Here is a 202426-nt window from a genome sequence, read left to right as displayed (position 1 = left end):
GCCCCACCGCAAGCCGATCTTAACCGAGTGTGACGTGCCAGGGATCTAGAGAGGCGTGCTTTATAGACCGCTTACGAAAAGGAAGTCGGCCTGAAGCGCTCAACTATCTACCAGCGAATACAGGACGGGACGTTTCCGCGTCCGATCCGACTGGGTGAGCGTGCAGTCGGCTGGCGAGCTTCGGATATCGAACAGTTTCTCGAGGATCCTGCCGGGTATCGTGCATCCGATGCGGAGGCTGGCAATGAGTGAGAAGCCCAAGGCGCTTTCACTTGATGCACGGCTCGATAACTGGGCAAGTGCGGGGCGAGGTCGACACGACGCGGCTGACGCAGTGCTCGTCGAGCAAGCGTGGCAGCGCTTGGCGCCGAGCCAAAAGGAGATGCTGCGGATGACATATCTGTGGCGTGCCGGCCGCGAAGTGGTATGTCGCCGGCTTGGCATCCCGCGATATCCCTGGTGCGGCTACGAACTCGAACTGGCCTCTGCGAAGCGAGCACTTGCCAGTCTGCTTACGACGACCTCATGAAGTAGTGTGCCGAGGTTAACAACCTGTTCCGGTGAACGCGCGAGAGCGCGACCGAGTACGCGTTAGCGGCCCCGATGTACCGACGTGTGCGCGTCAGCGTGATGGCCGTGATTCAACGAAAGCCTGCAAGTCTCAACCTGCACGATTTTCGCTTTCTGGTGCTGGAGTCTGATCCCCCTTGAGCCCGCGGTAAGCCTCTCCGGCGCCGCGGGTTCCTTTTTCCTTGCGCATCCGTCCCGGTACATCGGTGCATACCGATGGGAGATGGACCATGAGCACGAGTCCTATAGCTTGGAAAGATCAAGGTTTGACCGCGATGCGTGACGCATTGCGGTGTGGTTTTTTCGGCGTCGCTCTGTTCGCCGGAATGTCCGTCGTCGCGCCGGATCTGGCGCATGCCGATGATTGGGGCTGCCAGGTCATTCTTTGCCTGTCGAGTCCCGGCGGCCCAGAACAGTACAGCGAGTGCGTGCCGCCCATCGAGAAGCTTTGGAGCGCATTGCGTCACGGCGACCCGTTTCCCACTTGTGACTTTGGCGCGGGTGGCTCGCAAGGCACGTTCGCGACTAATACGTTCGCAAGCAGTGGATATTGCCGTGAAGACCTCCTGTATTGGGGCGGGCCTGAACAGAGCGAACTGTTGTGCCGGGCCTTCGGCGCGATCAACGTCAGCATCGACAACCAGCTTTATGCGCGTGTCTGGTGGGACGTTGGAGGTCCAGGGACGACGATTGCCGAATTCTACGGTACTGGCAGCACCCTGGTGCCCTACGATCCGATGCAGTCCGCAAAGTTTTTTCTACAAAAGATTAATCCGCGGGACAGCGGATTCGGTGGGGGGCACTGATCATGCCACTCGATTTCCTGACGCTCGCGAAACAGTGCACGCCGCAAATCTCGCCGATCACGATGGCGGCGGTGGTACGTACCGAGTCCGACTTCAATCCATACGCGATCGGCGTTGTGCGTGGTCAGCTTCTACGGCAGCCGTCAAGTGAAGCGGAAGCGATCGCCACCGTACGGGCACTCGAAGCAAACGGCTGGCGTTTCAGCGCAGGGATTGCGCAGATCAACCGCGCTAACTGGTCGCGGTATGGACTAACTGAACGTAACGTGTTCGATCCGTGCCGCAACCTGGCGACAGGTGCAGCGATTCTCATGGACTGCTTCACATCAGCACGTCGAGCATATGTCCATCCTCAGACGGCACTTCGAGCGAGTTTCTCGTGCTATGCAAGTGGCAATTTTTCCGCAGGTTATCGCACCGGCTACGTGCAGCGCGTCGTAAACAGCGCCCGGCAGCCTGTTCCCACCGTACTCGATACCGTTCCGGCCATTGCGCCGATTCCAGTCGTTTCTGGGACGCCGGATGCGTCTGTCGCGCGTGTGCGTCCCAAAACTGGGATCTATCGACCAGATCAACCGGATCGAAGCGAGACGCCATCTGGAGAACTGGGCGGTGATCAGGTTCGTAGTGCGGTGGTGTTTTAGGTAGCCGTTCGGGCAATTGCCGGTTGGACATATTTTTACTGGAGTGACCTATGAAATCAGGACTACATATTAATAGATTGATTCGGCGTGTAGCGGCACGTCTGTCTGATTCGAGTCATCTCCTGATGAAGACGCTCGCCGTCTTGACCTCCACGCTCTTGCTCGCCTCGCCGGCGTTGGCACAGCTCTCACAGGTCAACACATTTCTGAACACGATCCAGACAACGCTGCTTGGCGTAGGCGGTGTCATTTGCTCGATTTCGATCATCTGGGCGGGTTTCAGGATGATGTTCCAGCACGCGCGCTTCGGCGATATCGCGAACGTCTTTATCGGTGGGCTCTTCGTCGGCTGTGCGACGGTGATCGCCGGCATGCTGATCCCGACGAGCTGATTTCGAGAGCCGAATCATGAACCCGCTCAAGGATCCCGTCTTCAAGGGCTGCACCCGTCCCGCGATGTTGTGGGGCGTGCCGCTCGTGCCGTTCCTGATGATCGGCGGCGGCATGCTGATTCCGGCCGTCTGGGCGCTACTCGCGAGTCCTCCGGTAGGCGTTGCCGTCCTCTTTCTGATGATTCCGGTATTCGTCGCGATGCGCGTGATTACGCGGCACGACGACCAGCGCCTCGCGCAGTATGCGTTGCGCCTTCGTATGAGGCTCCGTCAGCGAAACCGCCGGTTCTGGGGCGCGCACGCCTACGTGCCTGTTTGCCTGAAGAGGAGGGCGTGAGATGCCGGCCGAACCGCCACTTGTGTCCGTCGCGAACCGGGAGGTGCAGCTTGCTGGCTATATTCCGTACGCGGTGCACGTGACCGACCAGGTCATCAAGACGCGCGAAGGTGACTACCTGCAGATCTGGAAGATCGCCGGCATTGCATTCGAAGCGGCAGATCCCGCCGACATCCTCGCGCGGCATGATGGTTTCAACCAGTTCGTGCGCGGGTTTGCGGGCGGGCATGTGGCGCTTTGGTCGCATCGCCTGCGCCGGCGCGTGTCGGACCATTTCTCGACGCAGTACCGCAACTGCTTCTGCGAGGAGCTGGCCACCCGCTATTACGCGAGCTTTTCCGGCTACCGGATGATGGCCAACGAGCTGTACCTCACGGTGGTCTACCGGCCGAACCGCACCCGGCTGGGACGCGTCTTTAGCCGCGCTGCACGCCGCACGCGCGACGACATTCGGCGCGATCAGCTAGACGCACTGAAGGTGATGGCGGAGCTGGCTGCCCAGGTTGAATCGAGTCTCAAACCCTACGATCCGGTCACGCTCGGCGTCTATACCCGGCAAAGTCCCTTTACTCGGAAGCCTCGCCGCTATTCGTCGGCACTGGAACTGCTCGGCTATTTGGTCAATGCGGTCTGGGAGCGCGAACCGGTGCCTGCTGGCTCGATTCGGGAGGCACTGCCGATCTCGCGCCTCTTCGTCGGGGCTGAGAAGGTCGAGATTCGCATGCCGACGGCGACCCGCTTTGCCGCGATGCTCGACCTCAAGGATTATCCGGAAGACACCGAACCGGGCATGCTCAACGGCCTGCTGTATGGCAACTTTGAGTATATCGAGACGCAGAGCTACACGATCTTCGACAAACCCAGCGCGAAAGAGGCGCTGGAGCGGCAGCGCAACCAGCTCATCGCGGGCGAGGATGTCGCAGTGTCCCAGGTCGAGGCGATCGATCGGGCGCTCGATGATCTGATCAATGGCGATTTCGTCCTTGGCGAATATCACTATTCGTTGGCTGTGCTCGGCGACACGGTGGACGAGATGTCCCGAGGCGTCGCGAAGGCTCGCACGCTCCTGGCGGATGCCGGTTTTCAGACTGCGCTGATCGATGTCGTCGCCGATGCAGCTTGGTTTGCACAGTTACCGGCCAACTGGCGCTACCGGCCACGCGCGGCATTGCTCACGTCACGCAATTTCTGCGGCCTGTCGAGCCTGCACAACTTCGCAACGGGTAAGCGCGACGGCAACCCGTGGGGCGAGGCGATCACGATCGTCAAGACACCCAGTGGCCAGCCGCTCTTCCTGAATTTCCACGCGACACCGGACAAGCAGGATTCGCTCGACGAGAAAGCGCTTGCCAACACCCAGATCATCGGTCGGGCCGGTGCGGGCAAGACGGTGCTCGAGCTGTTCCTGCTGGCGATGGCGACGAAGTACGGCATTACGGCTGTGCTGTTCGACAAGGACCGCGGCACGGAGATCGCGATACGCGCGATGGGCGGTACTTATACCGTGTTCCGTCGTGGCGAGCCGACCGGATTGAATCCATTCCAGATGGCGCCGAGCGAGCCCGTGATCGACTTCTGGGAGCGGCTCGTGCGCAAACTGGTCGACCTTGGCGAGCCTTTGTCCGCGAAGGACGAGCTCGACATCTCGCGCGCCGTGCGCGAGGTCGCGCGCATGGACAAGCCTCTGCGCCGCCTGTCGATGGTCCGGCAGCTCCTGCCGAATGTGGGTGAGAACAGCCTGCATGCGCGGCTTGGCAAATGGTGCGCGGGCGGGCGGCTTGGCTGGGTGCTTGATAACCCGACCGACCGCATCGATCTGGTGGATGCGAACCTGTTCGGCTTCGACGACACCGAGCTGCTTGACGACGCTGAGGTGTCGACGCCAGTGACGATGTACCTGTTGCACCGGACCGAAAGCCTGATCGACGGGCGGCGCTTCATCTACGTGATGACCGAATTCTGGAAACGGCTCAACGACCCGGTGTTCACGGATTTCGCGAAGAACAAGCAGAAGACGATCCGCAAGCAGAACGGGCTCGGGATTTTCGATACCCAGTCGCCTGCTGATGTGCTGCGCAGTGAAATCGCGAGTGCGCTGATCGAGCAGAGCGCGACGTTCTTCTTCCTGCCAAATCCGCGTGCTGACTACGACGACTACGTGCATGGCTTCAAGCTGACCGAGGCCGAATTCAATATTGTGCGCAACCTCGGGGAGAACAGCCGCCTATTCCTCGTCAAGCAAGGACATCACTCGGCCATTGGTCGGCTCGACCTTACGGGTCTTGGTGACGTGCTCGACGTGCTCTCCGGCACGACCGACAACGTGGAACTGCTTGACACGATCCGTGCCCACGTTGGCGATGCGCCACGAGACTGGCTGCCCGTATTCCATGAGCAGGTTGCGAAGCGTCGGGCGGCCCAGGTCAGCGCGCGTCAGTCGCAATCGCAGGAACCGGGAGGTGGGCGATGAGCGGCCTCTTTACCGCCGTGGGCGGAACCCTCGAGAACGGCATGGCCGCCTACGTCACGAATGTGTCGTCGGCGCTTTCCAGTGCGCTCGTGCCTGTCGTGACCACGGCCGTCACGATCTGGGTGCTCACCTATGGCCTCGCGGTGGCGCGCGGCGAAGCTCACGAGGCGGTGCCGGCCTTTGCCTGGCGAGGGCTGAAGGTTGCGATCACGCTGGCGATCGCGCTCAGCGCCGGGATCTACCAGCAGCAGGTCGTGACCGCCGTTGACGGTGTGACGTCCGGGCTCGCCCAGACGATCCAGAACGCAGCGAACACGACGGGCGGTGGGAATCCGGGATGCGGCGCTGCCAACGGCGTCAGCGTGGCGGGACAAGGAGCGGCGACCAGCATTTACCAGACGCTCGACTGTTACGACCAGCAGGTCGATCTCGTGATGGATGCCTATTTCAACAAGGCAACCCACGAAGGCATCAGCGTCAGCGGCCTTGCCGCCGCCATTGGCGACTTCCTGTGCGGACTGGTTGCCGCGCTCGGCGGGTCGATCTTCCTGATTGTCCTGGCCTTCGAGGTCGTGATGGCGCGCATGCTGCTCGATCTCGTGCTCGGCCTCGGTCCGATCTTCATCACCTGCGCAGCGTTCGCGCCGACCGCACGCTTTTTCGAGGCGTGGACCGCGAAGGTCGTCAATTTCGCGTTGTTGCAGGTTCTTGTTGCCGCCTTCCTAGGCATGGCGCTCACGGCATTTTCTGCCGATCTCGCTTCCTTTCATGCGACGGGCAGTCCACCCGGCGCCGATGCATCGGCCCTGGTGCAAACCATTTCCGCCTCCCTTGACGACGCCGCTGCGGCGGCCGCCGCGATTGGTCTGTTTGCGACAGGCGTGTTCCTCGCGATGGTCGGCTGGCAGTTGCCGTCCGTCGCGGCGGGCCTGTCCGGCGGCGCAACGCTGTCCGGCTTCGGGGCGTTCATGGCGGGCCTGGCCTCTCGGCACCTGGCGACCGCGATCGGACGGGGTTTCCGTGGCAAGGGACGCGGGCCGCGTCCCGGTGGCGAGATTCGTGACCGGACGGGCTCTGGTGGTGGTTCAGGTGGCGCGTCGGCGCCGGGTGCGATGCCGGCTTACCAGCGCGCAGCACGTGCGAATTTGGGCCAGCAGGGTAGTTGAAGAGGAGGTGATGACCATGAACGTACGAAGCAGATGGATGAGTACCGCATTCGTGTGGGCTGCATGGTGCGCCGGAGCTCAGGCGCAGGGTATCCCGGTCTATGACGCGCAGAGCGTGCTGCAGGCAATTGCCACCGTGGGCCAGCTCAAGCAGCAAGTACAGCAGGAAATCCAGATCTACCAGTCGACGGTGGGTACGCGTGGCTTCGGTGCGCTTTTGAGTAATCCGGTCGTCGCCAATTCGCTGCCGTCGAACTGGCAGAGCGTCTATACGGCGGTCCAGACCGGCGGCTACGCGGGGCTGACGGGCAGCGCGCAGGCGTTGCGCTCAGCGAGCCAGATCTACAACTGCGAGGACCAGACCGGGATCAATCAGCAGGTGTGTCAGCGTGCGCTCAACAAGCCATACCAGGACAAGGCGTTCGGCCTGCAGGCATACCAGATCGAACTGCAGGAGCTGAACCAGATCCAGAGCCTGATGCAGCAGATCGATGTGACTCAGGACCCAAAGGGCGTCGCGGAATTGCAGGCGCGTATCCAAGCCGAAACCACGGCGGTCGGCAACGAGATGACCAAGCTGCAGCTTTTCCGGATGCTGGCTGACGCCGAGGACAAGCTCGTCGCGGAGCAACAGAGCGAACTGGTGCTGAGCCGAGCGGGCAAGACCAACCGGCTGCAGGACCAGATGGTTCCGGCGTCGTTCGGAAACTGAGGGGATCACCATGTCCATGCTGACCTCTCTAGCGCTGGCCGGGTGCCTCACCTGGAGCCTCGCCGCATGCAGCAGCGGGCCACCGAAGCCAGTGTTGCCGGACGGCCTTCATCGCGTGCCGGTCAACCGCGTGCCTGTGCGTGACGTGCCGGCTACTCCGGATCAGCCCGCCGCTCCGGATGCCGGAGACCGGTCATGAGCGCGGCGCACGACTATGGGCGAGTGCTCGAAATAGAGGTGTCGCTGACTCACCTGCAGGAGCGTTCCGAACGGCGCGCGTGGCATGTCGCCTATGCGGCGATTGGCGTCGCCGTGCTCAGTACCGCTGCGCTCGCGGTGATGGTGCCGTTCTACCGCGTGGTGCCCTTGCCGATCGAGGTTGATCGCCTGACGGGCGAATCGCAGGTGATCGACGTGCTCGATGCGCGCCATGTGCATACGAGGGAGATACAGGACAAGCACTGGGTTGAGACCTATGTGCGCTCGCGTGAGCGATACGCGTGGGGACTGCTGCAGATGGACTACGACAGCGTGCTCGCGATGAGCGATGACGTGGTCGCACGCGATTACCGCGGCATCTACAGCGGTCCCGACGCGCTGGACCGGCAGTTGCGGGTCGGTATCGAGCGGCGGATCCGGATTCTTTCGATCACGCTGCCGCCCGACGAACCCGGTCATGCGGTCGTGCATGTCGAGCGCACGTCGTTCAAAAACGGCGAGGCCCATGCCGAGCCCATCCAGCGTTTCGTGATCACTCTGGCCTATACCTACCGGCCGCCGGTGTTCACGCGTGAGAGCGTGGCGATTGCCAACCCGTTCGGCTTCAAGGTTACGGCCTATAGCCGGGATGCGGAATATACGCCGCCGGCGTTCGGCGCGGCTGCGGGAGGTACGTCATGAAGCCGCTCCTATTGAGCATCGCGCTGATGAGCTTGCTGTTCGTGGGCTTGGCACACGCGGTCGATCTGCCCGGGTGGGGCAACGACTCGCGCGTTCGCCAAGTAATCTTTCGCGCGGATGAGGTGGTACGTGTCGAGGCGCAGCGCGGCTTTGCCACGCACATCGCGCTTGATCCGAACGAGCACATTCAGGTCGTAGCGCCCGGTGACCGTGATGGCTGGCAGGTGGTCGCGAGCAAGGGCGATCATGACGTATACCTGAAGCCCGAACTCGCTGCGCACGACTCGAATCTAGAAATCCGCACCGACCGGCGCAGCTACAGCTTCGATCTGGTGGTGTTGCCGATCAAGGCGAAGTTCGGCAACGAGCGTGTGATGTACCGCGTGACATTCGTCTATCTGGACGAGTTGGCAAAGCAGGTGCAGGGGGATTCGGATGCCGGGCTGGTCGCGCAACGTCTTGCGCAGCCGCCGGCCGTGCGTAACACGCGGTATTCGATGCAGGTTATGCCGAACTCCGACGACATCACGCCGACTGCGGCATGGGACGACGGGCGCTTTACCTATCTGCGCATCCCGAACAATCGACGTATGCCTGCGATTTTCCGGGTGGCCGACGATGGCACGGAAAGCGTGGTCGACAAGCACGTCGAGGGCGACACGATCGTCGTGCACGAGGTCGCGAAACGTTTTGTGCTGAGGCTTGCAGGTGAGGTCGTTGGAGTCTGGAACGACGCCTACGACATGGACGGCGTGCCACCCCATGAAGGCACGACGGCCAACGGGGTTAAGCGTGTTCTGCGGAGTCAGGGCGATGAATGACGATCCTCCGCGCAATGTGATTGAGCCCGACGATGCCTCCGGCTCGCAGCCTGGACTCGGCCAGAACGAGGCGGCATCGGCTACTCCTGCGGATCGCGGTATGCCAGCGCTGGGGCAATACCGTGGTGCCCGTCCGCGCGCCTGGTGGCTGACTCCGGTCGTGATCGTGCTGGTGGTTGGCGTGGGCGCAGTCTGGACCGTACACGGTTTCCTCGCACGGCGCGATGCTGAGGCGAAGGCGCGGCGCGATTCGGTGGCCGATACGTCTTCTCAGGGGCGGGTGTTCAAGGATCAACCAGTGCCGTCGGTTGCCAGTGCAGCCTCGGCGCCGACGCCCGCGAGCACGAATGCGGCGCATCCCACGCTTACGTCGGATGCGGCCGTCGCTGTTGCACCTGCTCGCACCACTCACGTCGTGGCGTCTCGCAGCTATTTCGATGCGCCGCTGCTCGCAACGGGCAGCGGACCCGATCTTGCGGGTGGGCCGCCCGGCACTCTGCACGCGAGTGGGATGGAGAGCGCGGCTTCGTCGGGTGCAGGTGGGGTGAACAGCCGTGCGGGGACCCCGGCGCAAGGGTCGGGGCAGGTAGGTGGCGCGCTTGCTCAGGCGTTGATGCCGACCCTCACGCCGCGCGTGCAGGCCGGGACGCTGGGTAACCGGAGTTTGGTGCTCGCGCAGGGGGCCAAGATCGACTGTGTGGGCGATACGGCCTTCGATTCGACCGAGGCCGGTATCTCGACCTGCACGGTGACGAAGAACGTGTATTCCGACGATGGCAACGTCGTGCTGATTGAACGTGGTTCGCAGATCAACAGCCAGTATCGCTCGAACATGTCGCCGGGCCAGAAGCGAGTGTTCGTGCTGTCGGCTCGAATCAAGACGCCTCTCGGCGTCACGGTCGAGATCGACTCACCTGCGGCGGATGCGCTTGGCCGTATGGGCATCGACGGCTACGTGGACAACCACTGGCGCCAGCGCATCGGCGCGGCGATGCTGCTTGGCATTTCCCAGGACGCGATCGGCTACCTGTCGACGCGCGGCGGCAACGCCAACGGATCGGTGGTGTTCCAGAGCACACAGCAGCAGGGCAACGACATGGCTACGCGCGTCCTCGACAACACGATCAATATCCCGCCGACGCTGACCCAAAACCAGGGTGCGGAGTTCACGATTGTGATTGCGCGCGATCTGGACTTCGGGGCGGTGTATGCGCTGCAGCCGGAGAGCACGCGATGACGCCATATGCGCACCTGTCGGATGCCTCCCGCGATCCGGTACTGGCACGGCTGCCTGACGACGCGTCGGTACGTGAATTGATGCGACCGTTCGCGCCGCTGCTTGACGATCCTGGTGTGACGGAACTTGTGATCAACCGACCGCAGCGCGTTCTGACCGAGAGCCCGCTCGGTTGGCACGGCCACGATTGCGGTGATCTCGATTTCGACCGGCTCATGTCATTCGCCGTAGCGGTGGCTACGCTGACCAACCAGGAAGTATCGACGCAGCATCCAATTTTGTCGGCGTTGCTGCCAGGGGATGCGCGTATCCAGATCGTGGTGCCGCCGGTCGTGCCGTCGCGAACGGTGTCGGTGACGATCCGTCGCCCCTCCGCACACGAGAAGACTCTCGATGCATACCGTGACGAGGGTCTGTTCGATGACACGGTATGGCACCGTCCGGATGGGCTCGATTCAGCCTTACCCACGTTGCGAGCCGAAAACCGCAACCTAATCCGATGCCTGGAAGAGCGCGACTGGGGCGCATTCTTCGACGGCGCGGTCACGAACAAGCTCAATATCGCGGTCGTCGGCAATACGGGGTCCGGTAAGACCAGTTTTATGAAGACTCTGTGCGGCTCGATTCCGGTGACCGAGCGGATCGTGACGATTGAGGATGTCCGTGAGCTATTCATTCGACACATCGAGAACTGCGTGCATCTGCTGTACAGCAAGGGCGGGCACGGTCAGGCGCGCGTGACGCCTGCGGATTTGATCGCGAGCTCGATGCGCATGCGCCCGGATCGCGTGCTGCTCGCCGAACTACGCGGCGCCGAAGCCTACGACTTCCTGAAGCTCTTGACGACGGGGCATGCGGGCTCGATCACGAGCTATCACGCTCCTAATGCGACCGTCGCGATCGAGCGCTTCGCACTGATGGCGAAGGAACACCCGGAGGCCGCCGCCTGGGACGATGCCGCGCTCAAACGCCTGCTATTCCTGACTATCGACGTCGTCGCGCACATGGAGGCACGCTCGGTACTCAATGCGATGGGAGAGCAGACCGGTAAGCGATGGTGCATGACGGAGGTCTGGTTCGATCCGGTGCGCAAGGCGCGCACCGCATTCGTGTAGGGAGCGGTCATGAATCAACCGCGTTCCCACTTGTTGCAGCATACCCGGACGGCCGCGATCACACTGACCGTGCTGGCATGCCTCTTTGGCGGGCTGGTGGCGTCGCTCTGGCTCGCGTCGTTCTTCCTGTATGCGAGCCTGCGGATCAATCCGCTACATGCGGGGCTATGGGCGTGGCTCGACGCGGCTCTGGCCTGGCGACACGGCATGATGCCGAATCTCGGTCGCAAACTGGCAGGGGCAGCGCTCTTTGGCGTGCTCCTGTCCTTTGGTGGTCCGGCCTTTGGCCTGCATGCTCTATTGACGAACTCGAGCCGACGTCGTCTCTATGGGAGCGCACGTTTTGCGAGCGAGTCGGAAATCCGTCAGGCGGGGTTGCTATGACGGCGCGTGTGCACTTCGATACCCCGCCCGCGATAGTCGTCGGGAAATGGCGCGGGCGCTACCTACGCTTCACTGGTCAGCAGTTCGTGCTGCTGGCGGCGCCGGCTCGTTCGGGCAAGGGTGTTGGCATTGTGATCCCGAATCTGCTCAGTTACCCTGATTCGGTCGTGGCGCTCGACGTCAAGCAGGAAAACTATACGGCCACGGCCGGCTTCCGTCGCGCGCATGGGCAGGAGGTTTACCTTTTCAACCCGTTTGCCGAAGACGGCCGCACGCATCGCTACAACCCGCTGTCGGCGGTTTCGGATCGCTTGTTCCGGGTGGGTGACATCCTCGCGATTGGCTACGCACTCTATCCCCCGGGCGGCCACGACGATTTCTGGAAAGACCAGGCGAGAAACCTGTTCCTCGGTATCGTGCTCCTGCTATGCGAATGGCGTGACGCGCGTCGGGCCGGCAAGGGGACGTCGATTCCCGACTACCCGGTCACGATGGGCGAGGTGCTACGGCAGTCATCAGGTAACGGCATGCCGGTCAAGACCTACCTGCAGCGTGCACTCGTCCAGCATCGCGACCTGCTATCGGGGCCATGCATCGATGCACTGAATCGCTTTCTGTCGAACGACGACAAGGTGCTGGCGAGTGTGCTGGCGACCTTCAACGCGCCGCTCACTATCTGGGCCAATCCGATTGTCGATGCTGCCACGAGCGCGAACGATTTCGACCTGCGTGATGTGCGCCGTCGACGCATGTCCATTTATATCGGTATCACGCCTGACCATCTGTCGGAGGCGGCGCTGCTTGTCAATCTAATGTTCTCGCAGCTCGTCAACCTGAATACGAAGCAGTTGCCGGAAGCCGATCCCACGCTGAAATTCCAGTGCCTCGTGCTGCTCGACGAGATGACTTCGATTGGGAAGATCCAGATCATCGCACGCGCGGTTGCCTACATGGCGGGTTACAACCTGCGCTTGCTGTCGATCGTACAGTCGATCGCGCAACTCGAATCCGTTTACGGGCGAGCCGATGCGCGCACCTTCATCACGAACCACGCGATGCAGATTCTTTATGCGCCGCGCGAGCAGAAAGATGCAAACGAGTATTCGGAAATGCTAGGCACGTTCACCGACCAGTCGCGTAGCGTGAGCCGCCCGAATTCGTTTTTCGGCGGCCGAGGTGGATCGAGCGAAAGCGTGTCGGAGCAGCGTCGGCCGTTGCTGTTGCCGCAGGAGCTCAAGGAACTCGGTCGCGACAAGGAAATCATCGTTCTCGAAAACACCAAGCCAATCATGGCCGACAAGATCTGCTACTGGCGCGATCCCGAGTTTGCGTCGCGTGTAGTAGCCGCACCATCCGTACCGTCCATGAACCTGGCCCACTTCAGTGCGGTGGCCGAGCGTCGGCTTCGCGATCTGCATCCGGACGAGATCGATCCGGACGGTGCCGGGCTGATCCATCTGCCGCCCGAGTACCTGGAAGTGCTGCAGGCGTGGGATCCGCGTGACCTGCCGCCGAACCTGGCCGACATCAGCGAGGAGGAGGCCGTGACCTACGTGGAACGGCATTTCATGCTGCTGGGAGTGCCAGCCAGCAAGGTTGCGCAGACGAGACGCCACTTGAGCGTGAACGATCTTGACGTGGCGGAGCTCGATTTCGTTGAGCCGGCTCGGCGTGCAGCCGCAAGCGGCCCGCGAGGGATGGGAGCCGTGCAATGACGAAATCCTATGTGGATGACGCGGACCGTGTGCGTGCCGCGCTTGCCGTGATTCCGGCCGATGACTACGAGACCTGGGTCGATATGGCGTTTGCGCTAAAGCAGGGATTCGGAGATGAGGGTTTTGAAATATGGGATGCGTGGAGCCGAACGGCTGCCAACTATAGCGAGCGCGCAGCACGGACCACGTGGCGCTCGGCTGGCGCGTCGGGCGGCAAGACGCTTGCCACGTTGTTTTGGCATGCGCGCCAGCATGGCTTCGATCTGAAGCGAACGAATTATCCCGACCGCATGACCGCCATACTCGCACCGTCTCCCGAGGTGCTTGCACAGCGGGAGCGCGAGGACGCGCAACGGCAGGCACGCCATGCGGCCGTTGCCCGCGAGGCCACGTCTATCTGGCAGTGGGCGAGGCCAGTCGGGCCAGAGCATCCGTATCTTGTGCGCAAGCACCTTGAGCCGATGGACACGCTGCGCGAACTGGATGCGCTGGAGCTGCGCGCGCTGCTCGGCTACACACCGACCGCTGAGGAAGAACCACTGACGGGGCGTGTGCTGATTGTGCCTGTCTGGAACGGAGCAATCTCGACACTGGAGCTGATCGACGAACACGGGCGGAAATCGGCACTTGCTGGCGGCGTGAAGAAGGGCGGCTACTGGATGACGGCGCCGATGCTGGTTCAGGCTAACGAATCTTCGCTGATCCTGATCGCCGAAGGCATGGCGACGGCATTGGCCGCTTCACGCGCGACGGACTGGTTCGCAGTGGCGGCGCTCTCTAGCGGGAACCTGGGGCAGGTGGCGCAGAGCCTGCGTGAACGGTATCCCGATGCGGATCTGATCGTGCTGGGCGAACTTGGCAGTGGCGAGGCGCCGGCCCGGCGGGCCGCGGAAGACGCGAAGGTGCATCTGGCCTGGCCGCGGTTTGCTGTAGATGCGCGCATCCACGACAAGGAGCCGAACGATTTCAGCGATATGGCGGTGTTGTCGGGTTTTGATGCCGTCGGCGAACACCTGCGCGCCGTGGCCCGTTCGGTTGTGAAGGCGGGCGGTCAACCGGATGTCTCCACCGTATCCGGCATGACTGTGGTTGAGGTGGATCAGCGTGAGGAGGATGGAAAAATGGGCAACGTCAAGGAAAGGCTGCTGGCCGACGAGGAAGGCCCACCGCGTCGCCGATCCTCGAAGCGCAGTGCGTCCAAACAGGCCGTGCCAGATGTGCCGACAACGGACGGTGCATCCGGATCGGCACTGCCATCGGTGGATCCTCCTCCCAGCGCAACGTCGGCTGCGGCCCCTCCGGTTACCGATCCTCCGCGCTTTGCGTCGTCGCGCCCGCCGGTCGGCGAGCTGCTGTTTGGCGTGGGTGACGTTCCCAACGAGGTCAAGGCGCTGGCGGAACACCGGTTCGGATCGCCGCTCAGGATGGGGACGCCGCGCGAGAACGGTGGGCCGTATCGCGGTGAGGTATTCAACACTGAGCATTACTTGATCCAGGAAGTCGCGACGCGCAGTGTCGTGTTTCACCGCAAGGATCAGATGACATTTGTGTCCGATCGACTGAAATGGATGGACGAAAATGCACGGCTGAACGGTTCCGACTTGCAGCTGGGTTACGACGGTGCTCAAGCGAAGGTCTATCCGTGGGATCGTGCGCGGGAGCTGCTGGAACGCGCGGTGGGCTCCCTGAAGAAGTCCGCCCGCGAGCTGAATTACAGCCCGAATCTGGAGGTGATGCTCGATCAGTTGCAGGCGAGATCCTGGACACGTATCCGGGAGGCGCGGGCGGCCGCGCTCGACAAATCGAGGGAGCAGGATGCATCCCGCGAAGCAGGTTCGACGCCTGACCGATAAGGCGCGGCAGTGTAGTGTCCACGTGCAACGCCGATCTTAAGGATGTGAGGTGATGACATGGTTCAGACAACTTCCGCTCACGAGGCCGATCCGGTCATCAACGTGATCGAACAGGACGTGCCGGGCAAAAGTGGCGGCCCCGCGCCGTCGGACGATCGTTGGGACGCGCTGGACTCGGTTGCGATGGGGGCCGTATCCGCTCGTCGCCGGCGCGAATTCGACGCTGCCCGTACGAGATTGCGCGATCAGGCGATCCGTGACGATGCGGTCACACCGCAACAGGTCGATACCCGATCACCGCTCGGGATGACGGCCGAGTTGGATCGTGGTCGTGCGCCGCTCGATCAGCCGCCCGAGCGCGTGCGCAAGCGCTACCTGCACGCGGGCAATCAGTATTTCCTGAAGGATGCCCCGTATCAGCTTGCGTTCGAGGATCTGGGGCCGTACCTCGTCACCGAGCACAACCGGCCGGACGTGGTCGAGTCGATGATCGACATGGTTCGTGCGAAATCGTGGCGGCGTGTTCGCGTGTCGGGTCACGAGGCATTCCGCAGCGAGGCGTGGCTGCAGGGCACGCTGCTCGGCATCGATGTGAGCGGCTACGAGCCGAAAGCGGCGGACCTGGCTCGTCTGGCGGAAGTCCGACAGGCGCGGCAGGACAATCGTATCGAGGTGGCAGCGGAGGTCGGCGCGACGGCCGCCGCGGGTCCGCACGGACGCGCAGATGATCGGATCGTGGCTTCGTCGGCGCGTCGGGTCGACGCCGGCGTGGCCGTTAACGGAGCCTCACCATCCGCATCAGTCAATGCGCCCGCATCGGAACCGCCTATCCCAGAAGCGAACCGGAACGCGGCAGACGAGGACGCCAACACTCCTCGGCGATACGTCGGCGAACTGCGTGAGCATGGTGGCGCTCCGTATCAGCACAATCCCGCGCGCAGCGACTCGTACTACGTGGTGTTTCGCGACCAGGCGGGAACCGATCAGGTGGTCTGGGGCGTGGATCTCGAGCGTGCAGTGAGGGAGGCGAATGCGGAGATCGGGCAGCAGGTGATGCTCGAAAACCTGGGCAAGCGCTTCGTCACCGTGCGGGTGCCAATCCTGGATGGTGACGGCAGGGTGATTGGTGAAGAGGAGAAAGACGTCTATCGCAATACCTGGCAGGTGGAGGTCGTGTCGCGGGATCGGATTGCCTCCGTCGCGTTGCCACAATCCGACAGTCCTGCGGTCGGCGAGAATCGATCGGTCGATTCGCATGCTGCGCCTGTTCCGGCGGAGGAACTGCATCGGCGTCGTGACGCACAGCAATCGGAAGGCGAACGAGCCTTGCATCTCGCCGTACTGACGGCAGCCATGCGTGAGCAGGGTTTCAGCGAGCGTTCGGTTACTCGCGTGCAGCAGCGTGCTGAACGCATGCTGGTTTCGTTCCAGAGCGCGGGCATTCCGGTCCCGACACCGAAGGTATTCGATCCGAACGCACCATCGGGCCGTGATCGTCGTAAGCGTCCCGCACCGGAACGCATGCCTGCCAGGGAGATCGACCGGACGCCACCTGAACCGTCACCCACGACACCGTCTCGTTGAGGTGAATCATGGTCGTGCGCGAGCGGTTGTGTGTCGAACTAGGTGCAGCCAGAGTGCACTGGGACGACTGGTGTAAGCGCCGTGGTTTGACGGCGGGTGAAGGCGTGCGTCAGTTGATCGCGAGTGCCATCCGCGGTGATGCGGACGGGGAATCCAGCGCGATCATGCCGGGCCTGCCCCCGCAGGTCATCGGGGAGCCGCGAAGTCGAATCGAAATCCGGCTGACCATTGCGGAACTGAGCGCGGTCGAACAGTGCGCGGCTGCGTCGGGTCTGAGTAGTAATCGCTGGATCGTGTCGCTAGTTCGCGCGCAATTGACGCGGGAGCCTCAGTTGGGCGAGCACGAATTGCGTGCGTTGTCCGTATCCAGTCAGCAGCTGGCTGGGATCAGCCGCTTGTTGGGCCAACTTGCGCGCACAAGCGGGACAGAGCTCGCGTGTCGGGACCTGACGTCTGAATGGGAAGATATGCGAAAGCGCATTGACCACCACCTGCATGCGACTGCGGCCGTCATTCGCGCAAACCTCGATCGATGGAGCCGCTGACATGCCTTACCCAAAAATCTACATCGACGCGATGCTCGTGAATTGGGGCGATCGGTTGTTTCACGAGCCGTTGCGGCATGCACGCACATCGCGGCTTTCCCGTGCGGGTATTCGGGACGCCGCCGCCCACATGCGCGCACAGGTCGCTCGCACGCTTAGGCGGACCCCGGAGGTCATGGTCAAGATCACCAACAAGGCGGCCAGCGCGCAGGGCATTGGTGCCGTGCGTCGGCATCTGCGCTACATCTCGCGTAACGGCAGGATCGAACTGGAAGACCAGAACGGCGACCGTATTGCCGGCAAGGATGCACTGCGTGATCTCACAAAGACCTGGCAGCTCGGCGGGTGGGGCATCCCGGAGACCAGCGCGCGCCGCGAGGTTTTCAACATCCTGTTGTCGATGCCACCAGGAACGGATCGGCTGGCGGTGCGCGATGCGGCGCGGGACTTCGCGGCGCTCGAGTTCGGCGACGGCCGCGCGTATGTCTTCGCGGCGCACGACGACGAAGCGCACCCACACGTGCATCTGAGCGTTCAGGTGCGTGGCCCGGACGGTCGCCGCCTGAATCCGCGCCACAAGGATATCCAGCGCTGGCGCGAGAATTTTGCGGAGAAATTGCGGGAGCACGGTGTCGACGCGAACGCGACGCCTCGGCGTGTGCGCGGCGTGACGCAACGCTATCCGAAGCCGGCCGTTGTCCATATGATCGCGCGCGGCGAAACGCCGAGGCACTGGAAGCCGCTTCCGACTGACGCGCAACGCAATGCGGGGTGGGGGGCGCACGGCGGCGTATTCGCCGCTTGGCGGGAGATGGCCTTCGCGATGGCGAGGTCGCGTACGCGCGAGGATCGTGTGATGGCCGTTGAAATGGCGTACTTCGTTGGATCCATGCCGGTGCAACGAGATCGGCCCGTGCTGGGGCGTGAGCAGGATGTCCGACGGGAGCAGCGGGAGCACCAGGTGCCGGATGCCGTGGATCGCTCAGAGGATGCCGCGCCGGATGTGGAGCGTTGACGTCCGGAGGGCGTGATGGCTGCCATACCTATCGTGCCGCGGATCGGAGGCAAGTGAATATGCCGGGATGGTTGAGCATGTGGAAATGCAGCACGTGGTCGGTGGCGCAGTGTTTACTGCACCACATGGCGAACTGATCTTCTATGGTTGGAACAGGGCGGATGATCCGACCGGGGCAATTTTGATGTCGGCCTTGATCAGATGGTGTGTCGACTGCTGGTTTCGAGGCTGGCATAGGGGGTAGTCTGGGTCCGCCCGGATCGTTCATCGATCGATAAACCAGACTGGTCCCGCCTTGAATGTCGCGAAGAGGAGAAAGAGCAGGGTGATCGCGAGAATCGGGATACCGTACAACGCTACCGGGAAAAATAGTACGAGTTGGAGCATTGATCCGCCCACACCAAACGGCAGGTCAGTGTCTCGGACGTTCTCGATGATCAGCCACATGACAGCTGCAAAACCCATTGTCATGAGGACCACGCCACCCGAGGTCGGTTCGTGATGCAGGATTGCGGTGCCCCACGCGACGTATCCCCACCAGAGGAGATTGATGCCGATGGCCGCAAGCCAGAGTCCTCGCAGGGTGAAGAAACTGTAGCCGAACCGACACCGGCAGTGGTGACCGAAGAGCTGGATACCCTTGGTAATTCCAGTAACTATGCCAAGCATAATCGCAATTTTCAGAATTTCCATGAATTAATCTCTCGGATATTTGGCTTGGTTACATCGCATGTTCGATTGCCGGGAAAAGGCTATAATAAGGTATTTATTGCTGATCGCTACTTTTTAACATAATAGATGGTAATTTCGTAAATACAAAGATATCTATTTATTGATATTTTATGCGCTGTTGTTGATTTTATTTTATCGAGGAAAAAATTTTCACCAGGAACGAAATTGTTGGTGGATGAGCATCACGTCGATGCATAGCGACCCGATGTTCAACAGTTTCGACATGTCTTGTTGTAGGGCGCGGTCATATACATCCAAGAGTAACTGGCTCCATGGGTTGTTATGGCGCGTGTCAGAAGTTTTTGTATATATTCCGGCAAGCGAAGAACTTCCATCTCGGTCGAATTTGGACAGGATGGGAATGTCGATCCGAGCGACGATGCGGTTGTCTTTCGTTGCAAAAGAAGGTTGATCGTCCCTCGCCAGAAAGACCAAAGTCGCAATGAGTTCAACGTCTTCATCCAGGCGACCATCAGCCGCATGACGCTCCTGAGCGACGGCAAGACGATAGGACATCATCATGTCCTTGCTGCGTCGGGTGATCCAGTGCTCGGCCCGTTTCAGTTCCACGTTGAGCATCTGCAGGCGGCCGTATTCCCGCACAGTCAATGTCGAGTAGCGCTCGCTTGACGGGAAGGGGACTGACATTTGTTCCATACCTGGCACCTGATGATGGGACACCGGACTTGCCTCGGGCCGGTCGTAACTGCCGAGTCTCCTCATCCAAGTCCTTGGAAACTACGAAGATCGTAGTATCTAACCAGGCTTTTTGCAACGATATTCGTAGCTTCGTTTGCTACGAGCTCCCATGAATGTCTGCTGCGCAATCTGTATTTGGAACGCGGCTAAAGGAGGCTCGCCTGAAGGCCGGGCTATCTCAGAAGCAGCTCGGGATCGAGGCGGGGCTGGATCCCTTTGTCGCCAGTACACGCATTAACCGCTACGAACTTGACATACACAAGGTGGAATACACCTTTGCTGTTCGTCTTGCGGAAGTGCTGCGTGTACCGGTCGCATTCTTTTACGCAGATGATGTGGAATTGGCTCGCCTGATTTTCGCGTTTGGCCGACTGCCGAATTCGCAGCGCAGCAAACTCGTGTCGCAGGCTGAGGCTTGGGCGGCCGAGTAGGGGGACTTGGCAGGGGCCAGCACCATTGTCCGGTTCGGGGGAGGTGGCTCAAACCGACCTGTTTTGTTCCGTCAAGGCGTGACGCCCATTGATGGATTGGATGCGCAAGCGATTGCGGTCGGCCGAGCTTCGTCACTGGATCCGCGGTTGGTCAATTGACCCGAGACGGATCGTGTAGCCGATTGCTTTACTCCGCCGTGGATCAAGCAGCCGCTGCATTCTGCTCGGATTCGAGGCGGCATCTGATGCCTCGTCATTGGACGCACTAAGCTGGGATGTAATGCATCGAAGTGATTGTTTCAATCGCCCGTTGAGGCTGGGAAGTTTGAGGTTGGACGATTCCCTGGCGCGCCATCCAATGCGGCCACATACTTGGCTGCCGGGAGAGCGATGCCTCTCCGCAGTCAGCCAAGTCGCGGGTGACGATGCTTACTCTTGAATCAGGAATCGATTCCGATTCTTGGCATCTTTGATCCATGACGGCGCGCGACCTCGGCCCGACCACGTAGCGCCGGTTTTCGGATCGCGATACTTCGCTTCCACCGGAGCCTTCGCCTGCGTGGCCGACCTGGCACGACGCGTGCCGAAAATATCCTTCTCAGTAACACCGTACGCGGCAACCTTGGCGCGGATGTCGTCGACGACAGCTTGGAACTCGGCTACGCGCGCGGCCTCGGTCTTCTCGGCCAAAGCGTCCATTTGAGCCTTCAGCTCCTTGTAACTCGCCATGTTGTCCTCCTCTGGTTGGAATGTGTGTACATGATAGCCGTTTTGACCTGCGGAAGATGGTGGATTGCACTCGAACGTACTCAGGGAAAATCGATAGGTACCTGGAGGAGTGCCGAACATGGTCGCATCGTCGAATGGGATGTTACACAAATTGAAATCGTCGGTGGATCAATTGAATGCGAGGCCGGCTGGGAATATTGTAGGGGCGACCCATGAGCAGTCAACCATAGTATAGACGGTGGATTTATTGAGTTCGATCGCAAGTTCGAGGTGTACAGCGACCAAGAGCCCATTGACGGAGCGGTGAGGCGAAGCTATGTGGCTGAACTAGCCGATCGTCAGTATCAGTTCGATTGGCTGTCCCTTCTAGCTCACAGGCTCGTTGTGGTGCTTGGCGAGCCAGGTAGTGGTGAGTCGGAAGAGTTGCGCTGCCAACATCGCCGCAATCCCAACAGCTTCTTCCCGAGGTTCGCGCAACGGGTTACTGAAGACGTTGAAACTATTATGTCGGACAGGGACCTTTCCAGCTTCCGGACGTGGAAAAGCTCAAGCCAATCTACGTTGTTCTTGCTGGATGCTGTTGATGAGTCAAAGCTCAAGCGGGATGACGACTTTCTCGTCGCACTCGACTGGCTCAGCGGAGCGCTCGCCTCAGCGCGCGAGAGGGCACGGCTGGTCGTCAGCTCTCGAATCAGAAAATGGTGGCCACAAACGGACTGTAGGGCAGTTCTACAGAGGTTTTCTGTCCCCAGCGATGGCGATAGGCCCACAACCGCCGCTGCCAAAATCTTGGTTGAGACAATTTTTCCGCTTAGGTCTCGCCAAGGTCGCTTATCTGAGGAAAGCAAGGGTGTGCGGGGTGCACAAGATTTTCTTGATGCTCTGGATCAGCACAATGCATGCCCGTTCCCGCCGCACGACAATGCCATCAATCGTGTGTTTGATTCGTTTGGAAAGGACGCGTTGTTAGCGCGGGAGTGGTCACTGCTTGCATAGTGACAAGCCGCTCAACTATGTGCTCGCTTGGGCTGTACCGTGCTACTGAAGGCGGTTGGTTTGTTTTGCAGACGGCGCCCCAAACCGGCGGTAGCCTATCCTGCGCTTCCTCATCTTTTGTCGTTTCATCTCGCCGTTCGCCAATTACCACTCGTGATACAGCGTGGTCATGCAGAAAGATGGAGCCGGGGTTGCAAAAAGACGCGTTCATAGCGCGCACGAAGGGCACGCGCCTCGCGCAACAAGACGATCCGCACGTAATCAAAAAAGCAGCGGATGGTACGGGTTGCGTTACGTCAATCCATAGATGCATGACGTTGGAAAACGAAGGGCTGCGAGCAACATGGACGATCGAGTTAGTGGTACATGTCACAGCAAAATCGACTAATTGAGCGCGTCACTGAATCAGCCGGAATGCAAACATAACGAGTAGGCGCCGACGCGAAACCGCAGCAAATCGCGTCGGCTGAATACAGGGGTTCGCTCCTCAAGCATCGCTCACGCGATCAGATACGTCCGACTCCGACTGTCTTCTGCTGCTTGAGGAATTGTCGATCGCGACTTCGTGTTGTTTCAGTGCGCCGATGAAAAATAATTTCCGATGCCGTGCAATTCCGGCCCATGCCCATGCGGTCCGACGCGCAAAATCCGGCTAGGTTTCGGGCATTGACGACCATCATTCCCCGCAGCAAGATGACATCAAGGCAGTGTGTCGAGGCGGATCATGCCGGTCGTAAAACACTTCACCCAAGCGCAATGGGACGCGGTAGCTCGCCGTCTCGACGCGCTGCCACCGAAGCCTGCGAACGAGCATCACGTCACTGTGCGTGACGCGGTGAACGCAATGCGGCTGCAGATTAGCGGCGCGCAGCAGAAGGGCTACACATTCGAAGAAATCGTTCGGCAGCTGGCGGAAGAGGGCGTCGACATCAGCGCCAGCACATTGCGCTATGCGATGCAACGCGTTGCGAAAGAACACAAGGCCGGGCGTGTGAAAAGAGCCGCCCCGCCGGAGCAGGATGGTGCGTCACCGCGAATCAATAAGCCGAAGCAAACGAGAGCGCCAACTGTCGATCAAGTAGAGAGTCGCGATCGCAAGGATAGTCGAAGTGCGGCGATCAACTCGGGGACCATGGTGATTCAGGACGCGTTTTCATTCGCGATCGCGCCGGACACCGAGAACCTGTAGAGGACGCATATGGTGACGACTTACCCTATCTATCTGGTGGGTGGCAGCAAGGGCGGTGTCGGCAAGAGCTTTGTTTCGCTCGCGCTGGCCGACTACCTCCAGCGCCGTGATCTCCCCGTCGCGCTGGTGGAAACCGATACGTCCAATCCCGACGTGATGAAAGCGATTCAGGACGAGGTACTCTGCATTGCCTATAGCCTGGATGAAGCCGATGGTTGGATCGGTCTGGTCAATTTCTGCGACGAACGCCGGGACGCGGCGATCGTCGTCAACACGGCGGCGCGCAGTCAGATGGGTGTTGCCCGCTTTGGCGCGACACTGGCCAGTACGCTCGGCGAACTGCGGCGTGAACTCGTCGTACTGTGGGTGATCAATCGGCAGCGTGACAGCTTGGAGCTGCTTCGCGCGTTCAGTCCGACATTTCCCGATGCAACAATCCATGTGGTTCGCAACGGCCATTTCGGTACGCCGGACAAGTTCTCGTTGTATCAGGCGTCGCAGCTCCGTAAAACGATCGAAGCACGGGGACGCACACTTGACTTCCCGGATCTGGCGGATCGCGTCGCGGATGAACTACGGAGTCAGCGGATGTCGATTCGCGCTGCGTCGGAAGCGATGCACATCGGCGAACGGGCGGAACTGCTGCGCTGGCGGTCGCTTTGCGACACGATGTTCTCGACCGTGATGGACAACGCCGGAACTGATGATGAGCCGTAGGCGGCCAGTCGAGCCACTGATCCGCCTGTTTCAGGAGGTGTCCGGCGAGGTCCCGGACGGGGCGAGTTTGGCTCGCATGCGCCGGGTGTCTGGCGTCCTGAACCTCCAGGACAACGACGCGCTCTGGTCCATCATCGCGGTACTTGAATACTACGCGCGCCTGTATGAGGCGATGCCGGAGCGTATTCGATGGGCGAGCGAGGGTAGTCTCGAAGCGGCGCGACGGGAGGTCGGCGGCGCGAACGATGCGTTGATGCAGCAACACCGCGACGCGCTGGAACGGTGCAAGGCGACGATCACATTGGCGGAGAGCCTGATTGAGGAACATGAGGCGCGGTACCGGGAAGCGTTGGCGAGTCTCAATGAGGCGACATTGACTGCGCTCGGCGCACGACTGGCCAGTCAGGTTGTGCGCTCGGCGGGCAATCGGATGATCGGTGCGGCGGCGGTCTCGGGGCGTGAGCAACGGAAGCGTCTGGATGAGGCGATCGGCACGTTCGGGCAAGCGGTCGACACGGCGGCAGTTGCGATGGAGCGGCGTTTTGCACGTGCCATGCGACGTTTATGGCTGGCGGGCGCGATCGCCCTCTGCTTGATGGTGCTGGTGACCGGTGGTTGGATGGACGGATGGTGGGGGCACCACCCGTCGGGTGTGGTGGGTCAAGCGGGGCACGGCAGGTCAGTAGACGGCAGGCTGTGAAGCGCACTGCCGTCTACTGTGTCGCGTCCTTGGATTAGGATCGACAGTTACGCGACGTCTGGGCCAGTTTGTGCCGCAGCTACCGATTCGGCGGTCGGGAAAGGCCACGGCGGCCGTTCGGTAGCCCCGACGGAAGGCTCGGCATCGTGAGGCGTGTGGTTGATGCGGTTGCCGTCATTCCCGGCTTCCTCATCGACCTCAACATCCTCTGCATCGTTGTCACCCTCGTCGTCGTTGCGGTCGGCCCATGAGTGTGATGCCGGAACGTCGCGATCGGTGACGATTTCCGGGAGCCATGCGATCTTCGCGAGGCGCAGTTCTGCCGCGGCTGCGGCGTCACCCTTTTTCATCTTGCCGAGATCGGCCGCGACGTTGGGAGAGACCGCGCCGGACACGACTTCCGCGATGCGCGCCTTGCTGACATGGTCGAAGTACGCCGTGCGCGTTGGCGTCCAGTAGCGGGCCATATCGAGACTCAGTGAGTCGGCCAGCGCGTTGATCGCGTGTGGCGCTTCCGATGTCGCGATACCGTCGAGCAGGGTGCCTGTGCAAAACGCGAGCAGGTCCAGCAGGGTCGTATGCGCATCCTGCCTGAGCAACCATTGCAGCAGATCGGCACCGTTCGCGGGTAGCGCACCGATCCAGCGCGTGCGCTGTGTCTCGATCGTGTTCCACGCCGGGCTGACAGGTAGGTCGTCCGCCGCGCGAAGAAGATTCTCGTGATTCTTGTTTCCAGAGAGCGCCAGATAGCGTGATGCGGCGGCGTGACCGTAGTGCTCGGGTAGCGCTTGCGGAACCAAGTGCTGCAATAGGGCCGCGAGTGCCACGGTAGGCTGGACGATCAGTTCGGCGTGGACCGCAGCAGTGCGATGAGCGGTGAGCCGCTGGCAGAGCGCCGCGCTGTGGATCGGCTTGACCTTGGCTGGTGCGTCTGCCGTGTTCGGCGAGTTGACCTCGGATGAACCGGTCACGGTCGCGCCTGCTGCGTCGAACGCCGCACTGTTCTCGTGTCGCACGAGGCCGCGCTCGATGACGAGTTCGCCCTGCGAGCCGACAATCACGAGCGCGCCTGCTTCCGCCATCTGCGGTGCGTTCCACACGACGGCACGGCTCTCAATCGCGCGGATCGCGGCTTCTACTTGCCCGATTTCAGCGTCGAGGCGTTCCGCTTCCTCATCGGCATTGTCGTCATCCTCTTGTAGCGCGTCGAGTTTGTCGGTCAGTTCGTCGCACTGCGTGGTGAGCGTATCGAGTTCGCGCTGCTCGTCGTCGGTATACGGACGCTGACCCGGGTGCAGTCGGCCGTAACGGTTCAGCTCCAGCACGTCGCGCTCGATGCGCGTTTCAGTCCAGCCCCAGCCTTCCGCGCGCACCGTCTCGGCGGCTGCGTCGAGCTTCTGCGCGGCGAGGCGCTGCAGCAGGTCGGCATCGGCAATATAGCCAGCGTGCTCGTCATCGCTGAAGAGATCGCGGCGCACATAACCGCCCGCTGCCTCATAGGCGGCGAGGCCGACGAAGTGCACGAGACGACTGCGGCTCGCATCGATCTCGGCGTGAGTGATCGCCTGCCGCAGATAGTGCGGCTGACGCTGCCATTCGTTGGCTTCGAGCCACAGGTGTTCCTGCGTATCGTGATCATCCGCCAACGCGAGCGCGGCAAGCTGGTCGAGCATGATCGCGTCCTCGCGCAGCAGCGCTAGCAGCTTCGGCGACACATTGGCCAGTTTCATGCGCCGTTTGACGGTGATGGGTGAGGCGGAAAAGAGCGCGGCAATGTAGTCGACGCTACGGCCTTCATTAGCCAGCATCCGGTAGGCTCGCAATACGTCGAATGGGTCGAGGCCTTCGCGCTCGCTGTTCTCGATCAGCGATATGGCGAGTGCTTCTCCTTCGCTGACGATTCGAACCGGTACCGGATAGTTGGCGGCGATGTACTTCTGCTCGAACAGCAGGTCGAGCGCGGCTTCGCGCCGCTGGCCCGCGCAAACGCCATATTTGCGGTGTTTCCCGCGTGTGCCTTTGATCTCATGAACCACGAGGTTTTGCAGCAATCCTTTGGCGCGGACATTGGCGGCCAGTCCGGCGATGCCGGATAGCTGCTTGGTGCGCACGTTCAGCGGCGAGCGTTGGAGGCTGGAATACGACACGGTCACGATCGGCTGCTCGTTGCCGAAGTTCGTTTCGAGCAAGGCGGCAGGCTCCGTAGCGTCAACGGCGGCTGTGGAGGTTTCAACAGATTGGGCTTGCATGATCGACTCCTTAAAATAGGAAGGAAGATGCCGGGCCAGTAAGGAGCGGATGCGTCACGACGTGACCCGACGGGCGTCATGGCGCAAAGCCGGGCAGCAGGGCGACGCGGGTGCGTCGCCCCGAAGCCGTCACACTTTCAACTGGCGCATGGCGTCCGCGAGCATCCACAGCGCGCGGTTGAGCTTCACGTTCTGATCGATGCCGGTGATGGGGCGTGTGGACATCGCACGGCCCGAGCGCGACCGGCCATGCAGCCCGCCCTTGGTCAGGTTCTCCTGCACGCGGTTAAAGACAGTCCAGAGGTCGTCGCGGCGGTCCTCGAACCGGCGCGGGGCCAGCAACTGGCTTTCGCTGATGGGAGCCGGGGCGTCGGCCTCGGTCGGGTCGTAGCGCAGCATGAGCGCGGAGCGGGCGAACGCCTGTTGTTCGTCACGGTCGAGCGTCATCGCGCGCATACCGTCCTTCTGTTCGCGGATCAAGTCGAACTCGTCGAGCACGTCGAACGCACCGTTGATCACGTTCTGAGCGACGTTGCCCTTGTGCGGGACGCGGATATCGGCGATGTTCTCGCCGGCGACCATGCCGTTCTGGCACACAAAGCGAAACGTGCCAGCCAGCATCTGGTAGCTGCTGGTGCCGTCGTGCGAGTTCAGCAGCACGATTTCGTCGGCCTCTTCACCGGTGATCTGATCGGTATGACGTAGGCGGAGCATATGTTTGGTGAATTCACGCTTACCGGAATCGCGCACGCGGGTCTGGCAGATCATGAATGGCTGAAAGCCTTCGTTGCGCAGGCCGCGTAGCACTTCGATGGTGGGAATGTAGGTGTAGCGCTCGGAGCGGCTTTCGTGCTTGCCGTCCGCGAAAATGGAGGGGGCAACGCGGCGAATCTGATCGTCCGACAGCGGCGAATCGGCGCGCAGCATCGGGGAGCCGTAACGGAAAGAGGAAGCGAGTTGCATGGCAATCTCCACAGTCAAGGTTGAGGACCTGAACCGGGCGAAGGGATGTGACTTGCCGTTGCGGCCGGACACCTCCCGGTGGAACTCGGGGTTGGCGTTGCTGCCGCCAGGCTCCCGGATTCCCGCCCGTGCGACTGGAGGAGTCGATAGCGGGCAGGCGTCAAGGAAAGAGGCGAGGGAGGGGTGCGGGCAACACGGTCCCGAGCCCCTTGATGCCTGTCCGCTATCGGCTACGGTCGCGGGTCAAGGGCGGGAAACTGGGAGCCGGGTGCATGCTTATGCCGCGGGTTGAGCGGATCTTGGGGGAAACTGCGCGAATCGGAATTGTCCAACTAAGACCCGGACGGAAATTGGGCTAGCGTCACGAGTCGCTGATTTATGCGTGAGCCAATGCCAGAGTATTGATCAAATCGGCCCAATTCTTCGGTAACTCACGATGCTTGTCTAATAGCGGCGCGCGGCTGTAGACCCGAAAAATGATTTGCCCTGGTAGGCAGGTCAGTCTGAACTTGACGATGTCGAGTACACCTCAGCGCTCGCAATCACATTTCCAGAAATGACAGTCTCTATGAAGATTTGTGCACATTCATACTAACGGACCACGTACGGCGAGCTTGCGTTTTGCATGTCGCCTCAACGTCGAGCAAGCTTGAACATTCTCTTGTCCGATGAGCTGAGAGACCCAATCGAACTGGCGCTCCTGAACCTGCATTCTTGCGAAGCGAAGCGCGCGAAACATCGCTTCAGCCAATACCTGAGTTCCCAACCGTGTTTGCACGGGGGCATAGGCGAGAATGTCAACGGTCGTGGCAAGACGTAGTGACGCGAAACGCTCAGTGGCAATTCGTGTCGCTTTTTTCTCATCGATCGCAGCAGTAAAACCGTTACTGTGCGCAAAGGCGAGGGTCGCGGCTTCGCCGTCGTCGAGCGATTCTGATACCGACCCGCCAACCAGTTCAAAGAAACTTTCTGACGCGGGTCCCTCTAGTTTTTCAACGCGTAGATGTCGATCGAGTATCAGTAGTTCCAACTGCGCGGCTTCTGGCCGACCGTCTAGGGATCCTTTCTGGATTTCCTGAACGACATTGTCGGTCACCACGATTGGGGTGCCGAGCGCATGCAGGATTGAGTTGGAGTGGCCTGTCGCCAGCAAGTTGATGACCACACTGGCGTCCAGCACGAGCTCTGAATCTTTGTTAGTGATGCAACTTGAAAAGATCATCCGCCTCGTCCTCTTCCGCCGCAGCCTCGTCGAGCAACTCTCGAACGCGTTGCCGATCAAGTTTCAGCATTTCCGCCATTTGACCTTCGCTAATCAAATCCTTCTTCCAGGCGTCTATCGCCAACAAATAGAGCCTGGATGATTGTGGGTTGTCAACGTTGGTATCGTACTCAGTCGCCCCGAGGACTTGCCGGACCTGTTCATCGGTAATGCCACCATTATCCTTGAACCAGTCCCACGTTCCCTTCTTGGTCAGGCCTAGTTCTTCTAGTCTGATGACAATAGCTTGCCGAGATACTCCGAAGTAGTTAGCGAGGAGAATCACATGTCGACGCGTAAGGTGAGTTGCCCCCGTAGTCAATTCCTTAAATTTTTCCATCACTGCCCGCGTTGGCGTGAGGAATGCCCGTCCGAAAGCATTAGCGTAGCGCTCTTCGCGCGAATTGTCGTGGATTTCATCCTGGTAGACCTCGGGTCGCCGGCGAGTCGCTATGAAGTGCCCCAATTCGTGTCCACCCGTTTGCGTTTGGCGGTCCCTCCGATGGTTCGCATTAATCAGCACGCATGCTCCGACGGCATCGTCATAAGCAAATAAGCCCGATACTGACGATGCAAGCTTTCGACTATAAATTCGGATGCCGAGCTGAAGCTCCATAAGTGCGAACAAGTTTTGGATCGGTCCTTCTCCCAGACCCAGCCAATGTCTTAGGATTTGCGCATCGTGTTCTGCTTGGGCCCGGACGTCTCCAGGCATTATCGATTTTTCTGCAGGATAATTTCGCTGGCGTTGAATGCCGAGAACGCTTTCAAGCTCAACTTCGGATCGCACAAGATCGTTTAAGGTGCGTGCGGCCTGCTCGATTCCCTCGCTTGCCGTCGCGGGGAGCGACCGAAAACGAGGAATGAGATCAACATGGACGGCTTCGCGTCGAAGTAGCGAATTTACCGATATGCCGTAATGGCGACAAAGCGCCTGCAGCTCGTCAATTCGAGCAGTACGTTGACCTTTCTCGATAGCTACGAGAGTAGTGCGAGCAACGCCAGCGGCTTTCGCTCCAGCATCTTGAGTAAGATTCGCGGTTTCCCGTGCTATTTTTAATCTTTCACCAAGTTCCACTGGGCTTAGTTCTTGAGTTGACCTGGTCATGATGCTATATCCATCCATTTCCTGACGAACGATTGGGGTCCGAGATCGTTCGTGAATGCCGACCACTCCTTTGCATGCTGATCCAGAAGTCGGTCCAGCTTCTGGGAAACGCTTTCCAGAGGTTCACAGAGCGCCCCGGATAGGTCGCTCATTGCTCTGCGTCTGACCAAATCGTAAGTTGCAAAATCTCGAATTGCTGCGAAGTGATCGAAATGAAGAGTCCCGGCTATCGCATACTCGCGAAGAGCCTTAGTAATGTGATTAAACCCTGCCGCCGCGCCCGCTTCGAACGTAGGAGAGTTGAGCTTCTCCCACACGTAGTTGTCTGGAGGTTCAGACAGGTTGGCAGCGTGAACACTTAACCGGCGTAACAGGCAGGCTGCACAAATTCCACATTGACGTCTCGAATTTGAGACAGACACCTGTCTGGCGTTTTGCCAGCAAGAGCGGATTTCCAGCCAGTCTGCAGAGTCGCCATACGCATCGACGAATTCGCGCAGCGTCTCCCCTTTGGTCTTCCAGATTCTCGGAAAATGATAGTGGAGTCGATGCCCGAACAGCGCGTAAACAAATTTCTCCATCAGGACAGTAAAGACAGGGTAGTTCCGGTAATCGGCGTAGCCTTGTCCAACCGGTAACATTGCTGGGGCGAGGGCGCCTTGACCACTTTCCGGAACGATCGCCGTGGGCGCATCTATAAGATATGCTGCAATAGCAGCGATCAGGCTAAATTTGAAGCCACGAGTTCTCGCGCTGTTTTCAGCATTGTCATTGTCCAACTTGACTTCATATGGCAACGCCGCAAACGGTGCTATCAGTCGTTTCTTCTTGGGTACATCATGCCATTTGGTACCGACGCGAACGCGAACCAACCGATTACCAAGCCGTCGATGTTCCAATCCATACACGGCGCGTGAATCCATTCCTTCGCTGTAAGCAATGACGGCCTCGGCATTAGACGGAAACTCCAATCGATTTTGGGCTGGAAGAACTGCCTTCGCCTTGCGGGCGCGAAAATGAAAATGCCAATCGTCGCCGGTGAGAAAATTTAGGGCATTGGTGAGTGCAACAGACGCGGAGCGATCCAGCCACCTCGCGGGGTCGTGAACAGGGATGTGCACGTGAAAGCGTCGGCCCCAGTTCATGCTGCTGCGAGCAAGGCTGCGGTCACAAAACTCGACTGCTGCCGCAACCACGAGCGCATCATAGACTACAGGCTGCCAGTTCGTCGATGAAAACGTCTCCAGAACTCCGGTGTCAAAGCTGATGTTCCTTTCCAGCCTGCAGGCAAGCGTTCCTCTGCGTGGTCGTGCGTTTATTTCGACGATGTCGACAGCTAGTTCTTTGAGTTCCATGAATTGCGGCTTCATGCTCATCACAATGGTACCCCGTCGCCCAGCTCGGACCGCTTCCTCAGCGTGGACTTGTGGGCCGTCTCTGGTGCCACGAGGGCCAAGCCTAGCTGCTTTTCTGACATCCCTGAAATCGCGGTGTACAGCCGCACTCCCAGATCGTTGGCGCGCCGCATATTGGATTTTCTGAGGTAGTGCTCCTCAATCTGACGCGTGTTTGCGATACCTCGTTCCTTGGCAGCAAAGCCTATCGCCTCAAGGAACGCGTCCTCGTCCAGACGGCCGCTGTTCACGACATAAACGCCCCAAGCAACCGCGTTTAGTCCAAATACGGACCCGGCCGCCAAGGTTCTTGCTTCTTCAAGTTGCCGAAGCGCGATTTCCGGTAGGCCCAAGGAATTGTCGCGCCCCGTGAAGACGTCCTTGAGCGCTTTGATCACTGAGTAATCGACTTCTTTTCTGAAGTCGCGCGCGAGCGCGTGCTTTGCGGCGTCCGTTACCTGTTCGAGGTCGTAGGTCGACTGATCTCCGCGCTTGGCAAGTTCCTTCCAGGCCTTTCGCATTGGCAGACTTCTATGTGGTCCGTCGCTCATCGCACGCCTCCAGGTTTGTCAGAATTAAATTCCAAAAATCCGACATTGTCAATATTCTGTGGTGAGCGTATGCTTGTAGCACTGCAGTGCGACGAAGGAACGCAGGAATGCCCGAAACTGATGCGCGCTTTTGGGCCGACGGAACATGCCCCGCGGCGCTTGCGGCTTCGGCAACGCGGCAAAGTTCATCTCTTTTTGGATACCGTGAAATCGGGCCTTAAGCCATGCCAGAAGTTACCCTGCATCACTTTCATCGTGCCGCCGCAGACATTGGCGAGCGAGGCGACAACGACACGTTGCCGTTCGATGTCGACTCGCGTTGCGGCAACTGATGGCATCGAAGCAACGAGTAGTTCGGATGCTGGCGAGAACGCTGCCGACTTTCCGCGCTCGCCAGATATGGGCTTTGTCGCGTCCGCTTCTTAGTGTTTTTTTAGTGTTCGGACTGGGGTAAGGGAAGTTTAATTTTAGGGGCCGGAGCACAAAGCCCTGCTGGCATTGCCTCGGGACACAGGCGCGATTCAAAGTTAAATGAATTGTGAAGATTGGGGTGTTTCGCGAGGGGGCGGTGGAATCCGGCGGAGGGCCGACTGGCAGGGGGGACGAGCTCGACAACGTGACCGTGAGTGCGCGCTGCCGCACGAGCAGAAGCTACGGATGCTGTGTTACGGCTCTGGCTACGTCCACCAGACTCGATGTGGCGATCAAATGCCGGGCGACTTCGAGCGCGACGATCTGCATCGCGAGGTCATGCGCACGCAGGGGCGATTGACCGAGCGTTCTGCCTATGATCCGCCTGGTCGGAAGAAGGTCTGGCAGTGGGGCGGTTCATCAATCGGTATCCGGTCGGGTTGCCGGGTGGAGACAATCCGTATCGATACGCGTCGAATCCGATCGGCTGGATCGATTCGTGGGGATGGTGTGTTACACCTGCGGGTTCCCGCGGGGCCGCAGGTCAGCCGCTGCATGCAACCGCGACAACGACTGTCAAGGATCTCGGCACGGGTACCGTCACGAAGGTATATAAAAATGGCCAGCAAATCATGGGCGACAACATTTTTCAAAAAATAAAGGTTGAGGATGATGGGTGATGGTTTTGAGCATGCACGAAGCGCGCTGAGGTCATTTATGTTGAAAATGAATCGATGGGAGAGGGACTTTTATCAAAAGAAGCGTAGTGCCTTGGACGGTGGCCTTGATGTAACTTCCATCGACGAGCGCGCGCGGACGCATCTTTTGGAAATCCTGGAGCAGTGGGCGTTTCAGGATAAAACGAATCAAGGTCGTTTAATTGACCTGGGTTGTTCGGATCCGCCAACGTACGATCCTGAAACTGATGTTGAAGATAGTGTGGAGTCAAGTGGTGGAGAAGTGGTTTTTACTTTTCACCAGGCAGTTGGTTTGTTGACCGTATTCCGTTTCACCATGAAAAGAAGTGGCGAAGAATGGAAAATCAAGAAGAAGGAGTTTTTCAACTATAAGGAAAAGTGGCATCGGTCAGCGCTGTAACCGCGCTGTTCGACCTGCTTCTCGGGTCGAGCCTTGTCAAGACAAGCACATATCCTGATGTGCGTCCTTGCAATCCGGGTGGGCGGGGTTGCCCGGCGCGAACGAGCAAGTTCGTCCGATTCGTCCGGCACCACGGTGAAGAAATCGCGAACGCGAACAAGACGACGGGCAACGTGCACAAATACGACCGTGCCTTTCGGCGTTACGCCGACACCCCGCACATCACGACGCCATTCCTCCATGATCGGCAAACTTTCGACGATTTTCGTCGAGAAACCTGGAAAGTGGGATTTTTTCGGTCGCAACGAGGCGATATGATTTCTCCAGCCCCAATATTCGTCAGCCGCCCATGAAGTGCGCCAGCATCGCTCTGACGCGGCACCGCAAGCACGAGAGAGTTGTATGCCGGACACGCCATTCGTCATCGCCGAACACGCCCGCAGGAGAGCCGCTCAGGTCCGGTCCGGCGACGTCCCCGCCGCGTTGCAGGACGGCCCCAAGTGGGTGTGTCGGATCGTGCCGGATCAGGAGCCGCGGTGCGGCGCCGAACACCGGTCGGCTGCGAGCATGGCCGGCATGCTCGGCCGGCTGAGGCCGGCGAACGTCCCGTTGACGGACCCGGTCGCGAGCGCCGACGGCTGGCTGGCGCGTTCTTCGACCGACAGGGGCGGCCGGTGTCGAGCCTATGCGCACGTCGGCGCGGACCGGATACTCGAGATGGTTGGAATGCCGGCGGTCGGCCCGTGGCTCGACGAGCGCGACACCTGGTGGCCCGGCGCGTACGAACTGCCGCTGCTCGAGCAGTTGTCCGCGAGCGGATCACCGCTGCGCGACCTGCTTGGCGCGGCCGCATCCGCCCATCTGCTGATGAGCCTGACCGAAGTCGACGGCACCGCGCTCGTGACCGAATCGGACGACGGCATCGAGCGTCCGTTCCGTATTCCCGCGGGCGTGGATACGATCCATTTCGCCCCCGTATGCATCCGCGGTCCGGCGGCGCAGTGGCGCGAAACGCTCGTCACCGCGTTCGACCGCGTCCGGCATCTGGTCGGGCTCAGATCGACCCGCCCGTTCTATCTTTGACGCAAGCCCCCATTCTCCGGCAAGCCACGCCATGACCGATCCACTCGACACCTTCGACCGCAAGATCCTGAATATCGTCCAGCGCGATTGCACCGCGACTGCGGATGCCATCGCCGAACGGATCGGCCTGTCCACGTCCGCCGTGCAGAAGCGGCTGAAGCGCATGCGCACCGAAAAGATCATCTCGGCGGAAATCGCGGTGGTCGATCGCGCGGCCGTCGGCCGGCCGATGACGTTCATCGCGGCGATCGAGATCGAGCGCGAAAACTACGAGACGGTCGCCCGGTTCCGCGAGTGGTCGAAGGCGCACGATGAAATCCAGCAGATTTACTACGTGACCGGCTCCGTCGACCTGATCGCGATCATCACCGCACCCGACGTCGAGGCATACGACCGGTTGTCCGCGCGGATCATGCAGAGCAATCCGATGATTCGCCGGATCAACACGAATGTCGTGCTGAGCGCGGTCAAGGTCGGGTTGTTCGTGCCGGTCGACAAGGACGGCGACGACGCCCCGTCCACGGCCTGACGAGGGTGGTTCGCGCGGCGACGGCCGATCCGTCCGTTCCGCGTGACAAACCGCAACGCGTGACTGCCCGAATCGGTCGAAACGCATAATTTGTCGATCAGTTCGCATAACTAACATGTTTCCTGTAGTCAATGAACAGGAGGTGATCGAGATGGAACTCAAACTGGCATTGGTCGGCTTCGGCGGAGTCAATCAGGGACTGGTCGAACTGCTCAAGAAGAAACGCGCGCTGCTGGATGCATCGGGACTCGACGTGTCGGTGACGATGGTCGCCGATCTGCGGCTCGGGATCGCGACGAATCCTCGCGGCATCGCGCTGGATGTCCTCGACGAAACCGCCCGGCGGGGTGTCGACGCCGAAGCGCTCCGTCGCGATCCCGGCACGCTGGTGTCGCCGGACGTCGGTCTCGAGGCTGTGCTGAAGGCCATTGCGTCGGAGCACGTGGATGTCGTCGTCGAGGCGACCTTCACCGACCCGAACACCGGTGAGCCGGCACTGTCGCATTGCCGTACCGCCCTCGAATGCGGCAAGCACGTGATCACGACCAACAAGGGGCCGATCGCGCTCGCTCAGCCGGCGCTGGCTCGGATCGCCGCGCAATCGGGCGCGTGCGTGATGTACGAGGGCACGGTGATGAGCGGCACGCCGGTGCTGCGGCAGCTGGCGACGTCGCTGCGCGGCTGCGACGTCAACGGCTTCGCCGGCATCCTGAACGGTACGTCGAACTACGTGCTCGGCGAGGTCGAGGCCGGCGCGAGCTTCGATGCGGCGATCCGGGATGCGCAGCAGCGCGGCTATGCGGAGGCGAACCCCGCAGCCGACGTCAATGGGTCGGACGTGCAGCTGAAGGTCGTGATTCTGGCGAACGCGCTGTGGAACGCCGGCCTCACGCGTGGCGATGTGACGTGCCGCGGCATCGTGGAGCTGACCGAGCAGGACGTGCGCGCGGCGGCGGCGGAGCGCATGTCCTGGCGGTTGATCGGCTCGGCCGTCCGCCATCCGGACGGCACCGTGACCGCGAGCGTCGAGCCGCGCAAGCTGCCGGCCGGCCATCCGTTGCTTGCCGCGAGCGGCGTGACGAATGCGATCACGTTCGACACCGACGTGCTCGGCGGCGTGACGATCAGCGGGCCCGGTGCGGGGCGCGAGGAAACGGCGTTCGCGATCCTGTCCGACCTGATCGAACTCGCCGACAGGATCGGCGCCGTGCCGCACGAGGTGGCCGCATGAGCGCGCGCGATGCGGTGCTGACCGGCTGCACGGGGGCCGGCGTGGCCGATGTCCGGTCGCCGTATGACGGCGCGATCGTCGGCCAGGTTCGGCTGTCGCCCGTCGATGCGGCACCGGTCCTCGTCGAGCGCGCGCTCGAAGGGGCGCATGCGGCCGCGGCCATGCCGCGCAGCCGGCGGGCCGACATCCTGTTTCGCGCAGCAGCGATCGTGGAGGCGCGCACGGAGACGTTCGCACGCACGATCGCGCTCGAAGCGGGCAAGCCGTTGCGGCAGGCCCGCAAGGAAGTCGCACGCTGCGTGAACACGCTGCGCCTGTCGGGCGAGGAGGCGAAACGGCTGACCGGCGAGACGATCCCGTTCGACGGCTATCCCGGTTCCGAAGATCGCAGCGGCTACTACACGCTGGAGCCGCTCGGCGTGATTCTCGCGATCACGCCGTTCAACGACCCGCTGAACCTCGTTGCACACAAGCTCGGGCCGGCGATGGCGACCGGCAATGCGCTGATCCTGAAGCCCTCGCTGCTTGCGCCGCTGTCCGCGCAGGCGCTCGTCGAGGTTCTGTGGGAAGCCGGTGCGCCGCGCGACGCGCTGCAGATCGTGCACGGCGGCGCGGATATCGCGTCCGCGCTGGTGCGCGACCGGCGGATCCGGATGGTGACCTTTACCGGGGGGCCGGAGACCGGCGAGGCCATCACGCGCCAGGCGGGCCTCAAGAAGATCGCGATGGACCTCGGCGGAAATGCGCCGGTGATCGTGATGGCCGACTGCGACCTGAAGGATGCCGCCGAAGCATGCGTGTCGGGCGCGTTCTGGGCGGCGGGACAGAACTGCATCGGCACGCAGCGGATCTTCGTCGCCGAGGCCGCGTACGAGCCGTTCGTCCGTTACTTCGTCGAGCTGACCGGCAAGATGGTCGTGGGCGATCCACTGGACGACGCGACCGACATGGGGCCGATGATCGGCGAGGAACAGGCGGCCCGCATCGAACACTGGGTCGACGACGCGGTCGCCGGCGGTGCGACGGTGTTGAGCGGCCATCGGCGGCGCGGTGCGCTGTACGAACCGACGGTGCTCGTGGATGTGCCGCGCGACGCGCGCGTATGGACCGACGAGGTATTCGCGCCGGTCGTGACGATCGAGAAATTCACCGACCTGGAGCAGGCGCTCGACGCGGCCAATGCGTCGGAGAGCTGCCTGCATGCAGGCGTGTTTACCAACCGCCTGGAGGTGGCGCTCGGCGCGGCGGAGCGGCTGCAGGCGGGCGGCGTGATGATCAACGATTCGTCCGACTACCGCTTCGACGGCATGCCGTTCGGCGGCTTCAAGCATGGGTCGCTGGGCCGCGAAGGGGTCCGGTTCGCGATGACGGAAATGACGCAGCCGAAGGTGGTCTGCTTCAGGCGCAACCGGCGGCTGTCGAGCTGATGCGCGAGCGCCGGCACATGACGGGCCGGCGCGGCGCGAACCGGAGCGGTGTGTGTGCAACGTAGCGGAGAAGGAGTCGAGGATGCCAGCAGCAATTCCTGCATGCAAGCCGGCGGTGGACGCGCTGGTGGTCGAGGATATTCACAAGTCGTTCGGCGGTGTCGAGGTGCTGAAGGGCATCTCGCTGACCGCGCGGAATCATGAGGTCGTGTCGATCCTCGGCAGCAGCGGGTCGGGCAAGAGTACGTTCCTCAGGTGCATCAACTTGCTGGAAATGCCCGACCGTGGCCGGATCTGCGTGAACGGCGAAACGCTCGCGCTGAAGCCGGCGGGCCGCGACGGCGCGCTTGTCGCCGCCGACGCGCAGCAGGTGATGCGCGTGCGCCGCAAGCTCGCGATGGTGTTCCAGCAGTTCAATCTCTGGGCGCACATGACGGTGCTGCAGAACGTGATGTTCGTGCCGCTGCGCGTGTTGGGCGTACCGAAGCGCGACGCACGCGACAAGGCGATCGCGATGCTCGAACGGGTCGGGCTCGCCGGCAAGTGCGAGCACTATCCGAACCAGCTGTCGGGCGGCCAGCAGCAGCGCGTGGCGATTGCACGCGCACTCGCGACCGATCCCGACGTGATGCTGTTCGACGAGCCGACGTCGGCGCTCGATCCCGAGCTCGTCGGCGAAGTATTGAAAGTGATGCGCTCGCTGGCCGACGAGGGGCGCACGATGCTCGTCGTCACGCACGAGATGGGCTTTGCGCGCGAAGTCGCGAACCGCGTCGTGTTCGTCCACCAGGGACGAATCGAGGAGGACGGCAGTCCCGACGAGGTGTTCGCGAGCCAGAAATCGCCGCGCTTCCAGAAGTTTCTGTCCAGCATCATCTGATGCGGATTCAATGCCAACCGGAGGGGAAATCATGAAGAAGCTGCTTCAGTCGCTGTGCGTGGGCGCGGCACTGCTCGGATCGGTCGCGCATGCCGAGCAGGTCGTGCGGATCGGCACGCTCGCCGATTACGCGCCGTTCGAATACAAGGATGCGTCCGGCAAGCTGCAGGGCATGGAGATCGACATCGGCAAGAAGATGTGCGACACGATGAAGGTCAGGTGCCAGTGGGTGACGATGGATTTCGATGCGCTGATCCCGGCGCTCAAGGCGAAGCAGATCGATGCGGTGCTCGCGCAAATGTCGAAGACGCCGGAGCGCGAGCAGTCGGTGGATTTCACGCGGATCTTCACGACGGCACCCGTGCAGCTCGTCGCGAAGCAGGGCTCGGGTATCGCGGATGGCGCGGCCGCGCTGCGCGGCAAGACGATCGGCGTTCAGACCGCGTCGACCCACGAATCCTATCTGCGCCGCCGCCTGCCGGCGAGCAAGTCGGGGATCAACGTGAAGGTCTATCAGACGCTCGACGAGGCCTGGCTCGACCTGGAGGCCGGGCGCGTCGATGCCGTGCTTGCCGACAACACGGTCGCGTACGACTGGCTGACGAAGGCCGGCAGGAAGGAAGGTTTCGACTTCGTCGGCAAGCCGATCGCCGATGCGGAGATCTTCGGCGACGGTACGGCGATCGCGGTACGCAAGGGCGACGCGCCGCTGAAGGCGCTGTTCGACAAGGGGATCGCGCAGGTGCAGGCGGATGGCACGTTCGCCGCCGCCAACAAGCGCTATTTCCCGTTCAGCATCGCGCCGCAATAGCCGCGCATCGGGACCGCGCGGCCGCCGCACGGCGGCCTGCACGATCCGGGCCTCACAAGGAGCGATATCACGATGGACATTCTGGTGAACTACGGCGCGCAGATCGCGGCGGGTGCGCTCGTCACGCTGGAACTCGCGCTCGCCGCGCTGTGCGTCGGCATGCTGCTCGGCATCGCTGGCGCATCGGCAAAACTGTCGGGCGTGGGCTGGCTCAGGCATGCGACCTATGCGCTGACCAATTTCCTGCGCGGCATTCCCGAGTTCCTGATTCTGCTGATCTGCTATTTCGGGCTGTCGCGTCTGCTCAACACGCAATTCGATGGCGCCTTTGCCGTGAGCCCTTTCTCGGCCGGCGTGATCGCACTCGCCGTGGTGTTCGGCGCCTATTCGTCGGAGATGTTCCGCGGTGCATTCATCGCGGTGCCGGCCGGACAGATCGAGGCCGCGCGCGCGTACGGGATGACACGCCTGCAGACACTGTGGCACGTGCGCCTGCCGCAGGCGTGGCGCATCTGCCTGCCGAGCCTGAACAACATGTGGCAGAACCTGCTGAAGGACACGTCGCTGGTATCGATCGTCGGGCTCGAGGACATGCTGCGCAAGGCCAACATCGCCGCGCAGTTCACCAAGCAGCCATTCGTTTTTTACGTGACGGTCGGTATCGTCTACTTCGGCTTTCTCGCCGCTTCAAACCCCGTATTCGCGTGGCTCGAGCGCATCGCGGGCCGTGGTTACGCACAACGCACCTGACGAGGGCCATGCGATGAACGACTTCCTTTCCCTCATCGAGCAGTCCGGCCCGGACGTCGCGCGCGGTGTATGGATCACGCTGCAACTGCTGGTGCTGTCATGCACGTTCGCGTTCGCGCTCGCGGTACCGCTTGCCGTCGCGCGCACATCGGAGCGCCGGTGGCTGTCGGCACCGAGCCGCCTGTTCATGTCGGTGTTTCGCGGCACGCCGCTGCTGGTGCAGATTTTCGTGCTGTATTACGGGCTCGCGCAGTTCTCGATCGTGCGTGCGTCGCCGCTGTGGCTGCTGGTCGGCGGATCGTTCTCGTGCGCATTGTGCGCGCTGACGCTCAACCTCGCGGCCTATATGGCGGAAGACATTCGTGGCGGCATAGCCGGCGTGCCCGCCGGCGAGAAGGAAGCCGCACTCGCGTTCGGGATGAGCCGCTTCATGCTGACCTGGTTCGTGGTCGTCCCGCGCGCGATCGGCATCGTTGCGCCGACGCTCGGCAACGAGATCGTGCTGCAGCTCAAGTCGACCGCGCTCGCCAGCACGATCACTGTGCTCGACCTGACCGGTGTCGCGCGGCGCATCTCCATCGAAACCTATACGACCGACGCGCTGATGCTGGCCGGCATCGTGTACGTCGGTATCACGGCAGTGCTTTCGACCGTGCTCAAAAGCGTCGAAGGTCGGCTGAATCGCCATCTGGGCAACGTGCGTGCCTGACGGCACCGCGTAGACACGACACAACGAACGATCCGGAGAACGAAATGGGATACAGGCTTGAAACGCTCGCGCTGGCCGCGGACCGCGACGTGACCGACGAGAAGACGGTCGCGCCGGCGATCCACTATTCGGCCGTGTTCAAGGCGGCCGGCAGCGAGGAATTCGCGGAGATGTCGAGCGTGCCGCAGCATCCGCGCAACTACACGCGCTACGGCAATCCGGTTCACGAGCGGGTCAAGGCGATCATGGCGGAGCTCGAGGGCACCGAGACCGCGCTCGTCACCGCGTCCGGCATGGGCGCGATCGCGACCGCGATCCTCAGTGTCGTGCAGGCCGGCGATCACGTGATCGGCCAGACGCGCCATTACATGAGCACGACGAAAATGCTCGACGACATGCTGCGCCGGTTCGGCGTCGAGGTGACGTTCGTCGACCAGACCGACGCGGCCGCGTTCGATCGTGCGATCCGGCCGAACACGCGGCTGATCGTGCTCGAATCGCCGGTCAATCCGCTGCTGCTCGTGACCGACATCGCCGCGGTGACCGAAGTTGCCAGGGCGCGCGGCATCCTGACACTCGCGGACAACACGTTCGCGTCGCCGGTCAACCAGCAGCCGCACCGGCTCGGTGTCGACATCGTCGTGCACAGCGCGACCAAGTATCTCGGCGGCCATCACGACCTGACCGGCGGCGTGATCTGCACGAGCCGCGCGATCGCCGAGCAGATCTGGCATACGCACATCACGCTCGGCTCGGTGCTGTCGCCGATGGACGCGTGGCTGCTGCTGCGCGGGCTGCGCACGCTGCCGATGCGCGTCGAGCGGATCAACGCGAACGCCCAGGCGCTCGCCGAGTTTCTCGAGGCGCACGCGAAGATCGAGCGCGTGTTCTACCCGGGCCTGCGCAGCCATCCGCAGCATGAACTCGCGTGCCGGCAGATGCGCGGCTTCGGCGGCGTGGTCGCGTTCGGCGTGCGGGGCGGCTATGGCGAAGCGCAGCGCTTCGTCGAGGCGCTGCGCTTGCCGCTGAACGCGGGCAATCTCGGCGGCGTCGATTCGCTCGCGATCCATACGGCATCCATGTGGGCGGGCACGATGTCGGCGGAACAAATGCGCGCGGCCGACATCCCGCTCAACTTCATCCGTTATTCGGTCGGCATCGAGCATGTCGACGACCTGAAAGCCGATCTCGCGCAGGCGCTCGAGCAGATCTGACACGGACCGGCGCACGCGGTCGTTCGACCCATCGGGCGGGCTGCGCCGGCCTTTGAATCGATCCGGGCGCGAGCGGCCCGGATTGCAACGACGGAGCACGGACTATGCATGGCATCACGGTACTCGACGGCGGCATGGGGCGCGAACTGGCGCGGATGGGGGCGCCGTTCAGGCAGCCGGAATGGTCGGCGCTCGCGCTGATGGAAGCGCCGCATTACGTCGGCCTCGCGCACGACGCGTTCATCGCGGCGGGCGCCGACGTGATCACCGCGAACAGCTATGCGGTCGTGCCGTTCCATATCGGCGAGCAGCGGTTCCGTCGCGACGGTGCCGCGCTCGCGGCACTGGCCGGGCAACTTGCGCGGCAAGCCGTGGATCGCGCAGTGCGGCCGGTGCGCGTCGCGGGGTCGCTTCCGCCGACCGGCGGCTCGTATCGGCCCGACCTGTTCGACGCGGCGCGTGCCGATGCGATTCTGGCGACGCTCGTCGATGGACTCGATCCGTACGTCGACCTGTGGCTGGCCGAGACGCAGAGCCTGACCGGCGAGATCGACGCGGTCCGTCGCGCGCTCGGTGCGAATCCGAAGCCGCTCTGGGTGTCGTTCACGCTGCGCGACGAGGTCGGCGCCGACGCGGGTGCCGGGCCGGTACTGCGATCGGGACAGACACTCGACGAAGCCATCGACGCCGCCGTGTCCGCGCGCGCGAGCGCGCTGCTGTTCAACTGCAGCCAGCCGGAGGCGATGGGTGCGGCGATCGAGACGGTGCAGCGTAGGCTCGCTGGAATGGGCGCGGGCGCGGCGTTGACGATCGGCGCGTATGCGAACGCCTTTCCACCGCAGCGCGCCGATGCGCGTGCGAACGAGGAGCTCGACGCATTGCGCGGCGATATCGATCCGCCCGGCTATGCGAAATGGGCGGAGCAGTGGCTCGCGCTCGGTGCGCAGATCGTCGGCGGCTGTTGCGGAATCGGCCCCGGCCACATCGCGGCATTGCGCGACGCGGTCGATGCGCGCGGCGTGGGGCACACCGGGTCCGGCCAATGAAGATCGACGGCCTGGACCAGAAGATCATCGACGCATTGTGTGCCGATGCGCGGATTCCGCTCGCGGTGCTGGCCGACAGGATCGGTTTGTCCAGGCAGGCGGTCCGGCACCGGATCGACCGGCTCGAAGCGCTGAAGATCATCGCAGGCTACACGGTGCGGCTCGCGTTGCCCGACGACGTCGCACCGGTGCGTGCCGTGATGCTCGTCTACCGCAAGGACCGGATGCGCGGCGCGGACGTGCTGGCCGCGCTCGAGCGGATCGCCGAGGTACGCGACTGCGCGGTTCTCAGCGGCGAGGTCGATTTGCTGGTGCAGATAGAGGCGGCCACGCATGAGCGCATCAGCGACATCTGGGCGACGATCAGCGCATGGGACGGCGTGCAGAACATGACGACCAGCTTCGTGCTCGACTCGGTCGTTCATAAGCGGTGACGGCCCGGCGCCGTGGCTGAAGGCCGGCCGGCGCCGCCTGCCATCGATACGGGTCGGGCCGATCACGACCGCGCACCGCGTACCGATGTGGCGGGGCAGGGGGCTTGCCGTCGGCCCGCTGTCCGTCGATCGGGTTCGCGTCCGCTTTCGTGTCGTCGAGTCTCGCCGCTTCAGGCGCCGAGCAGGCCGCGTGCGGCCAGGTTGGCGTACAGGGCGCGCACGCCGAAGGTCCACGGGGCGATCTCCGTGCAAAGCCGCACGGTATTGACGAGTGCGCCGAGCGTGGGCGTCGAGATGACGACGCGGTCGCCCAGGTGATGCGTGAACCCGCCGCCGGGCGCGTCGCGGTCCTGGATCGGCGAGAACATCGTGCCCAGGAACAGCATGAACCCGTCCGGATACTGGTGATGCGCGCCGCAGGTTTGTGCGACGAGGTCGGCAGGGTCGCGGCTGATCTCGCGCATGTGGCTGATGCCGTCGAGCACGAAGCCGTCGTCCGCGCCTTCGACGCGCAGCGACACGCTGGCCTGCCGCACGCTGTCCAGCGTGAAGCCGTCGTCGAACAGCCGCACGAACGGGCCGATCGCGCACGAACCGTTGTTGTCCTTGCACTTGCCAAGCAGCAGCGCCGAGCGGCCTTCTATGTCGCGCAGGTTCACGTCGTTGCCGAGCGTGGCGCCGACCGGCGTGCCGGCGCTGCTGACCGCGAGCACGATCTCGGGCTCCGGGTTGTTCCACACCGACACGGGCAGCAGGCCCACGTCTGCGCCGAAGCCCACCGCAGACATCGGCTGCGATTTGGAGAACACTTCGGCGTCCGGGCCGATTCCGACTTCCATGTATGGCGACCACGCGCCGCGGCGCTCGAGTTCGGCCTTCAGGCGCATGGCGGCTTCCGAACCGGGAACGATCTTCGACAGATCGGTGCCGATGGTCGCGGCCATGGTGTCGCGCACGTCCCGCGCCTTGGCCGGATCGCCGCCGGCCTGTTCCTCGATGACGCGTTCGATCAGGCTGACGGCGAAGGTGACGCCGCAAGCCTTGATGGCCTGCACGTCGCACGGTGCGAGCAGGTGCGTGGCGCCGGACGTGCCGTCCAGTGCGGCCTGCAGCAGCGGCTCGACACGGCCCAGCGATTCGCCGGGGGCCGCGCGCGCGATTGCGGCTGCGTCGGGGCGGTCGAACAGGTCCGCGGTGGTCGGCACGGTGCGCGAGATGTCGAACATTTCGCCGCCGCGCACGGCAACGACGCTCGGGCCCGCGTGGGCGCCATCGTGCCGCCAGACGCGGCCGATCAGCAGCGCGTGTGCGAGGTCGTGCGGCAGGCATTCGGAAACGGAAAGAGTACGCATGGTCAGCTCGGCGGGAGTCGTGGGGCGATGGGATCGACGGGATCAGTGGGAGTGGCGCGGGTTGCCGCGCTGCTCGATGACCTTCAGGTACAGCGTGGCCGGTTCGAGGCAGCCGCCGGTGGACAGCTGGCCCACGAACCGGCGATAGAGTTCCTGCCAGGGCGTCTGCGCCTGCGGCGCGGTGAAGCCGGCAGTCTCGCGGCGGCGCGCGAGTTCCGCTTCGTCGACGAGCACGTCGACGCTGCGGCGATTCAGATCCACGCGGACGCGGTCGTTCGTGCGCAGCAGCGCCAGGCCACCGCCGACCGCCGCCTCCGGCGACACGTTCAGGATCGACGGGCTGGCCGACGTGCCGCTCTGGCGCCCGTCGCCCAGGCATGGCAGCGACGTCACGCCGCGCTTCACGAGGTCGGCAGGCGGTGCCATGTTCACGACTTCCGAACTGCCCGGGTAGCCGACCGTGCCGCAGCCCCGGATCACCAGGATGCAGCGTTCGTCGATGTTCAGCTGCGGGTCGTTGATGCGGGCGTGATAGTCCTCGGGGCCGTCGAAGACGATGGCGCGTGCCTCGAAGGTGTTCTCCGCGCCCGGCTCGGCAAGGTAGGTCTGGCGGAAGGCTTCGCCAACCACCGACATCTTCATGATGGCGCTGTCGAAGAAGTTGCCTGACAGCACCATGAAGCCGGCGCCGTGCATGAGCGGCGCGTCGGGCGTCCGGATCACGTCGCGATCGGCGTCCTGCGCCGCGTCGGCGATCTCGCCGATCGCGCGGCCGGACACGGTCAGGCAGTCGCGCCGCAGCAGGCCGGCCGAATCGAGCTGGCGCAGCACGGCGGGCACGCCGCCGGCGCGGTGGAAGCTTTCCCCGAGGTATTCGCCGGCCGGCATGCAGTTGACGAGCAGCGGCACGGATTCGCCGAAGCGCTGCCAGTCGTCGAGGCTCAGTTCCACGCCCATGTGGCGCGCAATGGCGATCAGGTGTGGCGGGCAGTTGGTCGATGCGCCGAGCGCGGAGGCGACCACGATGGCATTCTCGAACGCCGCGCGCGTCATGATCCTCGACGGGCGCAGATCTTCGCGAACGAGCTCGACGGCGCGCTTGCCGGTGGCGTAAGCCATCTGGCCGCGTTCGCGATAGGCGGCGGGGATGCTCGCACACCCCGGCAGCGACATGCCGAGCGCCTCGGCCAGGCTGTTCATCGACAGCGCCGTGCCCATGGTATTGCAGTGACCGATCGACGGCGACGATGCCGTGGTCAGCTGCATGAAGCCTTCGTAGTCGATATCGCCGGCGGCCAGCAGGTTGCGGGCGTGCCAGATCACGGTGCCCGATCCGACACGCTTGCCTGCGTGCCAGCCGTCGAGCATCGGTCCGCCCGACAGCACGATCGCGGGCATGTCCACGGTGGCCGCCGCCATCAGGCAGGCGGGCGTGGTCTTGTCGCATCCGGTGGTGAGGACCACACCATCCAGCGGAAAGCCATGCAGCACTTCCACGAGCCCCAGGTAGGCGAGGTTGCGGTCGAGCGCGGCGGTGGGCCGGCGGCTTTGCTCGGCCAGCGGATGGACGGGGAACTCCATCGGAATGCCGCCTGCGTCGCGGATGCCCGCCTTGGTGCGCTCGGCCAGCTCGAGGTGGTGGCGGTTGCACGGCGCCAGGTCGCTGCCCGTCTGCGCAATGCCGATGACGGGACGTCCCGACTGCAGTTCCTCACGTGTCAGCCCATAGTTCATGAAGCGCTCGACATAGAGCGCGGTCATGTCCGCATGTGCGGGGTCGTCGAACCACTCCTGGCTGCGCAGACGGCGAGGGGCTTGTGACATGGCGGGCTGTCTCCGAAGCGATCATTCAGTTTTGCGTGCCGGATAGTTACCGGTAACATGACGTCGATGTTAGCACGGGGTTTTTGCGCTGCGTAAGGGGATTTTCGTGTGAATGGGGCAAGCAATGGAGATCGCGCGACGCACCGGGCACGGGTTTCCGGGGCAGCGAACCGTGCCGCGTCGACACGCGTTGCTCGTCACGCGGGCTTCTCTCCGATGCGGCGCAGGTGCGGCGTGAGGGGAGGGGCCTGTACGCGGTCCCGCACGCCGCGCAACGATACGCAGCCGTTCTCGCACGGGCCGGCCAGCCCGTGCCTTCGGCCCGTCAGGCGCTTTCCCGCGCGACGATCGAGTAGTCGATTCGAATCCGTTGCGGCTCGATCCGCTCGCCGCCATCGCGTGCTTGCAGTGCCGCCAGCAACGCCTCGCCCGTGCGCAGGCCGATGCCGTACGCGTCGACCGACACCGTGGTGATGGTCGGGTGGCAGGATGCAGCCACCTCGAAGTTCCCGAAGCCGGCCACGGCCATGTCCGCAGGCACGGACAGCCCGCGCCGATGGCATTCCATGATTGCGCCGAACGCCGACATGTCGCTCACGCACATCACCGCGTCGGTGTCGGGCCACGTCTCCAGCAGAGCCGCCATCGCGGGCCCGCCATGACTCATGGTGATCGGCGATTCGCCGAGGCGCACGATGCGCGGCTCGCCGAGTCCGAGTGCCTTGATCTCCGCCTGATACCCCTTGAGCCGGTCCAGGCCGCGGCGATCCAGTTCGCTGGCGCCGCCGAGAAAGCCGATGCGCTGGTAACCGCGCCCGGCCAGGTGCCGCACCATCGCACGCGCGGCCCGCACGTTGGAGAAGCCCACCGCGGTGTCGATAGGATGCGTGGGCAGGTCCCACATCTCGACGACGGGAATGGCCGAGCGCTGCAGCACCTGGTGCGTCGCATCGGTGTGCTGCGCACCGGTCAGCGCGATGCAGCGCGGCTGGTGACGCAGCATGGAGCGCACCAGTCGTTCTTCCCGTTGCAGGTCGTAGTCGGTGTCGCCGAGCAGCAGTTGCAGGCCATGCGGTTCGAGCGTATCGGTGAGGCCGCGCACGGTGTCGGAGAAGTTGGAGCTCGACAGCGACGGCACGAGCACCGCGACGAACTCCGAGCGCCCCGACGACAACGCACCCGCGGCCGCGTCGGCCACGTAGCCGAGCTGATCGATGGCCTGGCAGACCCGCGCGCGCGTTTCGGCGGCCACGCTGTGGCCGGCGAGCACGCGCGACACCGTCATCTTCGATACGCCGGCCAGGCGCGCTACGTCGGACATGCGGGGCGGTCCGGCAGGCCGGACGGCGGTGGGGCTGGGCATCGGAATGGCGATCCGGGAGAGAAATCAGGAAAGGCTACATCATACCGGTGCGAAATACCGGGCAGGCCGCCCGCGCCCGTTGCGCCTGCACCTGCACTAGGGAAACTCCCCGTTCGCCGGCACTTGAAGTCGTCTGTCCCGACATGCTAACTTGGAAATGTTACCGGTATCAAATCGCCGGTGGTTCCCGTTGCCTCGTCGGCGTTTTTTTTGTGACGGGATGTTATCGGTAACATCAACGTATCAACGAACGCGCCGGTACGAAGAAGACCTACACAATCAGGAGACAAACCGATGCCGTCCATTACGCAGACCGCTGCCGCATCGGCCGCGGCCGACTCGTCGGAAGACGCCCTTTATCGCAAGGTCATGCGGCGCGTCCTGCCATTGTTGCTGCTGTGCTACGTCGTGGCTTACCTGGACCGCGTCAACGTGGGCTTCGCCAAGCTGCAGATGCTCGACGACCTGAGCCTGAGCGACGGCGTCTATGCGCTCGGCGCCAGCATTTTCTTCTGGGGCTACTTCCTGTTCGAGATGCCCAGCAACCTGCTGCTGCACCGCTACGGCGCGCGCTTCTGGATTGCGCGGATCATGATCACCTGGGGCATCGTGTCGTCGTCGATGGCCTTCATCGTGCCGCTCGCGCAGTTCTTCCACGTGCAGACGACCACCATGTTCTACACGTTGCGCTTCCTGCTGGGCCTGTGCGAAGCCGGCTTTTTCCCCGGCGTGATCCTGTACATGAACTACTGGTTTCCGGCACGCCGCCAGAGCGTGGCGATGTCCGGCTTCCTGGTGGCGATCCCGCTGAGCCTGACGCTCGGCAGTGTGGTGTCCGGCTGGCTGATGGAGCAGACGCACGGCCTGTCGGGCATGAGCGGCTGGCAATGGATGCTGCTGCTGGAAGGGCTGCCGTCGATCGTGGTGGCGTTCATCGTGCTGGCCTGCCTCGGCGACGGCCCGCAGTCGGCGAAGTGGCTGTCCGCCGAGGAAAAGGCGGTGCTGTCGCGCAATCTCGAAGCCGAGGCCGCGCACAAGTCGCACAGCGTCGGTGCCGCGCTGCGCAGCCCGCGCGTCTGGCTGCTGACCTTCATCCTGCTCACCTTCAATACCGGCTTCTACGGACTGGCGTTCTGGCTGCCGTCGATCATTCGCGCGTCGGGCGTGCAGAGCCCGCTGCATATCGGCCTGCTCACCGCCATTCCGTATCTGACGGCGATCTTCGCGATGGTGTGGAATGCCTCGCACTCGCGCAAGACCGGCGAACGCCGCCTGCACGCGGCGATTCCCGCGCTGATCGGCGGCGTCGGCCTGATCATGAGCGCGGCGTGCGCGCAGCACGTGGCGCTGTCGATCCTGTTCCTGACCATCGCCACCTGCGGCATTCTGGCGCTGATGCCGATCTACTGGACCTTCCCCGGCCAGATCCTGTCCGGCACGGCCGCGGCCGCGGGCATTGCGCTGATCAACTCGGTGGGCAACCTGTCCGGCTTCACGGGCTCGATGATTACCGGCATCGCCAAGGAAATGACCGGCAACATCAACAACGGCACCTATGCGCTGGGCGCCTGCCTGCTGGTCAGCTGCGGGCTGATCGCGCTGATTCCGCGCGCCATCCTGCAGCCGCAGGCCAGACTGTAGATACTTCGCAGTCCGTCTCGTGCGGCGTCGTCGCGGCGAGCCTGATCGGGCGGTCGCTGTCCGCGACTGGCGTCACTGCGACGGCAACGTGGGGGCGTTGACACGGTTCTTCGCGGCGCTGTGCCCGGTGACAGCATTACCGACAGTGGGGCGGGAAGCCGCCCTCGCTGTCGGACGAGCGCGGAGTGTACCTGCGCGTCGAGCTTCCCGTCGCGTGCCTGCGTAGCCCCCCCATACGCGGATTCGACAAGATTCAGTCGAGCCCGCCCTGGCACAGGTACTTGATCGTCAGGTAGTCGTCGAGTCCGTATCGCGAGCCTTCACGACCGTAGCCCGACTCCTTCACGCCGCCGAACGGCGCGGCCTCGCTCGCGAGGGCGCCTTCGTTGATGCCGACGATGCCCGTTTCGAGGCGCGCCGACACGCGCGTGATCCGCCGCACGTCCTGCGTGTAGAAATACGCGGCAAGGCCGAACGGCGTGTCGTTCGCGGCGTCGACGGCTTCGTCCTCGGTCCCGAACGGGAACAGCGCCGCGACCGGGCCGAAGGTTTCCTCGCAGGTCAGCCGCATGTCGGCGGTGGCGTCGGCGAGCACGGTCGGCGCGTAATAGTTCGGCCCGAGTTCGGGCACGCGCTTGCCGCCCGTGAGTACGCGTGCGCCGCGTTCGATCGCGTCGCCGACGTGGCGGGCGATCTTGTCGACCGCGCGTGCGTTGATCATCGGGCCGATCTGCGCGGCCGGGTCGGTCGCCGGCGCGACCTTCAACGCGGCGACACGCGCAGCGAGCTTCGCGGCGAACGCGTCGTAGACGCCGGCCTGCACGTAGACGCGATTCGGCGACACGCAGGTCTGACCGCCATTGCGGAACTTGGCGGCCATCAACCCGTCGACCGCGGCATCGAGGTCAGCATCGTCGAACACGATGAACGGCGCATTGCCGCCGAGCTCCAGCGACAGCTTCTTCAGCGTCGCCGCAGACTCGCGCGCGAGCAGCTTGCCGACGGGCGTCGAGCCGGTGAACGTGATCTTGCGCACGCGGCCGTCGGCGAGCCAGTCGGCCGCGGCATCGACGCCGCGCTCGCGCGACGCGGCGATCAGGTTCAGCACACCGGGCGGCACGCCGGCTTCCTGCGCGAGAAAGGCGAGCGCGAGCGCGGTCAGCGGCGTGTCCTCCGCGGGCTTCGCGACGACCGTGCAGCCGGCGGCGAGCGCGGGCGCGATCTTGCGCGCGATCATCGCGAGCGGGAAATTCCACGGCGTGATCGCAGCGACGACGCCGATCGGTTCCTTCACCGCGCTGAGCCGCTTGCCGCGCTGCTGCTGCGGAATCAGGTCGCCGTAGGTGCGCGTCGCTTCTTCGGCGAACCACAGCACATACGACGCGCCATAGGCCACTTCACCACGCGCTTCGGCGAGCGGCTTGCCCTGTTCGTGCGACATCAGCTTTGCGAGATCGTCGGTGTGCGCGACGATCGCCGCGTGCCACGCCCGCAGGATCGCGGCCCGTTCGCGTGCGGGCGTCGCACGCCATGCAGGCAGTGCGCGTGCTGCCGCGTCGGTCGCGGCGCGCGCGTCTGCGGCGCCGCTGTCGGGTGCGCGGGCAACGGTCTGGAGCGTCGCCGGATCGGTGACGTCGAAGCGGCGGCCGTCGATCGCATCGCACCACGCGCCGTCGATCAGGTTTGCAGTCCGAACGAGTTCGGTGCGGGACAGTGTAAGCGGCATGACAGGTCCTTGAATGAAACGGTTCGATGACGGTGGGGAGCGCGCGCGGCTACGCCGCGCGGCGCGCTGACTGTCGCGTTCGAGGGTGACGCGCGCCGCGGGTCAGTGGCGCTCGCCGAACAGCGATTCGAGCGGGTAGTGCCGCTTGACGAACGGCGACTTGATGATCACGTAACTGAAATATTTCTCGATGCCGATGTTCTGCTCGAGCAGCCCTTCGACGATCGTCTGGTAATGGCTCACGCTGCGCGTGATGAACTTCAGCAGATAGTCGTAGCCGCCGCTCGCAAGGTGGCATTCGACGATCTCGTCGACATTGCGGATCGCCGCGACGAAGCGATCGAAATCTTCGCGACGGTGGTCGGCCAGCGTGACTTCGGTAAACACGACCTGCACGTCGCCGAGTTTCTCGAGCTGGATGTGCGCGCCGTAGCCGCCGATGTAGCCGGCCTTCTCGAGCCGCTTCACGCGGATCAGGCATGGACTGGGCGACAGCCCGACCGCATCGGCCAGCTCGACGTTGGTCATGCGGCCGCGCTTTTGCAACTGGGAGAGGATGCGCAGGTCGATGCGATCCAGCTTGCTGTCCGTCATGTTCACGTGAGAGGGAAAAAATGGAATGTCCGGTTACTTTAGAGTCGAACGAAGGCCGCCACAAGCCCCGCTTTCCCTTGGCCGGCTCATGCCGGCTGGGCATGCGCCGCGTCGAGCGCGCGTTGTACGCCCGCGTCGGCCAGCACGTCGTCGAGCGTCTTGCGCACGCGTTCGAACATCAGGTCGAACTCGCCCGCGGTGAAGCTCAGTGCCGGCGCGAAGCCGAGCACGCCGTCGCCGAATGCGCGAAACACCACGCCGTTCGCGTACGCGGCCGCTGCGATCTTGTCGGGCACGTTCAGCGCCGCGTCGAAGCGCGTCTTGCGTGCCTTGTCGGCCACCAGTTCGAGTGCGCCGAGCAGGCCGGCCGAACGCGCGTCGCCGACGAGCGGATGCGTACGCAGCGCGTCGAGGCCCGCGGCAAATCGGGGTGCCATCGCCTGGCCGTTCGCGAGCAGCCCACCTTCGTGATAAAGCTTCAGCACTTCGAGGCCGATCGCCGCGCTGACCGGGTGCGCGGAATACGTATATCCATGACCGACCGCGGCCGACTCCGTGCGGCTGCCCGCGATCCCTTCGTAGATTTCGTCGGACATCAGCACCGCCCCCATCGGCGCATAGCCGGCGGTCAGGCCTTTCGCGACGGTCATCAGGTCCGGATCGACCTGTTCCGTCTCGCACGCGAACAGCGGGCCCGTGCGACCGAAGCCGGTGATCACCTCGTCGGCGACGAACAGGATGCCGAGGCGCCGGCAGGCGTCGCGCATCGCCTTCAGCCAGCCGGCCGGCGGCACGATCACGCCGCCGGAGCCTTGCACGGGCTCGCAGAAGAACGCGGCGACGTTGTCGGCACCGAGTTCGGCGACCTTCGCTTCGAGCGCGGCGACCGACGCGACGATCAGTGCCTGCGGATCGTCGCCGAGCGGGTGGCGATACGGGTAGGGGGACGGAATGTGGTGCTGGTCCGCACGCGGCAGGTCGAAATGGCGGTGGAACGCGGGCAGCGCGGTGAGACCGGCGCCGATCGACGACGAACCGTGATAGCCGCGTTCGAGCGCGATCATCTGCTTTTTCGACGGGCGGCCGGTTGCGTTGAAATAATGCGTGATGAAACGCACCGCGGAGTCGATCGCGTCCGAGCCGCCGAGCGTGAAATACACGCGGTTCAGCGACGGCGGGGCGAGCGCCGCGAGCCGTTCGGCGAGTTCGATGGCCGGTTGCGAGCCGAAATGGAAATAGCCGGTCGCATAGGGCAGCTTCGCCATCTGCGCGGCGGCGGCCTGCACGATGCTGTCGCGGCCGTAGCCGACGTTCACGCACCACAGGCCCGAGAACGCATCGAGCAGGGTATGGCCGTCGGCGTCGCGCAGGAACACGCCGTCCGCGGATTCGAGCACGGTGACGCCGCGCGCCTCGTGCGCGCGATAGTTGACGACGGGATGGATCAGGTGTTGACGATCGGCTTCGATCAGCGCGGCTTGGTTCATGGCAGGGCGGGACTCTCGTCGGGTGTCAGCGGTGAGGTCATGCTACCCAGCGAGCAATTCGCACGCGCCTTCAATTTGCGGCCTGAAACGTATGGATGCGGCGTTTGCACCGCGCGCTTCGGCATTTTCTGCTGCGCCGCCCGCGAGGCCGGGCGAACGCGTCAGTAGCCGCGCGCGCGATCGACGACGCCGATCATCGGCTGGCCCGCGCGATGGCGCGCCAGGTTCTCGAGCACCGCATCGACCGCGGTGTCGGGCCGCGTCGCGCTGGCAATGTGCGGGGTGATGCGAATGCGCGGATGCGTCCAGAACGGGTGGCCGGCCGGTAACGGTTCGGGGTCCGTCACGTCGAGGATCGCGCTGTCGAGCCGGCCGCCGTCGAGCGCGGCGAGCAGCGCCGTCGCATCGAGCTGCGGGCCGCGCCCGACCTGCACGAGCGACGCGCCGTCCGGCAGCGCATCGAACACGCGCGGGCCAAGCAGGCCGCGCGTGCTGTCGGTGAGCGGCAGCAGGCAAACCAGGAGGTCGGTGCGGGCCAGGAACGCGTCGAGCGCCGCGTCGCCCGCGTAGCAGTCGACGCCGTCGAGGGTGCGCGGTGTGCGGCTCCAGCCGGCGCACGGGAAACCGAAGCGCCGCAACGTGTCGAGGACGGCCTGGCCGAGCGTGCCGAGCCCGAGCACGCCGATGCGGCGCGACGCGGCCGCGCGCACCGGCTTCTCGCACCATGCCTGCGCGCGCTGTTGCGCCGCGTAGTCGAACAGGTCACGGTGGATCGTCAGCACCGCCTGTGTCACGTACTCGACCATCCCTTCGACGATACCCGGCTCGATCATCCGCACGACCGGGATGTGCGCGGGCACGCGCGACAGGTCGAACTGGTCGATGCCGGCGCCCACCGAGAACACGACCTCGAGGTTCGGCAGCAGCACAGCCGGGTCGTCCGGCGGTTGCCACGCGGCGAGGTAGCGCACCGTGTGCGGATCGCCGAGGTCCGGCCAGATCCGGAACGCGAGGTCGGGTGCCCGTTGCGCGAAGCGCTGCGCCCATTGCGCGCCGCGCACCGGGTCGGCCTTGTACAGGAAGCTCATCGTGCGTGCCGCTCAGCCGAGCGCCTGATTGACGATCGCGAACGTGCGCAGCGCCGGATCGCGCGCCGGCGCCGCGCCGCGCACCATCGCGACGACGGTATCGACGCGCGGCAGCCCGAGCCCCTGCAGCCAGTCGGACAGCCCGCTGTCGCCCGGCACGTCGAGGCGCACGAACATGCCTTCGTGCAGCGCGAGCCAATGGCTGATGAGGGCTTGCGCGCGCAACGCGTCCGGTGCGATCACCGGGCCGATCACGTGGCCGCGGCCGAACCGGCGAAACAGCGCGAAGCCGAGCAGTTCGCCGTCGCGATCGAGCGCGATCCCATTCGCGACGTCGAGCAGCGCATCGATCACCGCATCGCGCGGGTAGCCGGCCGCGCGCGATGCGAGCGCGGCGAGCCGCGGGCCGTCGTTGGTGCCGAGCGGCCGCAGGCGCTCGCCCGGCGGCAGCGAGATCAGCGGCGGCTGGAACGCGGCGCCCTGGTGCTGGTCGATCGTGCCGATCGCCTCGAAGCCGAATTTCTCGTACAGCGGCTCGCCGGCCGGCGTGGCGTGCAGGAACACGGTTCGCGCGCCGAGGCTGTCGACGACGCGCGTGAGCAGTTCGCGGCCGATGCCGCGGCCCTGGCGCTCGGGCGACACGATCACCATGCCGAGCGACGCGTGCGACTCGCCGAAGTGCCAGCCGAGCGCGGTGCCGACGATGCCGGATTCGTCTTCCGCGACGAAGCCGCTGCCGAGCTGGAACGCAAAGCGCCAGTCGTCGAGCCGGTGCGGCCACTTGACCGCCTCCGACAGCCGGTGCGCGGCGGGCAGGTCGGTTTCGGCGAACGGGCGATAGAAAAGCGTGCGGGAAGGATTGAGGTCGGCCACGCCGGACTCCGGATTGGTAGGAATGACCCGCTCACTCTGCCAGCGACACCGCGGCCCGGATAGGACGATTCGCCTGTTTTCCGGCAGCGGCGGCCGCGCGGGCGGGATCGACGCAAGCCGGCTCGATCGGCGTGCGGGAACGCGTGGTTCATGCGGTGATTGGCCCGTCGTTCCGGCCGTTGCTACAGAGTGAACGCCCGTACGGCGGACGCACGGCGGTGCGCCGCTTCCAGCCGCACCGCAGCACGGCAGCACGGCAGCACGGCAGCACGGCAGCACGGCAGCACCGCACCACCGCACCACCGCACCACCGCACCACCGCACCACCGCACCACCGCACCACCGCGGCCGTACGGGGTACGCGCGTCGCGGCTTCGCGCACCGTGTCGGCCGGCCTGCGCACCCCGCCCGGGACAGCACCGCAGATCGTGCCGTGAAGGGCGCGCAACACGCGGCGATTCTGCGCTTTGAGCGGCGCCGAACGACGTGCGAAGGCATTTTTGCCTTGATTCAATTTCGTACAACCCAGCCCGTCCCCGGCCCTGCCGGGGCTTCACACCGACAGGACGTCACCATGATCCAATTTGAACCGAAGTTCATCACGTTCGACTGCTATGGCACGCTGACCCGCTTCCGCATGGCCGACATGGCGCGCGAGGTCTACGCCGACCGGCTGTCGCCGGTCGCGCTCGAGGAATTCGTGCGCGCGTTCGCCGCCTATCGGCTCGACGAGGTGCTCGGCGCGTGGAAGCCGTACCGCGACGTCGTCGTCAACGCGATCCGGCGCACCTGCGAGCGAGTTGGCGTGAAGTTCGACGAAGCCGAGGCGGAAAGCTTCTATCTGGCGGTCCCGACCTGGGGCCCGCACCCGGACGTTCCGGCGGGCCTGTCGCGGCTGGCGCAGAAGTACAAGCTGGTGATCCTGTCGAACGCGTCGGACGACCAGATCATGAGCAACGTCGACAAGCTCGGCGCGCCGTTCCATGCGGTATTCACCGCGCAGCAGGCGCAGTCGTACAAGCCGCGGATGCAGGGCTTCGAATACATGTTCGGCAAGCTCGGCTGCCGGCCGGAGGACGTGCTGCACGTGTCGTCGAGCCTGCGCTACGACCTGATGACGGCCGAGGATCTCGGGATCCGGCACAAGGCGTTCGTCAATCGAGGCCATGAACCGGGCACGCCGTTCTACAACTACTACGAGGTGTCGGACATCGGCCATCTCGCGACGCAGCTCGGCTTGTAATCGACGCATCGGCCGCGCGGTCGCGCAACCCGTCCGGCCCGGCACGCGGACGGGAACAGGCCCACGGTGCCGTGCCGGCCGTGCTCCGGTCTTCACGCCGGCCGGCTTCGACGGCGCGGGCAATCTTCTGAACTTTCAGCGGATGGCCTGGATGGCCCGGATGGAACGGATGGCATCCGGGCGCGACGGCGGCCCGCCGCGGCCCGCAGCAAATCATGCTGCGCAGGTGGCCCAAAACGGTCGAATCGTGTGGTGCAGCCGCCCCGAATCGAGACAACCCGCATTTTGGCGATGCTTAAATGAATTCCATGTGCAAGACGTTGCATCCGCCACCAGCAGGCGGGCGCGGCGGATTTCTCGAACACGCTGGCCCCCACTTTCTACAGTCAGGAGCAGTTCGGATGAGCGACGATATCGACAACGGCGGCGGTAACGGTGGGTTCACGCGCCGCGACATGATGCGGGTCATGGCGGCGAGCGGCATGATGGCCGTCGGCACCGGCGGCGGCCTGCTTTCCGGCATGCAATCGGCCTTCGCCGCGCCCGCGCCGAAACGCGGCGGCAAGATCCGGGTTGCGAACGAATCGAGTTCGACGGCCGATACGCTCGACCCGGCGAAGGGCTCGACCGGCGCCGACTACATTCGTTTCTTCATGTTCTACAGCGGCCTCACGCAGCTGGATCAAAGCCTCACGCCGCAGATGAACCTCGCCGAGTCGCTGCATACGACCGACGCGAAGACGTGGGTCATCAAGCTGCGCAAGGGCGTCACGTTCCACGACGGGAAGCCGGTCGGGCCGGCCGATGTCGTGTATTCACTGATGCGTCACAAGAATCCGGCCACCGCATCGAAGGTCAAGCCGCTCGCCGACCAGTTCGCCGATGTGAAGGCGAGCGGCCCGGACGAAGTCACGCTCACGCTCGTCAGCGCGAACGCCGACCTGCCGGTGATCCTCGCGACGCCGCAGCTCGTGATTTGCAAGGACGGCACGACCGACTTCGCGACCGGCATCGGCTGCGGCCCGTACAAGCTGAAGTCGTTCAAGCCGGGCGTGTCGACCGTCGGCGTGCGCAACGACAGCTACTTCAAGCCGGGCATGCCGTATCTCGACGAGATCGAGCTGATCGGCATCACCGACAGCGCCGCGCGCCTGAACGCGCTGCTGTCGGGCGACGTGCACCTGATCAACGCGATCGATCCGCGCTCGACGCAGCGGGTCGCGTCCACGCCGGGCTATGCGCTGAAGGAAACCAAGTCGGGCCTGTACACCGACCTGATCATGCGCAGCGAAAACCCGATCACCGCGAACCCCGATTTCGTCGAAGGGATGAAGTACCTGTTCGATCGCGAGCAGATTCGCTCGGCGGTGTTCCGCGGTTACGCGGTGATCGGCAACGACCAGCCGATTCCGCCGGGGCATCGCTACTTCAACGCGTCGCTGCCGCAGCGGCCGCACGATCCGGACAAGGCGAAGTTCCTGTTCCAGAAGGCCGGCGCGCTGGGCACCGCGCTGCCGCCGATCTATGCGACGTCGGATGCGAACGGCTCGATCGAGATGGCCGTGCTGATGCAGCAGGCCGGCCAGAAGATCGGGCTGAACCTGCAGGTGAACCGCGTGTCGGCCGACGGCTACTGGTCGAACCACTGGATGAAGCACCCGCTCGGCTTCGGCAACATCAACCCGCGCTCGAGCGCCGACGTGCTGTTCACGCAGTTCTTCAAGTCGGATGCGCCGTGGAACGAGTCGGGCTGGAAGAACGCGAAGTTCGACCAGCTGCTGCTCGCCGCGCGCTCGGAGACCGACGATGCGAAGCGCAAGCAGATGTATGGCGACATGCAGGTGCTCGTCTCGCAGCAGGGCAGGATCGGCATTCCGGCATTCATCAGCTTCCTGGACGGCTACGACAAGCGCCTCGGCGGCCTGGGTTCGATCCCGACCGGCGGGATGATGGGCTTCATGTTCGCCGAGCACGTGTGGTGGAACGCCTGACGCCGTCGCGTGCCGATGCCGCGCGACCGGTGCGGGCAGCCGCCCCGGTCGCGCGCGACCTTACCCGGAGTGCCGCTTCATGAACCGAATCCTGCTCGGCCTGATCGGCCGGCGCATCGCGGTCACCGCGCTGACGCTGCTGATCGTGTCCGCGATCATTTTCACCATCACGAACCTGCTGCCGGGCGACGCCGCGCAGGCCGCGCTCGGCCAGTCGGCGACGCCGGAGACGGTGGCCGCGCTGCGCCAGCAGTTCGGCCTCGACATGCCGGCGCACGTGCGCTACCTGCACTGGCTCGCGGGGCTGCTGCACGGCGATTTCGGCCGCTCGCTGTCGGGCGACATGCCGGTGTCGGAGATGATCGGCGGACGCTTGCCGAAGTCGCTGGCGCTGGCCGCGATCACGACCGCCGTGTCGGTGCCGATCGCGCTGCTGCTCGGCATCCTCGCGGCCGTCAAGCGCGAGTCGGTGGTCGACCGCGCGATCAGCCTCGGGACGTTGTCGCTGGTGGCGACGCCGGAATTCCTGATCGCGACGGTCGCCGTGCTCGTGCTGGCCGTGAAGCTGCACTGGCTGTCCGCGCTGTCGTACAGCGGCCCGATCGAAAGCCTGCACGATTTCCTGCGTGCGTATGCGATGCCGGTGCTGACGCTGTGCGCGGTCGTGATCGCGCAGATGGCCCGGATGACGCGGGCCGCGGTGATCGAGCAGCTGAGCGCATCGTATGTCGAGATGGCCGTGCTCAAGGGCGCGAGCCCCGCGCGCGTCGTGCTGCGCCATGCGCTGCCGAACGCGATCGGGCCGATCGCCAATGCGGTCGCGTTGAGCCTGTCGTATCTGCTCGGCGGCGTGATCGTCGTCGAGACGATCTTCAACTATCCGGGGCTCGCGAGCCTGATGGTCGATGCCGTCGGCAACCGCGATTTCCCGCTGGTCCAGGCGTGCACGCTGATCTTCTGCGTCGCCTACCTGACGCTCGTGCTGTTTGCCGACCTGTGCTCGATCGTGTCGAACCCGAGACTGCGGACCTGAGCGTCCCGTCCTCCTTCCGAGATGCCGCCCATGCACCCGACCGAACCCGTTCAACGCAGCAGCGCGCTGCCGCCGTCAGGCGACCAGCCGCCACCGTGGGGCGGCGCGACGCCGCCCGCCGCACCTGCCCCCGACCAGCCGCGCAAGCGCCGCGCGGCGCGCCTGCAACTGACGACCGGCGGCCGCGTCGGCCTGTCGATGGTCGCCCTGATGCTGTTCATCGCCGTGTTCGCACCGCTGCTCGCGCCGCATGACGTCGGCACGATCGTCACCACGGACGTGTTCGCGCCGTTCGGCGCGAAGCTGCCGTTCGGTTCCGACTTCCTCGGCCGCGACATGCTGAGCCGGATCCTGTACGGCACGCGGCTGACCGTGTTGCTCGCGCTCGCGGCGGTGCTGCTCGCCGCGCTGACCGGCACGACGCTCGGGCTGCTCGCGACCGTGTCGGGCCGCGCGGTCGACGAGACGATGAGCCGGCTGCTCGACGCGCTCACGTCGATTCCGTCGAAGATGTTCGCGCTGATGTTCGTCGCCGCGTTCGGCTCGTCGCTGCCGCTCCTGATCCTCACGGCCGCGGTCAGCTACATGCCGGGCTCGTACCGGATCGCACGCGCGCTGGCGATCAACATCAGCACGCTCGAATTCGTGCAGGTCGCTCGCGCACGCGGCGAGAGCGCGCTGTACATCGCGTGCGTCGAGATGCTGCCGAACATGATTCACCCGATGCTCGCCGATACCGGGCTGCGCTTCACGTTCGTCGTGCTGCTGCTGAGCGGTCTGAGCTTTCTCGGGCTCGGCGTGCAGCCGCCGTATGCGGACCTCGGCTCGCTCGTGCGCGAGAACATCGCGAGCCTCGGCGACGGCTCGGCCGTCGCGATCATGCCCGCGGTCGCGATCGCGATCCTGACGGTGGGCGTCAACCTGTTGATCGATGGCCTGCCGCATCGCGGCCGCCGCAAGGGCGCGGCTGCGGCCGCGGGAGAACACTGATGCGAGATGAATCGACTCCGCTCGTCGAGGTGCGCGGGCTGCGCGTGGTCGGCGGCCGTCCGGGCGGCGCGGAAACGACGATCGTCCACGACGTCGACTTCGACATCCGGCGCGGCGAGGTGCTCGCGCTGATCGGCGAGTCGGGCTCCGGCAAGACGACGATCGCGCTGTCGCTGATGGGCCATGCCCGTGCCGGCTGCCGGATCGCCGGCGGCTCGGTGAAGCTCGGCGGCACGGACGTGTGCACGCTGTCCGCGCACGCGCTGACCGCCTTGCGCGGCCGCAAGGTCGCGTATATCGCGCAGAGCGCGGCCGCCGCGTTCAACCCGTCGCGCACGATCCTCGACCAGGTGATCGAGAGCGCGCTGATCCACCGGACGCTGACGAAGCGCGATGCGCAGGCGAAGGCGGTCGAGCTGTTCCGCGCGCTCGCGCTGCCCGAGCCGGAGACGATCGGCAAGCGCTATCCGCACCAGGTATCGGGTGGCCAGCTGCAGCGGCTGATGGCCGCGATGGCGCTGATCACCGATCCGGAACTGGTGATTCTCGACGAGCCGACCACCGCGCTCGACGTGACCACGCAGATCGACGTGCTGCAGGCGTTCAAGAGCGTGATCCGGCGCTACGGGATGAGTGCGGTGTACGTATCGCACGATCTGGCGGTGGTCGCGCAGATGGCCGACCGGATCGTCGTGCTGAGCGACGGCGTGATCCGCGAAGCGGGCGAGACCGAACAGATCCTGCATGCGCCGGCGCATCCGTACACGCAAAGCCTGATCGCGGCCGTCACGCCGGCCGATGGCGAACGCGATGCGAAACCGGTGCAGGCCGCGCCGGTGCCGCTGCTCGACGTGCGCGGCGCGATCGCCGGCTATGGCGGCCGTACCGCGAAAGGCTGGCCCGCGAAGGTGATCCTGCACGAAGTGGACCTGCGCATCGGGCGCGGGCAGACGGTCGGCGTGATCGGTGAATCGGGCTCGGGCAAGACGACGCTCGCGAAGGTGATCGCGGGCCTCGTGCCCGCGACGGCCGGGCAGATCCTGCTCGACGGCGAGCCGCTCGCGCTCGACATCGGCAAACGCTCCAAGGAGCAGCACCGCCGCGTCCAGATCGTGTTCCAGAACGCCGATACCGCGCTCAATCCGGTGCATACCGTCGAGCGCACGCTCGCGCGGCCGCTCGCGTTCTATCACGGCATCAAGGGCGCGCGTGCACGGCAGCGCGTCGCGGAACTGCTCGAACTCGTGCGGCTGCCGCAGGCGGTGGCGGCGCGGCGCACCGGCGAGCTGTCCGGCGGGCAGAAGCAGCGCGTGAACCTGGCGCGCGCACTCGCGGCGGAGCCCGACCTGATCCTGTGCGACGAGGTGACGTCGGCGCTCGACACCGTGGTCGGCGCCGCAATCATGGATCTGCTGCGCGACCTGCAGGCGAAGCTCGGCGTGTCGTACGTGTTCATCACGCACGACATCGCGAAGGTGCGCGCGATCAGCGACGACATCGTCGTGCTGTATGCGGGCCGTCGCGTCGAAACCGGCAGCCGCGATGCGCTCTGCGCGCCGCCTTACCACCCGTATTCGCACCTGCTCGTATCGTCCGCGCCGGAGCTGCGCGCGGGATGGCTCGACGACGCGGCCGAGCGCTGCCACCGGCCGCTCGTGCCGATCGGTGCGAGTACGGACGATGCCGGGCTGTGTCCGTTCGTGTCGCGTTGCGCGATGCGGGTGGATGGCGTCTGCAACCGGACGGCACCGGTGCTGCGCACGCTAGAAAACGGTGCGCAGGTGCTGTGCCATCGCAGCGAGGAAGACCTCGCGCGGTTCCAGGCGGAGCCGGTCGCGCATGGCGCGACGCCGGTGCAGCCGGTGCGCCTGTAGCGCGGCGTCATGCGTTCATCGTGCTCGACGGCTGCGGCTAGCGGCCTTCCGCATAGTGTGCTGCGGCGGTCGTGCAAAACGGTGAATCGTGCGTGCGCCGTGCACGAATACGCGGCAACTGCGCTTTCTGATGCTGATTAAATGGTTTGCAACGGGCGATCGCCGATCGCTGTCGCCGGACTGCTCGAGAAGGATCCGATGAAATTCGATTCGTACTGGCTGGATACCCGTCCCGCGTTTCGCGACGGCTGCGAAGGGCCCGTCGAAGGGCGCGCCGACGTGGTCGTGATCGGCGGCGGCTTCACCGGCTTGTCGGCGGCGCTCGCGCTGGCCCAGCGAGGTATTTCGGTGGTCGTGCTCGAAGCCGCGCAGATCGCGGGCGAAGCGTCCGGCCGCAACGGTGGCCAGTGCAATACCGGGGTCGCGCAGGACTACGCGTCGCTCGCTGCGCGGATCGGCGTGGAACCCGCCAGGCAGTTCTATCGCGCCTACGAAAACGCGGTGAAGAGCGTCACGGCGATCGTCGCCGAACACGCGATCGACTGCGATTTCCGGCAAGCGGGCAAGCTGAAGCTCGCCGCAAAGCCGCAGCATTTCGCGGGGCTCGCCAAGACGTTCGACGCGTTGCGGCACGATGTCGATCCGGACATCGAACTGATCGAGCCGTCGCGCATTCGCGATGAAGTCGCGTCCGACGGCTTCTACGGCGGCCTGTTGCAACGCAACGGCGTGCAGATGCACATGGGCAAGTTCGGCGTCGGCCTGGCACAGGCGGCCGTGCGCGCCGGTGCGCGCATCTTCGAGCAGGCGGCCGTCACGCGGCTCGAGCGGCTCGACGGCGAGCGCCACCGGATCACCTGCGCGCGCGGCACGCTGCTCGCCGATCGCGTGCTGGTGGCGACCGGCGCGTCGCAGCACGGGCCGTTCGCGTGGTTCCGGCGGCGCATCGCGCCGGTCGGCAGCTTCATCGTCGTCACCGAGCCGCTGCCCGACGCGCAGCTGAACCGGCTGTTCCCGTACCGCCGTGCGTACGTGACGTCGCGCCAGATCGGCAACTACTTCCGCGTGACGCCCGACAACCGGCTGCTGTTCGGCGGCCGTGCGCGCTTCGCGATGTCGAGCCCGCGCTCCGATGCGAAAAGCGGCGACATCCTGCGCGCCGGCCTGGCCGGCTATTTCCCCGAGCTGGCCAACGTGCGGCTCGATTACTGCTGGGGCGGGCTGGTCGACATCACCGCCGACCGGCTGCCGCGCGCGGGCCAGCACGACGGGCTCTATTACTCGATGGGCTACAGCGGCCACGGCGTGCAGATGTCGGTGCACATGGGCCGCGTGATGGCCGACGTGCTGTACGGCGCGGCCGCATCCAATCCGTGGCGCGAGCTCGACTGGCCGGCGATACCCGGCCATTTCGGGCACGCGTGGTTCCTGCCGTTCGTCGGCGCGTATTACCGGGTGCAGGATTTCCTGCACTGAACCGGCTGCCCTCGGGAGGATTCGATATGACCGCACGATCCGGTTGCCCGCTTGCCTTCGGCGAAGGGCGCTGCCACCGGTCCGGCGCCGGCGACGCGACGATGGAGCCGGCCGAGCCGGTCCCGGTCGCGCGGTGCGCCGCGCAGGCTGCTGGCGTGAAGGCGGCCGCATGAGGACCGCGAGCATGATGACCCTGTTCCACGATCCGGCCGAAGACGCGTCGCGTCGCGTACCGCGGGTTCCGCGGCCCGTGTCGCCGGCGATCGAGGACGTGCTGCGCACGATCGACGCGTCGTTCGCGCAGCCGCTGAACCTCGACACGCTCGCGGCGGTGGCCGGATTGAGCGTATCGCGTTTCACCGCGCGCTTTCGCAGCGAAACCGGGCTATCGCCGCACCGGTATCTGTGCCTCGTGCGGGTGCGGCGTGCGCAGGACCTGCTGCGCGCCGGTCTCGCGCCGTCCGTCGTCGCCACCGACGTCGGCTTCTTCGATCAGAGCCATCTGTGCCGGCATTTCCGGCGGGTGCTCGGGATCACGCCGCGCGATTACGTCGTGGCGCGGCCGGGTGCCGGGCCGGCGCGACCGTCGTCGACGCGCACGCGCGCCGAACATCGCGACGTGTCGTGTCATGTCGCGTAGGCACAGGCGGAGCGGCGTGCACGCGTGAAAATGTCCGGCGCAAGCGCCGGTGAACGACGATTTCCGATCTCGCGCGGCGGCTTTCGACCATGTCGCCGCGCACTGCACAGGAGCAGAAATGACCGCAGCTTTCGTGTTGCACCGCGCCGACGGTGCGCCGTCATCCACCGCGTTCCGCAAGGGGGCGTTCGGCGAGAACGACCCTTTCGCGCAACATCGGGAGATGGCGTGGGAAGGGCCCGACTCGATGGCCGCCGGGCGTATCCGTTTCGTGGGCGAACTTGACGTTCCGGCTTATCCGCACATCGAAACCCTCGTTGTCGTCGAAGGAGAGCTGACGCTCGAAGCGGCCGGCGCCGCGCCGTTGGTGCTGGGCGCGGGAGAGGGGGCGGTCATCGGCGGCGGCACGGCGCTTCGCATCGGCGCGCAATCGGGCGTGCTGGCCATGTTCTGCGTTGCCGCATGCCCGCAGCCGACGAAGCGCGGCCTCTTTCCGCTGCGTGCCGACGCCGACTTCAAGCCGTCGTCGTCGCTGCCCGCAGAGGTGCTGCTCGGCCCCGCTCCGCAATGCCGCAGCGACAATGTCTTCGTCGACGACGGCGCCGGGTATTGCGCGGGTACGTGGGATTCGACGCCTTATCACCGGATCGTTCGTCCGCATCGCGTGAACGAATTCATGCTCCTGCTGGCCGGCTGCGTACGGTTCGCCGCGCCCGACGGCAGCGTGCTGTCGCTCGGCGCCGGCGACGCGCTGTTCGTGCCGCGCGGCGCACCGATCGGGTGGGAAAGCAGCGAACGCGTCGCGAAGTTCTACGTCGTGCAGAACGTCCTTGCATCAACCGATCGAGACTGACCATGTCCCCACCGCTGCGCCAAATAGAAACGTCGCCCACGCCGCCGGCTTCGGCCGACGTCGTCGTGATCGGCGGCGGCATCATCGGCGTCTTCACCGCCTACTATCTCGCCCGGCGCGGGATGTCGGTCGCGCTGGTCGAGAAAGGCCGAATCGGCGCCGAGCAGTCGAGCCGCAACTGGGGCTGGTGCCGGCAGCAGAACCGCGACGCGCGCGAGTTGCCGATGGCGAGCAAGAGCATCGATCTGTGGGAGCGCTTCGCCGCCGAATCCGGCGAAGACACGGGCTTTCATCGCTGCGGGCTGCTGTATCTGAGCAATGACGAGGCCGAGCTGTCGCGCTGGGCCAGCTGGGGCGACTTCGCGAAGACCGCGGGCGTGACGACTTACATGCTCGACAGCAAGCAGGCCGGCGAGCGCGGGCACGCCACCGGGCGGCAGTGGAAAGGCGGCGTGTTCTCGCCGACCGATGGCACGGCCGATCCGGGCAAGGCCGCGCCGGCCGTGGCGGCGGCACTGATGAAGCTCGGCGGCAGCGTCCACCAGTACTGCGCGGCGCGCGGCATCGAACTGGAGGGCGGTCGCGTCGGCGGCGTCGTCACGGAGGCGGGCGTCATCAAGACCCGGACGGTCGTGCTCGCGGGCGGCGCATGGGCGTCATCGTTCTGCCGCCAGCTCGGCATTCGCTTTCCGCAGGCGTCGATCCGTCAGTCGATCCTGAGCGTGTCGCCGATCGAGCATCCGCTGCCGGATGCGCTGTATACGTCCGGCGTGTCCGTCACGCGCCGCAGCGACGGGCGCTACGCACTGGCGATCAGCGGTCGCGCACGCGTGGACCTGACGCCGCAGTTCCTGCGCTTCGCGCCGCAATTCGTGCCGATGTTCGCGAAGCGCTGGCGCAACCTGCTGCCGGGCGGCCTCGAAGGCGTGCGCGGCGGTCATGAAACGCTGAAGCGCTGGCGCCTCGATGCGCCGACCCCGATGGAGGCGGTGCGCATCCTCGATCCGAAGCCCGACATGCCGACGGTCACCGAAACGTACCGCCGTGCGGTCGAACTGCTGCCCGAACTGCGCGAAGCGACGATCACGCACGCGTGGGCCGGCTTCGTCGACAGCACGCCGGATGGCGTCCCGGGTATCGGCGAAGTGCCGGGCGTGCCGGGGCTGATCCTGGCGGCAGGCTTTTCCGGGCACGGCTTCGGCATCGGTCCCGGTGCCGGTCACCTGATCGCGGATCTCGCCACGGGTGCGCAGCCGATCGTGGACCCGATCCCATATCAGCCTGGCCGGTTCGCCGATTCCGCATGGGGCAAGGTGGCCGATTTCTAGTTTGAAGCCGTCCCGCGGACGACGGTGGCAACGCATGTGCGTGCCCTGTGTAAACCGACCCAACGACACCCTGAAATGAATTCACCCATCGATTCACCGGTTCGTCACCTGAAGGAAGCCGGCAGGCTCGATCGCCTCTTTATCGACGGCGACTGGGTTTTGCCGGACGGCGACGACCGCTTCGCGGTCGTCTGCCCGTCCACCGAGGAAACGCTGTGCGAGATCCCGCTCGGCAACGCACGCGACGCTGACCGCGCCGTGCAGGCCGCCCGCAACGCGTTCGAGCGCTGGGCCGCGACCTCGCCGCAGCGCCGCGCCGCACTGCTCGATCGCGTGCATGCGTTGATGCTGGAGCGCGCCGAACGGTTCGCCACGGCCCTCGCGATGGAAATGGGCGCGCCGATCAGCTATGCGCGCGCCGCCCACGTGCCGTTCGCGGCCGAACATATCCGGGTTGCGCGCGACAACCTGGCCGGTTATCCGTTCCGGACACTGCGCGGAACCACTGCGATCGTGCGCGAACCGATCGGCGTATGCGCACTGATCACGCCGTGGAACTGGCCGATCTATCAGATCACGGCGAAGGTCGGCCCGGCGCTTGCGGCAGGCTGCACGGTGGTGCTGAAGCCGAGCGAGCTGTCGCCGCTCAGCGCGTTGCTGTTCGCCGAAGTGATCGCCGACGCGGGCGTACCGGCGGGCGTGTTCAACCTGGTGAGCGGTAGCGGAACGGAAGTCGGTGCGTCGCTGGCATCGCACCCGCAGGTCGACATGGTGTCGATCACCGGATCGACGCGTGCCGGCGTGCTGGTTGCGCAAGCGGCGGCGCCGACCGTCAAGCGCGTCGCGCAGGAGCTCGGCGGCAAGTCGCCGAACATCGTGTTGCCCGATGCGGACCTGGCGCGCGCCATCGCGCCCGGCGTGGCCGCCGCGTTCCGGAACATGGGCCAGTCGTGCAGCGCGCCGACCCGCCTGATCGTGCCGCGCAGCGTGCTGGGCAGCGTCGAGGAGCGGGTGGTTGCGGCGGTCGACCAGATGGTCGTTGGCGATCCGTTCGCGGACGCGACGACGCACGGCCCGCTGGCCAATCGCGCGCAGTTCGGCAGGGTCGCGCAGATGATCGATGCGGGCATCGACGAACGGGCGAAGCTGATCGCAGGCGGCCCCGGCCGGCCGGCGGGATTCGACCGCGGCTTTTATGTGCGGCCGACCGTCTTTTCCGAGGTCCGCACCGACATGACGATCGCGCAGCAGGAGATCTTCGGCCCGGTCCTCGCGATCCTTCCGTACGACACCGTCGACGAAGCCGTCGCGATCGCGAACGACACGGTGTACGGGCTTGGCGCACATGTGCAGGGCACCGACAAGGAACGCGTGCGCGCGGTGGCGGCGCGCATCCGGTCGGGGCAGGTGCATCTCAACTATCCGGCATGGGATCCCCAGGCGCCGTTCGGCGGCTACAAGCAGTCGGGAAACGGCCGGGAGTACGGGATCGAAGGGATGGAGGAGTACATGGAGGTCAAGTCGATCGTCGGGTTCGGCGATTGACGAAGCTGCCGCGAGCGATCCGCCGGCAGTCCTGATTTGAATCGGTTTGCTTCGTCAAGGTGCAGAGATTGGAAAACGCCCTCCTCCCCGAAACATTGCTGAAAACCCATCACGCGCACTGGGCGACCTTGCGCCGCGACCTGCATGCGCATCCCGAGCTGCGGTTCGAGGAACACCGGACGGCCGACGTCGTGGCCCGCGAACTGGAAGACCTCGGCTACGCGGTGTCACGCGGGCTGGGCGGCACGGGCGTCGTCGCGAGCCTGCCCGGTGCGGATCCGGGTCGCGGCATCGTGCTGCGCGCGGATCTGGATGCGTTGCCGATCCACGAGGCGAACGACTTCGCGCATGCATCGTGCGAGCACGGAATCATGCATGCGTGCGGGCACGATGGCCATACCGTGATGTTGCTCGGGGCCGCGCGCATCCTGAAGGCGTTGCCGCAGTTGCCGGGCTCGGTTCATTTCGTGTTTCAGCCGGGAGAAGAGGGCGGCGCGGGCGCGCGCAAGATGATCGACGACGGGCTGTTCGAGCAATACCCGACGGAAGCGGTATTCGGGATGCACAACTGGCCCGGTTTGCCGGCCGGGCATTTCGGGTTGCGCACCGGCGCGATCATGGCCGCGGGCTCCCGGTTCAGGATCAAGGTGACCGGCAAGGGCGCGCATGCGGCACAGCCGCATCTGGGCATCGATCCCGTTCCGCTTGCCTGTTCGATGGTGCTGCAATGCCAGACCATCGCGGCGCGGCACAAGGATCCGGTGGATCCCGCCGTCATTTCCGTGTGCATGTTCCATGCGGGCACGACCGACAACGTCATTCCGGACAGTGCCGAGCTGCGCGGCACGATTCGTACGCTGTCCTCGGCATTGCTGCAACAGCTGCAGCGCGACGTCCGGCTCATGTGCGAGGGGCTGGCCGGCGCATATGGCGCGCAGGTCGACGTCGAGTTCTTCCAGTACTACCCGGCGACGGTCAACACGCCGGCCGAGACGGCACGCTGCGAAGCGGTGATTCGCGACACGTTCGGCGATGAGCACCTGTATCGTGACGTGCCGCCGAACATGACGTCCGAAGACTTCGGCTTCATGCTGGAGGAGCGGCCCGGCGCATACGTGCTGATCGGCAATGCGCCGGCCGGCGCGGCCGCGGCGGCGCTGCATCACCCGAAATACGATTTCAACGACGACATCATTCCGGCTGGGGTCCGCTATTGGGTCGCGTTGGCGCGGGATTATTTCCGTTGAGGGTGTACGTCAACGTGCCATACCCGAGCTGGTCGAAGCCGCCGCTGGTCGAGCCGTAATCACCGCCGCCGCCTTCCGGACGCACCCGCTGGGCGTAAGCGGCAACGCCCGGCGCATCGAGCTTCTTCAGTACCACATAGTGGTTGTAGAGCAATTCCCAGATCGGCCGCGTATCGCCCCGTGAACCCGGCGAAATCACCGGCTGCGTCGCGAGGCTGTCGGAATACGACGTGTAGGGCACGTCCTGGCCGAGGTTGTAGCGCGCGGCGTATTCGGCTCCCTTCAGCAGACGGTTGTCGTCATACCCGAACAGATCGTCTCCCTGGTTCCACGCCATCTGGCAGAACGCGCCCGCCAGCGCGAAGTCGAGCAGGGTGTGTCCCTGGTCGCGGCCGCTTTCCTGAACCTGGCCGAGCCCGTCCGGATACAGCGTCCAGACGAGGTGTTCGATCGAGCCGTTGCCCGCACCGTGCTTGAAATACTCGACCGCTTCGGAATAGATGTCCCGACGGTCGGCAAGCACACCGATCGCCAGCATCGACGCCATATTGGCCAGATCCCAGTTCGCCCAGTAATGGTCGCCCTTCGTGCCGTTGTGACGGGTCAGGAAGTCGTGGTTCATCGGATAGAACACCGTGAGCATCATCGACTGGAAACGACGAAAATCCGTCGCTTGCCATTGCGGCGACGTGCGCAGGATTTCCGCGGCGTTGGCCAGTTCATAGCCGTAGATGCCGGACGCGAGGAACTTGTCCGAGTTGCCGCCGATCATCGTCAGCTTGTCCGACCAGGCGTTCAGGATCCCGATGGCCTTGCCGGCATAGGCATCGTCACCGGAGACCTTCCAGCGCAGCGCGAGCGCATAGGCCGCTGCCGCGTCGTTGAACAGCAGCGAATAGTTCTCCGCGTGCTCGGGGTTCTTGCCGCGATAGACGGCATCCTGCGGACGCGGTGTCCAGCCCAGTGATGCGTGCCGGTTGGCGATCAAGCGCTGCCATCCTTGCAGCCATGGCTGTTTGCCCTGCGCCACGTTGATTCGCATGCGCTGGAAGTCCTGTTCACTGTGCAGCAGCCCCGGATGCGCGAACGGCTTCGCGTCGATATCGGACGGTGCTTGCACGGCCGCCACAGTCTGCTTCGCGTCTCCGCTGGTGTAAGCGTTCGCCGGGTGGGAGACGCAGACCGAGAGACTGGTCGTGGCGACGATTGACGCAATGAGTATCGATTTTCTGGACATCGGCAGATGAGCCTCGATGACGGAATGAACGGGGGTACCCGCGCCCTGTTGCGAAAGCAGAGCCCGTATCAGATCAACGAGCAGTCGAGAATGGCGTTGACGCTGTCGGCGCACGGAGCCGTTGTTTTTTGCCCGGATGCGCTCGACCGCGTGGGCCACGATATCGTGTACGGATGACGCGTCGATGTCCGGTTTGACGTTGCTGGCCGTGATGCGGCCGTGACCGTTCTCACACAGCCCGGTCACGCCAACCGGACCTACGAACTGGCGGGGGATCATGCTTATTCGCTGGCGGAGCTGGCCAGCGAAGTGTCGACGCATACCGGTCGGTCGATCGTCTACAATCACCTGCCTGCCGCGGACTACGAGGCCGCGTTACTCGGATTCGGTCTGCCGAAGATGATTGTCGATACCATCATCGATGCCGACCTGAAAGCATCGTCAGGTGAACTGGACAGTGCGTCCCGCGATCTTTCCAGGCTTCTCGGACGGAGCACCACGACGCTGGCCGAGGCGGTCAAGGTGGCGCTGACGTAATCGTGGATGGAATGAGGCCATTGAGGTGATCGGGCATGAGCAGAGACGCGAAGATCGAGCGAGTGGACTTGCCGCACACCTCACGGCTGAACCCGGCCTACGGCAGGGCGGATTTTGCCGACGCATTTTCGGTCGTCCTGCCGGAGACGGCCGCCCACGATGCAGAGCCGCTCGCAAGGCACCTCTTCGAAAAGCAGATCGGATGGGTGGCGATGCTGCTGAGCATCCGGGACATCCTCGTCCGGCCCTTTGGCCTCAAGCGATCGGTTGATCTTCTGGCCAAAGGGGATGACCGGATAAGTTTCTTTCGCGTATTCGAACGCTATCCTGACGAGATCATTCTCGGCGAGGACGACACGCATCTGAATTTCCGCGTGTCGGTACTCGTGCAGCCACCGTCCCGGAGCGGCCCCCGTCAACTGATCGTGTGCACGCTCGTTTTTTACAATCACCCGCTCGGCCGTGCCTACATTGCGTTGATCGCACCGTTCCATCGCAGGGTGGTGCGAGCCTCGCTTCAGCGGGCACAGCAGGAAGGATGGCCGCCCGCATGACGACAACTGTCGTGCGGCAGCGTCGCCTGCCGCCAGGGCAGCGCAGCGACACCTACGCGCAAACGCCTACCCGATACAGGGTCGTTTGCCGATAGACGGCACCGGGACGCAGGATGGTGTCGTGATCGCGTCCCGCCATGTTGACTTGATTCGGAAAGCAGCCGGCTTCGAGACAGAGTGCGGCGTGTTGCCCGCAGCGCATGCCACCGTTTGCGCGCACGCCGTCCAGGCCGTTGCCGGTATACAGCTGCACGCCGCGCTGATCGGTCGACACCGTGAGTTCGCGGCCGCTTTCCGGGTCGTACACGTGTGCGATCGGCCTGACACCCGGCGTGTCGTCGCGCAACACGTAGCAGTGGTCGAAGCCGCGTGCTCGTGCAAGTTGCGCATGCGGCCAGTCGAGACGCGCGCCAAGCGGCGCACTCCGTCGAAAATCGAATGCCGTGCCGGTCACGTCGGCCATGCCGGTCGGGATCAGCCGGTCGTCGATTTCGAGGAACCCATCGGCGTCGATGGTCAGCATGTGGCCGCGCACGTCGCTGCCCGGGCGCCCATTCAGGTTGAAATAGCTGTGATTCGTCAGGTTCAGCGGCGTGGGCGTGTCGGTGATGCCGGTGTAGTCGATCGTCAACGTGCCGTCGTCGCCGAGCACGTAGCGAACCTGCACCGTTACGTTGCCCGGGAAGCCCGCGTCGCCTTCGGGAGAATCGAGCCGCAGCGTCAGCCCGCCGCTGTCGTCGACGACGTCCCAGCGCTGGCGGTGAAAGCCGTTTGCGCCGCCATGCAGCAGGTTGCCGTTCTCGTTGTGGTCGAGTGGATAGTCGATGCCGTCTAGCGTGAATCGCGCATCGGCGATCCGGTTCGCCCAGCGGCCGATCGTCGCGCCGAAGTAGGCGCCCGATTCGACATACTCCGCGGGCGTGTCGTGCGCAAGCACGATATCGGCGAAGCGCCCTGTGCGGTCGGGTGCGAGCCACGACACGACGGTCGCGCCGAGGTCGCTGATGACGACGCGCATGCCGTGCGAGTTTCGCAACGTGTAGCGCTGCACGGGCTCGCCGTCGTGCAACGCACCCCATGGTTCGGAATGCAGACGAGCAGCGCCGGGCGTCAGTTGGGGGGAGTCGGTTTCGATATGCATGGACGGATTCGAAGTGGTCGGCAAGCTTCAGGTCGCAGCGACGGTGCGTTCCTGATATTCACGCGGTGTGCATCCCAGCTCGCGCCGGAACACCGCGTACATGTACTGGAGTGACGTAAAGCCGCAGCGGATCGCGACCTCCGCGCTCGACGCCTGCCGGCCGGCAAGCAGCGCCTGTGCGGCCTCGAGCTTGTGGCGCAGGATTTCCTGATGCACGGTGCGCTGCAATTCGCGTCGGAAGTGTTCTTCGAGCAGCGAGCGCGACACACCGACATAGTCTGCGACCTGCTCGGTCTTGATGCCCTGGCACGCGTACTGGCGAATGAAGTGGCGTGCGCGCATCACGTGCGGGCTCGCGAGCGGCTGGTGGCGCGTCGACTCGAGCACGTTGATCCCGACCGGCGGCACGAGAATGCGCTGCCCGGGAAAGCGCGCGCCACGCAGCATCCGGTGCAGCAGGTGCGCGGCGGTGCGGCCCATTTCCTCGGTGCCCTGGATCACCGACGACAACGGAATGCGCGTCAGCGTGCGCGTGAGCGGATCGTTGTCGATGCCGATGATTGCCACCTGTTCGGGCACGGCGATGCCCGCGATCAGACACGCCTGCAGCAAGTGCCGCGCGCGCGCATCGGTCACCGCGATCACGCCGACGGGCTTCGGCAGCGCATGCAGCCAGCCGATCAGTTGCTCGATTGCGTGATTCCAGCCCGAGGCGCTCGTCGACAGCCCGCGATAGATCGGCGCATCGAGCCCGTCGGCGCGCGCGAGCTGGTCGAACGCGAGCTCGCGCTGCTGCGCCCAGCGGTTCTCCTGCGCGATCGGCAGGCTGTACATCGCGAAATGCGCGAGTCCCGCACCGATCAGGTGCGTGTACGCGAGCGACACGAGCTTCGGGTTGTCCGTCGCAATATATGGGACATCGTCCGGATACTGTGCCGGATCCTCGTACGACGAGCCGACCGCGACGATCGGCAGCGGCGAGCCGGCGAGCGCGTTGGCGACGGCGGGATCGTCGAAGTCCGCGATGATGCCGTCGCCGTCGAAGCGTTCGATGCCGGTGAGCCGGCAGCGGAAGTCGTCTTCGAGGAACAGGTCCCACACGACGCGTGTCGTGTGCAGGTACTGGCCGATGCCGCTGATGATTTCGCGGTCGTAGACCTTGTTCGCGTTGAACAGCAGCGCGATGCGGTGCGGTGTCTGGGCGGAAGGGGCGCGGGGCATCTCGGTCTCGGGGCACGCGCCGCGCAGGCGCCGTGCCGTTGTCTCCGGGGCGCGCCATGGGGCGGCGGCGCGCGGTGGTCTGGCGTACGGCGATTGTAGGACGGAACGCGCGCCGCGCGAGAGCGGCTGGCAAGAAACATTAAGCGTGCTGCGCAATTTCGCAATTGCCGGCCGGCAGGGGCGCGGGCACGATCCAGCCAAACGAATTCGGCTGCGTGCGTCGCCGCGACGCGCGTTGCGCTGCAACAAGACCCTGCACGGAGACGCCATGTCGTATTTCGAACACATTCCAGCGATTCGCTACGAAGGTCCGCAGTCGGACAATCCGCTCGCGTACCACCATTACGACCCCGAGCGGCGCGTGCTGGGCAAGACGCTCGCCGAGCATCTGCGGATCGCGGTCTGCTACTGGCACACGTTCGTGTGGCCGGGGCATGACATCTTCGGGCAGGGCGCATTCCAGAGGCCGTGGCAGCAGCCGGGCGACGCGCTCGAGCGGGCGCGGCAAAAGGCCGATGCGGCGTTCGAGTTCTTCACGAAGCTCGGCACGCCTTTCTATACGTTCCATGACACCGACATCGCACCGGAAGGCGACAGCCTGCGGGAATATGCGGCGAATTTCGCGCGGATGGTCGACTATCTCGGCGAGCGTCAGCAGGCGAGCGGCGTGCGGCTCTTGTGGGGCACGGCGAACCTGTTCTCTCATCCGCGTTTCGCGGCCGGCGCCGCGACGAACCCGAACCCCGACGTGTTCGCGTGGGCCGCGACCCAGGTGTGTCATGCGCTCGACGCGACGCACCGGCTCGGCGGCGAAAACTATGTGCTGTGGGGCGGGCGGGAAGGGTACGAGACGCTGCTCAACACCGACCTGAAACGCGAACGCGAGCAGTTGGCCCGCTTCCTGTCGATGGTCGTCGAGCACAAGCACCGGATCGGCTTCACGGGCGCGCTGCTGATCGAGCCGAAGCCGCAGGAGCCGACCAAGCACCAGTACGACTACGACGTCGCGACGGTGCACGGCTTTCTCGTGCAGTACGGATTGCAGAACGAGATCCGCGTGAACATCGAGGCGAACCACGCCACGCTCGCCGGCCACTCGTTCCATCACGAGATCGCGAACGCGTTCGCGCTCGGCGTGTTCGGCAGCGTCGACGCGAACCGCGGCGATCCGCAGAACGGCTGGGACACCGACCAGTTCCCGAACAGTGTCGAGGAACTGACGCTCGCGTTCTACGAAATCCTGCGCCACGGCGGCTTCACGACCGGCGGGATGAACTTCGACGCGAAGGTGCGCCGCCAGAGCACCGATCCGGAAGACCTGTTCTACGGCCACGTCGGCGCGATCGATGTGCTCGCGCTCGCGCTCGAACGCGCGGCGGTGCTGGTGGAGAACGACCGGCTCGACGCACTGCGCCGGCAGCGCTACGCGCAGTGGGACGACGCGTTCGGCCGCAAGATCCTGTCGGGCGACTATACGCTGCAGTCGCTCGCGGCCGATGCGCTGGCGCGCGGGGTGAACCCGCAGCATGCGAGCGGCGCGCAGGAGCGGTTCGAGAACATCGTGAACCAGGCGATCTACGGGCTGCGCTGACGCCATGTACATCGGGCTCGATCTCGGCACGTCGGGCGTGAAGGCGGTGTTGCTCGACCGCGACGGCGCGGTGCGCGTGAGCGCGAGCCGCCCGCTCGCGGTGAGCCGGCCGCGGCCGCGCTGGTCCGAGCAGGCCCCGCTCGACTGGTGGGACGCCACCTGCGGCGTGCTTGCCGCACTCGTCTCCAACGCGCGCACGGCGGGTATCGATCCGCGCGACATCGACGCACTGGGACTGACCGGCCAGATGCACGGCGCGACGCTGCTCGATGCGCATGGCGCCGTGCTGCGCCCCGCGATCCTGTGGAACGACGGCCGGGCGGATGCGGAGTGCGCGGAACTCGAACAGCTTGCGCCTGCCCTGCGCGCGGTGGCCGGCAACGTCGCGATGCCGGGTTTCACCGCCCCGAAGTTGCTGTGGGTACGTCGTCACGAACCTGACGTATTCGCACGCATCGCCCACGTGCTGCTGCCGAAGGACTACCTGCGCTACCGGCTGACCGGCGCATTCGCGACCGATCCGTCGGATGCCGCCGGCACGCTGTGGCTCGATGTCGCGAAGCGCGACTACGACGACACGCTGCTTGCCGCCTGCGGGCTGTCGCGCGCGCAGATGCCGGCCGTGTTCGAAGGCAATCGCGTCACCGGCACCCTGCTGCCGGCCGTCGCGCGCGCGCTCGGGCTGCGCGAGATCCCGGTGGTGGCCGGCGGCGGCGACAACGCGGCCGGCGCGGTGGGTGTCGGCATCGTGCGGCCCGGCGATGCGTTGCTGTCGCTCGGCACGTCGGGCGTCTATTTCGCGGTGTCGGACGGGTTTCGCGCGAATCCCGAATCGGCCGTGCACAGCTTCTGTCACGCGCTGCCGCAGACGTGGCACCTGATGTCCGTGATGCTGAACGCGGCCGGCTGCGTCGACTTCACCGCGCAACTGGCCGGCTACGGCGGCGTGGCGGCGCTGCTCGACGATGCGCAGACGAATGTACGTGCGAGCCGCCCGTGGTTCCTGCCTTACCTGAGCGGCGAGCGTACGCCGCACAACGACGTGAATGCGAAGGGCGTGTTCTATGGGCTCACCCCCGACACGCAGCGCGCGGATCTCGCGAACGCGACGCTCGAAGGCGTCGGCTTCGCGCTGCTCGACGGCATCGACGCGTTGCATGCGGCGGGGCTTGCGCCCGACAGCATCACGGTGATCGGCGGCGGCTCGCGCAGCGCGTACTGGACGCAGATGCTTGCCGATCTGAGCGGCCGCGCGCTGACCTTGCGCGCGGGCGGTGAGGTGGGGCCGGCGCTGGGCGCCGCGCGCCTTGCGCATCTCGCGCTCGAACCGGATGCGCCGCTCGACGACGTGTGCCCGCAGCCGCCGGTCATCGCGGTGCGCGAGCCGGACATGGCGCGCCACGCGTGGTATCGCGACGTGCGGCGGCCGACGTTTCGTGCGTTGTATCGCGCGCTCGAACCGGTGTTTGCGACCGGCGCTTGACGTGCGGATCGCTGACGCGATGCTCATCGCACGATGGCGTGCTTTGCAGTGACTCGATGCGGGCGGCGCATTTCGGCGTCGGCCCGGCGTTCGTGAGGTTGTCCAAAAACAAGGAGTTGGAGACATGAGATCCGTGACGCGTCGTACCGTATTGAGTTCGCTTGCCGGCGCCGCTGCGCTGGCGATCCTCGCGCTGGGCACGCCGCTCGCGCATGCGAGCAAGGACAAGCCCGAAATCGGCTTCTGCATCGACGACCTGCGCGTCGAGCGCTGGTCGCGCGATCGCGATTATTTCGTCGCGGCCGCGACGAAGCTCGGCGCGAAAGTATCGGTGCAGTCGGCCGACGCGAGCGAGGAGCGGCAGATTTCGCAGATCGAGAACCTGATCTCGCGCGGCGTCGACGTGATCGTGATCGTGCCGTTCAACTCGAAGACGCTCGGCAACGTCGTCGCCGAAGCGAAGAAGGCCGGCATCAAGGTCGTGTCGTACGACCGGCTGATCCTCGACGCGGATGTCGACGCGTACATCTCGTTCGATAACGAGAAGGTCGGCGAGCTGCAGGCGCAGGGCGTGTTCGATGCGAAGCCGAAGGGCAACTACTTCCTGCTCGGCGGCGCGCCGACCGACAACAACGCGAAGATGCTCCGCGAGGGCCAGTTGAAGGTGCTGAAGCCGGCGATCGATCGCGGTGACATCAAGGTCGTCGGCCAGCAGTGGGTACCCGAATGGAGTGCGTCGACCGCGCTGCGGATTACCGAGGATGCACTGACCGCGAACAACAACCGGATCGATGCGATCGTCGCGTCGAACGACGGCACGGCCGGCGGCGCGATCCAGGCGCTCGCCGCGCAGCATCTGGCCGGCAAGGTGCCGGTGTCCGGGCAGGACGCGGATCTCGCGGCGGTCAAGCGCGTGATCGCCGGCACGCAGACGATGACCGTCTACAAGCCGCTCAAGCTGATCGCGAGCGAAGCGGCCAGGCTTGCCGTGGATCTCGCGAAGGGCACGAAGCCCGCGTTCAACGCGCAATACGACAACGGCAAGAAGAAGGTCGACACGGTGCTGCTGCAGCCGACGCTGCTGACCAAGCGCAACGTCGACGTCGTCGTGAAGGACGGCTTCTATACCCAGGCGCAGCTGGCGAGCCAGTAACGACGCGACGCGCGGGCAGCTCACCGGCGCGCCCGCGCGCATCCTGCGAGGCATGAACGAATGACGGAACCCTTGCTGACGATGCGCGGCATCGTCAAGGAATTCGATGGCGTGAAGGCGCTCGACGGCATCGACCTCGCCGTGCGGCCCGGCGAATGCGTCGGGCTGTGCGGCGAGAACGGCGCGGGCAAGTCGACGCTGATGAAAGTGCTGTCGGGTGTCTATCCGCACGGCACGTGGGACGGCGAAATCCGCTGGGAAGGCGCGCCGCTCGCGGCATCCGGCGTGCGCGACACGGAGCGGGCGGGCATCGTGATCATCCACCAGGAGTTGATGCTCGTGCCCGAACTGTCGGTTGCCGAGAACATCTTCCTCGGCAACGAGATCACGCTGCCGGGCGGGCGCATGCACTTCGCGGCGATGGTCCGGCGCGCCGAGGAACTGCTGCACGAGTTGCGGATCGATACGATCAACGTCGCGCAGCCGGTCATGAACTACGGCGGCGGCCACCAGCAGTTGATCGAGATCGCGAAGGCGTTGAACAAGGACGCGAAGCTGCTGATCCTCGACGAACCGTCGTCGTCGTTGAGCGCCGCCGAAACGCGGATCCTGCTCGACATCGTGCGTGACCTGAAGCAGCGCGGCGTCGCATGCGTCTACATCTCGCACAAGCTCGACGAGGTGGCGGCCGTCTGCGATACGGTCACCGTGATCCGCGACGGCCGTCATGTCGCGACCGAGCCGATGCGCGCGCTGACGACCGACCGGATCATCGCGATGATGGTCGGCCGCGAGATCCGCGACCTGTATCCGCGTGAACCGCACGAGATCGGCGAGGTCGTGCTGGAGGCACAGAACGTGACCTGTCGCGACGTGACGAACACGCGCCGCAAGCGGGTCGACGACGTGTCGTTCAGCGTGCGGCGCGGCGAGATCCTCGGTGTCGCCGGGCTCGTGGGCGCGGGCCGCACCGAGCTGATGCAGGCGATCTTCGGTGCGTATCCGGGCGCATGCACGGCGACCGTGCTGATGAACGGCCGGGTGCTGTCGATCCGTTCGCCGGCCGACGCGATCCGGGCCGGGATCGCGATGGTGCCCGAGGACCGCAAGCGCCATGGCATCGTGCCGCAGCTCGGCGTGGGCCACAACATCACGCTGGCGGTGCTGCGGCGTTTCGCGGCGCGCGGGCGGATCGACGCGGCCGCCGAACTCGACGCGATCCGCACCGAGATGCAGCGGCTGTCGGTGCGCGCCGCGCATCCGTTCCTGCCGATCGCGAGCCTGTCCGGCGGCAACCAGCAGAAGGCGGTGCTCGCCAAGATGCTGCTGGCCGAGCCGCAGGTGCTGATCCTCGACGAGCCGACGCGCGGCGTCGACGTGGGCGCGAAGGTGGAGATCTACCGGCTGATCTTCGCGCTTGCGAAGCGTGGCGTCGCGCTGATCGTCGTGTCGTCTGAGCTGCCCGAAGTGCTCGGGCTGGCCGATCGTGTGCTGGTGATCGGCGAAGGCGAGCTGCGCGGCGATTTCGTCAACCAGGGCCTTACGCAGGAACAGATTCTCGGCGCCGCGCTGAAACCCGCGCGGCTGCCCACCGAACCCACCGCAGCGAGTGCAACATGAATTCCGAACTTTCTTCCTCGACCCCGGCGACGCCGGATGCAGACGCGCGTCGTCGCGCCGGCCGCGCTACGGGGCTGCCGTTGCGCCAGGTCTTCGCGCGCTACAAGCTGCTCGCGCTGCTGTTGGCGGTCGTCGTGATCTGGGCGTTTTTCTCGGTGCTGACGGACGGTGCATTCGTCACGCCGCGCAACGTATCGAACCTGCTGCGGCAGATGTCGATCACCGGCATGCTCGCGTGCGGGATGGTGTTCGTCATCATCGCGGGCGAGATCGACCTGTCGGTCGGCTCGCTGCTCGGGCTGCTCGGCGGCGTCGCCGCGATCCTCGACGTCAACCGCCACTGGCCGGTCACGGCGACGGTCCCGGCCGTGCTCGCGCTCGGCGTGTTGATCGGGCTCTTCAACGGCTGGTGGTCGACCTATCGGCGCGTACCGTCGTTCATCGTCGGGTTGGGCGGGATGCTCGCGTTTCGCGGGATCCTGCTCGGCGTGACGGGCGGCTCGACGATCGCCCCCGTGTCGGACGGCTTCGTGTTCATCGGGCAGGGCTATCTGCCGCGCGTGGTGGGGGACGGCCTCGCGATCCTGCTGTTCGCGCTCGTGTTGCTGCTGGTGGTGCGGCAGCGCGCGACGCGGCGGCGCTACCGGCTCGCGGTCGCGCCGCCGTGGCAGGACGTCGCGAAGATCGTCGGCGCCGGTGCGGTGCTGTTCGCGTTCGTCGCGACGCTCGACCGTTACGGCGGTATCCCGGTGCCCGTGCTGCTGCTGCTCGTGCTGCTCGGCGTGTTCTCGTGGATCGCGACGCAGACCGTGTTCGGCCGGCGCATCTACGCGGTGGGATCCAACCTGGAGGCGACGCGGCTGTCGGGCGTCGATACCGATCGCGTGAAGCTCGCGATCTTCGCGCTGATGGGGTTGATGTGTGCGTTTGCCGGCCTGGTGAATACGGCGCGGCTGGCGGCGGGGTCGCCGTCCGCGGGGACGATGGGCGAACTCGATGCGATTGCCGCGTGCTTCATCGGCGGCACGTCGATGCGCGGGGGGGCGGGCACCGTCTACGGCGCGCTGATCGGCGCGCTCGTGATGGCGAGCCTCGACAACGGCATGTCGATGCTGGACGTCGACGCGTACTGGCAGATGATCGTCAAGGGCGCGGTGCTGGTGCTGGCGGTGTGGATCGACGTGGTGTCGCGGTCGAACCGGCGGTGACGAACCTGTCGGCCGGAGGCGACGAGAGGACGACCATGGAAAGAAACACGATGCGCGTGCCGAACGTTTCTACGTCAGCGGAGGCGACGCTCGGGGAACCGGATGTCGGTCCGGTGCTGGGCCTCGGTGATCCGCGCGACCGCCGGGTCATCGCGGATGCGCTGCGGGTGCTGCTGCGCGAGCGTTCCGAAGCGCTCGCGTTCGCGATGCGTATCGCAGACGAGTGCGGCCGTTCCCGGCCCGATGCCGCCGATTTCGCGCTAAGCGACATCATTCGGCTGGCGCGTATCGTCGAGCGGGTGGAGCGGGACGGCGCGTTGAAGAACGATGCCGTTCCAGCCGGTGTGCGCTGACGGCGACGCCACTCACCGCGCCTGCTTAACAGGCGCGCCGCTATCACGTCCGTCTCGGTGCGAGTCGCGCTCGCCGATTCCGGTGCGGACGCGCGTTGCCCCGAAACCTCGATCGCAGGCAGCGACAACGCCTGGGCATCGGCGGCGCTCAGGTCGGCCGTGCCGACGACGATGGTCATCGGTGCGGCCGCCCGATTCTTCCTGCTCATACCCCGTCCCTTGATGTGATCTGCGTTCGGGCATGGCCGATGACCTCGCGCCGACGTCTGTGTTCCAAGCAGTACATTTGCGCCGGCATTTAAGGCAAATGAGACGCATGCGCAATCGTAGGGTGATGACGCCGCGTCCAATATGAAGTAGCCGCCAGCGGGGCGGCGGCCGGAGGCCTCTGGTCGATCATGAGAATCGTAAAATTCCGAATGGCGGGAATCTGGGTAATTTCGGACGATGCGAGACGAATCATGGGTAGGTGGGATTCACTGAAATATCGCAGAAATGGTCGATGAGTCGTGTGTGGCAAGGATGGCATGTATGTTTTTGGGTGTTTGACAAATCCCGTAATTCGGGATTACAGTAAAACCCATCTCATTCAAACCGTCGAGCGGCCGCATGAACATCCCACAGTTGGACACCGATACCGGAACCCGAAGCGGGGCGAGCGTCGTGCTCGAGACGGCGCGCAATGCCGGCGTCGACGTCTGTTTCGCCAATCCCGGCACCACCGAGATGCCGTTCGTCGGCGCGCTCGATACCGTGGCGGGAATGCGCTCGATCCTCGGGCTGTTCGAAGGCGTGTGCACGGGCGCCGCGGACGGCTACGGCCGCATGGCCGGCAAGCCCGCGATGACGCTGCTGCATCTCGGGCCGGGTCACGCAAACGGCATTGCCAACCTGCACAACGCGCGCCGTGCGCGCACGCCGATCCTGAACATCGTCGGCGATCACACGCGCGATCACCTGAAGTACGACGCGCCGCTCACGTCCGACATCGAGTCGCTCGCCCGCCCCGTGTCGGTGTGGTATCGCAGCGTCGCGCGCGACACGGATCTCGCGACCGATACGGCCGATGCGATCTCGGCCGCGATGGGCGCGCAGCGCGGCGTCGCGACGCTCGTGCTGCCGGTCGATCTCCAGTCGGTCAAGGTGCGCGATGCGGTGTCGCCCGCCGTCGTTCGTCCGGCTGCGGTGACGTTCGACCCCGGGCAGGTCGAGCGGGTCGCGGATCTGCTGCTCAGCGGCCATCGCGCGGTGCTGCTGATGGGCGGCCGCGCACTGTCGGCGCGCGGGCAGCGCGCGGCGGCGCGCATCGCGGCGGCGACCGATACGACCTGCTTCAGCGAAACCTTTCCGGCGCGCGCCGAGCGCGGCGGCGGCCTGCCGGACATCGACCGGCTGCCATACTTCCCCGAGCCGGCGCTGGCCGCGCTCGCCTGCCGGCGCGTGGTGCTGGCGGGCGCGCTCGCGCCCGTCACCTACTTCGGCTACGAAGGCATTCCGGGCGAACTCGCGCGGCCCGAAGACATCGTGACGCTCGCCGCACCGGGCGACCCGGCCGACGACGCGCTCGAAGCGCTGGCGGATCGCATCGGCGCGCCGGCGCACGCCGACGGCGTGCCGGTCGAGTGCTGGCCGGTCGAGGAGGGGCCGCTGACGCCGCAGGCCGTCGGCCGCGTGCTGGCGAATGCGTTGCCCGACGACGCGATCGTGTCGATCGAGGGCGGCACGTGCGGCTATCCGTTCGTCACCGCGTCGGCGCGCGCCCGTCGTCACACGATCCTCACGAATACGGGCGGCGCGATCGGCCAGGGTTTGCCGGTCGCGCTCGGCGCCGCCGTCGCGTGCCCGGAACGCCGCGTGTTCGCGCTGCAGTCCGACGGCAGTGCGCAGTACACGATCCAGGCGTTGTGGACGATGGCGCGCGAGCGTTTGCCGGTCGTCATGCTGATCGCATCGAACCGGCGCTACGGCATCCTGCAGACCGAACTCGCGCGCAGCGGCTTGCCGGCCGACACGCCGCACGCCAGCCGCCTGACGTTGCTGGACGATCCGCCGATCGACTGGCTCGCGCTGTCGCGCGGCTACGGCGTGCCGGCCGAGCGCGCGAGCACGACGCAAGCGCTGGTGCAGGCGCTCGACGACGCGCTCGAGTACGCCGACGGGCCGACGCTCATCGAAATGTGCCTGTCCTGATCGCGCAACCCGCTTTCCCCTTCAATCCCGACTCTCACCTTTCATCGCTATGGATCTGCAACTCCACGGAAAAGCCGCGTTCATCACCGGCGGCAGCATGGGCATCGGCAAGGCCGTCGCGCTCGAGCTGGCCCGCGAAGGCGTCAACGTCACCATCGCCGCGCGGCGCATGGAACACCTCGAAGCGGCCGCCGCCGAGATTCGCGCGGAACTCGCGCCGCTGGGCGACACGGCGGGGGCGATCCTGCCCGTGACGGTGGACACGACCGACATGGCGTCCGTCGAAGCGGCGATGGCCGCGAGCGTCGAGCGCTTCGGCCGGCTCGACATCCTGCTGAACGGCGCCGCGCATCCGGGCGGCCTCGTGCGGGCGGAGCTGGAACACGCCAGCCCGGAGGGGTTGCTCCAGGACATCGACATCAAGGTGGTGGGCTACCTGCGCTGCGCGAAGGCGGCCGCGCCCTACATGCGGCGCAACGGCTTCGGCCGGATCGTCAACATCGGCGGCCTCACGGGCCGCGGCAGCAAGCAGCTGTCCGGCATGCGCAACGTGGCGATCGTGCACCTCACCAAGACGCTGTCCGACCAGCTCGGCCCGTCCGGCATCACGGTCAACACGATTCACCCGGGCGTCGTCGAGACGCCGCACATCCACGAACTCTACGAGAAAGAGGCGCAGAAGCAGGGGCTCACGGCCGCGGAGGTCGAGGCGAACTACGTGAAGGTCACGCCGATCCGGCGCGTGCTGCAGCCGGAAGAAATGGGGTGGATCGTCGCGTTTCTCGCGTCGCCGAAATCCGGCTCGATCACCGGCGAGTCGATCGGCTGCGACGGCGGCCTCACGCGCGGCATTTTTCTCTGACCCAAGGAGCATTTCATGACCGCAACCGTACTGGTCGCCACGGCCGGGCAAGGCATCCTGCGCTCGAACGACGACGGCAAGACCTGGCATCGCCTCGGGCTCGCCGAGCCGATCGAATTCGACGGCATCGTGCGCGCGCTCGCGGTGGACCCCGCGACGCCGTCGCGTGTCTATGCCGGCGCCGATGCGGGGCTGTGCATCAGCGAGGATGGCGGCGCGCACTGGTTTCGTCCCGAGAACCTGCTGAACGGGCAGACGGTCTGGTCCATCGCGATCGATCCGGCGAACCCCGCGGTGCTCTATGCGGGCACCGGCGCACCGTCGCGCGCCGCGCTGTACAAGTCGAGCGACGCCGGCCTGACGTGGGAGAGAACGGCGCCCGAGTTCCCCGAGTTCTGCGCGGGCGTCAATCGCCCGCGGCTGCTGACGATCTGCGTGGATCCGGACGACGGCCGCAACGTCTGGTACGGCGTGGAGGAGGGCGGCGCGTGGCGCAGCCGCGACGCCGGCGCGAGCTGGGCGCGCGTGGACGGCCCCGGCACGGCGATCCGCAACAGCGACATTCATGCGATCGCCGTGCTGTCCGCCACGGCGGACCGGCGCAAAACCACGGTGCTGCTGACGGTCAACGCGGTGTACGTGAGCGAGGACGATGGCCAGACCTGGGACGCCAAACAGTCGCGCGACCGCTTCGACGGGCTGTACTACACGCGCACGGTCGTGCAACTGCCGGAGCCGGAAGGCGACCTGCTGATGGCGATCGGCGACGGCACGCCGGGTACCCGCAGCCGCATCTACCGCTCGACCGATCGCGGCTACGCGTGGCACGAGACGGATCTGCAGACGCCGCCGAATTCCACCTTCTGGGCGTTCGGCGTCCATGCGGCCCGGCCGGCGCTCGTCTATGCGGGCACCAAGTACGGGCACCTGTTCTGCTCGCGCGACGGCGGCCGGAACTGGGCCAGGGAATGGCGCGATTTCAGCGAGATCACGGCCGTCGCGTGGACGCCGTTCGAAGCGCCGCTCGTCGCCCACGCGCAGTCGATCAATTGAGTGGAGCGAACGATGACACCGTCCGACATCCAGCGGGACGCCGAGCGCGCGAACGCGAGCGGACTGCCGCTGCCGACCCCGCGCGTCCAGCGCACCCACCTGTCGCTGTTCGTGCGCGACCCCGTGCGCTCGAGCACCTGGTACGCCGAGGTGCTCGGCATGACGGAAACCGCGCGCGGCGAGCAGTGGGTGTTCATGTCCTTCGGCCAGAAGCACCATGACATCGCGCTGATCCGCGCGGCGTCCGACGCGGAGCTCGGCACGATCGGCCTGCAGCACTACGGGCTCGAAATCGCCGGCGGCCTGACCGAACTGCGCCGCCTGTACGGGATGCTGATTCGCCGTCACGTGCCGATCGTCAAGATCACCGATCACAAGGTCGGGATCGGCGTGTACTTCACGGACCCGGACGGCAACCGCCTCGAATTCTTCTGCGAAACCGTCACCGACGACGAAGAGGGCAAGCGCGTGCTGCACCTGTACAACGCACCGAGCGACCCCGCGCAGCTCGAGCCGCTGTTCGACTGACGCGCCGGTCTTCCATTTCCGCATGACCGACACTTAATAGAGGATTCCTGATGAGCAAGATCGCCAATTTCGAAGGTTTTCATATCCGCAAGTGGTACACGCAGATCGAGGATTCGCTCGCGAACGAATCCGGCCAGCTCGCGGACGGCGAGCCGCTGCGCAAGATCGTGATCGCCGCGGCCGTTCACAACCCGTATGCGGGGCGCTTCAGCGAGAACCTCGACGACCTCGTGCGCCCGTCGCCCGCGCTCGGCAAGGAGTTCGCGCGGCGCATCGAGTCGCTCGCCGCGGGCCGTGCGATCGAGAGCTACGGCAAGGCCTGCCTGGTCGGCTCGGCCGGCGAGTATGAACACGGTAACGCGTTCCTGACGTCGATCTTCGCGGAGCCGATCCGTGCGGCGCTGGGCGGCGGCAAGTCGTGGGTGCCGTCGAGCGGCAAGCGCGGCCCGGTCAACACGGTGATCGACGTGCCGCTCGCGCACAAGGATGCGCTCTACGTGCGCTCGCACTACGACACGGTGACGTGCCTGTTCCCCGATGCGCCCAACGACGACGAAGTGCTGGTGATCTTCGCGTTCGCGACGCGCGGCCGCCTGCATGCTCGCCTCGGCGGGTTGAAGGCGAGCGAGATCGTCGGCCGCGACGGCCTGGTCTGATCGCGGATGCCGGCCGGGGAGGAGAGGATGAATACGGCATCCGTCAACGAGGGGTGGGTCGACAGCGACGGGCTGCGGCTGCACTACGTGAGCTGGGGGCGCGACGATGCACCGGCGGTGGTGATGCTGCACGGCTTGCGCAGCTACGCGCATACGTGGGAGCCCGTCGCCGATGCGCTGGTCGATCGCTACCGCGTCGTCGCGCTCGATCAGCGCGGCCGCGGACGCAGCGACTGGGATCCGCAGCGGGACTATTACGCGGCGGCCTACGTGCGCGATCTCGACGCGTTGGTGCGCGCGCTCGACCTGCAACGGTTCGTGCTGGTCGGGCATTCGATGGGCGGCGCCAATGCGTTCGTCTATGCCGCGGCGCAGCCGGAGCGGCTCGCCGGTCTCGTGATCGAGGACATGGGGCCGGGCGCGTCGGCCGGTTCGCAGGGTTCGGAGCGCATCAAGCGCGAGCTGAAGGAGACGCCCGCCGCGTTTGCGTCGTGGGACGAGGCGCGCGCGTTCTGGCGGCGCCAGCGGCCGAACATCACGGAATCCGCGCTCGATTCGCGCGTCGTGCACTCGCTGAAGGAGGACGAACCGGGGCGGATCGCATGGCGTCACGACGCCGACGGGATTGCGGCGGCGCGGCTGGCCGCCACGCCGGCGCAGCTCGTCCACCTGTGGCCGCTGATCCTCAACCTGCACGTGCCGACCCTGTTGTTGCGCGGCGGCGAATCGGACTTCCTGTCCGCGGACGTGGCAGCCGAAATGGCGGCCGCCAACGCGGGAATCGAGCGGATCGACATTCCCGGTGCGACGCATTACGTCCATGACGACCAGCCGGCGGCATTCAATCACGCATTGCGACCGTGGCTCGATCGTCTGGACGATCCGGCGTGGCGGGCGGGAGTCTGACGCATGAACCTGAACCATGCGAACCGGACGTCGGTCGCGATCGTCGGCGCGGGGCCGAACGGCGCGGCGATGGCGAACCTGCTCGGTCTCTATGGCATCGAGACGGTGATCCTCGAGAAGGCGCCGCAGATCGTCGAGTTTCCGCGCGCGGTCGGCATCGACGACGAGGCGCTGCGGCTGTTCCAGACCGCGGGCCTCGCCGACGAACTGAGCCGCGACATCATCCAGAACGTGCCGCTGCGGATGTTCAAGGCGAACGGCGAATGCTTTGCCGACATCCGCCCGTCGATCCGCGAATTCGGCTGGTGGCGGCGCAACATCTTCATGCAGCAACTGGCCGAGCGGACGCTGCGCGACGGGCTGGCACGCTATCCGCACGTGTCGTTGCGGACCGGCGACGAAGTGGTCGGCCTCGACCAGGACGACGAACGCGTCACGCTGCAGGTGCGCCGCGCCGACGGGCAGCACTACGCGCTCGAGGCCGACTACGTGGTGGCGGCCGACGGCGGCCGCAGCCCGATGCGCGAGTGGCTGGGCGTCAAGCTGGCCGGCACCACCCATCCGATGAAGTGGGTCGTGGTCGACGTGAAGAACGCCGGGCTCGACCAGCCGTGCACCGCGCTGAACTGCGACCCGCGCCGCCCGAACGTCTGCATCTACCTGCCGTTCAATTTCCGGCGCTGGGAGTTTCTCGTGTTCCCGCACGAGGACGAAGAGGCGATCGCGCAACCGGAATCGATCCGCGCGCTGATCGCACCGTACGTCGACGATGTCGACCGCCTCGAGATCGTGCGCGCCAGGACCTACACGCACCATTCGCGCGTGGCCGAAAGGTTCGTCGTGGGCCGCGTGGCGCTCATCGGCGATGCGGCGCACCTGACGCCGCCGTGGATCGGCCAGGGCCTGAACGCGGGGTTGCGCGACGTGGGCAATCTCGCGTGGAAACTGGCGGGCGTCGTCAACGGCGCGTTGCATCCCGGCGTGATCCACACGTACGAATCGGAGCGGCGCGATCACGCGAAGGCGATGATCGACCTGGCGGACACGTTCGGCGCGATGCTGATGCCGACCAGCCGGATCGTCGCCTTCCTGCGCGATCGCTTTCTCGGGCTCGCGCGGTTTGCACCGGGCCTGAAGGACTACATCCTGCAGATGCGTTTCAAGCCGATGCCGAGCTATACACGGGGCGTCGTGCTGCCGGAGGCGCCGGACACCGCGGTCGGCAGGATGATCGCGCAGCCCGACGTCGAGACGGCCGACGGTGTGCGCCGCAAGCTCGACGACGTGCTGGGCCCGTGGTTCTCGATCGTCGGCTGGCAATGCGATCCGCAGGCCTGCCTGAGCGACGACGACCGCGCGTACTGGGCGGCGCTGGGCGCGACGTTCGTTCAGGTCAATCGTTCGCGCAGCGGCACCGGTCGCGCGGGGCGGTTGGCCAGCGGCCACGGCAGCACGTGCGTCGAAGACGTCGACAACGCACTGGCCGACTGGTTCGACCGGCATGCGGGCCCGCTCGTGGTGGTGCGCCCCGATCGCTACGTGGCCGCGCAGACGGATGCCGTGGGAATGGCCGGCGTGACCGCGGCCTTTCAGGCGTTCGCGCCGCGACAACAGGAGGAAGCCCATGTTTGTTGAGCAACGCACCTACACGCTGGTGCCGGGCGGCGTTGCCGAATATCTGCGGCTGTACGCGGAAGGCGGGCGCACGGCGCAGGAGCAGGCACTCGGCACGATGGTCGGCTGTTTTGCGACGGAAGTCGGGCCGCTGAACCAGCTCGTCTATCTGTGGGCGTTCGATTCGCTGGACGATCGTGCGCGGCGGCGTGCCGTGCTGATGGCCGATCCCGAGTTCAGGACGTTTCGCGGCAAGGTCCGGCATCTGCTCGTCAGGCAGGAAAACCAGATTCTCCGGCAGGAAATCGGCGGCCTGTTGCGTGCGCCGAGCCAGGACGCGTGATGCGATCGTCGCACCGTCCGCGCCCATCGTGCAGTCTCTACCGAGGTATCCGTCTTGATTCCGTTTACACCGCTGACGTCGCACATGACGCCTGATGCGCCCCACGATTACGCGCCGCTCCATCTGTATGTCGATGGCCGGTTCCTGCAGGCCGACGGCCGGCGCACGCAGCCCGTTCTCGATCCGGGAACCGGCCGCGTGCTCGGCGAATTGCCGCATGCGACAGCGGACGATATCGACGCCGCGGTGCACGCCGCGCATCGCGCATTCGCGGCGTGGCGGCGCGAGTCGCCGCTCGTGCGCTCCGACATCCTGCGCCGCGCCGCCGCGCTCGTGCGCGAGCGGGCCGACACGATCGGCCGTCACATCACGATGGACCAGGGCAAGCCGCTGCGCGAGGCAATCGCCGAGGTCGTGACGTCCGCCGAGCAGCTCGAATGGCATGCGGAGGAGGGGCGCCGCACCTACGGCCGCGTCGTACCGTCGCGTTCGCCCGACGTCGCGCAGACCGTATTGCGGGAACCGATCGGCGTGTGCGCGGCGTTTTCGCCGTGGAATTTCCCGTTCAGCCAGGCCATGCACAAGATCGCGGCCGCGCTCGCGTCCGGGTGCACGCTGGTCCTGAAAGGGCCCGAGGAATCGCCGAGCGCGATCGTCGCGCTCGCGCGCATCTTCCACGATGCCGGATTGCCCGCGGGGTGCCTGAACATCGTCTGGGGCGCACCGGGCGACGTGTCGAAGCAACTGATCGAATCGCCGCTGGTGCGCAAGATTTCGTTCACCGGCTCGGTGCCGGTCGGCAAGCAACTGGCCGCGCTCGCCGCGTCGCACATGAAGCGCATGACCATGGAGCTGGGCGGGCATGCGCCGGTGCTCGTCTGCGCGGATGCGGACATCGAGCGCGCCGCGACGATGCTGGCCGCGTACAAGTTTCGCAATGCCGGGCAGGTCTGCGTGTCGCCGACCCGGTTTTTCGTGCAACGCCCGGTGTTCGAACGGTTCGCCGCCGCGTATCTCGACGCGGTCGGCAGGATTCGCGTCGGCTACGGGCTGGAAGACGCGACCACGATGGGCCCGCTCGCGCATGCGCGACGCGTATCCGAGATCGACGCATTCGTTGCCAACGCCAGGGCGAAAGGGGCGGAGATTGCCGCGGGCGGCACGGTCCTGCCGGGGCCGGGGCACTATTTCGCGCCGACGGTCGTGCTCGGCCCGTCGCGCGACACGCGCCTGATGAACGAGGAGCCGTTCGGTCCGATCGTCGGGATCGTGCCGTTCGACGCGCTCGACGATGCGCTCGCCGAGGCCAACCGTTTGCCGTTCGGCCTCGCGTCGTATGCGTTCACCGAATCGGCGCGCAACGCGCACCGGATCAGCCGCGCGCTCGAAGCCGGCATGGTCAACATCAATCACTTCGGGATGGGGCCGGCGGAGATCCCGTTCGGCGGCGTGAAGGACAGCGGCTTCGGCAGCGAGGGAGGAACGGAGACGTTCGACGGTTACCTGGTCACCAAATTCATCACGCAGATGAACTGACCGTGTGCATGTCGACGTTCACGCGTGGCGTCGGATGCGACGGCGCGCGAATCGTCAGGTGGCGGCGCCGATCTGGGCGGTGGCGTCGATCAGGAGCTTGCCGAGCACGTGCTCGTCGAACAGCGCGAAGTGTTCGGCGCGAAAGACGAGCGACAGGCTGCTGTTGATCTCGCCGCTGCTGGCGGTGCGGATCGGCGCGGCGATGCCGACGAACCCTGCGTCGAGTTCGCCGCGCGAGATCCAGTATCCCGCGTCGGTGATCTGCTGGCAGGCGCGCCAGAACTGCGTCCAGTCGGCCGCGAACTCGCCGAGCTCGTCGTTGTGTCGTTCGTGCAGGCGCTTCAGGCGTGCACGCGACATCGCGGCCACGATCACTTTCGACGACGCACCCAGGAACAGCGGCATGATGCGGCCGCGGCCGAATCCCAGCTGCAGGTTCTCCGCGCCGGTTTCGTGCATGACGTTGATGATCTGCTCGTCGAACAGCGTCGACACGAGCGCATCGCCGCCGGTGACCTGGACCAGCTTCTGGATGACGGGCTTCGCGGCGGTGAGCGTCGGGTCCGACTGCCGCATGTTGTAGTCGAGATGGATGATGCGCGGGCCCAGCGTATAGCGGCCGTTGCTGCCGACGAGCAGGCCGACGGACGCCAGTTCCTTCACGTAGCGGTAGCACGTGGTCCGCGAAAAGCCCATGTGTTCGGCGATCTCCTCGGCGGTCATCGACGTCGCGGACGACGAGAAGACGTCGAGGATGGACAGCATTTTGGTGAGGCTCGACATGACGTGATCCGGGGTTCAGGCGGCTTGCGGCAATGAAACGGGAAGGACGAACGCGGCTGGCGCGGCCGGGCTGCGGCACGGCGTGCGGCACCGCGGGCGACAGGGTCGTAGTCTAACTTAAGTCGCGCAGGCGGTAAGCGGAACCGTGCCGGCGAAAGTTCGGGAAGCGGGCCGGCCGCGGTGCAGCGGATCGCTGCGCCGCCTATTGATTGGGATTCCTATTTTAATCGGGAAAAGCATGACGAATCGATGTCGTCGCCGTGCCGCCGGTTCACGCGCGCATCGATCGGGAAAATTCAATGAGGAGAAGAAGATGAAAGCGTGGTTCCGGATGGTGGCGTTGTGCGGTTGCGGTGCCGCTGCACCGACGTTCGCCCAATCGAGCGTGACGCTCTACGGTTCGCTGGACACGGGCGTGACCTATACGAGCAACGTGGCGGCTGCCCCGCATGGCGGGCGCCAGCTCGCGTTGCAGGCGGGCGTGTCGCGCAACGACGTGTGGGGCCTGACGGGCAGGGAGGCGCTCGGCGGCGCCAACTTTGCCGTGTTCCGGCTCGAAAGCCAGTTCCAGACGTCGGACGGCACGCTGACCGTGCCGGGCTCCGCATTCAGTTCGCAAGCGTACGTCGGGCTCGGCGGCGACTGGGGCACCGTGACGCTCGGGCGTCAGTTCGATTTCGTCGGCGATCTCATGCCGTCCTTCGCGGTGGGCGCGAACACGCCGGCCGGCCTGCTCGCGTGGGGGTTGCCGGCGAATGCGTCGGCAGGCGGCGCGCTCGACAACCGCGTGTGGGGCGTTCAGGTGAACAACGCGGTGAAGTACGTGAGTCCGACGTTCGGCGGTATCGCGTTCGGCGGCATGTGGGGCTTCGGCAACGTGCCCGGCTCGGTCGCGCGCAGCAGCGTGCAGAGCGCGATGCTGTCCTACACGCAGGGCGCGTTCAGCGCCGCGCTCGCGTATTTCGGCCAGCACGACGTGACCGCCGGCGGCAATCTGCGCAACTTCTCGGGCGGGGCCGGCTACAACTTCGACCGGTTTCGCGTCTTCGGCATGGTGTCGGACGTGCGGATCGGCGCTGCCGCGCCGTTGCGGGCAACCACCTACGACGCCGGGCTGACCTGGTCGGTCACGCCGTCGTTGCAGCTGGGCGGCGGCTTCCAGTTCCAGCAGCGCGGCGGCGACGTCGGCTCGGCCAATCAAGTCACGCTGAGTGCCGATTATTCGCTGTCGAAGCGTACCGGCCTGTACGCGGTGCTCGCCCGCGGGCACGACAGCGCTTACGGTGCCCAGGTCGAGGCCGCGCTCGGCGGCGCGGCGGCCGGCTCGACGCAGACCGCGGTGCGCGTCGGCTTGCGGCATCAGTTCTGACGGCACGGGACAGCACGGGCTGCCGCGTACCTGATACGCGAGCCCGTGCATCAACCGCCGGGTTCAGAACCGATGCATCATCCCGATGCGCAAGGCCAACTGATTGCGGCCCGACGACTGTCCGGCGGTGCCGAGCACGTGCGCGTAGTCGAAATCGGTGCCGGTGTGGCCGGTGGCATGCTGGTATGCGCCCTGGATGTACGTCGAGGTCCGCTTGCTGAGGTCGTAGTCGAGCATCATCGACAGCTGGTGCCAGCTCGGCGATCCGTCGCCCGCCGCCGTCGTGACATGGGCATGCGTGTAGGTATACGCCGCGCCGAGCCAGACGTCCGGCCGGAAGAAGTACTGGCCGTTGACCTCGAAGTTGTCGAATTTCCACGCGTGCTGCGAGCCGGCCGCCGGCTGGTTCGCGAAGTAGAGATTCGATTCGGGGTTGGTCACGTCGACGTGCGAATACGCGGCGGACAGCGTCAGCTTGTCGCTGAACTTGTACGACGCCCCGGCATCGATGGTCTGCTGCGAGCGGCCGCTGAAGACCGTATCGTCGCTCGACAACGCACCGGCCGCGGTCGCGCCGCCGTTGTTGGCCCTCAGGTACGCGACGGCGGCGGAAAACGCGCCCATCTGATATTGCACCGCGGCACTGTACACCCGGTTCCGGGCGAAGCCGCCCGCCTGGTTCGAGAGCCCGTAGAGCACTTCGCCCTTGAAGCCGGCGTATGCGGGCGACACGTACTTGACGCTGTTCTGGATGCGGTAGTCCCAGTCGGCATTGTCGTTGTCGTACGGGTGGGCGCCGAAGTCGCCGAGCCAGTTGCCGGTGGCCGTGAACGGGCTCCACATGTCGAGCGTGGGATCGTACTGGCGGCCGAGCGTGAGCGTGCCGAACCGGTCGGAATCGAGCCCGACGTAAGCTTGCCTGCCGAACATCCGCGATGTCACGCCGAGCGCCCCGGTGCTCGCGTTGAAGCCGTTCTCGAGCTGGAAGAGCGCCCTCAGCCCGCCGCCGATGTCTTCCGTGCCTTTCAGCCCCCAGTTGCTGCCGACGGTGTCGCCGCTCACCATCTGGTAAGCCTTGCTGCCGCCCGCGTTGCTCGTGAAATTGACGCCTTCGTCGATCAGGCCATAAAGCGTCACGGTGCTCTGCGCATGGGCAGTCAGGCCGAATCCCATGGCGCCGGCGGTCGAAACGACCGCAATCATCCTCTTCATTGTCGATCTCCTGGTGAGTGCCGCTAGGGCGATGCGATACCGTTCCCGATGGCGTGCCGGTGCCCCGGACGCCCGGGTGGTCCGCTTATAGTTAGTAAAACGAAATGGTTGGGCAGAAAAGGACCGGGCGCCACGATCGGGCGGCCCGGGTGCCGAACGTTGCCGGGATCCCGGCAACGGGTCGGAGCGGCGTTACAGCATGCGACGGAGTACGTCGTTTTCGCGGTTCGAGTCGAAGAACCGGTGTTTCAGCGCGGCGAGGATATGCAGCACGACGAGCACGAGCAGCGTGTAGGCCAGTGTCCGGTGCAGCCACTGGAATGCCTCGAACCAGTGGTCGTTCTTCGGCAGCAGCTCGGGTACGCGGAAGAAAAAGAACGGCACGCCGTCGCTCTGCGTATACGTGCTGGACATCGAATAGCCCATCAGCGGCACGATGATCGCGAGCGCATACAGCAGGGTGTGCGCGATCCTGGCGAGCTTGCGGTCCAGCTTCGGCAGGCTCGACGGCAGCGGCGGCAGCGGCTTCATCGACCGGATCGCCAGTTGCGTCACGACCACCAGCAGCGTGAGCACGCCGAACTCCTTGTGGGTCGGGTAGTACCAGTCGAACTTGGCCGGCAGGTTGTCGTCGAGCCGGACCATCGTCCATCCGGTCCAGAGCTGCGCGCCGATCAGGACCGCCCTGACCCAGTGCAGCAGCCGCAGCACGAGCGGGTATTTCTCGACCGTGAATGCAATGGCCTGGTGTTCCATTTGGCTAGTCTTCCTTGAAAGCGAAATTGCAACCGGCGGGACGCCGGTCGTCGATCTTCGTCGAGCCCGGGCCGGATGGCGATGCGCACGAACCTTCGACGAAAGATCCGTGCGCCCGGCGGTCCGTGCGGTCAGGCGATCGATCGCGAATCCGCGCAGCACTCCTGCAGCGCTTCGCGCAACGTCATCGCGATGAAGTCGGCCTCGCCCTGCTGCAGCGTCAACGGCGGCGACATCACGACCTTGTTGGCGATCGCCCGGACCAGGACCCCGCGCCGGCGCGCGGCATCGGCCACGCGCGCCGCGAACCCCTTGCCCGGATCGAGCGGCGTGCGGCTGGCCTTGTCGGTGACGAGATCGAGCGCCAGCATCAGCCCCTTGCCGCGGACGTCGCCGACGGTCTCGAAGTCGGCCTTCAGCGGCAGCAGTTGCTCGAGCAGCCGCTGGCCGACCCGTGCCGCATTGCCTGGCAGATCCTCGGCTTCGACGATGTCGAGCACCGCGAGCGACGCGGCGCACGCGAGCGGATGCCCGCTGTACGTATAGCCGTGCATGATCACGTGCGAGAAGCCCGCGCCCTGTTCGATCGCCTGCGCGATGCGCCCGTTGTACAGCGTCGCGCCGAGCGGCACGTAGCCGGCGGAAATGCCCTTGGCGACGCACAGGATATCGGCGGCGACACCCCATCCGCGGCTGCCGAGCAGGCTGCCGGTGCGGCCGAAACCGGTGACTACCTCGTCGGCGATCAGCAGGATGCCGTTGCGGTCGCACACGGCGCGCACGCGCGCCCAGTAGTCGGCGGGCGGGACGATCAGGCCGCCCGCGCCCTGTACCGGCTCCGCGACGAATGCGGCGATGGTCTGCGGGCCGTGGTACGCGATCGTTTCCTCGAGCTGCCGGATGCAATGCTCGACGAGTTGCTGCGGATCGTCGCAGTTCCACGGGTTGCGATAGAGCCACGGCGTGTCGAGCAGCACGCAGCCGGGCAGCAGCGGGCCGTGGTTGTAGTGGTAGACGCCGTTGCCGCCGATCGACGTGCCGCCGACGTGCACGCCGTGGTAGCCGTTGCGCAGCGACAGGAATTTCGTGCGCGACGGTTCCCCCGCGGCGACCCAGTACTGGCGTGCCATCTTGAGCGCGGTCTCGATCGCGTCGGAGCCGCCGCTGCCGAACATCACCCGCTGCATGTCCTCCTGCGCGAACATCGCGCACAGGCGGTCGGCGAGGTCGTACACGCGCGGATGGGCGACGCCGTCGAAGGTCTGGTAGTACGACAGCTCGTCCATCTGGCGGGCGATCGCGGCCTTCACTTCCGGCCGGTTGTGGCCGACGTTGACGTTCCAGAGTCCGCCGACGCCGTCGAGCATGCGGTGGCCCTCGACGTCGTACACGTAGTTGCCGTCGCCGCGCTCGATGATCACGGTGGGGGTCGTGTGCCCGGCGGCTGCCGAGCTCATCGGGTGCCAGAATCGCTTTTGTCGCTTTTGGTAGTCCATGGTCTTTCTCTCACGAAGTGCTTGAACACGATGCGGCGCGCTGTGCGCCGCGGGATCACAGGGCTGCGCTGATGATCTTTTCCTCGAGGTACGAGTCGAGCGCGGCCTTCGACAGGTCGCGCCCGATCCCGCTTTGCTTGGTGCCGCCCCACGGCAGGCGCGCATCGATCGGGCTCCATGCGTTGATCGCGACCGCGCCGACGTCGAGCCGCTCGGCGACGCGGTGCGCGGTGCCGACGTCCTGCGTCCAGACCGACGCGGACAGGCCGAACGGCGTGTCGTTGGCGATGCGGACGGCTTCGTCCTCGGTGTCGAACGGCATGACCATGCCGACCGGGCCGAACACTTCGTCGCGCGCGATCCGCATGTCCGGATGCACGCCGCCCAGAATCGTCGGGCGCATGAAGCAGCCGCGCGGCGGCACCTGTTCGTCGCCTGCGAGCATGACCGCTCCTTCGGCGAGCGCCCCTTCGACGTGCGCACGCACGCGTGCGAGGTGGCGCGGGTTGATCAGCGCACCCATCTGCACGCCGGGTTCCGACGGCGGGCCGACGTGGATGGTGCGGGCGGCATCGGCGAGCCGCGCTTCGAGGGCGGGTGCGATCGAGCGGTGTGCGAGCACGCGCGAGCCGGCCGCGCACGTCTGGCCCTGGTTCGCGAACATGCCGGCCATCAGCGACGGGATCGCACGGTCGAGATCGGCGTCCGCGAAGACGATCTGCGCAGCCTTGCCGCCGAGCTCGAGCGTGACGCGCTTGAAGGTCCGGGCCGCTTCGGCGGCGATCGTCCGGCCGACTTCGGTGCTGCCGGTGAAGCTGATCTTGCTCACGAGCGGGTGCGCGACCAGCGCGGCGCCGACTTCCGAGCCGACGCCGTGGACGATGTTGACGACGCCGGCGGGCAGGCCGGCTTCGCAGACGAGTTCGCCGAGACGGGCGAGCGCAAGCGGCGTGTCCTCGGACGGCTTGATGACCACCGGGCAGCCGGCCGCGAGCGCCGGTGCGAGTTTCCACACGGCGATCATCAGCGGCGCGTTCCACGGGATGATCTGCGCGGCGACGCCGACCGGCGCACGCCGGGTGTAGTTGAGTGTCGGGCGGCCCATGAAGCCGTCGGTCGGAATCGTGCGGCCCTCGAGCTTGTCGGCCCAGCCGGCGAAGTAGCGCAGCGTGTCGATGCTCATTGGGATGTCCATCATGCGCATCTCGGCGAGCGGGCGGCCTTGTTCGACGGCCAGGCATTCGGCCAGCGCGTCACGGTCGCGCTCGATCAGGTCGGCGAGCCGGAGCAGCCAGCGCGCCCGGGCCGGTCCGCCCGCGCGTGCCCAGGCGTCGTCATGCAGCGCGCCGTGTGCGGCGCGTACGGCGCGATCGACGTCTTCGGCGGTCGACGCCGGCACGGCGGCGACGTAGTCGCCGGTCGCCGGCGCCAGCTTGTCGAAGGTACGGCCGGCAGATGCGTCGCAATGCCGGCCGCCGATCAGGTTCTGAATTTTCATCATGGTGTCCGTGTTTCACAGGGGCGAGTCGTCGGGCCGCGCCGGTCGTGGCGGTGAGGGCTGTCACGGCACGGCTTCGACGTCGGGTTCACTGTATGTCGATGAAGCGGCGGGCCTTGTCCGCTATCGGCAATCGTTGCCGCGTGACCGCGATAGGGAATACCCGCGCGGGGGCCGTGCCGGCGCGATGCATCGATGCATCGCGTGCCGATCGCGGGACAGCGTCAGGGGTGGGGCGAGACGATGCCGGTGCCGCCAGCGGCACCAGCCGGGGGGAGCGGTTACGGCGTGGCGCGTCCGAGTTCGCGATACAGGTCGGGATCGTTGCGCTTCAATCGCAAGGCGGCGCGGACGCCGAGCGCGCCGACGGCAACCAGGAAATACGGAAACATCGCGACGAAGGTCGAATCCGATCCGCTCAGCACGGACAGGTTGCGCACGACCAGCACGAGGCACGCGCCGAGCGCGATCACGCTGACGAGCGGCGCGATCAGGCGGTGCACGAGGCCGGCGTCCCGGTGGTCGCGCGCGAAGAACGCGATCACCGAGGCCGCCACGAGGATCTGCACCGCGATGATGCCGATCGTGGCCAGCGCGCTCATCCACGAGAACACGACCGCGAACGGATCGAGGCGGAAGGCGGCGGAGCCGACGATGGCCGCGAGCGCGATCACCGTCTGCACTTTCCCGGCGACGTCGGGGCAGCGATGCACGGGGCACGTGTGACCGAGCTTGCGCCACAGCACGCGTTCACGGCCCATCGCGTAGAAATAGCGCGTGATCGTGTTGTGGAACGACAGGATCGCCGCGAAGAGGCTCGTGACGAGCAGCACGTTCATCGCGTCCGTCGCGATGCCGCCGAGCAGCCGGCCGCTGACGGCAAACCAGAGATTGGCCGGATCGTGCGCCGCCTGCGCGGCGATCTGGGGCTCGCCCCATGCCTCGACGATCGCCCACGACGACAGCGCGTAGAACGCCATGATGAGGATCACGGCCAGGTACGTGGCGCGCGGGATCGTGCGTTTCGGGTCGCGGGCTTCCTCGGAGAAGATGGCCGTTGCCTCGAAGCCCATGTACGAGCCGAGCACGAACACGAGCGCGGTGCCGAGCCCCGGTGCGAACACCATCGCGGGGCTGAACGGTTTCGCGCTGAAGCCGCCGGTGCTCGCGCCGTGCGCGACGATCGCGAGATCGAGCAGCATCACGATCGCGATCTCGCCGATCATCAGCATGCCGAGCAGCCGGCCGCTGAACTCGATGCGTCGCGCGCCGCAGAAGTGGACGGCGACGACGCACGCGAGCGCGAACGCCCACCACGGCACGTCGACGCCGTAGTGGCGCTGGATGCTGTCGTTCAGGAAGAAGCCGAACATGCAGTAGATCGCGATCTGCACGGCGTTGTACGCGACGATCGCGACGAACGCGCCGCCCACGCCGGCAGGACGCCCGAGCCCGTTCGCGATGTACGCATAGAAGGCGCCCGCATTCGAGATGTGCCGGCTCATCGCCGCGTAGCCGATGCTGAAGATCAGGTACATGACGCCCGCCAGCACGAATACGCCGGGCACGCCGGGGCCGTTGCCGAGCGAGAACGCCGCGGGGGTCGCGCCGACCATCGCGGTGAGCGGCGCGGCTGCGGCGACGACGAAGAAGACGATGTGTGAAAGTCCGACGGCGTTCTTGCTGAGCCCTGCTTCGGACCGGGGTGACGATTCGTTCATGAGTAGTCCCGCTGACCGGATCGTCCGTCAGGAATCGACACCGGCATGCCTGATCAATATCCCCGTGCCGCGGGCCGATCCTGACGAACCGGCCATGGATGCTGCCGTCCGCCGACGGCACAGGTGTGCGCTTGGACGGCCGCCCGGTGCAGTGCGATGCGGAACAGGCCGACGACAAAATTTACGGTGCCGAAAAAGCGGGCGTTGTCCGCTATCGGCAATCCGCATGCGCCGGGTGGCAGGGGATTACCCGGATGCACGGCCGTGACGCGTCCGCAGGCTCAGCTCAGGCGCGGCGTGTGCGACGGCAGCTCGTGGAAATGTTGCTGGTAGTACGCGGAAAAACGCCCGAAGTGGCAAAAGCCGAATTGCGCGGCCGCGTCGCCGATCCGCATCGTTTCGGGCGTCGTCCTCAGGAAGCGCCGCACGGCGTTCAGCCGGATCGAGCGCAGGTAGGCCGTCGGCGTGGTGCCGACGACGTTCTGGAAGCTGTATTGCAACGTGCGGCGGCTGATTCGAAGGTGATGACAGAGATCGATGACCGTCGGCACGTCGTCGCTTTCCAGTGCGATCTCCTGGCTGCGGCGAACGATATAGCTTTGCGTCGATGCCGACGGCAGCGCGCCGGCATCCGGATCGTCGGACTGCACGAGGTCGAGCAGGATGCCGACGACGCTGTGCGCGAGCACGCGTTCGTCGAAGCCATCGCGGGCCGTGAGCGAACCGCTGTCGAGTGCCTGGCAGAGCACGCGTTCGAGGCCGTCCAGCGCATGGCGGTAGCGCGTGGGCGAGATCGGCAGCACCGGCTGCTTCAGGACCCGAGCGGGCAGGTTCGCGAGTTCGTCCAGTTCGCGATCGGCCGTGAGCGTGCGATCGATCGTGAAGGCGAGCACTTCCGTGTCGCACGGCAGGTGGGCGACGAACTCCTCGCCGCCGCGCAAGGTCAGCAGGCTCGGGCGCTCGACGGTGCGCCCCTGGACCACCGGCGCGACGGTACTGGCGATCGGCAGCGCGAAGCAGAGGCGGTCGCGCGGCGCCAGGCCGTGCTGCATCACGCGCTGGTTGATGCGTTCGCGAAAGACGTGAAAGCGCTGGCCGGCAACCTGGCGCAGCGTGGTCGTGGCCGTGCCCGGACTGATCTGGTCGTAGTGCTGCGACCAGTTCACGATCGCCTGGGAATGGAGGAACACATCCGAGAAGCACAGTGTTTCAGCGTGCAGGTTCATGGTGAGGCTAGTGCATCCCGTCTCGAAATCGATGCCGGCCGAGGCCGGCTCATGCTGCCCGGGCGGGGGCAGAACGACCGCGCGATGCGCGATCCGCCTGGATGGCTTCCGGAAGGTGCGGGTCAACCCGCCCGGTCCCGCCGACGATCATATCCAGAAAAAAACACCGGGTGACGCGGAAGAAAAACCGCGTTGCCGCTCACCGAGCGAGCGCGTCGCGCAGGGCGGTGTGCTTGCAACGAAAATGAAAGAAAGCCCGGAATTCAGGACTATAAAGACGATTGTTTGGGTGTGCACGCGCCTTTTGTTATTAAAATCCCATTATAGGGGATTTGAATTTATGACGAGATGGGGTTTACGCAGGGTGCCGCGCGATGCGGCGAGGACGAAAACGGGCGCAGGCGCCCGTGCGTCGGTCAATCCAGGTCGCCTTTCAAGGCGGGGCACCGCGGCGCCCGCCCGCTTCGCCTGAGCCGGGGCTCACGCCGAGGCCGCCCTCGGGCGGCCTCGCTGCAGGGATCGATGCCCGATGCCGGTTACGCCGCCGACAGCGTGATCGATACGCCCGTCGCCGTATAAACGGGCGTTGCCTTGAACCCGTCGACCGTCACCGTCGCGAACTTCGCGGCTGCCGCCGCGCCGTCGATCAGCGCGATCGTATCGCCGGCCTTCGGCGTGTAGCCGTTCACGAACGTCACGTGCAGCGTGCCGCCCGTGACGGTGAGCGGGCCGCCCACGCGCAGGCGTCCGCCGCCGTTGCCGTCGATGTCGAGTTCGAGCGTCGTGTTGTCGAGTTGCGTATAGCGGGTCGCGATCGTCACCGGTGCACCGGCCGCGATCTTCACGCCGCCGCCCGAGCCGACGTACACGTCGCCTTTGCCGAACGCCGTCGCCGACGCGGCCGCCAGCGTGCCGCCGCTCACCTGCGTGCCGCCCGTGTAGCTGTTGTTGCCCGCCAGCGTCAGCGTGCCGTTGCCTTGCAGCGTCAGCTTGCCGGCGCCCGCGACGTCGTTGCGCCACAGGTCGGCCGCATTGAGCCCGCCCTGCGACGCATCCATCGACACGATCACGTTGCCGTTGAACGCGCCGTAGCCGTCGGCTGCCGCGAACAGGTTCAGGCGCCCCCAGCCTTCCGCATCGTCCATGACCGGATAGCCGGACGGCAGTTCGGTGGTCTTCAGCACGACGCGGCGCTGGTCGGCGCTCAGGTACGGGAAGCGCGTCTGCAGCAGGATCTCGGCACCCTTCGGCACGACCGGCGGCGCATTCGTCGATTCGATCGCACCGAAGCCGAACGTCAGGCGGCGCAGGAACGCGGCCTTGTTCGTCGCGTAGTCGGCGAACCGGTCGGTCGTCGCCGTACCGGAGTGCGCGAATGCGGAGAACGTCGTGGCGGTCGTTCCCGTCTGTTGCTGCAGCGCCTGATGGGCTTGCGTGTAGGCGGCCTGCGCGTCACCGGCGTACGCGGTCAGGTTCGCCGCACTGACGGCCAGCGCGAGCATGCGGCCGCCGATCACGTCGAGCGGCGAGTGCATGCCGGCGAGGATCCGGTTCTCGCCGAGCTCGAGGCCGCGGCTGACCATTTCCTGGAAGCGTTCCGGCACGAGCCACGCCATCGTCGTCGCATCGCGCATCGCTTCCGCCTCGTGGCCGCTGATGAAGCCACCGTCGGTCGCGGGCGTCGTGCTTTCCGCCGGCACGAGCGTCGGCGCGACCACCACGCTCGTGCTCCAGCGGTACGGGCGCGCATATTTGAAGAAGCGCTTCGACGGTTCGGTCGACGCGTTGTTGCCCATTTCGTTGAGCAGGTCGACGACCTTCCCGAAGCTCGCGTTCGTGCTGCTGCCGACGCCGACGTTGTTGCCCGAGTCGTTGTACAGCACCGTCGTCGCGTCGGACGGAATGCTGGTGATGCTGGTCGTCTGCTGGGCGGCGGTGCGCCACGCGGTGGTGAGCGGGCCCATGCCGTCGGTCACGCTGAACCCCTTGCCGCGCCGGTCGTCGTAGTACGCGGCATCGGCCTGCTGCTGCGTGCGCGCGGTCGTTGCGTTGACCACATACTGCACGTTGGCCGACAGCACGGTGTCGTTCAGGATCGTGCCGCACGGTGTGCCGTTGCCGGGCAATCCGGAGCAGGTGGACGGCGAGATGGCCGGAAACGCGCCGTTCGCCGGCGCACTCACGCCCGCGTCGACCAGCATCGTCGACGGCTGCCAGAGATCGAGGAAACGGCTCACCACGCGCACCGCGGCGTTGGTCGACAGCGTCGCATAGCGCGCGTCGCCGCGCTGGTTGGTCGCGATGTTGTCGACGAAAGCGGGCACGCTCGGGAGCGGTGCGCTGTCGACGAAGCCGGGGTCGGCGGGCGGCGCCGGGACGGCTGCCGCGGTGGTGCCGGTCGACGTGACGTCGTCGCCGCCACCGCAGGCAGCCAGCACGATCGCACTCGACAAGGCTGCGACGTGCAGCGGGAAACGGCTTCGTGACGCAAACATGCAAGACTCCATCCTGATGGTCGAAGATGGCGAATTGTGGTGATCGATCGTTACGCGGCCGTTACGGATTTGTTTCGCGCCGAATGCAATGCGCGCGAATTCCCACTATCTGGTTAATTCCGGATGCTGAGCATGTCAGTCACCGGATTTGATGCGTCCAGTGAGGACGCGCGCACGGTGAGAGCGCTATGCGCCGGCCGCGCGTGTGTCGAGCCGGAACAGCGATACCGCGTCGGCCAGCCGGCCTCCCTGTTCTTCGAGCGACTTCGATGCGGCGGCTGCCTGTTCGACGAGGGCCGCGTTCTGCTGGGTGACTTCATCCATTTGCGTAATGGCCAGATTCACCTGTTCGATGCCGCGGCTCTGCTCGTTCGACGCGGCAGCGATCTCGCCCATGATGTCGGTCACGCGCGCGATCGCGTGCGTGACCTGGTTCATCGTCTCGCCCGCGTTGTTCGCGATATGCGAGCCGTCCTGGATTTTCCGGACCGATTGCGAAATCAGCTCGCGAATTTCCTTCGCGGCGCTCGACGAACGCTGCGCGAGACTTCGCACTTCGCTGGCCACCACGGCAAAGCCGCGGCCCTGTTCGCCGGCGCGGGCGGCCTCCACGGCCGCGTTGAGCGCGAGGATGTTGGTCTGGAATGCGATCCCTTCGATGATCGCGGTGATCTCGGCGATCTTGGCGGAGCTGGCGCTGATGTCCGTCATCGTGTCGACCATCAGGCCGACTGCCGTGCTGCCGCGCTGGGCGACCTCCGATGCGTTGTTGGCCAGCCCGCTCGCCTGCTGCGCATTGTCGGCGTTCAGGCGGACGGTAGACGTCAGCTGCTCCATGCTCGACGCGGTCTCCTGCAGCGATGCGGCTTGCTGTTCCGTGCGGGAGGAGAGGTCCTGGTTGCCGGACGCGATTTCGCCGGCGCCGGTCGCGACGTTGCCGGAGGCGGTACGGACTTCCGAGATCAGGCGGGTCAGGTTCGCCTGCATGTCCTGCATGGAAGCCAGTACGCTGCCGACCGGCGCGGCACCGTTCGAGGATTCGGCGCCGAGATCGCCGGCGGCGATACGGCCCGCGATGTCGCTGAGCGCGGCCGGCTCCGTGCCGAGCGAGCGCAGCAGGCCGCGGGTGATGAAGACGCCCGCGATCACGGCCGCCGCTGCCGCCGCGATACACATGACGATCAGCATCAGTCGTCGCGAGGCATAGCGGTCGCCCGACTCCGTCACCAGTTGCGCGCCCCGCGTGCGCGCGTACGTCGCATAGGCGTCGGTGGCGGCGACGAGCTTGGCCAGCAGCGGTCGACACTGTTCGTTGATCATCGTGATGGCCTGATCCCGGCGGTTGTTCGCCGCCGCGTCGACGATGGCGCGCGCGACGGGGCCGTACTGCGCTTCGACCACGCCGATCTGCCGGACCAGTTCGCGGGACTTGTCGGAGGCGCCGCTTCCCTCGCGGACCGCATTCGTCAGTTCGCCGAGCAGCGCGCCGACTTCGCGGTCGGCCTGCAGCGCCGCTTCCTTCTCGATGTCCGCGTCGCGCGGCGCGCTCGCCAGCACCTGGTTGCGGGCGGCGATCGCGCGCCGGTCGACCGCGACGCGAACCTTGTCCGCGAGGGTTGCGCGGGTGTTGGTGCCGTTGACGTAGTTCTCGAATGCCGCGTTCGCATTGCCGAGCGATACGATGCCGAGAATGGAGACGAGCAGAACCATGCCCGTCAGGAGCGCGAAAGCCAGGGTCAGCTTCGTGCGAACCGTTAATCGTTGATCATTCATATGAGAAGTCCTGTTGCCTTGATATCGAGTAGGTTTCCTGATTATCGGAACGGTGCGTGAACAATTTAGGACTGGCGCATGGGGCAATCGTTTGCGGGTCGCCGGCCGCCGAAAAAATGCAGAACCGACCCGTGGCAGGTCAAGCCACGCGAGCGTGTTGCTCGGTTTCCGCGCAACACACGCGATTCCTGCCTTCGCGCTTGGCACGGTAAAGCGCCATGTCCGCCTGATGCGACAGCGCGTGCACGGACGGGGGGCGCGCGCGATGGCCGGTCGCGCAGCCGATGCTGACGGTGAAGGCCGGGACGGTTTCCGCAAACCCGTCGAGCCGGTTGCGTTCGACTTCGCGGCGAATCGCCTCCGCGACCTGCGCGGCACCGCTTTCGTCCGTATCCGGCAGCACCGCGACGAACTCCTCGCCGCCGTAGCGCGCGGCGAGATCGCCGCGCCGCCGCGTGTGCGTGCGGATGCATTCGGCGAGAAAGCGCAGTGCCGTGTCGCCCTCTGCGTGGCCGTGCCGGTCGTTGTACTGCTTGAAGTGGTCGGCATCGATGAACAGGATCGACAGGCTGCCGTTGCTGCCCCGCTGCAGCCGCTCCCATTCGTCGGCCAGCGCGATATCGAGCGCGCGGCGGTTGCACAGGCCCGTCAGCGGATCGGTCCGGGTGAGGTCCATGAGCAGCGTCTGCTTGCGAAGGTTGTCCCGCAGCGCAAACGCAAGCAGCCAGACCACCGCGCAGAACAGCGCGCTGATCACGGTGGCGGAGATGCCGACCGTCCACGACAGGCGCGTAAAGCCGGCCAGCACGTCGCGCTCGGCTGGCGCGACGACGGCGATCAGCGGCGTGCCCCGCACCCGCTGGTACGTATACAGCCGCAGGGTGCCGTCGATGGTCGACCGTGCGGGATAGAAGCCCGAATCGCTGTTCACCATGCGGTCGAAGGCTTTCGAGTGACGCAGGTTGTTCATCTGGTTGTCGTTCAACGACGGATTTCTCGCGAGGATCGTGCCGTCCGCGCGCAGGATCGCGCTGACCCCGTTCGGCCCGACATCGAGGCCGGACAGGAGCTGCTCGAAATAGGCGAGGTCGATGGCGACCACCGCGATGCCGTTGAACGTATGATCCGGCCGGTCGATGCGCCGCGACAGCGCGATGGATTCCTTGCCGCTGCGCGAGCGTGCGCGATAGGCCTCGGACACGTAGAGGCCGACGTTGTCGGCATCGCGATGCACCTTGAAGTAGTCGCGATCGCTGAAATCCCAACGATGCGTGGTGCCGCAGCATCCGTCGATCAACTGGCCGCGCTTGTCGGTCACGCCCATGCCGGTGACAAATTGGGCTGCGGTGCGCTCGAACAGCAGGTCGTGCCGCAGCCCGGCATCCATGCGCCGCACCGCGGGCTTGCCGAGATCCGTCGCGAGTGCGACCAGCGCGTTGTTCGACGTTTCGACGGTGCGCGCGATCTGGCTCACCAGCACGGCGGCGACGTTGCGCGACGTCTCATGTGCGTGCTCGATCACTTCGTTGCGCCCGGCCCACAGTGTCGCCGCGCTGATTCCTAGCGCGGCAAGCGACATCAGCGTGCCCAACGCCCCGACGACAAGATGGTTGCGTCCGGCCCAGTCGGCAATTTTCTCGATCGAGGTGAATGCGGGCATGCTCGTGCTCGTATGGGGGGGGGCGGCGGCAATGGCTCCGGCGCGGGTCAAATCCCGGTTAACGGCACGGTTAACAAAAAATCGAGGCCGGCATGGCCGCCAGTCGACGCGCGCGATCGCGCAACGGGAGCGCAAACGTGTGCGACCGGGTACGGGGGACGGGGCACGGCGGTTCGGGGCGGAACGATGTACTGCGACACGCGCCGCTGATGCGCGGATTGATAACCAATCGACATCAATCCTTCCAAAAATCGCACTTATCGTCTGCCCGGTATCGAGTGAACATGCCGGAAAACGACAATCGACCCGCCCCTCCCGCCTATTTCTGGATCTTCAGGAGACACCCCGATGCACCCCTCGTCCAGCCTTCCGAACGAACGTTCGAAGGCCGCTGCGGTTTTCCGCGTCACCGCCGGGAATTTTCTCGAGCAGTTCGACTTCTTCCTGTTCGGCTTCTATGCCACGCAGATCGCCAACGTCTTCTTTCCCGCACAAAGCGAGTTCGCATCGCTGATGATGACCTTCGCCGTGTTCGGCGCCGGCTTCCTGATGCGGCCGCTGGGCGCCATCGTGCTGGGCGCGTACATCGACGACGTCGGCCGCCGCAAGGGCCTGATCGTCACGCTGTCCATCATGGCGAGCGGCACCATCCTGATTGCGTTCGTGCCGGGCTACGCGACGATCGGCCTGCTGGCACCCGCACTCGTGTTGCTCGGCCGGCTGCTGCAGGGCTTCTCCGCCGGGGCCGAACTGGGCGGCGTATCGGTCTATCTCGCCGAGCTGGCCACGCCCGGCCGCAAGGGTTTCTTCACGAGCTGGCAGTCCGCGAGCCAGCAGGTCGCGATCGTCGTCGCAGCAGGCCTCGGCTTTGCGCTCAATCAATGGCTGAGCGCATCGGCCATCGCCGCATGGGGATGGCGCGTGCCGTTCTTCGTCGGCTGCATGATCGTGCCGTTCATCTTCATGCTGCGCCGTAACCTGGAAGAAACCCATGAGTTCAAGGCGCGCAAGCACCGTCCGGGCATGAAGGAAGTGTTCGGTACGCTGGTGCAGAACTGGGGCGTCGTGGTTGCCGGCATGATGCTGGTCGCGATGACCACCACGAGCTTCTATCTGATCACCGTCTACGCGCCGACCTTCGGCAAGACGGTGCTGCATCTGAGCACCGCCGACAGCCTGCTCGTGACGCTGTGCGTCGGCGTGTCGAACTTCGTGTGGCTGCCGATCGGCGGTGCGCTGTCCGACAGGATCGGCCGCCGGCCGCTGCTGGTCGGCATGACGGTGCTCACCGTCGTGACCGCGTACCCGGCGCTGTCGGTGCTCGCTCACGCGCCGTCGTTCGTCAACATGCTGCTCGTCCTCCTGTGGCTCTCGTTCATGTACGGGATCTACAACGGTGCGATGGTCGTGGCGCTCACGGAAGTGATGCCGGTGCAGGTGCGCGTCGCGGGCTTCTCGCTCGCGTACAGCCTCGCGACGGCCGTGTTCGGCGGCTTCACGCCCGCCATCTCGACCGCGCTCATTCACATGACGGGCGACAAGGCCGCACCGGGCTACTGGATGAGCTTTGCCGCCGTGTGCGCGCTGCTTGCGACGTTCGCGCTCTATCGTCGCGGTGCCGCGACGCTGACGCCGGCGCATTGAAGCGGCATCCATCCGGAATGCTCCGTTACTCGAACGAACCAATACGAATCCGCACGACCACGACCATGAGAAATCTGCTCCTGAAGTTTTGCGCGACTGCGCTCGTTGCCACCACGGCAGTGGCTGCCAACGTGCAGGCCGCCGAACTGCACGTGATGAGCTCGGGGGGCTTCACCGCCGCCTACAAGCTGCTCGGCCCCCGGTTTGCGTCCACGACGGGCAATACGCTCGATACCGCGCTCGGCCCGTCGATGGGCAAGTCGCCGGAAGCGATTCCGAACCGGCTCGCGCGCGGCGAGCCCGCCGACGCCGTCATCATGGTCGGCTATGCGCTGGACGACCTGATCAAGCAAGGCAAGGTGATCCCCGGATCGCGGGTCGAGCTGGCCGACTCGCGCATCGGTGTGGTCGTGCGCGACGGCTCGGCGAAACCCGACGTCGGGTCCGCCGAAGGCCTCAAGCAGGCGCTGCTGCACGCGAAGTCGATCGCCTACTCGGACAGCGCGAGCGGCGTGTATATCGAACGCGAGCTGTTCAGGAAGCTCGGCATCGAGGAGCAGGTGAAGTCGAAGGCAAAGATGATCCCGCGGATCCCGGTGGCATCGGTCGTCGCGAACGGCGACTACGAAATCGGCTTCCAGCAGGTGAGCGAGTTGCTGCCGGTCAAGGGGGCGACCTTCGTCGGCAAGATCCCCGAATCGCTGCAGTCGGTCACGCGCTTCGCGGCCGGCATCCCCGTTGGCGCACAGCATCCGAAGGAAGCGAAGGCGCTGCTCGACTATCTTGCGTCGCCCGATGTGCAGGCGGACGTGAAATCGACCGGACTGGATTCCGTCCCCGCTCATTGAGCCGGATCGACGGGAAGGGTTGCGTCAGGCAGCCTTCCCGTCACTGTCGGCATGGGCCGCGGTACCGACCGTATCGGCCCCGTTCGCGGAGTCCGGCCCCACTGAGGCGAGCGTCTGCACAAGACGCGTACGATCGCATGCGCCTTCCCACGACGACACGAAGATCACCGCACAGGCATTGCTGATCACGCTCGTCAGTGCGCGTGCCTCGGACATGAAGCGATCGATGCCGACCAGCAGTGCCACGCCGGCGACGGGCAGGTCGGGCATGACGACGAGCGTGGCGACCAGCGCCACCAGCCCGCTACCGGAAACACCGGCCGCGCCCTTCGACGTGAGCAGCATGATGGCGAGCATCACGGCGATCTGCGACGCGGAAAGGGGGACATCGCACGCCTGCGCGATGAACAACGCGGCGAGCGTCAGGTAGATCGCGGTGCCGTCCAGGTTGAAGGAATAGCCCGCCGGCAGCACGAGCCCCACGACGCCCTTGTCGCAACCGAGCGACTCCAGCTTGACGATCAGGCGTGGCAGGACGGGCTCCGACGAGGATGTCGCAAGGACGATGAGCAACTCCTCGCGCAGGTAGCGCAAGAGTCGCCACAGCGTAAAGCCGTGCAGCCGCGCGAGCGGTGCGAGCACCAGCGCGACGAACAGCGTGCAGGCCACGTAGAAGGACAACATCAGCTTCGCCAGCGAGCCGATCGAGCCGATTCCGAAGCGGCCCACCGTGAAGGCCATCGCGCCGAATGCGCCGATCGGCGCGAGTCGCATGATCATCGCGAGCACGCGAAAGACGACCTGGGCGACACCGTCGATCAGTGCAAGAACGGGCCGGCCGGCCCGCGGGTGTGCGTTCAGCGAGAAGCCGAACAGCAGCGACAGCAGCAGCACCGGCAACACCTCGCCTTTCTCGAACGCGCCGAGCATCGTATCGGGGATCACGCTCAGCCCGAACGCCACGAGCCCGTGCGGTTGCGCATCCTTCACGTACGGCGCGAGGATGCGCGAATCGAGATGGTGGACGTCGATGTGCATGCCGGCACCCGGTCGCAGCACGAACGCGGTGACGAGCCCGATGGCGAGCGCGACGGTGGTCAGCAGATAGAACAGCACGAGAGCCCGCACGATCGTGCGACCGATTGCCTGCCCGTTCGCCAGTGACGTGATGCCCGAGACGATCGTGCAGAAGACGATCGGCGCGATGGTCATCCGTACCAGGCCGACGAATGCGTCGCTGAGGGGCTTGAGCATCGCGCCTGCTTCCGGCCATACGTGACCGACGGTCACGCCGAGCATCATCGCGAGCAGGACCTGCACATAAAGCGATCCAAGCAGCCTGGCCAACCTCACTGTACGGTCTTCCTTCGTGTCTCTTCTGTCGTTGTCACGCCGATGCACCGCTGCTTGCGATACCGGCACGCTTCGCTTCGATGATCATCTGGTGAAACGCTTCGGCGGCCGGGGTGAGCGGTCGTCCACGTCGTTTCACGATGCCCACGCGTCGTTTGACGATCGGCTCGACGAGCGGCACGCTCGTGAGGATCGGGTGGTCGTGCCCGGGCATCGCCATCGACGGCACCGCGGCGACGCCGAGCCCCGCTTCGATCAAGCCGAGCAGGGTCGTCACGTGGCGCGCTTCGCACACGCTCGGCCCACGCGGTGCCACGGCGGCAAGCGCCTGGTCGAGCAACAGGCGGTTACCGGAAGTCTTGTCCACCGACACGTAATCGTGCTCGTAAAGTTCGTTCCAGGTCACGCGCTTCTTGCGCGCGAGCGGATGGTCGCGGCGGCAGGCCGCAACGAACCGCTCCTGGAGCAGCACCTTGAAATCGATGTCGGCCTCCTGGCTGCCCATGAAGCTCACGCCGAAATCGGCCTCGCCGCTGATGACGGCGCCCAGCACCTCGTTTGCGCCCGCATCCAGCAGCTTGACCCGGATGCGTGGAAAGCGGTGATGATAGCGCGCGATGATGGTGGGCAGAAAGTAGTAAGCGACCGACGGAACGCACGCAATGGTCACATGGCCCAGGCGGCTCGACGACACGTCGCGAATGCCGAGCAGGGCGGCGTCGAGATCGTCGAGCAGTTGTTCGGCGCTCTGCGCGAACACGCGACCGACGGTGGTGAGGGTGACGCTACGCGTCGTGCGCTCGAAGAGCCGCACGCCGAGCGCTTCTTCGAGCTTGTCGATCCGACGACTCAACGCGGGCTGCGAAATGCTGACCGTTTCCGCGGCCTTTCGGAAACTTCCCGTTTCCACGACCGCGCGAAACGCCTGCAAGTCGTTCAAATCGAAGTTGATCCCCACGGGCAAGTCTCCGCATCTCAGATGCGGCGTATTTTGCATGATTCTGCCGCGACGATGCGGCCGTGATGAAGCAGGACCGTGCAACGCCCGATTCATGCGACGAACCGCGGAACGTCGGCGGCAGAACGAAGCCGTTCGGGTTGAACGTTACTCGCGCGCGATCGGCGCACGGCAATGGCGTCTTCGCGGACACGTTGCGTACGAACCGCGTGCGTGCGCCAGTCGTCGAGGTGGTCGACGCCGGCCGCCATCAGCGGGCCGGCATCGCCAACGCATCAATACGTCAAACCGAATCCGAACGGATACAACGGATGCGCGGTATCGTGCGGCATGTCTTCCCGCTGTGCCGCGACTTCCGCCATCGACGACGGCAGCTCGAACGGCAGCTTTCCTTGCGGCTGGCCTTTCCCGGTCAGCACGTCGAACAGCGCGGCATCGGTCACGCCGAAATTGGCGAGGATCGCGGTGGCCTTGTCCTGCACGTTGGTCAGGATCGCGGGGCGATCCATGTACACCGAGACGATCGACTTCGGTGCCAGCGCGGCCTGCTTGATTGCCTCGTAGTCCGCACTGCCGTCGACGAACGCGAGGCTGCCTTCATGCTGCATCGAGCCGAACATGTAGTTCGGGTGCAGCGTCTGATAGGGCGTGCTCACGCGGAGAATCGCAACGTCCGCGGCTTGCGGCGTATCGACGACCTGATAGCCGTATTGCCGTGCGACGGCGGGATCGATGCCGTACAGCCAGACTTTCTTGACGGATGCCGTCATCGGCAGCAGCTTGCCGTTGTTCTGCAGCAGCACCATCGAGCGGCGCTGCGCATCGAGTGCCTGCGCCTGGAAGTCGGCGTTTCCGACGATCTTGCCGGCCGCGCTTGCATCGACATACGGATGATCGAACAAGCCTTGCTGGAATTTCTGCAGCAGGACGCGATAGGCCGATTCCGACAAGCGGTCTTCCGACAGTTGCCCGCGGTTGACGGCGTCGATGAGGTCGCTCGGATCGTCGTCACCACCGAACTGGTCGATGCCGGCATTGACGGCCCGCACGAAACGCTGCACGCGGGTGGCGCCTTCCATCCCCCAGGGCATGCCGAGTCCGACGAACGACGGGGATCCCGACGACACGCCGTTGATGCAGTTCGTGTCACAGTCGTCGGCGATCAGCCAGTCGGACACGATCACGCCCTTGAAGCCGTATTTGCCTCGCAGCAGGTCGGTCAGCAACGGCTTGTCGTAAGCACCGCCGACGGGCTCCAGCGTGATGCCGTCGACCGTCACCGTCATGTCCGGTTCGGAGTAGGTCGGCATGACCGAGCCGACGTTGGCGGCAAAGGCGCCTTCGAACGGCTTCAGGTGATAGGCAAAGTTGTTGCCCGGATAGGTCGCATAGCGGCCGTAGTAGTTGTGGCTGTCGAACCCGAGTTTCTGCGCGCCATATCCGGCCCAGTGCTTGACGACGGCGATGACGCTATTGGCCTGGATGCCGTTGCTGCCGCCCTGGAAGCCTTCGATATAGGCCTGGACCTGCGTGCGCGCGAGATCGGCGTCTTCGCCGAAGGTGCCGTTGATGCGTGGCCAGCGCGGCTCGGTCGCCAGGTCGGCTTGCGGTGAAAGCGCTTCGGTAATGCCGACCGCGCGATATTCCTGGCGCGCGATGTCGCCGAATTTTCGCGTGAGGGCCGCGTCGCCGATTGCGGCGAAGCCGAGCGTTTCGGGCCACTGCGAGAAACCGCTGCTGCCTGCGCTCGCGCCGAGCGTGTACTGGAAATGGTTGCGCGGGTCGGAACTGATCGACACCGGGATGCCGAGCCGGGATTGCTCCGCCAGCGTCTGAATCTGGTTGTATTGGTCGGCCATGGTGTGCGCATCGGCACTCATGCGCGTGATGTAGGTGTTGACGCCCCGCTGATTGATGAGCGTCTTGAGCGCCGCCAGATCGTAGGCGGAGCCGGTGCCTGAACCGGTCGTGTCGTTCAGCACCGGTGCGGTGCCGTGCATCATCAGGCCTGCTTTCTCGGCCAGCGTGAGGCGGCCGACGAGGTCGCGCGCGCGCACGTCGGCACTGAGTCGCCAGTCTTCGTAGGGTTCGAGCTGGCCGCTCTTGTCCATGTCCTTGAACTTCAGGCCGTCCCGGGTGATCAGGTTCAAGGTCGTATAGCCGAAGTCCTGTTGCGTGACCGGCGTGGAAGACGAGTCGACGCCGCCGCAGGCATACAGCCCGAGGGCGAGCGCGGTGCCGGCTGCGGCCCATGCCGAACGGCGAATGGCTGGTCTCGTGAAGCGTTGCATGCTTGTCTCCTGAATCGGTTGTTTTAGGCGTGGCCGTGACGCATTACAAATAGCCGCTGGCCACTTTACCGATCTGTTTCAGGAGACGTTTTGCCGTCGGGTGCAGTTTTTGTCCCGGTGGAGCACGATGTGTCAGGCGATGCGCAGGGGCGGGTTTTCAGCGTGATTTGCCGGCATGGACAGGTCAGGCAGGACATCCGGGCTCGCCGTCCACGCGACGCCCGCCGGCACGCGTCATCGCATGGTCAGCCTGAATACCGGCAGCGAGAAGCGCATAATGTTTCGATGTCGACCCTTGGCTGGAAGAGGGTTTTATGCGCTGCGCACTATGCGGTTCCGAGAATCCTCCCGGTGCGAGGTTCTGCCAGGAATGCCAGGCCGTGCTGTCGCGCACGTGTCCGCAATGCGGGCACGACGTAGCGCCGGCGGCCCGCTTTTGCAGCAACTGCGGGACGCCGCTGGCCGCGCCCACGGCCGTGTCGCCGCCGTCCCGGCCATCGGGCCGGGAGCCGCCGCCTCCCCCCGTTCATTACACGCCCGATCACCTTGCCGAGCGGATCCGCGCCGAACACGCGGCCATGGAAGCGCGCGGCGAACCCGCCGGCGAGCGCAAGACCGTGACCGCACTGTTCGCAGACATGGCCGGGTCGACCGCGTTGATCCACGATCTCGATCCCGAAGTGGCGCATCGCCTGATCGTGCCGGTGGTCGAGCTGATGATGGAAGCGGTCCATTACTACGAAGGGTACGTAGCCAAATCGCTCGGCGACGGCATCCTCGCGCTGTTCGGCGCGCCGATTGCCCACGAAGACCATGCCCAGCGCGCGCTCTTCGCGGCATTGCGCATGCAGCAGGCGATGCGGCAGCACGGCGATCGCATTCGTCTGCAGGAAGGCATCCCTCTGCAGATTCGCGTCGGTGTTCACACCGGCGAGGTCGTCGTGCGTTCGATCCGCACCGACGACCTGCACACCGATTACGATCCGCTCGGGCATACGATCCACATCGCGTCGCGGATCGAGGGCATCGCGGCACCGACGTCGATTCTCGTCAGCGAGTCCACCCACAAGCTGGCCGAAGGCTATTTCGAGTTCAAGGCGCTGGGAGCGACGCAGCTCAAGGGCATCCCCGCGCCGTTGTGCGTGTACGAGGTGCTCGGCCTGGGGGCACTGCGCACGCGCCTGCAGCTGGCCGCGCATCGCGGTCTCGCGCGCTTCGTCGGCCGCGAATCGGAAATGGATCACCTGAACCGGGCGCTGGAGACCGTGAAGGCCGGACAGGGGCGCGTGGTCGGCGTGGTGGGGGAGGCCGGCGTCGGAAAGTCTCGCCTGTTCCACGAGTTCAAGGAGCGTTCGCGGCGTGGCGCGCTGGTGCTGGAGACGTTTTCGGTATCGCACGGCAAGGCGTATTCCAACTTGCCGCTCATCGAACTCCTGAAGAATTATTTCCAGATCACGACCCAGGACGACGAGCGGCGCTGCCGGGAAAAGGTCATCGGCAAGGCGCTCACGCTCGAGCGCAGTTTCGAGGACCTCGTGCCGTACGTCCTCTATCTGCTCGGCATCGGCGAAGGCGGGCCGGTACTCGTCGAGATGGATCCGCAGATCCGGCGCGAGCGTACCTTCGACGCGATCAGGCAGCTTCTCGCACGAGAGAGCCGGAATCAGCCGGTCCATTTGCTGTTCGAGGATCTGCAATGGCTGGACCGTGAAACGGAAGCCTTCCTCACCTACCTGATCGACCACGTGCCGGACGCACGGATCCTGCTGCTGGTGAACTACCGGCCCGAGTATCAGCCCGCATGGGCGTGCTCGGCGCAGGGGAGCACACTCCGGCTCGAACCGCTCGGCCCCGCCGATGCGCAAGGGCTGCTCGCGGCACTGCTCGGCGAAGATCGCACGCTCGTGCCGCTGAAGCAGCTCATCCTGGACAAGACGGAGGGCAATCCGTTCTTCATGGAGGAAGTGGTCCAGACGCTCGTCGAGGAGCAGTCGCTGCTCGGTGAAGCCGGGCGCTATCGCATCGTGGAGACGCCGGCGGCGCTGCATATTCCGACCACCGTGCAGGGCGTGCTCGCCGCGCGTATCGACCGCCTTCCGATTGACGAAAAGGAACTGCTGCAGGCACTCGCGGTGATCGGCCACGAGTTTCCGTTCAGCCTGATCCGGCGCATTTGCGGCGAGGCGGCGCGGGACGACGAACTGCGGCGCCTGCTCGCGCATCTGGAGGCGGCGGAGTTCATCTACGAGTGCCCCGCGTTTCCGGAAGTCAATTACTCGTTCAAGCACGCGCTGACCCAGGAGGTGGCAGGGCGCTCGCTGCTCACGGAGCGGCGTACCGCGCTGCACGAGCGCACCGCGCAGGCGATCGAGGTGCTGTTCCCGACCCGCATCGCCGATTACTGCAGCGAACTTGCGCACCACTACAGTCAGAGCGGCAACCTTCCCAAGGCTGTCGAATACCTGCATCGAGCGGCTCAGCAGGCGTTGCGCCATGCCGCCCATCACGATGCAATGCATCACCTCGACGCGGCGCTGGCGTTGTTGAAGGGCTTGCCGGACACGCCGGCGCGGGCACGTTGGGAGCTGACACTGCTGCTTGCGCTCGGGCCGGTCCTGATGGATGTGCGCGGGTATGGCGCCACGGAGGTGGGCTCGATCTATACGCGCGCGCTCGAGTTGTGCGAGCGCACCGGCGACGCATCGCAGCGCTTCGCGACGCTGCTGGGATTGCGGATGCATCACGTGGTGCGCGGCGAGTATGCGCTCGCCATCGAACTGGGCATGCAGATGCTCGGTACGGCCCGGGATGCGAACGATTCAGGCTTCCTCATCGAGGCCCATAGCGCGCTGGGTTCGTGCCTTTTTCTGCAGGGCGATTTCGATGCGGCTCGCACCCAGATGGAACGGGCGCTGGCGCTCTACGATCCCGAGCAGCATCAGGCGCACGTCTTTGCACACGGGGTGGATCCCGGCATCCGCGCACTCAGCTTCCTCGTGCTGATTCTGTGGATCCAGGGGTATCCCGACCAGGCGCTCGCGCGCAGCGTCGAAGCGCTTGCGCTCGCACGGACCTGTTCTTATGGACCCTCTCTGGCGTTCAGCCTGACTTACACCGCGCATTTGCATCAACTGCGACGGGAGCCGGTGCTGGCCGCCGAGCGCGCGGAAGCGGTCATAGCCGTATCGACCGAGCACGGATTGCCGTACTGGCTCGCGTGGGGGACGCTTCTGCGAGGGTGGGCGATGAGCGCGCAAGGCAACCTCCAGGACGGCATTGCGCAGATGCGGCTGGGCCTCGACGCGCAGCGGGCAGCCGGGGGCGAGGACCAGCGTCCTTTTTCCCTCGCGTTGCTCGCCGACAGTTACTGGCGCGCGGGTGACAGGAAGGCCGCACTGGGCATGCTGGAAGAGGCCATGGCGATCGTCGAGCAATCCGGCGAGCATTGCTACGAGGCCGAACTGTTCCGTCTCACGGGTATCTATCTGGCTGGCGGGGACGGCACGCGAGGCACGGCACCCGAATGCGCCGATGAAGCCGTCGACTGCTTTCACCGGGCGATCGCGCGAGCGCGCCGGCAGGGCGCCAGGGCGCTGGAACTGCGGGCAGCGTCGGATCTCGCCCGGCTGTTGCAACGGCAGGGGAAGACCGAGGAGGCCGCGCAAGTGCTGCGCGACGTCTACACCTGGTTCACGGAAGGCTTCGATACACGCGACCTGCAAGAGGCAAAAGCGCTGCTGGACGCATTGGGCGCGCACGCAGGATGACCGGACCTGCGGCGTACGACGACGCATCGTGTGACCACGTGGCGTCCGCGAACCGCCGCTGCTCGAGGAGACGGGCATGACAACCACGCACACGAGACGCCGCCACGATGGTCCGCGCAAACCGATCGCGCTGGCGCTGCAGGGGGGCGGGATGCACGGCGCATTCACCTGGGGCGTGCTCGACCGGCTGCTCGAAGACGGCAGGCTCGACATCGAGGGTGTCTGTGCAACCAGTGCCGGCGCGATGAACGCCGCCGTACTCGCGTACGGGCTGCAGAAGGGCGGCGAGGACGGTGCGCGCGAGGCACTGCACGACTTCTGGCAGGCTGTCGCACGCTCGGCGGAGCGCTACAACCCGTTGCGCTGGGTGCCGTGGCTGAAGGGGACGCACAGCTTCGGGCTCGATCATTCGCCGCTGTATGCGTTCACCGACATGATGCTGCGCGTGTTTTCGCCGTATCAGTTCAATCCGAACAACCTGAATCCGCTGCGCGAAGTGCTCGAGAGCCAGGTCGACTTCGACACGCTGCGCAAGCACTGTCCGATCCGGTTGTATCTCTGCGCGACCAACGTCGAGACGGGGAAGATACGCATCTTCACGGGAGAGGATGTCAGTGCCGACGCGGTACTGGCATCGGCCTGCGTGCCGACACTGTTCCAGGCGGTCGCGATCGACGGCGAGTACTTCTGGGATGGCGGCTACATGGGCAATCCGGCCATCTATCCGCTTATCTACAATTGCACGACGCGCGACGTCGTGATCGTGCACATCAATCCGCTCGTGCGCCGCGGTGTACCGATCACGGCAGCCGAAATTCTGAACCGCATCAGCGAGATCAGTTTCAACTCGTCGCTGATGCGCGAGATGCGCGCCATCGCGTTCGTCACCGACCTGATCCAGCAAGGCACGATCAAGCGCGGCGAGATGAAGGAAATGCTGATCCATTCGATTCGTGCCGACGACGCGCTGAGCGCGCTGAGCGTATCGAGCAAGTACAACGCGGACTGGGGATTTCTGAGCGAGCTGCATGACCACGGACGACGTGAAGCGGATGCATGGCTCGCGCATCACTACGGAAACATCGGACAGCGGTCGAGCATCGACATTCGCAGGGAATTTCTCTGAGCGCATGGCGGTCGTGCCGGCGTGGGGCGAACCTCCGTCACCGCCGCGGCCAAGGAGCGAACGTGAACCAGACACAGGCGCGGTTCGTCGCATTGTGGTCGGGCAGTGGCGGCGCGCATGCCGAGGAGGTCTATCGCTTGCTGGCGGGATGCTATTCGGAGCCGATGCGGCACTACCATACGCTTGTACACGTCAGACGATGCTTGCGTCATGTCGACCTCGCGCGCGGCGCGATTCCCGAACCGGATGCGGTCGAACTCGCGCTCTGGTTTCACGACGCGATTTACGTCCCTGGCGCGAACAACAACGAACAGCGCAGCGCCGACTGGTTCCGGCACCTGGCAGCGGGGCGAATCGGCGCGTGCGACCGGATCTGCGCGATGATTCTCGCGACGACCCACGTCGGCATCGCTGCGGAACTGGATACCCGTTTCGTATGCGACGTCGACCTGGCCGCGCTTGGCGCGTCTCGCAGGCGGTTTCGCGAAGACGGCCGACTGCTCCGGGCGGAGCGCCCGGATCTCGACGACCGGGCTTACGACCTTCATGAACGGACGATTCTTCGCGGGCTGCTCGCACGCTCGCGCATCTATCTGACCGATTTCTTCTACACGCGCTGCGAGACGCGTGCGCGCAGGAATATGAGCTGGCGGCTGGGCCTGCCGATTCGGGCGTGATGACGAGCAGGTGCGGAGCGTCAAGCCGTCTGCGGAACGACCGGTCACGGCGTTCCGAATGAATTGGCGGTTTATTCAATGCCGCAATTGAAGTCGAACCAAAACAGGTCGGAATGAAAAAACGATTCAAATGTTTGATTCGAATTAAAAAACTATCAATACGAGACGTTTATTTTTCCGATTTTTGTGGATAAGGTTCGGTTCGGTGAAAGTGATTTGTCAGAAAGCACGGCGATTAATCATCGCGTGCCGCGGTTTCATCTGGCCGCCGCTTTTGCCGATCAGTGTGCGCGACGACGCGTCGACAGGAATCTCTGCCCGGGATCTTGCGGCAGCCTCGATGGGCGCATATCCGTTCCGACATCAATGCCATGAGGGCTCATGAAAAAGATCATCCGCAAATACGTTGCTTCCGTGATGCCATGCTCGTTGGCCGGCGTGGCGCTGTTGGTCGCCGCGGCCGGCGCTCACGCGCACGGCCGTTTGACCGAACCGCCTTCGCGCATCGTGCTGTGCACGCAAGGCCAGAATCCGAACTGCCCTGTCGACGCCTGGCACGCGAACGCGATGGAGAACGGCAAGTTCTTCCCCGCGACGCAAAGCGGCCTGTCCGATCCGTTCGCGCCGGCTGACGCGAAGAATGCCGCACCCCCTGCGGACGGCGAAATCGCCGGCGCCAGCACGAATGGCCCGCTGCCCGTGCTGAACGAGCAGTCGCCGAGCCGCTGGCAGAAGATCCCGCTACGGCCGGGCGCGTTGCAGAATTTCAAATGGGAATTCAGCGCCGTGCACAAGACGCGTCGCTGGAACTACTTCATTACACGCGCCGACTGGAACCCGTCGGACAAGCTGACGCGCGCGCAGTTCGAGCCCACGCCGTTCTGCACGATCCAGAATCCCGGCCAGCCCTACTGGGATCCGAACGCGAACCTGGTGCCGCAGCAGCCGACCGTTCATCAATGCCGGTTGCCGATGCGTAGCGGTTACCACGTCATCCTCGCGGTCTGGGAAGTCGCGGATACGGCGATGGCGTTCTATCAGGTCGTCGATGCGATCTTCACCAATGGCGAGACGACACGCAGCCCGTTCTGATCCTGCTGCGACATGACGCGCCCGGCGATGCCCGGGCGTCATGAATTGACGAACGCCGGCCAGGGGTGCGGCGGACGGCACTGATCCGGCAACCGGCTATCCGGCGACCACCTGGTTGCGGCCCAGATGCTTCGCGCGGTACAGGCGTTCGTCCGCCTTGCGCAGGATCGCGTCGATCGTTTCGCCATCCCGACCGAATTCGGAGGCACCGACGCTCACGGTGACCGTGATCGGTTCGCCGATGCCTGCCTCGAACGGCGCGCCCGCGATCGCCGAGCGGATGCGCTCGCCGACCGACTGGGCGGTGTCCAGCGCGGCTTGCGGAAGCAGCACCATGAATTCCTCTCCGCCCACCCGCGCGACGCCGTCGTACGGCCGGATCGCGTCGGTGCATTTGTCGACGAAGCGTTGCAACACCTGATCGCCCGCCTGATGACCGTAACTGTCGTTGATCGCCTTGAAGTGGTCGAGATCGAGCGCGAGCAACGAGAACGGCGCGCCATGGCGCTTTGCGCGGTTGATTTCCGCTTCGACGCTTTCGATGAATTGCCGCCGGTTGGTCGCGCCCGTGAGCGGGTCCGTGGCCGCCAGATGCTCGAGCTTTTCGTTGGTCCGTTGCAGTTCCTGCAGCGCTCGCTCGGTCCTTGTCATCGCCTCCCTCAACCGGGCAAACAGTTCGGCCTGGCTGTAGATCTTCGAAAACGAACGGGTCGTATGAAAGGCCTGCACCACGCCGAAACTGAGCAGGAAGAAACCGGCCGCGAAAATCGCATGCGCCAGCCACCACATGTGATTCCACGGCCGCCCGAGGATGAAGGCGAGCGACGAGAGCGCGAACGCCGTGACCGAAATGCCGTAGATCGTCATCAGTGGGGAGCGGATGCGGCGCATGACCAGCGCGATGACGTTCACGGCCGAAAGCAGCAGTGCGCCGCCCTCCATCGACAGGCGTACCCACAGGTTGCCGGCCACCGGCGAGTAGGCGATCACGGCGACCGCGACGTCGACGAGCCCGAACAGGGCGAGCCACGGTAACCAGATGCGGGGATTGGCGCGGGTTGCTGCGCTGTCGGCCTTGTGACTGTAGGTAAGCTGCCCGACGAGGATCAGGATCGACATGGTCAGGCGCGAAGCCGGTCCGTACAGCAGGAACAGCCAGATATTGTGATGCGCCATGCCGGTGAACGCGCCATGCAACGCATAGACGACGGAAAAGCCCAGAAAGCCCAGCGTAAGCCAGCGCAGCAACGGCTCACCCGACAGGCGATAGCAGCGCCAGCAGACATACGTGACGAACGCGCCTTCGAGCGTGGCCGCTGCGATCGCCAGTTCGTGAAAGGCGTGATTCTCGAATTTCAGCGACGGATCCTGGAAGAAGTACAGATAGGCGATCAGATACGCAGGCACCAGCGCGAAGCCGACCAGCAGGAGCCTCGCGTACGCGCGGGTGACCAGTTGGGCGGTGCGGGTCGACGCTTGGGCGGTGGCATTGACGGTCATGTTCGGCCTCCGGGTTCGGTGGATGAATCAAGGGTGGGAACGGCAACGTCACGTCATGGCGGGTCGGTCGTCAAAACGCTGAGGCAAAAGCATGTCGTCTGAATTTCGCCGATTTGAACAATCGGCCAAATGGCTGCGAGATATCTGTTTGAATTATCGAATGGCGACAATTGCAATCTGGCAATGTGATCGCCTGAATATTTTCAGGTTTCGATATTGGTGGAAATAATCGATTCCAGGGTTGATGCCTGATGATTATGTAGTATAACAAAGCGAAGCGAGGGCGCCGGATTGAAACTTCACTACATTGGCCGCCTTGCTGCAGGCTCACCATCTCGGGCCGGCGTGACAACTTCGCGATACCGCTTGCATCGCGTTGTCGAGGACGTCCGGTTCTGAACGAAAGTGGGGATGCCATGCTTCATCGGCATTGACCGAAGTCGTAGCGTTTTCCGTCGTTGATATAAAAAGCAGAATCAGTATAGAAATTTTTCATCGAATGGCAATTCGTAAGGTTGATTTCTTTTGAATTCGACCTGGGCGGAGCTTTTTCAATCGAAAAGGGGAAACCATGAACCAAATCGGAATTGAGGGCATGAAAATGAAGAACAACCAAACCGGATTCATGAAGCGATCGACCTTGAGGGGCGCGCTGGCGCTTCTGTTGGCATGGTCGTCTTTCGGCACCGGCGCTGCCACGGCGGCCGGGACGAGCACCGGCACGGCGCCGGCATTCGTCTATAGCCCGTACAAGGACGCGACGATTTCGATGAACTGGAACACGAACGTCATCTCGACGAACGTCACGGGTCAGATGAGCCCGGTGCTGTCGGTCCTGCCAACCGGTGTACGGACGCTGACGCTCGCGTTTGCGACCGGTGAATGCGGGAGCGAGAACTGGGCGGGCGTCGACGGCGGCGCGATGGCGGCCGCCAATGTGCCGCTTTTCACCGCGGCCAATGTGAATTACGTGATTTCCACCGGCGGCGCGGCGGGCATGTTCACGTGCGGGACGGATGCGGGCATGGCGGCCTTCATCAATCGTTATGCGTCGAACAACCTCATCGGGATCGATTTCGATATCGAGGGCGGGCAGACGCAACAGGTGATCAACGATCTCGTCCAGCGCGTGGCCGTCGCCCAGCAGAATTATCCCGGCCTGCGCTTCAGCTTTACGCTCGCGACACTCGCCCCTTCCCAGCAGGGGGCAACTACGGCCGCCTCCTGGGGCGCCAGCGCACCCGACAGCTTCAACGTGTATGGCGACTGGGTCATGCAGGCGATTCAGGCCTACGGCCTGAAGAACTACACCATCGACCTGATGACGATGGACTACGGGTCGGCGGGAGCGGGGAACTGCGTGGTCGCGAACGGCACCTGCCAGATGGGACAGTCGGCGATCCAGGCGGCGATGAACCTGCACGATCACTGGGGTGTACCGTACAGCCAGATCGAGCTGACGCCGATGATCGGCGGCAACGACGTGGCCGGCGAAACCTTCACGCCGGCGGATGCAGACACCGTTGCGCAGTTCGTGAAACAGAATGGTCTCGTGGGTGTCCATTTCTGGTCGCTCGATCGTGACGTCGATTGCCCGCCCGGCACCGCATCGTCGACGTGCAACTCCATCGGTGGAGTCGGTACGCTCGGTTATACGAACCGGTTTGCCAACGACCTGGCGCCTGGCCAGTGAACGACGCGGGGCCACGGAGGAGACCATGCGGGCCGTCCACATCATTGCGATGACGTGCCCCGTGGTCTCCGACCTCCGCGACCGGTAACCGGAGGCATCGTCGTTGTCGCGGGCCGGGTGGCCGGCACGCGCCGGATGCGCTCGCCGGGGCGGCGGGTCAGCTTCCGCTCCGGCCAGAAAATGAGGTGAAAAGGATGAGAATGCAGGCGAGAATTGTCATCCGGAATCAAATAATTCAGCCAAGTGATCGAATTGCTGTAAATAAAATTATCGTGACATCGGTTCCAGTTTTGTTTTTGGAAACGCATGGGTTTTGTTTTTAATTTTGATGCGTCAATGGCGTTAATGGAAAACTTCGAATTTCTCTGGCCGCAGTCGCCACGCCGACAAAAATCGACAAATCGGAACAGATAGGCGCAGTGTTCCCGCCTACCATCCGCACGTACCTCGCGCATTCCCGCACCACCGCAGCATCGGCAGATGCATCGCCCGTGTTCCGCTGCACGTGTCTCCCTGGCCCCCCACATCCTGACAAGCCGCCAACAGGCAAAGGATTCGCCATGTCCGCAAGATCGTTCGCTCCATTCATGCTGATGCTGCTGCTTGCGGCGTGCGGAGGCGACTCGGATTCATCCATGCCCGGCAGCGCATTCGCGGCAGCCTCGGCGCGCGCGTCGCAGGCCACCGCGTGGAAACCGCTCGTGCCGGGTACGAGCTGGCAGTGGCAGATCGACGGCAACCGGATTAACGAGACGGTGCTGGACCGCGTGAACAACCCGCGCAAGATGTTCGACGTCGACATGGAGCTGACCGATGCCGGCACGATCCAGCGCCTGAAGGCGAAGGGTATCTATGTCGTCTGCTACATGGAGGTAGGCGGGCGCGAAGATAACCGAGGAGACGCCGGCAAGTTCCCGGACAGCGTGCTCGGCAACCCCGTCGAAGGATACGAGGATCACGAACGCTGGCTGGACATTCGCCAGACCGCGATCCTGATGCCCCTGATGCTGGCGCGTCTCGACCAGGCGAAGAAAAAGGGCTGCGACGGCATCGAGCCGGACCTCGACGACAGCTATCGCCAGGAAACGGGCTTTCCGCTGACGCGTGACGATCAACTGCGTTACAACACGGCGCTGATCGCCGCTGCGCACGATCGCGGCATGTCGATGGGCCTGAAGAACGGCTCGGGTATCGCCACCGCGATGGCGAAAGTGGCCGACTGGGCGCTCAACGAGCAATGCAACCGATTCCACGAGTGCGGCGACTACGCGAGCTTCATCGCGCTGAACAAGGCCGTGTTCAATGTCGAGTACACGCGCCCGGACGGCATGAAGCTCGCGGATTTCTGCCCGGCGGACAACCAGGCCAGTTTCGACGGCATTCTGAAACTGTCGAGCGACACGCTTGCGGCGCTGCCGCGCGCGGCCTGCCGGTTCGAGTGAGCGGCGGCGTGCGGAGGACGGGCTTGTTCGCGGTGAAGCGGTCGGGCCTGCCGCGCACGCGTCGGTCCTGACGCTTCATCGCGGTCGAGCATTGCGCGGTAGCCGCGGAACGGGATGCGCGCGACACCGATTTCTGTCGGGCGAATCGGCGGCTATTTCGCGCGCTCGCACTCGCACTCGCACGATGTTTTGCGTCAAGGTGGATCGTCCGGCATGCCGGTCGGACGACGGCTGCCGGATCGTGTCGTGTCTCGCCGAGTGCGATCGCTTCGGCAGTGATGACGACATCGGCATCGCGATGTGCTCGGACGGATCGCGCGGAGCCGGCTGATGCGCGAGTCGCTCGACCACGACGCGCGGGTAGCGCGCGTGGCGCCGCGGGACGAGGTATTGCGAATCCGTTGCAACGGGTATCGGTTTCGTACGGCGCGGGCTCGTGTATGGAATTCGCTTGCGTTCGCATCGATCCATTGCTATCACAGTGACACGGGTCGCAACGCGCGCTACGCGCGTGGCCTTTTTCATCTGCGTGAACCTGTCCACAAAAGGAAACGATCATGGTGACTGCGCCCATTGCCAAAAAAATCATGATCATTCGTCACGCGGAAAAGCCGGCCGACAACGGCAAGCCGTACGGCGTGAACGCGAACGGGGAGCAGGACAAGGAGAGCCTGATTCCGCGCGGCTGGCAACGCGCCGGCGCGCTGGTTGCGTTGTTCGATCCCGCGCGAGGCCCGCTGCAGAGCGCGGCGCTCGCGAAGCCCGGCGTGCTGTTCGCGGCGGGCGTGGCGCCGCATGCGAAGAGCCAGCGGCCGACCGAAACGGTCACGCCGCTCAGCCAGCGCATCCCGCTCGAGCTCGACACGACCTATACGAAAGGGCAGGAGGCCGACGTCGCGACGGCGGCGCAGCGTAGCCAGGGCGCCGTGCTGATCTGCTGGCAGCACGAGGACATTCCCGCGATCGCCGCCCATCTGCCGTTGTCGAACGGACCGGTGCCGTCAAAGTGGCCGGGCGAGCGCTTCGACATCGTCTGGGTGTTCGACCTGCAGCCGGGTACCGGGCGCTACGTGTTCAGCCAGGTGCCGCAATTGCTGCTGGCAGGCGACCTGCCGTCGGTCATTGCGTAGTGACGGTGTGTATCTGCCGTTACGAAGTCGGCGAGGAACCCGCGGCGACCACGATCGCCAGGCGGGGCAAGGCGAAGCGCGGAACCAAGGGGAAGCAAGGTCGCGCGTGAGGCCGCCGGGCGGCCCCGGTGCACGCTGCCACCCGGGACCGTCCGGCGTCTCGATCAGAACTTGTGACGCAGCCCCAGCGCGACGATCTCCTGCGATTTCGTGCCGGCGTAGCCGTACGAACCGATCGACGCCTGCGCATCCTGCGTGACCAGCTGCCCGCTCGCATTCACGACCTGCTGCTGGCCGCTCGCGTGCTGGTACGCGCCGATCAGATAGAGGTCGGTGCGCTTCGACAGCGAATAGTCGGCGCCCACCGACACCTGGTGATACTTCGCGTCGACGTTGCCGCTCGCCTTCGTGTACGCATAGCCGATGCCGAGCAGCAGCGGCGCCGATGCCTGGTACGTGACGAACGCGCGGCCGGTGTTGTACTTCTGCGTGTTGGCGAAGCCGGCGAGCGAATCGCCGTCACGGCGGTACTGCGCGTTGCTGTAGCCGACGCCCAGCGTGACCGGGCCGATCGCGTACTGCCCCGCGACCTGCGCGATGCCGATGCTCTTCGCGCTCAGGTAGCCGCTGTTGATCGGGCCGTCGAAGATCGCATCGGACGAACCGCTCCAGCCGGTGGCGCGCGCGGCGCCGTTCACGTTGTTGGTGTAGAAGTAGCCGCCGGCGATGCCCAGCGGGCCGTTGTTGTACGCGGCTGCGATGGCGTACGTGAGGCCCGAGCCCGTCGAGCCGGCGACGCCGCCGAAGCCGTACATCGCCTCGACCTGCAGGCCGGACAGCACCGGTGACGTGTACTTGACCGTGTTGCTCACGCGCAGGCTGTTGTCGTTGTTGTCGACGTCGCCCGGCGTCGCGAAGATGCCGCCGAAATAGTTGTCGCCGGTGACACCCTGAACCAGGTCGACGACCGGATCGTACTGGCGGCCCAGCGTGACGGTGCCGTACTGGCTGCTCTGCAGGCCGACGAACGCCTGGCGGCCGAATATGCGTCCGCCCTGGCCGAGGCGGCCCGTGCCCGAATTGAAACCGCTTTCGAGCTGGAACACGGTCTTCAGCCCGCCGCCCAGATCCTCGCTGCCTTTCATGCCCCAGCGGCTGCCCGACAGGTTGCCGCTGCCCATTTGCCACAGATTGTTGCCCGTGCCGCTGTTGCCGTGAACGTACGTGATCGACGTGTCGATCACGCCGTACAGCGCGACGTTCGACTGTGCGTGCGCTACGCCGGCGACACCCAGCAGCGACAGCGAGAGAGCGGACAGTGCGAACTTCTTCATCGTTGAATTTCCCATGCGAGAGCGATGCTTGTTTAATTAAGGACTATGAATCAATTGAACGGTTGATCCGAGCGCGCGCGGCGAGCGTGTCGACCCTTCGTTGTATCCGTCAGCCGGAGTCGACCGGATGGCCGGCGACGCAGTTTCCGGAGACACGGCAGTGTTGCGGCCCTCGGTGACACGCACATGAAAAACCACAAAACAGCAGAAATCGGCTGAAATTGCCACGACGCATTGCGGGCTCGGGCGATGAGGGCCGACTAGCGGCGAGGACGCGCGCATGTTGTGCCGTGTGCTGTTCCGATATGCGTGTGAATCGCGTTCGAGCAACACCGTTGGGTCTTTTCGGCATGTCGTCTGAACGTCGACGGCGGATTCGATCGGCGTGGTCGACGCACATGCGAGTGCGAGGCACAGCCAGATCGATGCAGATTCCCGCCATGTCATGTGATGGCAAAATATGCCAATTCATGCTGTTTTGTGGTTTTTCATGCGGATGTCATGTCGCGCTGAGATAGTGCGGAATCGGGCGGCAGTCCCGGGAGCGAACGGCGCGGGCCGGCCTGTTCGCCCTGCTCATGGGGAGCCGTCCATGGGACGCGGTAAGCGGCAACCGATGCGCACGCCCCGAAGGGGCGGCGCGCGTCATCTCGACAGAAGGAAGGTGCAATCGTGAATGCCATCGCAGCGGCAGATTCTTATGACGTGATCGTCGTCGGTGCCGGCATCGTCGGCCTCGCGCATGCCTATACCGCGGCGCTCAAGGGGCTGCGCGTGTGCGTGATCGAGCGCGATGCCGCCTGCGTGGGCGCGTCGATCCGCAATTTCGGCTTCGTCACCGTCACCGGGCAGCACGCCGAACATAGCTGGCGGCGTGCGCGGGCGAGCCGCGAGGTCTGGGCGGACGTCGCGCCGCAAGCCGGCATCGACGTGCTTCACCAGGGCCTGCACCTGATTGCGCGTCGCCCCGAGGCGATGCACCTGATCGATGCGTTCATGCAGACCGGCATGGCCGATGGATGCCGGGTCATGACACCCGACGAAGCGGCGGCCGTGGCGCCGGAGCTGCGGCTGGACGGCGCGCAAGGCGTGCTGCACAGCCCGCATGAACTGCGCATCGAGCCGCGTACCGCGATCGGGTTGCTGGCGTCATGGCTGGCGGAACGTCTCGGTGTGCGGTTTCGCTACGGCGAGATGGTGCACGAGGTGCGCACGCCGTCCGTGCGTACGTCGCGCGGCGTGCTGCACGCGGAGCGCGTGATCGTCTGCGGCAACGCGGACAGCCGCCACCTGTACGGCGACTGGTTCGCGCGTCACGCAGTCCGGCTGTGCCAGCTGCAGATGCTGCGCGTGCGACCGCGCCGCCGGCTGGCGCTGCACGGCGCGGTGATGAGCGACCTGAGCCTGTTGCGTTACGCGGGGTTCGCGGCGCTGCCTGCTGCCGACGCGTTGCGCACGCGCCTGAAGGCGGAGGAGCCGGTGTGCCTCGGTTACGGCATCCACCTGATCGCGGTGCAGAGCGCCGATGGCAGTCTCGTGGTGGGCGATTCGCACGAATACGGCGCCGCACCGCTGCCGTTCGCGACGCAGGAGATCGATGCGCAGATCCTGCGCCTGCTGCACGAGACGCTCGATGTGCCGGAGCTGGACATCATCGAACGCTGGACCGGCAGCTACCCGTCGGCAGCCGATGCCGATTGCGTGATCGAAGCGCCCGACGACGGCACGCGCGTCGTCGTCGTGACGAGCGGCGCCGGGATGAGCACGGGCTTCGGGATTGCGCAGGACGTGTTTGCAGGGTGGTGAGGGCGCCGGCAGGCGCGTCGCGCAGCCGCGGGGTTTGCTGGATTCGCGCGGCCGATGTCGACGGGGCCGCCCGCGCTGTGCCGGTCGGTCTTATCGATAACGCACGTCCCTGACATGCGGACCTGTCTGCGTGCCGGTCACCTGCGGCACGGTGCGCACTGGACTGCGCCCGCCTGGACGAAGTCGCGCACGCTGTTCCAGGCACGGCAGTCGGCGCGATTCTCGGGATCAACAAGCGTTTCTGGTCGAGCATGGTGTGATCTCGATGCGCAGCAACGCGTGATGCAGTGTCCGGCCGCTACCAGCCTGGATCTGTCTGCACGGCCGGGCGCACCGCCCGCCGCCAAAACCTCTTCGCTGTCATAATCCGCGCATCCGGCGGCAACGCGTGCCGACGGATGCGCGTGCCTGCCCATACCCATGTCCGACCTGTTTTCCGCTGAACCGCACCGTCCGCTGGCGGATGCGCTGCGCCCCACGTCGCTCGACGACGTGATCGGGCAGGCGCATCTGCTCGGCGCGGGCATGCCGTTGCGCCGGGCGTTCGAATCGGGCAAGCCGCATTCGTTGATTTTCTGGGGGCCGCCCGGCGTCGGCAAGACGACGTTGGCACGGCTCACGGCGCAGGCGTTCGATTGCGAGTTCGCGGCGTTGTCCGCGGTGCTCGGCGGCGTCAAGGACATTCGCGCCGTCACGGCTCGGGCACAGCGGGTGTTCGACGAAGCAGGGCGCCGCACGATCGTGTTCGTCGACGAAATCCACCGCTTCAATGAAACGCAGCAGGCCGCGCTTTTGCCGTCCGTCGCGTCGGGCGCTGTCGTCTTCATCGGCGCGACGACCGAAAACCCGAGTTTCGAAGTCAATCGCGCATTGCTTTCACGCGCACGCGTGTACGTGCTGAAGCCGCTGGACGACGACGCGTTGCGCGCGCTGTTCGTGCGGGCGCACGAAACCGCACTCGGCACGCTTTCGTTCGACGACGATGCGCGCGACCAGCTGATCGACCATGCGGACGGCGACGCGCGACGCTTCCTGAACCTCCTCGAACAGGTGAGGGCAGCGGCTGCATCGGCGGGCGTGACGACGATCGACGGCAGTTTCGTCGAGCGCGCGACGACGTCCGGCGCGCGTCGCTTCGACAAGGGCGGCGAGCATTTCTACGACCAGATTTCGGCGCTGCACAAGTCGGTGCGTGGCTCGAACCCGGACGCCGCGCTGTACTGGCTGTGCCGGATGCTGGACGGCGGCACCGACCGCCGCTACCTCGCCCGCCGGATCGTCGCGATCGCGTACGACGACATCGGGCTTGCCGACCCGGCCGGGCTGCGGATCGCCGACGATGCGGCCAAGACCAGCGACCGGCTCGGCGCACCCGATGGCGACCTCGCGCTTGCGCAGGCCGTGCTGTATCTCGCGTGCGCGGCGAAAAGCAATGCCGGCGGGACGGCGCTTATGCAGGCACGTGCCTTCGTGCGGCAGGATCGGCCTCGTGACGTGCCGGCACATCTGTGCGACGTGCGTGCCGAATTGATACCTGAACTCAGGCACGCTTACCGGAATCCGCACGACGAGCGTGACGGCTATGCGGCTGGCGAAAACTACCTGCCGGACGGCGTGCGGGAACCGCACTGGTACCAGCCGGTGCCGCGCGGTGTCGAGGCTGGGATCGCGGAGCGGCTCGACGGGTTGCGTCGACTCGGCCGGGAAGCGGGCAAGCGGCGCTGACGAGCGGCGGAAGCCGCTGCTGTGAAGGCCCGATTTCTCTGAGATGCTTTCGCGAGCGATGCGCCAGCGGGCATGACTTCAGGATTCGATCGGGGATTTTAGTTTGTTTAGCGAAACAGTCGAATCACGAATTTGTCTAGTCATCCTGATCGAAAGATCTTAAGGAATGCACCATGTTCGTGCCGAGAATCACCGTCACGAGGCAAGCCGGATCCTTGTTATTAGGGGATTTCCCGCGTTCGGCCGGTTTTTTTTGATCAACGCTTGTCGCTCCGTTTTTCTTCTTGCATGCTTGTATAGACAAATTCCTGAGGCCGCTTGCATGACCGAAGGGATGACGAACTTCAACGCAAGGAGAAATCTCGTGAACGGCAAGCGCATCAAGTGGGCAGTCAGGACGATCGGCATCATCGCAGCGGCAGCGGCCACGCTTGCCGCGCCAGTGCAGGCGAAGGAATGGAAGACCGTGACGGTGGCGCTCGAAGGCGGCTACGCGCCGTGGAACCTCACGCTGCCCGGCGGCAAGCTCGGTGGCTTCGAGCCTGAGCTGCTCGCCAACGTGTGCGAGCGTATCAAGGTGCAGTGCAACATGGTCGCGCAGGACTGGGACGGGATGATTCCTGGGCTTCAGGCAGGAAAGTTCGATGTCCTGATGGATGCGATCTCGATCACGCCGGAGCGCGAGAAGATCCTGCTGTTCTCGCGTCCTTATGCGGCCACGCCCGCGACGTTCGCCGTCACCGACACGAAGATCCTGCCGAAGGCGGCACCGGGCGCGCCGATCGTCAAGCTGTCGGGCGACGCGAATGCCGACAAATCCACCGTCGACGGGCTGCGCAAGCAACTGAAGGGCAAGACGATCGGCATCCAGTCGGGCACCGTCTACACGAAGTTCATCAACGACAGCTTCAAGGACATTGCGTCGATCCGCGTGTACAAGACCTCGCCCGAGCGCGATCTCGACCTCGTCGCCGGCCGCATCGACGCATCGTTCGACGATGTCACCTACTACGCGGCGAACAACGCGAAGAAGGACAACGCATCGATCGTGCTCGCGGGCCCGAAGCTCGGCGGGCCGATCTGGGGGCCGGGCGAAGGGCTCGCGTTCCGCAAGCAGGATGCCGATCTGAAGACGAAGTTCGATACGGCGATCGGCGCCGCACTCGCGGACGGCACCGTGAAGAAGCTCGCCGACAAGTGGTTCAAGACCGACGTCACCCCGTAAGCGCACGTCCGGCCGCCGCCGCGCAAGCGGCATGAGCGACGCGCGGCGGCGCGCATCCTGCCGATCCTATCAACGCTTGCCGGGAGGCACGCATGGCGATCCTTGAAATGCTGGGCTTCGGAACCGAAGGCTGGGGCGGCGTGCTGCTGCTCGCCGCGCTGATGACGGTTGCGCTGACGCTTGCCGCGCTCGCGGTCGGCGCCGTGATCGGCGCAGGTATCGCGGCCGCAAAGCTGTCGCGCTATCGTAGCGCCCGCCTGCTCGGCGACCTGTATACGACGGTGTTTCGCGGCGTGCCCGAACTGCTGGTCATCTACCTGTTCTATTTCGGCGGCTCGACACTCGTCACGGCCGTGGGCCAGTGGTTTGGTGCGGAAGGCTTCATCGGTGTACCGCCATTCGTGATCGGCGCGCTCGCGGTCGGGATGATTTCCGGCGCGTACCAGGCCGAGGTGTATCGCGCGGCCGTGCTCGCGGTGTCGAAGGGCGAGCTCGAAGCGGCGCGCTCGATCGGCATGCCGCGCAGCATGGTCCTGCGCCGCATCCTGATTCCGCAGGTCCTGCGCTTCGCGTTGCCCGGCATCGGCAACGTGTGGCAGCTGAGCCTGAAGGATTCGGCGCTGATCTCGGTCACCGGGCTCGCCGAGCTATTGCGCACGAGCCAGATCGCGGCGAATTCCACTCATCAGTATTTCGTCTTCTTCGTCGCGGGTGGCGCGCTCTACCTGGTCATGACGGGGCTGTCGAACCGCGTGTTCAACCGGGCCGAAGCGATCGTCGGCCGGTCGTTCCGCCGCAACTTCGCACGCAACTGACGGAGGGCGCACATGTCACTCGATTTCGACTTCCTGTTCGACACGCTGCGCCAGCTGCTCGCGGCGGTACCGACCACGCTCGGTCTGTTCTTCGCGTCGCTCGTGCTCGGCGGCCTGCTGTCGCTCGTGATCGTCACGATGCGCGTGTCGCCGCGCTGGCTGCCGAACCGCTTCGCGCGTGCGTACATCCTCGTGTTCCGCGGCTCGCCACTGCTGATCCAGATGTTTCTTGTGTACTACGGGCTCGGCCAGTTCGGCGTGATCCGCGAGAGCTTCATGTGGCCGCTGCTGCGCGAGCCGTACGTGTGCGCGGTGCTCTCGCTCGCACTGTGTACGGCGGGCTATACGGCCGAGATCCTGCGCGGCGGACTGATGGCCGTGCCGGTCGGGCAGATCGAAGCAGGCTATTCGATCGGCCTGTCGGGCTTCGCGCTGCTGCGCCGCGTGATCGGCCCGATCGCGCTGCGCCAGTGCCTGCCCGCGTATTCGACCGAAGCCGTGCTGCTGGTCAAGTCGACCGCGCTCGCCAGCCTCGTGACCGTGTGGGAGGTGACGGGCGTCGCGCAGCAGATCATCCAGCAAACCTACCGGACGACCGAGGTGTTCGTGTGTGCGGCCCTCATCTACCTGGGCCTGAATTTTGTCGTCGTGCGCGTGCTCGGCGCGCTCGAATGGCGGCTGTCGGGCCACCTGCGCGCGCCGAAGCCGTCCGGCCCGCCCGCTGCCGGCGCACGCAATGCGCGGAGTGTCGCATCCTGACCGCGTCCTTCTTTCCAGGAGAATTCGATGAACACCGCTGCTCCCGTCGCCCTGTCGGTCAGGAACATCCACAAGTCGTTCGGCGATCATCACGTGCTGAAGGGCATCTCGCTCGATGCGCATGAAGGCGACGTCATCTCGATCCTCGGTGCGAGCGGATCGGGAAAGAGTACCTTCCTGCGCTGCCTGAACCTGCTCGAAACGCCTGACGACGGCTCGGTCGCGCTCGCCGGCGAGGAACTGAAGATGAAGCGTGCGCGCGACGGCAAGCTGCATCCGGGCGACCGGCGCCAGGTCGACCGCATCCGCTCGCAGCTCGGGATGGTGTTCCAGAACTTCAACCTGTGGTCGCACATGACCGTGCTCGACAATCTCGTCGAAGGTCCGCTGCGCGTGCAGAAGCGCAGTCGCGCGGAAGCGGTCGAGGAGGCGGAGGCGCTGCTCGCGCGCGTCGGCCTCGCGGACAAGCGCGGCTACTATCCGGCACACCTGTCGGGCGGCCAGCAGCAGCGGGTCGCGATCGCACGCGCGCTCGCGATGCATCCGAAGGTGATGCTGTTCGACGAACCGACGTCGGCGCTCGATCCGGAGCTGGTCGGCGAGGTGCTGCGCGTGATGCGCTCGCTCGCGGAAGAAGGGCGCACGATGCTGGTTGTCACGCATGAGATGGGCTTCGCGCGGCATGTGTCGAATCGCGTGATGTTCCTGCATCAGGGCGAGGTCGATGCGGACGGGACACCTGGCGAACTGTTCGGCGGCCAGTGCTCCGAACGCTTCCGCCAGTTCGTGTCGAGCCATCATGACCGCGCCGCGAACTGAGGCCGCCATGACCGTATTCCGTTCGGCCCGGCCGCTCGACTGGCGGCAGATTGCGGCGGTGGCGGCCGGCGCGCCGCTCGCGTTGACCGACGAGGCGCGCGGACGCGTCGTCGCGGCGCGCGAACTCGTCGACGCAATCGTCGCGCGCGGCATTCGCGCGTATGGCGTCAACACGGGCGTCGGTGCGTTGTGCGACGTGATCGTGTCGCCGGCCCAGCAGGGTACGCTGTCGCGCAACATCCTGATGAGCCACGCGGTCGGTGTCGGCGCGCCGCTCGGTGCGGCGGAAACGCGCGCGATCATCGCGGCGGCGATCAACAACTACGCACACGGGCATTCGGGTGTGCGTGCCGACGTCGTCGACCAACTGGTCGCACTGCTCGAACACGATTGCCTGCCGGAAGTGCCGGCGCACGGATCGGTCGGCTACCTGACCCACATGGCGCACGTCGCGCTCGTCTGTATCGGGCACGGCCACGCGCGTCATCGCGGCGAACGCGTGCGTGGCAACGAAGCGCTGCGCCGCATCGGCCGCGAGCCGCTGGCGCTCGGTGCCAAGGAGGGGTTGAGCCTGGTCAACGGCACGCCGTGCGTGACGGGGCTCGCCGCGCTCGCGCTCGACCGCGCGGAGCGGCTGCTCGACTGGGCCGACTGGATCGCGGCGACGAGTTTCGAGAATCTCGGCGGCCAGCTCGCCGCGTTCGATCCGGCATCGCTGGCGCTGCGCATTTCGCCTGGCATCGGGCACGTCGGCGCGCGCTTGCGGGCGATGCTTGCCGATAGCGCGATGCTCGCCGCGGCGAGCGGACGGCATACGCAGGATCCGCTCAGCCTGCGCACGATTCCGCATGTGCACGGCGCAGCGCGCGACGTGCTGGCGGTCACGGCGGAAGTCGTCGACCGCGAGCTCGCGTCCGTTACCGACAATCCGATCGTCGCGGGCACGCGCGACGCGCCGACCGTCCATTCGCAGGCGCATGCGGTCGGCGCGGGCATCGCGCTCGCGATGGACAGCCTCGCGGCCGCGATGGCGCAGGTCGCGGCGATTGCCGAGCGGCGGCTCGACCGTCTCGTCAATCCGCTCGTGAGCGGGCTGCCGGCGTTTCTCGCGGCGCCGGGCGGCACGTGTTCAGGGTTCATGATCGCGCAGTACACCGCGGTCGCACTGGTTGCGCAGAACCAGCGGCTCGCCGCGCCCGCAAGCCTCGACGGCGGCATCACGTCGGGCCTGCAGGAAGATCACCTGTGCCATGCGACGCCGGCCGCGCTGAAGGCGCTCGATATCATCGAGAACACCACACGCGTGCTCGCGATCGAGCTGCTGGCCGCCGCGCAGGCGTACGATTTACAGGAGAACGGCGCGTCGCGGGCGGCACCGACCGACGCGCTGTGGCGTTACGTACGCGAACGCGTGCCGGCGTATCACGACGACCGGCCGCTCGCGGACGACATCGCGAGCGCGGCCGCCATCGTCACGGGTGTGCCGCCATCGCCGGTGTGAAGCAGCGACGGTGCGACGGTCGGCAGGTCATCCAATCTTCATTCGATCGAGGGCGCATGAACGAAGCGGAACGATACACGGCTGCCCGGCCGGGGGCCGTACCGGGCGATGACGTGCCGGCGCGCGCGCTGCCGGCCTACCAGCAGATCAAGCGCTATGTGGTCGAGCGGATCGCGAACGGGGACTGGAAGCCCGGCGGCGCGATTCCGACCGAGGCCGAACTGGTCAAGGAGTTCGGCGTGGCGCGGATGACGGTGTCGCGTGCGCTGCGCGAGCTGACTGCCGAACGCGTGCTGACCCGCATCCAGGGTGCGGGCACCTTCGTCGAGCGCCGTCATTACGAATCGACGGTGCTCGAAATCCGCAACATCGCGGACGAGATCGCGGAGCGCGGCCATCGGCACAGTGCACGCGTGCTGATGATCGAAAGCAGCGACGATCCCGAAGCGATCGAAGCGCTTGGGCTTCGCGCGGGGCCGGTGTTTCATTCGCGCATCGTGCATTGCGAGGAGGGCGAGCCGATCCAGTTCGAGGATCGCTACGTCAATCCGGCGCTGTTTCCCGCCTATCTCGAGCAGGATTTCACGGTCGAGACGCCGAATCACTACATGGTGCGGCTCGCGCCGATCCAGCGTGCGGAATTCCGCATCTACGCGCAGAAGCCCGATGCGCAGGTGCGCCGGCATCTCGTGATGGAAATCGGCGAACCGTGTCTCCTGTTGCGGCGTCGCACGTGGGTCGGCGGGCTGGTTGCGACGTCGGTGCAACTGTGGCATCCGGCGTCACGGTTTCATCTGGCGGGGCGGGTGTAGGCAGGCGTGTCCGCTGCTCACGGTCGCCGTCGTTGCCCGAAGGCGATCGTGCGTTCGCGTCGCCGAGATCCGGGCACGCGCATCGAACGTGACCGACCGCCGAGCGCAGGTTCGATGCATCGGCGGCTGAGTGGCGGCGCGTTCGATGGCGAATCGGACGATCAAGATCGCCCGGCTCGCGCGGTCGCCGGGCAGAACTGAGCGCGCAGGGGGATCGAGCCGGTGGTCAATGACCGGTGCGGCTCACCGGCCCCGGATGGCACGCCGCATTTCACGGCCGCATTGCACGGCTGAAGTCACACGAGAACCGGCCGCGGAGGCCGGAAACGGCGGCTTCAGCCGCCGGTGCGTGTCTGTGGTTGGTACGCGACCCGCGGCGATACCTGACCGCGGGCCGCGCTTTGATGCACGGTCATGCAGCCGTCACGCGTGACGGCGCGCACCGCATTCGCCGCAGAACAGGTCGTCGGCGGCCATCGGCTTATGGCACTGCGCGCACGCGGAGGCTCCGTCCGCGGCGGGCGATTCCGTATCCGACGCCGGCAGCGAAGCCGTGCCCGCTGCGCCCGCCGCACCGGCGGTGTGCGCGTCGCGTGCTTTTGCGAGGCGATCGGCGGCGCGCTCGCGCGCCTGTTCGGCGTGGCGTTTCGCATCCGCGACGTGCTGGCTCAGCTTCTCTTCCGTCGCGGAGAAATCGACGCCGCTGACCGTCTGCAGATAGATGAGGCACGTGCCGTTGACGAACGTCAGGAACGGAATCACGAGGCCGATTGCGATCAGCAGGCCGTTGCCGAAGCCGTACGCGCCCAGGTAGGCCATGCTGCGGTAGTCGAATCCACCCAGACCGCCGAGCGCGCCCTCCGTCGCATCCGCGCCGAGACCGTAGGCGCCCATCCCGTATGCGCTGGCATGCCGGCCGGCGCCGCCGAGCATGCCCATCAGGCCGCCCAACGGGCTGGTGCCGGTGGCCGCCGAGATCGACGACGCGATCGCGGCACCCGTGCCGAGAATGCCGAACACGATCGCGGACAGGACGCCGACGAGCAGCAGCAGCCCGAACATCCTGACGATCACGCCAAGCAACTGGCGGCGGCCGATCTGCATCAGGCGCGCGGCGGTCTGCAGCGTCGAATTGCCTTGCCAGATGGCGGGCGCGGCAAGCGGATAGCCGACGTACCACATGCCGGCGAAGATTGCGCCCGCGACGATCGCCGCGACCGGATACGCGATCGCATACAGCAGCGGGCCGACGCCCGGGATCTTGCAGACCAGGAACACGATCAGCAGTGCGAGCAGCAGCAGTATCCAGCCGATGGCCAGCAGCACGCCGATCCCGAGGAGGCGGTGGACGCTGAACGTCGCCTGCAGCAGCGCGTCGACGAATCCGACCGACTCACCCTGCGCATCGCGCATCAGTACGATACCGACCGCGGAATAGCCGATCAGCGAGACCGCGAGGGTTGCGATGAAGAACAGCAGGCCGAGCACGGGGCTGTGACGGAGTACCTGGATCGTGAGCATGGCCATCAGCATGCTGGCGACGATCGCGAAAGCGCACATCGCGAGTGCGCGCCAGTTCGTGACGGCCTCGGCGGCGCGCAGCAGTCCGAACTTCCCCGACACGGGGGCTTGATCGAGCGTTGACATCGTTGAATCTCCTTGCAGGTGCGGGCCGGTCAGTGTGCGGCGGGGGCGTCGAGCAGCGCGACGACGGTGGCGCCGTCGACTTGCGCGAGCTGGATGCTGGATTGCCGGGTCGAGCCCGGCTTGCCGTTCAGGTAGACCTGGCTTTTCAGCGTGTACGTGCCTTGCGGCGCACCGGACGGCAGTTTCAGCGTGAAGCTGTTGTCGAATTCGCCGCTGCCCGGCGTCGCGTTGACGACCTTCTCGCCGCGCTTGAACTGCTCGCCAGACGGCGCATAGACGGTCACGACTTCCTTGACTTCCTGGACGGGCTCGTTCGTGCCGGACACCGCGCGAATCTGCGAGGCCAGCTTGATCGGTTCGCCGGTCTTGACGGCGGAGCGCGGCGTCACGACCGTGGTGTAGGCGTCGATCTTCGCGTAGGGCGGCAGGTTGTTGCGGTTGTTGGCGCGGTAGTCGCGATCGACTTCGGCCGCCGTCTTCGTCTGCCGCGTCGCGACTTCGATCACGGCGCACGCGGCAAGCCCGGCAACCGCGCCGCCGATCGCACCCTTGGTGCCGCCGATCAGCGCACCGACCAGTGCGCCGCCGGCGCCGAGCGCCGTACAACGCAGCACGGATTCGGACGAGATCCCGCCGGTGCCGTTCTGGGTGGCGCAGCCGCTGGCGAGCAAGGTGACCGCGCAGGCCGCGGCGAGGGTTTTCTGGATTGTCATGTCGGTCTTCTCCGGCGCTTCATTCAAGTGTGCTGTTGTTGCGCAGTGCATCCATCTGCCGCGCCTTCGCCTTGTCGATGAGCGTCTTCGCCGGGCGATTGCCGGGCTCGATCGCAAGGACGCTTTCCGCCGTCGCGACGGCCTTGTCGTACTGGCCGCGCGACAGGTCGCCCTGTGCGCGTTTCAGCAGGCCATCGACGGCGGGCGCGGCCGGGCTGGCCGCCGTGGACGGGCGGACGGGCGCTGTCGGACGCGGCTTGCTGCGCGGTGCCTCCGCAACGGCGGCGGGTGTGGACGGTGCGGGCGTGTCGTCCTGCAGTTTCGCGAAGGGCGACGACTGTTGCGCATTCACGGATGCCGGCGGTGCATTCGGCGCGGGCGGTGTCGCGGGCACCGAAGCCGTCGCGACATTCGTGACGACGGCGGGGCCCGACGCGGGCGAGGTCATGGCTGCGGCGGCAGTGGCCGTATCGATCGGCGCGGACGCCGGTGCGTCAGCCGGCGTCGTTGCAACGACCACGCTGGCGGCGACGGAGCTCGGTCCCGCGATGTCCGATGCGGCGTTGGCCGTGACGGCCGGAACCGCGGATGCGGCGGCCGGTTCGGGTGCGGCGGGTGCGCTCGCCTGGCGGCCGTGCCACCAGAATGCGCCGCCCGCGCAGGCGACGGCGACTGCAACGCCGGCTGCAACGATCTTGAGTTTTGCCGACGTATCGTCGTTCGTCGTGGCGGCCTGCGGTATCGGCCGGGGCACCGCGCCGGATTCGGGGCGCATGGACGGGGCTGACGCCGACGGCGCATCGGGCTCCGGTACGTCGTGAGGCTCGGTAACCGCTTCGACGGCATGCATTTCGGCGGCGGCGAGCGCTGCGTCGGTATGTGCCGATGCGCCCGTAGGCGCGGACTGCACATCCGTGACGACGGACGAGACATGCGACGCAGCGACCACGTCGCCGCGATCGTCTGCCGCTGCCGCGTACGTTGCGGTGGCTGCCGCGTCGTGCGATTGGAGCGGCGCGCTCACGCGACCCGTTACCGTATCGGCGATATCCGTGACGTGCGCGATGTCTTTCGGGAAGGTGTTCGCCGCCGGTGATTCGGCGACGATGTCCGTTTGCGTACCGCATCCGTCGGCGGTGCGGTACGCAGGCTCGTGCAACGATTCCGCGGCCGCGTATCCGGGTTGCGGCGTTGCTTCGACCGGTGGCGCGGGCACCTCGACCTCGATCGCGCCGGCGTCAATGGCCGATGCAACGGGCGTCCCGCACTTGTTGCAGAAACGCTGGTTCGGCGTCAGGACGGCGTCGCAGCCCCGGCACGGTGTGCCGGCTGCTTCCGGCCGCATGGCTGCAACCGGTGTTCCGCATTGCTTGCAGAACTTCAGCCCGCCGGGCAGATCGGTTCCGCAGTGGGTGCACGCAGTCATAATTCAGTAATCCTCTTCTTTTGATCGATCGACGTGACGTCGCCGTGCGGGCATGCGCACGTTTGTCCGAATCGCGGGATGGCGGCGTACCGGCCGCGTGCTACGAAGGCAAGCGACGCGGAGCGGGCCGCTCAGCGCGGGATATCAGGCGGAATTGGGTCGGCCGCGCGGGAAGTGCCGGCGTAGAGAAGAAGAGATCCGGCCGACGTGAATTGGCACGCACGGCCCAACGGATCCGGATGCCCCGGTATTGAATGGCGAGTTCAAGCTTTCCCCGTTTCAGTCGCCAGATTGAATCCGGCTGACTGTTTTCATTATTTCAATTGATAATACAAATGGTCTTCTGCAGCGGATATTACACTGAAATTACGAGGTTTTGCCATCCGTAAGGCACGTGACGGAGCGTGTTTTCGCATGCAAACCTGACCGAATGCGCGGCGCGCACCGTCACCAGCCGGGTGGTGGATTCATCGCGGTGACCACGCGGTTACGCTGCGTGCCGTGGCGCACGCAGGTCTCACCCGCACACTTTGGGACCCGATTGCGGCTGGCGCCATGCCACACGCCGCCGTCTCCAGGGCAGTTGTTGCGCCGCTCGCTCGTGCAACTGCAGTTTCCATTCCGCGATTCTCGTCGACATCGAAGGGAATATCGCTCCGGAGGATTGCTTCCTGAGCCGGCAGATCGTCGACCATCCGCGCGAGAGCGTCGTGCGCTTCTTCGACGATTTCACCGACCGCACCCGCACGGTGCCGGCCTGCGCCAGTGCACTGTACGGGGTTAGTCTGCGCCACAAGGTACGGTCCGAAGCCGTTGGCGGGATTTTCCACTCGATGGTCGACCTGTCCGACAACGATGGTCTGATCGCGGAAATTCATCGGTTTGCAGTTCCCCGGAATTTCCATGCACGGACGAGCTGACGCGCTCGGCCGTGCATGGAACTCACCGCGTCGTTGACGCGCACCGTCGTCAGAATTTGTGCCTGATGCCCGCTATGAAACCCAACTGCGTCGAACCGGTCGCGGCGCTGACGCCGTTAAAACCCTGCAGCTGCGAACCGATCAAGCCGCCTCGATACAACGAGTAATCGGCCTCGAGATACACGTCGGTGCGGCGCGACAGGTCGTAATCTGCGACCAGCTGAACCTGCGTGGCATTACCGTTTCCGCTCGCGGTTTTGCCGTCCTGAAGCGTACGCCAGACGTTCGCGGCAACATGCGTCGAGCGCCCGATCGTCTGGGTAACGCCGCCGAAGAACATTTGACGCGATGAGAACCTGGTATATCCCAGCGCCGACAGCTGGGCCGGCGTGAACGGGCCGTTCGGAATGATGCCGACAAAATTGGGGTCTTCGCGGTTGACCACCCACCCGGCGTTGACTCGCGTATCGCCGAATGTATACGCCGCGCCGGCAGTCCACGCCTTGAAATGGGCGGAAGTATTCGCTGCATCGCGTGTGTCGAGGTAGGCCGCGGCGAGCCGCAACGGCCATGCGGGCGCATAGGTGACGGACGCACCGATCTGGCTACCCGCTCCGAACGCACCGGCCTGGCCACCGAATGCGTACGACAGCTCCAGTATGACGTCGCTCCAGCGAGCGGCGTACTTCACCATGTTGCTCGTCCACGTGCCCTGACCCATGCCGACCTCGGGGCGAAACTCGTAAACCGTCGGAATCCAGGCGTTGCTGATATAGCTCAGTGCGACTGCATCGGCCAGAGGATTGAGCTGTCGACCCAGCGTCAGGCGTCCGAACGTCGAAGACTTGATGCCGATGAACGCCGTGTTGAAGAATGGTAGGGCGGGGTCCGTCGTACCGCTGTTCGTGAAGAAGCGGTTCTCGAGCTGAAATACGACAGTGTTGCCGCCTCCGATGTCTTCCGCGCCACGGAGCCCCCAGTGGCTTTCGCTGAGGCCTCCGTTGGACAGCTGGACGACGTTGTCACCGGACTTGTCCGCATGGGTGGTGTAGCGCACTGCCGTATCGATCAGGCCATACAGCGTGACGGAGGATTGGGCATGTGCCGATACGTCGTGCAACGCGAAACCGGCCAGCAGTAGCGTAAGCAACGCGGATTTCGGTCTGAAGCGACGATGTGCTTCGTTGGACGCAATGCATCGGCCACGCGCAGTGATCTCCATATCCATGTGTCTCCTTTTTTGTTTGGGTAATTGGTTCGCGGATTGATGAATGCCACCATCAATCAATTTATAAGTAATCCGAATAATAAAAATCTAAGAATAGACAACCCGGAGTCGCTTCCGGATGCCGGACAAATCCGGTACGGCCCCGGCGCCGGCTTACGTTGTCGGGTTGTCCTTCGGTTGAGAAATCACGTTTTGCTCGTATAACGCATCGATTTCGTTATCTGTAAAACCGAACTCTGAAAGCACTTCCGTCGAATGCTGGCCGACGTAGGGTGCCGCCGAGCGTGCGTGCGGCGATTCGCCGTCGAAATGGAGCGGGAGCCCGAGCGAACGCGTGGTGCCGCCGTCGGGCCGGTCGACCTCGATCACCATCGACGTCGCCTTCGACTGCTCGTGCTCGAGTGCCTCCCCGACATTCTGTACGGGGCCGGCCGGCACGCCGGCCAGATCGAACTGCTCGACCCAGAATGCGGTGGGATGCGCGGTGAGTGCAGCCGTGATGAGCTGTTCCAGCGCTGGCCGGTTCACGACGCGCGATCGCGCATCGCCGAAGCGCGCATCCTGGGACCATTCGGGGTGGCCGAGCACTTCGGTGATGCGCGTCCAGTTGGACTGGTTGGCGCCACCGATCGCGATTGCTCCGTCCTTGCACTTGAACACCTGGTAAGGCGCAATCAGCGGATGAGCCGTACCCATCGGGCGCGCGACATCGCCATTGAAGAAATAGCCCGCCGCGAACCAGTACATCTGTTGCAGCGAGGCCTGCAGCAGCGAGGTTTCCACCCGGCCGCCCACCCCGGTGCGCAGGCGCTTCACATAGGCGGTCATGCAACCGAGCGCGGCGAGGATGCCGGCATTGATGTCGGCGATCGAGCTGCCGGGCTTGGCCAGCTCGCCGTCGCTCGATCCCGTGACGCTGATCAGGCCCGCGAACGCCTGCAGCACGAGATCGAAGCCGCCCTTGTCGCTCAGCGGGCCGTTCGGGCCATATCCGCTGATCGAGCAATACACGAGCTGCGGATTGCCGGCCCGAAGATCCTCATAGCCGAGGCCCAGCGCATCCATCTTGCCGCGCCGATAGTTCTCGGTGACGATGTCGCAGCTCGCCGCGAGGCGCTTGATCACGTCTCGGCCCGCCGGCTGACGGATATCGACCGCCACCGATCGCTTGCCGCGATTGATCATCATGAAGCTCGGCGGAATGGCCGGCTGGCCCGGACGCGCATATCCGCGCGAATCGTCGCCGCCGGGGAATTTCTCGATCTTGATGACGTCGGCGCCCATGTCCGCGAGCATCAGCCCGCAGATGGGGCCGGCCATGATCTGGGCCAATTCGAGGACACGAACCGACGCAAGCGGGCGATCGTTGGGTTGCATCATGATGTGCCTCACTCGCCCTGGAATGTCGGTTTGCGGTTTTCCGCGAACGCGGCAAGTGCCTCGGCCATATCGTCGGTGCCCAGGCTGTACTTGAAGGCTTCGAACGCTGCGACATCGTCATATTCGCCGCGCGCAGCCTGGTTCAGGATTGCCTTCATCGAAACCACCGGAATCGGCGCCATCGCGAGGAGTTCTTCGGTCCACTTGCGAATCTCGGCATCGAGTGAGTCCGGTGCCACCAGCGCGTCCAGAAAGCCGATCCGGAGCATCTCGGCGGCGTCGATCGTCCTGGACGTCAGGAACAGCTTCTTCGCAGCACCGAGCCCCAGCCGTGAAACCCAGCGCCGAATCCCGTGGCCGTAATAGTGCAGACCCAGGCGTGCGGCGGGCATGAACATCCTGATTCCGTCCACGCCGATCCGGAAATCGCACGACAGCGCAAGGTCGGTCGCACCGCCGTAGACCGGCGCGTGAAGGCGCGCGATCGTGACGGCCCGCGTGTTCTCGATCGCATCGCACAACGCTTCGAACAGGCTGTCCTGGGTGTCTCTCCTGTCGCTGACGGCTTTCCCGAACCGCGTCAGGTCGAAACCCGCGCTGAAACTCTTGCCGCTGCTTTCGAACACGATGACGCGAACGGCCGGGTCCGCGTCCAGTCGATCCAGATGGCCACGCAGCACGGCGACATCGTCCGGTTCGATACGATTGTGGGAAGCCGGCCGATGAAGCCTGATCGTCGCGACGGCGCCGTCGATTGCAAGCGATGGGGGTTGTGCGACCGGGTCCGCAGCGAGAGATGATTCCGCGTCGGAGGGGGAGTGTCTGTCAGGATGGGCGCTCATGATGATCTCCAGGAAATTGATTCAAGGGAAAAGGGGGCACGGCAAGTTCATGTTGCTTGCTGCTCGTCAATCCTCGAGCGCACGCCGAGCCGGGCCCGCGAGGATCGAGCCGCGTCGCAACATGACCACGGCACCGGACGCGAGGAGCAACGCGATGCAATACAGGCCGATGTCGAGACTCCCGCTCAGTGTCTTGATGAAGCCGACGGCGGCAGGGCAAACTGCGCCGGCAATGCCTGAAATGGTGGTGATGGCTGCGATGCCGGCTGGAGCCGCCTCTTTGGGCAACGCCGCTGTCGCCACTGCCCAGAAGACCGGAAGCGCCGAGACCAAGCCCATCGTGCTCAGTGAAAGTAGCGCGAGCGACTGCCACAGCATGTGTGGCGTGAGCGTCGTTGCGGCGAGCCCGAGCGCGGCCAACCCGATGGCGGCCGTGAAGTGGCCGCGATGGGTGCCGAGGGCATCTGAGCGTCGCCCGACGACCAGCATGGCCACGGCGCCCAGCGAATACGGGACGAGCGAATAGAGCCCGATGTGCTGGATGTTCGTGACGCCCAGCCCCTGGATCATGGAGGGTGCCCAGAAGCTGAGCGTATACACGCCGCAGTTGAGCGCGAAGTAGAGGTAGGCGAGCGTGAGAAGAGAGGGATGGCGCAGCGCCGCGATCAGGCCATGATGTGTACTGTTGTTCGTCGGCGCGGCAGCACTTTGCTGCGCGACGATCAAATTGCGTTGGGCCGGCGTCAGCCAGCCTGCGTGCTGAGGCCGATCCGGCAGCCAGAGAAAGGCCGCGATGCCGAGCAGCGAACTCGGCAGGCCTTGCAGGACGTACATCCACTGCCATCCTCGCAGGCCGGATACCTGATCCAGATGATGAATCATCCAGCCGGACAGAGGGCCGGCAATCACGCCGGCGGTGACGCCGGCGGACATGAAGATGGCGATCGCGCGCGCGCGTCGTGCCGGCGGAAACCAGAGCGTGAGATACAGCACGATGCCCGGAAAGAATCCGCCTTCGAACACTCCGAGCAGGAAGCGCACCGTATAGAACCCGTACGGACTCTTGACGAACATCGTCGCCGCCGAAGTGATGCCCCATAAGAACATGATTCTGAGGAGCGTCTTTCTCGCGCCGATTTTCTGCATGAGCAGATTGCTGGGGATCTCGAAGAAGAGATAGCCGACATAGAACATGCTTGCGCCGAGGCCGTACATGGCGTCCGAGAAACCGAGGTCAGGTTTCATCTGCAACTGCGCATAGCCGATGTTGATCCGGTCGAGGTAATTGAAGACGTAACAGACGAAGAGCAGCGGGAGCAGGCGGCGCAATGCCTTTCGATAGGTCTCAGCTTCGAAGCGAAGACGGTCCGCCGCTTCCGAGTGAGCAAGCGCAATCTCGGCAAGAGGGGCCGACAGCGCTGCCTGCGCTCCGGGTTTCGATTGCATGAGGGTGTCTCCGGAATATCGTTGTGAAGGAAATCGGGATCAGCCACGGGTCCGTAGCCGATCTGATTGCCAGAAGTCGTTGGGATCGTATTCCGGGGGGCAGTCAGACGACTGTCATGTAGATTGCAATCCGAGGGATAGCACTAGCGCATGACGAGCGGCGCCGGTGCCGGGCGCGCCAGTGGGCACCCGACAGGCGAAGTCGTCCGGGGAAACGGGGTGGCAGATGCCACGGCGGCGTGGACCGAGGCAAGCAAAGGGACGTGCGCCGGGCAGATCCGTATCTTGAGGAGCCGAACCGCGCGTAATTCCTAGTCGTCTTGACCGATGCGCTGCAGCGCATCAAAGTCGAGAAGGTGGACGTTGCCGTAGGCCTGGCTGATCAGGCCTTGCTTCTGCCACGTCAGCAAATGGGAACTGACGACCTGACGGCTCGCCCCGATCAGTTTTGCCAGATCCTCGTGCGTGACGCGAATGCTCGTGTCTGCCGGCGGCAAGGTCGTCCCGCTTACGGCGCGGGCGAGCGCGACAAGGCGTTTGGCCAGACGCGACGGCACGTCGAGCAGCATCTGGTCTTCGATGACGTCGAACAACTCCTGCGAGCGTTCGGCCATGCGCGACACGATCAGCGAACCGAAGTCGGCGTGGGTGCCGAGCAGGGCCCGGAAATTTTCCACCGGGATATGCCAGAGCCGGCACGGAAGATCGCAGATTGCCCTATGAGACCGCACGCGTCCCGAAACGGAAGCGAGTTCTCCGAAGGTGGAGCCGGGCCCGAGTATGGTGAGCAAGCGCTCGACACCCGACGCCGTTTCGCGGTTGAACCGGACTTGTCCGGAAAGAACGGTGTAGAAACCGTTGGGCGAGTCGCCGCGGCTGAACAGCACGTGGCCGGTGTCGCATTCCAGTACTCTGGATTGGGCGAGTAGCGCTTTTCTCGTTGTGGCCGTCAGCCCGGCCGCCCATGTGTCGAGGAGGGATTCGTCCAGGTCGGGAGTCGGCATCGATGGTTTCCTGGGATAGGCATTGTCCCCGTAGGTGCGGGAAGTATAGGGCACGACGACTTTTCCAGACGATCGGGATCGGGTTGCCGGAGGCGTTCCGACGAGTGAGTGAGCGTTTGGGTTCTTGATGACGCTCGCGAAGGCATCGGCGAGCAGTCGGGCGGTCGCTTTCGAGTGCTTTCTCGCGGCGGTTCTGGACAAACACCGGCGGCCCATCTATAGATGACGAAGCGATGTCGGCGGTTACGCTTCCCGTTTGCTTGCCAGACTCTGCGCTGCCGGAACAGCTTGCTCTGGCGTTGGCTCCGTCATCTCGGGAATTTAAAGGCTTTGGACCACGGCAGACCGTTACGATGCTGAAGTCAAGGCCGTGCCAGGTAACCAGTGATCAGCGACCATGAAATCTACAGGACGGAAAAAACGCATGGATTTTGACATCAAGCCCACGAGATTGATCGCAGCAAGGGAAAAGGCGTTGCGCATGAAAAGTCTTGTTCTTGCTACCGCACTATTGGTCACGACTGCGGTTCCAACGATTTCCTGTGCCTCTGGTTCGCAAGCAAACCTCGAAAGCGGTTGTGACGGCACAGAGACGTGCGTGCCCAAACTGCCGGGCGTCGACGAGCGAACTCGAGGAGGTGTCATGAAAATAAATCAAGCGGGCCTCGGCCTGATCAAGCAATTCGCGGGACTGCGCCTTTCCGCCTACTACAACGTAGTCGGCATTCTCACAATCGGCTACGGCCACACCGGTCCGGATGTCAAGCCTGGCCTCACGATCACCGAGGCCAAGGCCGACGAGCTGCTGAACAGTGATCTTGCCCGCTTCGAAAGCGGCGTCGGCGATCTGGTGAAGGTGCCGCTAAGTGCCAACCAGTTTTCAGCGCTGGTCAGCTTCAGCTGGGATCAGGGCCTCCGAACGCTGCGAAGCTCGACCTTGTTGCGTCTCCTGAACCAGGGTGACTACCGCGGCGCCGCGCAACAGTTCCGGAGCTGGGACAAGGCAGGTGGCCAAGAGCGGAAAACCCTGCTCATGCGACGGGATGCGGAACGCGCGTTGTTCGAGACTCCCGCTCCGGCATAACCGTCGCAACCTTGATGCGAAATACGCTGTACTTGTCGCTGTGGCTTGCCATACATGACATGATCAGCTGGCGATTTCGGGGGGCATGATCGTGAAGCACGGCGACGCCATTTGCAACGCGAAGCACGAACATGCGGCCGAGTGGTTTGCATCCACGCGATATCGAAGCGCGCGCGTAGATGGGATAGGACAGTTCGCTGCGCTCCGGATTGGGCGGAATCGCGTTGGCCAACTCGCTGGGGCGCGCGCAACGAGGGGATGCGTGTCGGTCCCCATGCGAACCAGGGTGCCTTGTCGTCAGGTATTGGGCGAAACCTCAGCAGTCACAGGCTCGGCCGCCGTCGCCGATTCGTCGGCAAGCACCCAGCCAGTTCCGAAAACCGTCCCGTTCGAATGTGGCACGATGTGGCCGGTTGCGTAAGCTGCCCGCGTGGAGCCGGTAGCCCGCGACAAGCCGGACATTGTCAGTCGCCGTTCGACCATCAGCGACGAGAGGATGCACCCTGACAATTCCATTTCAATTCGCCATTGAGATGCGGCCATGGATTACATCGAAAGCATGCGGATTTTCCGGACGGTGGTCGAACTGAAGAGCTTCAGTCGGGCCGCGGAGCATCACGGCATGGCGCCGCCGGCGGTGTCGCGCACCATCGCGGCACTCGAGCAGAAAATGGGATGCCGGCTGTTGAACCGCACGACGCGCCGCGTGTCGCTCACCGAAGCCGCGGAGCGTTTCTACGAAAGCTGCGTGCGCATCATTGACGAGGTGGACACGGTCGAGGCGGAGGTGGCCACGCAGACGCGCGAGCCGAGCGGCGTGTTGCGGCTCGTCGCGCACACGACCGCGACGATCCACCGGCTCGTTCCGCTGATCGCGGACTTCAAGCTGGCGCATCCGAAAGTCGCGCTCGACGTCACGTTGACGGAGCGGCCGGTCGACCTGGTCGGCGAAGGCTACGATCTCGGGATCGTCGTGCCGTTCATGCTGATCAGCGAGACGACCGTCATCCGCCGGCTCGAGCGAATTCCGTTCGTCATCGTCGCATCGCCGGACTATCTGCAGCGTACCTCGACGCCTCGGCACCCGTCCGACTTGAACGACCACCTGTTCGTGCCGCTGTCGCCGTCGATCCGCCGTCCCGACTTGCGCTTCGTGGTCGACGGGCAAGACGTGAACATCACGCTGCGCTTCGACGTGTCGTCCAACAGCCCCGCGTTCAATCGCGAAATGGTGCTGCGAGGCTTCGGCATAGGCATCGCGCCGCTTGCGCTGATCAATCGCGAGTTGGCATCCGGCACGCTGCAGCAACTGCTCGCCGATTTCCCGCTAGCAGATGAGGGTATCGAGCTCCAGCTTGCCTACAGCAATCGCACGCTGTTGCCTGCGAAGGTGCGTGCGTTCATCGATCATGCGGTCGCTTTCTTCGGCGCGTCGGCTCAGGCCGGCACTGCCTGAAACGCGGGGTAGTCGACATAGCCCGTGGCAGTTGCCCCATAGACGTTCGGCCAATCGATGTCTGCCAGTGGGGCATCGACGGCGAAGCGCGCCGGGAGATCCGGATTGGCGATGAATGGGCGGCCGAACGCGACCATGTCGACCAGACCGTCGTCGATCAGCCGGTTGCCGCGTGCACGATCCATGTCGACGTTCGCGATGATGTTGCCGCGATAGTGCGTGCGAAAGTGGCGGAACATCCCGTCGCCCGCGAGCGCGGCCAATGGCGTGGCGGACAGATCGGCCATCGCCCCCATCAACAGCAGGTGCGACAGTCCGTACTGGTTGAGGCGCCCGATCACATACTCGGATGTCGCGAGCGTGTCGTCGTGAGAGACGAATTCACCCGTTTCCGACGTGGCGGGCCCTGTCTTGATGCCGGTGCGATGCGCGCCGATCGCATCGACGACCGCGTCGAGCACCTCGAACAGAAAGCGCGCGCGGTTCTCCGTCGATCCGCCGTACTCGTCGGTTCGCAGGTTCGTACGGACGTTGAGGAACTGGTTGAACAGGTAGTGATATCCGCCCTGGATCTGCACGCCGTCGAACCCTGCGTCGATCGCATTGCGAGCGGCGCGACCGAAGGCGGCAACGGTCCGGCGGATTTCGTCGCGGTCCATCGCGCGCGGTATGACCGTGTCCTTGCGGCCGGTCGTGGTCACGCTGTGCTGTCGCGGATTGACTGCGGAAGCGGAGGGCGGTGCGTTGCCGTCGAGGAAGTCGGGGTGGCCGATCGAGCCGGTATGCCACAGTTGCGCGACGATCCGGCCGCCTGCTCGATGAACGGCGTCCGTCACGGTACGCCAGCCCCGTATTTGCGCGTCGCTCCAGAGCCCGGGTACGTCGGCCCAGCCGACCGCCTCGGGGCTCACGAAGATGCCTTCGCTGACGATCAGTCCGGCCGATGCACGCTGCGCGTAGTACTCGGCGTGCAAAGCTGTCGGTGCGAGGTCGGGATTGCGCGCGCGCATCCGGGTCAGCGGTGCCATCACGATGCGGTTGTTCAATTCGAGCGTGCCGAGCCGGATCGGCTCGAGCAGCGGCTGGTGCGTGTCGGTTTGCATGGTTTTCCGTGGGGCTTGTCGAATGTGGACGCTCAATGCGTGGCCAGCGCGAACGCTTGTTCGGTGTGGAAATCGATGCGTCGAAAGTCGATCGACACCAGGAGCGGCTCGTCCACTTTTTGTCCTGCTCCGTCGTACGCGAACACGCGGCGCGACATCGGGACGATGACACCGTTGATCTCCTGGTAATTCGATGCATAGTTGGCGCCCGGCGCGCCGTCCATCACGTCTACCGTGTAGTCGTGCCGCCGTAGCAAGCCGTCCTCGCCGAAGTAGGAGATCTGCTCGCGGCTGTGGCTTGCGATCGAATCCGGAAACGTGACCTTCAGACGCCGCCAGACCTCACCGTTTTCTTCCCATGCCGGCAGTTCTTCCGTGCGGAAGCCGGGATAGGTATAGAGGAAAGGGATCGTCAGGTAGGTCCAGAGCGCATAGCCGGTGAAGTACAGCGCGTGCAGGCGATCCCAAGGCGTCATCTGGGTTTGCCCTCGATATGACGCACGGGGATCGCGCAGCGTCTCGGCAGCTCCGCCATGCTGCGAATCGATGCGAACGACGTCAGGCTCGAAGCTGCCATGCCAGCCGCCCGCCGCTGCGATCGCGACGGATTGTTTGCGCAGATTCGCCGTGACGCCGATGTCGTGGAACAGGCCCGGTTGACCCTTGACATGCCAGATGGCGCCGCCGATATCGAGTGCCGCCGAGACGGTGTGCTGCTTCGACCAGTTGTCGATCCCGCCGTGCGCGGCCAGCGCCAGTTCAAGTAACGTGCTCATCGCAGTCTCCTTGTGCCGACGTTACTGTTCGCCGGGAAAGGCCTGCCCGAACATCGGGTAGCCGCCCGCCGATTCGCTGCGCTTCGCTTCGTTCTGCAGCACGTCCCAGTGTTCGACCAGCTTGCCATTCTCGATGCGCAGGATGTCCATCGCGATCAGCGCGACGGGGCTTGCCGAATTCGTGTATCGGCTGTGCACCCAGACGAAATCGCCGTTGGCGGCGACCATGTCGTATTCGAAGCGCAGGTCGGGCATCGAGTCCACGAGGCCGAACAGCCCGTCGCGGCCGGCCGGCACGTGCTGGCTGTGCTGTATGTAGTCGTCCGACCAGAACTGCGCGGCCTTGTCGTAGTTCTTGTGGTTGAACAGCGTGTCCAGTGCTTCGAGAACGAAAGCGATGTTCTTTTCTTCCAGTGCGGTAGTCATGATGTGTGCTCCAGTAACGGTATGTCGGATCGATCGCAGTGCGCCACGCATGTCGCGGCGCGTGCGGCTTCATTCGACGGGAATCGGGTTATCGACGATGAACTGGTTGAATTGCTCGACGAACGCGTGCTCGTTCGGCCCCGCGTTGTCGCGCAGCTGTTTCGCCGCTTCGACGATGACTTCGGTCGTCGCGGTCTCGAGCAGCTTCAACGTCTCGGCGATGAATGCGTCGACCGGCATCGCACGCGGATCGTCGCTCTTGTGCACGAGATCGGTGTTGACCCACGGCGGCGCAATTTCGAGCACGCGCACACTGGTGTCGCGCAGTACGAAGCGCTGCGACAGCGTGTACGAGTGGATCGCGGCCTTGGTCGCCGAATAAAGCGCTGTCGCGGCAATCGGCACGTACGCGAGCACCGAGCTGTTGTTGATGATGGTTGCGTCGGGCTGTTGCTTCAGGTGCTCGACGAATGCCGCGCTCACGCGGACGGGGCCGAGCAGGTTCGTATTGACGAGGCGCACGGCCTGCTCGTCGTCGAGCGGGCCGCCCGCGTCGTCGAACGGCATGATGCCCGCATTGTTGATCACGACGTTCAGTGTCGGATAGCGCTTGATCAACTGCGCGGCGACCGTCCGGATCTGCGCCGCGTCGCCGATATCGAGTTCGACGGTATCGATGCCGGGGGTGTGCTGCGCGATTTCATCGAGCAGCGCCTTGCGCCGGCCTGCAACGATGACCTTGTTGCCGCGGTGGTGAAACGCTTCTGCCAGTGCGCGGCCGATGCCCGACGTTCCGCCGGTGATGAAGATCGTATTTCCGGTCAGTTTCATGATGTGTACTCCTGAGTGAATGATATGGATCGAGCTGCTTGAAAATCGGTGAGTCGAACGATTGTCTCGGCTAACCGGCCGCGAGATGACGTTGAAGGAACCCGCTTGCCGCAAGCAGTGCGGGGGCATGCTTGAAAATGTCGGTGCGCGTCGTGTTTGCGTAGCGCGCACATTCCGTCGGAACCCCTGCGGCGATCAGTGCCGCCGCGTAGTGTTCGGCCTCGATATGCAGCGGGTCGTGTGCAACGCTGGCGATGTAGGTTGCCGGCAAACCGGCAAGACGGCGCGAATCGAGCGGCGCGGCATACGGATGCAAGCGCTGCGCGAGGGTAGGCAGATAGGCGCGATAGCCGGCTGCGAGCAAGTCGAGACCCGGGGCGGCCGACATCGTGGATCGGCCGATGCGCGTCATCCCGGGGTCCAGCAGCGGTGCAAGCAGGACCTGCGCGCGGATGCCGATGTCGCCACGGTCGCGGGCGATCGCGGCGAGGGCGGTGGCAATGTTCCCGCCCGCGTCATGGCCTGCGACCGCCAGTTGCCGGTGGTCTGCCCGGACACCGCCTGCTTCCGAGCGCGCCCACCGCAGCGCGCGATACGCATCTTCGACGGCGTTGGGGAACGGAAAGGCCGGTGCAAGCGAGTAGTCGACCGACAACACCCATGCACGCACGGCCTGGGCCAGCGCTTCGCACACGCCGTTCGTGTCGTCGAGCGACCCGGCAGTGAACTGGCCGCCGTGAAAATAGAGGAGGATCGAGAGCCGGCGCCGTTGTGCCGATGGCCGGAAGCTGCGCAGGACAATGGGCTGGCCATGGCCGGTAATGCGTACTTCCTCGACCAGCAAATCCGAACGGGATACGGTAGACATACCATTCAACGCGCAGCGTTCTCGCTTTCAGGAACATGCACGAATTGTGGTCGTTACCGCGGAACCGATAAATCCCGCGTCCACCCCAACAGTGTTCTCTTGAAGAGAACAATGCCCGGCGTTTACGCAATCGGCTCCTCTTCGTCGTCGCCGGCCGGGTCGATCGCGTTGTCGTCGTCGGTATCGATGCTCGTCGGGCGGCATCGCGCATCGGTTTCCGGGTTGCTGCTCATCCGCGGGTGAGTACGAAAGAGCTCCGCGATCCAGTCGACGAACGCGCGCACGGTAGCGGAAAGGTGGCGGTTGTGCGGATAGACCGCCGAAATAGGTAGCGGCGGCGGCTGCCATTGCGCGAGGATTTCGACCAGCTCGCCCGATTCGAGGTACGGCTGCGCCATGAAGCGGGCGCCCTGGACGATGCCGAGACCGTTGAGCGCGCTGACCAGGTAGGCCTCTGCATCGTTGACCGCGAGCGCACCGCGCATCTTCACGTCGACCGTACGGCCGTCGACTTCGAAGGTCAGCGGCATGATCCGGCCCGTGCGCCCCCAGTAGTAGTTCACGGTGCGGTGATTGGCGAGCTCGTCCAGCGTGAGCAGGGTGCCCGATTCGCGAAGATAGGCCGGGCTTGCCACGGTCACGCCCTGGTAGACGCCGACGCGCCTGGCGACGAGCGACGAATCCTGAAGCGTGCCGATACGCACCACGCAATCGATACCTTCCTGCACGAGATCCATCGGCTTGTCGCCAAGGCCGAGCATCAGGTCGATGTCGGGATAGCGCGTCTGGAAATCGCCCATGGCCGGCATCACGATGAGGCGCCCCAGCGCGCCCGGCATGTCTACCCGCAGCTTGCCCCGCGGGGCGCGCTCCTTGCCGAGAAACGAGTTTTCGAGATCGTCGATGTCGGCGAGCACGCGCACGCAACGTTCGTAATAGGCGGCGCCGTCCGCCGTGAGATTGAGGCTGCGGGTGGTGCGTTGCAGCAGGCGCGTTTTCAGATGCGCTTCCAGACCCTGGACGATCACGGTGACGCGCCCGCGCGTCAGGTCGAGCGTCTCCGCCGTGCGCGTGAAGCTCTTGGTTTCCACGACGCGAGCGAATACTCGCATGGCCATCACGATGTCCATTGGTCACTTGCCTCGACAGAACGATGCGTTGAGACCGGCGACACACGCGGCGATGTCGACGCATCTCGCATCGTCGCGATATCGGGGCCGTTACGCCATGCGCGAAGTCTAAACCGCAGCGACCGACGCTGCCAGACGCACGATCATCGACGGGGCGTCGCGTCCGTCGTGCAGACAGGCGGGCGGCCGGCGCGGAAGGGCTTAAACTTTGCCGTTCATGCGGTCCGATTCCTGTCGATGGAGGATTCCCGATGAAACTGGTGGGTCCGTGGCTGTCCGGCTATACGCGCCGGGTAGGCATCACGCTGAATCTTCTGAACATTGCGTTCGAGCATCTGCCGTATCACGCGTACCTGCAGCCGGAACGCGTGGCGGCCTACAGCCCGATGAAGCGCGTGCCGGCATTGCAGCTCGACGATGGGCAGGTGCTCATCGACAGCGCCGCGATCGTCGACTATCTGGACAGCCTCGTGGCGCCGGCCAGGCGCCTGTTGCCGGAAGCCGGCCCGGAGCGCGTCCAGGCAATGCAATTCGTCGGCTACGCGAGCGCCTGTTACGACAAGCTGGCGCGCTATTGCGATGAACTGATGCTGCGTCCCGAAGCCTACCGGCTCGCACATTTGCTGACGGGTTATCGGGAACAGATGAAGATCGGATTCGACGTCCTGGACAGCGTGTCCGCACGACCCTGGCTGCTCGGCGAACGCGTGTCTCAGGCCGACGTCATGACCGTGATCGCATTTCAGGGCGCAGCGACGGTGATGCCCGACATGGTCAACGGCGACGCGTTTCCGCGCCTCGCGGCGCTCGCGCAGCATGCGATGCAATCGACGGCGTTTTCGTCGACGCTGCCAGACCTGAACGACCTGAAAGCGTCGGGACTCGTCGGCACGGGTGCCGGGTAGTCGTGCAATCAATCATCGCGCGAGCCACGCTGGCGAGCGCGGGAAACGCCCGTCGAAAAACTCGTCTTTATTGCCGGGCCAGCGCCTGCTGGCCGCCGAAGTCCGTCGCATCGGCGCCCTGGGCCGCACGCTGACGCGCAATCTTTTCCTCGGCAGCGCGCAAGCTTTCAGCGTAGTAATAATCCATCGGGTTGTATCCGGCCTGCTCGAGCTCGATGAGCTCCTGGCGGACCTGCGCGCGCGTCAGCGGCTGGCTGCTCTGGGCGAACGCGAACGCCGGCGCGGCGAATACCGATGCGACGGCGATGGTTCGGATCAGGGGTTTCATGGCGATGACTCCGGAGATTGGGCGACGCGACACATGTCGAGTTCGTTGACCGGAGCTTAGGAGCGACCACGGACCCGATAAATGGGCATCGCCCCAAATCGGTATTCCGTTTCGGACAAAAATGCCGACGCGGGGCTTCACACCCGCCGGCGAGCCTGCCAGCCTGTTCTCCCGCGCGCCACACCGGGCAAGCCGACGCATCGCGCAGCCGATCCTTGCGCAAAACAACAACAATCTCATGGCGCGAGCGGCATCGCTTGTCGGCGCCTGCGTCACTACGCTTCGGGTCATGGACTCGAATGACTTCCCCGACGACGACTGTTTCGCGCTGCGCCAGGCCTCCCGGCATATCTCGAGGCTCTACGAACGCCACCTGTCCGAAGTCGACATCACACCCACGCAGTTCAGCATCCTCGGCATGCTGGATCGTCATCCGCATTCGACGATGACCGAGCTGGCCAAGGCGATGGTGATGGACCGGACGACGGTCGTGCGGGCGCTCCAGCCGTTGCTCAAGCGCGGCCTGGTCGCCGCGTCGGAGAAGGGTGACGGGCGGCGCCGGCTGCGCTTCGTGCTGACCGGGCGAGGCGCCGGGAAGCTGGACGAGGCGGCAGCCTACTGGGTCGCCGCGCAGGACAGCTTTGAACGCAGTTTCGGCGAACGGCAGGCGGCGCATCTGCGCAGCGAACTGTTTCGAATGACGCGCGACGAGTCCGAACTGTAATCACGCAATAACCGATTCGTGCAGACCCGCGTACCGGCGTGCGAATCCACTGATGTCGATGTGTGCATATGCACCAAAAAACTTTGCCGAATTTCTAACCTGACGAGCGTACAGAAATGGAAGCGAAGAACACCTCCCGCCCCAAGCCGCGATCGAGTGCGCTGACGGCCTCGATCAGCGCGATGGCCATGGCGTTGAGCCTGGCCGGATGCGTCAACTACGCGGGCATCCATAGCGACAAGCACATTGCCTCCCCCGCGACGTACGAGACGAAAGCGAGCCTGCCGGCCGAAGGCGGGCAGTGGCCGGCAATGGACTGGGCCGGCCAGTTCGGCGATCCGCAACTTCCCGCGCTGATCGACGAGGCATTGAAGGGCAACCCGACGATCGACCAGGCGCATGCCCGCATCGAGCGCGCCACGTCGTACGTGGGCACCGCAAAGTCGGCGCTGTATCCGAATGCGACGGCCAGCTACGCGTGGACGCGCCAGCGTTATACGGAAAACGGCATCGTGCCGCCGCCGTACGGCGGCTCGTGGCAGAGCGAGAACACGCTGCTCGCGAGCGCTTCGTGGGATCTCGACCTGTGGGGCAAGAACCGCGAGCGGCTGCGCCAGGCGGTCTCCTCGGAAAAGGTGGCGGACGCCGAAGCCGAGGAAGTGCGCATCACGCTCGCCGCGTCGGTGGCGAGCACCTATAACCGGCTGGCCCAGCTCTATGCGCTGCGCGATATCCAGGTTCGCGAAGTCGGCAATCGCGAGACGATCTCGCGCATCACGAACGGCCGCGTGAACGCCGGACTCGACAGCAACGTGGAGCGGCAGACGGCCAACGGCGAAACCGCGACGAGCCGTTCCAGCGTGAGCGATCTCGACGGGCAGATTACGACGGTGCGTTACCAGCTCGGCGCGCTCCTCGGCGCGGGCCCGGATCGGGGCCTGCAGATCGCGAAGCCGTCGCTCGGCATCGGTGCCCGTGTCGCGCTGCCCGACAACCTGCCGGCCGACCTGCTGTCACGCCGCCCGGACATCGTCGCTGCCTACTGGAAGGTGGACGCAGCCGTTCACGACGTGAAGGAAGCGAAGGCCGAGTTCTACCCGGACGTCAACCTGTCGCTGGCCGCCGGCCTCGATGCGTTCGGCTGGGGCCGCTTCCTGACGGCGGGCAGCCGGCAGTTGCAGGCGGCGCCCGCGATCCATCTGCCGATCTTCGACGCCGGCGAGTTGCGTGCGCAACTGAAGGGGCGCTATGCGGACTTCGACTACGACGTCGCCACCTACAACCAGACGCTGATCAACGCCCTGTCGGATGTCGCGACACAGGTCACGCAGATCCGCTCGACGGACCAGCAACTGGTTGACGCGCGGCAGGCGCTGGACGCGCAGACCAGTGCATATCAACTCGCCGTCGCTCGCTACCGGGCAGGGCTGACCCAGCAACTGCAGGTGCTGAACGCGGACGACAACCGGCTGGCGGCCGAGACGGCCGTCGTCGATCTCGAGATGGGCCGCCGCACGCAACAGATCGGCCTGATCCGCGCACTCGGCGGCGGCTTCGACGCGTCGAGCGCCGGTCTCGCCGCGACGGCACAAACCCCGATTCCCGGATCGCCGGCACCCAAGACGGCGCAATGAACGACTTGTCCGGTGCGTATGCACGCGCCGGACGGCAAGACACATACCTCGAACTTCACTGGAGCGAATGATGAACACCCCTGATGCACAACCGACCGATGAACCCGTCAAGAAGCCGGGCAAGCGCAAGGCGCTGCTCGCCCTGGTAGCCGCGTCCCTCGGAATCGCCGGTGCTGCCTACGGCGCCTACTACTTCCTCGACGCGCGCTATCACGTCGACACCGACGACGCGTACGTGAACGGCAACGTCGTGCAGATCACGCCGCAGGTGTCGGGCACGGTCATCGCGGTCAACGCGGACAACACGCAGATCGTGAAGGCGGGCGAACCGCTCGTGCAGATCGATCCGGCAGACGCGAAGATCGCGCTGCAACAGGCCGAGGCCAACCTCGGCCAGACGGTGCGCAAGGTTCACGGTCTCTATGTCGACGACGACAAGTACCGCGCAAACATCGCGGAACGGCAGTCCGATCTCGCGAAGGCGCAGGACGACCTGCGGCGCCGCCTGTCCACCGGCATGGCGGGCGCGGTATCGGACGAGGACATCTCGCATGCGCGCGATGCGGTCCGGTCGGCGCAGGCCTCGCTCGACGCCGCGAAGCAGCAGCTCGGCTCCAATCGCGCGCTGACGTCGAACACGACCGTCGACCAGCACCCCGACGTGATGGCCAGCGCCGCGCGCGTGCGCGATGCGTATCTGGCGTATTCCCGCACGACGTTGCCGGCCCCCGTCACCGGCTACATCGCGCAACGTTCGGTTCAGGTGGGCCAGCGTGTGTCGCCGGGGGCCGCGCTGATGTCGGTCGTGCCGCTGAACCAGGTGTGGGTCGATGCGAACTTCAAGGAATGGCAGCTGCGCCATATCCGCATCGGCCAGCCGGTCGAACTGATTGCCGATGTCTACGGTTCGTCGGCCGTGTACCACGGCAAGGTCGTGGGCTTCACGCCGGGCACCGGCTCGGCGCTCGCGCTGCTGCCCGCGCAGAACGCGACGGGTAACTGGATCAAGGTGGTGCAGCGGCTGCCGGTGCGGATCGAGATTCCGGCTGCGGAACTGGAGAAGCATCCGTTGCGCGTCGGACTGTCGATGAATGTCGACGTCAACGTGAAGGATCAGGGCAGCGCCGGCCTGGAAGCTGATCCGCCGTCGATCTACAAGACCGACGTGTTCGCGAAGTACGGTGACAAGGCCGATGCCGCGATCGCCGACATCATCGCCGCGAACAAATGACCTCCCGCCGCTCGCCGAGCGGGTGCGCCGAACCGCGTGCGCCTGCTTCGCCGGACCTACCGTAACCGGATCATTACCATGAACACCAATCATCCGAATCCTCCTCCGCTGACGGGAGCAACACTCGCGCTGGGCTCGTTTGCCGTGGGCCTTGCGGGTTTCATGACCGTCCTCGATTCATCGATCGCCAACGTCGCGATCCCCACCATCTCGGGCAACCTCGGCGTATCGGTCGACGAGGGCACCTGGGTCATCACCGTTTTTGCCGCCGCCAATTCCGTCGCGATTCCGCTGACCGGCTGGCTGACGCAGCGGCTGGGCCAGGTGCGGCTGTTCGTCGGCTCGATCCTGTTGTTCGTGCTCGCTTCCTGGCTATGCGGCATCGCGCCGTCGCTGCCGATCCTGCTGTTCGCGCGCGTGCTGCAGGGCGCCGTGGCCGGGCCGTTGATCCCGATGTCGCAGGCGCTGCTGCTCAGTTCCTGGCCAAAGGCGAAATCGTCACTGGCGCTGTCGCTGTTCTCGATGATCGTCGTGACCGGGCCGATCGTCGGGCCGTCGCTGGGCGGCTGGGTGACGGACAGCTACGCGTGGTCGTGGATCTTCTACATCAACATCCCGGTCGGGCTGTTCGCGGCGGCGATGGTGTGGATTCTCTACCGCAAGCGCGACACGCCGACCCGCAAGCTGCCGATCGATTTCGTCGGGCTGACGTTGCTGATCGTCTGGGTCGCGTCGCTGCAGGTGATGCTCGACAAGGGCAAGGACCTCGACTGGTTCTCGTCGAACACGATCATCGTGTTGACCGTCGTCGCCATCGTGGGGCTCGTGCTGTTCGTCATCTGGGAGCTGACCGACAAGAATCCGGTGGTCGACCTGACGCTCTTCAAGCAGCGCAACTTCCTCGGCGGCACGATCTCGATCGCGGTCGCGTACGCGATCTTCTTCGGCACACTGGTGCTGTTGCCGCAGTGGATGCAGGAGTACCTCGGGTACCGCGCGGTCGACGCCGGGCTCGCCACCGCGCCGCTCGGCATCTTCGCGGTGATCGGCGCGCCGATCATGGGCAAGCTCCTGCCGCGCTCGGATGCACGCGTCATCGGCACGTTCGCGTTCGTCGGCTTCGCGATCGTCTACTACATGCGCTCGTTCTTCTACACGGACCTCAGCGAGGGCTACATCATCCTGCCGACGTTGTTGCAGGGCATCCCGATGGCGCTGTTCTTCGCGCCGCTGACGGTGATCATCCTGTCAGGCCAGCCGCCGGAAAAGGTGCCGGCCGCGGCAGGGCTGTCGACCTTCGCGCGGATGTTCTTCGGCGGGATCGGCACGTCGCTCGCGGGCGTCGTGTGGAACAACCGGACCATCATGCACCACGAGATCCTCACGCAGCAGTCGAGCCCGACCAACCCGATCTTCAATGCGCAGATGGATGCCTACCATTCGACACTGGGCCTCGGTCAGGGCTCGTCATATGCACTGTTCGACCACGTGGTGCAGACGCAGGCGGCGATGCTCGGACTGAACGACGTGTTTTACGGCGCGGCGCTCGTCATGATCGTGATCATCCCGCTGATCTGGATCACCAAGCCAGGCAAGGCCGGTGGATCGAGTGACGCGGCCGCGGCTGCGCACTGACAGGCGGCCGGCGAAGGGGGCGAGATCGAATGATCGCGGCCCCCATCGGCAGGTGGCCGGATTCAGGCAGTCTCGATCGCAAGTGCGATGCCCTGGCCGCCACCGATGCACAGCGTGACGACGCCGCGCCGGATACCGTCGCGCCGCATCGAATGAATCAGACGGGTGGTGAGCACCGCACCCGTCGCGCCGATCGGATGCCCATGCGCGATTGCGCCGCCTTCGACGTTGACGATGTCCTCCGGAATGCCGAGCTGGCCAGCGACGGCAATGGGCACGACCGCAAACGCTTCGTTGATCTCGAAACGCTCGACATCGCCGAGCGACCACCCGGCACGCTCGAGCGCGATTTTCACCGCCGGGACGGGACCGAGGCCAAACATGCCGGGTTCGACGGCGGCGACGCCGAATGCCACGAGGCGCGCGCTCGGTGCGATGCCGTGCGTATCCGCGAATGCGCGACTGGTCACCAGCATGGCCGATGCGCCACTGTTCAGCCCCGGCGCGTTGCCGGCGGTGATCGTACCGTCGGGGCGGAATGCCGGTTTCAGCTTCGCGAGTATGTCGAGCGTCGTATCCGCGCGCGGCGTTTCGTCCCGCGCGAACGCGATGCGGGCCTTGCGCTGCAGGACCTCGACAGGCACGAGTTCGGCATCGAACTTGCCGTCCGCGAGCGCAGTGGAAAAGCGCTGCTGCGAGCGGAGCGCCCAGTGATCCTGGCGGTCTCTCGAGATGTCGAGCTGGCTCGCGAGATCCTCGGTGTGCCAGCCCGAATGCTGGTCGGAGAACGCATCGACGAGCCCGTCGCGCAGCATGCTGTCGTGGATCGGCGCGTCGCCCATCCGGTATCCCCGGCGTGCGCCGTCGAGCAGGTACGGCGCGCGCTCCATGCTTTCCATCCCGCCCGCAATCGCCGCGTTCGCGAAACCCAGCAGGATGTCTTGCGCGGCATTGACGACCGCCTGTGCACCGGAACCGCAGACGCGGTTGACCGTCAACGCTGGTACGGCGACCGGCAGGCCGGCGCCGATCGATGCCTGCCGGGCAGGGTTCATCTTGTTACCGGCCTGGATCACGTTGCCCATCACGACCGTGTCTATCGCTGAACCGTCGATACCGCTGCGTCGAAGCGTTTCGCGCACGGCGATCGCGCCGAGCTCGGTGGCGGGCGTGTCTTTCAGGGATCCGTTGAATGTGCCGATCGGCGTGCGAACGGGATGGCAGATGACAACTTCAGGTGTACTCATGACAGTTTCCTCAATCGATTGACATCGACGCGGCAGCGGCGGCGGGGAACGCCGCGCGGTTCGCGTCACCTTTGCTCCGTCGGATCGAGCGGCTCGCCGTGCAACGTTTCCGTGCGATGTCGGCCGGACGTGTTGTTCGCTTTGACTGGTGTGAGCGTGCACGGACTATCCGTCCGTGCCGGGCATCCCGGTACGGACAAACCGTGCTGCAACCGGATTCGGGATCGCGGCCGCTCGTGTGAAGAAACGATATCTATGCATATGCATATTGTCAATGCGTCAGGCGACGTGACGGTCAGACAGGGAGCGGGTGAGGGGGGGCTCTACGGGGCTGTCGACAAGAGGAGTGCGGCGTGCCAATCCGTAGACGATGCGGGGCCTTTCGCCCGAGCGTCAACGACGCTTCAGGTGTTCGTCGCGTTCGAACAACTCGACCACCCAATCGATGAACACGCGTACTTTCGCGCTTAGGTAGCGGTTCGGTGGATAGATCACGTAAACGGGATTGGGGGGCGGCTGCCAGTCCTCGAGGATCGGCACGATCTTGCCGGCGGCGATCGCTTCGCGCACCGCATACGCGGGCGCCTGGATGACGCCGAGGCTCGCAAGCCCGGCGGCGAGGTAGGCATTCGTATCGTTCACGACGAGCCGATGGTCCAGCGTCAGTTCGCTCTTTTCTCCGTCGATCTTGAACTGAAACGGCAGCGCGCGCCCGCCACGGGCCGGGATCATGCCGAGGGTCGGCCACTCGCACAGGCCATCCGGCGATGTTGGCGTACCGTGCATGTCGAGCAACGCACGCGTCGCACAGGTCGTAAAGCCGAAGCTGCCGATCTGTCGCGCGACCAGGAACTGCTCGTCGATCTCGCCTATCCGGATCGCGCAGTCGACGCCTTCGGCGACCAGATCGATTCGCTTGTTGCCGATATCGAGTTCGATCGCGATATCGGGGTAGGCGTCGTAGAAACTGCCGAGTGCCGGGGCAAGCACGAGCGTGCCGATCGCCGCGGCCGTATCGACGCGGATTTTGCCGGAGGGTTTGGCCCGGCCGCGCGACGTGGAGGCTTCGATTTCGGCGAGTTCGGCAAGCAGGCGTACGACGCGCTCGTAATAGATCGCACCTTCCGGCGTGACCGTGACCGAGCGCGTGGTGCGATGCAGCAAGCGAACCTGTAGATCTTCCTCGAGCTTCTGGATCAGCCGCGTGACCGTCGCATTCGGCATGTCGAGCGTGTCGGCCGCTTTCGTGAAGGTGCCGGCCTCCACCACACGGACGAAAACGTTCATCGCTGCGATGCGATCCATGACGGACGACTCCGGTCGAAAGGGAGTCGCCATTAAACCGCAATCCTGCTGCACGTCGCTAGCACGTGGATATGCCGATGGCGGCGTGGTGCTGGTCTCCGGACAGGGCATGACGCAAGCTGCCGAGCGGATGCGCGGCGTGTTCCCGGCGTGCGTTAGGTGGGCCGGCGAGCGACGATCAGCCGGGCGGTCAGGATCTGCACGACTTCGCCGTGCTGGTTGATCGTTCGGGAACGCAGCGTCAGCGATCCGACCGGGCGCGAGCGCGACGGCACCAGTTCGACGACTTCGCTTTCGACATGCAGCACGTCGCCGGGCCGCGTGGGCAGCTTCCAGTCGACTTCGCCACCGGCGCCGAGGAGGCCGTTGGCCAGTTTCGGGCCGCCCGACACGAGCAGCCGCATCGTGATGGCGGCCGTATGCCAGCCGCTGGCAGCGAGTCCGCCGAACATCGTGGCGCGCGCCGCTTCCTCGTCGAGATGGAACGGCTGTGGGTCGAACTCCGCGGCGAATCGCTTGATGTCGTCGGCGCGGACTTCGTGCGTGCCGCTGACGAACGTGTCGCCGACAGCAAGATCGTCGAAATAGAGGGGTTGCAGGCTCATGGGCGTTACCCGGTACGCAGGATGAGATCCGGACGATCGCGCGGGCGTTGTCGTACGGGCCTGTATCCAATGTAGGGGATGTGTCGGCGCCGAGTAAGCGGGGCGGGATGAATGCGGCATTCACGATTCGTCAATAATCGGCTCGCAAGATCGGGGGCTTGAACCGTCGGCGCGTCGCTTCGCGACTCGTATGACGAAACGAGTCACGCAGGTTCCATGGCTTGTTTCGCGTTGGCCCGATGGCATGTGTAGCAGCCACCGGCGCGCAATGGATCATTCACGCGAGTGACAGGTCTGCGTCGAAAGTTACCGCCTCATTGACACGTCGCACCGTCGCTTGATCGGACGGCGCGACGTCATCCGTCAGAGCACCCCAAGCGGATTGGAAATGCGCAGCTTCCATTTTCCGTCGCGGCCCCGCTTCATCACCTGTGTCGCCGTGCCCGCGTCGGTATGCTGGCTGCCGTCGGGGAGACCGACCGTCAACGTCCAGTCGAGCAGCGCGAGCGCGATGTCACCGCTCACCAGCGTACGGCGAACCTTGTTGGAAATCCGCGGGCGCAGCTTCAGCAACTCAGTGAACGGACCGCGTAGCGCGTCACCGTTGTTCACGACGATCTCGCCGTTCGTCAGCCGCATCGTCGCGTTTTCGGTGAACAGGGCAATCACGGCATCGACGTCGCCGGCATTGAACGCCGCATCGAATGCCGCCGGCAGCTGCTCGGGCGTGCGCGGCACGGGCTCGAGTTCGTCGATGAACCGCCGGATGGCGGCAGCCACCGTGGACGACGCCTCCAGCGGCGACAAGTGGCCGACGCCGGGCAGGATCTCGAGGCGCGCGTGGGGGATTCTCGGCAGCAGCTCGCTGCGCAGTGTCTCGACGCGATCCACCTGGTCCTGCTCGCCGGCGATCACGAGCACCGGTACATCGATCGCCGCGACATCGGCGGTGATGTCTTCGAGCATCGCGACGTTCGGCCACGCGGCCTTGGCCTGCGGCGCGCCGCGCAGACTGTCCTCGATGACCTGCTCACGGCGCTCAGGCGACAGCGGGCTACCGGTCAGCACGTTGTCCAGCACCCAGCCGACCGATTCGCGTGACTCGTAGGCACTCACCATGACCGCGCGCTGCTCGTCGGAAAGCACCATCGGCGACGGCGGTGACGGCGCGACGAGCACGAGCCCTTCCAGCCCCGGCAGTCGGCGCGACGCAAGGAGCTGTGCCGTCTTCCCGCCCATCGAATGACCCACGAGCACGTAGCGCGTCAAACCGAGGGTCTCGATCACGCGTTGCGCGTCATCCGCCAGATCGGTGATCGTGTAGCCGTCCGCCGGTGCGTCCGAATGGCCCCAGCCGCGATGGTCGGTCGCGACGGTCCGAAAGGTGTCCGACAGCTCGTCCGTCACGAACTGCCAGGTGCGCGACGACCCGCCGTAGTAGTGCAGAAAGACGACCGCGCGGTCGCCGTGCCCTTTTTCGCTGACGTGAATCCGGATGCCATTTGCCTCGATGTCCATTTCCATGCTCCTGACGTGTTTCATGTGGGTTGACGGTGGGGCCCTCGTCTGGCGCAACCAGTGTTCGGACCGTGATGACATCGTAGATAGTGGCGCCCAGTTTGATAATTGGCGTTTCGTGACGATCAGTCGATAATCCAATTATCGAATCGAGGAGACGGATCATGGACCGCTTTACCTGCATCGGCGTGTTCGTCGCCGCCGTCGACGAAGGCAGTCTGGCCGCCGCCGCCCGTCGTTACGGGCTCTCGGCGGCGATGGCCGGCAAGTACGTGAGTGCGCTCGAGGCCGAACTGAACGCGCGACTGCTTCAGCGCACGACCCGCCGACTGAGCCTGACCGATGTCGGTCACGCGTACTACGACCGGTGCAGACGGATCCTCGAAGCGTTTGACGAGGCAAATCGTGAAGCCAGCGATTCGCAAAGAGACGCGCGCGGCGTGTTGCGCGTCGCTGTGCCTGTAACGTTCGGCGCGATGCATCTGGGCAGCGTCGTCGCGCGCTATATGGACGAGCATCCGCACGTCAACGTCGAGGTGCTGTTGAGCGATCGCTATGCCGACCTGCTCGATATCGGTGCGGATCTGGCCATCCGCATCGGGCGGCTGCCCGACTCGGGCCTCGTCGCGCGGCGGATCGCGCCTTGCCGCATGATCGTGTGCGCGTCGCCTGGCTATCTGCAGCGACATGGCACACCGCGTACCCCTGACGACCTGCGGCGCGCACAACGGCTCGCGTTCAGCGAGGCCGTGTCCGCCGGCGACTGGACACTGATCGACCGGAATGACCGCGCGCATGTCATCGATGGACCGTGCCGGATGAGCGCCAACAACACGCAGATGCTGCTCGCGGCTGCGCTTGCTGGCGCTGGCGTCACGTACGGGCCGAGCTTCGTTTTTGGCGAACATGTCGCCCGTGGCGAACTGGTCGCGTTGTTGCCGGACTACCGCGCATCGGACCTGACGATCCAGGCCGTGTACCCGAGTGCGCGCCACGTGCCGCTCAAGGTGCGCCGGTTCATCGATCACCTGGTTCAGGCATTCGGTGACACGCCTCCCTGGGACGTCCATTCGAGCGGCGATGCCCGGAGGAACGTCGACGGCGGGTCGTAAAACGCTCGTAGCCGTAGATGAGATCGCTGTCGCGCAGCCGCGTGACAAACGAAACGCGTTCAGGTATCCGGCTTCGGCAATGATCGGTTTGCAAGATCGGAGGCTTGAAGCGCGCGGATCGACATTATTGTTCTGCATGGAAAGTCGCATTGATCCTGTACCGCTAGGGCGGAAACCGCTTCATCGCTAGACTGGGTGCACGATGAAGCAACGGCCCAAATCCGTGTCGCAAGCCGCACCGAATGACATCCGGACGGACCGAGCAGCGCGAGCACCATGCGGAGGTAACGATGAACAGGATCGAGAACGCATCTGATTCCTGTCGCACGATCGCGTCGGGCGTGCCGGTGGAGAACCTCCGGCGCGTATGGAGGGCAGGGGACGGATCGTCGATCTGCATGCGATCGATCGAGCCATCGGACCTGGAGCTTGAGCGCCACTTCGTCGAGAGACTGTCCGGGGAAAGCCGCTACATGCGGTTGATGTCGGGCCGGATGCCGAGTGAAGCCGAGATGATCCGATGGACCCGTATCGATCGTCGGCGGGAAGGTGCGCTCGTCGTGACGATCGCGGCAGGCGCTCGCGAACGGCTAATTGGCGTGGCGCGTTACGCGATGATCGAGGGCACTAGCGATATGGGTGAATGCGCGATCGTAATCGACGATGCATGGCACCGGCACGGTCTTGGCCGACGTTTGCTGGCGAGCCTCATCGAGCTTGCCACACGCTCAGGTGTCAAACGGCTGCTCGGCACCACGTTGAGCGAGAACATCGCGATGCTCGGCCTGGCGCGCAAGCTCGGATTTGCGGTGTCCCGGGCGCCGGAGATGGCATCCATCATGAACCTGTCGCTTGACCTGACTGGGCAATGCCTGGTTCGTGGAGAACTGGATCGGGCCTGATGCAACGAAGGCAGAAAAGAGGGTTGCGGCCCAGGGCCTTCCGGTGAGCAGCGCCGCCAGCCATTGAGCGTCGGGTCGGCGAAACCTTGAAAGCGGGGGCGTCTGAATTCAAAGTGGCGGCGAGCCCGCGCCCCGTCGTCACGAATCTGGAAACTGCCTCAGCTCCTCGAGAAATACCGACGACGCTCTGGGCAGCGGCTTGTCGTTGCGTGTAATCGCCACCAACGGACCGATGTTCTGGAAGCCTTTCTGGTATTGGATCGCAGCACGGTCGGCATTCAAAGTTAAATGAAATGTGATCACTCCCCGCCCCGCCGCAAAATTTTGCACAATGGCGGCAGCGCGGCCCGTTGCCGCGATTCACCCCCGGGAACCCGGCCAGCCGGACCGGGGCCGGCCCGAACCGATACCCGACCTCGGCACCGACGTGCCGCCGCCCGCCGCCATGGACCAACCGAAACGCATCCTGATCGTCGAGGACGACGCCGATATCGCCGACGTGCTGAGCCTGCACCTGCGCGACGAGCGCTACGAGGTCGTGCACAGCGCGGACGGCGCCGAAGGGCTGCGCCTGCTCGAGCAGGGCGGCTGGGATGCGCTGATCCTCGACCTGATGCTGCCGGGCGTCGACGGCCTTGAAATCTGCCGGCGCGCGCGTGCGATGACGCGCTACACGCCGATCATCATCACGAGTGCGCGCTCGAGCGAGGTGCACCGGATCCTCGGCCTCGAACTCGGCGCCGACGACTATCTGGCCAAGCCGTTCTCGGTGCTCGAACTCGTCGCACGCGTGAAGGCGCTGCTGCGGCGCGTCGATGCGCTCGCGCGCGATTCGCGGATCGACGCGGGCACGCTCGACATCGCCGGGCTGGCGATCGACCCGATCGCGCGCGAAGCGAGCGTCGACGGCACGCGCATCGACCTCACGCCGCGCGAATTCGACCTGCTGTATTTCTTCGCGCGACACCCGGGCAAGGTGTTCTCGCGGATGGACCTGCTCAATGCCGTGTGGGGCTACCAGCACGAAGGCTACGAGCACACGGTCAACACTCACATCAACCGGCTGCGCGCGAAGATCGAGACCGATCCGGCCGAGCCCGTGCGAATCCTCACCGTGTGGGGCCGCGGCTACAAGCTCGCCGCGCCCGGCCAGCGGGACGCATGATGAAGCTCACCCTCACCCAGCGGCTGTCGCTCGTGTTCTCGGTGCTGCTGCTTGCGTGCTCGGGCGCGTCCGCGTGGCTGCAGATCCGCGCGAACGACATGCGCGAGCAGGAAGTCGTGCAGGGGCTGTCGCGCGACCTGGCCGCCAATATCGTCAACAGCGTGACCCACAGCGCGCCGCTGATGGACGCGAACGGGCTGCGCCCGGATGCCGTGCGCACGCTGTTCGGCCAGCTGATGGGCGTGAACCCGAGCGTCGAGGTGTACCTGCTCGACAACGCAGGACGCATCAAGGGCGACGATGCGCCGCCCGGCCACGTGAAGCGCGACCGCGTCGATCTCGCGCCCGTGCAGCGCTTCATCGCCGGCGAGCCGCTGCCGATCCTCGGCGACGATCCGCGCAGCCCCGATGCGCGCAAGGTGTTCAGCGCCGCGCCGCTGCAACTGGCGGGGCAGCCGCCGTCGGGCTACATCTACGTGGTGCTGCTCGGCGAGGCGCACGACCGGCTGGCTGCGCGCGTCGACGCGGGCAACGTGCTGCGCACGACGCTGTGGTCGATGGCGCTGGTCGCGCTGCTCGGCCTGCTCGCGGGCCTCACCGCGTTCAGCTTCATCACGCGCCCGCTGCGCCGGCTGACGGACGCAATGCGCCGCTTCGACGCGAACGGCGTGCCCGACACGCAGCCGCCGGTGCCGCGCTCGCGGCCGGGCCGGCGCGGCGACGACATCGTCGTGCTCGAATCCGCGTTCGCGCAGATGGCCGACCGGATCGGCGACCAGTGGCGCGCGCTGACGCACCAGGACCAGCAGCGGCGCGAGCTGATCACGAACATCTCGCACGACCTGCGCACGCCGCTCACGTCGCTGCACGGCTATCTGGAGACGTTGTCGCTGAAGTCGGACTCGCTCGCCGAGACCGAACGGCGGCGCTACCTGTCGATCGCGCTCGCGCAGAGCGCGAAGGTCGGCCGGCTCGCGCAAGCGCTGTTCGAGCTTGCGCGGCTCGAATCGGGCGGCGTGCAGGCCGAGCGCGAGCCGTTCTCGCTCGTCGATCTCGTGCAGGACGTGTTCCAGAAATTCGAGCTGACCGCGCAGGCGCGCGGTGTCGCACTGCATGCGCGGATTCCGCCGCGGGTGCCGGTCGTGTCGGCCGATCTCGGGATGATCGAGCGCGTGCTGACCAACTTGCTCGACAACGCGCTGCGGCACACGCCTGCGCACGGCGAGGTCGAGGTCGCGCTGGAGCCGCGCGGCGACCGCGTGCTCGTGACCGTGGCCGATACCGGGGAAGGGATTCCGGCGGCGCGGCGCGAAGGGTTGTTCCAGCGGCCGCAGCGGCCGATGAGCGGCGGCGCGGTGACGAGCGGCGGGCTCGGGCTGCTGATCGTGCACCGGATGCTGGCGCTCAACGGCAGCAGCATCCGGCTGGTCGACCGGGCCGGGCGTGGTGCGGTGTTCGAGTTCGCGCTGGCGGTGGCCACACCTGCTGTCGGCGACGGGCGCTGACAGCCGTCAATGCCCGCGCTCAACCGCCGCGCTTGCGCCGCACGTCGCTCGGCGTCATGCCGGTCCAGCGCTTGAACGCGTGGCGGAACCCCACCGCGTCGCTGAAGCCGAGCGTCAACGCGATGTCCTCGGTGCTGAGCGTGGTCGTGTTGAGGTAGTCGATCGCGAGCGCCTTGCGCACGCTCGCCAGCAGCTCGCTGTACGACGTGCCTTCGGCTTCGAGCTTGCGGCGCAGCGTGCGCGACGTGATGCACAGGATCGCCGCGATCGCGTCGATGTCCGGAAACTGCCCGGGCGTGCGCGTGAGTTCCTGGTACACGCGCCGCGTGACGCCGGCCTGGCTGCGCAATTCATCGAGCAGGCTCGCGCAATGCGACGACACCTGCGCGGCGGTAATCGGATTCGCGAGCTGCGGCGCGCGCGTGAGCCACGCGGTCGGGTAGCTGAGCACATGATGCGGCTGGTCGAATGCGATCGGGCATTCGAGCGCGTCGGCCAGCAGCGCCACGTGCGCCGGCTGCGGCTGCGCGAACTGCGCGCGCGCCGGCACGCACCACGCACCCATCACGTCCTTGATGATCGTCACGTGCAGCGCGAACTGCATGTCGACGAGGAAACGGTACAGCGGCTCGTCGAGATCGGGCAGCGCGACTTCGTGCCGGTCGGGAAACTGCCACGACGCGGTATCGCCCTGTTCGACCCAGCGGATCGCGAGCATGCCGTTGGCGAGCCGGTGATACTTGACGGCCGATTCGAACGCGTGCGCGAGCGATTCCGAGCACAGCATCGCGTAGCCGTACATCCCGTAGCTCGACACGTGCAGCCGGTGGCCGACGCGCACGCCGAGATCGGTGCCGTCATAGCGGCCGATCGCATTGCGCGCGGCCGTGAGGAACTGCAGCGGCGACGTGAGCGTGAACGGGTCCGCGACCGCGGCCGGCGTGAGGCCGGTGCCGTCGAGCACCGCGACCGGGTCGAGGCCGGCTTGCGCGGCCACGTCGAGCAGCACGGCCAGCTTGGCCGGCGTGAAGCGCTGCTCGCGCAACGCGTTGGGTGTCTCGACGTCCGGCAGGCGGGCTGCGCGGGCGGTCGTCGGGGTCAAGAGCGCACTGCGCGGCATGGGAGCATCCTGCGTCCGAATCGATATCGTTTACGGCACGCAATTCTGCGCGGGATCGGTCCCAAACGCCACAGGGTTCACCCTGATACGTGCGCCGGCGCAACCCGGCGCGGCCGGCCCCGAGCGCTTTCGAGCGGCCTCAACCCGCCTGGAACACGCCGGCCTGCCATGCAAACGGCTTGGCGAGCCGGTTCCACGTGTTGATCTGCGCGACGATCAGCGTGAGCGTGGCCAGTTCGTCGCGATCGAAATGCGCACGCGTCGCGTCGACGAGTGCGTTATCGATCGCGTGCTCGCTGATCAGCGTCAGCGCTTCGGCCCAGCGCAGCGCGGCCTGCTCCTTCGGGCTGTAGAGATCGGGCGTTTCGTGCCACACGGGCAGCAGGTTGTAGCGCAGCGGATCCTCGCCCGCGTGGATGCCTTCCTTGATATGACGGTCGAGGCAGTAGGCGCATCCGTTGAGCTGCGACACGCGTGCGCGCACCAGTTCTACGAGCTTGAAATCGTGGCCGGTGTTGTTCGCATATTCCTCGACGTTGAGCACGACGTCGAGCAGCCGGGCGGGAAGTTGTCCAAACGAGATGCGTTCTGGCATGGCGACTGACCTTTGAAAGAGCGGGATAGGATCGTTGGGTGGACTGGCCGTGTTGCTTGATCAGGCGCTGCACGCTGACGCAATCTGCGTAATATGTGCAGTAATCCTGATTGTCTGGTGGCGGGATCGACCGACGAGACGGGGTGACGATGCGCGCATGGCCCGTTGTGCGGATGGTGTGTATCGGCGGCATCGGCTGCGGTGCGCGGCACGTTCGGCCGTGGCGAACCGGAAGCGAAGCGATCGTATCAGGCGCGACCGGCGACCGGAATCGCCCGATCCCGTATGGTGTTCATGCAAATGGACCGATAGTGGGGCCGGCTGACGCAGGCCGAAGTGACGGCATCGTGCGGTATTGTCTAGACAAGCGCAGACCCCCGCGTGTCCGTTTCGATCATCTTTTCGGCCGCCCGGATCATTTTCAAAGCGCGCCGCGCGGGCGATAGTCGCCGATCAGGCGATGGTCCGCGCTTCTCCGGCGTGCAGGCCGTCGTGCGAACGGCGCGGCCGGCGCGCCGTCCCCCGTGGAGTGAGACATGACGAAGAGACACTGGACCGGGTCGTATGGCTCGATCCCCGCCGAGATCGATGCCGATCGCTTTCCTTCCGTAAGCGCGTTGCTGGACAACGCGATGCACCGTTTCGCCGATCGCCCGGCGTTCCACTCGTATGGCCGCACGCTGACCTATGCCGACGTCGACCGCCTGTCGACCGCGCTGGCCGCCTATCTGCAGCAGGTCGTGGGTGTCCGCAAGGGCGACCGCGTGGCCGTGATGCTGCCCAACGTGCTCGCGTTTCCGGTCGCGTTCGTCGCGGTCGCGAAGATCGGTGCGATCCAGGTCAACGTGAACCCGCTCTACACGGCGCGCGAGCTCGAGCATCAGCTCAACGACGCGGGCGTCGAGGTTGCCCTGGTGTGCGGCGGGTCGATGGGCACGTTCGCCGAGGTGGTCGGCGGCACGCGAGTGCGCACCGTGCTGAGCGTCGGGCGCGGCGATCTCGGCGTCGTCGATGCGCCGGCCGGGACATGCGACGCGCTGCCGCCCGGTTCGATCCCGCTCGCGGACGCCATGGCCGCCGGCGAAGCGCTCGCGTTCGAACCGGTCGAACTCGGCGGCGCGGACCTGCTGCTGCTCCAGTACACGGGCGGCACGACCGGCCTGTCGAAGGGCGCCGCGCTGTCGCACCGCAACCTCGTCGCGAACATCGAGCAGTTCGGCGCGATCGTGCCGGCCGCGCGCGAGCCGGGCGAGGAGGTCGTCGTCACGGCGATCCCGCTGTATCACATCTTCGCGCTGACGGTGAACTTCCTGTCCTACTTCGCGATCGGCGCGCAGAACTGGCTGATCGCGAACCCGCGCGACATGGACGGCTTCATCGACGTGCTGAAGGCTGCACGGCCGACGGTATTCGTCGGCGTGAACACGCTGTACGCGGGGCTCGCCGGCCATCCGCGCCTGACGGAAGTCGACTGGTCGCGGCTGAAGCTGTCGGCCGGCGGCGGCGCGGCCGTGATCGACGTGATCTCGTCGCGCTGGAAGGCGGTGACGGGCAACTTCATCCGCGAAGGCTACGGGCTGTCGGAAACGTCGCCGGTCGTGTCGTTCAACCCGCAGTCGATCGACTCGTTCACGGGCACCACGGGCCTGCCGCTGCCGTCGACCGACGTGAAGCTGCTCGACGACCAGGACAACGAGGTGGCGATCGGCGGCGCGGGCGAGATCTGCGTGAAGGGGCCGCAGGTGATGAGCGGCTACTGGCAGAAACCGGACGCGAATGCGGCCGCGTTCACGGCCGACGGCTATTTCCGCACCGGCGACGTCGGCGTGTTCGACGAAGCCGGTTTCCTGCGGATCGTCGACCGCAAGAAGGACATGATCATCGTGTCGGGCTTCAACGTGTACCCGAACGAGGTGGAAGCCGTGGCCACCGCGGTGCCGGGCGTCGCCGAATGCGCGTGCATCGGCGTGCCGGACGCGCGCACGGGCGAGGCGGTCAAGCTGTTCGTGGTGCTGGCGCAGGATGCCTATGTGACGGAGGAGCAACTCGTCGCGCATTGCCGCGAGAGCCTCGCGGCCTACAAGGTGCCGAAGCTCATTCGCTTCGTCGACCGGGCTGCCGAAGTCGACCGTCGGCAAGATCCTGCGCCGGGAACTCAGCCGCACCGACTGATGGCGTCGGCGCGCCGCGCAGCGCCCGGCGCGCCGAGGGCCCGGAAGGCTCCGCGCGAGCCGCTCAAGTACAATGCGAGCGGTTCGATCGACGGGGACGCGATGACCGGTTCAGATTCACTTTCCGCCCAGCCCGGGCCCGCGCCGGCGCCCGGACGTGCGTTGCCGTCGCCGAGCGCGACGGTGCCGATCTCGCTCGTCAACGGCTTCCTCGCGAGCGCGGGCGTGCAGCGCGACGTGGTCGAGCGCTACCTGCGCGGGGCCGGCATCCCGATCGAGCTGCTCGGCGAACCGCATGCGCGCGTGACGGAGGAGCAGTTCTCGACGCTGTACCGCACGCTCGCGATCGACCTCGACGACGAGATGCCCGGCATCTTCTCGCGCCCGCTGCGCGGCGGCACGCTGAAGTACCTGTGCCTGAGCCTGCTCGATGCGCGCAACCTCGAGACGACGCTGCATCGTTTCGGGCAATTCTTCCATATCCTGCTCGACGACTTCTTCGTCGAATCGAAGCGCGACGGTCTCGTCGCGCAGGTGCTGCTGCGCCCGAACGATGCCGTCGGCCCGATCGGCGCGCTTGGCCAGGAGTTGATGCTCAAGCTCGTGCACGGCGTGTGCTCCTGGCTGATCGGGCAGAAGATCCCGCTGCTGCAGATCGAGTTCGCGTGCCCGCGGCCGCGCCATGCGGTCGACCACCTGTACTTCTTCACCGGCGCCGTGCAGTTCGACTGCGAGCGCACGCTGATGCGCTTCAGCGCGGACTACCTCGACGCGCCGATCCGGCAGAGCAAGCGCAACCTGCGCAAATTCCTTGCACGCGCCCCCGGCGACTGGATCTTCGAATCGTTCAGCGAACAGCTCGTGTGCCATCGCGTGCGGCAATATCTGTCGGAAGCATTGCCCGACCTGCCGGTGATCGACCACGCGGCCGAGCACCTGCATTGTTCGGTGCGCACGCTGAGCCGCCACCTGGCCGCCGAAGGGACGACGTTCCAGGTGCTCAAGGACGAGCTGCGGCGCGACATCGCGATCCAGCGGCTGACCGACACGCCCGACACGATCGCGGCGATCGGCGCCGACATCGGCTTCGACGATCCGAGCGCGTTCCATCGCGCGTTCCGGCACTGGACGGGGAGCACGCCGGGCACTTACCGGCGGCGCGCGTAACACATCGCTTCAAGCTTCAAGGTAGCCGGTTCCCATAACCGGATACCTTCGCGCGCGTCCCATGGATGGCTCCCCCAGGCGACTTGACCGGACTTGCGTGTTCATCGCCGGGTTTCGGTCGCGCGCGCCAGTTTGCGCAGATCGACGATCGACGCGGCCAGTCCGGCCAACAGCAAGACGGCGAGTACCAGGTAGTCCGGCGTCTCGCGAATCACGGCCGCGAGTGCGCTGTCCGTCGCGGGGGACCAGACCGCCTGGATCAGGCAGTAGGCGATGAACCCTGCATCGGCGATCGCCAGCGCGAGGGCGGCCGACAGGAGACCGACGATCCGCGCCACCTGCAGCCACGATCCACGATGCGCGCTCACTGCCGGTTGCGCAGCCGGTAGCCGACGCCGCGCATCACCTCCGGCATCCCGGACGCGCCCGCGCATTCGAGCTTCCTGCGCAGCCGGCTGATATGGCTGTCGACGGTACGCTCCAGCGCATCGACGTCGGCGAGGCAGGCGTCGATCAGCTCGCTGCGCGTGAATACGCGGTTCGGCGAGCCGGCCAGGTGGGCGAGCAGCCGGAACTCGGTCAGCGTCAGCGAGACGCTGGTTTCCCCGGTGTCCGCACGGACCGTGGTCAGATAGCTTTGTGTATCGATTTCAAGGTTGCCGACCTTGATGAAGCGTCCCGACGTGGCTGTTTCGAAGCGACGCAGGATCGCCCGGATGCGCGCGACCACCTCGGCCGGATTGAACGGCTTCGTGATGTAGTCGTCCGCACCGAAACGCAGCCCCTGCAAGCGATCGATCTCGCGGTCGAGCGCCGTGACGATGACGATCGGCGTGTCGCCGCGGCGGCGCAGTTCGACCAGGACTTCCCAGCCGTCCTTCCTCGGCATCCTGACGTCGAGCAGGATCAGGTCGGGCTTCAGCACGGGCTGCACGTCGAGCACGGCCTGTCCGTGACCGACGCGGTAGGTGCGAAAGCCGTCGTGGGCGAGGTAGGCGTCGAGTATTTCGGCGATCTCCGGATCGTCTTCGGCAATGAGTATCAGAGGGTTCATCGGGTTCACTGGAAGTGAGCGTGACCGGTAGGCGGGCCGGCGGCGCGGCACGTGCGCCGCCGGGCTTCACCGTGCCTTCAGTCGTCGCGAGCGGATCGGCGACGACCCATGGCTCAGTTGCTCGCCACGCTGTTGGCGGGAGGCACGTCGGTGTCGACCAGGCCGCCGCCGAGCGCCTTGTAGAGCGCAACCGCGTTGTCCAGTTCGGCGTTGCGCAGATCCAGCAGGGCCTGACGCGCGGCATACAGCTGCCGCTGCGAGTCGAGCAGTTCCAGTCGGCCCTCGATACCGGCGCGGTAGCGCAGGTTCACGAGGTCGGTACGGCGTTCGGCGCTCTTGACGACTTGCGTCTGCGCGTCGATCTGGCGACTGAAGGTTTCGCGCCCGGCGAGGCCGTCGGCCACTTCGCGGAACGCGGTCTGGATCGAGCGTTCGTACTCGACGACGGCGCTGGACTTGCGCACTTCTGCAAGATTCAGCTCGGAACGCAGCCGGCCGCCCTGGAAGATCGGCAGCGTGACCTGCGGCGCGAAGCTCCACACGCGCTGACCGCCGTCGAACAGGCTGCCCAGCCCCGGGCTGAGGAAGCCGATCGACGAGGTCAGCGACAGGCGCGGGAAGAATGCCGCGCGCGCCGCGCCGATGTCGGCGTTGGCGGCCACGAGATTCTGCTCGGCCTGCTGGATGTCCGGCCGGCGGTACAGCAACTCCGACGGCAGTCCGGGCGGCAGTTGCGTCATCACCGGTTGGCGTTCCAGTGACAGCGGGTCGGGCAGGTTCTTCGGCAGGTCGGTGCCGACCAGCAGCCGCAACGCGTTGCCTGCCTGTTCGACGGCGCGCGAACGCGCTTCGAGATCGGCGCTGGCGCTCGCGACCTGGCCCTCGGCCTGCGCGATGTCGACGCCGCTGGCCTGATTCGCCTCCTTGAGCCGGCGGGCGAGATCGAGCGATTGCCGCCAGTCGTTCAGCGTGCGTTCGGACAGCGCGCGCTGTTCCTGCGCGAGGCGCTCGGCGAAATACGCGTTGGCCACGGAGCCGACGAGCGCGATCTGCACCGCGCGGCGGCCGTGATCGGTCGCGAGGTAGCGCGCGAACGCCGCATCGGACAGCGATTTCACGCGGCCGAACAGGTCGATCTCGAACGCGCTGACGCCGACGTTCACGCCGTACTGGTTCTGCGTGTTTTCGAGCAGCGGCGGGTTCGATTGCGAGTCGGCGGCCGTGCGCTGGCGAGTGAAGCTTGCGCCGGCGCCGATCGACGGCAGGCGCGCGGAACGCTGGATGCCGTACTGCGCTTCGGCAGCCTGGACGTTCAGTGCGGCCAGGCGCAGGTCGCGGTTGTTCTCGAGCGCGAGCTCGATCAGGCGCTGCAGGCGACGGTCGCCGAACATCGTGCGCCAGCCGAGATCCGCCGCGTTCGCGTGCGGGTCGGCCGCGGCAGCGGTCGTATAGGCGGTCGGCACCGGCATCTCGGGCCTGACCAGCTTCGGCGCCATCGAGCACGCCGACAGCGCGAGCGCGGCGGACACGGCAGCGGAAAGAATGAGTAATCGCATGGCATCAACCTTGTTGTTCAGGGGTCACGGTGGCGAGCTTCTTGCCGGATGCACGCCAGGCCGAGATGCGTTCCTGGATGCTCATCACGAACACGAAGAACACCGGGACGAAGAAAATGGCCAGCACGGTGGCGGTCACCATGCCGCCGAACACGCCGGTGCCGATCGCGTGCTGCGTTTCGGCGCTCGCGCCGGTCGCGATCATCAGCGGTACGACGCCGAGGCCGAACGCGAGCGAGGTCATCAGGATCGGGCGCAGACGCAGCTTCGATGCCTGCACGGCGGCTTCGATGAGCCCCTTGCCTTCCTCGCGCAACTGCTTCGCGAATTCGACGATCAGGATCGCGTTCTTGGCGGACAGGCCGATCACGGTGATCATCCCGACCTTGAAGAACACGTCGTTCGGCATGCCGCGCAGCAGCACCGCGCCAATCGCGCCGATCAGGCCGAGCGGCACCACCAGCATCACCGACAGCGGGATCGACCAGCTTTCGTACAGCGCGGCGAGCACCAGGAACACGACGATCATCGACAGCACCATCAGCATCGGCGCCTGCGACGCCGACTGGCGTTCCTGCAGCGACTGGCCGGTCCACTCGACCGCGAAGCCCGGCGGGAGTTGCGCAGCGAGACGCTCCATCTCGGCCATGGCCGCGCCGCTCGACTGGCCCGGGGCGGCGGTGCCCGAGAGTCGCGCGGACGGGTAGCCCTTGAAGCGCACCATCTGCAGCGGCGTCTCGGCCCATACCGGGCGAACCACTTCAGACAGCGGCACCATGCCGCCGGCCGCGTTGCGCACGTACAGCTTCATCACGTTGTCGATCTGCATGCGCGCGGGCGCATCGGCCTGGATAATCACCTGCTGCATGCGACCCGCGTTCGGGAAATCGTTCACGTAGGTCGAACCCATCGCAGTCGACAGCGTGTCGCTGAGCGTCGTGAACGACACGCCGAGCGCCTGCGCCTTCGCGCGGTCGATCTCGAGGCGGATGCTCGTGCCGGCAGGGAGGCTGTCCGGGTACACACCGGTCACGACCTTGCTTTGCGCGGCGAGTTCGAGCAGCTTGACTTCCGCTGCCTTGAGCGCCGCCGTGCCCTGGTTGGCACGGTCTTCCAGACGCATCGAGAAGCCCGAGCTGTTGCCGAGTTCGTCGATGGCCGGCGGCAGCAGGCTCATCACGGTGCCTTCGGTCACGCCGGCCATTGCCTGCTGCGCGAGCATGCCTTCCTCGATCGTCGACGAGCCGCCGCGGTTCTTCCAGTCCTTCATCACGGACCAGTTGATCGCCGCGTTCGGACCCTGGCCCGAGAAGCCGTAGCCGATCACGGAAATGCTCGACTGGATTGCCGGACGCGAAGCAAGATGCTTCTCCAGCGTCTTGACCACGTCATGCGTACGCTCGGCGGTAGAGTCTGCGGGCAGCAGAAAGCTGGTGATGAAGTAGCCCTGGTCCTCGTCCGGCAGGAACGACGACGGCAGGCTGCGGAAGCCGAACACCAGTGCACCCGAAATCGCGACGAACACCAGCATCACGCGACCCGTGCGGCCAACCAGGCGGCCGACGCGCGTCTCGTACCACTTCGTCAGGCGATCGAAGCGGCGGTTGAACCAGCCGAAGAAGCCGCGTTTCTCGTGATGGCCCGGGTCGAGCGGCTTGAGCATCGTCGCGCACAGGGCCGGCGTGAGCGTCAGTGCCAGCAGCGCCGAGAACAGGATCGACACGGCCATCGACATCGTGAACTGCTTGTAGATCACGCCGACCGAGCCACTTGCCATTGCCATCGGCAGGAACACCGCGGTCAGCACCAGCGTGACGCCAATGATCGCGCCGGTGATTTCCTTCATCGCCTTCGACGTTGCGTCCTTCGGCGACAGTCCTTCCTCCGCCATCAGGCGCTCGACGTTCTCGACGACGACGATCGCATCGTCGACGATGATGCCGATCGCGAGCACCATGCCGAACATCGTCAGCACGTTGATCGAGAAGCCGGTCATCAGCATCACCGTGAACGTGCCGAGCATCGCGACCGGTGCGACGATGGCCGGGATCAGCGTATAGCGCACGTTCTGAAGGAACAGGTACATCACCAGGAACACGAGCACCATCGCTTCGAGCAGCGTGTGCAGCACCTTCTCGATCGAGATCTTCACGAACGGCGACGTGTCGAGCGGGATCGAGTAGGTCATGCCCGACGGCATCGACTTGCTCAGTTCGGCCATGCGCGTACGGATCGCGTCCGCGGTCTTCACCGCGTTGGCACCCGGCGCGAGCTGCACGCCGGCGAGGGTGGCAGGCTTGTTGTTCTCGCGGCTCACGAACGTGTAGTTCTGCGAGCCGAGTTCGACGCGTGCGACGTCGCCGAGCACGACCTTCGAGCCGTCCGCGTTTGCGCGCAGGACGACCTTCGCGAACTCTTCCGGCGTCGTGAGCTGGCCCTGCGCGGTGAGCGGCACGGTCACGCGCTGGCCCGGCAGCGCGGGCAGCGCACCGAGGCTGCCCGGCGCGATCTGCACGTTCTGCTGACCGATCGCGGTCGTCAGGTCGCTCATCGACAGGCCGAAATTGATCAGTTTCTGCGGATCGACCCAGATGCGCATCGCGCGTTCGGAGCCGAACTGCAGCACGCGCCCGACGCCGTCGACTCGCCGCAGTTCCTCGGACACGCTGCGCGCCATGTAGTCGGCGAGTGCGCCTTCGTCGAAGCGGCCGTTGTCGGAGCGCAGGCCGATCAGCATCAGGAAGCCGGACGACGCGGACTCGACGATCAGCCCGTTCTGGCGCACGGCTGCCGGCAGGCGCGGCTCGACCGACTTGATCTTGTTCTGCACGTCGACCTGCGCCATCTCCGGATTGGTACCGGGCTTGAACGTCACGGTGATCTGTGCGGAGCCGGACGTATCGGCCGACGATTCGAAGTACAGCAGGTTCTTGACGCCGGACAGTTCGCGCTCGATGAGGCTCAGCACGCCGTCGTTCATCGTCTGCGGCGTGGCGCCCGGGTAGCTCGCGGTGATCGTGACGGAAGGCGGCGCGACCGACGGGTAGCGCGCGACCGGCAGTTGCGGGATCGCGATCAGCCCCGCCAGGATGATGAAGAGCGCGATCACCCACGCAAATACAGGGCGGCGGATAAAGAATTCAGCCATGACTGGAGGCTCCTCGTGACTCAGTGCGCGGACGCGGTGGCTGCCGCGTCGGGCGACTTCCAGTCGGTTGCGGCGGCCGGCGCGCCGTCGACGAGGCGTTCCATGCCTTCGACGACGATCTTCTGGCCGGCCTGCAGACCCGACTTGATGCGGTAGCTGCGGTTCGTCAGTTCGCCGACCTCGACAGCCTTCAGATGCGCGGTGCCCTTCGCGTCGAGCACCCACACCTGCGGCTTGCCGCCGGCGCGCACGACCGCCTGTTGCGGCACCATCACGGCGTTCGCGTAGTGCGCGCGCGGGACCCGGGCACGTACGTACATGCCCGGCAGCAGCTGACGCTGCGGGTTGTCGACCAGCACGCGCAACAGCACGTCGCCGGTGCCCGGATCGACGTTGACGCCCGAGAACAGCATGCGGCCCTTCACGTCGTAGCGCGTATCGTCGTCGCGCAGCACGGCGACCGGAAGGCCGTTGCCCGTCGCGTCCGGTTGCGCCGCGAGCGCGCCGCGCAGCGATTCGAGCGATGCGGCCGGCTGGCGCACGTCGACATAGACCTGGTCGATCTGCTGGATGCGCGCCATCGGCCGGCTGTCGCTGCTCGACACGAGCGCGCCCTCGGTTACGAGGGCCTGGTCGATACGGCCTGAGATCGGTGCTTCGACCGTCGCGAACTTCAGGTCGAGCTGGCGGCGCGCGAGCGTTGCGCGGGCCTGTGCGACATCGGCGGCGGCCTGATCGCGCTGCGACACGGCGTCGTCGTACACCTGGCGGCTGATTGCGTCGGCCTCGACGAGTGGCTTGAAGCGCGCCGTCTGCACCTTTGCACGTTCGAGCGCAGCCTGCGCACGCTGCAACGACGCGGCGGCCGTATCCATTTCGGCCTTGAACGGCGCCGGATTGATCTGGAACAGCGACTGGCCTGCGCGGACTTCGGTGCCTTGCTCGAACAGGCGACGCTGCACGATGCCGCTGACCTGCGGCCGGATCTCGGCGATCCGGACGGCCGCGACGCGGCCCGGCAGGTCTTCGCTCACATCGAGGGGCGAAGCGGCCACTGTCATCGCCGCGACCGGGGTGGCTGGCGCGGCGGCCTGCTGTTCGGCGGGCCCGCAACCCGCCAGCATCGCCGCCACCAGCGCACTGACGGCACCGTAGCAGCATCGTTTCTGAATCTTCATGTGGACTCCATGGGACGCAGGCACCCGATGGCCCGCATTTTCGGATCGCAGTGTGCGTGTGCCCGATGGAGGTTTTTGTGCGGAAAGATGGAGGTTTGATGGAGGAGGGAAAAATTCGGGAGGGATGCGGAAGCGGGTCAGACTGCCGCGCTGCACGCTCCCATAACCGGCAACCTTCTCACGCTCCCATGAACGGCTCCCATGGGCGATTCCGAAGGCGGGAATCACCCACGCATGCAGCTGGCGAACCCCGAAGCCGGCCTGTCAGGCCGTGACTGAGGCCGCCGCAGCGTGCACCTTCGCCGCCCGCAGATGCCGATCGCGATCAGCGAGCCAGTCCTTCCGCTCGCCGCGCCAGCCTACCGCGTGGATCCGGTCCATCTGGCGCGCGGCCACGGTTGCCGCGCAGGCCAGGCCGGAGAACGGGATATCGAGCAGGCGCCAGTGGCCGGCATGCGGCGTATCGACCTCGCGGAATGCCCCCGCGAGCGGCGCCAGCGCATCGAGCGTGGCGCCGTGTCCGCTTCCACACGCATTCGAGATGCTGTCCAGCCGCAGCTGATCGCGCGATACCGGATCGGCGCGCGCGCTGGTCTGCACGATGCCCAGCCCGATCGGGCCACGCGCGATCGCGATGACGATCCAGATCCCGGCATGGCCGACCACGACGTCGAGCCCGTCCAGCAAGTCGCAGCCCGCGACCGCGATATGGTCGGCATCGCGGTCGATCAGCGTCAGCTCGTCGGCGGCGCGGCCGGCCAGCGTTCCCAGGATCGCGCGCAGCGCCGACCGGCCGATCGCGAAGCGCCGGGCATGCGCGCGATTGGGATGCGTCCTGACCCGCCGCAGCTCCGTCTTCGACAGGCAGAGATGACCTTGCTCGCTGGTGACGAGCTGCCATTCGCCGCGCAGCCGCCACAACAGCACCTCGCCTCCATCGGGGAGCTGCGACGGACATGACGCAAGCGTGTGCGAGCCTGTGATCGTCAGGGCGGGATAGCGCATGCCGGCCCTCGTGTTCGTGGCGAGTGCGGCGCGGCGTGGCGCGCCGGCCCCGTCATGCCTGTGGTCCGGCCTGTCATGCGTCATCCCCCGAATGCTGCCGCGTGAGCCGCGCGGCGAGCGAAAGGGCCTGTCCGAACGACGCCACCGCATGATGCGGAATCCCGAATGCCTTGACGGCGGTTTCGCCGTGCGCGGCCACTTCGGCGCGCCGGTCGGGATCGGGTTCGACGCTGACGAGCGCCTTGCAGACGGCGCCCAGCGCGTCCTTGTTCTGCTTGAGCCAGACCGCGCGATGCTTGCGGTCGTCGTGGCCCTCGTCGGTATCGAGCTCGATGTAGACGATGATGAATGGCTCGCCGTGGCGCATCAGCGCGGCGATCTCGCGTTCCCAGCGGGGCGCGTAGCCCGGTGTCGCGTGTTCGGCGCAAAACACGCAGGCCGGAAAGAGATGGATGTCGTGCAGCGTGAAATCATTCGGATCGAGAGCGGGCATCGAGGTTTCTCCGGTGGATGAGCGACGGCGAAGCGTCGGGACGGTCGTGCGGCGGCGGTCAAGGTGCGTTGGCTGGTGTTGTGCTGGCCTGCGTGACCGGCGGCGCATCGCGCCAGCCGACGCCGAGCGACTTGTAGAGCGCGATCGCGCCTTGCACCTGCGCGAGCCGGCTGAGTGCGAGCGCATCGCGTGCGCGGTACGTTGCGCGCTGCGCGGTGAGCACCGACAGGTATTCGCCGAGGCCGTTGCGGTACAGCCGCGTCGCGCGCGACTGCGCATCCTGGCTGCTGTCGACGGCTGCGGCGAGCGTGGCCTGCCGGTCGCGCGCGGCGCCGATCGCGACCAGCGCGTCCTCGACATCGCGAAACGCGCCGCGGATGCGCTGCTCGTACGCGAGCCGTGCGGCCTCGGCCGCTGCACGCGCGGCGTCGACGCCGGCTTTCGCGCGGCCGCCGTCGTACAGCGTCTGCGTGCCGTCGAGCGCGACCGACCAGGCGACGCTCGCGCCCGTGAACAGGTCCTGCACGAGGCTTGCGGTCGTGCCGAGGCTCAGCGGAATCGCGAAATGCGGAAACTGCTCGGCGCGCGCGACGCCGATCTGCGCGGTCGCGGCGGCAAGCCGCCGTTCGGCCGCGCGAATGTCGGGGCGCTCGCGGATCACGTCCGACGGCAGCGTGACGGGCAATGCGGGTGCGACCGGCAGCGTCGCGCCGGGCGCGCTCAGCGTGTCGCGCAGCGTTTCCGGAAAACCGCCGACGAGCACGCCGATCGCGTGGGCGAACTGCACGACATCCCGATGCAGCGGCGGCAACGTCGCCTGCGCGAGCTGCAGCTCGGCCCGCGCCTGCGCCACCGCGAACGACGTGCCGAGGCCGCGCCGGTTCGATTGCTCGGTCAGCCGCCGCGTCGCGTCGAGGCTCGCGACGTTGTCCGTCGCGATCCGCAGCCGCTCCTGGGTCGCGCGCAGCGCCGCGTAATCCGACGCGAGTTCGGCCAGCAGGCTCACGAGGATCGCGTGACGATCGTCGTCGAGCGCATCGATCTGCGCATCGGCCGCTTCGACCGCGCGTCGCGTGCCGCCGAACAGGTCGAGTTCCCACGATGCATCGAAGCCGAGCCGGTAGGTGCGCGACTGGCCGATCCCGGGCGGCCAGTCGAGCGCCCGCGACGAACGCAGCGCGTCGGCGTTCCCGCCCGCGGTGATGGTCGGGCCCAGACGGGTCGCGATCTGGTCACGCTCGGCGCGCGCCTGCAGCAGCCGTTGGCGCGCGATCGCGAGATCCTGGTTGTGCGCGATCGCCTGCGCGACCAGTGCGTCGAGCTGCACATCGCCGAACGCGCGCCACCAGTCCTGCAACTGCGCGGGATCGGTGGCCACCGTGTCGCGCGGCGCGCTCCAGCCGGGCGGATGCGCGGGCTGCTGCGCCACGTAATCGGGGCCGACCGTCGTGCATGCGGCCAGCGCGCATGCACACGCCGCGGTGAGGGCACGCACGTAGCGCGTCGCGTGCAAAGGAGTGAACGGGCATCGCATCGTCGCCCCCTTCACATCCACGCATGCAGCCACGACGCGAGCCGGCCGCGCGGCGTGCGCTCGTGCCCGTGTACGCCGACTTCGACGCTGCATGTCATGCCGGCCGCCAGCAGCACACTGGCCGGCACCTGGTCGATCTCGATGCGTACCGGAATGCGCTGCGCGAGCCGCACCCAGCTGAAGGTCGGATTGACGGCCGGCAGGCCGAGCTCGTCGAGCGTGCCGTTCTCGTCCGCGATGCCGCGGCCGATGCTCGTCACGTGCCCGCTCAGCAGCGGATCGAAGCCCATCAGCCGGATCGTTGCGGGCGCACCCGTCGCGATGCGGCGCAGCTTGGTTTCCTCGAAATAGCCGGTGATCCAGAAGCTGTGTGCATCGAGCACCGAGATGCCGGGCTTGCCTTCGACCGCGTAGTCGCCATGACGCAGGCGCAGCTGCGTCACGTAGCCGTCGACCGGCGAGCGCAGCGTCGTGCGTGCGAGATCGAGCTTCGCGACGTCGAGCGCGGCCAGCGCCTTGCGATGCTCGGCTTGCGCGATCGCCACCGCGCGGCTCGAGCGCTGGATATCCTCGCGCGGCACGAGATCGTCGAGGCCGGTGCGCCGCTGCGCTTCGTCGCGCTTCTGGCGCATCGATTCGGCGGTCGCGGCGACCTGCGCTTCGGCTTTCTCCACCGCAAGCGCGAAGCGCTGCGGATCGATCCGGTACAGCACGTCGCCTTTCGCGACGCGCTGGTTGTCAGCCACCGCGACTTCGACGACGGTGCCCGACACTTCGGGCGCGATCCGCACGACGTGCGCGCTGACGCGTGCGTCGCGCGTCCACGGTGCGAGGACGTACGCATGCCAGAGCGCGGCGACCAGCACGATCGCGACGGCCACCGTGGCGAGCGTCAGCAGGGAGCGGGTGAGGGGGTTGAGCGACATGACGCGATACGTTCCGACGGGAGACTAGAAATAGAGGATCAGCGCGGCGACCAGCACGAGCGAAATCGCGAACTCGAACAGCGCCGGATGCCACACGCGGCGCAGCACGCCGAGCCGGGCGAGCAGTGCGCGCACGGCCATGTAGAGCGGCACGGTCGCGCACGCGTAGACGAAAAAGGGCGGCAGGTAGATACCGGCCAACGGGAATTCACTGAGCATCGCGGGCGCGCTCCGGAACGGCGGTGAAATAGGCGGCGTACGTGTGCAGCAGCACGTAGACGTCGGCGAACGCGGCCATCAGCCACTTCAGCTCGGTGTTGCCCGGCTGCGCGGCGGCGAGGCCGGCGAGCGCGTGCGCGGCGCGTCGAGCATGCCGGGCCGCGTGTGCGGGAGCCGTCGCATGCCGCGCGAGGCCGGCGAGCCCGGCACGCACGGTTCGCTGCGCGCTGTCGGGCAGGCCGTCGCGCGCGGCGCCGCGGCGAATCCGCAGTAGTTCCTTGCCGACATGCAGCGACGCGAGCGCCTCGATGCTCGCCTGCGTCATCGCGGCCGGCTGGCTGGCCAGCAGCGCGCCGAGCTGCGCGATGCGGTGCTGCTGGCGCTGCTGCCAGCCCGCCGCCGTGACGCGCCGGCCGGCCACGAGCGCGAGCGTGTCGTCGCGGATCGTGCGGCGCAGCCGCGTCGCGTCGGTGGCCAGGTTGCGCGGCAGGATCAACCGGAACGTGAGCAGCGTGAGGAAGGTGGCGAGTACCCACGCGACCGACTGGTTGAGGAACAGTGCGATGTCGGGGCGGAACGGATTGGTCGCGCCGGTCAGCGTGTTGAACGCGACGAGATACGCGAGCCCCGCGAGCATGGTCTTCGGCACGCTCGTCGCGTAGATGCCGGGCATCCAGAACAGCGCAAGCGCGACGACGAGCAGCGGAAAGCCTTCGATGCGCGGCAGGATGCCGAACGCGCATACGAACGCGGCCGGCACGGCCAGCACCGTGCCCTTGATGAACGCCTGCGCGCCGGCGGCCGGGTTGCCGGCGGTCGCGAGCAGCGCGCAATACGGTGCGACGACGAGCAGCATCATGTCGCCCTGGTTCCAGCCGGTCACGAGCCAGAACGCGCCGGAGATCGCAATCGCGCAGGCCGAGCGCACGCCGTTGCGAACGGCCGCGCCCGTGTCGCGGTGAAAGTGCACGCGCGCAGGGCGGTAGCCCGGCCGCGGGCGCTGCAGTTCGACGAGGCCGTCCAGTGCCGCGCAATAGTCGTCGATCTGTTCGATCAGCCGCTCGCCGGCGATCAGCAGCGCCGCGTCGTCGCGCGGATGGCCGAGCGCAATGCCGTCGAGCGCCGCACGCAGGCCTTTGCGCGCATCGGCCAGCAGCGCAAGCGCGCGCGTCGCGCCACCGGGGCCGTCGGCCAATGCGTCGGCGGCGGCCTGCCACGCGGCCGCAAGACGCGGCTGCAGCGACGCAACCGCTTTCGCACCGGGACTGTCGGCCGGCAGCGGCGGCATGCCGCCCGCGAGCGCGCCGAACAGCGATGCCATCCCGTGCCGCACGGCGGCCGCACGCTGCGCGAGGTCTTCCGATTCGGCCTTGCCGAGTGCGAGCAGATCGTCGATGCCGTAGATGCCGGCGAACAGCGCGTGCCGCTTGTCGTCGGCGGGCGCCGCCGCGAGGCCGTTGCGCTGCGCGGCGATGACCCGCGCGACATCGGCCGTGACGCGCGTCACCAGCGCTTCGAGCTTCGCATGCACGTCGCGCGTGCCGAGCAGCATCGACACGAGGCTCAGGCACAGCACGCCGATCGCGACGGTCGAGCCGCGCCCGATCACGTGCTCGAAGGTCAGCTCGGGATGCTGCATCGCGCCGTAGGTCGCGAGGCCGATCGTGTAGCCGGCCACCACGGTGCCCGACGCGCGGAAATGGCGCAGCAGCGTCATGCCCGCGACGCAGACACCGAGCCAGAACGCGAAGCCGAGGATGAACAGCAGCGGCTGCTGTGCGAAGCAGCCCATCAGCACGAACGCGACGACCATCCCGGCGACCGTGCCGACTACGCGCCACACGCCCTTGCCGATCACCGCGCCCTGCACGGGGTTGATCACGAGCAGCACCGTCGACGCCGCCGAGTATGGGGTTTCCAGTTGGAGCAGGTACGCGACGCCGAGCGCGAGCGCGGCGGCGATGACCGAGCGCGCGACATACGCGCGGCGCGGCGTGAAGATGTCGATGCGCGCGATCAGCGCCGCGGCCGCGCGATTCAGGCGGCGGGGCGGCGCCGCGACGGCGCGGGTCGGATCTGCTGCGTCATGCACTGCGCTCGCTCCGTGAGAAAGGACGAAGCCAGTCTACGGTCGAGCGATGCATGCGGAACAGTGACGTCTTTGCACTCGACGAGTGCGTGCGACGCATGCGTCATGCGTGCGCCGGATGCAGCGCCGGCTGGCCGGTGCACAGCCCGCGCACGACACGCCGCAACCATTGGTGCGCGGGGTCGCTCTGGAAGCGCGGATGCCACGCCTGCGTGATCAGCACGGTTTCGAGCGGCACCGGCAGTTCGAACGTGCGCACGCCGAGCCCGGCCCGCACCGCGCCGCGCGCGAGATGCTCGGGCAGCGGCAGGATCAGGTCCGATGCCTGCAGCGCGAAGATCGCCGCATACGGGGTCGGCACGACGAGCTGCACGTGCCGTGCGAGCCCGCGTGCGGCGAGCGCGTCGTCGATCGGCCCCGCCGACTTGCCGCGCCGCGAGACGCCGATATGCGGCCAGCGCGCGAAGCGTTCCGGCGTGATGTCGTCGTCGAAGATCGGGTGATCGTCGCGCGCGAGACCGACGAAGGTCGTCGTGAACAGCGGCTGCACGCGAATCTCCGGTCCCAGGCGGCGCGATGCGCTGATGAACAGGTCGATGCGGCCGCTGCGCAATGCGTCGTCATCGATGTCGTCTTCCTCGGGCATGAAGCGCAGCATCGCGCGCGGCATCCCGCGCGCCATCTCCTCGAGCAGGCGGCTGCTGTGCAGGCCGACGAAGATGTCGTTCGCGCGCACGTTGAACTGCTTGTCGAGCGTGCCGAGATCGATTTCCGTGGACGGGGCGAGCAACTGCGACGCGCGCTCCACGGTTTCGCGGACGACGCCGCGCAGTTCGAGCGCGCGCGGCGTCGGCACCATCTTGCGGCCCGCCTGCACGAAGATCGGATCACCGACCGTTTCGCGGATGCGCGCGAGCGTGCGGCTCATCGCGGGCGGGCTGAGGTTCATGCGGCGTGCGGCGCCGACGACGCTGCCCTCTTCGAGCAGTGCGTCGAGCGAAATCAGCAGGTTCAGGTCGGGTGCCATCGGCTTCTCCGTGTCATCGCGTGCATGCGGCGCAGTGGTAGTGCGGGATACGCGCGCACAGCGTGACTGCAGCGCACGCAACGATTGCGTGCGGCATCGCGCGTGACGCACGCATCGGTGGTGCGATTGCCCGGCGCCGGCATCGGGTGGCAGCGAGTGGACGGCGGCAAACGCGCCGGGTTTCGGCGCCTGCCCGTCATGGTCGACCGCCGGGCAGGCAAGGCACGCCGGACTTCATGGAAATCTCGTGCATCGATGCGCCGCCGTTGTCAGCAAAAGGGAAGCGGTGCCGCGTCGAATGCCTTCCCCTGGGCGGCGAAACCGGAAATTCGCAACGTGTCGGTGCAAGTGATCCAATCATAGGATGATTGGATCACTTGAATCTTACATGATGCAAGGTCGACCGCAAGTGTTGCCCGGATGCCGGGCTGGTTTCGCCCGCAAGCGGGCACACCGGGATCGGTCCGTGCCGGATCGGCGAAGCGACGTGATCGCGGCCGTCGCCGCGTTGCGCGGGACGGGCCCGTCAGCCGGCGGGCGTCTCGTGGGTCTCGTGGGTATCGAGCCAGGTCATTTGCGGCTTGAGGATCGCAAGGGTCGCGCGAACCGCCTTGTTCTCGTCGCGCTGCTCGATCGCGTCGAGCAAGGCCTGGTGCGCCTGCAGGTCCGGCTCGGGAATCGCGGCCTTGTCGAGTTCGACGAGGACGTCCTCGATGTTCGCGAGGATCGACCCCGAGAAGTAGCGATACAGCGCTTCGAGCGCGTGATTGTGAGAGGCGGCGGCCACGGCGATATGAAATGCGCGATCGCGCTCGACGAACTTCTTCACGTCGCGCGTTGCTTCACGCTCGCCGCGTGCCTTCAGCAGCTTGCGCAACGTCGCGAGATCCTCGTCGGTGCGCCGGCGCGCCGCGTAGCGCGCGCATTCCGTTTCGAGCATGCATTGCAGCTCGAGATGGTCGCTGCGCGCGGCGCGATCGACGTCGCGCATCGTCTCGGCCGGATCGACATTGCGGCGCACATAGGTGCCGTCGCCCTGACGCACGTCGAGCACGCCGGAATACGCGAGCGTGCGAACCGCTTCGCGCACCGTGTTGCGCCCGACCTCGAGCTGCTTCGCGAGATCGAGCTCGGTCGGAATGCGCTGACCGACGCGCCAGATGCCGGAAGTGATATTGGATTTGAGGATCTCGATTGCCGAATCGACGAGCGAGTGCCGAGTGGCCGGGGGCAGGCTTGACATTGCGTGTTTCGCTTGAAACTGGAGGGTGTCGCTATCCTATCATCCGATCATTCGCGTTGATCGTTCAGGATAACGATATTCAAGCGTGACATTTTGCTAACGCCAGACGAATGAACCTGCGGCCGATCGATGCGCGCCGCACATTCGTCGATTGCGTCCGCCGGCATTTACCCGCGCCGCGTCGGCGTAAATGATTCCCGTTCGCTGTTCAGTCGAGGCCGCCGTTGCATGAGCGGCCCGTCTCCCTACTCAACGGCGCGGCGTATCCGCCGACGTCCGTCTCCGCTTCCCGGATAACCCGAGATGAATCAGTCACACACCGGCCGCCATGCGCGGCCAGGATTTCCGTTGCCGCGCGCGGCGTTGCGGCGCGTGCCGGGCTGGGCGGCCGCACTGGCCTGTACGGCCACGATGCCGGTTGCCGCTGCGGCGCAGGATGCGCCGAACGCGGGCGAGCCCGCGAATGCGCCGATGCTCGCGCCGATCGTCGTCGACGGGCGACGCGAGACGGGCGTCGGTCCCGTGAGCGGCATCGCGGCCGATGTGTCGCGCGCGGGCACCAAGACCGACACGGCGATCGTCGAGGTGCCGCAGGGCCTGTCCGTCGTCACGCGAGAACAGATGGACCGGCAGGACGTGCACAGCGTCGGCGACAGCCTGCGCTACACGCCGGGCGCCTACGCGGACTCGCGCCCCGGCGGCGTGCTCGAGAGTGTGTTCCTGCGCGGCTTCGGCGGCTTCGCGGCAGCGGCGATCAATCCGCAGATGCTCGACGGCCTGCCGCTGCCGAAAGGCGTGAACTGGGCCGCGAGCGTCGTCGATCCGTGGACGCTCGAACGCATCGACGTGTTGCGCGGCCCGGCGTCGGTGCTGTACGGGCAGGCGAGCCCGGGCGGCATCGTCGACATGGTCAGCAAGCGGCCGACCCGCGACGCACAGCACCTGCTCGCCGTGCAGACCGGCAACCGCGATCGCGGGCAGCTTGCATTCGACTTCAGCGGGCCCGTGACGCAGGACGGTACATGGCGCTACCGGATCGACGGCCTCGCGCGCCGTGCGGACGAGCAGATCGATTATTCGCGGCAGCAGCGGATCGTCGTCGCGCCGTCGCTGACGTGGCAGCCGAACGCCGATACGAGTCTCACGCTGCTGGGGTCGTTCCAGCGCGACCCGCACAACAACTTCGCGGGCTGGCTGCCGGCCCTCGGTACGCTTTGGCCGGATGCGGGGCGGCGGATTCCGACGCATTTCTTTTCGGGCCTGCCGGGCTTCGACACGTATGACCGCACGCAAGCGACGATCGGCTATGCGTTCGAGCATCGTTTCAACTCGACGTGGAAGGTCCGGCAGAACGTGCGCTATACGCACCTCGATGTCGACTTCGCGGGCGCGGCCGTCAATTTCATCGCGCCGTACCTTTCGCCCGGTGTGCTGAACCGGTCGCTGTCGTGGTCGCGCGAGCACGTGAACCATCTCGCGCTCGACAACCAGGCCGAGATGCGCGTGATGACGGGGCCGGTCGAGCATACGGTGCTGGCCGGGCTGTCGTATGAGCATGCGGTGGCGAACCTCGTCGGATCGGGTTTTGGCGTGGCACCGCCGCTCGATACGCGGGCGCCCGATTACGGGCAGCCGTATGCGGTGCCGCCGGTCGCGCAGCAGACGCGCCAGACGCCTGACCGGATCGGCGTTTATCTGCAGGATCAGGTGCGCTGGGATCGGTGGGTTTTCACGCTCGGCGGGCGTGAGGAGTGGTCGCGTACCACGACCGACGACCTGCTGCGGTCCGCGAGCGTGCGGCAGAGTACACGGGCATTCACGGGGCGCGCGGGGGCGGTTTATCTGTTCGCTAGCGGCTTTGCGCCGTACCTGAGCTATTCGACTTCGTTCGAGCCGGCGCTCGGCACGCGCTTCGATGGCCAGCCGTTCACGCCGATGAAGGCGAAGCAGTTCGAGGTCGGGCTGCGTTATCAGTCGCCGGATCGGTTGCAGAATGCATCGATCGCTGCGTTTGATATTCGCCAGCGCAATGTCCTGACCGCCGATCCGGAGCATCCGTTCTTCAGCGTGCAGACGGGGGAGGTGCGATCGCGCGGGATCGAGCTGGAAGGGCGTGCGCGTGTGTGGAAGCAACTGGATGTGATTGCTGCGTACACGTATCTCGATACGACGGTGCAGGCCGATACGGATTCGACCGTCGTCGGCAAGCGCGTGGCGGCGGTGCCGCGGCATCTCGCATCGCTGTGGCTGGACTATGCGGTTGAGCGGCCGGGGTTGCGCGGGTTGAGGGTGGGTGGGGGCGTGCGTTATGTCGGGCGCAGTGCGGGCGACAACGTCAATACGTTCGATGTACCGGCTGTCGTGCTGTTCGATCTCGGGCTGTCGTATGACCTGGGTGTCGAGCGGCCCGCCTGGAAGGGGTGGCGCGTCGCGGCGCATGTGAACAACCTGTTCGACCGGACTTATGTATCGTCGTGTTTTTCGGCGGGTGGGTGTTTCTATGGCACGCGGCTGATGGTGACGGGGGATGTCAGCTATCGGTGGTGAGCGCACGCGAATGGGGCTGCTGCGATGCCGGTGCGGGTTGCGCGTGTGCGACTGGCCCGCCCGAGCCGCCGCCCGGATACACTGACGCCTTTCGCCGTATGCGTCGCGGCAGCGTGGGCCGTCGGCTGCGGATTCGTGGAGAGATCACCCATGAGCATCGTCGTTCGTCGAAAGCAGATTGCCATCCACCTGTACCGGGTGCTGGTTTCGGGCGCGCTGATCGCTTCCGTCGTCGGCTGCGCGGCGACGGCGGTCGAAGACACGTCCATCGCGCCGGATCTGCATGAGACTGTCGTCAAGGTCCCGGTCGACGAAGGGGCGAGCACGCGGGACATCGTTGCCACCACCTACATGCCGGACGGCCCAGGGCCCTTTCCGCTGATCGTGCTGAGCCACGGCAGCCCGCCGGATCCGCGCGACCGGCCGAAGGTGCGCCGCTACCGCGCGTTGCCGCAGATCCGGACATTCGTGCAACTTGGTTTCGCTGTCATCGTGCCGATCCGCCGCGGGTACGGGGCGACGGGCGGGGTCGATGAAGAGGATGCGGGTTCGTGCCGGCATCCCGATTACCTCGCTGCGGGCCAGCAGGCCGCGCGCGATGTGCTCGCGGCCGTGCGGTATGCGCAGACGTTGCCGCAGGTGGATCGAAACCGCGTCGTGCTGGTCGGGCAATCGGCGGGTGGTTTTGCTTCGCTGGCGGCGGCGAGCTACGCGCCGCAAGGGGTGGTTGCGGTGGTGAACTTCTCGGGCGGGCGCGGCGGGAATCCGACGACTCATCCCGGCATGCCGTGCGATCCGAAGCAGATGGCCGACACGATCGGGCATTTCGCGGGCACGACGCGTGTGCCGGTGCTGTGGCATTACGTGCAGAACGACAAGTATTTCTCGCCGGAGGTGGTGGCGACCTGGTTCGCCGCGTTTCAGGGGGCGGGTGGGCGCGGGCAGATGGTTGTCGAGCCGCCGTTCGGCAAGAACGGGCACGGGATGTTTGCCGTCAAGGAGGCGATACCGATCTGGTTGCCGCACTTCGAGGCGTTTGTCGGGCCGTTGGTGGCGATGAAGTAGGGAGGGGATCGGGGCGGCCGCTGCCGACCCGGAGCCGCCCTTTGATATTCCTCGGAGCGGACATTCGTCTGCGCGATCTCTTGTAGTGCGACCGGCCCTCGACGCCGATATTTCATCGCGGACTGAAACATATCGCTGAGTATCGCGTCGAGAATGGGCGGAATTGAACTTCTCGAGAGAGCAATGCGAACAGACGTTGTCGAACTACCCGTCTTGTACTTCGGAACTCCGGTGGCGCTGGTATCCAGCGTGAATCCCGATGGGGCGACCAACCTGAGTCCTATTTCTTCGTACTGGGCGTTATCGGATACGCTCTTGATCGGGTTGAGTACGGCAGGCCAATGCTATAGCAATATTCTCCAGCGTCCAGAAGCGGTGCTCAACTTGCCGGATGCTTCGCTGTGGAAGAACGTCGAAGCTATCGCCGCGACTACGGGCTCCGAAGTAGTTCCAGACAACAAGAAGCAGATGGGCTACCGATTTGAGCGTGACAAATTTCGATGTGCAGATTTGAATGCGAAAGCAAGTGAATGTATAGCACCCCATAGGGTTGCGGAGTGTCCGATTCAGATCGAAGCAAGCGTCGTACGCATGCACAGGATCGGGAACGGCCATGAGCTGGTTGCCGCAGAGTTGAAGGCTTTGCGAATCCACGTACATACTGGTTTGCTCACGCCAACCGGCCGAATTGATATCGAACGATGGCAACCGCTACATTACGTATTCCGGCACTACTACACACTGAGTAACTGTCTCGGTAAGAATTTCAGGGCATAGCTGATCGCGAGGCGCTGTCGATGTTCGGTGGCGAACAGTCGGTTTCACACGTGACTGGCCGCAGGCGGCATGGGCCTGCCGATTCGGTGTCAACGATCTGGACGCTGGTGTCGAACGTCTCTTCATGGCCGCATGGCGACGTTACCGCATTGCAACGTACGGCAAAACAGGGAAACCCGGTGATCCGACGATATTTGTAGGCAGTAACCGCCCGACGAGGCAACTGACTACCGCTCATAATTCAGCCACCGCCGACGATCTGCTTAAGGTCAACTTCGGTCAGGGTTTCACGTTCCCTTGCCTGGAGCCGATGGCCGCAGCAATGCGGCTTTGCGCAGCGACGAGTTGGTCATCCGTGGTCGCCACCAGCCACAGACGTGCCTGCTCCTCGATTTGGCGGTTGTGATCCTTCAACGGGCCCATCGCGGCAGCGGCCTTCCAGACGACCGGGGCGATTCGGCTTTTCCTGCCTGACGGCGCGCCTACCAGCAGGCAGTAAGGTCCCAGCGGGAGCGATACAAACGGAAGTGCCGGACTGGCACGCACGCGCCAGTCGATGAAGGGCGTGTCGCTGATAAGCAGCGGCATGGGCAAACCGTGGAGCACACTGAAATCGTACAGCGCCAGTTGCTCCCGCATGCCGGCGTAAATACGCCGGATGTCGTCGACAACCGCCGCGCGGATCTCGTCATCGAACATCGGTTCCTGCGCATATCGGGCAAACGCATTTCGAGCCTCCCATTGATATGCGCTGAACAGGCCGATCTCCACGCAGTCCTGCACTGCGCGCTGGACATCCGCTACAGAACCGGCTTCCTCCGGCGTACCCAACTGCGCGGCCCGCAAAAACCGGGCAAGTCCAGCCTCGTGGATCGCAGGACCCTCCGCAGATGCATCGTCTTCAGCGCCCTTTCCAAGGGGCACATAGATATATTTCTCGGCCGCGAAATGCGACTTCTTGCCCTCGTCAAACCTGATTTCGCCATCAACGCAGTCCAGATAGCGAGTCCCGATTCGACCATGCTCCCAAACCCAATTTTTCAGGAGCGGACGTAGTGGATGCAGTCTGTCGTGATCGGTCATGGAAACCTCCTGGTTGCCCAGTATAGTTCCAAGTCGTCGATTGTTTCGTGGAGGACATGGCGATCAATCGATCCACTACCGCCGTTGGAGCCCGCGCACCCTCAACGGCTGTTCTGCAGTCATTTTGATTGACGCGTCATCGGGGCCGTTGAAGGCGTTCGAATGCCGACCACTGTGAGTGAATTGAACGTCAATTGACGGATTGCTCAAACCGGGCGAAGAGCGGTACCCATCGCTCAAGCAGATCGTCGTCGACGTCGTTGATCCCCTTGGAGAGCAAGATGGCCTTCACGCGCTTAGCGATTTCCACCTTCCAGCCAGGCGTGAGTTCGATGCCTTCACGCTTAGCCCAAGCGTCAACCTGCGGCACGATGGGCTTCCCCGTCGCCGCGACTTCCGAAAACTGCTGTTCCGGGGCGCGAAAAATGCGGTCTACAGCTTCCACTAAGCGCTGATTGGGAATCAAATCCTCCAACTCCGAACCGTTGAAGTCAACGAGTTCGTCTGTTGATAGAACCTTCCTCTCCTCACCGTTATAAAGGCCGCGCCTCAGCTCTGCCGCCATCCTGCTGCCCACTTGATCGCCATCCAGAAAAACGACCGGAAGGGCCATTGTGTTGTGGCCGAGGTGCCCAGACGTACCATCGACGTGACGATGACGTTCGGTGTTTTCGAACGAGTCTGCACGGGAGGTAGGTGGTCTCGGTTCGCCTTGAAATGCCGCATCTGGACGGCCTATGGCGCTCGCTCAGCCATCTCAAGCCGCCTGAAACTCGTGCCGGTAGGCGAATAAGCCAGGCAATCCCCCGGTCATGACGAAGAGAATGTTTTTGTCGGATGCGTAACGACCTGACGTAACCCCTTCGATCAGCCCCGCAAACGCCTTTCCGCTATAGACAGGATCGAGCAACAGCCCTTCTTGCGAGGCCAGCAGCCCGACGGCTCGGCGCATCGCGTCCGTGGGGATACCGTAGCCGGGGCCGAGTTGCGACGCGTCGACGCGAACGGCATCGGGCGAGATTTCCGTATCGGGATCGATGATGCGGGCCGTCTGCTGCGCCTTGTCTAGCGTGGCGAGATGAGCGTCTGCGGCTGGGGCATAGACGGTGTAGGCGTCGACTTCGATCGTCCCGGTTCCGAGCGCGGCAAAGCCGGCAACCAGCCCGGCGTGCGTGCCCCCACTTCCGTTGGGCACGATGATGCGATCGAAGTGGTTGCCTTGCGCCCGGGACTGCCGGACGATTTCGGCTGCGCACGCCGCATAGGCGAGACAGCCAACCGGACTTGATCCGCCGAACGGGCAGACATAGACACGGTGGCCTGCAGCACGCAGTTCGTCTGCACGTGCGATGGCGTAAGCCATCGCGTCGGCCGAAGCCGGCAAATCGTGCACGCGTGCGTTGAACAGTTTATCGAGCAGGATGTTGCCGCTTTCAATGTAATCGGCGTCGTCGCGCGGCACGGAGCGAGTGAGAACAACCTCGCATCGCATCCCCGCGCGGGCTGCCGCAGCCGCGGTCAGCCGTGCGTGATTCGATTGTCGCGCGCCAACCGTGATGACCGTGTCGGCGCCTGACTGCAATGCCTCTCCAATCAGCAGTTCCAGTTTCCGCAATTTGTTGCCGCCGCCACCCACGCCCGCTACATCCTCCCGCTTCACATGAATGGCCGCACCGCCAAGATAGGCGCTCAGGCGCGGCAGCGGGTGAATCGGCGTTGCGCCGTCGAGCAGACGGAAACGCGGTACGCGGATCGAATCGAAGCCGAACAATCCCTGGAGGTTCGCTCGCGCAGGGTGCGCGAAAGAGGTTGGCGCGCTGGAAGTCATGAGCGCACCTGATGGCGATTGATGCCCGCAAGACAGATCTGCTCGCAGAGCTGCGGAAACGCGATACCGGATGCGGCCGCGGATTGCGGGAGCAGGCTCGTGGAGGTCATGCCCGGCAACGTGTTCACTTCAAGACACCAGAGAATGCCCTGCGCGTCCAGCCGGAGGTCCGTGCGGCTGTAGCCGTCGAGTTCCAGCAGGGCGTGAGCGCGCAACGCGATGCGTTGCGCCGCTTCGAGCGTGGCCGCCGGCAACGTGGCGGGAAACTGTTCAAGCACATGTCCCGCTTGATACTTCGACCGGTAATCGAAAATCGTCCCCGGCTCGATGACGATTTCACCCACGCTCAGTGCCTGTGCGCCCAGCACGCCGACGGTCAGCTCCCGGCCGGCGATGTACTGCTCCACCATCACTTGCGTGTCGAACCGGCGAGCGAGGCTCACTGCGTCTTCCAGTTCGTCTGGAGTGCGTACCAGCGACAGGCCAACTGTCGAGCCCTGCCGATTTGGCTTGACGATGAGCGGATAGCCGACGCGTTGGGGTATGTCATCGAAGTCGCACGGCAGCATCAACCAGCGCGGCGTGCGGATGCCGACGGAGGAGAACAGGTGCTTCGTCATGTTCTTGTTCATGGCAATTGCGCTACCCATGGGTCCGCTGCCCGTATAAGGCACGCCTGCCAGGTCGAGCATCGCCTGAATGGTGCCGTCCTCGCCGGCGCCGCCGTGCAGAGCAAGAAATGCGACATCGGCTTCAGTCAGTTCGCGACAGCGGAGCAGGTCGAAGACAGCCGAGGGCGATTGGGCAGGCGCGCAGGACGGCGGCGGTGCGTCGTTTATCCGCGAGGTCAGGAGAAGCGCATCTTCTTCCGGCGACGGCGCGCCTCGAGAGGTGTCTATTGCCGCCACGCCGTGACCGGCGCAACGCAGTGCCTTGATCACTTGAGCGGCGCTGGAAATGGAGACGTCGCGCTCTTCGCTGGCGCCGCCGAACAGTACCGCGATCTTGAGTATGGAATCACGCATCGTTTTCTTCACGCGATGAAAAATGGGGGGAGCGACAATCAGCGGCAGACACACCCGAGCGATCGAAGTCGATGGTTCTGCCGGTCAATTCATTGCTGACTCGAAGCCCGGCGACGGCATGCCCGTGTTTTCCGCTATTGCTGGCTGGCTACTTTAGGTCGCAATTCCATCCACGTATACTTATCGTTTATTGAGTTATACATTAGCTATTTTTAATGATCCACCTTGTGGAGGTACGCGTTGGAAGTCGGGCGACTGAGGGCACTTCTGGAGTTGGCGAGGTATGGAACGATGGCGGCCGCCGCTGAAGCTTTGCACCTGACACCATCGGCTGTTTCACAGCAGATCGCGCAGCTGGAAGAGGAGGCGGGTGTCAAACTGACGGAGCGCGTCGGCCGTGGCGTCAGGCTCACGCCGGCGGGGCATGCATTGGCAGGTCACGCCGAACGGATGATGGTCGTACTGGACGAGGCGCGCTCGGAAATGGCAGAGCTGCGGCGCGAGATGGTGGGGGAACTGCGCGTTGCTGCGTTTCCGTCGATTGCGTCGCTGGTACTTCCTGACGTGCTCAAGAAGCTGCGGCCCGCGTATCCGCGACTGGAAATCGAACTTGAAGAACTGGAGCCCATTGACGCGGTCGCCGCACTCCGGGCGTGGCGAACGGATATCGCGCTGATCGACGATCTTTCGATCGCGGCGGGCAATGACCGGGAGAACATCGAGGTCGTGCCGCTGGCCGAGGATGTCCTTTACGTGGCGGTCGCGACGGATCATCCGTTGAGCAACATGCCGTCGCTGGGTGTCGCCGATCTCCGGCATGAAACCTGGGCGATGGAATCCACGTGGAATACCTTCGGCGGTTTCGTCATCGACTTGTGTCGTCGCGCCGGCTTCGAACCTCGTATCAACGCCAAATGCCGTGGATCCGAAATGGTCGAAGCCATGGTGGCCTCCGGTTGCTCGGTGTCGGTTGCCCCTGGGCTGCGGGTACTGCGGGCGCCAGCCGGCGTGGCGTGGGTCAAGTTGAAACCGGAGGTGCGGCGCAAGATTTATGTCGCCTATCGCCGCGGCGAGCGCAACCATCCGATGATCAAGGTGTTCCTCAAGGAAGTTGTCGGAACCGTATCGCGTGTTCTTGGCCAGTCGGCGGAGGGGGGCAGTGAGCTTTCTCATGGGTCGCGGTAACCCATCAAACGTGGCGACTCCTTTCCAGTGCCTGGACGCTTCTCGGGGATCTGCATTCGTGGGAATGGCTGTTCGGACAGGCGGTGACGATCGCCCCGGCGCGGCGCGCCGATTGCTCACCGATTCGTCTGAATGATCGAACCCGGCTCCGGCCAGACCCCTGTCCAGCCGGCCGACTCCCGTCTCTACCCCAAATCCCGTGGCCGATTTTGTCACCACATGGGCCGGATATGACAATAAGAATCCACCGCCCCGGCATTACGATGACCCACGTCGTCGCAAGGGCCTGAGCCGCTATCACCGCCTCTCGTCCCATAGCGCCCCTCATACCCCGTCTGATTGGAACATCGACCATGAGCTATAACGCCCCCGTCAAGGACATGCTGTTCGTGCTGAAGGAACTGGCCGGCATCGACGCCGTTGCGCA

At 65.3% G+C, this 202426-nt stretch carries 178 protein-coding genes and 2 pseudogenes; 105 read left to right on the top strand and 75 right to left on the bottom strand.

Going from position 1 to position 202426, the window contains the following annotated elements:
* Positions 1–90: 90 nt before the first annotated feature.
* The 19 genes from BDI24065_RS14750 (at position 91) to BDI24065_RS14660 (ending at position 18266) form a co-directional block, all read left to right on the top strand.
* Positions 91–252: a helix-turn-helix transcriptional regulator gene (locus BDI24065_RS14750; protein ID WP_438820013.1), complete on the top strand. Its 162-nt coding sequence runs from the start codon at positions 91–93 to the stop codon at positions 250–252.
* Positions 245–529 (top strand): hypothetical protein, encoded by a 285-nt coding sequence (locus tag BDI24065_RS14745; RefSeq protein WP_175031903.1) that lies wholly within the window; start codon positions 245–247, stop codon positions 527–529. Before BDI24065_RS14750 ends, BDI24065_RS14745 begins: the two co-directional genes overlap by 8 nt.
* 271 nt (positions 530–800) lie before the next feature.
* The gene (locus BDI24065_RS14740; RefSeq protein ID WP_175031902.1) at positions 801–1376 is read left to right on the top strand and encodes a hypothetical protein; all 576 of its coding nucleotides are present in this window, start codon (positions 801–803) and stop codon (positions 1374–1376) included.
* A gap of 2 nt (positions 1377–1378) precedes the next feature.
* Positions 1379–2020 carry a lytic transglycosylase domain-containing protein gene (locus tag BDI24065_RS14735; RefSeq protein ID WP_438820009.1) on the top strand — a complete coding sequence of 214 codons (642 nt, stop codon included), beginning with the start codon at positions 1379–1381 and terminating at the stop codon, positions 2018–2020.
* A 50-nt stretch (positions 2021–2070) separates the two neighbouring features.
* Positions 2071–2412 (top strand): TrbC/VirB2 family protein, encoded by a 342-nt coding sequence (locus BDI24065_RS14730; RefSeq protein WP_175031901.1) that lies wholly within the window; start codon positions 2071–2073, stop codon positions 2410–2412.
* 16 nt (positions 2413–2428) lie between these two features.
* Entirely contained in the window at positions 2429–2749 is a 321-nt protein-coding gene (locus BDI24065_RS14725) for a type IV secretion system protein VirB3 (protein WP_175031900.1), read from the top strand.
* 1 nt (position 2750) lies between these two features.
* Positions 2751–5219: a VirB4 family type IV secretion/conjugal transfer ATPase gene (locus BDI24065_RS14720; protein WP_175031899.1), complete on the top strand. Its 2469-nt coding sequence runs from the start codon at positions 2751–2753 to the stop codon at positions 5217–5219.
* Positions 5216–6385, top strand: a complete 1170-nt coding sequence (locus BDI24065_RS14715) for a type IV secretion system protein (protein ID WP_175031898.1) — start codon at positions 5216–5218, stop codon at positions 6383–6385. The genes BDI24065_RS14720 and BDI24065_RS14715 overlap by 4 nt, the downstream gene beginning before the upstream one ends.
* 16 nt (positions 6386–6401) lie before the next feature.
* Positions 6402–7097: a P-type DNA transfer protein VirB5 gene (gene virB5 / locus BDI24065_RS14710; protein WP_175031897.1), complete on the top strand. Its 696-nt coding sequence runs from the start codon at positions 6402–6404 to the stop codon at positions 7095–7097.
* A gap of 195 nt (positions 7098–7292) precedes the next feature.
* Positions 7293–7997, top strand: coding sequence for a virB8 family protein (locus BDI24065_RS14705; RefSeq protein ID WP_175031896.1), 705 nt, complete (start codon positions 7293–7295; stop codon positions 7995–7997).
* Positions 7994–8818, top strand: a complete 825-nt coding sequence (locus BDI24065_RS14700; protein ID WP_175031895.1) for a TrbG/VirB9 family P-type conjugative transfer protein — start codon at positions 7994–7996, stop codon at positions 8816–8818. The genes BDI24065_RS14705 and BDI24065_RS14700 overlap by 4 nt, the downstream gene beginning before the upstream one ends.
* The gene (gene virB10, locus BDI24065_RS14695; RefSeq protein WP_175031894.1) at positions 8811–10055 is read left to right on the top strand and encodes a type IV secretion system protein VirB10; all 1245 of its coding nucleotides are present in this window, start codon (positions 8811–8813) and stop codon (positions 10053–10055) included. Before BDI24065_RS14700 ends, virB10 begins: the two co-directional genes overlap by 8 nt.
* Positions 10052–11170 (top strand): P-type DNA transfer ATPase VirB11, encoded by a 1119-nt coding sequence (gene virB11 / locus BDI24065_RS14690; protein WP_175031893.1) that lies wholly within the window; start codon positions 10052–10054, stop codon positions 11168–11170. Before virB10 ends, virB11 begins: the two co-directional genes overlap by 4 nt.
* A gap of 9 nt (positions 11171–11179) precedes the next feature.
* Positions 11180–11554 carry a hypothetical protein gene (locus BDI24065_RS14685; protein WP_175031892.1) on the top strand — a complete coding sequence of 125 codons (375 nt, stop codon included), beginning with the start codon at positions 11180–11182 and terminating at the stop codon, positions 11552–11554.
* Positions 11551–13269, top strand: coding sequence for a type IV secretory system conjugative DNA transfer family protein (locus BDI24065_RS14680; protein ID WP_175031891.1), 1719 nt, complete (start codon positions 11551–11553; stop codon positions 13267–13269). Before BDI24065_RS14685 ends, BDI24065_RS14680 begins: the two co-directional genes overlap by 4 nt.
* Positions 13266–15122: a PriCT-2 domain-containing protein gene (locus BDI24065_RS14675; RefSeq protein WP_175031890.1), complete on the top strand. Its 1857-nt coding sequence runs from the start codon at positions 13266–13268 to the stop codon at positions 15120–15122. The genes BDI24065_RS14680 and BDI24065_RS14675 overlap by 4 nt, the downstream gene beginning before the upstream one ends.
* 57 nt (positions 15123–15179) lie before the next feature.
* The gene (locus BDI24065_RS14670; RefSeq protein WP_175031889.1) at positions 15180–16706 is read left to right on the top strand and encodes an LPD7 domain-containing protein; all 1527 of its coding nucleotides are present in this window, start codon (positions 15180–15182) and stop codon (positions 16704–16706) included.
* A gap of 8 nt (positions 16707–16714) precedes the next feature.
* A complete protein-coding gene (locus BDI24065_RS14665) occupies positions 16715–17251 on the top strand; it encodes a plasmid stabilization protein (protein ID WP_175031888.1) in 537 nt (178 codons plus the stop codon).
* Between the two features lies 1 nt (position 17252).
* Positions 17253–18266, top strand: a complete 1014-nt coding sequence (locus tag BDI24065_RS14660) for a relaxase/mobilization nuclease domain-containing protein (RefSeq protein WP_175031887.1) — start codon at positions 17253–17255, stop codon at positions 18264–18266.
* A gap of 264 nt (positions 18267–18530) precedes the next feature.
* On the opposite strand, the gene BDI24065_RS14655 is transcribed toward BDI24065_RS14660, so the two are convergent.
* Positions 18531–18959: a hypothetical protein gene (locus BDI24065_RS14655; protein WP_175031886.1), complete on the bottom strand. Its 429-nt coding sequence runs from the start codon at positions 18957–18959 to the stop codon at positions 18531–18533.
* Positions 18960–19148: 189 nt separating this feature from the next.
* Entirely contained in the window at positions 19149–19679 is a 531-nt protein-coding gene (locus tag BDI24065_RS14650) for a hypothetical protein (RefSeq protein ID WP_175031885.1), read from the bottom strand.
* Positions 19680–19810: 131 nt separating this feature from the next.
* On the opposite strand from BDI24065_RS14650, the gene BDI24065_RS14645 reads away from it, so the two are divergent.
* Positions 19811–20128: a helix-turn-helix domain-containing protein gene (locus BDI24065_RS14645; protein WP_175031884.1), complete on the top strand. Its 318-nt coding sequence runs from the start codon at positions 19811–19813 to the stop codon at positions 20126–20128.
* 429 nt (positions 20129–20557) lie between these two features.
* Here BDI24065_RS14645 and BDI24065_RS14640 read toward each other — a convergent pair whose 3' ends face one another.
* The gene (locus tag BDI24065_RS14640; RefSeq protein ID WP_175031883.1) at positions 20558–20857 is read right to left on the bottom strand and encodes an H-NS histone family protein; all 300 of its coding nucleotides are present in this window, start codon (positions 20855–20857) and stop codon (positions 20558–20560) included.
* Between the two features lie 318 nt (positions 20858–21175).
* Here BDI24065_RS14640 and BDI24065_RS14635 point away from each other — a divergent pair, with 318 nt between their 5' ends.
* The 4 genes from BDI24065_RS14635 (at position 21176) to BDI24065_RS14620 (ending at position 24459) form a co-directional block, all read left to right on the top strand.
* Positions 21176–21853, top strand: a complete 678-nt coding sequence (locus BDI24065_RS14635; RefSeq protein ID WP_175031882.1) for a hypothetical protein — start codon at positions 21176–21178, stop codon at positions 21851–21853.
* A gap of 724 nt (positions 21854–22577) precedes the next feature.
* Positions 22578–23042: a hypothetical protein gene (locus BDI24065_RS14630; RefSeq protein ID WP_175031881.1), complete on the top strand. Its 465-nt coding sequence runs from the start codon at positions 22578–22580 to the stop codon at positions 23040–23042.
* A 9-nt stretch (positions 23043–23051) separates the two neighbouring features.
* Positions 23052–23759: a P-loop NTPase gene (locus BDI24065_RS14625; RefSeq protein WP_175031880.1), complete on the top strand. Its 708-nt coding sequence runs from the start codon at positions 23052–23054 to the stop codon at positions 23757–23759.
* A 76-nt stretch (positions 23760–23835) separates the two neighbouring features.
* A complete protein-coding gene (locus BDI24065_RS14620; RefSeq protein WP_175031879.1) occupies positions 23836–24459 on the top strand; it encodes a hypothetical protein in 624 nt (207 codons plus the stop codon).
* 47 nt (positions 24460–24506) lie between these two features.
* Here the strand turns inward: BDI24065_RS14620 and BDI24065_RS14615 are convergent, their stop codons facing one another.
* The 6 genes from BDI24065_RS14615 to BDI24065_RS14590 all read right to left on the bottom strand — a co-directional run bounded on the left by BDI24065_RS14615 (position 24507) and on the right by BDI24065_RS14590 (position 31955).
* A complete protein-coding gene (locus BDI24065_RS14615) occupies positions 24507–26708 on the bottom strand; it encodes a ParB/Srx family N-terminal domain-containing protein (protein ID WP_175031878.1) in 2202 nt (733 codons plus the stop codon).
* A 129-nt stretch (positions 26709–26837) separates the two neighbouring features.
* Positions 26838–27671 carry a DUF932 domain-containing protein gene (locus BDI24065_RS14610; protein ID WP_175031877.1) on the bottom strand — a complete coding sequence of 278 codons (834 nt, stop codon included), beginning with the start codon at positions 27669–27671 and terminating at the stop codon, positions 26838–26840.
* A 586-nt stretch (positions 27672–28257) separates the two neighbouring features.
* Positions 28258–28893 (bottom strand): hypothetical protein, encoded by a 636-nt coding sequence (locus BDI24065_RS14605; RefSeq protein WP_175031876.1) that lies wholly within the window; start codon positions 28891–28893, stop codon positions 28258–28260.
* The gene (locus BDI24065_RS14600; RefSeq protein ID WP_175031875.1) at positions 28868–30040 is read right to left on the bottom strand and encodes an XRE family transcriptional regulator; all 1173 of its coding nucleotides are present in this window, start codon (positions 30038–30040) and stop codon (positions 28868–28870) included. Before BDI24065_RS14600 ends, BDI24065_RS14605 begins: the two co-directional genes overlap by 26 nt.
* Positions 30037–31395 carry a hypothetical protein gene (locus BDI24065_RS14595; protein WP_217481816.1) on the bottom strand — a complete coding sequence of 453 codons (1359 nt, stop codon included), beginning with the start codon at positions 31393–31395 and terminating at the stop codon, positions 30037–30039. The genes BDI24065_RS14600 and BDI24065_RS14595 overlap by 4 nt, the downstream gene beginning before the upstream one ends.
* A 20-nt stretch (positions 31396–31415) precedes the next feature.
* A complete protein-coding gene (locus BDI24065_RS14590) occupies positions 31416–31955 on the bottom strand; it encodes a hypothetical protein (protein ID WP_217473721.1) in 540 nt (179 codons plus the stop codon).
* A 663-nt stretch (positions 31956–32618) separates the two neighbouring features.
* On the opposite strand from BDI24065_RS14590, the pseudogene BDI24065_RS41035 reads away from it, so the two are divergent.
* From BDI24065_RS41035 to BDI24065_RS14525, 14 genes and pseudogenes are all read left to right on the top strand, one after another.
* A pseudogene (locus tag BDI24065_RS41035) lies at positions 32619–32813 on the top strand (hypothetical protein); the annotation flags it as partial.
* A complete protein-coding gene (locus BDI24065_RS14585) occupies positions 32804–33076 on the top strand; it encodes a hypothetical protein (protein ID WP_175031873.1) in 273 nt (90 codons plus the stop codon). The pseudogene BDI24065_RS41035 and the gene BDI24065_RS14585, both read left to right, overlap by 10 nt.
* Positions 33066–33494, top strand: a complete 429-nt coding sequence (locus BDI24065_RS14580; RefSeq protein WP_368040780.1) for an NTF2 fold immunity protein — start codon at positions 33066–33068, stop codon at positions 33492–33494. The genes BDI24065_RS14585 and BDI24065_RS14580 overlap by 11 nt, the downstream gene beginning before the upstream one ends.
* 402 nt (positions 33495–33896) lie before the next feature.
* Positions 33897–34577, top strand: a complete 681-nt coding sequence (locus BDI24065_RS14575) for a hypothetical protein (RefSeq protein ID WP_175031871.1) — start codon at positions 33897–33899, stop codon at positions 34575–34577.
* Between the two features lie 31 nt (positions 34578–34608).
* The gene (locus BDI24065_RS14570; protein ID WP_174957603.1) at positions 34609–35106 is read left to right on the top strand and encodes an Lrp/AsnC family transcriptional regulator; all 498 of its coding nucleotides are present in this window, start codon (positions 34609–34611) and stop codon (positions 35104–35106) included.
* A gap of 151 nt (positions 35107–35257) precedes the next feature.
* Positions 35258–36337 (top strand): homoserine dehydrogenase, encoded by a 1080-nt coding sequence (locus BDI24065_RS14565; protein WP_175031870.1) that lies wholly within the window; start codon positions 35258–35260, stop codon positions 36335–36337.
* Entirely contained in the window at positions 36334–37764 is a 1431-nt protein-coding gene (locus BDI24065_RS14560; RefSeq protein ID WP_175031869.1) for an aldehyde dehydrogenase family protein, read from the top strand. Before BDI24065_RS14565 ends, BDI24065_RS14560 begins: the two co-directional genes overlap by 4 nt.
* An 82-nt stretch (positions 37765–37846) precedes the next feature.
* Positions 37847–38644 carry an ABC transporter ATP-binding protein gene (locus tag BDI24065_RS14555; protein ID WP_175031868.1) on the top strand — a complete coding sequence of 266 codons (798 nt, stop codon included), beginning with the start codon at positions 37847–37849 and terminating at the stop codon, positions 38642–38644.
* Positions 38645–38675: 31 nt separating this feature from the next.
* Positions 38676–39455: a transporter substrate-binding domain-containing protein gene (locus tag BDI24065_RS14550; RefSeq protein ID WP_175031867.1), complete on the top strand. Its 780-nt coding sequence runs from the start codon at positions 38676–38678 to the stop codon at positions 39453–39455.
* Positions 39456–39527: 72 nt separating this feature from the next.
* On the top strand, positions 39528–40205 hold the full coding sequence (locus tag BDI24065_RS14545) for an ABC transporter permease (protein ID WP_175031866.1): 678 nt from the start codon (positions 39528–39530) through the stop codon (positions 40203–40205).
* 13 nt (positions 40206–40218) lie between these two features.
* Positions 40219–40914 (top strand): ABC transporter permease, encoded by a 696-nt coding sequence (locus tag BDI24065_RS14540; RefSeq protein WP_175031865.1) that lies wholly within the window; start codon positions 40219–40221, stop codon positions 40912–40914.
* A 44-nt stretch (positions 40915–40958) separates the two neighbouring features.
* Complete coding sequence (locus BDI24065_RS14535) at positions 40959–42128, top strand: trans-sulfuration enzyme family protein (RefSeq protein WP_175031864.1); 1170 nt, start codon at positions 40959–40961, stop codon at positions 42126–42128.
* Between the two features lie 104 nt (positions 42129–42232).
* Complete coding sequence (locus BDI24065_RS14530; protein WP_175031863.1) at positions 42233–43174, top strand: homocysteine S-methyltransferase family protein; 942 nt, start codon at positions 42233–42235, stop codon at positions 43172–43174.
* On the top strand, positions 43171–43608 hold the full coding sequence (locus BDI24065_RS14525) for an Lrp/AsnC family transcriptional regulator (RefSeq protein WP_175031862.1): 438 nt from the start codon (positions 43171–43173) through the stop codon (positions 43606–43608). Before BDI24065_RS14530 ends, BDI24065_RS14525 begins: the two co-directional genes overlap by 4 nt.
* A 170-nt stretch (positions 43609–43778) precedes the next feature.
* Here the strand turns inward: BDI24065_RS14525 and BDI24065_RS14520 are convergent, their stop codons facing one another.
* The 3 genes from BDI24065_RS14520 to BDI24065_RS14510 form a co-directional block, all read right to left on the bottom strand.
* Positions 43779–44960, bottom strand: coding sequence for a fumarylacetoacetate hydrolase family protein (locus BDI24065_RS14520; protein WP_175031861.1), 1182 nt, complete (start codon positions 44958–44960; stop codon positions 43779–43781).
* Between the two features lie 42 nt (positions 44961–45002).
* Positions 45003–46784 carry an IlvD/Edd family dehydratase gene (locus tag BDI24065_RS14515; protein WP_175031860.1) on the bottom strand — a complete coding sequence of 594 codons (1782 nt, stop codon included), beginning with the start codon at positions 46782–46784 and terminating at the stop codon, positions 45003–45005.
* A 325-nt stretch (positions 46785–47109) separates the two neighbouring features.
* Positions 47110–48147: a LacI family DNA-binding transcriptional regulator gene (locus BDI24065_RS14510; protein WP_175031859.1), complete on the bottom strand. Its 1038-nt coding sequence runs from the start codon at positions 48145–48147 to the stop codon at positions 47110–47112.
* Positions 48148–48441: 294 nt separating this feature from the next.
* On the opposite strand from BDI24065_RS14510, the gene BDI24065_RS14505 reads away from it, so the two are divergent.
* Entirely contained in the window at positions 48442–49788 is a 1347-nt protein-coding gene (locus BDI24065_RS14505) for an MFS transporter (RefSeq protein WP_175031858.1), read from the top strand.
* A 253-nt stretch (positions 49789–50041) separates the two neighbouring features.
* On the opposite strand, the gene BDI24065_RS14500 is transcribed toward BDI24065_RS14505, so the two are convergent.
* From BDI24065_RS14500 to BDI24065_RS14480, 5 genes are all read right to left on the bottom strand, one after another.
* A complete protein-coding gene (locus BDI24065_RS14500; protein ID WP_175031857.1) occupies positions 50042–51514 on the bottom strand; it encodes an NAD-dependent succinate-semialdehyde dehydrogenase in 1473 nt (490 codons plus the stop codon).
* A 102-nt stretch (positions 51515–51616) separates the two neighbouring features.
* A complete protein-coding gene (locus tag BDI24065_RS14495; protein WP_006749694.1) occupies positions 51617–52108 on the bottom strand; it encodes an Lrp/AsnC family transcriptional regulator in 492 nt (163 codons plus the stop codon).
* An 86-nt stretch (positions 52109–52194) separates the two neighbouring features.
* Positions 52195–53595, bottom strand: coding sequence for an aspartate aminotransferase family protein (locus tag BDI24065_RS14490; protein WP_175031856.1), 1401 nt, complete (start codon positions 53593–53595; stop codon positions 52195–52197).
* 161 nt (positions 53596–53756) lie between these two features.
* The gene (locus tag BDI24065_RS14485; protein WP_175031855.1) at positions 53757–54683 is read right to left on the bottom strand and encodes a 2-hydroxyacid dehydrogenase; all 927 of its coding nucleotides are present in this window, start codon (positions 54681–54683) and stop codon (positions 53757–53759) included.
* A 12-nt stretch (positions 54684–54695) separates the two neighbouring features.
* Positions 54696–55556 (bottom strand): GNAT family N-acetyltransferase, encoded by an 861-nt coding sequence (locus BDI24065_RS14480; RefSeq protein ID WP_175031854.1) that lies wholly within the window; start codon positions 55554–55556, stop codon positions 54696–54698.
* A 574-nt stretch (positions 55557–56130) separates the two neighbouring features.
* On the opposite strand from BDI24065_RS14480, the gene BDI24065_RS14475 reads away from it, so the two are divergent.
* The 12 genes from BDI24065_RS14475 (at position 56131) to BDI24065_RS14420 (ending at position 69776) form a co-directional block, all read left to right on the top strand.
* Positions 56131–56799: a haloacid dehalogenase type II gene (locus BDI24065_RS14475; RefSeq protein ID WP_175031853.1), complete on the top strand. Its 669-nt coding sequence runs from the start codon at positions 56131–56133 to the stop codon at positions 56797–56799.
* 401 nt (positions 56800–57200) lie between these two features.
* Complete coding sequence (locus tag BDI24065_RS14470; RefSeq protein ID WP_175031852.1) at positions 57201–58790, top strand: ABC transporter substrate-binding protein; 1590 nt, start codon at positions 57201–57203, stop codon at positions 58788–58790.
* 79 nt (positions 58791–58869) lie between these two features.
* Positions 58870–59823 carry an ABC transporter permease gene (locus tag BDI24065_RS14465; RefSeq protein WP_175031851.1) on the top strand — a complete coding sequence of 318 codons (954 nt, stop codon included), beginning with the start codon at positions 58870–58872 and terminating at the stop codon, positions 59821–59823.
* Between the two features lie 30 nt (positions 59824–59853).
* A complete protein-coding gene (locus tag BDI24065_RS14460) occupies positions 59854–60813 on the top strand; it encodes an ABC transporter permease (protein WP_175031850.1) in 960 nt (319 codons plus the stop codon).
* The gene (locus tag BDI24065_RS14455; RefSeq protein WP_175031849.1) at positions 60813–62687 is read left to right on the top strand and encodes an ABC transporter ATP-binding protein; all 1875 of its coding nucleotides are present in this window, start codon (positions 60813–60815) and stop codon (positions 62685–62687) included. The genes BDI24065_RS14460 and BDI24065_RS14455 overlap by 1 nt, the downstream gene beginning before the upstream one ends.
* Positions 62688–62885: 198 nt before the next feature.
* Entirely contained in the window at positions 62886–64163 is a 1278-nt protein-coding gene (locus BDI24065_RS14450) for an NAD(P)/FAD-dependent oxidoreductase (protein WP_438820008.1), read from the top strand.
* A 26-nt stretch (positions 64164–64189) separates the two neighbouring features.
* Positions 64190–64336 carry a hypothetical protein gene (locus BDI24065_RS14445; RefSeq protein ID WP_175031847.1) on the top strand — a complete coding sequence of 49 codons (147 nt, stop codon included), beginning with the start codon at positions 64190–64192 and terminating at the stop codon, positions 64334–64336.
* An 11-nt stretch (positions 64337–64347) separates the two neighbouring features.
* The gene (locus BDI24065_RS14440; RefSeq protein ID WP_175031846.1) at positions 64348–64803 is read left to right on the top strand and encodes a helix-turn-helix domain-containing protein; all 456 of its coding nucleotides are present in this window, start codon (positions 64348–64350) and stop codon (positions 64801–64803) included.
* Positions 64804–64921: 118 nt separating this feature from the next.
* Positions 64922–65656 (top strand): cupin domain-containing protein, encoded by a 735-nt coding sequence (locus BDI24065_RS14435; RefSeq protein ID WP_175031845.1) that lies wholly within the window; start codon positions 64922–64924, stop codon positions 65654–65656.
* A 2-nt stretch (positions 65657–65658) separates the two neighbouring features.
* A complete protein-coding gene (locus BDI24065_RS14430) occupies positions 65659–66984 on the top strand; it encodes an NAD(P)/FAD-dependent oxidoreductase (RefSeq protein ID WP_175031844.1) in 1326 nt (441 codons plus the stop codon).
* Between the two features lie 75 nt (positions 66985–67059).
* Positions 67060–68529, top strand: a complete 1470-nt coding sequence (locus BDI24065_RS14425) for an aldehyde dehydrogenase family protein (protein WP_175031843.1) — start codon at positions 67060–67062, stop codon at positions 68527–68529.
* Positions 68530–68597: 68 nt separating this feature from the next.
* Positions 68598–69776 (top strand): M20 aminoacylase family protein, encoded by a 1179-nt coding sequence (locus BDI24065_RS14420; RefSeq protein ID WP_175031842.1) that lies wholly within the window; start codon positions 68598–68600, stop codon positions 69774–69776.
* Here the strand turns inward: BDI24065_RS14420 and BDI24065_RS14415 are convergent.
* Positions 69721–71259 carry an alginate lyase family protein gene (locus BDI24065_RS14415; RefSeq protein WP_254609765.1) on the bottom strand — a complete coding sequence of 513 codons (1539 nt, stop codon included), beginning with the start codon at positions 71257–71259 and terminating at the stop codon, positions 69721–69723. The genes BDI24065_RS14420 and BDI24065_RS14415 overlap by 56 nt on opposite strands.
* Between BDI24065_RS14415 and BDI24065_RS14410 the strand changes: the two genes are divergently transcribed.
* Complete coding sequence (locus tag BDI24065_RS14410) at positions 71233–71550, top strand: hypothetical protein (protein WP_175031841.1); 318 nt, start codon at positions 71233–71235, stop codon at positions 71548–71550. The two genes, BDI24065_RS14415 and BDI24065_RS14410, sit on opposite strands and share 27 nt — an antisense overlap.
* Before the next feature lie 35 nt (positions 71551–71585).
* Positions 71586–72104 carry a DUF2867 domain-containing protein gene (locus tag BDI24065_RS14405; RefSeq protein ID WP_175031840.1) on the top strand — a complete coding sequence of 173 codons (519 nt, stop codon included), beginning with the start codon at positions 71586–71588 and terminating at the stop codon, positions 72102–72104.
* A 52-nt stretch (positions 72105–72156) separates the two neighbouring features.
* Here BDI24065_RS14405 and BDI24065_RS14400 read toward each other — a convergent pair whose 3' ends face one another.
* Positions 72157–73245 (bottom strand): aldose epimerase family protein, encoded by a 1089-nt coding sequence (locus tag BDI24065_RS14400; protein ID WP_175031839.1) that lies wholly within the window; start codon positions 73243–73245, stop codon positions 72157–72159.
* A gap of 27 nt (positions 73246–73272) precedes the next feature.
* On the bottom strand, positions 73273–74466 hold the full coding sequence (locus tag BDI24065_RS14395; RefSeq protein ID WP_175031838.1) for a XylR family transcriptional regulator: 1194 nt from the start codon (positions 74464–74466) through the stop codon (positions 73273–73275).
* 268 nt (positions 74467–74734) lie between these two features.
* Here BDI24065_RS14395 and xylA point away from each other — a divergent pair, with 268 nt between their 5' ends.
* From xylA to BDI24065_RS14320, 15 genes are all read left to right on the top strand, one after another.
* Complete coding sequence (gene xylA, locus BDI24065_RS14390) at positions 74735–76057, top strand: xylose isomerase (RefSeq protein ID WP_175031837.1); 1323 nt, start codon at positions 74735–74737, stop codon at positions 76055–76057.
* Between the two features lie 4 nt (positions 76058–76061).
* On the top strand, positions 76062–77540 hold the full coding sequence (gene xylB / locus BDI24065_RS14385) for a xylulokinase (protein WP_175031836.1): 1479 nt from the start codon (positions 76062–76064) through the stop codon (positions 77538–77540).
* A 124-nt stretch (positions 77541–77664) separates the two neighbouring features.
* Positions 77665–78693 (top strand): D-xylose ABC transporter substrate-binding protein, encoded by a 1029-nt coding sequence (xylF, locus tag BDI24065_RS14380; protein ID WP_175031835.1) that lies wholly within the window; start codon positions 77665–77667, stop codon positions 78691–78693.
* A gap of 60 nt (positions 78694–78753) precedes the next feature.
* Positions 78754–80313 (top strand): D-xylose ABC transporter ATP-binding protein, encoded by a 1560-nt coding sequence (gene xylG / locus BDI24065_RS14375; protein ID WP_175031834.1) that lies wholly within the window; start codon positions 78754–78756, stop codon positions 80311–80313.
* Positions 80310–81521 (top strand): sugar ABC transporter permease, encoded by a 1212-nt coding sequence (locus BDI24065_RS14370; protein ID WP_175031833.1) that lies wholly within the window; start codon positions 80310–80312, stop codon positions 81519–81521. The genes xylG and BDI24065_RS14370 overlap by 4 nt, the downstream gene beginning before the upstream one ends.
* Before the next feature lie 50 nt (positions 81522–81571).
* The gene (locus BDI24065_RS14365; RefSeq protein ID WP_438820012.1) at positions 81572–81874 is read left to right on the top strand and encodes a hypothetical protein; all 303 of its coding nucleotides are present in this window, start codon (positions 81572–81574) and stop codon (positions 81872–81874) included.
* Between the two features lie 609 nt (positions 81875–82483).
* Entirely contained in the window at positions 82484–84064 is a 1581-nt protein-coding gene (locus tag BDI24065_RS14360; protein ID WP_175031831.1) for an acetolactate synthase large subunit, read from the top strand.
* Positions 84065–84113: 49 nt separating this feature from the next.
* Positions 84114–84926, top strand: coding sequence for an SDR family NAD(P)-dependent oxidoreductase (locus tag BDI24065_RS14355; RefSeq protein WP_175031830.1), 813 nt, complete (start codon positions 84114–84116; stop codon positions 84924–84926).
* Positions 84927–84941: 15 nt separating this feature from the next.
* Complete coding sequence (locus tag BDI24065_RS14350; protein WP_175031829.1) at positions 84942–85979, top strand: WD40/YVTN/BNR-like repeat-containing protein; 1038 nt, start codon at positions 84942–84944, stop codon at positions 85977–85979.
* 12 nt (positions 85980–85991) lie between these two features.
* Complete coding sequence (locus BDI24065_RS14345) at positions 85992–86507, top strand: VOC family protein (protein WP_175031828.1); 516 nt, start codon at positions 85992–85994, stop codon at positions 86505–86507.
* Between the two features lie 50 nt (positions 86508–86557).
* A complete protein-coding gene (locus tag BDI24065_RS14340) occupies positions 86558–87163 on the top strand; it encodes an amino acid synthesis family protein (RefSeq protein ID WP_124497069.1) in 606 nt (201 codons plus the stop codon).
* A gap of 27 nt (positions 87164–87190) precedes the next feature.
* Positions 87191–88069 carry an alpha/beta fold hydrolase gene (locus BDI24065_RS14335; protein ID WP_175031827.1) on the top strand — a complete coding sequence of 293 codons (879 nt, stop codon included), beginning with the start codon at positions 87191–87193 and terminating at the stop codon, positions 88067–88069.
* Between the two features lie 3 nt (positions 88070–88072).
* Positions 88073–89704: a bifunctional 3-(3-hydroxy-phenyl)propionate/3-hydroxycinnamic acid hydroxylase gene (locus BDI24065_RS14330; protein WP_175031826.1), complete on the top strand. Its 1632-nt coding sequence runs from the start codon at positions 88073–88075 to the stop codon at positions 89702–89704.
* Positions 89694–90026 carry an NIPSNAP family protein gene (locus BDI24065_RS14325; RefSeq protein WP_175031825.1) on the top strand — a complete coding sequence of 111 codons (333 nt, stop codon included), beginning with the start codon at positions 89694–89696 and terminating at the stop codon, positions 90024–90026. Before BDI24065_RS14330 ends, BDI24065_RS14325 begins: the two co-directional genes overlap by 11 nt.
* 84 nt (positions 90027–90110) lie before the next feature.
* A complete protein-coding gene (locus tag BDI24065_RS14320; protein WP_175031919.1) occupies positions 90111–91562 on the top strand; it encodes an NAD-dependent succinate-semialdehyde dehydrogenase in 1452 nt (483 codons plus the stop codon).
* 54 nt (positions 91563–91616) lie between these two features.
* On the opposite strand, the gene BDI24065_RS14315 is transcribed toward BDI24065_RS14320, so the two are convergent.
* A complete protein-coding gene (locus BDI24065_RS14315) occupies positions 91617–92345 on the bottom strand; it encodes an IclR family transcriptional regulator (RefSeq protein ID WP_175031824.1) in 729 nt (242 codons plus the stop codon).
* A 313-nt stretch (positions 92346–92658) separates the two neighbouring features.
* On the opposite strand from BDI24065_RS14315, the gene BDI24065_RS14310 reads away from it, so the two are divergent.
* Positions 92659–93714 carry a porin gene (locus BDI24065_RS14310; RefSeq protein WP_175031823.1) on the top strand — a complete coding sequence of 352 codons (1056 nt, stop codon included), beginning with the start codon at positions 92659–92661 and terminating at the stop codon, positions 93712–93714.
* Between the two features lie 63 nt (positions 93715–93777).
* Here BDI24065_RS14310 and BDI24065_RS14305 read toward each other — a convergent pair whose 3' ends face one another.
* The 9 genes from BDI24065_RS14305 to BDI24065_RS14265 form a co-directional block, all read right to left on the bottom strand.
* A complete protein-coding gene (locus BDI24065_RS14305) occupies positions 93778–94926 on the bottom strand; it encodes a porin (RefSeq protein ID WP_175031822.1) in 1149 nt (382 codons plus the stop codon).
* A 192-nt stretch (positions 94927–95118) separates the two neighbouring features.
* Positions 95119–95682, bottom strand: coding sequence for a cytochrome b (locus BDI24065_RS14300; RefSeq protein ID WP_175031821.1), 564 nt, complete (start codon positions 95680–95682; stop codon positions 95119–95121).
* A gap of 131 nt (positions 95683–95813) precedes the next feature.
* A complete protein-coding gene (locus BDI24065_RS14295) occupies positions 95814–97178 on the bottom strand; it encodes an aspartate aminotransferase family protein (RefSeq protein ID WP_175031820.1) in 1365 nt (454 codons plus the stop codon).
* Between the two features lie 55 nt (positions 97179–97233).
* The gene (locus BDI24065_RS14290) at positions 97234–98679 is read right to left on the bottom strand and encodes an aldehyde dehydrogenase family protein (protein WP_175031819.1); all 1446 of its coding nucleotides are present in this window, start codon (positions 98677–98679) and stop codon (positions 97234–97236) included.
* Between the two features lie 278 nt (positions 98680–98957).
* Positions 98958–100397 carry an APC family permease gene (locus BDI24065_RS14285; RefSeq protein WP_175031818.1) on the bottom strand — a complete coding sequence of 480 codons (1440 nt, stop codon included), beginning with the start codon at positions 100395–100397 and terminating at the stop codon, positions 98958–98960.
* 281 nt (positions 100398–100678) lie between these two features.
* Positions 100679–101623 carry a helix-turn-helix domain-containing protein gene (locus BDI24065_RS14280; RefSeq protein ID WP_175031817.1) on the bottom strand — a complete coding sequence of 315 codons (945 nt, stop codon included), beginning with the start codon at positions 101621–101623 and terminating at the stop codon, positions 100679–100681.
* Positions 101624–102159: 536 nt separating this feature from the next.
* Positions 102160–104118: a phosphatase PAP2 family protein gene (locus tag BDI24065_RS14275; RefSeq protein WP_175031816.1), complete on the bottom strand. Its 1959-nt coding sequence runs from the start codon at positions 104116–104118 to the stop codon at positions 102160–102162.
* 186 nt (positions 104119–104304) lie between these two features.
* Positions 104305–105891: a methyl-accepting chemotaxis protein gene (locus BDI24065_RS14270; protein ID WP_175031815.1), complete on the bottom strand. Its 1587-nt coding sequence runs from the start codon at positions 105889–105891 to the stop codon at positions 104305–104307.
* A 139-nt stretch (positions 105892–106030) separates the two neighbouring features.
* Complete coding sequence (locus BDI24065_RS14265; RefSeq protein WP_175031814.1) at positions 106031–107551, bottom strand: sensor domain-containing diguanylate cyclase; 1521 nt, start codon at positions 107549–107551, stop codon at positions 106031–106033.
* Between the two features lie 348 nt (positions 107552–107899).
* On the opposite strand from BDI24065_RS14265, the gene BDI24065_RS14260 reads away from it, so the two are divergent.
* Together BDI24065_RS14260 and BDI24065_RS14255 are read left to right on the top strand one after the other, a co-directional pair.
* Complete coding sequence (locus BDI24065_RS14260) at positions 107900–109195, top strand: MFS transporter (protein ID WP_175031813.1); 1296 nt, start codon at positions 107900–107902, stop codon at positions 109193–109195.
* Between the two features lie 65 nt (positions 109196–109260).
* On the top strand, positions 109261–110043 hold the full coding sequence (locus BDI24065_RS14255; RefSeq protein ID WP_175031812.1) for a substrate-binding domain-containing protein: 783 nt from the start codon (positions 109261–109263) through the stop codon (positions 110041–110043).
* A 24-nt stretch (positions 110044–110067) separates the two neighbouring features.
* Here BDI24065_RS14255 and dctA read toward each other — a convergent pair whose 3' ends face one another.
* The 3 genes from dctA to BDI24065_RS14240 form a co-directional block, all read right to left on the bottom strand.
* Positions 110068–111396 (bottom strand): C4-dicarboxylate transporter DctA, encoded by a 1329-nt coding sequence (dctA, locus tag BDI24065_RS14250; RefSeq protein ID WP_175031811.1) that lies wholly within the window; start codon positions 111394–111396, stop codon positions 110068–110070.
* 34 nt (positions 111397–111430) lie between these two features.
* Positions 111431–112354 carry a LysR family transcriptional regulator gene (locus BDI24065_RS14245; protein WP_175031918.1) on the bottom strand — a complete coding sequence of 308 codons (924 nt, stop codon included), beginning with the start codon at positions 112352–112354 and terminating at the stop codon, positions 111431–111433.
* A gap of 275 nt (positions 112355–112629) precedes the next feature.
* Positions 112630–114645: a glycoside hydrolase family 3 protein gene (locus BDI24065_RS14240; RefSeq protein ID WP_175031810.1), complete on the bottom strand. Its 2016-nt coding sequence runs from the start codon at positions 114643–114645 to the stop codon at positions 112630–112632.
* 314 nt (positions 114646–114959) lie between these two features.
* On the opposite strand from BDI24065_RS14240, the gene BDI24065_RS14235 reads away from it, so the two are divergent.
* The 4 genes from BDI24065_RS14235 (at position 114960) to BDI24065_RS14220 (ending at position 121307) form a co-directional block, all read left to right on the top strand.
* On the top strand, positions 114960–118412 hold the full coding sequence (locus tag BDI24065_RS14235) for an adenylate/guanylate cyclase domain-containing protein (protein ID WP_175031809.1): 3453 nt from the start codon (positions 114960–114962) through the stop codon (positions 118410–118412).
* A gap of 76 nt (positions 118413–118488) precedes the next feature.
* Positions 118489–119538: a patatin-like phospholipase family protein gene (locus BDI24065_RS14230; RefSeq protein ID WP_175031808.1), complete on the top strand. Its 1050-nt coding sequence runs from the start codon at positions 118489–118491 to the stop codon at positions 119536–119538.
* A gap of 137 nt (positions 119539–119675) precedes the next feature.
* Positions 119676–120215: an HD domain-containing protein gene (locus tag BDI24065_RS14225; RefSeq protein ID WP_438820011.1), complete on the top strand. Its 540-nt coding sequence runs from the start codon at positions 119676–119678 to the stop codon at positions 120213–120215.
* Positions 120216–120596: 381 nt separating this feature from the next.
* On the top strand, positions 120597–121307 hold the full coding sequence (locus BDI24065_RS14220) for a lytic polysaccharide monooxygenase (RefSeq protein WP_438820007.1): 711 nt from the start codon (positions 120597–120599) through the stop codon (positions 121305–121307).
* A gap of 96 nt (positions 121308–121403) precedes the next feature.
* Here BDI24065_RS14220 and BDI24065_RS14215 read toward each other — a convergent pair whose 3' ends face one another.
* Complete coding sequence (locus BDI24065_RS14215) at positions 121404–122807, bottom strand: GGDEF domain-containing protein (protein WP_175031806.1); 1404 nt, start codon at positions 122805–122807, stop codon at positions 121404–121406.
* Positions 122808–123378: 571 nt separating this feature from the next.
* Here BDI24065_RS14215 and BDI24065_RS14210 point away from each other — a divergent pair.
* Positions 123379–124500, top strand: coding sequence for a chitinase (locus tag BDI24065_RS14210; RefSeq protein WP_254609764.1), 1122 nt, complete (start codon positions 123379–123381; stop codon positions 124498–124500).
* 41 nt (positions 124501–124541) lie between these two features.
* Here BDI24065_RS14210 and BDI24065_RS14205 read toward each other — a convergent pair whose 3' ends face one another.
* Entirely contained in the window at positions 124542–124955 is a 414-nt protein-coding gene (locus BDI24065_RS14205; RefSeq protein WP_175031805.1) for a hypothetical protein, read from the bottom strand.
* 105 nt (positions 124956–125060) lie between these two features.
* Here BDI24065_RS14205 and BDI24065_RS14200 point away from each other — a divergent pair, with 105 nt between their 5' ends.
* The gene (locus BDI24065_RS14200; protein WP_175031804.1) at positions 125061–125942 is read left to right on the top strand and encodes an endo alpha-1,4 polygalactosaminidase; all 882 of its coding nucleotides are present in this window, start codon (positions 125061–125063) and stop codon (positions 125940–125942) included.
* Between the two features lie 560 nt (positions 125943–126502).
* Positions 126503–127072 carry a hypothetical protein gene (locus BDI24065_RS14195; RefSeq protein ID WP_175031915.1) on the top strand — a complete coding sequence of 190 codons (570 nt, stop codon included), beginning with the start codon at positions 126503–126505 and terminating at the stop codon, positions 127070–127072.
* Between the two features lie 164 nt (positions 127073–127236).
* Here the strand turns inward: BDI24065_RS14195 and BDI24065_RS14190 are convergent, their stop codons facing one another.
* Positions 127237–128406, bottom strand: coding sequence for a porin (locus tag BDI24065_RS14190; RefSeq protein WP_175031803.1), 1170 nt, complete (start codon positions 128404–128406; stop codon positions 127237–127239).
* A 669-nt stretch (positions 128407–129075) separates the two neighbouring features.
* Between BDI24065_RS14190 and BDI24065_RS14185 the strand changes: the two genes are divergently transcribed.
* From BDI24065_RS14185 to hutC, 8 genes are all read left to right on the top strand, one after another.
* A complete protein-coding gene (locus BDI24065_RS14185; RefSeq protein WP_438820010.1) occupies positions 129076–130212 on the top strand; it encodes a TIGR03364 family FAD-dependent oxidoreductase in 1137 nt (378 codons plus the stop codon).
* A 420-nt stretch (positions 130213–130632) separates the two neighbouring features.
* On the top strand, positions 130633–131937 hold the full coding sequence (locus BDI24065_RS14180; RefSeq protein WP_175031802.1) for a replication-associated recombination protein A: 1305 nt from the start codon (positions 130633–130635) through the stop codon (positions 131935–131937).
* A 364-nt stretch (positions 131938–132301) separates the two neighbouring features.
* Positions 132302–133162, top strand: coding sequence for a transporter substrate-binding domain-containing protein (locus BDI24065_RS14175; protein WP_175031913.1), 861 nt, complete (start codon positions 132302–132304; stop codon positions 133160–133162).
* A 92-nt stretch (positions 133163–133254) separates the two neighbouring features.
* Positions 133255–133977, top strand: coding sequence for an ABC transporter permease (locus tag BDI24065_RS14170; RefSeq protein WP_039353368.1), 723 nt, complete (start codon positions 133255–133257; stop codon positions 133975–133977).
* A gap of 12 nt (positions 133978–133989) precedes the next feature.
* Positions 133990–134736, top strand: coding sequence for an ABC transporter permease (locus BDI24065_RS14165; RefSeq protein ID WP_175031801.1), 747 nt, complete (start codon positions 133990–133992; stop codon positions 134734–134736).
* Between the two features lie 27 nt (positions 134737–134763).
* Positions 134764–135555: an ABC transporter ATP-binding protein gene (locus BDI24065_RS14160; protein ID WP_039353363.1), complete on the top strand. Its 792-nt coding sequence runs from the start codon at positions 134764–134766 to the stop codon at positions 135553–135555.
* 7 nt (positions 135556–135562) lie between these two features.
* Entirely contained in the window at positions 135563–137056 is a 1494-nt protein-coding gene (locus BDI24065_RS14155) for an HAL/PAL/TAL family ammonia-lyase (protein WP_175031800.1), read from the top strand.
* A gap of 56 nt (positions 137057–137112) precedes the next feature.
* Positions 137113–137868: a histidine utilization repressor gene (hutC, locus tag BDI24065_RS14150; RefSeq protein WP_175031799.1), complete on the top strand. Its 756-nt coding sequence runs from the start codon at positions 137113–137115 to the stop codon at positions 137866–137868.
* 423 nt (positions 137869–138291) lie between these two features.
* Here hutC and BDI24065_RS14145 read toward each other — a convergent pair whose 3' ends face one another.
* The 3 genes from BDI24065_RS14145 to BDI24065_RS14135 are packed head-to-tail and all read right to left on the bottom strand — an operon-like array spanning position 138292 to position 141654.
* Positions 138292–139515 (bottom strand): zinc ribbon domain-containing protein, encoded by a 1224-nt coding sequence (locus BDI24065_RS14145; RefSeq protein ID WP_175031798.1) that lies wholly within the window; start codon positions 139513–139515, stop codon positions 138292–138294.
* A 29-nt stretch (positions 139516–139544) separates the two neighbouring features.
* Positions 139545–140228, bottom strand: coding sequence for a hypothetical protein (locus tag BDI24065_RS14140; RefSeq protein ID WP_254609762.1), 684 nt, complete (start codon positions 140226–140228; stop codon positions 139545–139547).
* A 19-nt stretch (positions 140229–140247) separates the two neighbouring features.
* Positions 140248–141654 (bottom strand): zinc ribbon domain-containing protein, encoded by a 1407-nt coding sequence (locus BDI24065_RS14135; protein ID WP_175031796.1) that lies wholly within the window; start codon positions 141652–141654, stop codon positions 140248–140250.
* Between the two features lie 710 nt (positions 141655–142364).
* On the opposite strand from BDI24065_RS14135, the gene BDI24065_RS14130 reads away from it, so the two are divergent.
* The gene (locus BDI24065_RS14130; RefSeq protein ID WP_254609761.1) at positions 142365–142574 is read left to right on the top strand and encodes a hypothetical protein; all 210 of its coding nucleotides are present in this window, start codon (positions 142365–142367) and stop codon (positions 142572–142574) included.
* A 49-nt stretch (positions 142575–142623) separates the two neighbouring features.
* On the opposite strand, the gene BDI24065_RS14125 is transcribed toward BDI24065_RS14130, so the two are convergent.
* The 5 genes from BDI24065_RS14125 to BDI24065_RS14105 all read right to left on the bottom strand — a co-directional run bounded on the left by BDI24065_RS14125 (position 142624) and on the right by BDI24065_RS14105 (position 148474).
* Positions 142624–143802, bottom strand: coding sequence for a porin (locus BDI24065_RS14125; RefSeq protein ID WP_254609760.1), 1179 nt, complete (start codon positions 143800–143802; stop codon positions 142624–142626).
* Between the two features lie 153 nt (positions 143803–143955).
* Positions 143956–145182, bottom strand: coding sequence for a CaiB/BaiF CoA transferase family protein (locus BDI24065_RS14120; protein WP_438820006.1), 1227 nt, complete (start codon positions 145180–145182; stop codon positions 143956–143958).
* An 8-nt stretch (positions 145183–145190) separates the two neighbouring features.
* Complete coding sequence (locus BDI24065_RS14115) at positions 145191–146024, bottom strand: enoyl-CoA hydratase/isomerase family protein (RefSeq protein WP_175031795.1); 834 nt, start codon at positions 146022–146024, stop codon at positions 145191–145193.
* Between the two features lie 66 nt (positions 146025–146090).
* On the bottom strand, positions 146091–147470 hold the full coding sequence (locus BDI24065_RS14110; RefSeq protein ID WP_175031794.1) for an MFS transporter: 1380 nt from the start codon (positions 147468–147470) through the stop codon (positions 146091–146093).
* Between the two features lie 311 nt (positions 147471–147781).
* Entirely contained in the window at positions 147782–148474 is a 693-nt protein-coding gene (locus BDI24065_RS14105; RefSeq protein ID WP_175031793.1) for a Crp/Fnr family transcriptional regulator, read from the bottom strand.
* A 424-nt stretch (positions 148475–148898) separates the two neighbouring features.
* On the opposite strand from BDI24065_RS14105, the gene BDI24065_RS14100 reads away from it, so the two are divergent.
* Positions 148899–149558 (top strand): lysozyme, encoded by a 660-nt coding sequence (locus BDI24065_RS14100; protein WP_254609759.1) that lies wholly within the window; start codon positions 148899–148901, stop codon positions 149556–149558.
* Positions 149559–149855: 297 nt separating this feature from the next.
* On the opposite strand, the gene BDI24065_RS14095 is transcribed toward BDI24065_RS14100, so the two are convergent.
* The gene (locus BDI24065_RS14095; protein ID WP_175031792.1) at positions 149856–150101 is read right to left on the bottom strand and encodes a hypothetical protein; all 246 of its coding nucleotides are present in this window, start codon (positions 150099–150101) and stop codon (positions 149856–149858) included.
* Between BDI24065_RS14095 and BDI24065_RS14090 the strand changes: the two genes are divergently transcribed.
* A complete protein-coding gene (locus BDI24065_RS14090) occupies positions 150100–151014 on the top strand; it encodes a LysR family transcriptional regulator (RefSeq protein WP_175031791.1) in 915 nt (304 codons plus the stop codon). The genes BDI24065_RS14095 and BDI24065_RS14090 overlap by 2 nt on opposite strands.
* On the opposite strand, the gene BDI24065_RS14085 is transcribed toward BDI24065_RS14090, so the two are convergent.
* The 6 genes from BDI24065_RS14085 to BDI24065_RS14060 form a co-directional block, all read right to left on the bottom strand.
* Positions 150996–152117 (bottom strand): alkene reductase, encoded by a 1122-nt coding sequence (locus BDI24065_RS14085; protein WP_175031790.1) that lies wholly within the window; start codon positions 152115–152117, stop codon positions 150996–150998. The two genes, BDI24065_RS14090 and BDI24065_RS14085, sit on opposite strands and share 19 nt — an antisense overlap.
* A gap of 32 nt (positions 152118–152149) precedes the next feature.
* Positions 152150–152893, bottom strand: a complete 744-nt coding sequence (locus BDI24065_RS14080) for a hypothetical protein (RefSeq protein WP_175031789.1) — start codon at positions 152891–152893, stop codon at positions 152150–152152.
* 21 nt (positions 152894–152914) lie between these two features.
* Positions 152915–153319, bottom strand: a complete 405-nt coding sequence (locus tag BDI24065_RS14075) for a nuclear transport factor 2 family protein (RefSeq protein ID WP_175031788.1) — start codon at positions 153317–153319, stop codon at positions 152915–152917.
* A gap of 69 nt (positions 153320–153388) precedes the next feature.
* Entirely contained in the window at positions 153389–154150 is a 762-nt protein-coding gene (locus BDI24065_RS14070; RefSeq protein WP_175031787.1) for an SDR family oxidoreductase, read from the bottom strand.
* A 70-nt stretch (positions 154151–154220) separates the two neighbouring features.
* Positions 154221–154994: an alpha/beta hydrolase gene (locus BDI24065_RS14065; RefSeq protein WP_254609758.1), complete on the bottom strand. Its 774-nt coding sequence runs from the start codon at positions 154992–154994 to the stop codon at positions 154221–154223.
* Between the two features lie 146 nt (positions 154995–155140).
* Positions 155141–156148 (bottom strand): LysR family transcriptional regulator, encoded by a 1008-nt coding sequence (locus BDI24065_RS14060; protein ID WP_175031785.1) that lies wholly within the window; start codon positions 156146–156148, stop codon positions 155141–155143.
* A gap of 251 nt (positions 156149–156399) precedes the next feature.
* On the opposite strand from BDI24065_RS14060, the gene BDI24065_RS14055 reads away from it, so the two are divergent.
* Complete coding sequence (locus BDI24065_RS14055) at positions 156400–157053, top strand: glutathione S-transferase family protein (RefSeq protein WP_175031784.1); 654 nt, start codon at positions 156400–156402, stop codon at positions 157051–157053.
* A 67-nt stretch (positions 157054–157120) separates the two neighbouring features.
* Here the strand turns inward: BDI24065_RS14055 and BDI24065_RS14050 are convergent, their stop codons facing one another.
* Entirely contained in the window at positions 157121–157381 is a 261-nt protein-coding gene (locus tag BDI24065_RS14050) for a DUF4148 domain-containing protein (protein WP_175031783.1), read from the bottom strand.
* Between the two features lie 121 nt (positions 157382–157502).
* Here BDI24065_RS14050 and BDI24065_RS14045 point away from each other — a divergent pair, with 121 nt between their 5' ends.
* The 4 genes from BDI24065_RS14045 to BDI24065_RS14030 all read left to right on the top strand — a co-directional run bounded on the left by BDI24065_RS14045 (position 157503) and on the right by BDI24065_RS14030 (position 162605).
* On the top strand, positions 157503–158105 hold the full coding sequence (locus tag BDI24065_RS14045; RefSeq protein ID WP_438820005.1) for a MarR family winged helix-turn-helix transcriptional regulator: 603 nt from the start codon (positions 157503–157505) through the stop codon (positions 158103–158105).
* A gap of 116 nt (positions 158106–158221) precedes the next feature.
* On the top strand, positions 158222–159739 hold the full coding sequence (locus BDI24065_RS14040) for an efflux transporter outer membrane subunit (protein WP_175031782.1): 1518 nt from the start codon (positions 158222–158224) through the stop codon (positions 159737–159739).
* A 70-nt stretch (positions 159740–159809) separates the two neighbouring features.
* Positions 159810–160970: an HlyD family efflux transporter periplasmic adaptor subunit gene (locus tag BDI24065_RS14035; protein WP_175031781.1), complete on the top strand. Its 1161-nt coding sequence runs from the start codon at positions 159810–159812 to the stop codon at positions 160968–160970.
* Positions 160971–161048: 78 nt separating this feature from the next.
* Complete coding sequence (locus tag BDI24065_RS14030; protein WP_175031780.1) at positions 161049–162605, top strand: DHA2 family efflux MFS transporter permease subunit; 1557 nt, start codon at positions 161049–161051, stop codon at positions 162603–162605.
* 62 nt (positions 162606–162667) lie between these two features.
* On the opposite strand, the gene BDI24065_RS14025 is transcribed toward BDI24065_RS14030, so the two are convergent.
* From BDI24065_RS14025 to BDI24065_RS14010, 4 genes are all read right to left on the bottom strand, one after another.
* Positions 162668–163852: a thiolase family protein gene (locus BDI24065_RS14025; protein ID WP_175031779.1), complete on the bottom strand. Its 1185-nt coding sequence runs from the start codon at positions 163850–163852 to the stop codon at positions 162668–162670.
* Between the two features lie 393 nt (positions 163853–164245).
* Positions 164246–165157, bottom strand: a complete 912-nt coding sequence (locus BDI24065_RS14020; protein WP_175031778.1) for a LysR family transcriptional regulator — start codon at positions 165155–165157, stop codon at positions 164246–164248.
* A gap of 155 nt (positions 165158–165312) precedes the next feature.
* Positions 165313–165762, bottom strand: a complete 450-nt coding sequence (locus tag BDI24065_RS14015; RefSeq protein ID WP_175031777.1) for a MaoC family dehydratase — start codon at positions 165760–165762, stop codon at positions 165313–165315.
* 363 nt (positions 165763–166125) lie between these two features.
* Positions 166126–167421, bottom strand: a complete 1296-nt coding sequence (locus BDI24065_RS14010; protein ID WP_254609756.1) for an alpha/beta fold hydrolase — start codon at positions 167419–167421, stop codon at positions 166126–166128.
* Between the two features lie 23 nt (positions 167422–167444).
* Here BDI24065_RS14010 and BDI24065_RS14005 point away from each other — a divergent pair, with 23 nt between their 5' ends.
* The 4 genes from BDI24065_RS14005 (at position 167445) to BDI24065_RS13990 (ending at position 171964) form a co-directional block, all read left to right on the top strand.
* Entirely contained in the window at positions 167445–168392 is a 948-nt protein-coding gene (locus BDI24065_RS14005) for a LysR family transcriptional regulator (RefSeq protein ID WP_175031776.1), read from the top strand.
* Between the two features lie 290 nt (positions 168393–168682).
* A complete protein-coding gene (locus BDI24065_RS14000; RefSeq protein WP_175031775.1) occupies positions 168683–169294 on the top strand; it encodes a GNAT family N-acetyltransferase in 612 nt (203 codons plus the stop codon).
* A gap of 445 nt (positions 169295–169739) precedes the next feature.
* Positions 169740–170459 carry a response regulator transcription factor gene (locus BDI24065_RS13995; protein ID WP_175031774.1) on the top strand — a complete coding sequence of 240 codons (720 nt, stop codon included), beginning with the start codon at positions 169740–169742 and terminating at the stop codon, positions 170457–170459.
* A complete protein-coding gene (locus tag BDI24065_RS13990) occupies positions 170459–171964 on the top strand; it encodes a HAMP domain-containing sensor histidine kinase (RefSeq protein ID WP_175031907.1) in 1506 nt (501 codons plus the stop codon). The genes BDI24065_RS13995 and BDI24065_RS13990 overlap by 1 nt, the downstream gene beginning before the upstream one ends.
* 19 nt (positions 171965–171983) lie before the next feature.
* Here the strand turns inward: BDI24065_RS13990 and BDI24065_RS13985 are convergent, their stop codons facing one another.
* Positions 171984–173084 carry an AraC family transcriptional regulator gene (locus BDI24065_RS13985; RefSeq protein ID WP_175031773.1) on the bottom strand — a complete coding sequence of 367 codons (1101 nt, stop codon included), beginning with the start codon at positions 173082–173084 and terminating at the stop codon, positions 171984–171986.
* Between the two features lie 139 nt (positions 173085–173223).
* A complete protein-coding gene (locus BDI24065_RS13980; protein ID WP_175031772.1) occupies positions 173224–173679 on the bottom strand; it encodes a carboxymuconolactone decarboxylase family protein in 456 nt (151 codons plus the stop codon).
* Between the two features lie 536 nt (positions 173680–174215).
* Between BDI24065_RS13980 and BDI24065_RS13975 the strand changes: the two are divergent.
* A pseudogene (locus BDI24065_RS13975) lies at positions 174216–175851 on the top strand (AMP-binding protein).
* A complete protein-coding gene (locus BDI24065_RS13970; protein WP_175031771.1) occupies positions 175851–177017 on the top strand; it encodes an AraC family transcriptional regulator in 1167 nt (388 codons plus the stop codon). The pseudogene BDI24065_RS13975 and the gene BDI24065_RS13970 overlap by 1 nt, the downstream one beginning before the upstream one ends.
* Positions 177018–177118: 101 nt before the next feature.
* On the opposite strand, the gene BDI24065_RS13965 is transcribed toward BDI24065_RS13970, so the two are convergent.
* The 13 genes from BDI24065_RS13965 to BDI24065_RS13905 all read right to left on the bottom strand — a co-directional run bounded on the left by BDI24065_RS13965 (position 177119) and on the right by BDI24065_RS13905 (position 192489).
* Positions 177119–177385, bottom strand: a complete 267-nt coding sequence (locus BDI24065_RS13965; protein ID WP_175031770.1) for a hypothetical protein — start codon at positions 177383–177385, stop codon at positions 177119–177121.
* On the bottom strand, positions 177382–178071 hold the full coding sequence (locus BDI24065_RS13960) for a response regulator (RefSeq protein WP_175031769.1): 690 nt from the start codon (positions 178069–178071) through the stop codon (positions 177382–177384). The genes BDI24065_RS13965 and BDI24065_RS13960 overlap by 4 nt, the downstream gene beginning before the upstream one ends.
* A 113-nt stretch (positions 178072–178184) precedes the next feature.
* On the bottom strand, positions 178185–179627 hold the full coding sequence (locus BDI24065_RS13955) for an efflux transporter outer membrane subunit (protein WP_175031768.1): 1443 nt from the start codon (positions 179625–179627) through the stop codon (positions 178185–178187).
* 4 nt (positions 179628–179631) lie between these two features.
* Positions 179632–182775, bottom strand: a complete 3144-nt coding sequence (locus tag BDI24065_RS13950; protein WP_175031767.1) for an efflux RND transporter permease subunit — start codon at positions 182773–182775, stop codon at positions 179632–179634.
* A 20-nt stretch (positions 182776–182795) separates the two neighbouring features.
* Entirely contained in the window at positions 182796–183953 is a 1158-nt protein-coding gene (locus tag BDI24065_RS13945; protein ID WP_175031766.1) for an efflux RND transporter periplasmic adaptor subunit, read from the bottom strand.
* A 264-nt stretch (positions 183954–184217) separates the two neighbouring features.
* Positions 184218–185042, bottom strand: a complete 825-nt coding sequence (locus BDI24065_RS13940; RefSeq protein ID WP_175031765.1) for a hypothetical protein — start codon at positions 185040–185042, stop codon at positions 184218–184220.
* Positions 185032–185451: a hypothetical protein gene (locus BDI24065_RS13935; protein ID WP_175031764.1), complete on the bottom strand. Its 420-nt coding sequence runs from the start codon at positions 185449–185451 to the stop codon at positions 185032–185034. Before BDI24065_RS13935 ends, BDI24065_RS13940 begins: the two co-directional genes overlap by 11 nt.
* A 58-nt stretch (positions 185452–185509) precedes the next feature.
* Complete coding sequence (locus tag BDI24065_RS13930; protein WP_368040779.1) at positions 185510–186946, bottom strand: efflux transporter outer membrane subunit; 1437 nt, start codon at positions 186944–186946, stop codon at positions 185510–185512.
* A gap of 50 nt (positions 186947–186996) precedes the next feature.
* Positions 186997–187911 (bottom strand): efflux RND transporter periplasmic adaptor subunit, encoded by a 915-nt coding sequence (locus BDI24065_RS13925; protein ID WP_175031762.1) that lies wholly within the window; start codon positions 187909–187911, stop codon positions 186997–186999.
* Between the two features lie 24 nt (positions 187912–187935).
* Entirely contained in the window at positions 187936–188130 is a 195-nt protein-coding gene (locus BDI24065_RS13920) for a DUF1656 domain-containing protein (RefSeq protein ID WP_069250161.1), read from the bottom strand.
* Positions 188120–190222: an FUSC family protein gene (locus BDI24065_RS13915; RefSeq protein WP_175031761.1), complete on the bottom strand. Its 2103-nt coding sequence runs from the start codon at positions 190220–190222 to the stop codon at positions 188120–188122. The genes BDI24065_RS13920 and BDI24065_RS13915 overlap by 11 nt, the downstream gene beginning before the upstream one ends.
* Positions 190223–190322: 100 nt before the next feature.
* Complete coding sequence (locus tag BDI24065_RS13910) at positions 190323–191246, bottom strand: LysR family transcriptional regulator (protein WP_175031760.1); 924 nt, start codon at positions 191244–191246, stop codon at positions 190323–190325.
* A gap of 526 nt (positions 191247–191772) precedes the next feature.
* On the bottom strand, positions 191773–192489 hold the full coding sequence (locus BDI24065_RS13905) for a FadR/GntR family transcriptional regulator (protein ID WP_175031759.1): 717 nt from the start codon (positions 192487–192489) through the stop codon (positions 191773–191775).
* A gap of 303 nt (positions 192490–192792) precedes the next feature.
* On the opposite strand from BDI24065_RS13905, the gene BDI24065_RS13900 reads away from it, so the two are divergent.
* The 3 genes from BDI24065_RS13900 to BDI24065_RS13890 all read left to right on the top strand — a co-directional run bounded on the left by BDI24065_RS13900 (position 192793) and on the right by BDI24065_RS13890 (position 196878).
* The gene (locus tag BDI24065_RS13900; protein WP_254609755.1) at positions 192793–195036 is read left to right on the top strand and encodes a TonB-dependent siderophore receptor; all 2244 of its coding nucleotides are present in this window, start codon (positions 192793–192795) and stop codon (positions 195034–195036) included.
* 150 nt (positions 195037–195186) lie between these two features.
* Entirely contained in the window at positions 195187–196101 is a 915-nt protein-coding gene (locus BDI24065_RS13895) for an alpha/beta hydrolase family protein (RefSeq protein WP_175031758.1), read from the top strand.
* 183 nt (positions 196102–196284) lie between these two features.
* Positions 196285–196878, top strand: coding sequence for a flavin reductase family protein (locus tag BDI24065_RS13890; RefSeq protein ID WP_175031757.1), 594 nt, complete (start codon positions 196285–196287; stop codon positions 196876–196878).
* 279 nt (positions 196879–197157) lie between these two features.
* On the opposite strand, the gene BDI24065_RS13885 is transcribed toward BDI24065_RS13890, so the two are convergent.
* From BDI24065_RS13885 to BDI24065_RS13870, 4 genes are all read right to left on the bottom strand, one after another.
* Entirely contained in the window at positions 197158–197961 is an 804-nt protein-coding gene (locus BDI24065_RS13885; RefSeq protein ID WP_175031756.1) for a hypothetical protein, read from the bottom strand.
* A 190-nt stretch (positions 197962–198151) separates the two neighbouring features.
* Complete coding sequence (locus BDI24065_RS13880) at positions 198152–198574, bottom strand: hypothetical protein (RefSeq protein WP_175031755.1); 423 nt, start codon at positions 198572–198574, stop codon at positions 198152–198154.
* Between the two features lie 144 nt (positions 198575–198718).
* Positions 198719–199789, bottom strand: a complete 1071-nt coding sequence (locus tag BDI24065_RS13875) for a D-cysteine desulfhydrase family protein (protein WP_254609754.1) — start codon at positions 199787–199789, stop codon at positions 198719–198721.
* Positions 199786–200814, bottom strand: a complete 1029-nt coding sequence (locus BDI24065_RS13870; protein WP_175031754.1) for a D-alanine--D-alanine ligase family protein — start codon at positions 200812–200814, stop codon at positions 199786–199788. Before BDI24065_RS13870 ends, BDI24065_RS13875 begins: the two co-directional genes overlap by 4 nt.
* A gap of 225 nt (positions 200815–201039) precedes the next feature.
* Between BDI24065_RS13870 and BDI24065_RS13865 the strand changes: the two genes are divergently transcribed.
* Positions 201040–201999, top strand: coding sequence for a LysR family transcriptional regulator (locus BDI24065_RS13865; protein WP_368040778.1), 960 nt, complete (start codon positions 201040–201042; stop codon positions 201997–201999).
* A gap of 353 nt (positions 202000–202352) precedes the next feature.
* Positions 202353–202426 (top strand): acyl-CoA dehydrogenase N-terminal domain-containing protein (locus BDI24065_RS41505; protein ID WP_175031904.1); only part of this gene is annotated, 74 nt, incomplete at its 3' end.

The sequence above is a fragment of the Burkholderia lata genome, assembly GCF_902499025.1.
GTDB classification, from domain to species: Bacteria; Pseudomonadota; Gammaproteobacteria; order Burkholderiales; family Burkholderiaceae; genus Burkholderia; species Burkholderia lata_C.
The sequence above is the reverse complement of the archived record's forward strand: the minus strand, read 5'-3'. Positions and strand labels throughout refer to the sequence as shown.

Excerpts from the sequence above, each read along its gene's own strand:
- BDI24065_RS14280 (WP_175031817.1), bottom strand. The coding sequence starts at position 101,623 with ATGAACCTGCACGCTGAAACACTGTGCTTCTCGGATGTGTTCCTCCAT.
- virB5 (WP_175031897.1), top strand. The coding sequence starts at position 6,402 with ATGAACGTACGAAGCAGATGGATGAGTACCGCATTCGTGTGGGCTGCA.
- BDI24065_RS14550 (WP_175031867.1), top strand. The coding sequence starts at position 38,676 with ATGAAGAAGCTGCTTCAGTCGCTGTGCGTGGGCGCGGCACTGCTCGGA.
- BDI24065_RS14215 (WP_175031806.1), bottom strand. The coding sequence starts at position 122,807 with ATGACCGTCAATGCCACCGCCCAAGCGTCGACCCGCACCGCCCAACTG.
- BDI24065_RS14595 (WP_217481816.1), bottom strand. The coding sequence starts at position 31,395 with ATGGAACTCAAAGAACTAGCTGTCGACATCGTCGAAATAAACGCACGA.
- BDI24065_RS14745 (WP_175031903.1), top strand. The coding sequence starts at position 245 with ATGAGTGAGAAGCCCAAGGCGCTTTCACTTGATGCACGGCTCGATAAC.
- hutC (WP_175031799.1), top strand. The coding sequence starts at position 137,113 with ATGAACGAAGCGGAACGATACACGGCTGCCCGGCCGGGGGCCGTACCG.
- BDI24065_RS14120 (WP_438820006.1), bottom strand. The coding sequence starts at position 145,182 with ATGATGCAACCCAACGATCGCCCGCTTGCGTCGGTTCGTGTCCTCGAA.
- BDI24065_RS14005 (WP_175031776.1), top strand. The coding sequence starts at position 167,445 with ATGGACCGCTTTACCTGCATCGGCGTGTTCGTCGCCGCCGTCGACGAA.
- BDI24065_RS14230 (WP_175031808.1), top strand. The coding sequence starts at position 118,489 with ATGACAACCACGCACACGAGACGCCGCCACGATGGTCCGCGCAAACCG.
- BDI24065_RS14495 (WP_006749694.1), bottom strand. The coding sequence starts at position 52,108 with ATGACGGACAGCAAGCTGGATCGCATCGACCTGCGCATCCTCTCCCAG.
- BDI24065_RS14000 (WP_175031775.1), top strand. The coding sequence starts at position 168,683 with ATGAACAGGATCGAGAACGCATCTGATTCCTGTCGCACGATCGCGTCG.
- BDI24065_RS14015 (WP_175031777.1), bottom strand. The coding sequence starts at position 165,762 with ATGAGCCTGCAACCCCTCTATTTCGACGATCTTGCTGTCGGCGACACG.
- BDI24065_RS14295 (WP_175031820.1), bottom strand. The coding sequence starts at position 97,178 with ATGGACTACCAAAAGCGACAAAAGCGATTCTGGCACCCGATGAGCTCG.
- BDI24065_RS14020 (WP_175031778.1), bottom strand. The coding sequence starts at position 165,157 with ATGGATCGCATCGCAGCGATGAACGTTTTCGTCCGTGTGGTGGAGGCC.
- BDI24065_RS14240 (WP_175031810.1), bottom strand. The coding sequence starts at position 114,645 with ATGCAACGCTTCACGAGACCAGCCATTCGCCGTTCGGCATGGGCCGCA.
- BDI24065_RS14630 (WP_175031881.1), top strand. The coding sequence starts at position 22,578 with ATGCCGGTCGTAAAACACTTCACCCAAGCGCAATGGGACGCGGTAGCT.
- BDI24065_RS13905 (WP_175031759.1), bottom strand. The coding sequence starts at position 192,489 with ATGTCAAGCCTGCCCCCGGCCACTCGGCACTCGCTCGTCGATTCGGCA.
- BDI24065_RS14270 (WP_175031815.1), bottom strand. The coding sequence starts at position 105,891 with ATGAATGATCAACGATTAACGGTTCGCACGAAGCTGACCCTGGCTTTC.
- BDI24065_RS14335 (WP_175031827.1), top strand. The coding sequence starts at position 87,191 with ATGAATACGGCATCCGTCAACGAGGGGTGGGTCGACAGCGACGGGCTG.
- BDI24065_RS14425 (WP_175031843.1), top strand. The coding sequence starts at position 67,060 with ATGAATTCACCCATCGATTCACCGGTTCGTCACCTGAAGGAAGCCGGC.
- BDI24065_RS14350 (WP_175031829.1), top strand. The coding sequence starts at position 84,942 with ATGACCGCAACCGTACTGGTCGCCACGGCCGGGCAAGGCATCCTGCGC.
- BDI24065_RS14080 (WP_175031789.1), bottom strand. The coding sequence starts at position 152,893 with ATGAGCACGTTACTTGAACTGGCGCTGGCCGCGCACGGCGGGATCGAC.
- BDI24065_RS14145 (WP_175031798.1), bottom strand. The coding sequence starts at position 139,515 with ATGTCAACGCTCGATCAAGCCCCCGTGTCGGGGAAGTTCGGACTGCTG.
- BDI24065_RS14445 (WP_175031847.1), top strand. The coding sequence starts at position 64,190 with ATGACCGCACGATCCGGTTGCCCGCTTGCCTTCGGCGAAGGGCGCTGC.
- BDI24065_RS14660 (WP_175031887.1), top strand. The coding sequence starts at position 17,253 with ATGCCTTACCCAAAAATCTACATCGACGCGATGCTCGTGAATTGGGGC.
- BDI24065_RS14030 (WP_175031780.1), top strand. The coding sequence starts at position 161,049 with ATGAACACCAATCATCCGAATCCTCCTCCGCTGACGGGAGCAACACTC.
- BDI24065_RS14255 (WP_175031812.1), top strand. The coding sequence starts at position 109,261 with ATGAGAAATCTGCTCCTGAAGTTTTGCGCGACTGCGCTCGTTGCCACC.
- BDI24065_RS14170 (WP_039353368.1), top strand. The coding sequence starts at position 133,255 with ATGGCGATCCTTGAAATGCTGGGCTTCGGAACCGAAGGCTGGGGCGGC.
- BDI24065_RS13950 (WP_175031767.1), bottom strand. The coding sequence starts at position 182,775 with ATGGCTGAATTCTTTATCCGCCGCCCTGTATTTGCGTGGGTGATCGCG.
- BDI24065_RS14345 (WP_175031828.1), top strand. The coding sequence starts at position 85,992 with ATGACACCGTCCGACATCCAGCGGGACGCCGAGCGCGCGAACGCGAGC.
- BDI24065_RS14100 (WP_254609759.1), top strand. The coding sequence starts at position 148,899 with ATGGATTTTGACATCAAGCCCACGAGATTGATCGCAGCAAGGGAAAAG.
- BDI24065_RS13955 (WP_175031768.1), bottom strand. The coding sequence starts at position 179,627 with ATGCGATTACTCATTCTTTCCGCTGCCGTGTCCGCCGCGCTCGCGCTG.
- BDI24065_RS14560 (WP_175031869.1), top strand. The coding sequence starts at position 36,334 with ATGAGCGCGCGCGATGCGGTGCTGACCGGCTGCACGGGGGCCGGCGTG.
- BDI24065_RS14395 (WP_175031838.1), bottom strand. The coding sequence starts at position 74,466 with ATGCCCCGCGCCCCTTCCGCCCAGACACCGCACCGCATCGCGCTGCTG.
- BDI24065_RS14210 (WP_254609764.1), top strand. The coding sequence starts at position 123,379 with ATGAACCAAATCGGAATTGAGGGCATGAAAATGAAGAACAACCAAACC.
- BDI24065_RS14620 (WP_175031879.1), top strand. The coding sequence starts at position 23,836 with ATGCGCCGGGTGTCTGGCGTCCTGAACCTCCAGGACAACGACGCGCTC.
- BDI24065_RS14310 (WP_175031823.1), top strand. The coding sequence starts at position 92,659 with ATGAAAGCGTGGTTCCGGATGGTGGCGTTGTGCGGTTGCGGTGCCGCT.
- BDI24065_RS14530 (WP_175031863.1), top strand. The coding sequence starts at position 42,233 with ATGCATGGCATCACGGTACTCGACGGCGGCATGGGGCGCGAACTGGCG.
- BDI24065_RS14590 (WP_217473721.1), bottom strand. The coding sequence starts at position 31,955 with ATGCGAAAGGCCTGGAAGGAACTTGCCAAGCGCGGAGATCAGTCGACC.
- BDI24065_RS14260 (WP_175031813.1), top strand. The coding sequence starts at position 107,900 with ATGCACCCCTCGTCCAGCCTTCCGAACGAACGTTCGAAGGCCGCTGCG.
- BDI24065_RS14285 (WP_175031818.1), bottom strand. The coding sequence starts at position 100,397 with ATGAACGAATCGTCACCCCGGTCCGAAGCAGGGCTCAGCAAGAACGCC.
- BDI24065_RS14600 (WP_175031875.1), bottom strand. The coding sequence starts at position 30,040 with ATGACCAGGTCAACTCAAGAACTAAGCCCAGTGGAACTTGGTGAAAGA.
- BDI24065_RS14475 (WP_175031853.1), top strand. The coding sequence starts at position 56,131 with ATGATCCAATTTGAACCGAAGTTCATCACGTTCGACTGCTATGGCACG.
- BDI24065_RS14725 (WP_175031900.1), top strand. The coding sequence starts at position 2,429 with ATGAACCCGCTCAAGGATCCCGTCTTCAAGGGCTGCACCCGTCCCGCG.
- BDI24065_RS14320 (WP_175031919.1), top strand. The coding sequence starts at position 90,111 with ATGACGCCTGATGCGCCCCACGATTACGCGCCGCTCCATCTGTATGTC.
- BDI24065_RS14430 (WP_175031844.1), top strand. The coding sequence starts at position 65,659 with ATGTCCCCACCGCTGCGCCAAATAGAAACGTCGCCCACGCCGCCGGCT.
- BDI24065_RS14570 (WP_174957603.1), top strand. The coding sequence starts at position 34,609 with ATGACCGATCCACTCGACACCTTCGACCGCAAGATCCTGAATATCGTC.
- BDI24065_RS14720 (WP_175031899.1), top strand. The coding sequence starts at position 2,751 with ATGCCGGCCGAACCGCCACTTGTGTCCGTCGCGAACCGGGAGGTGCAG.
- BDI24065_RS14510 (WP_175031859.1), bottom strand. The coding sequence starts at position 48,147 with ATGCCCAGCCCCACCGCCGTCCGGCCTGCCGGACCGCCCCGCATGTCC.
- BDI24065_RS14665 (WP_175031888.1), top strand. The coding sequence starts at position 16,715 with ATGGTCGTGCGCGAGCGGTTGTGTGTCGAACTAGGTGCAGCCAGAGTG.
- BDI24065_RS14085 (WP_175031790.1), bottom strand. The coding sequence starts at position 152,117 with ATGCAAACCGACACGCACCAGCCGCTGCTCGAGCCGATCCGGCTCGGC.
- xylA (WP_175031837.1), top strand. The coding sequence starts at position 74,735 with ATGTCGTATTTCGAACACATTCCAGCGATTCGCTACGAAGGTCCGCAG.
- BDI24065_RS14580 (WP_368040780.1), top strand. The coding sequence starts at position 33,066 with ATGATGGGTGATGGTTTTGAGCATGCACGAAGCGCGCTGAGGTCATTT.
- BDI24065_RS14140 (WP_254609762.1), bottom strand. The coding sequence starts at position 140,228 with ATGACAATCCAGAAAACCCTCGCCGCGGCCTGCGCGGTCACCTTGCTC.
- BDI24065_RS14365 (WP_438820012.1), top strand. The coding sequence starts at position 81,572 with ATGCGCGTGCCGAACGTTTCTACGTCAGCGGAGGCGACGCTCGGGGAA.
- BDI24065_RS14315 (WP_175031824.1), bottom strand. The coding sequence starts at position 92,345 with ATGTCGAGCCTCACCAAAATGCTGTCCATCCTCGACGTCTTCTCGTCG.
- BDI24065_RS14730 (WP_175031901.1), top strand. The coding sequence starts at position 2,071 with ATGAAATCAGGACTACATATTAATAGATTGATTCGGCGTGTAGCGGCA.
- virB10 (WP_175031894.1), top strand. The coding sequence starts at position 8,811 with ATGAATGACGATCCTCCGCGCAATGTGATTGAGCCCGACGATGCCTCC.
- BDI24065_RS14555 (WP_175031868.1), top strand. The coding sequence starts at position 37,847 with ATGCCAGCAGCAATTCCTGCATGCAAGCCGGCGGTGGACGCGCTGGTG.
- BDI24065_RS14155 (WP_175031800.1), top strand. The coding sequence starts at position 135,563 with ATGACCGTATTCCGTTCGGCCCGGCCGCTCGACTGGCGGCAGATTGCG.
- BDI24065_RS14625 (WP_175031880.1), top strand. The coding sequence starts at position 23,052 with ATGGTGACGACTTACCCTATCTATCTGGTGGGTGGCAGCAAGGGCGGT.
- BDI24065_RS14105 (WP_175031793.1), bottom strand. The coding sequence starts at position 148,474 with ATGCCGACTCCCGACCTGGACGAATCCCTCCTCGACACATGGGCGGCC.
- BDI24065_RS14485 (WP_175031855.1), bottom strand. The coding sequence starts at position 54,683 with ATGAGCTTCCTGTACAAGGCCGACCCGGTGCGCGGCGCGCAATGGGCG.
- BDI24065_RS14460 (WP_175031850.1), top strand. The coding sequence starts at position 59,854 with ATGCACCCGACCGAACCCGTTCAACGCAGCAGCGCGCTGCCGCCGTCA.
- BDI24065_RS14050 (WP_175031783.1), bottom strand. The coding sequence starts at position 157,381 with ATGAAACCCCTGATCCGAACCATCGCCGTCGCATCGGTATTCGCCGCG.
- BDI24065_RS14325 (WP_175031825.1), top strand. The coding sequence starts at position 89,694 with ATGTTTGTTGAGCAACGCACCTACACGCTGGTGCCGGGCGGCGTTGCC.
- BDI24065_RS14450 (WP_438820008.1), top strand. The coding sequence starts at position 62,886 with ATGAAATTCGATTCGTACTGGCTGGATACCCGTCCCGCGTTTCGCGAC.
- BDI24065_RS14330 (WP_175031826.1), top strand. The coding sequence starts at position 88,073 with ATGAACCTGAACCATGCGAACCGGACGTCGGTCGCGATCGTCGGCGCG.
- BDI24065_RS14290 (WP_175031819.1), bottom strand. The coding sequence starts at position 98,679 with ATGATGAAAATTCAGAACCTGATCGGCGGCCGGCATTGCGACGCATCT.
- BDI24065_RS14070 (WP_175031787.1), bottom strand. The coding sequence starts at position 154,150 with ATGAAACTGACCGGAAATACGATCTTCATCACCGGCGGAACGTCGGGC.
- BDI24065_RS14655 (WP_175031886.1), bottom strand. The coding sequence starts at position 18,959 with ATGGAAATTCTGAAAATTGCGATTATGCTTGGCATAGTTACTGGAATT.
- BDI24065_RS14265 (WP_175031814.1), bottom strand. The coding sequence starts at position 107,551 with ATGCCCGCATTCACCTCGATCGAGAAAATTGCCGACTGGGCCGGACGC.
- BDI24065_RS14300 (WP_175031821.1), bottom strand. The coding sequence starts at position 95,682 with ATGGAACACCAGGCCATTGCATTCACGGTCGAGAAATACCCGCTCGTG.
- BDI24065_RS14045 (WP_438820005.1), top strand. The coding sequence starts at position 157,503 with ATGCCGACGCGGGGCTTCACACCCGCCGGCGAGCCTGCCAGCCTGTTC.
- BDI24065_RS14075 (WP_175031788.1), bottom strand. The coding sequence starts at position 153,319 with ATGACTACCGCACTGGAAGAAAAGAACATCGCTTTCGTTCTCGAAGCA.
- BDI24065_RS14535 (WP_175031864.1), top strand. The coding sequence starts at position 40,959 with ATGGGATACAGGCTTGAAACGCTCGCGCTGGCCGCGGACCGCGACGTG.
- BDI24065_RS14095 (WP_175031792.1), bottom strand. The coding sequence starts at position 150,101 with ATGGCCGCATCTCAATGGCGAATTGAAATGGAATTGTCAGGGTGCATC.
- virB11 (WP_175031893.1), top strand. The coding sequence starts at position 10,052 with ATGACGCCATATGCGCACCTGTCGGATGCCTCCCGCGATCCGGTACTG.
- BDI24065_RS14190 (WP_175031803.1), bottom strand. The coding sequence starts at position 128,406 with ATGAAGAAGTTCGCACTGTCCGCTCTCTCGCTGTCGCTGCTGGGTGTC.
- BDI24065_RS14575 (WP_175031871.1), top strand. The coding sequence starts at position 33,897 with ATGCCGGACACGCCATTCGTCATCGCCGAACACGCCCGCAGGAGAGCC.
- BDI24065_RS14740 (WP_175031902.1), top strand. The coding sequence starts at position 801 with ATGAGCACGAGTCCTATAGCTTGGAAAGATCAAGGTTTGACCGCGATG.
- xylF (WP_175031835.1), top strand. The coding sequence starts at position 77,665 with ATGAGATCCGTGACGCGTCGTACCGTATTGAGTTCGCTTGCCGGCGCC.
- BDI24065_RS14675 (WP_175031890.1), top strand. The coding sequence starts at position 13,266 with ATGACGAAATCCTATGTGGATGACGCGGACCGTGTGCGTGCCGCGCTT.
- BDI24065_RS14355 (WP_175031830.1), top strand. The coding sequence starts at position 84,114 with ATGGATCTGCAACTCCACGGAAAAGCCGCGTTCATCACCGGCGGCAGC.
- BDI24065_RS13880 (WP_175031755.1), bottom strand. The coding sequence starts at position 198,574 with ATGGCCCTTCCGGTCGTTTTTCTGGATGGCGATCAAGTGGGCAGCAGG.
- BDI24065_RS13985 (WP_175031773.1), bottom strand. The coding sequence starts at position 173,084 with ATGCCGCGCAGTGCGCTCTTGACCCCGACGACCGCCCGCGCAGCCCGC.
- BDI24065_RS14200 (WP_175031804.1), top strand. The coding sequence starts at position 125,061 with ATGTCCGCAAGATCGTTCGCTCCATTCATGCTGATGCTGCTGCTTGCG.
- BDI24065_RS14220 (WP_438820007.1), top strand. The coding sequence starts at position 120,597 with ATGAAAAAGATCATCCGCAAATACGTTGCTTCCGTGATGCCATGCTCG.
- BDI24065_RS14515 (WP_175031860.1), bottom strand. The coding sequence starts at position 46,784 with ATGTCACAAGCCCCTCGCCGTCTGCGCAGCCAGGAGTGGTTCGACGAC.
- BDI24065_RS14705 (WP_175031896.1), top strand. The coding sequence starts at position 7,293 with ATGAGCGCGGCGCACGACTATGGGCGAGTGCTCGAAATAGAGGTGTCG.
- BDI24065_RS13945 (WP_175031766.1), bottom strand. The coding sequence starts at position 183,953 with ATGAAGATTCAGAAACGATGCTGCTACGGTGCCGTCAGTGCGCTGGTG.
- BDI24065_RS13990 (WP_175031907.1), top strand. The coding sequence starts at position 170,459 with ATGAAGCTCACCCTCACCCAGCGGCTGTCGCTCGTGTTCTCGGTGCTG.
- BDI24065_RS13890 (WP_175031757.1), top strand. The coding sequence starts at position 196,285 with ATGCGAACAGACGTTGTCGAACTACCCGTCTTGTACTTCGGAACTCCG.
- BDI24065_RS14135 (WP_175031796.1), bottom strand. The coding sequence starts at position 141,654 with ATGACTGCGTGCACCCACTGCGGAACCGATCTGCCCGGCGGGCTGAAG.
- BDI24065_RS14505 (WP_175031858.1), top strand. The coding sequence starts at position 48,442 with ATGCCGTCCATTACGCAGACCGCTGCCGCATCGGCCGCGGCCGACTCG.
- BDI24065_RS14455 (WP_175031849.1), top strand. The coding sequence starts at position 60,813 with ATGCGAGATGAATCGACTCCGCTCGTCGAGGTGCGCGGGCTGCGCGTG.
- BDI24065_RS14275 (WP_175031816.1), bottom strand. The coding sequence starts at position 104,118 with ATGTTTGCGTCACGAAGCCGTTTCCCGCTGCACGTCGCAGCCTTGTCG.
- BDI24065_RS13895 (WP_175031758.1), top strand. The coding sequence starts at position 195,187 with ATGAGCATCGTCGTTCGTCGAAAGCAGATTGCCATCCACCTGTACCGG.
- BDI24065_RS14615 (WP_175031878.1), bottom strand. The coding sequence starts at position 26,708 with ATGCAAGCCCAATCTGTTGAAACCTCCACAGCCGCCGTTGACGCTACG.
- BDI24065_RS13980 (WP_175031772.1), bottom strand. The coding sequence starts at position 173,679 with ATGCCAGAACGCATCTCGTTTGGACAACTTCCCGCCCGGCTGCTCGAC.
- BDI24065_RS14525 (WP_175031862.1), top strand. The coding sequence starts at position 43,171 with ATGAAGATCGACGGCCTGGACCAGAAGATCATCGACGCATTGTGTGCC.
- BDI24065_RS14700 (WP_175031895.1), top strand. The coding sequence starts at position 7,994 with ATGAAGCCGCTCCTATTGAGCATCGCGCTGATGAGCTTGCTGTTCGTG.
- BDI24065_RS14160 (WP_039353363.1), top strand. The coding sequence starts at position 134,764 with ATGAACACCGCTGCTCCCGTCGCCCTGTCGGTCAGGAACATCCACAAG.
- BDI24065_RS13970 (WP_175031771.1), top strand. The coding sequence starts at position 175,851 with ATGGCGTCGGCGCGCCGCGCAGCGCCCGGCGCGCCGAGGGCCCGGAAG.
- BDI24065_RS13925 (WP_175031762.1), bottom strand. The coding sequence starts at position 187,911 with ATGTCGCTCAACCCCCTCACCCGCTCCCTGCTGACGCTCGCCACGGTG.
- BDI24065_RS13910 (WP_175031760.1), bottom strand. The coding sequence starts at position 191,246 with ATGGCACCCGACCTGAACCTGCTGATTTCGCTCGACGCACTGCTCGAA.
- BDI24065_RS13885 (WP_175031756.1), bottom strand. The coding sequence starts at position 197,961 with ATGACCGATCACGACAGACTGCATCCACTACGTCCGCTCCTGAAAAAT.
- BDI24065_RS13995 (WP_175031774.1), top strand. The coding sequence starts at position 169,740 with ATGGACCAACCGAAACGCATCCTGATCGTCGAGGACGACGCCGATATC.
- BDI24065_RS14090 (WP_175031791.1), top strand. The coding sequence starts at position 150,100 with ATGGATTACATCGAAAGCATGCGGATTTTCCGGACGGTGGTCGAACTG.
- BDI24065_RS14500 (WP_175031857.1), bottom strand. The coding sequence starts at position 51,514 with ATGCCGCTTACACTGTCCCGCACCGAACTCGTTCGGACTGCAAACCTG.
- BDI24065_RS14440 (WP_175031846.1), top strand. The coding sequence starts at position 64,348 with ATGATGACCCTGTTCCACGATCCGGCCGAAGACGCGTCGCGTCGCGTA.
- BDI24065_RS14235 (WP_175031809.1), top strand. The coding sequence starts at position 114,960 with ATGCGCTGCGCACTATGCGGTTCCGAGAATCCTCCCGGTGCGAGGTTC.
- BDI24065_RS14735 (WP_438820009.1), top strand. The coding sequence starts at position 1,379 with ATGCCACTCGATTTCCTGACGCTCGCGAAACAGTGCACGCCGCAAATC.
- BDI24065_RS14400 (WP_175031839.1), bottom strand. The coding sequence starts at position 73,245 with ATGCATATCGAAACCGACTCCCCCCAACTGACGCCCGGCGCTGCTCGT.
- BDI24065_RS14165 (WP_175031801.1), top strand. The coding sequence starts at position 133,990 with ATGTCACTCGATTTCGACTTCCTGTTCGACACGCTGCGCCAGCTGCTC.
- BDI24065_RS13900 (WP_254609755.1), top strand. The coding sequence starts at position 192,793 with ATGAATCAGTCACACACCGGCCGCCATGCGCGGCCAGGATTTCCGTTG.
- BDI24065_RS14490 (WP_175031856.1), bottom strand. The coding sequence starts at position 53,595 with ATGAACCAAGCCGCGCTGATCGAAGCCGATCGTCAACACCTGATCCAT.
- BDI24065_RS14055 (WP_175031784.1), top strand. The coding sequence starts at position 156,400 with ATGAAACTGGTGGGTCCGTGGCTGTCCGGCTATACGCGCCGGGTAGGC.
- BDI24065_RS14025 (WP_175031779.1), bottom strand. The coding sequence starts at position 163,852 with ATGAGTACACCTGAAGTTGTCATCTGCCATCCCGTTCGCACGCCGATC.
- BDI24065_RS14605 (WP_175031876.1), bottom strand. The coding sequence starts at position 28,893 with ATGATCTTTTCAAGTTGCATCACTAACAAAGATTCAGAGCTCGTGCTG.
- BDI24065_RS14540 (WP_175031865.1), top strand. The coding sequence starts at position 40,219 with ATGAACGACTTCCTTTCCCTCATCGAGCAGTCCGGCCCGGACGTCGCG.
- BDI24065_RS14680 (WP_175031891.1), top strand. The coding sequence starts at position 11,551 with ATGACGGCGCGTGTGCACTTCGATACCCCGCCCGCGATAGTCGTCGGG.
- BDI24065_RS13935 (WP_175031764.1), bottom strand. The coding sequence starts at position 185,451 with ATGCCCGCTCTCGATCCGAATGATTTCACGCTGCACGACATCCATCTC.
- BDI24065_RS14640 (WP_175031883.1), bottom strand. The coding sequence starts at position 20,857 with ATGGCGAGTTACAAGGAGCTGAAGGCTCAAATGGACGCTTTGGCCGAG.
- BDI24065_RS14470 (WP_175031852.1), top strand. The coding sequence starts at position 57,201 with ATGAGCGACGATATCGACAACGGCGGCGGTAACGGTGGGTTCACGCGC.
- BDI24065_RS14305 (WP_175031822.1), bottom strand. The coding sequence starts at position 94,926 with ATGAAGAGGATGATTGCGGTCGTTTCGACCGCCGGCGCCATGGGATTC.
- BDI24065_RS14060 (WP_175031785.1), bottom strand. The coding sequence starts at position 156,148 with ATGGACATCGTGATGGCCATGCGAGTATTCGCTCGCGTCGTGGAAACC.
- BDI24065_RS13875 (WP_254609754.1), bottom strand. The coding sequence starts at position 199,789 with ATGACTTCCAGCGCGCCAACCTCTTTCGCGCACCCTGCGCGAGCGAAC.
- BDI24065_RS14610 (WP_175031877.1), bottom strand. The coding sequence starts at position 27,671 with ATGCAACTCGCTTCCTCTTTCCGTTACGGCTCCCCGATGCTGCGCGCC.
- BDI24065_RS14125 (WP_254609760.1), bottom strand. The coding sequence starts at position 143,802 with ATGGATATGGAGATCACTGCGCGTGGCCGATGCATTGCGTCCAACGAA.
- BDI24065_RS14715 (WP_175031898.1), top strand. The coding sequence starts at position 5,216 with ATGAGCGGCCTCTTTACCGCCGTGGGCGGAACCCTCGAGAACGGCATG.
- BDI24065_RS13960 (WP_175031769.1), bottom strand. The coding sequence starts at position 178,071 with ATGAACCCTCTGATACTCATTGCCGAAGACGATCCGGAGATCGCCGAA.
- BDI24065_RS14115 (WP_175031795.1), bottom strand. The coding sequence starts at position 146,024 with ATGAGCGCCCATCCTGACAGACACTCCCCCTCCGACGCGGAATCATCT.
- BDI24065_RS14465 (WP_175031851.1), top strand. The coding sequence starts at position 58,870 with ATGAACCGAATCCTGCTCGGCCTGATCGGCCGGCGCATCGCGGTCACC.
- BDI24065_RS14565 (WP_175031870.1), top strand. The coding sequence starts at position 35,258 with ATGGAACTCAAACTGGCATTGGTCGGCTTCGGCGGAGTCAATCAGGGA.
- BDI24065_RS14035 (WP_175031781.1), top strand. The coding sequence starts at position 159,810 with ATGAACACCCCTGATGCACAACCGACCGATGAACCCGTCAAGAAGCCG.
- BDI24065_RS14040 (WP_175031782.1), top strand. The coding sequence starts at position 158,222 with ATGGAAGCGAAGAACACCTCCCGCCCCAAGCCGCGATCGAGTGCGCTG.
- BDI24065_RS14180 (WP_175031802.1), top strand. The coding sequence starts at position 130,633 with ATGTCCGACCTGTTTTCCGCTGAACCGCACCGTCCGCTGGCGGATGCG.
- BDI24065_RS14520 (WP_175031861.1), bottom strand. The coding sequence starts at position 44,960 with ATGCGTACTCTTTCCGTTTCCGAATGCCTGCCGCACGACCTCGCACAC.
- xylB (WP_175031836.1), top strand. The coding sequence starts at position 76,062 with ATGTACATCGGGCTCGATCTCGGCACGTCGGGCGTGAAGGCGGTGTTG.
- BDI24065_RS14685 (WP_175031892.1), top strand. The coding sequence starts at position 11,180 with ATGAATCAACCGCGTTCCCACTTGTTGCAGCATACCCGGACGGCCGCG.
- BDI24065_RS14340 (WP_124497069.1), top strand. The coding sequence starts at position 86,558 with ATGAGCAAGATCGCCAATTTCGAAGGTTTTCATATCCGCAAGTGGTAC.
- BDI24065_RS14670 (WP_175031889.1), top strand. The coding sequence starts at position 15,180 with ATGGTTCAGACAACTTCCGCTCACGAGGCCGATCCGGTCATCAACGTG.
- BDI24065_RS14110 (WP_175031794.1), bottom strand. The coding sequence starts at position 147,470 with ATGCAATCGAAACCCGGAGCGCAGGCAGCGCTGTCGGCCCCTCTTGCC.
- BDI24065_RS14405 (WP_175031840.1), top strand. The coding sequence starts at position 71,586 with ATGAGCAGAGACGCGAAGATCGAGCGAGTGGACTTGCCGCACACCTCA.
- BDI24065_RS14645 (WP_175031884.1), top strand. The coding sequence starts at position 19,811 with ATGTCTGCTGCGCAATCTGTATTTGGAACGCGGCTAAAGGAGGCTCGC.
- BDI24065_RS14545 (WP_175031866.1), top strand. The coding sequence starts at position 39,528 with ATGGACATTCTGGTGAACTACGGCGCGCAGATCGCGGCGGGTGCGCTC.
- BDI24065_RS14435 (WP_175031845.1), top strand. The coding sequence starts at position 64,922 with ATGACCGCAGCTTTCGTGTTGCACCGCGCCGACGGTGCGCCGTCATCC.
- BDI24065_RS14360 (WP_175031831.1), top strand. The coding sequence starts at position 82,484 with ATGAACATCCCACAGTTGGACACCGATACCGGAACCCGAAGCGGGGCG.
- BDI24065_RS13920 (WP_069250161.1), bottom strand. The coding sequence starts at position 188,130 with ATGCTCAGTGAATTCCCGTTGGCCGGTATCTACCTGCCGCCCTTTTTC.
- BDI24065_RS14370 (WP_175031833.1), top strand. The coding sequence starts at position 80,310 with ATGAATTCCGAACTTTCTTCCTCGACCCCGGCGACGCCGGATGCAGAC.
- BDI24065_RS14205 (WP_175031805.1), bottom strand. The coding sequence starts at position 124,955 with ATGCGCGAGGTACGTGCGGATGGTAGGCGGGAACACTGCGCCTATCTG.
- BDI24065_RS13940 (WP_175031765.1), bottom strand. The coding sequence starts at position 185,042 with ATGACGCATGACAGGCCGGACCACAGGCATGACGGGGCCGGCGCGCCA.
- xylG (WP_175031834.1), top strand. The coding sequence starts at position 78,754 with ATGACGGAACCCTTGCTGACGATGCGCGGCATCGTCAAGGAATTCGAT.
- BDI24065_RS13870 (WP_175031754.1), bottom strand. The coding sequence starts at position 200,814 with ATGCGTGATTCCATACTCAAGATCGCGGTACTGTTCGGCGGCGCCAGC.